Genomic DNA, 188,824 nt, shown 5'->3' with positions numbered 1-188,824 from the left:
ACACGCGGCATGGCTGCATCAGGCTTGCGCCCATTGTGCAATATTCCCCACTGCTGCCTCCCGTAGGAGTCTGGACCGTGTCTCAGTTCCAGTGTGGCTGATCATCCTCTCAGACCAGCTAGGGATCGTCGCCTTGGTGAGCCCTTACCTCACCAACTAGCTAATCCCACCTAGGCATATCCTGACGCGAGAGGCCCGAAGGTCCCCCTCTTTGGCCCGTAGGCATCATGCGGTATTAGCCATCGTTTCCAATGGTTATCCCCCACATCAGGGCAATTTCCTAGGCATTACTCACCCGTCCGCCGCTCGACGCCGTTAACGTTCCCCGAAGGTTCAGTTAACTCGTTTCCGCTCGACTTGCATGTGTTAGGCCTGCCGCCAGCGTTCAATCTGAGCCATGATCAAACTCTTCAATTTAAGATTTTGTCGGCTCAATGAATACTGAACATTACATAAAGTAATGTTTGAATTGACTGTGCTCTTATTGGTTTTCACTTTTGAAAAAGTGAAACAAAACAGCTCAAGGCTGCTTCCCAATTCGAATGGTCACTTCGTTTCATTGAAACCTAATTTGAAGCCGAAGCTTCTAATTGGATTATCATCAACGAGTGCCCACACAGATTGATAGGTCTATATTGTTAAAGAGCTTGCTTCGTAAGCTTTGCTATCGAAGCGGAGGCGTATTCTAAGGAATTAACTTTCAGTGTCAAACACTTTTTTAAATTAATTTTTAGAAGCTTTCTTTCGCCTTATTGCCAATTGCTTTTGCGTTTCCGCTTTGCCCTGACAACGGAGGCGCATTATAGGGAGATGATTTTTCTTGGCAACCCCTTTTTAGAAAAAAACTTAAAAAAAAGCGTCGAGTGATTAAATCTCACTCAAACGCTTATTTTTAGCACTCAGTTGTTAACTTCAAGTAGCAAATAGGCAATCAGTATGTGTCTACCCAGCTCTCTTTAAAGCTGGTGATATCAAGATCCAGTGATTGCGCCGCTTCGATTTGCTCAATTGCCTCTAATTCTTTATTTACACTACTCATCGTCAATGTGTTGTTGTCTAACTCAAACACTTGTTGTTGCGTTGTGTAATAGAACTTAAGCGTAGTGAGCGCTTTTACATCGTCATTGCTCGCGGCTGCTTTAATGCTTTTTAGTTTACGAAATATTTTGTTGTGCAGTTGCTTGAGCTTCCAAACGTACAGCACCTCTTCCAGGTATGGTCGAGTTTTAATTTGATTCAATAAAGAGAGGGAAGTTGCGACTGCGAGAACGACACCAATCAAATTCCAATGAAAGTTTCCCGTTGATTGTTCAGGTACGACTTCAGTGTTGCCAAACAAAACAATAAGCAAGGTACTAAAGGCAAGAGATGAGATAGCGAGCAACGCAACAAAACCGCCAATCACCAGGTTTACTTTCTTTTTATAAATTTCTTTATTTATCTTTTTGATTTCCATATACCGCTCCTAACAGGGTTGCCTCCTATTCTAACCAGCACACTCCGCACGACAATCGAAGCTTTGTAAGTAAGTTCACATTTACTATTAAACTCGCATCCGTTCCCTGCTTGGGTATATACTTCCGCGCATTCACTCTTCCTATATAGAGGCTAAATTCATGCGCTCTTTTGTTTTACGAGCTCGCGCGGCGCCAACCACCAGCAAAGCACTATTAGAAGGTGTTGGTAACGAGGCGCATACCGAGATCCTTGCTCATACCATGATGAACACCATGTTCGTGGCACAATCTCACCGTGAAGATGTGGTTGTCCACTTGGTATTAGAGAGCACGAAGGATTACTCGCGCACGATTACCATTCGTTCAAACGACATTACCAATATTGGTGGTTTTCACGAGTCAACGTTGATCGCTGCCGTTGCCCGTGCGTTAGACGCATCTGTTGGTATGGGTAAAGAGCAGCTTCGCGAAGTTGAACCGGGTATTACGGTTCGTACAGTAAGCTTCGAACGCTTGGTTCAAGAACTAGCCGAAGATCACCAGCTTTATATGTTGGACAAGAAAGGCAAATTTGTTCGTGACACAGAAATTGGTGAAAACCCATGTTTCTTGCTAACCGATCACATCCCGATGCCGAAGAAGTCGTTCAACAGCTTGAAGCGCCTAGGTACTGAGAAGATCAGCTTAGGTCCTAAGATGCTTTTCGCTTCTCAGTGTGTGGTATTGATCCACAACGAACTGGATATCCGCGAATTATAGTTATTCGCGTACACGTTGCTAGATGATGAAAGAGGACTCGATCGAGTCCTCTTTTTTGTTTCTGACTTTCTATGCCGCGCTTACTTACCGCCAATGCTCAATCGAGCAAAACGCACATCTGGCGCGAAGAAAGTGCGGCTATCATTAATAAGCTGCGTATCACCCACAGCTTCTACTTCTTGCAGCATCTTATAGAAGTTACCGGCTACCGTGATCCCACGAACTGGTTGAACGCGCTCTCCATCACGGCACAAGAAGCCACTCGCACCAAATGAGAAATCACCACTGACAGCATCTGCACCAGAGTGAACCCCTTGCAGTTCGACTAATTCTAGGTATTCACCTGCTTTGACTTCTGGCGCACTGCTGTTGCCTGTCGCAATCACTTTATGATTTGCCGATACGTCTAGGCTCGATTTTGCACTGCGAGATGCACTTGCCGTCGACACTGCACCCAAATAACTCGCTGTTTGGCTATTGTGCAATAGCGTATTCAGTTGGCCATTGGCGATCAACACATTGTCTTGAGTAGCAAAGCCTTCACTATCAAAACTTGCGATTGCCATACCATTTGGCATGTAAGCCGCATCGGTAAAGGTGATCAGTTCACTTGCAACGCTTTGACCAAGCTTGTCACCCAGTGGCGAGATGCCTTTCATCGCACTCACACCAGAAAACGCACTGCCGAATGCACCAAACAGGCTGCTTAAAGCATTGATGTGGAAAATGGCCGGATAGTTACCTGTCGCAACCGGAGCGCCTTCAAGAAGATCGCGAGCAAGGTTGTAACCGCCTTCTATACAATAAGCTGGATCCAACTCATCAAAACGGCGACCTAGCGACATTCTTCCCGCCATCGACTGTTTGCCGTCTTTTTCAAACAAGGTATACGCGTAACAAGTGAACGATCGCTCGAAATGTTGACATAACGTACCTTGAGTATTCGCGATGATGAGCTGAGTTTCACCGTCACTGTAACCATTGTATGGTGAGCTTGAAGCGTGAGGCAGAGCCACAACACCTTGCTCAAGCGCAAGGGACAGTTCAATTTTCTCATCGACCGATGTGGTATCGTCTTGCGCAATTTCTGCAATATCAGTGGTGATTTTACTGTTTACGCAGCTGATGGTTTGATGTTCATCTTGCTTGGAAAAGCGAGCACTTTGCAGCGCGTTTGTGAGCATCAAATCTAAACTTGGTTGCTCTAGTGATTCAGAATAACTTGTCGCGACACGAGCATCTTTCACAACACGAACACCCAGAACTTGGCTTGAGCTTACTTTGTACTCATCCAGCTTTCCTTGGTTCGCTTTCAGAGAAAAGCTGCTGTTGCGGTTTACAATGACGTCCGCTTCTGCGCCTTGACGCTTTGCTTCTGATAGGACGTAATCAACCGCATTAAGAAGTTGTTTTTCTTGGCTCATTAGTTACCGCCTCCTACCAGAATATTATCTACTTTCAGTGTTGGCTGACCGACTGTTGTTGGTACTGAACCACTTACTGAACCACACATGCCCGGCGCAAGCGCCATGTCTTTACCGACCATGCTGATTTCTTTCAACACTTTAGGGCCCGTGCTGATCAGCGTTGCTGTTTTCAGAGGTTTGGTAATTTTGCCATTTTCAATGAGATAAGCTTCACGAACAGCAAAGTTAAACTCACCTGTTCCCGGTTGAACCGAGCCACCACCCATCTTCTTCGCATAGATACCACGTTCGATACCTGCCAGCATGTCATCAAGTGAATGCTCGCCTTCTTCAATAAAGGTGTTACGCATTCGCGAGGTTGGTGCGAACTTGTAGTTCTGACGACGACCAGAACCCGTAGGCTCATAACCTGTCTTCATACCACCCATTTTATCGACCATAAAGCTGGTTAGCTTACCGTCTTTGATCAATTGAGTGCGCTGAGTCTTCATGCCTTCGTCATCAACATGAATCGAGCCCCATTCGTTGGTCATGGTGCCATCATCAACTGCATTCACTGCGGTGTGAGCAACCATTTCGCCCATCTTGTCGTGGAATACGGACGCTTTCTTCGCAACCGAAGTGGTTTCGAGTAAGTGGCCACACGCTTCATGGAAGATAACGCCGCCAAAGCCGTTACCAATCACCACTGGCATTTCACCTGATGGACAAGCATCAGCGCCAAGTTTCACTAACGCTTGCTGCGCGATAGTTTGACCCAGCTCTTTCGCATCAAGCTGTTCGCTGAACTCCCAACCAGCAAGAGCGCCAGGACCTTCCATACCAGAAGACTGCTCATTACCTTTTTGAGCAACGGTATTACCAGCAACTCGGATGTAGTGACGAGTATCGTCAACGTGTAGACCTTCTGAGTTGAAGATAGACACTTGCTGCTCGCGCTGAAGCACACTACCAATGAACTGGCTGATGTACTCACTTTCTGCACGCGCAGCTTGGTCAACTTTCAATAGAAACGCGATTTTTGAATCTAAGTTGGCATCCTGACTTAGCGGCATGCGGCAACCGTGTTGGATTGGGTAGCGGTTCAAATTCAAAGAACCTGCTGACGCGATTTGTTCACGCTTGTCTTTTGCCGCAAGCAATGACGTTACGCGTTTTAGCTCGGCTTCGTCCGTGCTATTGGTGTATCCATAAAGCACTTTGTGACCGAAGAAGAGGCGAATGCCGATACCAAAATCAATCCCCGAATTGATCTTGTCCACCTCACCAGATGCGATCTGGACGGTGTTAGTTTGATGATGTTCAACGAATAGTTCAGCGAAATCAGCCCCCAAAAAGAGTGCATGATCGATCACTGACTTCGCTGTTGCAGAATTAAGCATGAAGTCTCCTTGCTCGATGATCGTCTTAGCCTTCCTAATTAACTTCCGATAAATTCCGTAAAGTTAAATTGGCAACGCGTTAAATTTTAACAGTTTTTTAACCTTGTTTTGTGCTAATCCTTGCTTAACGAGACCACGATTATTTATTAAATATTCCAGGTTCAGCTCTTTCACCAGAGCGTTGCACTAGTAAATTCCACACGACGAACCATTTAGATGCTTACTCTATCACTCACCTCGCATAATTGAATACTCAATAATAATTACTCTCAAAAAACGTATCCCTTCTACAAGGGTCCTGCTATCATCCGAGCGAAATAGTCGGGGGGCCACGCGATAAGCGTTGGCTGAGATCGAGATTCGAGACCCGTTGAACCTGATTCAGTTAGCACTGACGTAGGGAACTATGCGCACTTTGCCTTTCGCCGCTCCTCTTCGGCGAGCGAAACGATCGAACAATCGATCTATCCACAACGGTCAAAGTCAGTTCCTATACGTCTTGTAGTAGGAGCGACCATGACGCAGCAATCACAGCCATCTTTACACCAGGCACAATCACCTATAACCACCCCAGTTGTCTTAACCATCGCAGGCTCCGACAGCGGCGGCGGCGCAGGCATCCAAGCCGATATCAAAGCGATGTCCGCCACTGGCAGCTTTGCCTGCTCAGTGATTACCGCCATCACCTCACAAAACACGCAAGGCGTTTCTGCGATTTTCTCTATTCCTCTTGATCACGTTGAAAGCCAACTCGATGCAGTGTTTACCGATCTCAATATTGTGGCGGTAAAAGTCGGCATGCTGGCGGATTCGAACATCATTAAAGTCGTTGCTAACAAGATTAAGCAATACCAACCTAAACATCTTGTGATTGATCCCGTCATGGTCGCCACCAGCGGCGATTTGCTACTTGAGCAATCAGCAATCAGCACATTAAAAGAAGAACTAATTCCACTGGCAGACATCATCACTCCTAACCTGCCAGAAGGTGCAGCATTGACGGGTAAGCCAGTGCCTCAATCAGAATCTGAAATGAACGATATGATTACCGACCTTCGTGCACTTGGTGCCAAAGCTATTCTGCTCAAAGGCGGTCATCTTGAAGAAAATGAAAACAGCAACGATCTGCTGATCATGCAAAACAGTGCGGAGTTAATCAGCGCCAAGCGTTTTCCGACCAAAAACACCCACGGTACGGGCTGTACACTGTCTTCCGCCATTGCGTCTTACCTTAGTCAAGGCAACAACCTGCACAAAGCGGTGCACCTTGGTAAGCAGTACATCAGCCAAGCTATCGCACACGCTGATGAATTGGAAGTGGGGAAAGGTCACGGCCCTGTGAATCACTTTTTTTCGGGTCATACTTATGTTCGCTAACGCGATTGGCATTCAGCTTTCCGACGCCAGTTTGCAATACAAAGACAGCCAAACACCGACTTTAGCGGGAGTGAACATGACCATTCCTGTCGGTCAATGGACGGTATTACTCGGACGAAGTGGCTGCGGGAAAACCACAATATTGCGTTACTTAGCTGGCCTACTGGATGACCAAGTTGACTGGTATGGCGAACTCATCACAACAGATGGCGCCGCACTGCATGACCGTGTCGCTTACATGGCTCAGCAGGATTTATTGCTACCGTGGCTTAACGTGCTGGATAACGTCTGCCTCAGCTCGCGCTTTTCTCACGCCAATCCAAATTCAGTGGATGAGAAGCAACGAACTCTCAACTTGTTAGAGCACGTTGGGTTGGCAGATTACGCTTACGCCAAACCCGCTCAACTCTCCGGAGGTATGCGACAGCGCGTAGCCCTTGCTCGCACTCTGATGCAAGACAAACCTTTGGTTTTGATGGATGAACCTTTCTCGGCATTGGACGCCGTGACTCGCCACAAATTGCAAACTCTCTCTGCCGAGCTACTAAAGGACAAAACCGTTGTCTTGATTACGCACGACCCACAAGAAGCGGTGCGATTGTCACACCAACTCTATGTGTTGCAAGGCACGCCTGCTCAAGCGCAGCACTTGGTTGTTCCGGACTCCAAGCCACCAAGATCTCTCGATGGAGAGTGCGCAGCGCTACAGCAGGCGATTTTGGATCAGTTGGAGAAAGACTATGAGTGATATGACTCAGTACAACTCCGTTTCGGCGCGTATTAGTAAAAAGGAACGCGTAACTCATCCGGCGTTGCGTCTGCTGATCAGCGCAGCCGTGATCTTAGGTTTGTGGCAACTCATTGTAGTGGTGTTTGACATGCCAAGCTTCATCTTGCCTTCGCCAATTGAAGTATTGGATAGATTAGTCACTCGATACGACGTGCTACTCAAACACACTTGGGTAACGGCACAAGAGATCCTACTTGGCCTCGCACTCGGCTTATCGATGGGTTTGCTATTCGCTTTGCAAATGCTGATGTTCGAGCCGCTCAAACGCTGGCTATTGCCGATTCTTATCGCTAGCCAAGCCATTCCAGTATTTGCTATCGCGCCAGTGCTCATGCTTTGGCTGGGTTACGGCATTGCATCGAAAGTAGTCATGGCGGCGATCATCATCTTTTTCCCCGTCACGACATGTTGCTACGACGGTTTGCGCAATACGCCAACAGGTTACCTCGACCTTGCCAAGACCATGGGCGCGTCTAAATGGCAGCTACTTCGTCATATTCAATTGCCAGCCGCACTACCAACTTTAGCCTCAGGTATTCGTGTTGCCGTCGTTATTGCGCCAATTGGAGCAGTGGTCGGTGAGTGGGTAGGTTCAAGCGAAGGCTTGGGTTATCTGATGCTCCAAGCCAACGCTCGCATGATCATTGATGAGATGTTTGCAGCACTGTTTATCCTCGCTGTGCTGTCTATCTCACTCTACTTCATCACCGATAAATTATTGAAAAAAGCCATCCCTTGGGAAAGCAAATAATTACAGAAAATAACCAAAGAAAATTGGGAAAGAAAAGGAAGAACCCCGTGAATAAAAACAAACTTATGAGCGCTGCTGCTCTACTCGCTTCAGTGGTATCAACCAACGTGCTTGCCGCTGAAAAAGAGATGACACTGATGTTGGATTGGTTCGTCAATCCAAACCATGGTCCTATCGTGATTGCCAAAGAGCGTGGTTACTTCAAAGAGCAAGGTTTGAAGGTCAACATTCAGGAGCCCGCAGATCCAAGTACACCACCTAAGTTGGTCGCAGCTGGCAAGGTCGACATGGCGATTTCTTACCAACCAAGCCTGACCATCGATGTCGCGGCTGGTTTGCCACTAATCCGCTCTGCGACTTTGATTGCTACGCCACTCAACACGTTGATGGTGTTGGACAACGGTAAGAATGAAAACCTTGGCGACTTGAAAGGCAAGAAGATCGGTATTGCGATCGCAGGCAACGAAGAAGCGACAATCGGCACCATGCTAGCTCAAGAGAACGTGAAGTTTTCTGACGTACAAATCATCAACGTAGGTTGGGCGCTGTCTTCGTCTCTTGCGTCTGGCAAGGTGGATGCGATTTGGGGCGGTCTACGTAACTTCGAAACCAACCAACTGGCACTAGAAGGTTATAAAGCTAAGGCCTTCTTCCCTGAAGAACACGGCGTGCCAGCGTATGACGAGCTAGTCTTCGTAGCCAATGCAAAAACCTACGACAAAGAAGCCATCAAGGCATTCAACAAAGCACTAGAGCAAGCAACCACTTACATCGTTAACCATCCAAAAGAATCTTGGAAAGAGTTTGTTGCTTATTCACCAGATACGCTCAACAACGAGCTTAACCAACGCGCTTGGAACGACACGCTAACTCGTTTCGCTCTTCGTCCATCCGCAGTAGATCTGAAACGCTACGATGATTACGCCGAGTTTATGTATTCACAAAAAATCATCAAAACACAGCCAAAAGCGAAAGATTACGTACCGAGCTTTGACTAATTCTACTGACCTTAGGATCTAAGCCTAGGGTCTTTTGATAACGAGATACCCATAATGAAATACCAAGATTTGATCGACGCTTGCCACCAAGATTGGCAAGAATACACTGAGCATGCTTTCGTGCAGCAATTGGCGCAAGGCACTCTGGCTCAACCTTGTTTTCTGCATTACTTAAAGCAAGATTTCTTATTCCTAAAACAGTACGCACGAGCTTATGCGCTGGCAATCTACAAAGCGCGTACGTTAGACGATATGCGCCGCGCACTACCAAGCGTACATGCGCTTTTAGATTCAGAGATTGCCCACCATGTTACCTACTGCGGTCAGTGGGGATTAACGGAATCTGATCTCGAAAACGAGCCGGAAGACTTTGGCACGGTGGCTTACACGCGCTACGTATTGGATGCGGGAATGACGGGCGACTTAGTTGACTTATATGCCGCGCTCGCCCCTTGCTCCATCGGCTACGCCGTCATTGGTAAAATGCTGATTGAAGATGAAAACACGGTATTCGAAGGCAATCCTTACGCAAGTTGGATTAACTTGTACGGCGGTGAGGAATTCCAATCTGGTGTCGCAAAAGGAGCAGAACACTTTAATCAGTTGCTAGCAGAAATTGATATCAACAGCCAGCGCGGTCAAAACCTGATTCAGGTATTCAAAACCGCAACGCGTATGGAAGTGGCGTTTTGGCAACAAGGTCTAAACGCACAATAAGGTTAATTGGAGAATCTCATGTTAATAGAACAAATCACTCAAACATTAACCGCAGTGCGTCAGCAAAAGCCTTTAGTCGTGAACATTACCAACTACGTGGTGATGAACAACACGGCGAACGCTTTGTTGGCTATCGGTGCTTCGCCAATCATGGCGCATTCAAAGCAAGAAATGGCAGAAATGATGTCGTTTGCTGGCGCTTTGGTGATCAACATCGGCACCCTAGACAGCGTTTGGACACCGCGCATGAGCTATGCCGTCGAGCAAGCCAACTCGAACGGTAAAATCGTTGTGCTCGACCCTGTCGGTTGCGGCGCAAGTTCACTGCGCACCGAAACCTCGCGCGAAATCGCCCGCCTTGCAAACAAGTTAATCATTCGTGGTAATGCTTCCGAAATCATTGCTCTCGCTGGTGAGCAAGCGCAAAGCAAAGGTATAGATGCACTCGACAGTAGTAATGCAGCCCTTGGGGCGGCTCACTCCTTAGTGGCAGAATACGGAGCGAGCGTGGTGATCTCCGGCGAAACTGACTACATCGTGACAAAAGAGCAAACCGTCCAGCTGAATAATGGTCACGAGATGATGCCATACGTAACGGGCATGGGTTGCACGTTAACCGCACTGACAGGCGCGTTCGCAGCAATCGGCGACGAAACAGGCCTTGCTGCGGCAGCGGTGCTTGGCGTTGTGGGTGAAATTGCGGCAGAGCAAGCGCGAGGGCCAGGTAGCTTGCAAATGCATCTTTTGGATGAGCTTTACCAACTGGATGAAGAAACACTGGCAACACGTCTTAAATTACAAGTGAGATAAATCACTTCTCAATGCTTTAAACGCCTCTCACTCCAAAGACAGTGGGAGGCAAAAGGAAACATAATGAACGCCTATCGTTTGTATTTGGTCACCGACGACCAACAAGATTTATCCACTCTCAAACACGTTGTAAGAAAGGCGGTAGAAGGTGGGGTCACCATGGTGCAGGTGCGTGAAAAACATGGTGACGTTCGTGCATTTATTGAACGAGCTCAAGCCGTAAAGACGATCCTTGAAGGCACTGGAGTCCCGTTAATCATCAATGATCGTGTTGATGTTGCCCTTGCTGTTGATGCTGATGGTGTCCACTTGGGGCAATCAGATATGTCCGCAACTATCGCTCGCGAGTTGATTGGACCAAACAAAATTCTCGGCTTATCGATTGAGACTGAAGAGCAGTTGGCAGAGGCGGGGTCTCTGCCCATTGATTACATCGGCTTGAGTGCCATCTTCGCTACACCAACCAAAACCAACACCAAAAAACACTGGGGTATTGAAGGTTTGAAGATGGCGTTAGAGACGACTTCACTACCGATTGTTGCCATTGGCGGCATTAACGAAAGTAACATTCCGCAACTTAGCGCCACTGGTGTTCATGGTTTGGCTTTGGTTTCTGCCATTTGTCATGCAGAAAACCCAACCAAAGCAGCAGAGTACTTACTTTCTCTGATGGATTAAGACCCCAACGCTTAAGGATGAGCGCCTTTACCCTCCGGATAAATGCCATCAATTCATCACTCAACCTTCATTCTCTCGTCAAATTGACAAAGCGTTGATAAGTTTTTCACGCCAGATAACGTAAGATAAGCCCCTTATTTTCACGTGGTTGAATAACCCTCAATAAAAAACAAAACGCTCTCAATGAAAACCAAAAAATATGGATTGATGATGCTCGCCTTGTTTGTTCTTGGCATCATCCCAATGTCGCTGTTTGGCTCTTATCACAATCTCACTTCACAGGTGCCTGAAAGTCTGGGTATTACTTTTACTTTGCTCACAGATTCTGCTGGCAGCAAAGGCTTTTTAATTACCTTAACGCTGCTACTACTTTCTTTATTTCGCTTTAAACCAAGTCGCACTGAGTGGATGCAAAAACTCTCAATGTTAGGGCTGTTACTTGTGATTGGCTTTGCCAGCAAAACGGGGCTAAAACTTATGACAGAAAGCCCGCGCCCATACACGGAATTGCTCGCAGCAGAACAATTGATTGAAACACCAGAAACTTTTTATCAGTTAGATACAAAACAACAAGCCAACGTAATTAACCAGGTTACTGAACAAGTCAGTGATTGGCGAACACGCCATTGGCAAGGCGAGAAAGACTATTCTTTCCCATCCGGCCATACGATTTTCGTTTCGATTTGTTTGGCTTTCTTCGGTGGGTTGTTCTTACAGAACAAGTGCTATATCTCTGCACTGTCATTGTGGATGTGGGGAATGAGCGTCGCATATAGCCGCTTATGGCTAGGCATGCATCGCCCTGAAGATTTAATAGGTTCGGTCTTGTTTGTCGCGATTGTATTTACTTTACTCCCGACATTTCAAATTAAGAAACAGATGCCATTTGTTTCTCTCGCTTCGCGCTAATGTGAACGATGACTAGATAAAAAAGAAGCCAGCGATTCGCTGGCTTCTTGCTTTCAAGCGCTACTTTTTTCTAGCCATTTTTTGGTGGTTCAAACGCCGTTAGTTCTAATTCTGGGCCAGTGTATTTTTCAATACGAACCAGTGCCGAGTTCGCCGCACAGCCGTTTGCAAGTCGAGAGGTCGGAATATCCAACGTTAACACGTTACAACCGCCGTTCTTACAAATGCCGGTTTTCGGATCCAAATCCGGCCAACCGCCTTCATGAATACATACTGAACCTTGCTTGATTCGGTCAGTCACTTCCGCGCCAACCAATACTTGGCCACGATTGTTAAACGCACGAACTAGATCGCCCGTTTTAATACCACGCGCTTTCGCATCTTCAGGGTGAATCCAAATAGGTTCACGGTTTGCAATTGCGTACTCTTCACGAATCTTCGCGTAGTTAAACTGGCTGTGTAGACGATGCGCTGCGTGCGCGGTCATTAGCTGCAACTCGCCATCTTTTGCATTGCCGGTGTACTCGGTTGGTGCCATCCACGTTGGGTGTGGAGGACAGTCTTCCAACTGGTAACCTTCAATGGTTTTCGAGAAGATTTCAATCTTACCACTTGGCGTACCTAGCGGGTTCATGATCGGGTCTTCACGGAAATCCGCGTAACGAACAAACTGTGCGTTCTTCTCGTTCCACTTCATCTCGATCAGTTGGTTATCTTCCCAGAACTTGCTGAAGTTCGGCATTGCAATGCGAGAGCCACGGCCACCTTGTTGCGCCACCTTGTAGAAGCCGTACAACCATTCCATTTCGGTTTTGCCTTCGGTGTACACATCACGGCCACCCGGTGCTAGCATCTCTGCCATGTCCGCGAATACATCGAAGTCATTACGCGCTTCACCTTGCGGCTCAACCACTTGCTTCATTGGCACCAAGTGTTGGTTACTGTAGTCACCCGTCATCGTTAAGTCGTTACGCTCGAACGAAGTGGTGATTGGCAGAACGATGTCCGCATGCTTCGCAGCCGCCGTCCAGTAAGGCTCTGAAATCACGATCAGCTCAGGCTTTTGCCACGCTTTAATCAAGCGGTTGGTGTCTTGGTGGTGAGTAAAATTCGCACCGCCAGCCCACCAAATCATCTTAATGTTCGGGAACGTCAGTTCATGACCGTTGTGATGGTAGGATTGACCTGGGTTTTCCAACGCCTCGACAATACGCGCCACAGGGAAGCTTTGCACCGCGCCAGACACTGCCCAGTCGTTACCCGCAGAAGAGCCGCCACCCAGTGATGCTGAAATCGCAGGAAGCACGCCAGCGTCACGAGCAGGGTTACCACCGTTTGAGTAGTGGTAAGAGAAACCAAAACCACCGCCCGGTAAACCGATTTGACCCAACATCGTTGCCAGTGTAACCAGCATCCAGTGACGCTGCTCACCGTATTGTTGGCGCTGCATACCCCAACCAGCCATCAACATGGTGCGGTTTTTACTGAAGATGTCCGCCAGTAGCTCAAGTTGCTTCGCAGGTACGCCACAGATTTGTGATGCCCATTCTGCTGATTTTTCTACGCCGTCTTCTTCGCCCATCAGGTACGCTTCAAACTTATCGTAGCCTGCGGTGTATTTATCGAGGAAGGCTTTATCGTGCTTACCTTGTTTCACCAAGGTGTGTGCGATACCCATCATCATTGCTACGTCGGTCATTGGGTGAGGAGCAATCCACTCCGCATTCTCACCAAAGAACTCGATGGTTTCAGAACGAATAGGGTCAATCGCAATAACCGTCTTGCCTGATTTTTTCAATTGATGGAAGAATTCAAGACCAGCACAGTCTGTTGAGCTCCACGCGATTTTTAGAGTGTTGATTGGGTTTAAGCCCCAAAGCACAACCACATCGCTGTGCTCTAGTACCACTGGGTATGTAGTTTGTTGCTCGTACACTTCGATAGAGCCCACAACGTGCGGCATGATGATCTGCGCAGCACCCGTTGAGTAGTCACCCAAGTGGCCTGAATAGCCGCCCGCCATGCTCATGTAACGTTGCAGCAAGGTTTGTGCTTTGTGCAGCACGCCACTTGAACGCCAGCCGTAAGAGCCAGCAAACACAGAAGCAGGGCCATATTCTTTACGAATGCGCATGTGCTGTTCGTGGATCAGCTTGTAAGCCTCATCCCAAGACACACGCACAAACTCATCACTACCGCGCACACCTTCTGGCGACGATGGGTTTGCCAAGTAGCCTTTACGTACCATTGGGTACTTCACACGCGCCTTGGTATGCACTTGGTCAGGCCCAGTAGTTTGTAGACTATTTGGTACAGTTTGTGGAAGAGCATTAGTAGTCGATACTAGCTTGCCATCTTTCACTTCACATAACATTGGGCCCATGCGGCCCGCTGTCAAAATGCCCTTGCCACGCTGGTTTGAAGACGCAACAGACATAGGCGAAAAAGAAGTAAATGCCATGGCGCCAGCCGCCATACCTGTGCCTTTTAGAAATCCACGACGGGTTAAATTAGTCATAATCTTATCCTTCTATTTATCGTTAGTGACCAACCACATCTTTCGCGTGGTGCTGGAAGAACTTAGTAAGAATTTCTAGGTTTTCGGCAGTGATGTCTGTTCGATCACCCATACTCTTCGCCACTGGTCCCCAAGCGTTCACTGTGAAGTGATTTGAAGGAATTTTCGCGTGACAAGTTGCACAATAAACGTTGTCTAGCTCTTCTGCGTATGACCAAACTGGGTCAAGCGTATCCACAACAGGAGAATCGATCGTGCCTGTTAGTGACACTGCGCGCCATTCGTTGCCGTAAACGTCGGCCTTAAACTCACCGCCCTCAAGAGCTTGCTGACCTTGCTCGGTTAGCGTTGCTACGATGGCACGTTGACCTTCACCCATGTACAGCACTTGCTCTGCGCCTTTCATTTGGAATGCGTCCAACTTAACAGTACGCTCATCACCTTCAGAGCTGATTACTTCTAACTTCGTCGTTGGGTTAATTTTACCCATTTCACCCATTGCGATTTCAGTCACAGGGTAAACGACTTTGGCACCAGGTGATGTTTTTGTGGTGAAGCTCATCAACGTTTCAAATGCCTTGCTGTCTAGCTCAGCTTCTGGTGCAAAGTGAGCAACGCCTTTGTGACAATCGATACACGTTTGATCGTTCGCTTTTGCGTACTCGTGCATTTTCGCTGCATCGCGAGATTGCTCAAATTCTTCCATCGCGTCAAAGTCGTGGCAAGAACGGCACGTAGCAGAGTCGTTTTCACGGAACTGCTCCCACACCATCTCCGCAAGCTCTTTGCGGTGCGCTTCGTATTTTTCTGGCGTGTCGATCTTGCCAGTCACGAACTCATGGTAGATGTCTTTCGATGCACGAATCTTCGTGATCAGGTAGTCCATCGGTTCTTGTGGGATGTGGCAATCAGAACACTCGGCACGAATGCCTTTCGCATTACTGAAGTGCACTGAGCCTTGGTACTCTTTGTAAGGGATTTCCATAGAGTGGCACGAGAGACAGAACTCAGTATCAGAGGTGTAATGCATTACCGCTGCAGTACCACCTAATGTTAACCAGCCCACACCAATGCCGGCAGCAACCAGCAGTGCAACATATCGTTTTTTTATTGACATAATTAGCAACACTTCCAAATAAAATGTAATTATAGATCGCAAAATACTACTTTATGGGTAGTTCTCTCTTGATCCACATCATTTCCGTGTTGCTCTAAGTGTCTCAAGTATGAAATTTCGTTATTTTCATCCCATAAATGAATATTCAGTAAGAATTCATTCCCCAACTAGGCATTCACCACACAAATCACTTTTGTAAATGCAACCGTTTGATTAAAGAGATAAGAGGATGAGAAACTGGCTCTCTACATAAATGCTGTAAGGACACGCATGTCAGTTTATATTGAGACTCACCGAAGCCGATTAAGACCTATCGAAGCCAGCGATTGGGAACTATTTCAGCGATTACATTCCGAACCAGAGATCATTGAGCTCTGTTTTGATCGCCCGAGCGAAAAACAAATAAAAGAAAAATTTGCTTCGCGATTATTACCATGGACACCAGACAGTCAGCACTGGCTTTGCCTCGTCATGTTCGAAAAGCAATCTGAACAACCGATTGGCGTCACTGGCCTTGCCATTGAAGAAGGTAACGCAGAGGTGGGTTACTTACTTTTGCCTGAATTTCATGGCCGACAGTTTGGAACAGAAACCCTTCAAGCGCTTCTAAATTGGGCGAGAGCAACACATGACATCGACCGCTTTTCCGCTACGGTCACTGAAGGGAATATTGCTTCAGAGCGTGTTCTCATGAAGTGCGGATTCGAGCTATCTGAAGTCATTCCTGACGCATACCAAATTGGCGACAAGCGTTACGCCGACAAAATCTACTCGCTACAAAAATAAGGATGTATTTTGAATAAAGTAGTCATCGTTACTGGCGCAAGCCGAGGCATTGGAGCCGCAACGGCGAAAAAACTGGCCGAGCAAGGCTATGCCGTGTGTGTTAATTACCGTGCGCAAAGTGAAGCAGCTCACCAAGTGGTCAGAGACATACAAGCAAATGGCGGAAAAGCGATCGCCGTTCAAGCAGATGTATCGGACGAGCAACAAGTGCTCAATCTTTTCGATGCAACAGAAAACGCACTAGGCTCAGTCACCCATTTGGTCAACAACGTTGGCATTCTATTTACTCAGTCACCGTTGGCGGAAATCAGCTTGGAACGCTTTCAGAAAGTAATGAACACTAATGTGAATAGCTGCTTTCTCTGTTGTAGAGAAGCGGCGAAGCGATTCAGTACTGGTGGCGCAATTGTGAATGTTTCTTCTGGGGCATCACGCTCAGGCGCGCCATTCGAATATGTCGATTACGCCACATCAAAAGGCGCAATGGATACCTTAACCAAAGGGTTATCGCTTGAATTGGCAGACCGAAATATTCGCGTCAATGGCGTTCGACCTGGTTTCATTTATACCGATATGCACGCCGATGGTGGAGAACCAAACCGAGTGGATAGGCTCAGCCCTCAAATTCCACTGAAACGGGGCGGTACGGTAGAAGAAGTGGCGAATGCGATCGCTTGGCTACTCAGTGATGAAGCTTCTTATGTTACAGGCTCTTTTATCGATCTTTCAGGCGGTAAGTAAAATGGAAGTCAACATTCGACAAGCAACTCCTGACGATTTGGATGCAATTTTTGAATTAAACCTACAAATCAACGCACTGCATTTTGCCAACGCGCCTGAAGCTTTTGTAGCACCTTCGGAAGACGACCGAGCGTTCCTCACTCAGGCTCTCGAGAATGATGAACGCTTGTTTTTAGTCGCAGAACATGAAAAGGAGGTAGTCGGCTTTTTAACCGCGATGATCACTCAGAATGAAACCGTCAGCTTTCTGATCAAAGATCCAATTTGTCGAGTAGGAACGATTGTCGTCAATGAAGAACAAAAGCAGCAGGGTATCGGTCGCCAACTGCTTGAGGCTTGTGAGCAATGGGCGCGCGATGCCAATGCTACACAAGTTCGATTAGAAGTGATGGAATTCAATCAACAAGCACAGCGGTTTTACGACAAGCAAGGTTTTAAAACTAACTCACGTATTATGCTGAAACATTTGTAACGATAACTACAATTAAGCGCTTTTCACGACTAAAGCCACCTAAATCGCATTTATCGATGCAATTTATCCCCTGATTTTAGAAAAGACGATATGATGTGCGGATAAAGGAGATTCGAACATGATTTATCTTTTCGATTGGGGGAACACCTTAATGGTGGATTTCCCTCACGCACAAGGAAAAATGTGCGATTGGGAACACGTAGAAACGATTCCTCTGGCCAAAGAAACACTGGCAACACTTTCCCAAAATCATGCTATTTACATTGCGACCAGTGCGTCTGATTCCAACATGGAAGAGATTCAGCGTGCATTCGTCCGCGTCGACTTAGACCAGTACTTAAATGGCTACTTTTGTTTTGCCAATCTCGGCATCGCTAAAAACCAACCTGAGTTTTATCTTACTATCGCAAAACAACTAGGGGTTAACGTGAGTGAGTTAACTATGGTTGGCGACTTGCCTCATAAAGACATTTACCCTGCAATGCAAGCTGGCGTAAATACGATTTGGTTTAATCCAACAGGAGCCAATGCGCCAACCGATCCCATTCCGAATCAAATTCGCTGTTTATCTGAACTCGTACCTTAACCATCACTAACCTGCACTAATCAAGGAAGATGAATGCAAATCAGACCCATCCAGGTAAGCGATATCGAGCGCTTTACCGAACTGTGGAACCGAGTCTATGCCGAAGGTAAATACCTGCGCAGTCCGGCTCCAGATAAAGACACCCTGACCAGTATTTTACGTCGCGTAGAACTTGAATCGATTCCTCAATTTGTTGCTTTGGAGCATCACGTTCTGATTGGTAGTGTAGAGATTTTTCCTGCCGAACTGTGCGGTTATGAAGGCGGTCAACTCACTAGCACAGGCATTTTAGGTATTCATATCGATAGAACATTCAGAGGAAAAGGGCTAGGTAAGCAGCTATTATCTGTCGCACTTAAAAGTGCCTGGGAATATGGTTACGACACCATTGTACTTAATGTTTATAAGGACAACCTTGCCGCGATAGCGTTGTACGAACGATTTGGATTTGAGCACCATGGTGAACTAGGAGAAGTCACTCTCCCCAATGGCGAAGTGTTGATGAGTCAGAAGATGATGTTAAGCGCGCCTAACAACCCTCAGTAACGTGCCCTCGGACGATAGACTCTGTGGATGCTTGATTTACATAATAGAAATAGCATGCCTCTTCTGCCAAGGTATACCCTTGCGGCCAAATGTACACCACCCGATCAAGACCTGACTGGTCGACAAATTGATAATCGGGAATAGACACAAAGTGGGTACTATTTGGGTGTTGCTGACCAATAATACAAAAGTCACTGCCTTTGCAGGGAACATCAATTTGGGACACGCCACTCTGCGGCAAATCGATTTCTAATAACGCGCCAATGCTATTGGCGCTCGCTTCTGGCATACCGCTTAAGGTTTTTACGTTCCTATCAATATAGTGGACTTGGTTTTGCTCGGCGGCATTGTCTATCGCCACTCGGGCGTTGAAAAATTTAAGCGCGGTACCCAATGACGAATTGGAACTGTGTAACATCGACGCATAGGCTTGGCGATGAATGTGGAGTAGTGTTGGCAACGCAGCCAAAGCGATGAAAGCCAAAGTGGCGAGCACTATGGTGATTTCCATCAGCGTAAATCCCTTTAATCTCACTTTTTTATCTCAGCAGAATGAATGGTCGTTTGCCTCACATCCATGTGAGACCTTGCCAATATATCGCTGATTTAAAAGGTTTAAAGCCCTAGTAGATGACAAACAAGAGTCATGGGCCAAAGTTGAGACCGCTCGCCAAGTTACTATGCAAACGCACACATTTATGTGTCAACTTTAGGACTTTATTTATCAATCACTTATTTACTGAAGTAGATTACCCGAGTAGTGGAACGTTATTACGAACAAGTCCGCGACGTACGTTAGTGCACATCTTCCCGAAACGACGGATCTCATCAAACTGCGGAATCACACCCCGCTCCATTGCCGACTCCCAATAAGTAACCTCTGAATCGACCATTTCTAATAATTTCTTTGGACAACCGATGCACTGCCCTTCCGGCCCACACACAAAAGTTTCCGGTTCGTAAATCGGTAGTTCAGCTTTTACTTGGTCGATGATATTACGCATCGCGGTCATTCGGTCTGGCTTTGCCGTCATCACTCTGCTCCACGGATTAAGATGAGGCAGAATTGTACTCACTGGCACGTGAATGTCCCTACCCAATTTAGGTATATTCTGTTTGAACCGATTTTTTTATCGTCAGCTCTGGCTTTTTAACCACTAGATAGACCGCCGTGGCCGCCAATGCAAAGCCAGAAATGCCCATCCAATCAAACGACTCTCCAAACGCGAGCCAAGCTTGAATCGCGGTTGTTGGCGGCACTAGGTAAAACACAGACGCCACACTCGAAGACGCCCCATTTCGCACCATGTACAGCAACAATAGAATCGCCACACAAGAGAGCACGACGACCAACCACAACACGGTCAAAATAAACTCCAGTTCCCACTGAACTTGCATGGTTTCAAACTGCATCGCAACAGGCAGAAACATGATGAGTGCGGCCAAATATTGCACCGTCGCACCACCAACCATATCCACCTGTTGGCAATGTTTTTTCTGATACAGCGTCCCTAACGTGATACCAACCAAAGACAGTAAACAGACTCCAATGGCTAAGAATTTATGTTGCTCAGACTGCCACTCCATGTTTCCCATCAGCACCATAGCGATGCCGACAAAGCCTAGAGCCAAACCCAGCCATTGCGAGGGTTTAAATTCCTCACGAACAAACACCACCAGCAAAGCCGCGGTTAAAATCGGCTGAATGCCCACCAACAACGAACTCAGCCCTGCAGGCATACCCAAATCAATAGCGAAATAAGTGCCGCCTAAATAGAAGCCATGGATCAACACACCCACCACACAGCTGTGCCAGAAATCGCTTCCTGTCGGCAACCTTCTACGCAATACCGCCACAAGAACCAAAAACAGTAAGACATTGAATGCCATACGGATAGAAAGTAGTGTCGCTGGCTCGGCATACTGCAAACCAAAACGCGCACCAACAAATCCAGAAGCCCAAAGGATGACAAATACAAAAGGGATGGCTCGGATTAACATGATCGCCTCACTCACGCTTGTTTTATGTTTTGAGATACTGTTAATGTAATTAGGTACAGTGTTTTCAAAAAGTGACAGATGGAAGTGTTTTTATGGGTACAGATTTATTGAAAAGCGGTGAAGGGAATAAGTACCTCGTGGTGGAAAAGCACCTTAAACAAGCCATCAATGGTGGCGTTTACCAAGTGGATGATCGACTACCCTCCATTCGCTCATTGAGCCAAGAATTAAGCGTCAGCAAAAACACCGTGATTCGTGCGTATCAAGAGTTGGAAGCGCAAAACTTGGTGTACTCGCTTCCCAAGTCGGGTTATCGAGTAAAAATCGCCTTGCCGACTTCTCGCTCAATTCCGGATCCGACTCGCGTGGATTTGCTCTCGATCTGCAAAGAAATCCTCACGTACCCTGAATACCAAGAGCGTTTACCCGCTGGCTCTGCCCACCCAAATATTGATTCCCCCGCGATCAAAAGCTTGTACGCCGAGATTGGCCGCCACAGCCGCCAGCAAACGCATGTACCGAGCCATTACCAATTACCACCCGGTGATCACCTCTTAATCAAACAACTGGCGAAAATCACGCAAGATTTGGGCACGCCAGCCAAGTTGGATGAGATCATGGTGACGCACGGCGCGCAACAAGCAATTAGCCTAGCGCTGCGCGCAACGACACAAAAAGGCGATATTGTCGCGGTGGAGTCCCCTTGCTATTTTGGCAACTTATTGATGCTCGAATCACTCGGCCTCAAAGCGGTGGAAATTCCGAGTTGCCCGCGCGACGGTATGTGTCCCGAAGCCTTAGCAAAAGCAATGGCGACATGGGACGTAAAGGCGATCATCGTAACGCCAAACTTCACCAACCCAACTGGTGCCATGATGCCGCTAGAAAAGCGCCAGCAATTGCTATTGGCGTCTGGCAATATTCCTATTATCGAAGACGATGTGTTTGGCGGGTTAGGTTATGACAAACCATTATCAAGCTTGAGCTTGCTCGATGACAAGCAACGCGTAATTTACGTGAATTCGTTATCCAAAACGCTCGATTCGCGTTTGAGAATTGGTTGGATGTTAGCGGGGCGATATCGAGATCAAATTGAGCAATATCTACTGTGTGAAAACATGGGCAGTTTGAACCTAATGCAATCAGCCGTGGCAACGTTTCTAACGTCCGGTAAGTATCGAACGCATACTGCGCGAATGGGTCGGGTTTATCAAAACAACATGCGCCGATTTATCCAGATGCTTCATCAATACTTGGATGAATACGAATCTCTAAAAAATCGATACCAGATCAACGCCGTGCAAGGTTCGTTCTTGCTTTGGTTGCGCCTGCCCAAAGAAACGGACAGCTATGCGTTGTATCAAGCGTGTAATCAACACAGAATCAGCCTACTTCCCGGTACCGTATTTGGCACTCAAGGACAATATCGACATTGCGTGCGCCTCAGCGTGGCAAACTTTGGTAGTGAAACCGATTGGAGTCACGCGATGCAAACACTGGCAAAGTTGATAGCAAAGCATGTTCGTTAACTCGCTCTTGCTAAATGAACTTATGCCCGCATACGTAGACTGGTAACAACAAAAAACTCCACGCAAAGGTGGAGTTTTCTCGTATCGTTATCGCCCTCAGTGCGACTTAATTTGCCACATTCTCGCGACGTTTTCGGCTAAATTGGCAACGTTGACGTCGGCCTCGTTCATGGCCTCAGATAAGCTCATCGCCCTTGGTACACAAGCAAACACCGCATCAATACCGCATTCATAGACCGCCTGATAGTTGTCGCCCACACAACCAGCCAATGCAACGACTGGTAAATCAAACTGCTTGGCCACCTGAGCAACTCCCATCGGCGTTTTGCCATGTGCGGTTTGATGATCGATTCGACCCTCGCCTGTGAATACAATATCCGCATCCGCAACATGCTGAGCAAGCTTGACCGTTTCAAGCACAATCTCAATTCCCGGTTGCAAACGTGCTGCCGTGTACCCGAGCAAGGCCGCTCCCATACCACCAGCAGCACCCGCCCCTTCACGAGTCAGTACGTGCTTACCCGTCGCTTGTTCCGTCAACTCGCCAAACTTGCGCAATGCGTTATCGAGCAGAGTGACGTCTGACGCCGTCGCTCCCTTTTGTGGGCCAAAGATAGCCGACGCGCCTTTGTCACCACAGAGTGGGTTATCAACATCGCACGCTACCAACACTTCGCAAGTTGCTAAACGAGGGTCAAGACCAGAAATATCGATGGACGCAAGCGCCGCTAACCCGCCTCCATTTGGGGTAATTGCATGACCAGATTCATCAAGAAACGTTACCCCCAACTCGGTCAACATGCCCACGCCACCATCATTGGTAGAGCTGCCGCCCAAACCAATGATTAAGCGTTGAATACCTCTGTCTAGCGCATGTTTGATCAGCTGTCCGGTACCAATGCTGCTGGTCAGTTTTGGGTCGCGAGCATCACTCGGCACAAGGTGCAGCCCACTGGCCTCCGCCATTTCAATAACCGCGGTTTCGCCGTCACCGAGGATGCCATAAAACGCTTCAACATCATTCCCTAATGGCGCGGTCACCGTTGTAAAGACTTGTTCGCCTTGAGTTGCATCTATCAAAGATTGAACCGTGCCTTCGCCACCGTCTGCGACCGGAACCGTAACAAACTCGGCATCATGCCATACGCGAGCAAGACCCGTTTTGATCGCCTCACTCACTTGTTTGGCGGTTAAGCTTTCTTTAAATGAATCAGGTGCAATTACCACTTTCATACGTATTTCCAGAGACTTATAAGAGAACGAGACTCAAAATGTACACCAATGCCATTGCCGTGACACCTTGAACGAGCGTAGCCATGGTTTGCGCGCGGTAGGCTAAGCCCACCGACATGCGGCTAAACTGCGAAACTACCCAGAAGAAACTGTCGTTTGCATGAGAAACCGTCATCGCACCTGCACCGATCGCCATCACCGTTAATACGCGGCCCATTTCTGAATCGAGCCCCAATTGCGTAAGCATAGGCGCAACCAAAGCCGATGTGGTCACCAATGCAACCGTTGATGACCCTTGCGCCGACTTTAGCGCAGCCGCAACGATAAATGGCATGAAAATACCCACGCCCAGCGCCGATAGCGTCGTACCTAAGTATTCACCTAGCGGCGTGGCTTTTAATACCGCGCCAAATGCGCCACCCGCACCAGTAATCAAAAGAATAGGCGCGGCAGCCGTAATACCTTGGCTGATTCGCTCGCCAAATTCTTCAATCTTGTTGTCTGATTTTAGTAGGCGAACAGAAAGGAACAGGCCAATCACCAATGCCGTTAGTGGCTGTCCTAAGAAAGTCAGAACATCAAACACAAAACCTTCGCCCAACGGTAAGCTTGGGAATTTCGCGATAGAGCCAAAACAGATCAATAAGATAGGAACAAAAATAGGAGCGAATGCTTGGCTCGCCGTTGGCAATTTGCCGTAAGACGCTTTGAGTGCTTGCCAGTCTTGCTGAATTTCTTCTACGGCTTCAATGCCATCTGGTTCAACATGTTGGAATCGGTTCGCCCACAGCATACCCGCTAACGCCGCAACCGCTGCAACAAACACACCCACACCAATCACTAAACCAAGGTTAGATTCCAGGCCTAAGTTACCCGCAGCGGCAATCGGGCCAGGAGTTGGCGGCACAAACGTGTGCGTCGCGTATAGGCCAGTAGCCAACGCTACACTCATCGCAACGCTTGAGGTTTTTAAACGCTTCGCGAGTGATTCTTTGAGCGAGTTCAGAATGACAAAGCCTGAATCACAAAATACCGGAACAGAAACGATGTAACCGATGATGCTCATGGTCAATGTTGGGAAACGCTCACCCAACACTTTAATAACCGTATCGGCCATGGTGATCGCTGCACCACTTTTCTCCAAAATAACACCGATGATGGTACCTAAAACGATAACCAAGCCAATGTAACCAAGGATGCCGCCAAAGCCAGAAGCAATGGTTTTGGCAATGCTATCTGCCGGTAAGCCGTAAGCAAATGCCGCAAGGAACGCAGCGATGATCAGCGCTAAAAAGGGATGTAATTTGAATTTGGTGGTCGTGAGCACAATAAATGCGATCACCCCGAGCAGGATTAATATAAGGTTCATGATAACTCCATTTATTCTTATTTTGCTGAGCGAGTCCGTGTTGGCTCACTCAACATGTAGGGACGCATGAATTATTAATCGTTTGCTTTCGAATTCCTTTAGGCGGAGTGACAAATGATGTGGTCAAAAAATGACGCGTATTGTGCAAATGCACAATATCACGCCATTTTTGAGAGACGAGTCGCAATATAAAGCTCCGCTAACCCCACAAAATTGGTGGTTGGCAGCCCTGTTATCTCGGTGATTTTTTCTAACCGATAACGCAGAGTGTTCCGGTGAATAAACAGCATTTTAGAGCATTCCGTCACATTGCCATTGCATTCAAACAACGCATCTAGGGTTTTCAGTAATTGCCCAGATTTGTCTTTCTCTTTCAACCGTTTCACGCCATCAATAATTTGTTCACCTTGCCAAATATCCGCCAACGGCGCTAACAGCACAGGCAAACGAAGTTCATCGAACAGGTACTTACGTTTCTCTGGGTAGAACTGCTTGCCAATGGCTAATACCTGCTTTGCGCTTTGGTATGACAAAGCAACATCTTTAGGCTCATTAAACAGCTGCCCTAGCGCAATGTGAAACGTATGCGAATCGTGATCGCTTAAACGCGACATCAACTTATCAATGCGCTCACTTTCAATTTGGCTATCCCACTGCTTGGCGGAATGACACGGTTTCAGCACCACAATTTCATTCACTGAGACAATCGCAACTAGGTTGTTACGCTCTGGGTATTCAAGCAGCTCAACAATATTGCGCACACTCTTCATGCTTTTTGAGGCGGACGGCGTCGAGACTTCAATCACCGTTGCCACCCGTGGTTGAGTAATATCGATAGAAAGACGCATCGCCCAATCTTTCAGCTCTTCATCGGTCAATTTGCCATTGATCCAAGCCAGAATAAACTCTTCGCGATGACGTCTGTCCCACTGAAATTTTTCCACCAGCGCGGCTTGCTCGATTGTCAATTCAGCGGTCATTTTGACCAGTTTGGCGAAATCTCGAATTTTCTCGGGCTCGCCTGTCACACCAACAATACCGACCACGTCTCCATGCAATTTCAACAGCATATTGATTCCGGGTTTGACACCCTGCAACGTCAAACATTGCTGCTCATTCAGCTCTAGCGAATCGCCGTGATTCAACGCCAATACCGCGCCATCATGCACTTGCCCAACGCGTTTGGGATCGCCACTGCCAATGATGATGCCTGCTGAGTTCATCACATTTACGTTGTGACCAATGATGGACATGGTTCGATCGACAATTTGCTGTGCTAGGGAGTGGTCGAGAATAACCATTTCGATTTTCCAGATTGACAATTTAATCATTCAATAAATCACAAATAGCCAACTGTCGCGATGATGCAGTTAAAAATAACTGAAGCAGCTCAAAGCATTACTCAATTAACCACACGATAAAAATGGATTAAACCCTCATTTTGAGCTGAGAGTTATATACTTAGAACAAAGGTCACCGATGCATTCGTCACTGTGCATCGATACCGCTCGTCTACCTACAGAGGAGGAAACAACATGGAATTACGTAATAAATCGGGTGAAGTCGCAAAAATTGCAGATAATCTCACTTTAAAGGAAATCACAGAAATGGGCTACACCGTAGATTTATGCGATGAAGCATTTGACCCCGGTGAGCATTGGAAAGCGGAAGGTAAAACGCAAGGTATGGGCGAGTACCCAGAGGAGTAAACGTCCTGACGGGCCAGCGCACAAAGCGTTCCATAAACAGAAAAACCGAGCGACTTAACGCTCGGTTTTTTACTTTTGAACTTCTTGAATAAACAAGCCCATCTCTTCAAGATAATTGCCGTTTGAGCATCCCCAATCGGTGACTTCAATCAGCTCGGTAACTAACTGTCCAGATTCATCATTTTGTACTCGCTGCACAAACGCTTCAAAGCGTTCTAACTGCGCCTGAGTTTTAATGCCATGCACAGCATATTCTACAAGCAAGCCGTTGTATGTCTGCCAGCGCTGTTCACCTGAAACATCACTGCTTAAAATTACGGAGCACTTTTGTTGAATGTTCTCAACCGCATCATTTCTTGGCGGCGTGACTGAAGAGCATCCAACCAAAATCGTACCTAGCGCCAATAGCGTAACTTTTGTCTTATTTATCATATCGTTTCCATATGTACTGCCGCGATATAGAAATATTATTACACATGACAAAGATCATCGAGCGCGCCTCGCAGATTAATTACCTGATGAACTGTAAACCCCGTGCCAATCTTAACACTGCGCACTCCGAACTCGTAACAACTCTTGCTAACTCATTAAAATGTAAACAAATAGTAAAATCACGTTTACGCAGTACACTACCAGCAAATTAATTTGTCCCTCCTTTATTATCAACAAGCGTGCAATAATTAGGGGTCTACTCCCAACCATTTGAAGGATCAAAATGACCGCAACGGATTATCTCAACGACCTCAATCAACGTTACCTCGCGATTCACCGCACCAAAGAAGATTTCTTTTGGGAAACTTACATGGGGATCAGCGATGACCATGATGGCTCGACGCAAGCACAAACCGCATGGACAAGCTTTTTAAGCAACGCCGAGCAAATTACTGCCATCAAACAACAGCTTGAAGCCGCGGACTCAATTACCGACCCAAAAGAGAAACAGCAAACCATTACGGGTCTTTCTGGTTGGCTGGCGATGTTTGAATCTCACGCAATCGAGGGCGAAAAGGCACAAGCGTTGAAAAATCAGCTCATTGCCTTTGAAGCTGAGCTGTTCGAGAAAAAACAGAACCACGTACAAACGTTTACCGATGAAAACGGCGAGCAAGTGGAAGGTTCACTGCCAGTATTGAGCTCAACCATTCGCACCAACAATCATGAAGAAGTTCGCCAATCGGCTCATCAAGCGTTGCTGAACCTTGAACAATGGCTACTGCAAAACGGCTTTATAGAACTGATCAAACTGCGCAACCAGTTCGCTCGCTCACTTGGTTATGCGACCTTCTTTGATTACTCCGTGCAAAAAACGGAAAAGATGAGCTCTGAGCAGCTGTTTGAGATTTTGGAAGATTTCGAACAACGCACGCGAGATGCGCACCTAAACAGCTTAGAAAACTTGGCGAAAGAGAAAGGCGCAAGCGCACTAACGGGCTTCAACTTTGTTTACTCGTTCGCGGGTGACGTCATGCGTGACCTTGACCCATACGTGCCGTTCTCAAAATCTCTGAGACGCTGGGTAGAGTCGTTTGGTCGTCTGAATATTGATTACTCTGGCGCGACGCTAACGCTTGATTTGTTAGACCGCAAAGGTAAGTACCCGAACGGGTTCTGCCACGGCCCTATCCCTTCTTTCTACAATCAAGGCGAATGGGTCGCAGCACAGGTGAACTTCACCAGCAATGCCAAACCAGACCAAGTGGGCAGCGGCTACGATGGCATTAACACGCTGTTCCACGAAGGTGGCCACGCAGCACACTTTGCGAACGTAAAAATGAACGCGCCTTGTTTCTCGCAGGAGTTTGCGCCGACTTCAATGGCTTATGCAGAAACTCAGTCGATGTTCTGTGACAGCCTGTTAACCGATGCCGATTGGCTAAAACAATACGCACTGGATGATGAAGGGAATCCGGTTCCTAATGAGATCATTCAAGCGATGATCAACAGTCGTCAGCCATTCAAAGCTTATGAAGAACGTAGCATATTGGTTGTGCCGTATTTTGAACGCGCGTTATATCAACTTAGCGATGACGAGTTAACGCCAGAGCGCATCACTAAGCTGGCTCGCGATTGTGAAAAACAGATCCTTGGTTTGGAATGCAGCCCTCGCCCACTGATGGCGATTCCACATTTGCTATCCGACGAAGCGGCTTGTGCGTATCAAGGTTACCTACTCGCGCACATGGCGGTGTACCAGACCCGTGCATACTTCCTTGAGAAGTTTGGCTATCTGACGGATAACCCAGAAATTGGCCCACTGCTGGCAAAACACTACTGGCACGCAGGCAATCATTTGTCACACAACGAAACTATTTTCAGCCTAACTGGCGAAGGCTTCAATGCCAAGTACCTAGCGGACGTGTGTAATCTATCCCCAGAGCAAGCGTGGGAAGTACAGCAGAAAAAAATCGACTCACTTGCAACACGAGAACGAGCACCAGTTGCTTCACTGAACGCGATGATTAAAGTCGTCGACGGCAGTAAAGAACTGGCAAGCAACGTCATCTCTGACAAACAAATGTGTGACGATTTTGAACGTTACATCGTAGAGACTTACGGTCGATAACACACCAAGAGCCAGAAGCCACGCTTCTGGCTTTTTACTATTAAGGCACAACAAAAGGAAGCGCCATGCATCAACAAATCATCAAGTTCTGGTTCGAAGAGCTAACGCCTCAAAACTGGTTTGAAAACAACCCAGAACTGGACAAACATATTGCGTCACGATTTGCCTCGATACTAGAACAAGCCGCTCGTTGTGAACTGTTTAATTGGCGCGACAGCGCACAAGGACGATTGGCCGAAATCATCGTCCTCGACCAGTTTTCGCGTAATGTGTATCGCAACACCCCAAAAGCGTTTGCGCAAGACCCGCTCGCATTAGCATTGGCTCAAGAAGCAATTCGGTTAGGACACGATCAAGAATTAGCGCCTGAGCAGCTAAGCTTTTTGTACATGCCTTTTATGCACAGCGAATCTCGCCTCATTCATGTCGAAGCAGAGAAATTGTTTCGCGCATCAGGGCTTGAAAATAACTACGATTTTGAGCTAAAACACAAAGCCATCATCGACCAATTTGGACGTTACCCACATCGCAACGCCATCTTGGGAAGAGAAAGCACACCTGAAGAGTTAGCATTTTTGCAGCAACCCGGTTCCAGCTTTTAACCATCAATAACAACGAGAACGTTGAATGAAATTAGACGCCATATTGTGGGATTACGATGGGACACTCGTAAACTCTGTACCGAAAAACATCGACATCACCAAAGCGATCTTAGCCATCGTTGCCCCGCATTTAACTGGCGATAATTTACCGAAATATCTCCATTCAGAAGCCAACTATCACTACGCAAACCACGCGGCGAAAAACTGGCAAGAGCTCTACGTGGATTACTACGGCATGTCCCATGATGAAATGCTAAAAGCTGGTGGTTTATGGGCAGAGCATCAAGAGAAAAACCAAACACCAGTAACCATGTTTGAAGGCATTGATGGCGTTATTAAAGAGTTTGCGCAGCTGCCTCACGGCATTTGCTCTCAAAACTCACAAAACAATATTCGTCGAGTGCTGTCCGACAACGGCATCAGCGCGCCGTTTAAATCCATCGTCGGGTATGATGACGTCTCGAACGGGCACCAAAAGCCCGATGCGTACAGTGGCATCAAATGCGTTGAGTCGATTTTTGGTTGCGCAGAAAACAGACAGTTGATGTACATCGGTGACCATGAAGCCGACACGCAATTCGCACGCAACATCGAACAGCAGTTGGGTGGCCAAAGTAAAGTGATTGCCGTTGCAGCAGCGTACAGCGGCGCGATGCCAGAGCATTGGAGCGTGCAACCAGATTACGTGGCAAGAACGGTTGACGAGCTGTTTTCGATTATTGCTCAACACACATAACTTTTGACTGCGGTTTAAGGCCAACACTTTGAAAGCCAGCGCTCACCTTGCCCTTTCAAACATTGAAACAATTTTAGCCACTACACTGGAGGCCCCATGGTTACATGGCCATGTTTATTGAAACTCGATGGCGACGATGAACTTATCTATTTGCGTTCTCATGCCGATCTTGATTCCGAATGCGAAGCGCTCATTTGGGGGCCAGATGATTACGTAATTGACTCAAATGGCAACACGTTCGGGTTGCAATATAACGATTCGAACACCACCGTTTTACAACCGGAAGAACGCACTCTGTCCGTCGAGGAAGTTACGTCACTCATCCAATCGCATGAGTTTAGTCTCGCACAAAGGTGCATCATCAAAATTCACTTCACCTCGGTACAGCAAGCTGTTGAGGCATTAGCCAATTAGCTCGAACCCCGCTCATGTTGATTACACAAAATTATTATTTTTATAATTTATAATAATTTAATGTAATTAAAACCGCACCATATACTCTCCCACATCGAAACAAAACAACGTTTAAGCACACATGTTGGGAGCAAACAAATGAAAATGAATCATGTCGGTATTATGGTCGGAGATATGGATAAAGCGGTTGAGTTTTACACGCAAGCGCTTGGTCTAAAAGTCGTTATGGGCAACACGAAAGTGATTGAAGAACGCGAAACCGCAATTGGCAGAATGTGTATTGCGGTCTTTGGTGAGGGCTTTAAAGGCTTCAACATTGCGCATCTAGTGACAAACGATGGCATCGGACTTGAGTTATTTGAAATGAAAGAGCGTCAAGCGCGCCATGAAGTGGATTTTTCTCGCATCGGTATCTTCCATTTCTGTTTGCAGACGGACGACTTTGAAGGTGCAATCAAGCGCACTGAAGCGTTGGGTGGCAAAGTTCGTATGAACATCATGCGTTACCACCCAGAAGACGATAACAAGCCTGCTAAAATGGTCTATCTAGAAGACCCATTCGGCAACCTGTTCGAGCTTTACTCGCACACTTATGAAGAAACTTACGCTTCTGAATACGAGTAATTACTTCATGCAACACAACCGGGATCAGTGCGTTACCGAACCCGGTTGTTCAAACCGTTTCACCAACCATTGTTACGACTCAATGCCTAACGACTTCATCAACGATTCAACGGTATTGTTAACCCACAATATCAACGGATCATTACGGCGCTTTACGCTGTAAACGTAACCGAAGTTACCCTCTAATTTCGGCAGCGCGTCATCAAATTCGATAAAAGAAAAACGCTTATCTAACTGATTGATCAAGTGACGCGAACAAGGAAACAGCACATCGCTATCCGCAACCAAATTCAAAATGGTGTTGATGTGCGTGGTACGCAGTTGAATTCTTGGGACAACTGAAAAAGGCTGTAATAAGCGCGAGATGTGATCTTCTTTTTCATTCCAATGTTGGATGATGTGAACCGCGTACGCGTACTCTGAAATGTCATCCAAGTACATGCGTTTACCACCATGCGGATGCGTCGCACGGCAGGCCAGCGCAAAGTCGTCCCGCCCGCCTTTTTTCTGAACCAGATGTTTCGGCAATTCCATAGGAAAATAGTTGATGCCAAAAGCGATTTCACCCGCATCGATTTTGTCTGGCGTGGTTTCCGTCCAGTCTTCGATCACCAAGTTCATAAACGGCGCTTCTTTAGCTAGCAGCTGAGTAAACGCGGCAGAAAACCATTGCGCAATGGACGAGTTGATCGCAACACGCAGAACACTGCTTTCGGTCGCGGGATCAAAACTATGAGAAACATTCACCAGCTTGTCGATGTCGTTGATGATCCCAGAAAGCTGCGCTTTGATCTCTTCGGCTTTCGGCGTGAGCTCCATATTGGTGCCCTTGCGCACTAAAATGTCGTCGTTAAACAAATCCCGAATTTTACGCAAGCTTCGGCTCACAGCAGGCTGGCTGGTGCACAAACGCTCCGCAGCCGTTGTGGTGTTGCGTGTTTCAAGAATCACTGCAAGCACCTTGAGCAAATTGTAATCAAAGTTCATCAACGTTATCTCTTTAGCTTTTCTCAAACCATATCACTTTTGATATAGACTAAATACCCACAGTTCATTTCTGTAATAAACGGGTTAACGACTAAGCTTAGCTGGAAATATATCCTCACAACCAAATGGATGAAACCAGCCATGAAACAAAAATTACTCGTTACTCTATTGGGATTATCAGCGCTAGGAGCCAGCCCTGTATTTGCGGCTAACACCAATGTTGATCTTGCAGAAGATGCTTATATCTACGGCTACTCTATTGATGAAGCGTACAAGTTTTTCTATCACACGGCGGTAGAAAACAACTATCCGCTCAACCGCTTTCAGAATATTCGTGCTCTAGCTGATGACTCTTACACCGCTCACCCAACCATTAATAACGATACGCTTCACCTTATGGGCTGGTTAGATGTTGCTGCAGAACCTGTCATTGTGAGCGTACCTGATATGGATGAAGGCCGTTACTGGATCTTGCACACGATGGACATGGGCCACTACACCAACGCAGCGTTCAGTTCTCGTACTCGCGGCACAAAAGGCGGCCAGTTCATGTTTGCAGCACAAGATTGGCAAGGTGAAGTGCCAGCTTCTGTCGACGAAGTGGTTCGCGTAGACAGCAACCTTGTGAAGCTGATGGGTCGCATCATGGCAGTGAATGACGAAGATGCAAAAGTAGCGCTTAACTACATGGACCAATGGAACATTCGTACCCTATCGGAATATTTAGGTAAGAACGGGCCAAAACCAGTACAAAGAACGTATCCAGATCCAAAAAATTCAACATGGCTTGAACGCGTGAACTTCGTGCTATGTGATGGCTCGATGGGCAATGCAGACAAACAGTGGTTGGACAAATACCAATCTATCGGTGTTGAACCATGCAAAACTGACTTCACACCTGAGCAGCTAAAACTGGCAAAAGTTGGTGAGAAGAAAGGCATGGAACACCTCGTCGAACTTGCACCTAAAGTGACAGATGCTCGTACGTTGCTTGGTACACGCGATACCTTGGGTGATGCGCCACGCGATATTTTTGCAGAAGGTACTTACCTTGGTCAGTGGGGTTTACCACCTATCGAAGCGTCTTACCGTAAATCAGATTTCGACAGCACTGGTCAAAAACTGGATGGTTCGAAGCATGATTACGTGATGCGCTTTAAAGCGCCGAACGTCAGCGAATTCTGGTCTGTTACTATTTACGGCAACGACAACCGTTTGATGGCGAAAAACGACCTAAACCGTCACAGCCGTGGCGACCGAACCATGAAAGCAGACAAAGACGGTTACTACACCATTTACATGAGTGCGAACGAGAAAGGCCGAGCAGTCGATCCAAACTTCTTGCCAGTACCTGAAAAACCGTTCTACGCCATCATGCGTTTCTACGGCGCAGACGATGCAATCCAAAGTGGTGAGTATCAAATGCCTGAGATCAAAGTAGTTAAATAATTCGTTTTAACGAACCACTGCTCTGTCGCCTCCTTAGCTCGTAAGTACGTTAAGGAGGCTTATTTCAAGGTGGGTGTCTAGGGCGAACATCAAGCCCAAAAATCAAAGAGACGCCCACTGAATCTAGTGATTATTTTTATTTAGGTATCGTATGGATTTTAATCTAATCCAAACCTTTTTAATTGTTGCTGAATATCAATCTTACTCTCGCGCCGCAGAGCACCTAGGGCTAACTCAGCCAGCGATTAGCGCATCCATGAAGCGTTTGGAAAAAGAAACCAACAAATCGTTATTTGTGAAGGATGGGCGACAAATCAAACTCACTTCTGTAGCGCATCAGTTGCTACCTAAATTTCATCAGGCGTTTGCGATGATCAATGATGCCATTTCCGATCAAAGCACTTTCCGCCTGAGCTGTAATGAAGCGCTGATCCACCGCATCACACCAACCAACACGATCAGCATTTGCGCCGATACGGATTTACCTTCGTTATTGAACGATCTACGACTTAAACAGATCGATTTGATTATTAGCCCAACGACCATTCATAACCCATCGTTTATCAGTGAATCAGTTTTTGAAGAGCCAATGGTGGTGATTTGTCGTCAAGATCACCCACGTATCGCAGGAAAAATCGAACAAGAACAGTTTTATTCTGAAAAGCACTGTCGGTTTGTCGGAGACGAAGACTTCCCAGTTAGCGACACCGAAGTTCACCAGCCAGGGCTGCAAGAGCGTGATGTGGAAATGATGACAACATCGCTCTCTGGCATGATGCTTTATGTGGCGAAACACGATTGCTTAGGCGTGCTTCCCCTGTCTTTGGCGCAGAAATGGCAATCGGCTTTGAATCTGCAAGTCATTCAAACTCCAATGTTTTCCGAGCCAGTCAGCTATAAACTGATTTTCCATAAACGAGATGAATCCAGCACTTCCCATCAATGTTTGCGAGCTTGGGCGCGTGACCAGGCCTAAACGCCTGACTCGGTCGCACATCAAGGCGTTTCGCCAAAAACTCTTTCTCTCTTCTTAAACGCACTCTTTATGACTAAATGCGCATATGTTAAAAATGGCTTAACGATCAATATGGACGTGCAGGTCGTATACTTTTCCATAACCGCACAAAAGGAGTGAAGCATGCCCACCAACAACCCAATCGCAATCCAAGCCCTTGATCATGTCGTGTTAAGAACGTGCAACCTCGACGCCATGTTGCATTTCTATCGAGATATTTTGGGCTGCCCTGTCGAGCGCGAAGTAATGGAGCTTGGTTTAACCCAGCTCAGGGCTGGTAACGCATTGATTGATGTGGTGACGGTGGACAGCGAGTTAGGGCAACTTGGCGGAAAGCCACCAGTTCAAAATGGTCGTAATATTGACCATTTTTGCCTGCAACTAGCGCCTTTTTCCGAAAATGAAATACTTGAATATCTGCGTTCGAACGGCATTGAAACCGAAGAGTTTGCGAAGCGGTATGGCGCACAAGGGTTCGGTAGATCACTCTATATACATGATCCGGAAGGAAATGTCGTCGAGTTAAAACCTCAAGTGATTGATGAGTAAGCTACACTTAACTGTGTTCCTGACCATTTGTTTCTCATCATTGTAGAAGGCTCAAAAAATGAACGCGATCTCGTTAGTCCAAGGCGACATCACCACCGCACATGTCGATGCCATCGTGAATGCAGCAAACCCGAGAATGCTCGGCGGAGGTGGCGTCGATGGTGCCATTCATCGCGCAGCAGGGCCTGCGCTTATCAATGCGTGTTATGCCGTTGATGATGTCGACGGTATTCGATGCCCGTTTGGTGACGCACGCATTACTGAGGCTGGCAATTTAAACGCGCGTTACGTCATTCATGCCGTTGGCCCGATTTACGATAAATTCGCCGATCCAAAAGCGGTGTTGGAATCTGCATATCAACGTTCGCTGGATCTCGCGCTCGACAAGCATTGCCAAAGTGTGGCACTGCCTGCGATTTCTTGCGGAGTGTATGGTTACCCGCCCCAAGAAGCAGCAGAAGTCGCGATGGCCGTTTGCCAAAGACCGGAATACGCGGCACTCGACATGCGCTTTTACTTGTTTAGTGAAGAGATGCTTTCGATTTGGCAACGCGCCCTGACCCAGCACTAAAATCTGTGTGACAAGAGACATAAAAAAACCGGACTGCCAATACAGTCCGGTTTGTCTTATTTATCACTGAATTATCGTTCGTTAAGCGCTACGAATGCTAGGGGGGTCATCCAAAGCGCCTAATGTGTGCGATCTAGTTTTTGAAGAATCCGTTGTACATCATGTACAAATGCGCCGCAGACCAAGAGAAGTTCGACGCACCTTGTACCGCGCCGGTCTCAGGGTTGTAGTTTTCACGGATTGGCATGTCACCCGTCATACCTTCTGCGTTGTTAAACAGCTCATTCGCCATTGCAATCGCTTCTTCTTTGTAGCCGTAGTTTTCCATCGCACGGAAGCCAAAGTACACTTGGTCTAGCCACACACGACCACGCCAGTACACATCTTTACCGTAAGCAGGGTTGGTTTGCGATGCGGTCGGCAAAGGCACACCCGTTCCTTGGAATTTATCTGGCGTGTTGAACTCGTCTTGATCACGCATCACCGCGATCACTTTATCGGCATGCTCTTGCGTTGCTGCACCATTAAACAGCGGCGACCAACCTTCAGGGCCTTTTCCACGCTCTACAATCGGCAAACCCGCACAACCATTTGCAAGAGGCGCAGGAGTAGTGCCATCTTCAGCCACATTTAAGTGAATGTCGTAGAAGAATCCTGTGCTTTCATCAAACATACATTGGTTAATGTAAGTCTTGATTTTTTCTGCGCCGTTAAGGAATTCTTGCGCACGATCTTTACCTTCTACGCCATCGGACACCAACTTCGCCATTTCCGCTAAGTATTTGTTGTCTGAGTACATGTAAGAGGCTTGATCCACCGATTCTTGCAGCATAGAGAAGCCAAGCAGCTCGCCGTCCGCAGCGTTATTGTTGGTGCGATTTTCTGCAAAACGAACTTCCCAATCTTTCTTCGCAAGATCGAGTTTCGCTAAGTTTTCCGCTGACGTATTACTGTACACCCACTCTTCGCCTTCCAGCTTGATGCTGTTATCAAAGCCGTACGCACTTGCCGCGTAGCGACCAAGTTGATCCACATTTCTGTCTGGATTGCTGATGTCTTCAGCTTGCGAATTCATATTGTGGATGTTGTAGATAAAGCCAAAACGAGCCGCGTTATCCATGCCCGATTCCCAGCCCGCCGCTTCTTGTGCGCCAACGTGAATCGTCATGTAATCCACTTTATCGAGAATCTTATTGTAAGACGCCATGCCTTTTACTTTATAAGAATTGCCGTTTTGCTCGATGATGTCTTCTGCAGGAATAATGGTCGTGAAGTTAGGATCGCGCGTTTCTACCCAAACGTACATCACGCCTTCTTCCGTGTTGTGTGCTGGGTCCACTGCCGCGCCGTATTCAGGCACACCATTTTGGTTGTGGTCGCGGTTTGATAGCCACCAATCGTGGTATGCCACCAACTTCGGATACATTTCATCAATGAATTTTTGCGCGTCTTCTGGGCGATCAAACTGGTTCACGAGAGCGTGATACACCTCCATCACAGACCATGCCGCCAACGATGGTTTCGTATTGCGTTCGTTCCAGTTTTCAGAGCCAGCACCACCACGACTAACAGGTTTGGTGTACGTCAATACATCCAGCAAGTAGCCTTTGTCTTGCGGACGAATCTTGTCATCAGCTTGAACTTGCTCTTGGAATACCGTGCGAATGTTGTCCATCGCAACATCTGGGTTGAAATGCGCCATCGCGTACGCTTGTTTCCACGAATCCCACGGCCATGTTAAGTTACCAGAGAACCAACGCGCAGTGACCGATGGCGTGACTGTCGCTTGTTCAATGTCGCCCGCCGCAGAGCGCCAGTTACCGTTTAGGGTCTCCATCGCTTTTACCGCTACGCGAGCTTGGTCTGCTGTCGCTTCTTTGTTGATAAGACCATTCGCTAAATAGCCGTCCCAACGCGCTTTCGACGCTTCCATGTATTGAGTTGGATTCGCCAATACATCTTGCAATTTCAACGATTCTGACTGCACTTCTTTCGCATTATGCAGGTTAGAATACGCCGTATAAACCGCCGATGTTTGCTCAGCTGGTAGGCTCATCTCCGCGGTAGAACTGAATGAGGTTTCGTTGGTGAACGTCTTCGTCGGTAGAGAACGAGTAATGCGGAACTCGGCATCGCGATCATTACGGATCGCCCAGTTGTCTTTCATCTCGCTAAAGTTAATTTTAATGCCGTTCTCGATGGTCGAAATCTGGCGCTTGTAATCTGGGTAGTACTGCGCAACGGTTTGGTCTTTGCGCGTCGACAGCGCGTATTTCACCAACTCGCCGTCCCACTCCAACGCCAAGTTCATATCACGATCAGTTTTGTTAGTGATGAGCGTTTCCACCAGCGAAGAGCGATCAGTTACGAAGCGCAGCACCATTTGCACGTGAATATCCTCCAAGTCCAACACCTGCACTAACGCACCTGGAATGGAATAGACTTTCGCTTCTGCGTTCGATAAGTCGTAAGTTTGGCCACTAACTTTGTCGGTCAACGTGAGCTTGTCGAACGTTTGGCCAGACATAAAATGCGCGTACTCTTGCGTCACTTGCATAATACCGCCGAAAGCGCCATAACCCGCCGCATCTTCAGGTAGCAAATGGCCATGCCACGCGCCGTTATCCGTCAACGCGTTGTACTTCAGGTTCGAATAACTGTCGTAATCACGCAGGTAAGTTGGATTACCAGTACGATCAATCACGTTAGTAAATTCCGAAGTTGGCGCCTGTGGTAAACGGATTTCAGTTTTATCATTGGAACCACATCCAACAAGCGAAATAGTAGCCCCGATCAGAATGGCAAGTGTGCTCTTTTTAAACATACTTTTTCCCTATTATTTACGTTATTTTTATATTCTCATTTATATAAATGAGTGTTTTTAGTGTGCAGAAGCCCGGCTCGCACTAAATAAGCACAAGCTTCTGATAATTATTCTTTTATTTTTCTTTAGCGACAGTGATGGCTTTTAATAAATCGCCATTAATATTCGGAATTGTGTCAGCCAAAAATATCTGATTACCAGGCGTAAAAGTGAGTAAAACGTTTTTTAGGCGTTGACTGTTTTCACTGGTTTTATTTTGAACATCAAACTCAATTAATTTGTTGTACACTTCATTTGCCAGTTTTTCTTCTTGTTCTTCGGTAATCGCAATGCGTCCAACACAAATTGGAGGTCGAATATCGTGGCTAAACACTTCTTCACGAAAGCGCTGTGCAAATAGCGTGTCTAAATTTGAACCTTCTTCAAAAATAAAGCGGCCTGTATCTTTAAATTGATAGTTTTTATCCCCTTTCAGTTCAATGTAATCCATCATTTCTAGTGCACGTAAATAGAGCGCAACGGAAGTATCACTCAGCTGGTATCTCCGAGCGATCTCTTCTAAAGACCACTCAGGTCGACGCAAAAGATAAAGAAAATCAAATAAGTGAGGATATTGATGAAAAATCTCACTGTTGGTGTCGGTGATAAACTGTTCACTCTCTTGCTGCAGCTGCTTACCTCGCATGGATAACTCAACCAAATCCGTATCAAGGTGCGTGGCGTACAACAAGATTTTATCTAAACCAAGAGACGTATTGTGAAGCTGCCTTTTTATAGTAGAAAGCGGGATTCCAAGTCCAATAGAAAGCTCGGAATATCCAATGCCTTTTTCTTTTATTTTTTCTCGTAAAGCAGCAAGTAAATACGTTGCAGAATTATTCATCTAACAATGCCTGTATTTTATTTATTCAGCATCCATGATGATAAATTCAAGAGAGTCCTACTCTTGTGATTTTGGTCTCAATATTCTATCTTGTTGGCGTAAAACATATCTTATCCATTAAAATTTTTTACTTTTCTTTAACTGGACGCATTTTACCCACCCTGAACAAGTTATGGCCATTGCCCTATGGGCTTATCAAGATAATAGTCAGTATAATTGTTTTGAAGAGTAAAATTAAGATGGCAAAGATTTTTACTAAAACTTTTCTGATAAGAGCGCAAATTTTCAGATGAAAAGTATCAAAAAATGACACCAATCGATTTATAAAAGCGTGAGATCACAATTGGAAAGTGAACCTATGGAAATTTTGAATTTCAATGACCAGTAAAAACCTTGTTATATTCTGAAAATAACAAGGTTAATTTATAAAATAATTATTGAAGTAAGATCATGTTATTAAGTCAAAATTATATCTGGCTCACATATTTCTTTTTCTCGCCACCATTGTTTATTTATATGTTCTTGATGAACGTAAAAACTCTCCCCCGGCATTGGCGTCAGCAGCGTTATATGTTCTTTTTGACAATGGGCAAGCAAATCTAAAATCGGTTCGTCCCAGCGGTGAGTAAACAGCTCGTATGTAGCCCAATGTACTGGCAACAGTTTTTTCGCATTTAAATCGCGAAACGCTTGCACGGTATGATGAGCCTGCATGTGCCCCCAGTTTTCGACCGGATAACCTTGGCCTTTCACATCGGCAGCCACTTCCAAACAGGCAATGTCGATCGGTCCACATCGCTGTGCTATCTCGGAAAAGTGCGAATCGTAAGCTGAATCGCCACTAAAATAGAGCGTCTCTTCTTTGCCTTTGATGACCCAAGAAGCCCACAAGGTCGAGTTTTTATCGAAATAAGTACGACCCGAATTATGGTTAGCGGGCGTACAAATCAGTTCGATTCCGGCATAGTGCACGCTATCCCACCAATCGAATTCCACGATGTTGTCTGCGCAAACGCCCCACTTTATCAGATGCTTGCCAACCCCTAAGGGTACATAAAACGTCACGGGTTTATCGGCGTAGAAACGTATGGTCGATGCTTCTAAATGGTCGTAATGATCGTGCGAAATCACGATAATTTCAGGAATCGGCAAACAATCTCTGGCATGGGTATTGGGAATATTGCGTTCAAACCACGCTTTTGCGATGAACGGAGAAGCGTAATCAAATACCGGATCGGTCAGAATTCGAATACCATCGACCTCCACCAGCATACTAGAGTGGCCCAGCCAAGTAAGGCGCATCGATTCACTTCGCTGCGCAAACTGCGTGGGTTGAATTGGGGAATGTGGCAGATGTTCGTTAGGACTCAACGGCGTTCTACCACCAAGATAACTCCAACACACCTGCCAGAATGATTGCGGACTAGGGACGTTTGGCATCTCGTTTTTAACGCGGCCGTTTTCAAATTGAGGCGAGTGGTGAACACGGTGCGCCAACTGCGCATGGTAGGTTTGAGGCGGAATCAGTGAACTTGGCTTTTGTGTCTTTTGTTCACTCGTTAGGTATGTGCGCTTAAGTATCGTCTCAGACATATCGTAGTTTTGTCTCGCTTGCGAACGCTCAACAGTAGGTTTATTAAAACGTGCGTGTATGTCTATTTCGTGACCAAAATGAGGTGTAAGATGAAGATTCAGTTTCAATCAAACGTCTTCTATTTAAGGAAACGGTTCTCAAACCTTCTGAATACTGCGTCGGTTTGAAAGGAGAAAACTATGGTGACTTGCAGCCAATACGATTTTATTGAAATCGCCTGTATGTTTAAGCTCCCTATCGAGATCACACTAAAAAATGGTGAAACTCATCAGGGCAACGCGTTCGACACAGGCTACGACATGCAGCGACAAGAGTGCTTGTTTTTAGATATGGATGGTGAGCACACCGCCTTCCCGACTGAACAATTAGTCGCAATGCGCGCGCTCAAAGCCAATCCGCATTTTGATGAAGTGACGTTTGAGTAAACGTCCTTCTTTCACTGATACCGTCCAATAAAAAACGCCTCTCAAGCTGACACAACTTGAGAGGCGTTCTCTTACACGGTTCACCTGAACTTGTTGTTATTCACGCGACCGGATGAAAACCAGCATCGGCATCATGATCACGAACATCACTCCCACAAGCTGGAAGGTGTGCACAAACGCGACCATTTGCGATTGCTGCTGCAACATCTGTTGGTATTGGTCTAACGCAACCGGGTCAGTAATGGAAAGCCCCTGATTGGCCGCCCAGTCATGCAAGTTGGGGTTATAAGGATTAATACCCTCTCCCAGCGCATGCCATTGCTGCTCACTATCTCGATATTGGAACGTGGTGGCGATAGAAATACCAAACGAACTACCAATGGTACGGAACAGATTGTAAATGCTCGCCGCCGCGACAGATTGCTCTTTCGGAATCGTTAAATACGCCAAGGTGGACAGCGTCGAGAAGGTTAAACCAAGCCCCATGCCCTGAATCATACTCGGCATCACAATCCAAAATGTATCGATCTGCAGTGAGTATTGCGTCATCAAATAACTACCAATCCCGATGCAGCTCAAGCCAAAGACTATTTTGATTCTGGGATCGAATTGCGGATTGAGTTTAATCACCAAAATCAACATCGCCGCTGACGCCAATCCACGCGGTGCCATTAACAAGCCAGTGGTTGAGACCGGATAATTCAGCAAGCTTTCCAACAACATCGGTTGTTGAGTCGTCAGACCAAACATCGCCATCGACACCACAGCAATCATCAGCGACGAGACCATAAGATTTCGGTCTTTAAGCAGCCATAATGGCGCTATTGGGCTTTTGGTTTTCCAACTGCGATGGATCCACATAACCAATCCCATGACCGCGAGCAATATCGCCGTCTGAATCATGCGTGAGTTGAGCCAGTCTTCTTCGTTCCCTTTATCCAACACAAACTGCAACGCGCCCACACCTAACGCCATGTAACCGATGATCCACCAGTCAAAGTTAGGTTTGGATTTGTTGTCGATGTGGATATAGCGATAAATCAAAGAGGTACAGATCAAACCGAATGGCAAGTTGATGTAAAAAATCCAGCGCCAGTTGATGTTGTCGGTGATCACGCCACCCACGACTGGGCCCAAAATAGGACCAAGCAAAATGCCGATGGAGAAAATCGCCATCGCTTTGCCTTTTTGCTCGTACGGATAAATCTGCACTAACGTCGACTGCGCCAATGGAATCACCGACGCGCCGAAAGCGCCTTGGATAATGCGAAATAGCACCATCTCTTCAAGCGACTGTGCTTGCCCACAAAGCGCACTGGCAATCACAAAACCGATCACGGCAACCAGCATGACTTTGCGTTCACCAAAGCGAGACACCCAGAAACTGGTCATCGGAATGAAGATCGCTTCCGCCATGCTGTAACCCGTCAGCACCCAAGTAATTTGGTCTGCTGTTGCGCCCAACGCGCCCATCATGTGCGATAGCGACACGTTCGCAACGGTCATATCGATTAACACCATGATGGCAGAAAGCATCACGGCGACGGTGGCAATACCCCGTTTGTCTGCCGTAATTTGATGGCTCATTGCACGCTACTTTGCAAATCAATGGTGACTTCTGAGCTCGCACCCACGCGAAGTTGCGGCGCATCGACTGGTACTTCTAATGCCAAACGTACAGGGAAACGCTGTTTGATTTTGACCCAGTTACCCGTTGCGTTTTCTGGTGGCATCAAGGAGAACGATGTACCACTCGCAGGCGACAGTTGTGCTACCGTTGCTTTCCACACCACGTCTGGGTACATATCAATCACCACATCCGCATGCATGCCAGGTTTGATATGCGTAAGATCGGTTTCTTTAAAGTTCGCGCGTACCCAATAGCTGTCTTTTAAAATCACAGGGAACAGCGTTTGACCCACGCTAACGACCGAGCCCACGTGCGTATTGATTTCTCCGGCAATGCCATCCACTGGTGACGTAATGTCGGTGTAACTCAAGTTCAGCTCCGCTTGCGCTAACTGCGCTGCCGCTTGTTGAACAACCGCAGCCTCTACGCCTTCTTCACCACGGTTCGCAATGGCTTTTTCTACCGTCGCACGCGCTTGCTCTAGGCTCGCTTGGGCATTAGCAAGTTTGTTTTTCGCCGTATCTAAATCTTGGTCCGACGCCAGTTTGCGTTTCACTAGAGAATCCGTACGTTTGTACTCCACTTGCGCTTCTGTCAGGTTAGAGCGCGCCGCATCTAAGCCCGCCACAGCTTCAGTTACCTGCTTATCGGCAACGTCATGTTGCTGGACCGCCAATTGGTATGCTGCTTTTGCTTGCTTCACTGCCAACAGATATGGGCGTGAATCTATCTTCAGCAGTAGGTCACCTTTGTTAACAGATTGGAAGTCTTTGACATCTACAGAAACCACTTGGCCTTTTACTTGAGGCGCTACCGACAAAATTTTTGCCCTAACGTAGGCATCTTCCGTGCTTGGATGACTGTCTGAATACTGCCAAGACCAATACATCGCACCAAATGCGATAACACAGAGAGTAAAGAAAAGAGTTTTTACCAGCTTAGATCTGGAGGAAGAATGCTTCGCGATGTCGCCGCTCATTTATATTGTCCACTTGTTCAATTATGTGATCAGTGTAGGACTTTTCGATCTTCCGACAATAAAATGATCTGCAAGGTAAAGATCCAATTTTGCATGTTGCTAAGTGGAGTAAATGATGTGCAATCAAAACGAGGATAAAAAAGAGGGGCAGTCCCCGTAACCGCCCCCAAAGTCATGCCAATAATAGTAATGTGCGTGTAACTACTGGTTTTTCTTAGAACTTGTAACCGCCGCTGATCATAAATACCCAAGGGTTAATTTTGACGTCGGTTTTTTGCTTCGCTCCACCTGCTTTGTAAGTTGCTTCTGTTTCAATGTTTGCGTACCACGCAGCAGCGTTGAGGAACCATTGATCGTTGATCATGTAGTCCACACCAATATTCGCTGCTAGACCGAATGAGTCATCCAACTTAAGATCTGAAAGACCAGCGCCTTTACCCGTGCTATTGAAACCCTCATCAAAGAACATGGTGTAGTTGAGACCTGCACCAACATATGGACGGAACTTACTTTGTGGCTCGCCAAAGTAGTACTGAACCATAAGCGTTGGTGGAAGATGTTTGGTGTCCGCGATATCACCAAGACCTAACAAATCTGTTGAGATATCGTGGCTGAATGGTGTTGCTGCTAGAAGCTCTAGGCTGATGTTATCTGTGAACATGTAGCCAAACGTCAAACCAAGCTGCGTATTTGAATCCACTTTCAATTCTTCTTGAGAACCAAGAATCTTATCGCTGCTGTCATTTGGAACGACAGACGCCGCACCAACACGAAGGACGAAGTCACCTTGTTTATGAGCGAAAACACTTGGTGACACGAGTGCAGCAACCACTGCTAGACTGCAGATTGTTTTTTTCATTTTTTATTTCCTTTTATAGGGCTTCGTTATGTCGTACCCAAAGGTGTGCCTGCTGACTGGCCTTAGATTTCAAGTAAACTCAGCGCCTTGAAGCACACGGGCATCTATATTTTTTTGAGCTGCGCGCAATCTAGCACATAGAAACCCTACTATTTTGATGGAAATCAATTTGTGAAAAATATAGGTTTTTTGTATAGAGAAACGCCATACCGATCAACAAATTATGCAAATCGGATACAATTCTGTAATGCAAACTGTGCGTGTGAGAAGCTATGCATGCTCAAAAACACGAATCCTCTCGCTAAGGTCCGTAGCCAGCAAAAACTTTTTTCTTCCTCTACGTCTTCTATTTTCAAAAAATAACCCACTTAAAACGCTCGTTTGCCCCCTTAAAATCGCGATTTGAGGGGTTTGTAAAACACTGAAATACAAGAAGTTATTTTTCTGGAAAATCAGTCACTTGGAGTGCTAGTCTGCTCGCAGCTAAGGAGAAGACATGTTAAAAACCGATCTCATTTTTGAGCGAGAAAACTTTTCTCACCACGATTTTCAGAATGCCACCTTTAAAAACTGCCACTTTTATATGTGCAGTTTCGACCATGCCGATCTGCGCGATGCTAAGTTCATCGACTGTCGCTTTATCGAATCCAAAGCGCTAGAAGGGTGTAGTTTTCGCTTCGCGAACTTAAAAGATGCCAGCTTCACGAACTGTATGTTGGCGATGAGCCTGTTTAACGGCGCAAATTGTATGGGCTTGGAGCTGCGTAAGTGCGATCTCAAAGGGGCAAACTTCCAAGGTGCGAACTTTGCTAATCGCGTCAGTAACACCATGTTTTTCTGTTCTGCTTTTATTACTGGCTGCAACCTCACCTACTGTAACTTCGAGCGAGTGTTACTAGAAAAATGTGACCTCTTTGAAAACCGTTGGAACGGAGCGAACCTCGCGGGGGCAACTCTTAAAGGCTCGGATTTATCTCGCTGCGAATTCTCGTCAGAACAATGGGGAACCTTTAACGTTGAGCAATGTGATCTGACTCATGTCGAACTAGACGGGCTGGATGTTCGCCGCGTTTCTCTGTTTGGTGTTAAAATTTGTGATTGGCAACAAGAGCAATTGCTTGCGCCTTTTGGACTGATCATTATCTAAGGAAAGGCCATGAACCTGTTTAAAGACTTACCGAATAACCTCGACGAGGAAGTGTTCGAAGACCTGCTGACCCACAAAAACCTGCGTATAGAACGCATTGTCTCAACAGGGCAAACCTCGCCCAAAAGTGGCTGGTACGATCAAGAAGAACATGAATGGGTATTGGTTCTTAAAGGAGCTGGAGAGCTGACTTTTGAATCAGGTGTAGTGCAACGACTTGAGGCAGGCGATCACGTGACAATTCCGGCTCATACCAAACACAAAGTGAGCTGGACTGACCCAACGCAAGAAACCATCTGGTTGGCAGTATTTTATCAATAAACACAAAACGATCTTAAATCGAAAAATAGGCGCTGAATTTGCTCGATACTACCAAGCCGTCACTGGCACTGTTTGATTTTGATGGCACCATCACCCGAGAGGATATGTTTAGCCTTTTCCTCCACTATTCTGCTTATGGCCTGCGCAAACGAGTAGGAAAGGTCGCTATCATGCCATTTTATGCGCTGTACAAACTCGGAGTGTTACCCGCTCGTGTTATGCGTCCACTCAGCAGTTTTATTGCATTTTCAGGGAAAGAAACGCAGCAAATTGAAGCGATTGGCGCTCAGTTTGCCCATGAAGTGATCCCGCTGTACATACGGCCAGAAGCGATGGAAAGGTTGGCGTGGCATCAACACAGAGGCGATACCATTGTGGTGGTGTCGGCATCACTCAATGCGTATCTCAAGCCTTGGTGTGAAGCGAACGGTTACCGCTTGCTGTGCAGTGAACTGATCTCAGAACAGCCAAAACTGAGTGGCTTTTACCAGCAAGGTGATTGCAGTTTAGAAAGAAAAGTCTCGCGCGTTAAGGCGGCGTTTTCGCTCGACGAGTTTGAGTCTATTTATGCCTACGGTGATACACACGAAGACATTCCGATGCTCAAACTGGCAGACTACGCGATGCTCAACTGGATCGAGTGGAGAGCAAGCGAATAACGATATGTGCTCTGATTTTCAAGACAACCACTCCGCCAAAGTGGTCGTTTTAGACTGAAAAAACAAACCCTTCTCACATGAGAAGGGTTTTATTGATCAGGACCCGAATAACTGGCTTAACGCCATACCCCCCATTGACCCGTTGTGCCTGGTTCCTCACCAGACGTCCACCACTGGGCAGTCCATTCTTTACCGTTGTGCGTCACCACATCACCTTGGTCGTAAACGGCCGTCTTGTCCCACAAGTTGGTTGGTTCAACTGGTGGCGGTACATCCGCTTTGATCAGTGACAACGCATAACTGAAGTCTGCGCTTGGCGCTAATACTTGGTTCGCATTCACGTTCTTACTATCGAACATGTAGTGGTTCATCTCTTGATGCCAAATGCCTACATACCAATCGCCCGTTTGCTGCGCGTTAAATTGATCCGCAATTTCTGCCGCCCAAGTCGTCGTATTGTTTGCGCTGATTGGCAGTGAAATATCAACAATTTCATTGCCTGTCGCATTAAACGTACGGAAACGGATGGTGTCACCCGCTTCTACTGGTCCAAAACCTTGCTGAACAAAGTAGCCCAGAGATGTCAGATTGTTGCCCGGTTCGGTTGGATCAACAGGGTCAGTCGGTGGCGTCGTGCCCGTTCCGTTTAACGTAATGTCACTACAGTTGTAGAAACCTTCACCAGCGACATCAATGCGCTGCCAACGAGTATAAAGCACCGCATCGCCCGAGCGCTCAGCAGGGAAAGTCACCTGAATACGGTAGCGTTTTTCCGCATCAACATACACATCACCTGCGGTGTCGATCAGCTCTAAATCATTCCAAGTAAGCGGTTTTGAATCATCATAGGTCGGCTTGGTGAGATAGAATTCCCAGTATGATGGGTTGTGCGGCGCCTTGCCGTAAAACACCAATTCAATCTGGTTATTTGCATCTGGCGTAACATTGGTGCGCTGCCAGTTTGGAGAAGGAATGTTCAAGCCTTTCTTAGCGGCATCGCCGGCAGAACACAGTTCGCCGTCACGGACTACGGCTTTAACATGCTCCATATCTCGGTAATTTGGTACGTTTGCTGCAATTTCACTGCGTTGCACAAACGGGTAAGCACCAGATTCTTCAAAAGCCGCTTTACACGCTTGGTTGGGGATCTCATTGGTCCAAAAACCACCGTCTAAATAACACGTATTCTGACGAGCACTTGGAAATTCTACCCAGCCGTGGGCGTTGACGTTAAATGAGCTCAATGCGGCAACAGCGCTTAAGCTCAAAAGAGGAAGTGTTACATGTGATTTCATCGTTCATCCTTAAATTTGCTGACTCGCCGCTCATGAACACAAGCGGTTTAAGCAAAACTAGCAGGATGAGATTATTTCGAAGGTGAGAATAAAGGTGGAAATTGTAAGAGTGCCATCTGCTTTCCAGCATTTGTTGTGTACTTATCTCATACTCGACTGACTCTTTCGAGTCACTTCAAATTCATGTGCCACAAAACCATGCCACTCTTGACCGACTAACGTTCGTCTTTCGGTGTGTCCATTACCACCATGGTTGTGATCGACTTGACGTGCTCACACTCACCCAGTACATCGGCATGGAACGCTTTATATGCGGCCAAATTTTGCGTTTCTACGCGTATTAAATATTCATTGGCTCCCGTAATATTGTGACATTCCACCACTTCATCTACAAAGCGCAAGTGTTCTTCAAAACCAAGCTGTGCTTGTTTAGAGTGCGAGGCCAAACCAATAGACACGTAAGCGACAAAACCCACACCAAGTTGCTGATTATCCAGCACCGCTCGGTAGCCTTTGATCACGCCTTTACGCTCTAAATCTTGCACTCGGCGTAAGGTTGCAGACGGAGATAAACCAACGCGTTCCGACAGCTCTACATTGGAGATTCTTCCGTCTCGTTTGAGCAATTGCAATATTCTTTCGTCAAATCTATCCATGATGATGTTTCATTGCTTATTTAGTTTCTAATCATCAAATAAAAGCACAATATTGACCTCAGTTCTACTTATAGTTGTTCTCAACTTATCGAGAACTGATTCAAGGAACAATCTATGGAATATCATCAACTGGGCGCTTTGGCGTTGTTCGCTTTTGTCTCCACTTTTACGCCGGGTCCCAATAACATTATGTTGATGACCTCAGGGGCAAATGTCGGCTTTAAACGCACTATCCCACACATGTTGGGCATTACCTTCGGCTTTGGTGCCATGTTAATTTTGGTGGGCATTGGTTTGATGAGCCTCTTCAACGCTTACCCGATTACTCACTCCATTTTGAAAGTATTGAGCTTGAGTTATTTGCTGTACTTGACGTACAAAATCGCCACGAGCGGAAAAACCGAAGCAAAACACGATTTTCGCCCAATGTCTTTTTTAGGGGCGGTGGCATTCCAATGGGTGAACCCGAAGGGTTGGTCGATGGCGTTAACGGCTATTACCGTGTACAGCAGCGGTGGCTCATGGCTAGAGCTGACTTTTATCGCGGGTATCTTCTGCTTAGCTAACTTGCCATCGGTAACATTTTGGACCGCGGCAGGCATGCAACTTCAACGCTGGTTGACCACATCTAGGCGTGTAAAAGGGTTTAACTATGGGATGGCAGCGCTTTTACTGCTGTCGACTATCCCAATGATATAGAAGACAAAATAGCCGTAAAACCGTGATCTAATACAAAGTTCAGGTAGATACTGAATCAATAATCACAATCTAACGCCACTTTTGGACAATGCCAGGGTCATAGTAGCGAAGCAATGCGCTATTTATTAAAAGCACACTAATCATAAGCCACAGCTATTTTTAATGTTCGTTGCTTGCTCGCAGTAACTGCGATGAATCTATCACCCTGGCCAAAAGCTCATGAGCTTAAGGTCTTTTACACAAGGAGCGTTACACAATGCACACTCGCAAGCTTATTCTTGCTGCCACTTTTGGATTATTATTGGCGGGTTGCAGTCAAACATCCACCACAACCAATGCTGAAATGATTCCACCCGAGTATCCAGTGGATTATTTCTTTAAAAACAGCGAAGTTTCTAGCTATCAAATCTCTCCTGCTGGTGACTACATCTCAATGATGAAGCCATGGCAAGACCGTAAGAACGTCTTTGTTTATCCCACAGATAACCCCGATCAGATAAAACGCGTCACATCCGTAACAGGGCGCGACATTGCATACTACTACTGGGTTGGCGAAGACACCGTAATTTACTCTCGTGATACGGGAGGAGATGAAAACTTTTATCTCGTGACGGTTAATGTCAAAACAGGCGAAGAGAAAACCATCACACCGACATCCGGCGTTGTGGCATACGTCATCGACACACTAGACAATCAACCCGATGACATTTTGATTTCGAGTAACGAGCGTAACCCGCAAGTCTTTGATGTCTATCGACATAATCTAAAAACAGGCGAAAATACTCTCGTCGCGCAAAACCCGGGCAATGTGCGCTCATGGGGTACCGATCACGATGGCAACATTCGTGTCATCACCACATCAGATGGTGTTAATACCTCCGTTTTATATCGCGATACGGTTGAAGATGAATTTAAGCCGCTAAAGAATCTCACTTTCAAAGAGAGCTTTAGCCCCATTTCATTCACGCCGGACAACAAAAACTTATATGTGGCATCACGAATTACGCGTGATAAATCAGCCATCGTTGAATACGATGTAAAAGCCAATAAAGAAATACGAGAAATCTTCTCTCACCCGGAAGTTGACGTGAATAGCGCTCACTACTCTGAAGCGCTTAATAAGCTGGTTTCAGTCTCTTACGTGACAGATAAAAACCACTATCACTTCTTAGATGATTCCTACCAACAAACCTTCGAACGCCTCTCAGAGAAACTGCCAAATGTAGAAATTTCTGTAACCAGTGCGACGCGAGATGAAAGTAAAATGATTGTCGTCACCTACAGCGATGTCGATCGACCAAATTACTACTTCTACGATCGTAAAGCAGATAAATTGGAGAAATTGGCAGAAAACGCTCCATGGCATAAGCCAGAACATATGGCGAAGATGACGCCTATCCAATACACCGCTCGCGATGGAGAAACCATTCATGGGTACCTAACGCTGCCGAAGGGTCGAGAAGCCAAAGATCTGCCTTTGCTTGTGCTCCCACACGGTGGTCCATGGGCTCGTGATCACTGGGGATTTCAGCCTGAGGTACAATTATTCGCTAATCGTGGTATCGCCGTGCTGCAAATGAACTTCAGGGGCTCAACTGGTTATGGTCGCGAGTTTTGGGAGAAGTCGTTCAAGCAATGGGGACAATCCATGCAGGATGACATTACCGACGGTGTCAAATGGGCTACCGAACAAGGTTACGCACAAGATGGCAACGTATGTATTTATGGTGCCTCTTATGGCGGCTACGCAACTCTGGCGGGGGTGACATTCACTCCGGATTTATATAAGTGCGGAATCGACTACGTTGGCGTATCTAACTTATTTACCTTTATGGACTCCATTCCACCTTATTGGGCACCATTCCTTGCAATGTTACACGAGCAAGTAGGCAATCCGAATGATCCTGAAGACGCGAAAATGATGAAAGCCTACTCACCAGTGTTCCATGTCGACCAAATTAAGGCACCCTTATTGGTTCTACAGGGAGCACAAGATCCACGCGTGGTGAAGAGCGAGTCAGACCAAATCGTTAATGCACTGCGTGAACGAGGCGTCGAGGTCGAATACATCGTGAAGGAAAATGAGGGGCACGGATTCCGCTCTTTAGAGAACCGTCTTGATGGTTACCAAGCGATGGATAGATTCCTAAAAACACATTTACTTGAGCAGACTCAGTAAGCCTTTACATCGTTAAGTTCGAGAGGGCATGTTGGCGTGCCCTTTCTTATTTTTTCTACGTATTTTGCTCGCCCCAGTCCCCAGTACTACTGCAATACTCCAATAATCCAGCTCAATTCACAGTGTAAATTTATATAAAGACACTACCCTCTTATGAGAGATCTTGATAACCTTAAATGAGAAAGAGAATAATTATCGAGTAGAGTCAAAGATGAAGAAGAAGCCTCAACCTAAAACGATTGTTGTCACAGATACAGAGACAATTACCCCAAATATGCAGCGTATTACTTTGCAAGGTGAAGCGCTAAGCCAGTTTCCACGCGACTGCGAAGGTAGCTACATCAAGCTATTGTTCAATGAGATGGGCGGTACCGATTTGAGCACGCTAAGCGACGATGACCGACCATTAATGCGAACCTATACTATTCGTCGTTTCCATCCGGAAACACACACCATCGAAGTCGATTTTGTCCGCCACACCACACAAGATTTACAGTGTGGCTTTGCCGCGCGTTGGGCGATGGCCGCACAAAAAGGCGATACGATTAATATCGTAGGTCCAGGCAGTATCTCTAATTTGAATACCGAGGCTGACTGGTTCTTTATGGCCGCCGATATGACAGCACTTCCTGCTCTTTCAGCGAAAATTCGTACGCTACCAGAAGAGGCAAAAGGCTATGCCGTGATCAGTGTGATGTCTGCGGCAGACATCCAGCCTCTGCACGCACCAGGTGGTATGGAGCTAATTTGGCTTACAGAAGGTCAAACCCTAGCAGAAGCGGTACGCGAACAAAAATGGCTAGATGGGGACGCCGCAGTATGGTGTGCCTGTGAGTTCGATTCAATGCGCGCGCTACGCCAATACTTCCGCAACGAGAAAGAAGTTGATCGTGAAAATATCTACATCAGCAGCTATTGGAAACAAGGCGTGTCGGAAGACGGGCACAAAGTGATTAAACGTGAAGACGCGGAATCCAATCAATAGTGGTTCATGTCTTTTCGATTCCAGCTCTCATCCCAATAAAAACGCCCGGCATTACCGGGCGTTTTAGCAACATACCTTGTAATGAGACACTTTAAACCGCTAATCAACAAGCTCTTGTGCCAAAAAGTCGATCAATAACCGCACTTTTGGCGACAAATTGCGACTTTGCGGATACAGCGCCCAAATGCCTTCGCGATCGTCGCGGTAATCGGTCAGCACTTCGACTAACTCACCACTGTCTAACGCTTCTTGCACGTAGTAGTCCGGCAGCTGCACTAAACCCAGACCACGTTTCGCTGCGTCCACCAAAGCAAAACCGCTGTTGCATTTAATCCGTCCCGACACGCGTAAAGATTTATCGCGTTTATTTTCTTTAAAGTGCCAATAGTCGACAGAGCCAACCAAGCACTGATGCCGTCCCAATTCCGACAACGTATGTGGCTCACCAAAACGCTCCAAATACATCGGACTGGCACACACATAGTTTTGGCGCGACGAAAGACGTTTAGCAATCATGCTGGAATCTTGCAAGCGGCCAAGACGAATCGCCACGTCCACACCTTGCTCAATCAAATCCAGCTTTTGGTTGGTCAGCACTAAATCGAGATCCACACGCGGGTACTTTTCCAAAAACTGATGCAAAAGCGGCGCGAGGTTCATTTCCCCATACGTCACAGGAGCCGTCACGCGCAGTAAACCGCGCGGTTCGGTCTGCATTTGCGTTACGGCAAGCTCGGCCAGTTCTAACCCTTCCACCAAATGTTTACACTGCTGGTAATAGAGTTGTCCGGCTTCAGACAGGGAGACTTTTCGCGTCGTGCGATGCAGCAATTTCACCGCAAGTCGTTCTTCAAGTGCTGATACCCGACGACTGATTTGTGCCACCGATGTTTTCAGCTTAGCTGCTGCTCCGGTAAAACTGTTGGTTTCTGCCACAGCAACAAATTCGCTGACCCCTTCCCAATTCGCCATGCTGTATTCCTGTCGACCTCTTTTAGACAAATAGTGATGAAAATGTTCTCGTCGCGCTACGCTTTGAAAACGGGAGAATTTTACGCATCAGGCAACGGACGAAGATCGCCGTACTGCGCATCAAGCTCAATGCCGAAGTATTCTTTCAATGCATCCAAATAGGCTTGGCCCGGCTCTAACTCCAATTCTGTCTGCTCACCTTGGCTGGTGTATTTGAGTGTGTAGTTAAGCAATGTCACCAACCCACTTTCTGTTGCTTTCGCCGCGACTCTTGCACTGGTAAAACGCGAGTGAGGAGAAGTGGAGGTAAAAAAGTTGCCACACGCGATGTCACCCGCAAACACAAACTCTAAATCGAAGCTATAAAGGTTGTTCCATGTGTCCGTTCCGTCCGTTGACAACACTTGAAGGAAGTAACCAAACTGGGCATCTTCAACAAAGCGGAAGGTTTGTAAATCCGTCTGAATCACTTGGTTGAGGATAAACGGCAATGGCGCGCGCGGCGTATTGGAGCCAAAGCCTACATCGACAATCCATGCTTGTTCATCCAGCGTCACCAACGTGATTTGATGGCTGCGGCCCGTTGGTGTGCCCGACACATGCACACGTCCTAGTAAACTGCGTGCTTCAAATCCGAGAGTATTGAGTACCTCAAGCATTAAGCCATTCAATTCAAAGCAGTAACCACCGCGAGAGTGATACACCGTTTTTTGAATGATGTCTTCAATCTCAACAGAGATGCCGCGCTGCAACGCAATATCAAAGTTTTCAAACGGCAGGCTGCGGTGCTGCGCCACGTGTACTTTATGTAATGTTTCTAAATCGGCAGGTAGCTCTCTTGGCAAACCGAGCTTGGTTAAATAGGCATTCAGATCCGTCTTGTTCATAATCACTCTTACTTCGCTGATGGGTTGATTGCGTTCTACTCTAGCCCCTCTACCTAACTTCAGGTCAACTGCCTTTTCCGCTTTCCCTTCCGCTTTGAGGAGACGTCACACTCTTATAATCTGCTTACCTTACCATTATTACGTATATGTAAAAATCATTTTCAAAATGGACGGATTATCATTTTTATTGAAACACCTAGAATAGATATCAACAAAACGACTCAGCGCAGTAAGCAAACCTTAACTACGCTTATTACGTCACTCCATATACTGAGAATATAAAGGAAAATCCAATGACTGTTGAAATCAAACCTGGTCAAACTCACATCAAATCCAAGGCAATGGTTGCATGGGCCGCTGGCGAACCACTGAAAATGGAAGAAGTGGATGTACAGCTTCCTAAAGCGGGTGAAGTGCTAGTGCGCATCGTCGCGACAGGTGTTTGTCATACTGATGCGTTCACTCTGTCAGGCGACGATCCAGAAGGCATCTTCCCTTCGATTCTTGGTCACGAAGGTGGCGGTATTGTTGAAATGGTTGGCGAAGGCGTTACCAGCGTTGAGGTTGGCGACCACGTAATTCCACTGTACACCGCAGAATGTGGCGAGTGTAAGTTCTGTAAATCGGGCAAAACCAACCTTTGTCAGGCAGTGCGTGAAACACAAGGTAAAGGTCTGATGCCAGATGGCACAAGCCGTTTTTCTATCAACGGTGAAACCATTTTCCACTACATGGGTTGTTCTACTTTCTCTGAGTACACGGTACTCCCTGAAATCTCGCTAGCGAAAGTAAACAAAGATGCACCACTTGAAGAAGTGTGTCTGTTAGGTTGTGGCGTAACAACTGGTATGGGCGCAGTTATGAATACGGCAAAAGTTGAAAAAGGCGATACGGTTGCGATATTCGGTCTGGGTGGTATCGGTCTTTCAGCGATCATCGGTGCACGCATGGTGGGTGCAAGCCGCATCATCGGTATCGATATCAACGAAAGCAAATTCGATCTTGCAAAACAGCTAGGCGCAACCGATGTGATTAACCCACAGAAATTCGACAAGCCTATCCAAGAAGTGATTGTTGAGATGACTGACGGTGGTGTTGACTACTCATTCGAATGTATCGGTAACGTAAACGTGATGCGTCAAGCACTTGAATGTTGTCACAAAGGTTGGGGGGAATCGGTGATCATCGGTGTTGCGGGTGCAGGTCAAGAGATCTCAACTCGTCCATTCCAGCTCGTAACTGGTCGTGTATGGCGTGGCTCGGCTTTCGGTGGTGTTAAAGGCCGCTCTGAGCTTCCAGAAATCGTAAACCGTTACATGGCTGGTGAGTTTGGCTTGCAAGAGTTCATTACTCATACAATGGGATTGGCTGACGTAAACAAAGCGTTTGATCTGATGCACGAAGGTAAGAGCATCCGTACTGTTATTCATATGGATCAATAATGCTGCCTCAGGCTCTCCTTTTGGGGAGCCTGAATTCATTCTGTTGTTAGAGAGTTTATTCATGACCATTGAAAATGTAAGCCAGGCCAAAGTGTTTGGCGGTTGGCACAAACAATATACACACGAATCCAAAGCCCTAAACTGCACGATGCGCTTTGCGATTTTCTTACCACCGAATGCCACTAAATCGAACCCCGTACCCGCTTTGTACTGGTTGTCGGGCTTAACCTGCACCGATGAAAACTTTATGCAAAAAGCGGGCGCATTTCGTATGGCGGCCGAGCTTGGCATTGCGATCATTGCTCCGGACACGAGTCCAAGAGGCGAAGGTATCGCTGACGATGAAAACTATGACCTGGGTAAAGGAGCTGGCTTTTACCTTAATGCGACTCAAGCACCTTGGTCACTGCATTACTTCATGTACGATTACGTGACTAAAGAGTTACCAGAGATCATTGAAAGCAATTTCCCTGTCTCAGAAGTAAAATCGATTTCTGGGCACAGCATGGGAGGTCACGGAGCATTAACCATTGGTCTGAAAAACGCAGAACAATATAGCTCAATATCGGCGTTTAGCCCTATCTGTAACCCAGTCCAATGCCCTTGGGGACAAAAAGCCTTTACTGCTTACTTAGGCAAAGATATTGAAAGCTGGAAGCAATACGATGCAAGTGAGCTTCTCAAGCAAAAACAATCACCACTTCCTATTTTGGTTGATCAAGGTGATGCGGATGGCTTCCTTAACGAGCAACTTAGGCCAGAAGCGCTGGTTGCTGCAGCAAAATTGCATGATTCAAACCTGAACTTAAGAATGCAATCTGGTTATGACCATAGCTATTATTTCATCTCAAGCTTTATTGACGATCATCTCAACTTCCATGCGAAGTATTTGTTTGCCTAATTCATAGAAGTAACTTGATGAATTAAAAAATAAAGTCACCTACCTAGGTGGCTTTATTTTTGGTGCGTATTAACATACCAATCTTAAATAACATTGGAATAAAGATAGAGAACAATGTAAGGATGAAATCGGATTTGCTTGTACCTCAATCATTAACCCTTCTAATTCTCATTCACAATACAATTCATCGGTTGAAAATAGGATTAATTTCCATTAAAAATCTGCGAACTGACGCGAATTCGTTATAGAGCGAAATAATAACGCATATTTCTGACCTTTTAATTAAGAAGTCACTTAATAACCTTGACGTACAGTAAACCGACAGTTACTTTTCAAACATAACATATTATAAAATCTCATCCGGTTGGCTCTATTATTACAATTACAAATAAACTACCGCTAGCACCTTTGTCCTAGCTCAGCAAAAAGAATAAAACTCAAAGGGCATATGATGAAAAAGATAGTCGCGCTAGGTCTGTTTTTTGTTGCGCCATTCTTATCTGCAAGTACGATCGTATTTAGCAGTAGCCAACAACCTAGTGTCACATTAAAACTGGAAGAGATTCAATCTTTACCAACCACCAGCTACACAACCACGCTGCCTTGGATCCCTGCTTCTTCTGAATTTCTTGGGGTCAAACTTAGTACGCTCCTCACCCACGTCTATGGCAAAGTGCCAGAACAAGTTGATGTCAGTAGCTTGAATGACTATCACTCGACACTGTCTCGACAAGACATTCTTAGATACCAACCAATACTGGCTTACCAACAAGATCAACACTATATAAAAGTCAGGAATAAGGGGCCATTTTGGGTAATATACTCTCTTAGTCTCTATCCTGAGCTCAACTACAATAAATATCACGCGCAAATGGTCTGGCAAGTAAATGAGATGAAAGCAAAATAATAAGAATGAAGTTATCAGAACCCACCCCTCAAAAGCAGAGAGCACCACAATACTCGACAACCAGTAAAATGTTGCTTGTGGTGTTTGCCACTTCTTTGCTTCTCGCAAATGTATTGCTTCTGCAGCAGACACGCGCACTGTCACAAAACTTTAATAATGAGCAAAAACAAGCAACCTGGTTTTTATTCCAACTCTCTAAAGAGCTTTCGGAACTTGTCGGAGAAGCGAGACGAGTCGATGAAAATGTATTAAATATCGAAGGTGCAGAGCTGCAATATGAATTGGCCTGGAGTAGATTCGATTTATTAATTAGTAGTAATGAAGCCTACACTTTTTTCTCTCGAAATAATATGCATCAGTATTTCATTGATCTTTTTGAGGAATTTCAGGGTCTGGAAGCGCAATTAGTTGAAGCAAGAACTGGCGATAGCCAAGCTGCGGCTCAATTTTATCGATCCACTCAAACACTGTACTTAAGCTTGGTCGATTTCGTTAATCAGAACTTTCGCCTAAGCAGCAAAGTCTATGAGGCACAGAAAGGAGAAACGCAACGGTTAATGCAAGCGCAGTATATGCTGTTTGCTACATTCGTTTTGTCGATCCTGTCTCTGACTTATTTCTTTTATCGTGAATCCCATTTCCATAGAAAACTGGCGCTCAGCGACCCACTGACTCATCTTGGAAATCGCAATGCACTATTTATCAACCTGCATGAGCTCACTCAAGAGAAAAGGCCTTTTTCTCTGTGGATTTTAGATTTAAATGGTTTTAAAAGTGTCAACGATACACACGGTCACCAAGTGGGAGACACCGTACTGCGTGAAGTTGCTAGACGGCTTAAATCTATGGCGTTGAATGATTTTACCGTCTATCGCATGGGAGGCGATGAGTTCGCCGTCATCCTCGAAGGGGAGCATGTTGATGAAGAAGGCGTTCGTGAGCATATCAATGCGGTATTTGATGCGCCAATACTAAACTCCGACAACGTCGCAACACTATCAACCAGCATGGGCTTAGCCCAATACCCAAAAGACAGTAACAATGTTGACTTTCTTATCAGCATAGCGGATAAGTGCATGTACAAAATGAAATTTCAACGTTAAACGGTATTTATGATGAGAAAGTTCATGCAAATGCTGCTTCTACTGGCAGTCATTGCGGCAGGTGTGTTGGCTTGGGTATTTATTCCATCGCACGAAACCATCGGGCAAAAAACGCTTGAGCAGGCACTCAACGACGACTACAGCCTCGTTGGGCATCGAATCTACTCAACCGATCCGGATGCTGGCAACCGATTCGGCTACTTCGTATTGGCAACGGGACAGAGCATTGAAGAACAAGAGCCGTTTTTGGTCACTTCGGATCAGTTTATTCGCATGGAACAAACGGGTGATAACACCTTGTCTGTGACCGTCAATGGCCGTATCTACCAATACCACAACGACTTGTGGGTACCAAAATCGGATGGAAAGTTGCAGCACTTTTTAGTCAGCGCAACCGCTAAGTACGTGCGCTAAAAAACGGGAACATTACTAACCAAAAACAAAGCCCCGCATACACTGCGGGGCTTTTTACGTTAACAAGAAAAGAACATCGAAAGGATGAGCGTTACTTCGCTAACACTTTCTCTTTAATCACTTTGAGTACCCCAGCCTCTTGGTTGCTTGGCGCAGAACAACGAGCGATTTTCTTAATCTCTTCATGCGCGTTAGCAACCGCGTACGAATGCTCACTGACTTGCAGCATTTCGAGGTCATTGAGGTAATCACCAAACGTCATGGTTTCTGCCGGAGTAAAATTCATCGACTCTTGAAGATGCTGAATAGCCGCGCCTTTAGACGCTTCGGCATTCATCACATCCAGCCAAATTTTTGCGCTCACCACGACTTTATGCGTTGCGCCAAACTTCGCGTTCATGGTCGGGAACAGGAGCTCTTCCGAACCGTCAAAGTGACAAATTGCCACCTTAATAAACTCGTCTTCGACCTCAAGCAAATCCGGCACGTATTCACAGCGGTGGTAGTACTTTTGAAACTCTTCCAGTGATTGCTGATCATGCGTTTCGATGTACGCCGAGCGCTTGCCACACAATACGATGTTCGCCCCGTCAATTTCACGAGCCGCTTTCACAATCTCCGCCACTTCCGCTTTAGGAATGGTGCAACTGTAGAGCTCTTTGTCTTGGTACATCACCAAGGTGCCGTTTTCGGCCACATACAACACTCGCTCTTTGATTGGCGCGAACGTGTCTCGCAGGCTGTAATACTGACGACCAGACGCAGCGGAGAACAAAATGCCTTGCTCTTCCAGTTGCAAAAACAGATCGAAAAACTCTGGATCCAAACGACCGTATTGGTCAAGCAAAGTGCCGTCCATATCGGAAGCAATAAATTTGATGCGAACTTGTGACATTAACTAAAACTCTAAATGACGCTGCGAAAAATATATCCATGTAAGGTACAGGATCTTGTATGAATCTCAAGTCGGGATGACGACGCCTTTCGCGATTACCAAGGGTGCAGTTTAAAGTAATCTTCACTGTGATCGATGAAGGCTCTCACCGCAGGAGACAAGTGTTTACGCGATGAATACAGCGCGTAAATGTTGAGATCATTTGGCTTCCAATTCGGCAACACCGACTCAAGCTGACCCGATTGCAGATAGATATTGCTCAAATAGGTTGGCAGCATCGAAATACCCATGCCTTGTAACGCGCCATGCAATAACGCCGTGGCCTCATTGCTGGTTAAACGACACTCAATTCCCACCGATTCGAACTGGTCGCCCTGAGACAAATGCCACACGTGACGCTCAAAGTTTTTGTAACCCAAACAGTCGTGTGAAGATAAATCTCGCGGATGCGCGATCGCGCGATGAGTTTGCAAGTATTGCGGCGATGCCACCAACACCGATTCACACACCGCAATCGGCTTACCAATCAAAGAAGGATCGGGATCTGACGCAATTCGGATTGCCAGATCGATGCGTTGCTCAGTTAGATCACTCACTGAATCTTGCAGATCTATGTCGATATGCACTTTGGGGTGCTTTTGCATAAAACTGTTTACTGCTGGGATCAACTGTGAGAATCCAAATGAAGTGCTAGACGCGAGACGGATTTTTCCGGACAGCTCACCATCAACGGCAATGTTCGACGTCAACGTATCGGCCTGTTTTAACCAGCGCTCAATCTGAGGCAAGCTGCGTTCCCCTGCGGTGGTGAGTGACACCTTGCGCGTGGTGCGGTGCAACAAACGAGTTTGTAGCCAGTTCTCCATCGCCTCTACATAACGAGTCACCATTGGCCGAGACATGTCTAACCGCTCAGCGGTCGCGGTAAAACTGCCAGAATACACCACATCCACAAATACTTTTGCTGCCGTTACTCTGTCCATATATTTGCTCGAAATAAGAAATAGTGATGCACATTATTGTGTATTTTTCCGAGCGTATCAATTTTCTAATATAGCTCCCGTTCCCAAGCCATCGTCGCTTGGCCCCAAATTCTTTAGGAGCTTATTATGAAAAAATTCACTTTGATTGCTACATCCATTTTAATGGCAAGCCCTGTCCTAGCGGCAAACCACTCTCCCCTTACTCTTGAGGTTTACAACGCCGACGGTAACAGCTTCCACGTAAACTCAACCTTGGTATACGGTGAGACTGACGCCATGGTTATCGACACTGGCTTCACCAAAGCTGACGCGATGCGCATTGCCGCTAAAGTGCTGGACTCAGGCAAAACACTTAAAACCATTTTTATCAGCCAAGCGGACCCAGATTACTACTTTGGCGCAGAGGCCTTACACCAACAGTTCCCTGATGCGCAGATCATCGCAACGCCTGCGGTTCAAAAAATTATTAAAGAGAAATTGGCTGGAAAGCTGGCGTACTGGGGACCAAAGCTGGGCGCAAACGCACCGGTAAAACCAGTGATCCCTGTCGCGTACGATAAAGCATCATTAGAGCTAGAAGGTCATAAGATTGAAATTCGTGGTAACCATGGCACATCAGCACACCGCCCTTACCTATGGATTCCAGATAACAAAGCGATTCTAGGTAACGTAGCCGTGTACTCAAACGTACATTTGTGGATGGCCGATGCCGCTGACCAAACCGCTATCAATGCTTGGGAGCAACAGCTTAGCGAGATGCTTGCGCTTAAACCTCAAGTGGTCATCCCTGGTCACATGAAAGCAGGCACAAAGCTGAACGCAGACACCATTCGCTACTCGCAACAATACTTGCAGGATTTTCAGCAAGCGAAAAAACACAGCAATAACAGCGTTCAACTCATTGACACCATGTCAGCGAAATACCCAGAAGCTCAATTGCCAATCGCGCTAGAAATCGGTGCGAAAGTGCATACTGGTGAAATGTCATGGTAACCTTGCATTACTTCTTCGATCCCATGTGTGGTTGGTGCTACGGGGCATCACCACTCATCGAAGCCTTGATGGACACCTCTCAATTTAAGGTAGAGCTTCATCCCGGCGGTATGATTGAGAAACGCGCGATTGAATCTGAATTTCGTCAGCACATCATCAACAGTGACGCTCGTATCGCAACCGAAACCGGAGCAACGTTTGGTGAAGCATATCTGCAACGCGTGAAAAGCGAAGATGCGTTTGTTCTTGATTCTTATCTACCAACACAAGCGATCTTGAGTGCGGAGAAAATGGGGCTGAATCCATGGCACATGCTAAAGGCCATCCAATCCGCGCATTATCAGCTCGGGTTAAAAGTGAATGAAGCATCGACGCTCAAAGCAATTGCAGAATCGCTAGGCTTAGCAAACGATGTGTGGGAGCAAAACATGACGTTAAGCGAAGCCGATCTAGATGAGAAAATTCGCTCTAGCCGACAGTTGATGCGCCAGTTACACGTTGGTGGTTATCCAACCCTGATTGCAGAAGTAAATGGCGAGTACCTGACCTTGCCGCACTCGACCTACTACGACAAACCGGCACAGTGGAAGCTTGCATTACAAAAACTGCAATAAGCTCTTCCCCACTCGCTCTTGTTCTTAATCCAAGAGCGAGTGCCAACACCGACATGGCAATCCTGACTCAAACAGGTACAATCCTCGCTCGATTTTTTACTCGCGCGGATACCCACCATGCACTCGCCTGAACATTGTTTTACTCGTTTTACTGCTGATACTTCTGGTTATGAATTACCAACGCAGTTTACGTTTCCGTTCTACTACACGCCGCATCCTCTTTGCGTTATAGCCGCAAAGCAATTGCAACAGCACTTATTAGCGCAAACCGACTTCGAACACAATTTTGGTTTGGTTAATGAAGAAACGGGGCGAGGCAAAATGTTTGGCGTATTGCTGGTAAAAAGCCCTCAAGGCGAGCTCGGCTTTTTAAGTGCATTTTCTGGCAAAATTGCTGACCAAAACTTGATTCCAGGATTTGTCCCTCCTGTGTACGACATGCTGACCGATGAAGGCTTCTTCCGCGCAGAAACGGATGCCATCAACGCCGCCAATGCGGAGTACAAAACCTGTGCTGCGAATCCGGAATTGGCAGATCTTAAAGCGCAAATCCAAGCCGACCGAGCCGCTTATCAGCAAGAAGAGCAAACACAGCGCCAAGTGATGATAGACGGCCGCGCCGCACGCAAACGACAGCGCCAACAGGGAGAGCAAACGCTCAATGCCGATGACCTCAAAATCTTGTTGGATGAATTGGGTAAGCAAAGTGTCGCCGAGAAAAATGTTCTCAAATACTTAAAGCAATCGTGGGATGAAAAGCTTGCAACCAAAGAAGCACGATTGGCCGAGTTAGAGCAGCAACTTGCTCACCTGAAAGAGCAGCGCAAGACGCTCTCCAACGCTTTACAGCACAAACTGCATAAACAATACCGCTTCCTAAACAGCCATGGCGAAGCACGCGACTTGGTGGACATTTTTGCGGACACCACAAACCCAATCCCACCAGCAGGTGCGGGGGAATGTGCTGCGCCAAAACTGCTCCAATACGCATTTAAACACAGATTCAAACCGCTGGCGCTGGCAGAATTTTGGTGGGGTGTTTCGCCAAAGTCTGAGGTTCGCCAACACAAAAAATTCTACCCATCGTGCAACAGCAAATGTCAGCCGATTTTAGGCCATATGATGCAAGGGCTGGATGTCGAACCCAACCCATTGGCGGAGAATTGGGCAGAAGACAAAGAGCTAGAGATAATCTACCAAGACGACGCTATGGTCGTCGTCAACAAGCCCTCGGGCTTACTTTCAGTGCCGGGTAAAACCATCAAAGACTCTGCTTATACGCGCCTACAAGCGATGTTCCCTGATGTGGAAGGGCCGTTTGTGATTCATCGCCTCGACATGGCGACCTCTGGCATTTTGGTGTTTGCCTTAACTAAACGCGCGAACAAAAGTCTGCAAAAACAGTTTATGGCTCGCGGCGTACAAAAACGTTATATGGCACTACTCGAAGGCGTATTAAACGAGCCTGAAGGGGAAATTTCACTGCCAATGCGTGGCGACCCAGACGACCGCCCACGTCAACTGGTGTGTTTTGAACACGGGAAACATGCAGAAACCTACTGGCAACTGATTGACGTCAAAGATGGACGCAGCAAGGTATACATGTATCCGAAAACCGGGCGAACTCACCAACTACGTGTACACAGTGCTCATCACATGGGGTTAAACATGCCGATGGTTGGTGATGGTTTATACGGCGAAAAAGCGAATCGCTTACACCTGCATGCTGAGATGCTAGAGCTGGATCATCCATACAGCAAAGAGCGCATGGTGTTCAGAGCTGAGTGCGAATTCTAACGTCTTCCAGATTTAAAATAACAAAAGGCACTGACTAACAGTGCTTTTTTTGATTTCTAACAACAGAATAAGCGTGATGCGTGATGCGTGATGCGTGATACAGCAAACCGTTAGCTCACCTTAAACTTGGTCCACACCTGAGAGCGCCAACGCCTTGCCATGATGATACCACGTACCCATTCATCGAGTGCGATTGCCATCCAAGCCCCTAAAACGCCATAACCCAAGTGGATGCCAAAGATGTAAGAGAAAAGCACGCCTAGTCCCCACATACTCAAAATCCCCATTTGCACTGGGAACTTGATGTCACCCGCGCCTTTGAGCCCCGCGATAAAAATCAGGTTAAACACACGTCCGGCCTCGAGCAAAATTGAGCCCATGACTAACGAGCCTGCCAATGCGAGTATTTCTGGTTGATCGGTAAATACGCGCAGAATCTCTTCTCTAAACAGGTAAATCAGTGTGGTTGCCGCCGTTGATGCCACAAATCCCACTAAGAAGTAGATTTGTACACGTTTTAAAATGCTGCTCACCCAACCTTTACCGATGTAGTAACCAGTCTGAATTTGCGCTGCCTGACCTATTGCCAACGCGAAAGCAAACGAGAAACGGGCAATGTTTTGCGCATAAGTGAAAGCTGCCAACGATGCCGTCCCCATTTGCACCACAAAGTACACAATGCAGATTTGCGCCACGTTGTAAGACAGCACTTCACCCGCGTTCATACCGCCGATTTTTAAGATCTTTTTGTAAATCTCTGCGGGCACTTGTTTCATGGTCGACATCGGTAGTTCAATGCTGCTGCGAGCGAGAATAAACCATAACATTAACGTACCGATGACTTGGCTGACGACGGTTGCTATTGCTACACCTTGCACACCATACACAGGTAAACCGAATGGCTGGTAAAGCGCAATATAGTTACCAATGATGTTGAACACACCCGAGATCAAGTTCACCACCATTGGAGAGCGCGAATAGCCATGGCTACGCAGAATAGTTGTAAAAACAACGCCAATCGTAACGTTAAACGTCATCGCACCGCTTATCAGCAGATATTCATGAGCGTACTGCTCGACTTGCGCTTCCAAGCCGTAATACGGGAGTAGATATATCGCGCCAAGCACGGCAATCACACTCAAGAACGCACCGACAATCACAGACAGCGCAATACTTGCAACGCCGACGTTCACAGACTCTTGCTCGCGCCCTGCGCCATTGTATTGGGCAATCAAAATCCCCGTTCCGCTGCTGACAAACGTCGAAACGATGATTAAGAAAAAGGTAATCTGCGTGATCACACCAACAGCGGATACGGCTTTGTCCGAGTAGCCACTCAGCATGAACACGTCACTGGTTCCTAAAGCCGTCCGTAGCAAAATTTCGACAAGAATCGGCCAAGCTAACGCCACAATGGACATTCGCTGGTTGATGTTCTGGCTTTTAGGCATGTTTGTAACCTTTCCTACAACTAAAAACTGCCTCACAAAATGTGTGAGGCAGTTTGGAAAAAGAGTAACTAGAACGAAGCTCGAGATGAGGTCGTGATTTAGCGCGGATTCTAGTCGCATATTGGTCACAACGACAACAATATTTCGCTCTGTTTCGGAAAAATATTTCTAATGCTTTTTCACAACGAAAAACTCATTGACGGAACTTAGAGATCATCGATTGACGAACAATGAGCTCAATAGGTAGAAGGCGCAGTTCATGCTAGTCCCAACAGAGTTGAGTCAGGATAGATCCTGCAAATACGGCGGTGGAAATGCATTACTTTGAATTATTAATCGAACCATCTGAAGCCATAAAGATCCGCCACGGAAAACTTTCTAAGCCTTTGTTGCGCTTTGAGCACTCTCACCAAACCACACTTCTAGGCCCATACTAAAAATGACTGACATCACATTTGGAAACTTTGTTGTTCTATTCATCGCTAAAATACCGCCTAGAATAAGCGTACACGTTAATTAAGCAAGGATACGTAATGTCGACATTGGCTGGAGCACGCTTAGAGGAAATGGCGGATATCCGCTCAACAAGAAAAAAGAAAATTGTCTTTTTATGCTCCAGTATCGCCGCGGCATGTTTGACTTATGGCTCCATTGCTCAATTGTTTGAGGATAATTGGGGATTAAGCTTTTTCCATGCTCTGTGTGCCTTAGCCTGTTTAGGTATCAGTTATGTAATAAAGGTCCAACGACATCATCAATATGCCGACCTATGGCTGAGTGCAGTCTTGATGTTCGAAGGGTTATTGCTACTTCTGTATAACGATGCCCCCTCAGGCAAACTGCTATGGCTATACCCCATTGTCGCCACTCTGGTGCTGATCAATGAGTTTAAAGTCGGTCTGCTGTTTAGTGGCACCTATATCTTACTGATCTTTTTTGGCGTCGTTTTTTTAGATCGGCTACCAACAGCCAGTGACATCATAGAACGACGATTTATGCTGACCTTGATAGCGACTGCATTTGTATGTCACACATTCTCGTACTACTACACAAAAGTCCTCAACTACATTCAAACACTTTATCGTGAAGGGATTGAAGAGTTGGCGTATTTTGACCAACTCACAGGGCTTGCCAACCGCTGGAGCTTTGAAACTTGGGCTCGTGCAAAGCTCGATGAGATCAACCATTCATCTGATGACAGTATCACTGCTCTGGTCTTCCTAGATATTGATAACTTCAAACACATTAACGATACCTACGGGCACGATATTGGTGACCAAGTGCTTCAAGCTTTTGCAACTCGATTAAAAAACAATGTTCGCCATAAAGACAGAAAAACAGACAAACACGACTACTCCATCGCTCGATTTGCGGGCGACGAGTTTGTGCTCATGCTGTACGACATAAACAGTAAAGATGACCTAGACAGCATTTTGAAGCGTATTGTGAATCTATTCCCAAAAGGCTACCGAAGCTACGATATGATTAACGAGTTAACGATGAGTGTGGGCGCTGCTATCTACAAACAAGATGCGAAGGATTTATCTGAATTGACTCGGTGCGCAGATAAAGCAATGTATGCGGCTAAACACACAGGGAAAAACCAATACGCGTATTACGAACACTGCAATACCGAAGAGAAGTCAGCCTCTGAAACGCCGGCTGTGTCAGAAGCTTGCTAACGGTTAAGCGAATACATGCATCACCCATAGCCCCAGCACCAGAAATACGATTAGCCACACAGCTTGCAGCACTCTGCTCGGCTTATCTTGCTGGCGACCGAATTTGCCTTTAAACGCACGGTCCTTCACTTTGCCCATTAAGCCTTTTCCTAGAGCACGTCGATAGAATTCACGTCTCTTATGGGCTGCATTGGCGACCTCGGTAAAACGATGTCTTTGCTCATTGGTGAGATCTTTGTCCTCATAACGAGGAGGGAGATCAGAATGCTTGCGTTGTACTGCCATCACTTCCTCCCTGGTCGATGGGTACATTTTTATTAAGTATATACCCAAATAACCAAAAGATGCGTTATAAGTGAAGGACATAGACGAAAAAACCACCCGAAGGTGGCTTTGTTACAGGCAAAAAGGACGCTTTAGAAGTACTCACATAAATACGCAGTCGCGTCTTTCACTTGAAGCTCAAATGAGGAGTTCCCTTCCACTTCAAAAAACTCACCACTTTGGTAAGTCGTCCAATCACTCTCGCCGACACGCTTGACCACAAGTGCACCTTTTACAACCGTCATACGCTCAGGCGCTTGAGTGCCGAACGTGTATTCACCAGGAAGCATTACACCAACGCTAACGTCCTGATCATTCTGGTTAAAGCCTAGTGATTTTACACTACCTGCAAAATAGCTGTTTTCCTTAATACTCATTATTGGTTTCCTTATCAAAAGTCCGCTCTTTTTTACCTTGTTTCTTCCTGTTACTCAAGCTCTGAAAGTCATTAAGCTCAACGTTATAAAGCACATCCTTTGCTACTGAGCGAGGCCACCTTTTTCTAGGCTTAACCAGACGACGTAATTAGTGAGATAAAGTCGGTGAATTAGTCAACGCTAGCAAACAATAAAACCATCAATAAGAGTGTATCCGAATGTAAAAGTGGACATTAGATCATAATTTCTTAGTCTTAATGGCGGGATTGTTTGTTTTTGAGAAGGAAGGTTTCCACCATATTAAAAAAGGGAAGAAAAGTAGACCAATGACGGACTCAGCTCGCCGAAGGCGGAAAACAAGACAGGAACCAAAACTTTCATTTTGGGCTCGCCACCAATCCAAAGTCCTCAAAAGCACATTTGCCGTTTTTGGGGTGGGTCTTTTGACGTTTTTCAGCTATCAAATCCACCTATCCTATCAAGACCATATTGACCCGGAAAAAGTCTACGGCGAGTGGATTGAGATCGGCGCGCCACCCTACCAAACAGAACGTCTGACTTTCACGGAGGATGGGGTATATCGAAACCATCGACTCATCACGACAGAATTTGAATTCGATGGAAAGGTCATCACGTTGAACACTGGATTAGGAAAAACCGCGTACCAGATCTCGGGCTCTCACCTTTCACCTCAGATTCGCCGTATTGAGCCTCTTATTCCAGACCAACGATTCATCCGTAAGGGATTTGAGCATACCGTTCAAGGCTCAGAAACCGGAGCGGCTTCAAAACGTCGCGCTGCATTAAGTGAACATTTCAGCCGTGACTAGCACGTCTTCACGGCTATTTCTCCTTTCAATTATCTTTCCACTTCGATGAAACAAAACCTTAATAAACAATGAAATAAGGTATTCATCGCATTTATCCCACCTGATACTGAGTAAACAATAATTTTAGTTTCTGCTGAGATTTTATAAATTATTGACTCAGTCTGACACTTTCTGTGTAACAGAGTGCGAGTTTTAGTTAAGTTCTCTCAAGTGCCTCGAAAACCGTCTTAATTTTTTTTGACGAAAAAAAACTCTCTGAAATGCTGAGTGTGATGCTTTTGCACATGGAGTAAATCCAATCATCTTATCTGGTGCAAGAGCAGCCTATGTTCTAGGTAGAACATGAATCCAAGGATTGAGAGAGAAGTTATGATTCGATTTAACCTATGTGCAGCTGGCGTTGCTTTAGCACTATCAGGTGCTGCAGTTGCGGCTCCAACCGCACCAAGTATCGATATGTACGGTTCCAACAACCTTCAGTTTTCTAAAATTGAACTCGCGATGGAAACCACGTCAGGCTACTACGACATGGTGAAATACCATGAGCAAGCGAAGATCACTGTTAAGTTTAACCAGTGGAGTGGCACGCCAGGTGATACTTACAACGTCTATTTTGATGGTGCAAAAGTAGCAACCGGCCCAATCACTGGTAGCCAAACAACAGCGACATTTGAATATGGTCAGGGCGGCCTATACCAAATGGAAATCGAGGCGTGTGATGCGACAGGTTGTGCGAAAAGCGCACCAGCTGAAATCACAATTGCAGATACCGATGGTTCTCACTTGAAGCCACTGACGATGAATGTTGATCCAAACAACAAAACGTACAATACCGATCCAAGCGTCGTGATGGGTACGTATTTTGTTGAGTGGGGCATCTATGGTCGTGACTACACGGTCGATAACATGCCAGTCGACAACTTGACTCACATCCTTTACGGTTTTATCCCAATTTGTGGCCCAAATGAGTCTGTGAAGTCTGTTGGCGGCAACAGTTTCAATGCACTACAAACCGCTTGTACAGGCGTGCCTGACTACGAAGTCGTGATCCACGACCCTTGGGCCGCTTATCAGAAGAGCTTCCCACAAGCTGGTCATGAATACAGCACACCTATCAAGGGTAACTACGCAATGCTAATGGCATTGAAACAACGTAACCCTGATCTAAAAATCATCCCATCTATCGGTGGCTGGACGCTGTCTGACCCATTCTTCGATTTCGTGGACAAGAAAAACCGAGACACATTCGTCGCATCGGTTAAGAAGTTCCTGAAAACTTGGAAATTCTACGACGGTGTTGATATCGACTGGGAATTCCCTGGTGGTGGCGGTGCAGCCGCGGATAAGGGCGACCCTGTAAACGATGGCCCAGCTTACATCGCACTGATGCGCGAATTGCGCGTAATGCTTGATGAATTAGAAGCTGAGACAGGCCGTACTTACGAGCTAACGTCAGCTATCGGTGTCGGTTACGACAAGATTGAAGACGTAGACTATGCAGATGCGGTTCAATACATGGACTACATCTTCGCGATGACTTACGACTTCTATGGCGGTTGGAACAACGTTCCTGGTCACCAAACTGCGCTTTACTGTGGTTCATTCATGCGCCCTGGTCAGTGTGACGGTAGTGGCGTAGATGAGAACGGCGAACCGTACAAAGGTCCTGCTTACACAGCAGATAACGGCATCCAGCTTCTTCTTGCTCAAGGCGTTCCTGCGAACAAGCTAGTACTTGGTACAGCAATGTACGGTCGTGGCTGGGAAGGCGTAACTCCAGATACGCTAACCGATCCAAATGACCCAATGACAGGTACTGCTACAGGTAAACTGAAGGGCAGTACAGCGCAAGGTGTTTGGGAAGATGGCGTAATTGACTACAAAGGCATTAAGTCATTCATGCTAGGTGCAAACAACACTGGCATTAACGGCTTCGAGTACGGCTACGATGCCCAAGCAGAAGCACCATGGGTATGGAACCGCACTACGGGCGAGTTGATCACATTTGATGACCACCGCTCAGTGCTAGCAAAAGGTAGCTACGCTAAGTCTCTAGGTCTTGCGGGTCTATTCTCTTGGGAAATCGACGCGGATAATGGTGACATTCTCAACGCAATGCACGAAGGTATGGCTGGCGGTGTAGTTCCTCAACCAAACCGTAAACCAACCGCAGCTGCTGGCGCAGATCAATCTGTAACTGGCCCTGCAAGTGTGGTTCTAGATGGCAGCCTATCGAAAGACTCTGACGGCACTATCGCAAGCTACGCTTGGGAGCAAGTCTCTGGCACTGCAGTGGTACTAGCAGGCGCCAACACTGCGAAAGCAAGCTTTGATGCAGCAGAAGTTACCGTTGAGGAGCAATTAACTTTCAAGCTAACGGTGACTGACAACGAAGGTGCAACGGCATCTGACCTTGTTGTAGTAACTGTGAAGCCAGCAGGTGTGGTTGACCCAGCGAACAATGCGCCAGTAGCGCAAGTTGTTGCTCCAGCAACAGCAAACGCTGGTGACGTTGTGGTTGTAGATGCGTCAGCCTCTAGCGATGCAGACAACGATACTCTTACTTTCAACTGGACGCTTCCTCAAGGTTTGAACGCAACGGTTGAAGGTTCTAAAGTAACTTTCACTGCTGCTGAATACCCGCAAGACACTAGCCTAAGCTTTACCGTAAGTGTGAGCGACGGCAAAGCGTCTTCAACGGCAAGCGCAACTGTTGTTGTTGCACAGCATACCACCGATCCAAACCCAGGCACCTGTGACAACGCATGGGATGCAAGCGCAGTGTACACAGGCGGCAACCAAGTCACTCATGCAGGTAAAACTTGGGAAGCGAAATGGTGGACTCAGGGTGACGATCCTAGCCAATCTGGCGAATGGGGCGTTTGGAAAGAAGTTGGCGTAGCTAACTGTAACTAAGCCCAACCTTGCAGACTTTCTGTAAAGTTAACGATCAAAGGACAGCTTCGGCTGTCCTTTTTTGTTTTTATCTCATAATGAGAAAAGCGATACCATAGACGAAAAACAATCCGAGGTATTACTTTTAAATCGAATTAGCCCAAAACGGCTCGAGCCGATTAGTAAGAATGAATATTACCAAGCACGATCGAGTAAACGGTCAAAACTACTGAAGACTTGTGCACACTTCATCACTCGGCCATGGCCTTGACCTTGCGTTGTCACTAATTCAACATTTTCAATCTCTTCAGCGGCTTGTGCAGAAATACTGTACTTAGTGAACTTATCCTGCTCATCATGAACAATGATGGCTGGAGACGAGCGCTCTGCCAAACGCTTCAGCGGATCAATTGACTGTAATGGGTAACCAAATTGATCTTCAACTTCAGAAACTACGGCATTAAAAAGCTTCATCGAATAACCTGAACGCGCAATGCTACCGAATAGGTTCTCTACGTAATTCAATACCGGTGCAATAAGCAGTAAAGGCTTGTTTTCTAATTTGCTATGTCTGCACTCAAGAGCAGAAGCGGTGCCCATGCTGTGCCCAACTAGACCAACAATATCGTCTACCGTATCTAACACATCTTCTAACCCTTTGACAAAACCCGGAATGTGCCCATACTGCCCTTCACTCTCACCATGTGCTGGATGATCGTATGCCAAAGCGGTGAACCCTTTCGACGCAATATGTTCCATCAACGGATAAAACTGACTTGCGGTGCCAGACCAACCATGAGTTAACACCCAAATAGGTCCAGAGCCCAAAGTGTAGGTTTTGATAATGCCTGCATGCCCTTTAATTTCACCCTTGGCAAGTCCTTGAGGTTCGGTGTTTTTAGGTGCTGTGCGAGCAGGTGTCAGGAGCAACTTACGCGCGGTATTCTTTGCATGGGAAGGGGCCAGCGTATGGTGTAAACGCGTACTGATGTTCACCAAACTGCGCTTAATACTGAAACGTTGCGATGTATTAAAGTAAATTTTTTCACTCATGATTATGTCCTTAACTATCAGCTTCGCACAAAAAATAGAACGGTCGTGCTTTTTATACTGATAAGAAAGAGCGAACTCAGCCGCTCTTTATGATTTTATGTCTACAAATCTGGAAAGCGAATAACTGGTATCAGCCTTTCCAGCGAGAAAATAAGTTGTCGATCCCTTGCCAAAACAGGCGCAAGCTTTCTTCCTCACCTTTAATTGAGTAAAAAACATGCGCACTCAAATAAAGACCGTATAAATCAAACGTTGCTTGGCGTGTATCTAAGTCTGCTGCAAATTCTTGCTTCTCTTTGCCTTTCGTTATTTGGATCTCCAAATAGCTCAGCCAAGTGTCTATGGATTTACGCAGTCCGGCCTGAAGTGGGCAATCTTTATCTGCCGTGTCATTCCAAGCGTCTAGAAACATACAACTTCCTTGAAATGCGTGGTTCCAAGTCATCCAAGAGTCGAGCAACCCTCGAATTTTACGTTCGATATTGCCATCCCCTGCTTCACGAACAGGCTCAATAACTCGGGCGGCGAACACTTTATTGGCGTGCTCCAATACCGATAGTTGTAAATTCAACTTCGAATTGAAGTGGGCAAACAGACCACTTTTCGACATACCGCATTGCTTGGCTAACTCACCAATCGTAAGACTTTCTAATCCGTCTTCGCTGGCGATCTCAAAAGCCCGTTGCAGAATAAACTCTTTTGTCACTTTTCCTTTTTGCATAATCTTATTTTTAGCACGATCGTTCTTTTTTGCAATCTAGAGTTAACTGGTCTAACCATACATTAGTGTCATTTTCGACTCGCTAATCACGTATTGAGTTGGTTAATGGGTTAATAATTAAGAAGTTTGAAGTAAGTCTTAAATTTAAACACAGCTTCAGTGTAAGCGCGAGTCTGTTGACTTTTTCACGCATTAATTCAGCCACAACCTGCTACTTTCACCTAAGTTTTTTTATTTAGGTAAGTAATGTAATGGCAAAGAAACAAAAAATAGCCAGCTTAGAGTTTGCGCGTATTATTGCGATGTTTGCAATTATAGGATTGCACTGCCAGATGGCCCTGACATACTGGCAATGGGATGGAATACCGTGGGTTGGCTATATGCTCAACCAATTGGCTCGTTTTGCTGTGCCACTGTTTTTTCTCATTTCTGGTTATCTTATCCAGCCCAAGTTAAGCCGCGCACCTATCGAAACACTAAAAAACTACGCCAAACCACTGATGAAGGTTTGGCTCATTTGGAGCGTGATCAGTTTATTGATGCCATTCCAGTGGCAAACTGTCGCTGAGGCGGGGTATCTCGCCGAAAGGCAGGGCTACTGGGGCTACTTAATGTCGACCCCGTTCAATTCACTCGTCGAAGGCGGGCTCGTTCACCTGTGGTTTATTCCAGCTCTGGTCATTGCCGTTGCCTTAATTGCCTTCCTCGTGCATATCAATATGGCTCAATTGGTACTGCCAACCGCCGTATTGCTATACATATACGGCGTGTTTGCTGGCAGTTATTTGACCATTACCGATCTGCCAGCGCCTTTCTTTACTCGTAATGGGCCGTTTTTCAGTACGTTGCTGGTAACACTGGGTTATCTAGCACGAGAAGAGCAGTGGCGATGGTCGCGAAACAATACGATTCGATGCATTCTTCTTGGTACGGCGCTGCATTTTGGTGAGGCTTATTGGCTAATGCAACACGAGGTCGCTTTTAATTCTCACGACTTCCTGTTTGGTACTGTTATCTGGGCCGTGGGTGTCTTCATGTGGCTCTTAGTCCACCCACATTTTGGCGATATGCCTTGGGTATTCAAACTATCTCCTAGCGTGTTAGGCATTTATGTTAGCCATCTGCTTGTGATAATTATTATGATGAATGTTGCTGGATTTATCGGGTTGCAACACCTCGCGAAAGACGCATTTATTTATCCTGCAACGATTGTCGCAACCACAATACTTGTGAAAGCAATTGAGGCTTCGCCGTTGAGAAAATGGCTGCTGCGCTAAATCCATTCAGCGCTCGATATAGCTAGCTCTAGCTCAAAAGGGTTAGAGCTAGCCAGTTAAAAATGAGATTTCTCTCTCACTGACCAATTTTTGACTTTCTAATCCTTCAGAATTTGCCGTCACTCACAAAAAACATTGTTCATTTCCTTTAAATTGGCTCGACTATTACAACATTGCTCATTAAACGGAGGCTGTATGTGGGCAGGTCAAGGACTCGTTCCTTTTTTAGAGATTAGCCATTGGTTAACTTACGGTTTGTATGCCGCTGTGGTTTTATTTGGCGCAGCAAGCATTGCGTCACTCAGAAAATAGTGGCGCACACTATCATTTCCTAACTCCTACTGTTAATTCGAGCTCTCTCACAACTAACTCATTAATTTGTGGCTAATATTTCTCCAACCAGACAAAGGAGAAATGTCTATGCCAATCTATCCAATTGTGGCTTTCTGCTGTTTGTTATTCTCTAGCGCCACCTTTGCTGCCCCCACCAATGAACTGAACCTTGTTAATTCTGGTGTCGGCTACGCGGCTCTCATTATCTTTTCGATTGCTTACATACTGGTTATGTTGGAAGAGTATCTGAAAATGAGAAAATCCAAGCCTGTGCTGCTCGCTGCAGGGTTAATTTGGATTCTGATTGGCTACACCTTTGCTCAACACAACCAGCCAGAAATCGCCAAATCCGCACTAGAGCACAACTTGTTGGAATACGCGGAACTGCTGCTGTTTTTGTTAGTAGCGATGACTTACATCAATGCAATGGAAGAGCGCAAACTCTTCGATGCCTTACAGGCGTGGATGGTCGGCAAAGGCTTTGGCTTCAAAAAGCTGTTTTGGCTGACGGGGTTTCTCGCCTTTATTATTTCACCGATTGCCGATAACTTAACCACAGCCCTCTTGATGTGCGCTGTGGTGATGAAAGTCTCTGGTGATAATCCTAGATTCGTGAATCTTGCCTGTATCAACATTGTTATCGCTGCCAACGCTGGCGGTGCATTCAGCCCATTTGGTGACATTACGACCCTGATGGTGTGGCAAGCCGGGCATGTCAGCTTTGCTGAATTCATCCCGTTATTCGTCCCGTCACTGGTGAACTACTTGGTTCCTGCATTTTTGATGTCACTCTTTGTTCCAAACACCAAACCGAATACGATTCACCAACACGTAGAACTGAAACGCGGCGCGAGACGTATTGTCGCACTATTCATTCTGACGATTGCCACCGCAGTCTCTTTCCACGCTTTGCTGCACTTCCCACCCGTTATGGGCATGATGATGGGCTTGGCCTACTTACAATTTTTCGGCTACTTCTTACGCCAAACACTCAAACATTCCTTGGCAAAAAAAGCGGCCATGGCAATTGCCAATGGCGACGATCACGCATTAAAACGCTTAGGTTCAGTCGTTCCGTTTGACGTGTTCCACCGTGTATCTCGCGCAGAATGGGATACCTTGCTGTTCTTCTACGGCGTAGTGATGTGTGTCGGCGGTTTGAGCTTACTTGGCTATCTCGAACTGGTTTCAAACGTCATGTACAACCAATGGAACCCTGTCTGGGCCAACGTGATGGTTGGTGTTCTGTCTGCCATCGTCGATAATATTCCGGTTATGTTTGCTGTACTGACCATGGAACCAAGCATGTCGATGGGAAACTGGTTACTTGTCACATTGACTGCGGGTGTGGGGGGCAGCTTGCTTTCAATTGGCTCTGCTGCTGGTGTCGCATTAATGGGAGCCGCGCGTGGTCAATATACCTTCTTTGGCCACCTAAAATGGGCTCCCGTCATCGCCTTGGGTTATGCCGCCAGTATTGCGGTACACTTGTGGATGAATAGCGGTTTATTTACTTAAAAGCACCTAGAATTAGTCACTTAACTTGCAATGCAACCTAACGGTCGGATGGATGGTTAACGCCATCCATCACTTCGATAGTTCCCAATTCATATGGGTTGACGCCCTCTAAACAGCCGACATTATAGCCGTACTCACTCGGGTCAGAGCGACGCTGATGGTGCGTATAAATACCACATTCGCCACAGAAAAAGTGTTTCGCTGTGCGAGTGTTAAATTGATACTGCTTCAAAACGTCTTCGCCTTGCACGATACGAATACCATTCAGAGGCACAGATGCCACAATCGCGCCGCGACGTCGACACATGGAGCAATCACATCGTCTCGGCTTCTCAATACCATTAGGTAATGCAAGTTCCAGCTCAACTTTTCCGCAGTGACAACTCAGTCGATGTAATGCGTTGATTTGGGTAGTGCCGACTTTCTTAATCATAACTTTTCCTTGTTGTTTTTCTACCTGTGTACATTATGTTAAACAGGCTAGCATCAGCACAATCTTGTCCAAAAACTCGACATTCATCACTTTTCGCGACATTTTATTGGCCGATTTGTTAGTTGCTATTTTGGCAACTGTTTATCTCGCTGGATGGACGTGTTGTCTCCGGCGCGGTTTTTAAACCAAGGAAAAAATTTTATGGATAAAGATCATAGCCTAAGAGAGAACCTCTTGGCTCTGACGCTCGGCAGTGCGTTAGTGTCGCTTGGGGTAATATTTTTCAGCAAAGTAGGATTGCTCACTGGCGGTACGGCTGGTTTGGCGATCTTCCTTACCAAAGTGAGTGACTTCAGCTTTGGTCAGATATTTTTCGCTCTCAACCTCCCTTTTTATATTTTGTCTGTAATGCGCATGGGATGGCGCTTCACCATTAATACCTTCATTGCGGTCTCGATTGTTTCTTTTGCGGTCGATCATCTGCACCATGTGATTGAAATTTCACGAATCGAACCTTTCTATGCAGCACTTCTAGGTGGTGGGTTAATTGGAATAGGTATGTTGGTGATTTTCCGCCACAAGATGAGTTTAGGCGGTTTTAACATTTTAGCGTTGTACCTTCAGGAACGTTTTGGGATTCGAGCTGGTAAAGTTCAGATGGCACTCGATTGTGCCATCGTAGTGATGTCGCTGTTCATTGTGGATGTGCACCTTATCGCTCTATCCGTCCTAGGTGCCGTGGCGACAAACTTGATTTTGGCGATGAACCATAAACCAGGACGATACCAGGCAAAAGCGCAAATAGCATAAGCAACATCGTGTAATGAGTGAACTTACAAAATATGAGCCCTGAGCCATTCGCTCGGGGCTTTTTATTCAACGTTGAGATCATGTCAACGAACTCGTTGTGCAGTATTGCTGCATCCCCACATCCACTTTAGCTTTATATTTCTGGCTAAGATGGAAGTGCACTTGCATCAGCAAATCATGCGCATGGAACAGCTCAAACGCGTCACCACCATTTTGCTGACAAATGGCTTCGCAGCGCTCGGCATGCTGCTTGGCTTGTCCGGCTTCACCCGCTTTGAGTAAACTCATCGCTAAGCGATACTCTGCACGTTCTTCTTTCATCCAACCACCCGCCACTTTCCAGTAATCCAACGCGAGCTTGGCCGCTTCTAGCATCCTCGATTTTTCCATATCCGTGCGCTCAGCCAGCGCTTCATACTGACACGCGAAGTTGTTTGCCGTGATTGCGATAGAGCGCGCTAGCGGCCCTTCAGCATCTTGTGGTGTCATACCTAGCGCGGCTTTCTCCAGCCATTGGCTCGCCAGTTCAAGCTGAGCAAGCGCAGAAAGTTCATTCGAAATCAAAGCGTAAACTCGGCGTTGGTCTTGCTCTTCCAATAATTCCATATTGTCAGTGCCATCTACGAAGTAGCGCGCAACGGCAATACTGCGTTGCAATGCCGAACTCTCGGCAACCTTGCGTTCATCAAAGCGCTCTAAACAAGCAAGAAACGGTTCTGGACGCTGGAGGTGCCCAATCGCGGTGTGCAGCATCAATGCGAATATTCGCTCGATGTGGCTAACGTTTTCCACCTCACTCAGAGCCGTTTCCAATTGAGCATAAGTTTGTTCGGGCAGTGCTTCGTGATGCTGCCAACACTCACTCATGAATGCATCAAAATCCGTTTTGAAAGGCATGTCCTTATTATCCTTTTTCTATTCGTATAACGAATATGAAACTCTACACTATCGTTTCCCCTGTGTAGCACGCTTAATCACAATATGAGAATCGCCTCACTTAAAGTGGTGTACCTTGCTCCAACGCAAGTAAACGTTGCTTGCGCTCTACTCCACCAGCATACCCTGTCAATTTACCGCTTTTGCCAATAACGCGATGACAAGGCACCACGATAGAAATAGGATTTTTGCCGTTTGCCAACCCAACAGCGCGCACAGCTTTAGGGTTGCCAATCGCGTTGGCGAGATCTTGATAGCTCCACGTTTCGCCGTATGGAATGGTCGTTAGTGCCTGCCAAACTCGATTTTGAAAATCCGTGCCTGTAGCCGCCAAAGGCAGCTCAAATTCATTACGTAGGCCAGAAAAATATTCATTCAACTGGGTAACAGCTTGGCGCAAAATCGGGTGTTGATCGTCTCGCGCTCCCAGTTCACTCGGCTTAGTGGTGCATGTTTCAAACCAAATGCCAAGCAAGCCCTCAGTGTTAGATTGGATGGTCACCGTTCCTAATGGGCTCGGCATTTCGGTATAAAATGTTTTCATGATTGATTCCATAAGTGAAACGTCGCGTAGCTTCCCCAAGGGGCCGCAGTGTGCGTATTCAGTGATGGGTAACGCTGCATCGCCTTTTTCACCACTAAGTCTTTATCTAAAAAGCAATCGGGTTGAGATTGCCCTCGCAGTTGAGCATAACTGACTGTCCAAGGTCCAATGCCTTTCAAAGCTAGCCACTGCTGGGGGTCGGCTTCTGAGTTGTCCTGCATGAACTGGGCGAAGCGCACTAGCGTCTCTTTACGGCTTTGCGGCATGCGCAAAAAGCTCACGTCGGTATTAGCTATCGCATCTGGTGTCGGGAAAAAGCGTTTTTCTGACTCTCCACTAAGAGTGGTCACCAATAAGTTAAGTTGACCAATCGCCGCTTTAACCGACACTTGTTGGCCTAAAATCGCTCGAACTCCAGCCTCCCATGCATTCCATACACCAGGAATCCGAATACCTTTACTCGACACAAGCCCCGGTGCAACATAATCCAAATGCTGCTCAACAGTACAAATATCGGCGTCAAGATCGAACATACGACGAATGTCAGACACCAAGTTTTGCAGCTTCGTTACGTCTTCAATTTCAAACGCTAGCTCTAGGTACCCTTCACCTTTGGTTGCTTTAAACCACGCTTTACTGGTATCCAGACAAACGTTGCGCTGATAACTCTCATCACTCACCAGCTCAACCCCCTCAATCGCTCGTAAACGGTAGAAGTCCAACATGTGCTGCCAATTCAATTCACCTCGATAAGGCAAGGCAATTCGATTGCTACCCATACCGTCAAACTCTTTGCGACGGACTTGAGAAGGCGTCAGTTTGAGAAACTTTTGGAAAGCATCGTTAAAGCGGCGTGTACTATTAAAACCGGCGGCGAAGCCTACTTCCGTGACCGACATAGAACTGGAATGAAGTAACTGTTTGGCGAACATTAATTGTTGATATTGCGCATACTGCTTGGGTGACATGCCTAGATACTGCTCAAACAACATACGTAAGTAGCGATCCGAAATCCCAACACGCTCTGCTAGCTCAGACACCGAGTGATGATGCAGTTCCCCTCGATCAATTAACGAAATTGCTCGTTGAAAGGTCGTTTCTACGCCTTTCCATGCCCAAGAACCCGGCGCGCTATCAGGTCGACAACGCAAACAAGGACGGTACCCCGCTTGGAGAGCTTGCGCTTTATCGGTGAAGTACTCTACATTTTCTTCTTTAGGTAAATTAGCCGGACAAATTGGGCGACAAAAGATCCCCGTTGTTTTCACTGCCACATAAAATCGCCCATCAAAACGGCTGTCTCGCGCGACTCGCGCCTTATGACACTGCTCGAAAGTCAGTGAGGTATGGGGGTGAATAAACATAGTGCTTTCCTTGCTCATGCCTTTTGTCATTTATTGTTCATAGGCATCGTTCAATATAATGTTATTGTAGCTTGCTTAAGCGCCTACAATTAGTCATTTTCGGAACTCAATATTGAGATTTATTGGCATTAGCGCTTTTGTACACTAGAGTTAGATTCAGAACATCACAACAACGTCGGCTAAAGGGAATTGGCATGGACTTACACACTTGCGTAATTGTACTAAGAAACCAAAAGGTTATTACCAGTAAATCCGTAGATCATTCAATTGGAATTATCGAACGAGACTCAGATAACGAGATCTCGGAAATTCAAATTAATGCCACGGATGGACGTAATATTCGAACCTATCACTACAACAATGTAGAGGAGTCACTAGAGAGCTTAATGAACCTCTGACAGTTTTCTTTAACACACCTTTCTCCCTTGTTAATAGCGAAAGCAATAGAGCACAGCAACCTGTGCTCTTTTTTTGTTTAACAGCAAAAATGTTTATCGAAAATAATGATGGAACCTGATTTAAAACACGACAAAACTGGCATAAAAAAACTCATAAAAAACACTCAAGAAACTGATTAAAAATAACAAAAACTGTTATTCAATTTTTTAGAACGAGTTTATCAAAATACTCCCGTTATTTTTATTCTCACCGCCACCTAAACTGTTCTCAACAGCACGGGAGCACACGCTTCCCACTCATTGAAAAGAGTCAGAGGACAGAATCATGAAAGCACTATTACAGAAAATTACCACATCAAACGCAGGTTACAGCGCACTATCACTTCGCGTTCCAATCGGCATTATCTTTATGGCGCACGGCGCACAAAAGCTGTTTGGCTGGTTTGGTGGCTACGGGCTAGAAGGCACAGGTCAGTGGATGGCATCTATCGGTTTAGGTCCTGGCGTGCTAATGGCATTCCTTGCTGGCAGCGCAGAGTTCTTTGGCGGCTTGTTCATTTTACTTGGTCTGCTAACTCGCCCAGCAGCCGTTGCTTTAGCGTTCACGATGGTGGTAGCGATATTCTCTGTCCACTTTGAAAATGGCCTGTTCATGGCAAACAACGGTTACGAGTTTGGCTTAGCTTTACTGGCAGCAAGTGTTTCACTGGCGTTTTCTGGCGCAGGTAAGGTCGCGCTAGATAACTTCTTGCACAAAAAACTCTCTTAGGGAGGCCTTATGATTACGGTAAGACTTGCAGCAGACCGAGGTCGAGCAAACTTTGGCTGGCTTGATAGCAAACATACGTTTTCTTTCGGTAGCTATTACGATCCACAATATATGGGCTTTTCTGAGCTGAGAGTCATTAATGACGATGTAGTCCAACCTGGCGCAGGTTTTGATACACATGGCCATCGTGATATGGAGATCATCAGCTATGTGCTGGAAGGTGTTATCGCGCACAAAGACAGCGAAGGTAACGTGAAAACATTACCTGCCGGGGAATTCCAACTCATGTCGGCAGGGAAAGGGATTTACCACAGTGAGTACAATGCGTCGAACCGTGACACGCTGCGCTTCCTACAAATTTGGATTCAGCCAAATACATTTGGAACCAAACCAGATTATCAGCAAAAAGACTTTGGTCGCACTCCTGGATTAACAACTATCGCGACTCCAACAGGAGAAAACGGTACGCTACTTATTAAGCAAGATGCCACATTACATCAGTTAATTCTTGAACCAAATAGCGAACTTAACTTTGAGATAGAATCGGGTAGAAACTTATTCGTTCACCAAGTAACGGGAAGCCTTAGCATCGACAATACCAACTTGACGGCGGGCGACGGCGCGAAGGTCGAACAGCAAAGTAAGGTTGTTTTACGCAATACATCGAACGAGAGCACAACCGCCCTGCTATTTGACTTGCCATAACTATCGATTCATCGAGATAAAAAGAAAGCCGCCTGGATTTTCCAAGGCGGCTTTTTAATTTCTCTGACTTTTCACTCAAAGCTATTCGTCGGAAGTGCCGGAACCAATTTGCTGAAAACTGTAAGCCGTCAGTGGATCAATCTCTTTGACAATTTCTTCCACTTGCTTAATCGCGTCTACCGACGAGCTAGCTTTACGATAGCTCAAATAGATAGGGCGATACCAATCTTCTACGCCAGACACCTTGTGAAGCTGCCCATTGGCGATAAAGGGCTCTACCAGAGAGATGGGTAAGTAAGCGGCACCGCCCTTCTCCAAAATAAAGTCCAATGCAATGCGCGCCGTTGACGTGCGCAGATACGGAGCCGGGATCTTAGGGTGACGTTCAGAATGTTCTGATGAGAAGCGCGTTCCCCAATCCACATACACGTATTTGTTTTCAAAAACGGTGTCTAAAGAGTCTTTCTCAGTCGATACCAGAACGAGAACAACATCAGCCACTTTTTTGCAGTTAAGCTCATCAGCTTTGATTTGGTCGAACGCAAATGCCATATCTAACGTGCGCTCTAGCAAGCTGCGACTGAGCATTTCCCGCCCCATCACTTCTGCCATAAAACCATAACCACCAAATGAATCTGTGACGACACTTAAACAGTTCTGCAAGTAAGCGTCCCAAATATTTGGCGTACCGCCTAACGTTAATTGCAGCGCTTTGCCATCTTCAAGCGATAACTCTAGCTTCGCTTGTTGCAATGTGGTGACCATCACCTCTGCATAACTGATTAAGCGCTCACCTGCAGAGGTCAACTTTATGTTATTTCGATCACGAATAAACAATTGCGTATCGAAGTAACTTTCCAATTGTTTGATACGTGCGCTCACTGCAGCTTGGGTAATATAAAGATTCTCAGCGGCGCGTCCGAAGTGACGAACCCTTGCCAGCTCTAAAAATGTTCGAAAGACTTTTACATCCATAAACCATCTCCTGGTTAATATAAAACCAGATTAACAACTAATTAAAATCATGACGACAAAAAAGTTTTGTTTTTCTTTTGTTAGCTTTACGCCTAATTTTCGCCGTAGTTCACTACATTCATCAATAACGGTTACAGAGGCTGTTGACATGTCTGACACTGAATTCCGTCATGGCAAAAAACGTTTTTACGACAACGTAAAATTCCCACGCGGCTTTGCAAAGTCTGGCGATTTTACTCTCTCGGAAGAGGAAATCCTAACAATTTATGGGGATACTATGCTTGGCTTAGAGTCAGGCGAATTAACACCTGAAAATAGCGAAGAGAAACACTTCATCAAGGTGCTAGAAAACCCAGGCAAAGCAAAAACAAAACTTGAGCGTACGTGGCTAAAGTACACCCAACTTGCTCGTGGTCGCAAGCGCTTCCACACGCTAAATGGTCGTAATAAGCCTGACGCGACAGAAGATTACATTGAAGAGAGTTTGGTCGAAGACGATTAATAACCAAATAAACTAATTCTCGCCTTTTTCTAGCAGTAGGCAGTAGGCGAAAGCTCGTTTGGTTTGACTGAGCGAGCAAAACAAGCTCATTTCTTCTCCTAAAGCCCAAGGGCGCGTTCTCCCAAGGGCTTTTTTAGTATTTAGTGCTGCTAGTCCTACTTTGCAAGCATCGCGATCTTTTTCAAAAAGCTCTCTTTCAAGTGCTCTTGGTCGTACTCCAATTGATAGGTATTGTGGAAGCCAACCTTTAGCTCAACACCATTCCCTCGTAAGAAAACGTTGTACCCGTCGTAATCGGAAAACGCTTCTACACCTTCATACATTTTGCCAAATTCGGTTGGTGTACCGTTGTTCATCACACATTCGTAAGCCTGTAGTACTTTGCTCGGATCTAACTCATTTTTCATACCGAATTCCTCACTGGTTTACACATTTCAATTATGGTTAAGGAATGAGCGTCGTGCCATGTCCATCCCATAATATTTGAAGTTCGTGTGCGGTTTCACACTCTGTAGGTTGTTAAAAAACAAGGTTAAGTGCGAAGACAGAACTTAATTTAGATCATAAATTTTATCTATCAATTCGTCAGTTTCATAATGCAATTTCTTTGTAAAAAATCGGCTTATAAAAGCATTTAGATATAAAAACAGTCGATAAAATCAACACTGGTTAAAGAAAAAGCAAAATTTTGACCTAAAACAATAGCAGTTCGTCATTACTTATTTTATAATGCGAATTAATGTTTCGGTACATCGTAAATTCCAATAACTAGGGGCACAAAATGAGACTTATCCCGTTAACTCGAGCAGCACAAGTAGGTAAGTGGGCAGCTGCGCATATCGCTAAGCGTATCAACGACTTTAAACCTACTGCTGAGCGTCCATTCGTTCTGGGTCTACCAACTGGTGGCACTCCTCTAGCAACCTACAAAGCCCTAATCGAGCTTTACCAAGCCGGCGAAGTGAGCTTCAAAAACGTCGTGACTTTCAACATGGATGAGTACATTGGCATCCCTGCAGATCACCCAGAGTCTTACCGCTCGTTCATGTACAACAACTTCTTTAATCACATTGATATCCAAGAAGAAAACATCAACCTACTGAACGGTAACACTGACGATCACGACGCAGAATGTAAGCGTTACGAAGATAAAATTAAGTCTTACGGCAAGATCAACCTGTTCATGGGCGGCGTGGGTAACGACGGTCACATCGCGTTCAACGAGCCAGCGTCATCTCTGTCTTCTCGTACTCGCATCAAGACACTGACTGAAGACACTCGCATTGCGAACTCTCGCTTCTTTGACGGCGATATCAACCAAGTGCCTAAATACGCACTGACTATCGGAGTGGGTACGCTGCTAGACGCAGAAGAAGTGATGATTCTGGTAACAGGTCATAACAAAGCTCAAGCACTTGAAGCAGCAGTAGAAGGTTGTGTAAACCACCTATGGACGGTTTCTGCACTTCAACTTCATCCTAAAGCAGTGATCGTATGTGACGAGCCAGCTCAACAAGAACTGAAAGTGAAGACAGTGAAGTACTTCTCGGAGCTAGAAGCGGAAAACATCAAAGGTTTTTAATCCATAGGATGACAGCCTAGATGCACGCTAAAAATACGAAACCCGTGATTGATCACGGGTTTTTTCTTATCTGAACAGCGGGCTTAAGTCGTTAATAAGCTTTAATACCAAACTGACGAAGACGCTTAGGCAGCACTTCATCTAACTTGTCTAGTTCACTCGGTTTGACTTCGATAAGGTTGAAATGATGCTGCTCATAAACAGTACGAATGGTCTCACGGTCAGCCTCAGCCATCTCCCCAGTATCACTTCCCCAAAACTGTAAATAGACTTTACCGCCTGGCAAATAAAAATCACTGGTGACATCTTGGTCAATCGGCAGTTGACGCTCATAAGCGTGCACCACACCAGCCAAGTACAGCCAGTTGTCGATGAGCAACTCCCCCTTAGAGCGCACGTAATGCCCATCTAATGTTCGGTGTTTGGCTTCAAACTTTTGGCGAAAGCTTGAGTACGATTTATCCGTGGAGTGTGACTCCGCATCTTGCCCTAAAAATTCAATGACAGACTGCTTAAGATGCTTATTACGCAGCACCACATCGTGCCATACGACAAAGGTATTTTGTGTCTCTTTATCGGTTCTTTGCTGGCCACCAGCGCGTATACCAGCTTCAGTGACACTCCAACCTTCTTCAGATTTGGCGATCCACCCCAACTCACTCAACAGTTGGTTCATGCGCTTCGCATTCAGTTTCAGCTTTTCACCCAGCTGCGTGGCGCTTAATGTTTTCCCTGAGCTGGAAGTCAGCTCAATATGTAAATTGGTCGGCCAGACGATGAACTGGCCAAATTTAGGGTGATCCACATACTCGCCGCCAAACTTGGCGCCTTCTTCCGTCAGAATCCATTTTTCGTCTTGGCGAACAATGTAGCCAGCACGTTTGAGATCGGCAAACAACAGCTTGGCTTCAACCTTGCGCATTTTCGCTAATGCCGACGTCGATATTTTTTCAGACATGTGGGTACCTCATGCTGCTGTAAAACTGAACACTATGTCATCATAGTAACGTATTGATTTCACGGCTTGAAGTCAGAGAAACAAGATTTCGTGTTACAAATAACAAAGCCAATCTCAAGGGACTGGCTTTGTTATGTTAAGCTGAAAGAAGCGGGGGCTATTTAATAAAAGCAATGCAGCCTTGCAAAATCACTAAGTTCACAATGTCGATGAAGAATGCACCGACAATTGGTACTACCATAAATGCTTGTGGTGATGGACCATAACGACTCACGATAGAGCCCATATTCATGACCGCAGTCGGTGTGGCACCTAAACCAAAACCACAATGTCCACTGGCGATCACCGCGGCATCGTAATTACTGCCCATCATGCGGAATGTTACGTAATAAGTGAACACCGCGAGTACGGCAGACTGAATAGCAAGAATAATAAGGAATGGGATCGCAAGATCAAAGATATTCCACAATTTCAAGCTCATCAGAGCCATGGCAAGGAACAGCGATAGCGAAACCGTACCAAGAATATCAACGGTTTCTAAATCAACCTTGCGCACCTTGGTCACTTCCATGATGTTGGTGATGACAACACCAATAAACAGCGCATAAACAAAATCTGGGATCATCAACCACTTGATGCCAAAACTGCTCACCCAACTCTCCAGATAGCTCGCGCCTGTCACGCAAAGCAAAATAATGGATAAGCTTTCTACAACTCTTTTCGCCGTGACACGATCTTCTTCATGTTCGTTATAGGTCACCAATTCAGGGAAACTCTGATGGCTTTGGTTGGTGCGTCCGTATTCCGATTCTAAGTTGTGCTTGTTGAGTAACTTTTGCGCGACAGGGCTGCCAATAATCCCGCCCATGACCAAGCCAAACGTAGCAGAAGCCATCGCCACTTCTAGGACATTGTGCAAACCATACATTTCTTGAAAAGTTTGCGACCACGCCGCACCAGTTCCATGTCCGCCAGAAAGCGTAATAGAGCCGGCGATCAACCCCATGAGTGGATCTAACCCCAATGCGGTTGCTAAGGATACGCCGACCGCATTTTGGATAAGAATGTAGACCGATGCCACAACAAGGAAGATGAAAACCTTCGCACCGCCTTTAATCAGTTGGGTGTAATTCGCAGCTAAGCCAACCGTCGCAAAAAACATCAGCATAAAGGTGTTTTGCAGTGGTAAATCAAATGATACATCCACACCATTTAAGTGCATCGTCGTGATCACGCAAGCCACAACTAGACCACCAACAATTGGCTCTGGGATATTGAATTTCTTTAAGGTTGGTAATTTGGTGTTAATGAACTGCCCTAAAAATAACACGCAAATTGCGACGAGAAACGACTCTTGTGGGCCGATAGATATTACCTGATTCATGAGACCTCTTTACTCTCCTCTTTCTCATTCATTGAGCAAGCGCTCAACGTGAGATAGGTGCCTAAGTCAATCAGATTGCCTCTCGAACCTTTTGTTTTCTAGGGTGTATTTGCCACAAATTCTCATCAAGTAAGAAATGGATGCACCCAAAATCCCACTGATTATCATTATATGAGAATACCAATACCAAGCTGGTGGTAAATACCTTGATTGGATTAGAAAAATAACACTTCTCAACTTATGAGAAGTGTCTAATTTATGTTCACAATAAAGTCTTCAAAATAGCTATCACATAGGTAGATATTTAGGGAAAGCGAAGGCTGGAACATACGCTTAATTTTAAATTATTACTTTCTCTCCGGCACACTAAGTGTTATACCTATATATAACACCATTTCAGCCAAGAGATTCACTCATGACCAATTGGCATGATCGCCAACCGATTTTTCGACAGTTGGCTGACCAGATCACTCAACAAATACTGCAAGGTATCTGGCAAGAAGGCGATGCTCTGCCCTCCGTTCGTAGCATCTCTGCGGATATGAAAATTAACCACCTCACCGTCATGAAAGGCTATCAATTGCTTGTTGATGAGGGGTTAGTGGAGAAAAAACGCGGTCAAGGTATGTTTGTCGCTTCAGGGGCAAAACTCAAATTGCTTGCAGACGAGAAGGCACGTTTTCTTCAACAACAAATTCCGCAGATAGCCGACACAATACAGCGTCTGGATATGTCACTCGACGAATTCATTCAACAACTAAAACCACACTTGAAAGGTGACCAATGAGCGCATTAGTCAGTGTAAACAACGTCTCCAAGCAATATCAGCAACAAGGAGAAGCACTGCATGAAGTGAGTTTCGACCTACATGCAGGACAAGTACTTGGCTTACTCGGCCATAATGGCGCAGGTAAATCAACGCTTATTAATACCCTACTCGGCGCACATGAATATCAAGGCACTGTTCGTATCAACGGATTTGAACCCATTATGCAACGCGACAAAATAATGCGGAGCTTATCCTACATCTCGGATGTGAACGTTCTGCCAGATTGGATGACTGTCGCTCAACTGCTTAACTATACCGAAGGCGTGCATCCAGGGTTCAATCGCGCTCAAGCAGATACGCTGCTTCGTCAAACGGACATCAAACCTCGTGCGCGCATCAAATCTTTATCCAAAGGGATGAAGGTGCAATTGCACCTCGCGATTGTAATCGCGACTAACACCCAAATCCTCATATTGGATGAGCCGACACTCGGGTTAGATCTCGTGTATCGTGATACGTTTTATCGTCACTTATTGGAATGGTTTCACGACGGCGAGCGCGTGTTGATCATCGCCAGTCATGAAGTATCAGAGATTGAGCACTTACTGACTGATGTGCTGATTCTCAAGCATGGCCGCCCTGTACTACAAACCTCGATGGACAGTATCAGTGAAGACTACTTCATCCTTGAGGCCAGCGACGAATACCGCACACAAATTGAAGCGATGAACCCACTGTCGTCACAAAAAGGGCTCGGTTCAACGAAATGGTTACTCACTGCCCAGTATGCCCAACAAGCAGAAACAATGGGGGCCATCCATGGGGTGAAGTTAGCGGATCTATTTTTAGCATTGCAGAAGGAGGCAGCGTAATGCGTTCAGTTGTCGCGATGTTGCAAAAAGAGTGGTTAGAAAACCCTCTTGTTTTACGTATTCCACTGTTTGTGTTGGCGTGTGGAGTTATTCTCTTTGTCAGTTTAATGAGTAACGACACTCTACAACACAATATGTTTTTCCAAATGAGCTTTGGTGGCGATGTCAGTGACATTCATAAAGAGCTTGGTGATGACGTCAATATGTTGATTACCGGAGGAGCAGGACTGCTGTCTATCTTGTTAGCCGTTCAATACTTCCCAAGAACGCTACGCAAAGAGCGTGCGGAGGGCAGTATTATGTTTTGGCGTAGTATGCCGGTCAGCGATATAAAAACTCACTTAGTGAAGCTAGGGTTTGGCTTATTGGTGATTCCGCTCGTTTGCTCGGCGCTTGTGCTCGCAGCAGATTTGATGCTGTGGTTGCTGAACATCTCTACCGATCACCAATTGGCTTTATTGTACCGCCAAGCCTCGTTAGGTTACGTGCTGCTGCATTGGGGAGAGTTTTTAATCAGAATGTTGTTCGCCGGTATTCTACTGTTACCGTTGGCATTAACCGCAATGGCTATTTCTCAGAAAGTGAATTCACCACTGGTCATTTTGTTTATCGCCATTTATGCGCTGCGCTGGATGCCAATCGCACTATTTGGCTATTACGGCCTAGATCAGTTCTTCTCCGAAGTGCTTTACCTTCCACTGCACGCCATTGTTGCACCAAGCCCATTTAATGCAATTCCTCAAGCGGGTTGGTTAAACGTTGGCATTTACGCTTTCATCGGCGTTCTTGGTTGGACAGCTAGTATCAAGTTCAGCCGAACCATTCAATAATCCGTCGTTCGATAAACGGCCAAAATCGAGCCATAAAAAAACGGTCACAACCTGTGTTGTGACCGTTTTTATTTCGACCTTAGGAGATCATGAACTTAAATTTAACCAAGGAATGAAATGTAACCTTGTAAAATGATTAAGTTAACGATGTCGATAAAGAAAGCCCCCACAATTGGCACCACCATAAATGCCTGCGGCGACGGGCCAAATCGGTTAACGATAGAGCCCATGTTCATCACAGCTGTTGGGGTTGCCCCCAAGCCAAAACCACAGTGACCACCCGCAATAACCGCAGCGTCATAGTTGCGTCCCATCACTTTGAACGTGACGTAGTAAGTGAAGATAGCTAAGACCACAGACTGCACAGCCAAAATGACCAAGAATGGAATCGCTAAGTCAAAGATATTCCATAACTTCAAGCTCATTAATGCCATCGCCAAGAACAATGACAAAGAAACGGTACCGAGCATATCGACGGTTTCTGCGTCTAACTTACGAAGCTTGGTCACCTCTAAGAAGTTCGTGATGATCACACCAATGAACAGCGCATATACAAAGTCTGGAATCATCAACCATGAGATTTCATACGTGCTAACCCATTGCTCAACATACTTCGCCCCCGTAACACAGATCAGTAGGAAGAAGAGTTTCTCCACCACTTTTTTCGCCGTTACTTTATCTTCTTCGTATTCGTTGTAGGTCACCAACTCAGGGAATTTTTCGTGAGTTTTGGCATCCCGACCACCACGACCATACTCCGATTCAATGCTGTTTTTTTCTACGAGGCGCTGTGCCACTGGGCTACCAATGATACCGCCGATGATCAAACCAAAAGTGGCTGATGCCATCGCAATTTCCAAAACGTTATCCAATCCATACACGTCTTGGAAGGTTTGTGACCACGCAGCACCTGTACCATGGCCACCAGACAGAGTAATCGAGCCAGCAATTAACCCCATCAAAGGATCTAAACCGAGCGCCGCCGCGAGTGAAACGCCAACGCCGTTTTGTATGATGATGTAAAACGATGCGACAGCTAAGAAGATAAAAACCTTCGCACCTCCTTTCATCAACTGAGTGTAATTTGCGGCCAAACCAACCGTCGCAAAAAACATTAACATAAACGTATTTTGTAACGGCAAATCGAACTCCAAGTCGATGCCGTTGAAATGAAGAGCAGTAATCATGCAGGCCACAATAAGGCCACCTACAATCGGCTCAGGTATGTTGAACTTCTTTAAAATCGGTAGCTTAGCATTAATAAAATGCCCCAGGAAAAGCACACTGATTGCGACCAAGAAGGACTCCAGTGCACCTACAGATATTAAATGATTCATATCGCCTCTTATTATTGTTCTCTTCATCCTCCGTAATGATCGAGTGTTAATTTAACCTTCATTCAATAGCAAATGTTCTCGCTTTACTGTTTCGAAAATACTCAAAAGTTGGTGTAGATGCGCCTTAGGCTAGTTTAAGGGACGCTCCTTTAGCGATGTGTCAGTTTTCCGCTGTTAGCAAGCCCTTAAATGTGAAAGGAGCCGATATAGCTCCTTCAAATGCCCCCTCGCAATACCTGTGCGTGACTGCTTGGGGTATAGTGTTGTGAGTAAATTCTGGGTGACACTTTCTGAACCACATTGGGCTCCCTTACTTAAACAGAATGTGTCAATTACTATCAAACAAAGTTCCTTCCCGTTGTAACCTCTAAACGCCGAGATCGCGTTCAAAACAATTGGGTTTGCTTGTTCCTGTCGTAGTTTTTTAACTCTGGCTCATGGTGTGTAAACGAGCCGAATCCAAGGAAACTCTCAAGCTGCAACAAACGTTTTCTTCACAACGGAGCCGGATTATAACATATTGCTGATAATTTTCTTCAATTCAGTGACATTCACCAATCCCATGGTTTCATTCCATAATGATTAACTGCTGAATAGCATTTTTACAGACAAAAGAGCAAAGCCAATTCAACTTGGCCTCACCAAAAAATAAACCTTAAAAGCCAATCACTTATCTATCATCTCCTGAATAAAACGTGTTTTGATAGGCTTTCTGGAGGGCCCAGCAACCAAAATGTACGGTGTTGTCATGGTAGTCTTTCGAGGCTAACTACCCGATTCTGGGTGATAAAAACAATCCCAATTATGCATCACACAAAAACATGTATAATTTTTATGTAAGTTATTCAAATAACAAGAGCCCTACATGAAAATTCATTCGCTTTTCCCTGTGCTATTACTCTGTGCCATCTCATCTGCCACTGCAGCGGAAAATATCCGTATTGAATATTCTTCCGTGGAAACAACCCATGAAAAAATCGCCCTGCAATCTATCCAAAACAGCAATGTAAACCCAATTTTTCTTGAGCTATCTCAGATCCACTTTCCATTTCGCAAACCACTCACACTGGTTTACGGCGGAGAAGATGGCCCAATGTACGATCCCGATACGCACACGATACACATTCCCTACACTTTTTATTTGGAATCATTCAATTACTTCTCCAATAACCAGTATGAAGAACGCCTTGGAAAATCCCCAAAAACAGGGGCGTTAGATACGTTATTACACACCTTGCTGCATGAAGCCGGGCATGCTTACATCGAAGATCAAAACATCCCTGTTCTCGGAAAAGAAGATGCCGTCGATAATTTTGCCACGATCTTAATGATTGACTTCCTAGAAGATGGCGCAGAGATGGCCATTAGCGCCGCCGACATGTTCGCATTTGAGTCCGATGACAGACCGGACTACTACGACTTCGGTGAGTACATTGATGAGCACAGTTTTGATTTGCAACGCTACTTCTCTACCTTATGTTTGGTGTACGGCAGTGATCCGGAACAGTACAAGTCGCTTCTCGATGAAGTTGAAAAAGACTACCTACGAGATCGCAAAGACTTTTGCCAATACAACTACGAGAACATACGCGCGAATTGGAACCACTACCTGCAACATAATGAACCAAAAGAAAAATCGCCACGTAGAACTCAGTAAGACAAATCAAATAACAAGACGATCGCAATGACAAAACTCACCATATTTTATGACGGAACTTGCCCACTGTGCGCCAAAGAAATGCACGCACTTAAGCAACGAGATGTAAAACAAGCGATAAAAATCGTCGATATATACAGCGATGACTTTTCTGATTACCCACAGATAGACGCGCAAAAAGCCAACACGATTTTGCATGCGCTGAATGACAACAATGAACTGATACTTGGTCTTGATGTGACTCACCGAGCATGGCAGTTGGTCGGTCGAGGTTGGCTATATGCACCACTACGTTGGCCATTACTCAAACCAATTGCCGACTGGCTTTACCTACGCTTTGCCAACAATAGGTATCGTGTCTCATACTGGCTTACTGGTAGCTCCCGCTGCAACTCGGGCCAATGCTCTCGCTAATTGTGATCCTGCTTAAAAATGTGAGTCTCTCTCGTCCACGATCACCAACTTCCTGTACTTCTCACCCGCCAACTCGGTTAATCTGCAATCAGTACAAAAATAATTATTAACACTTTTATTTGGTAAAGCTATTGAAGTTTACCAATTTGTAACGCTGCGCCGAGACGTAAGGAAGTACCTATGAATCTAACGATAAGAAAGCGACTTTATATTCTTTCCATCATTCCCGTGTTAACGATTGCTTTGGGTATGATGTGGTTTACCTACCTCCAAACCAGTACCTACAACCAACAACAAATCAATCATACGCACACGACGATGATGGCGATGAAGAAAGCGGAACTGAAAAACTATGTGCAGATGGCTCATTCCGCACTCAAACCGTTATTGGATCGTAATGCCTCATTGCAAGAAGCCATTCCAGTGCTCAAAGAGCTAGAGTTCGGCCAATCAGGTTATATTTTTGCGTACGACTCAAAAGGCGTGCGTGTTGTTGTCGGAAAAAACAATAAAGGGGTTGGAGAAAACTTCTATAACCTGCAAGACAAAAAAGGCAACTACCTGATCCAAGACCTGTTGAAAAACGCCAAAACGGGTGACTTCACAACCTACTACTTCCCTAAGTTAGGGCAAACCGAAGCATTACCTAAACTCAGCTACTCCATGTTCATTCCCAAGTGGGATATTATGATTGGCACAGGTTTTTATACTGATGATATCGATGCGATCATTACAGAGATGGAAAACACAGCAAACGATGAGCTAAACAATACCTTAGCCGCTATTGCTATGTTTTGTGTCTCTATTGCCGTTGTCGTGGCCATTTTTGCCGTACTCGTCAACCGTAGCATTATGCGCCCTATCGAACAGTTTGACAGCTCAATCCAATCTTTCGCGCAAGGTGACGCCGACTTAACCGCGCGTATGGAAGAATCTAGCGTGCCAGAATTTAAGCAGCTCGCGCATAACTTCAATATCTTCGTTGAAAGCTTGCAAGGAATTATTAAGAGCGTCAGCCATGTCGGACAAGAGGTAGTATCAGAAACTAACAACATGTCTCAACGCGCCTCACAAGTGGATGAATTGGCTTCTGGTCAACGTGAGGAAACGGAACAAGTCGCGACTGCAATGACAGAAATGACGGCCACCGCTCACGAGATCTCTGGCAACGCAAACCAAGCCGCCGATTCCGCTAAAAACGCCGATGACAACGCACAACAAGCGAAGCACATCGTAGACTCCGCCGCTAACTCCGTTGAAGCGCTAGCGAATGAGGTCTCTGAAGCAAGCACTGTAATTTCACGTCTAGAGAGTGACGTGCAGAACATCTCATCCTCACTTGAAGTCATCCAAGATATTGCTGAACAAACCAACTTGCTTGCGCTAAATGCTGCCATTGAAGCAGCACGAGCGGGCGACCAAGGACGCGGATTCGCAGTTGTCGCGGATGAAGTGCGTAAGCTTGCAAGCCGCACTCAGGACAGCACAGGTGACATTCACAAGATGATCGATCAACTTAAAGCAGGATCGGATGCCGCGGTAAAAGCGATGGAATCTAGCCAAGCACGTGGCGAAGCGACAGTAGAAGAAGCACGTGCTGCATCGGTTGCGCTGCAAGATATTCAAGCAGCGATTGCGAATATCATGGACATGAACACGCTGATCGCTACCGCGACCGAAGAGCAAAGCCAAGTTGGACAAGAGATTTCACAACGCATCGAAGTCATTTCTCAGCAAAGTAGTCAATCGGCGCACCTTGCCAATCAAAATCGCTCGGGCAGCCAAAACCTCAATCACAAAGCCAACGAGCTTTACGACTTGGTGGGACGCTTCACGGTTTAACTTCCTTAACCATACTTAATAGTAGAAACAGCGACGCCTTAACGTCGCTGTTTTTATTTCTGCTATCCTCAAGCAACTTAGCTATAATGCCGCCAACTAAGCACCCACAAGGGCAAAACCAGATGATTACCATGACCACCAATTTCGGTGACATCGAAATTGAACTGAATCTAGAACGAGCGCCAGTTAGCTCAAAGAACTTCAAAAAATACTGTGAAGATGGCTTTTACGACGGCACCATTTTCCACCGCGTTATCGACGGCTTTATGATCCAAGGTGGCGGTCACACCGAAGACATGGCAGAAAAGCCAACGCGCGCCCAAATCGCAAACGAAGCAAACCGTGGTCTAAAGAACCTTGTTGGCACTATCGCAATGGCGCGTACCGATGCACCGCACTCTGCAACGGCACAGTTCTTCATTAACTTGGAAGACAACGATTTCCTAGACCATACCGCAACCACCAACCTAGGCTGGGGCTACGCGGTGTTTGGCAAAGTGACTGCGGGTATGGATGTCGTAAATCGCATCGCGAAAGTGAAAACGACCTCTAAGCTTGGTCACGATGATGTACCATGCGATCCAATCATTATTGAGAAAGTGACAATCAGCGAATAAGCCCATTTGCCTCTTGGTAGAAATCGTCGCTACAAAACGAAAAAAGCGCCTAATGTCTTATGACTTAAGCGCTTTTTGTTTTTATGACTCAGCCTATTAGTTTAGCTTGTGCCGGAGTTATTGATAGAAAAGCTCGGCTTTTGCTCCGGCTAAATCAAGCTCAGAGCCTTGAAAATCAGCCAGATATTCAGCAACAAGGTTGTACCCAACCCAATACCCCATGTATTTCGGCCAGCGGCTTTCATCGCTACCAAGAAAGTAAGCGTCGAAGTTGTAATCTAAGCTGGTCAACTTGTCTTTCATCTCAGCATAGAAAGGGCGCCAATCTTGATCTTTGATTTTCTCAAACAAGCTCGGAGTGACGCCACCATTTACCTTGCGTTCGAAATGACAAGCTAACCCTTCCATAATCAGTACATCACCAAGCGCAGCGCCATTCTCTCCCGCTCGCATACGGAACAGGTGATGCAACTCATGCGCTAACACCGCAGCCAGTTCTTTCTCAATAACGTTTTTAATATCAGCACGTTGAGTATCAAGCAGAATCTCTACACGATAGGCGCTTAAGCAATAGCCACCAATCCCCGTCTGCGGTACGTCATTGCGATCAAACGGGCTAACGGTCAGGTCGATGTTACTGAGATCAAAGTAACTAGAAAGTTGTGAGCTCAGATCATCAAGTTTCTGATGCAAATACTCAGAGATTGGAGACAACTCTCCCGTCGCATTTAACAGGGTTACGCGATAACTCATTTATCTTCCTTGATAATGTGGGTTAAGAGTATCGAGTTTACAGTGTAAAGAGTGAGCAGTTCTAGCGATTACATCCCTTTGAACAAACTTTGAGATGCACGGCTCACCGGGAGCTTGTTCTCTCCAACGTGCACAAACATTCTTCCGGCAAAGTCTTTGTTTACTTTGCTAATTTTGCACACTTGCACCACGCTTGAACGGTGCACTTGCCAGAACTGTTCTGGGTTAAGCTGCCCTATCAACTCTTTCAACGAGGTGCGAATCAAATACTCCTGCACTTTGCCTTGTCCTTGTTGGGCATACACAGAAACGTATTTTTCTTCCGCTTTGAAATACAACACATCAGACGTGGCGATCAGATGAATATCTTCCCCTTGCGTCGCTTTAATCCACTGTAAATACTGCGGCGTTTGTGGCGCGGATAATTGCTGCAACTGCTCTAACAGGCTGCTCATCTGCACATTACTGCTGCTTTCTTGCTCTCGCTTAGCAAGGCGTGCTTTCACTCTTTCACACGTCGTCAGGAGGCGCTCATCCGAGATAGGCTTAAGCAAATAATCGGCAGCATTTTGCTCAAAAGCTTTGATGGCGTAATCATCGTACGCGGTGACAAACACAATCAAAGGTGGATTGGCGAGTTGATTGAGCTTTTGTGCTAATGTCATGCCATCCAAAACTGGCATACGAATATCAAGAAACGCAATGTCAGGTTGGTTTTGCTCAATGGCTTGCAACGCTTGTTCACCATCTGCGACTTTGGCTATCACCTCTAGCTCTGGCCACACTTCAGCTAGGCTTTTATCAAGATGACGCCTCAATAGCGGTTCATCATCAGCAATAATGGCAGTAAACCCTGTATTCATTCCACTATTCCTTGCTTGTCATTGGCCAACTCAAACGGACACTCACGCCACCTTCAACTGGTTCACTGATCGACACTTGTCCTTCGCCTGCAAACAACGCATCGACGCGTTGTTTCAGGTTACTCAGCCCTACCCCTGAACCACAATGCTTGCTGACATGATTCAAGCCAACACCTGAGTCTCTGACTTCAATCTGCAAGTTCTGTTGTTCGCGCTTAATGAGTAAGCTGACTTCGCCGCCCTCTCGCTTCGGCTCAATACCATGGATGATGGCGTTTTCGATTAAGGGTTGAAGCATCATCGGCGGTAACTCGGTTCTACCTAGCCCCTCTTCTACCTCAATCTTGTAACTGAGTCGGTCACCTAAACGGGTTTGCTGGATGCCTAAGTAAGCCTCAAGTAACGCCGTTTCATTGTCTATGGTGGTGTGCTCTTCACGTGAGCTTTTGAGCGTTGCACGCAGCAGCGCGGTTAACTGTTCTAGCATCAGCTTGGCTTTATCAACATCTTGCGACATGAGCGCACTGATATTTGCCAAGGTATTGAATAAGAAATGCGGCTCAATCTGGCTTTGCATCTGCTTAAGCTGACTCAGCAACAGCGCACGATCTTGCTCTGCTTTCTCGCGTTTGATGGCTTCCAACTCTCGTTGAGCGATTGCATGTTGCTCGCGTGAGTAGAAATAGAAAAAGCACATGGCACTGAATAACAACCCCATGAGTCCAACCGATAGCATACCTGAGATGCCGAAATATTCTCCGAGCCAAAACTGGGCGTTTACCACACCGAACAATAAGCAAGCCGTCAGCGAGATAGCCACTTCCGCCAAACGAGGAATGGTAGGAAACAGGCGGTCGACAAGCCATGAGAAGAAGATAGCCGAATAGCCAAATCCAAAGCTCACCATAACATGAACGTAGAATGAGCCCCCCCAAACAGAAAGCGTCATTGCTGCGATAAAGAGACAAAATGCCGTGGTCACTAATAAGCTACGCGACCATCCACTTTTCACCACTGATTTTGCTGAACACATTTAGAATTTCCCTTTGATGTTAAAAACAATCATATGCTTATCATTGATTTGTGCGTAAGCAGATTGGTCGTCTCCGGTTAAAAAGCGTGCGGCAACTTCCACTTCTACACTTTGATCGCCAGTATCAATCCATTGGTAGTTAAGCCACTGCGTGACAATCACACCGCCATCTTGCGGCGCCAACATCACATCCAACGTAGGGGTTACATCACTTAGCCAGCCCATATCCGCTTTACCGTTCCATGCAGCCCACGCTTCCACATCCCAACTCCAGTGCAGCATTACGTTATGCTGAACGATATTGGCATGCTGAAACCCTTGGGCGTAGCTTGTCGCAAGTAGAGCGCTGCTAGCCAACAGAGAGTTGTTAGGTTCAGGGATCTGAGAGAGTAATTCGCCACGCTCTATTGCTTGCTGCCATTCGCTTTTCGACCATGCTCGGCTGTCGTACCAATATTCAGCAATCACGTTGTGTCCGGCTTGGTTTGCCCAGTTCACCCCAACTAAAGCTTGGAATGCGCTTCCCTGCTCCTCAGCTGAAACGGGTTGGTAAAGATCATCCTGCTGAAACTGATAGCCGACACTTTGCTTTTGCCACAGCATGGAACCGTGCATGGCGATGGATTCATCCCACACGGCAATGGCACTGGCGCCAAGCAAACCTCGGCGCACATCATCGTAATAACCAATAAGTTGATACTCGGTGTCACCCACCAGCGCATAACGACGAATACCAATACCTTGTTGCTCTGCGGCTTGATCAAGTGCACTTTGGTCTTGTTGCCCCCAGCTTGAATCCGTCGCAATGACGGTCCACTCGCCTGCCATATCATAGTGTGAAAGTGAAAACACACCCGCGCCCTCTTCTGCGACTAAGCCAACCGGATTTTGTCGATAAGGCTTAAACAGATCCAAAGGTCGGTAGCCATAACCCACGCCCCAATCCACGCGCAACTTACCCAAACTCACATCAAGAGTGGTGTCACCGACTTGCCACTCTCCTAGCCAAGCCAGCTCTCGAATCAGCAGTTGGTTATCAGCTTCACTCCACCAGTCACTCTCTCCTTGTTGATTGAGGTACAAACCTTGGCTGTACAGAGCGAACAAGCCACTGAAGTTTTGATAGTTCACTTGCACATCCAACAGTGCATTAAGTGAATCACGAGAACTGCCCTGCGCCTGCATAAATGCGCTGTCACGCTGCTTGGCAGTTTCGTAACTGACAGCCCAATCCCACTCAAAACTCAGTTCGTCATTGGCAAAAGCAGGGGCTGACGCGCCCACACACAATGAGGCAGCAATCAACAAACTGGTGCTTTTGTTAAGGTTAGACTGGTGCGATTTCATGTAACTTCCTTGCTCGTTTTCATGGTTCTATTTACGGAGTTCAGGCTAAAGCTGAGTCGTATTGGCTTTCGGCAAATAGCTTGGGTTGTAGAACTTGTTGTCCAGCTGCCAAGGCACGATTTCTTGATACTCGATAACGGTCTTTTTGTTCGGCTGAATGCTATCAAGCAAAGTCATCTCACTGACGTAGTCTTCACCGTTGTCGCTTGCACGTCCGTATTGCGCTTGCTTGGCGAGTTTGCCAGAGCGCAAGTAGAGATCAGCTTTAATTGGAAACGCATCTTGCTCAGACAACCACAAATCGATCTTCTGATAGCTCGCCCCTTTGGTCTTCGCGGTTAGAGCAAGATGATAAGCCGCGACACTTTCTCCGTTCACCGAAACGGTTTCTGTCGCTTTCCATTCACCTTGATAATCTTGGCTCCACGTCAGGGTTGAGATGTCGCCGATAGACGCTTCCCCAAGCAGCTTTTGCATCGGCGTAATGCGAATCGGACGGCGGCTCTTAGGCATTTGCAGCCAGTAGTTGTCGCCCATCATCAGCATCTTTTGCCCAGCTTCGACTGCTGATTTGAACACCACCAGCGATTCACGATTTGGACGCGTGTACACGTGGTAAAGGCGGGTTTTATCTAACTCTTGGTCTTGATATAAGCGCACCAGTGACACCACTTTGGAGGAATCATCTTGCAAGCGGTAGCTGTCCGCTTTTTCAATCAATTGCGCAACTTGCTGTGCATCTAGTGCTGTTTCATTCGCACTGACATTCATGCTTGCAATGTCAGTTACCGTCAGCAATGCAATTGGTAATAGTGATTTGAAATTAAACATAAATCAGTGCCTCCGTAATTGGCTTGTTCACCCCTTTGCGTGCCGAGAAAAACGCCGCAACCAAACAAATCATCAATACCGCGAATCCTGCGACAGCCACCAGCTCCCAAGAGAAGTAAATCGTCAATGGGTAACCTTCTGTGCGTCCTGGCGGTGGCGGCATTTGCACATCCACGACCATCAGTAAGACGGTGACTAACGCAGTAAACAAAGCGCCGATTAAGCTGCCAATCACCGCAAGTAACCCTGCTTCGCGTAAGAACCCAGCAATGATTTCGCGAGGGTAGCTACCAAGCGCTGACAAGGTGCCAATTTCACGGGTACGCTCGGTGACCGACATGGTCATGGTGTTGAACAGGGCGACAAAGACTACCAACGCCATTACTGCGCCCATGATGCCGAAGATGCGGTCGTACAAATCTTTCACTTTGAGATAGAAGAACGCACGTTCTTGCCAAGGCGTAATCTCAATATCTTGATCGCCAAAGTTCTGCTTTTGCTTACTCAGAACCGAAGCCACTTGTTGCTCGACTTGGCTCGTTAAACTGGTGTCGAACAAGAAGACAGATAACGCACTGACTTTGTCTGAACCGAGCAGCGATTGCGCGCTGTTGATGTGCACGTACAACTGGCGTTTATCAAGCTCTGGTACGCCTGTTGAATAGATGCCACGAACTTTGAAGTCATACGCGTTCAATGCGCCGTCAGTTGTGGTCGCCAGCAAAGTAATCCAATCGCCAACGTGCACGCTTAGGTTGTTCGCCAAATCAACACCGAGCATCACTTCTGGCTCTGCTGGGTCATAACGCGATGCATGAATGTTCGAAAGTGTTTGCCCTTCACGCACATCCAAAAACGGTCCTTTCATATCGAATTCGCGTTCGTTAACACCAATGCCGATAAAGATCGATGACTTGTTGCCGTTGGAAATCAAACCGCTGAACTCAACTCGTGGCTGCACACCTCGCACTTCATTCAACCCAATCAATTGCTTGGTAATGTCGTCTGCATGAGTTAACCCGTTACTCAGCGGCATCTCTTCTTCTTTAGCGAAGTAACCTGGCGTGGTTAACGTCAGATGCCCCGTGTCACGCGCTGTCGATTCTTTCAAACTGTCATAGGTGTACAGACCAAAACCGCCCGCACTGGTTAAGGCAAACACGGCAATGGCGATGATCAGCATCGACAACAAACTGCGGCGGCGATTGCGTTGCAGGTTCAACCAAGCAAGGCGAACCGAAACAGGAATTAGCTTGCCCATGAAACCTCCTCCACACTTGCGTGCGTTTGGGTGATTTTGCCGTCCACCAATTCAATGGTGCGATCGCAGCGGGATGCCATGCGAGGGTCGTGAGTGGCGACGATAAAAGTGGTGCCAAGCTCGTGTCCGAGCCCTTTCATAATGTCGATGACCTTGTTGGCAGTTTGGCTATCAAGGCTTGCGGTTGGCTCATCAGCAATCACCAATGCTGGTTTGTGTACTAACGCACGAGCAATTGCCACTCGTTGTTGCTGACCGCCTGATAGGTTATCGGGCATATGATTAATAAACTCGCCCAAGCCAACATGCTCTAGCATTTGTGTGGCGAGCTCGGTTTGTTCTGCTTTTGAAAAGCCGTTGAGATGCAGCGGATACGCCACGTTCTCTAGCGCCGTCATCACGGGGACAAGGTTGAATTTTTGGAACACAAAACCAAGCTTTTCACGGCGCATTTTCGCAGCCTGCATTTGTCCGGTTGGGTATGGGCTGCCTGCAAATGCCACCTGACCTTGGTATTGAGTATCCAGCATGCCAAGCACGTTAAGTAAGGTGCTTTTGCCTGAGCCAGACGGTCCGCATAATGCCACCATTTCGCCCGCAAACACTTCACCAGACACGTCTCGCAATGCACGTACGGTTTGGCTGCCAAGGGCGTAATCGCGACTGAGTTGATTAAAAACGATCATGACGCCTCCCTAATACTTGGCTAGCAGCGCTTTCGCGGTTTGCGTTTCTAGATTGCTGTCACCCAACTGCTCCATTTGCGCTAACCATGTTTTGGCTTGTTGAACATCTTCAGCTCGTAGTGCTGCTTCAATGGCGTAGCGATAAATCCAAGACGTTGCGGCGAAAGGTTGTTGGCTAAAACTCGGTTCATCGAGCAGAGAAAGGTACAGCTCGTAGCCACGCTCAAAGTGATTGAACATGTCTGGCAGAGAGGTAAACGTAGTCGCTGCCATGGCGGTAGCTAGCTGGTATTCCGGCAAGCCTTGTAAGCGTTGTTGCTCTTGCAGTGGTACTGGCTGATTCGCCATTAAATCCAAGCCTTTTTGGATTGTGGCAAGACCGCGCTCGGTGAACTTCATCTTGTTCCAAGGCATAAACGCCTCACGGCCTTGCAATGTCTCAGCACTGCCCAAGTAAACCAACGTCACCGGCGTTGCGCCCTGCTCTTCGAGTTGTTTGGATAATTCGCCGTAAACGGTATCAACTAAACCAGAGTCACCCTGCGCCGCTTGGTTGAATTGACTGAGTGTGAGCTCGCTTGGGTTAGCCAGAGCCAGATTGCTGCTGAGTGCAAATGCGGCGATAAACGTACTTGCCAGTTTAAGAGCTTTGATTGAGCGAGATTGAGAAACCATCATGTACTGTCCTTGTTGAACGTGATTTGATGGTTTCAGATTAAGGGAGAAGATCGCACGCTGCTTTTGCATGCGACCAATGGCAGTTATGCGGAGTGAATGGTTGTTTGCTGCGATGAATGACATTCCATCCTTAAAGAGAACATTTATCCCAGCTTGTTTGTAAGCGTCTGTCTTTCACCACAATAGGAATAAAAATACTGGCTTAAAACCTGCGTCTAGTGTATTTATCCATTCCACAGCTTTCCAAGCGGCTTACCCATAACAGACGACATCGACGCTCCTCTCATACACACCTTTGCATGGTGTCTGTTATTTCCAAATAGGATTCTTAGCATCGGAATAGTTCGAACTCTCGAGTTCTGGTTGTTTTCGCGCTCGAACTGGGTGCGTTATTAGGTCGTAGAAAATGAATAAGCGTTTTTTCCCCAGGGTCGATTTGCCACTGCTGATGGCGATCATTCCGATCATGCTATTGAGTACACTAACACTTTGGAGTGCCAGTGGCTTTAATGAGGCCATGCTCTTCAAGCATTTAGCACGCTGCGGACTGACCTTGGTTTGTATATTGGTCATGTCATCGATTCCCGCCGCTAGCTATCAACGCTCAGCTCCATATCTCTACATTATTGCGGTTGCGCTGCTACTTGCTGTCGCTTTGTTTGGCGATAGCACTAATGGCTCTCAACGTTGGCTCGATATTGGCTTTTTTCGCTTTCAACCCTCGGAGCTAATCAAACTCTCGATTCCAATCATGATCGCGTGGATGCTACATATTGAAGGTGGCAGACCAGATAGTAGAAAAATCGCATTCTGCTTACTCATCACAATGATTCCTGCTGGGTTAATCGCGCTACAACCGGATTTAGACGGTGCAGTTTTTACCGTCATTTACGCCTTATTCGTTTTATTTTTAGCTGGCATGAGCTGGAAAATAATCGGTGGCTTTGTCGCGAGTATATTAACGTTGGCGCCTATTTTGTGGTTCTTCGTCATGGAAACGTATCAAAAAAGCCGCGTTACTCAGTTCTTGCACCCAGAGTCGGATCCGTTAGGTTCGGGCTACCAAATTATCCAATCTTTGATTGCGATAGGCTCCGGCGGAATGAAAGGCAAAGGTTGGATGAATGCTACGCAAGGAACACTTGGCTTTATTCCAGAAAGTCATACGGACTTTATTTTTTCGACTTATGCCGAGGAGTGGGGTTTTGTTGGTAGTTTAGTCTTGCTCGCACTGTACTTGTTTATTACCGCGCGCGTCATGTTGCTTGCATGTCAGTCTGACCACTTTTTTAGTCGGCTTGTGAGTGGCGCATTAGCGATGAGCTTTTTCCTGTATGCTTTTATCAATACAGGCATGGTGAGCGGCTTGTTGCCTGTAATGGGAAGCCCTTTGCCGTTCTTTAGTTACGGCGGCACGGCCATGCTGACGCAAGGCATCTGTTTTGGTGTGATCATGTCACTGTGTTATTCCAAATATCGCAACGCATAATGCTGCTAGCAAAAAGTACGATCAAAAAAGGCTTCCCTCGGGAAGCCTTTTTACAACGGTGGAAGCTAAGAAATTATAGCTCTGCGTTGTGGTAAACCTGCTGAACGTCGTCACAGTCATCTAGAAGATCTAGGAATTTCTGGAACTTCTCAGCATCTTCACCCGCTACTGGAGTGTGAGTTTGAGGAACGAAAGTGATTTCTTCCACATCGATCGTTAGATCTGGGAACGCACCATTTAGTGCTGTTTTCGTCTTGAAGAACTCTGTATGAGGAGCGAATACAGTGATCACACCGTCTTCTAGCTCAACGTCAGTTACGTCTACATCTTCCATCATTAGCGTTTCTAGGATGATCTCATCATTGTCGCCTTTGAACTGGAATACCGCTTGGTGATCGAACATGTGAGAAACTGAGCCCTCAACACCAATTTTCGCACCCACTTTAACAAAGCATTGGCGTACATCTTGGAATGTACGGTTACCGTTGTCTGTTAGACAGTCTACGATCACGCTTGTGCCGCCAGGGCCGAAGCCTTCGTAGCGCGCTGGTTGGTAATCTTCACCACCGCCGCCACTCGCTTTGTCTAGTGCTTTGTCGATAACGTGCGCTGGTACCTGATCTTTTTTCGCTTTCGCGATCAGGTGGCGAAGAGACAAGTTCATGTCTGGGTCACTACCGCCGTTTTTCGCGCACATGTAAATTTCTTTACCGTATTTGGAATAAACTTTAATTTTCGCGCCTGCAGTTTTCGCCATAGAGGCTTTGCGCACTTCAAAACTTCTTCCCATCGGGATGTCTCTCTAAATTCAAATTTAATGCGAAGGATTTTAGCAAAAAGCGAAACCTTTTCAATTTCGCTTAGCAAAGGAATGGGGAGGTTACCTCATTCGCCACATAGTTTTATACCGTTGTCACGATTCGCGTTAAGCGACACCCATTACTCGTTTGTACTTTTCGACCGATTGCTGAAAAAACGCTTTTTCATCAGCATCGTTAATCTTGGACAACTGTTCTTCTATTGCTTCAGGACCAGATTTGGCCTCTCTGAGCTTCCAAACCAAAAACGACGCTTGTTTATCCAGTTCGATTTTGTTTTTTTCATCAGGCGGCAATAGGGATAGATTGAACGACATTTACAGCCTCAAGGTACTTTAAATACTAGCCGCGCACTATAGCATACAGAGTTACAATTGCAGAATAGAAACGCACTTAACTTGATCAATTTCAAGTTAACTATTTGGGACCCGTACTGATTTTCAGCGCTTTTGGTAAAAACTGCTCGAATATTTGATGCAACCGATCTTTGGTCACAGGTTTGGCGACAAACTCATTCATACCGACGTCAAAGCAATGTTGTTGATCTTCTTTAATAACATTGGCACTCAACGCAATAATGGGAACGTGTTTCCCCCACTCTCCCATTTGTCGAATACGCTCAGTAGTAATGAAGCCATCCATCACTGGCATTTGGCAATCCATAAACACCAAGTCAAAAGCTTGCTTCTCACATAGCTGAAGCGCTTCTTCACCATGATTTGCGACGCTCACTCGAACGCCGAGCTTTTCCAACATAATACGGACGACTTTCTGGTTTACGATGGTATCTTCAACAATCAATACCCAAGGTTGATTGCCATGCTGGAGGCTGGTTTCATTATCTTCAACTTTTGGAAACGTCAAAACATTAGGTCGTTCCGTGTAGGTAGACCGTGCTTTTACTACAACTGGAATCGAAAACTCAAAACAACTACCGAGCCCTAACTCACTTGTCAGTTGGATTTCTCCTCCCATTAAGTTCACCAACTGAGCACCAATCGCCAAACCAAGGCCGGTACCACCGTACTTTCTGGTTGTACTGCCATCGGCTTGTTGGAAACGTTCGAAGATCGCTTGTTGGTTCTCTTTCGCAATACCAATGCCAGAATCAACGACGCGAAATCGAATCATGGCGACATCATGCTCTTGACGTGTTAACTCAACAAGAAGTTTCACATGACCACGATCAGTAAATTTGATCGCGTTGCTCAACAAATTGTTCAATACCTGTTTTAAGCGTGCAGCATCACCTTGTACTTCCGCTGGCAAGTGAGGATCAATATCGCTAAGCAATTGCAGATTCTTCTGCTTGGCTTTGACGGTATGTAAGCTGATCACATCATCCAAAATACGGCGCAGATCATAACTCGCATTTTCTAATTCGACTTTACCTGCTTCGACTTTAGAAAAGTCGAGAATATCGTCGATGATCGTCATTAAAGAGTGAGAAGAGCTATCGATGATCTCTACAAACTCTTTTTGCTGAGGATCGAGTTTGGTGTCACCCAGTAATGAAGCGACACCAATAATGCCATTCATCGGTGTTCGAATTTCATGGCTCATGGTGGCAAGAAATTCACTTTTTTTGCGGTTGGCGACTTCCGCTCTATCTCTTTCTTCTTCAAGCTCAGTCTGATGCTCACGGACTTTCTCAACGCTTCGGTTGTATTTCTCCGCCAACACGCTCACTTCATCAAAACACCAACGCTTTGGGAGCGTAACTTTGCTTGGGACCTTCCCGCCACTAAAATCGCTCACGGCGCCGGAAAGCAGTTGGAGAGGATTGACCAAGAGGCGGAAGGCGACCCAAAGCACGCCAATTATGAGCAATAGGATCTTGATCGCTTCTGTCGTGAGCAAGAAAAAAAATTGTTGCCAAAGATCTTCATAAATCGAGCTCAGATCCGCCTGAACAGTCAATGTCGCCAGATCATAGGTTTTATCACCAACACGATATTGCATCGGCCAACTTCTTTCTACGACATCCTCAGAAAGTGCGGTGCCCTGTTCGACGATAACTTCATCTTCATTAGCGATACGTAAATAATCCACAGAGGGCATGCGCATTGCGCCCTCTGCTTGAGTGAGTAACAGCTCCCTATCCTCCACCCATAAGCTGGCAGAAAAGCTCGATAAGTAACTGGATTCGACCTGCTTTAGCTCGACGTGCAAATGGGCTAAATCTTCGTTAAAAACTCGATATAAACTCACAGCGGAAATGATGACAGTAAAGATTAAACTCAACGTTAGCACCGCCAGCATAAGTTGGTTGCCGATACTAAATCGACGTTGAGATCGCTCTTTTTCATCCATATGAAATCGCTCCGATAAACTTGCGCTACTCTAAATATAGCCACGCGCAAATAATAATCGAGGATACGATGAAAAGACTTCTACTTAGATTGGCTTTTAGTTTTATTGCGATAGGAACTTATGCTACTGCCGCTGAAGTGAACTATTACGTTATCGCCGACCAAGCAAGGCCATTTCAAATAGAACAACAGGGGCAAATGCATTCCGGGATTGTGACTGACATCGTCAGTGCCATTTTCGCTGAATCGGATTATCAGGTGAATTATCATACTTATCCGTTTAAACGAATGATCTCCATATTAGAAGAAGGTGGCGAACCAAACTGGCTAACTTACGGCAGCCCAAATTGGGGCAAGGTGCAATCAGAAAACTTGTCTGAAGAGCCCATTTACACTGTAAAACATGTATTGGTCTCTAGTAGTGAGAAACCGTTAGAGTTCAAGAATATGGACACCATGCATGGCCGATCTATCGTATTACTACTCGGTTTTGATTATCCGAATTTAATCCCATTCTTTGAGGATGGTAGTGTGAATGAAATACGCGTTAAAGATTATGATGCCGCATATCGAGTGATAACCCGAACACCAGGAGATACAGCCTTCGTTGAAATGGAATCGCGCGTTATGTACAACTTAAAACGCCTCAATTTGCCACTTGAGGATTTTCAGATCCAACCTTTCAGTTCAGTTATCCCTGACTACTCGATCTATTTGGCCTTTTCTCCCCAAATGCAGCCAGAAACTCAGGACTACATCAATACACGTTTGGCTGAGTTAAAAACATCGGGCGAAATTGATGAGATCATTCAAAGGTATAAATAAATGACCTAACGAATGAAAACGCCAACGATAGTATCGTTGGCGTTTTCATCTATTGAGACATAGATGATGCTTTACTTGGTGTGATTGACAAACTTAGGATCAAACATGTGCCCTAATTTACTCGCCTTTGTTTGCAAGTAGTGTTGATTGCTCGGATTATTACCTTCTTGCAAGGGCACACGCTCAATGACGTTGATATCAACCGCTTTTAACGCAGCCAGCTTACGTGGGTTGTTCGTCATTAGTCGCACCGCATCAATGCCCAAATGCTCTAACATCCCTTTACAGAACGCGTAATCACGCATATCGGCAGCAAAGCCCAAACGTTCATTGGCTTCTACAGTATCGGCGCCATCGTCCTGGAGGTGATAAGCTCGAATTTTATTAATCAAGCCAATACCACGTCCTTCTTGACGTAAATAAAGCAGTACACCACATCCCTCTTCGACAATATTTTGTAGCGCCCTATTGAGCTGAAAACCACAGTCGCAACGCGTACTAAACAAGGCATCGCCAGTAAGGCACTCCGAATGCAACCGAATAAGCGGTGCTGCGCTGTTTGCAGGCTCTCCATACACGAGGGCAAGATGCTCTTTGTTCGTGGCAGTTTCAACGAAGCCATACATCATAAATGTGCCCCATTGGGTTGGCAATTTGGCTTTATCGATGAACTTCACGAGATTGTAGGGCTCGACATGTCTCAGCTCAGCCCGAACGTTCATCAGAATTTCTCCTAAATGATTTTCTCCTTTACCGTCTCCCCCATCCCCCCAAAAGGCATCTTTGTGAGAATGCTCTGTAAGACAAGCGTTACCCGTTCTCATTAACTGCTGCGCTAAAGGTGGATTTTGCAGAAACTTTTCTCTAACGATGAAAGCCATAACGGCCAGCTTCATATCCTCCCAGTCACTTCTGACGAAATGTTCGTATTTTCGGCTTAAGGCAAATGCTTCATCGGGAGTGCTCGCGTGTTGAATTTTGCTTTGTAACTGCGCATCGAGGAACTTTTGGGCTTGATAATAATGTTCGCTGGTGAGCCAAGTTTGGGAGGATATATTGACTGGGGCATGGCAAAAATTGGAAAGAAAACCGTGGGGCTCATCGGGCTCATAAAAAAGGATTTGGTCAACCATACTCGCGCTCCTTGCTTTGTGGTCGCGATAATCAACAAAAAGCATATCGCTATTGATATATCTTTTAGTAACGCTAGGTAAGATTGTCAAACTTCTACACAGATGAAAATGAGTTTGGATCTAGAACTTTTTAGGTGAAAGAGAGGTGAATTAGAACGTTTGGATAAGAAAAATAAAGAGATGTGAGATGTTGTGGTGAGACGCAATGGCTAAAATGGAGCGAAAAATAAAAAGGGCAGCCCGACGACTACCCTATGGATTGCTATACCAAACTAGAGCAATCAGTGTATCAAGCCAAGCTCCCTTGCTTCTTCAATGGTCAATCCACTTTCACGGATTTCACGTAGCGCTTCAATGCGTCTTCTGGCTTCTGCTGATTTCACTGTTTTCTCAGGCTTCACAACGGCTTCTTCATCAGGTAATTCCCATTTGTGAGCGATGTTGGTCATCTCGTCATGGTCGATAGAATTAATGGACATATTTCCTCCGAACACACCATGTTTTCGATGCGTAATCTATAGCAAAACAGGAACGAGGTGGTAAGAAAAACTGTAGGGAAATGTGACCCCTCCCGCCCTTTCGTTAACTCCTTAATAGATCCATCATTTAAGTTTTGCCAAGGGGCAAATTTACGATTAGATTTGAGTAATTCCCCCCAAGAAAAGTGTGCTGATCCAGCTCTCAATTCTCGTCTTTCTTGACTTCATTAACAACGCCAGATACCACTTTTTATTTCGCCTAACTTTCGAGTCACTTCACTGATTCACCGCTTGCCACTTTCTAAAAACCAACATACCTGATAATGATAATAATTATCTTTTACATTAGTAAGGTGTTTATATGGATGGTATTAACTTAAATCATGCATACCACAATAATCCGGTCATCCAGATCCGAGATTTATGCGTCGATTACATCACCGATAATGGTGATTTCAATGCGGTAAAATCCGTCAGCTTCGATATCGGCAAAGGGGAAGTATTTGGGCTTGCTGGTGAATCGGGATGTGGCAAAAGCACGATCGCATTCTCGATCAATCGTCTCCATAAGCCGCCAGCGTTCATTTCTGGCGGTAAAATATTATTTGATGGCAAAGACATTCTTAGCCTCTCAGATTCTGATCTAACCGCTCTGAGGTGGAGTGAAATCGCCATGGTGTTTCAAAGCGCGATGAACTCACTCAACCCTGTCTTAACGATCCAAGAGCAATTCGCAGATGTATTGCGTCATCACCAAGGACTCACCAACGCTCAAGCGAAAGATCGAGCAGAAAAACTATTGGACTTGGTCAATATTCCACGAGAACGGTTAACGGAATACCCTCACCAATTTTCAGGTGGAATGCGTCAGCGCTTAGTGATTGCTATTGCTTTGTCTTTGAACCCTAAGCTGATCATTATGGATGAGCCCACAACCGCTTTAGATGTGGTGGTACAAAGGGAGATTTTACAGCAAATCTATCAGCTTAGAGATGAATTTGGCTTCTCAGTACTCTTTATTACGCACGACTTGGCGCTGATGAGCCAATTGTGTGATCGCATTGCCATCATGCGGCATGGAGAAATCGTCGAAGTCAATCAGGCATACGAAATTCGCAATAATCCTCAACATCCCTACACACAAAAGCTATGGGCTTCTTTTCCAAACATCCACGACGTCCACAAACAACCAGAACGACCAGGAGCGCAATCATGAATCAGCCTATCATCCAAATGAAAAACGTGATTAAAGAATTCAGAGTAGGCGGTGGTTTAGCGAAAGAGGAAACCTTCCGTGCGCTCCAAGGCGTGAGCTTTGATCTGTATGCAGGAAAAACGCTGGCTTTGGTTGGAGAATCAGGCTGTGGTAAAAGTACGTGTGCTCGCTTGATCACTAAAGTCTATCCGGCAACAGAAGGCGAGATCCTTTTCAATGGCACTAATATCAATGAGATTACGTCACGCTCAGCGCTCCAAGAGTATCGCAGTAAAGTACAAATGGTGTTTCAAGATCCGTTTGGTTCACTCAATCCAACTCATACCATTCGCCATCACCTCACACGCCCTTTAAAGATTCATAAGCAAATCAAAAGCGAGCGTGACATTCCTGCCCGTTTGGAAGCGCTTTTAAATTTGGTGGAACTACCTGAAGAGACATTAAATAAGTTTCCTCACGAGCTTAGTGGTGGACAACGTCAGCGAGTAAACTTAGCACGTGCTCTCGCCGTCGGTTCGCAAATCATTCTTGCGGATGAGCCAACATCGATGCTGGATGTCTCCATTCGCCTCGGGGTACTGAATCTAATGCAGCGCATGAAGCAAGAGCTAGGAATCGGCTTTTTGTACATTACTCATGATTTGGCGACCGCACACTACATCGCGGAAGAAACAGCTGTGATGTACAAAGGGCAAATCGTTGAATGGGGTGATACACACTCAATACTGAAGAATCCGCAGCACCCGTACACCAAACTATTGATTTCAGCCGTTCCCGATCCAGATCTTCCTTTTGGTAACTTAGTGAAAAGTGAGCCAAACTATTCGATAGATGCCGATGAAATTCGTAGTCGTAGCAGCATCATTGTCGACGAATTTGATCAAATAGGACCCAATCACTATGTAAAACAATGGACTGAGGCTGCGTAATGGAATTGAGGACTTGGCAAGATCAGATCGCCATGTGGTATGAACATCGGAAGCATGATCAAGTTGAAAACCTGGAAGCGATCTTATATCAAGCGCCCGACGGCGTGTTTGGCCCAGAACTGAACGAAGTTCAAAGCAAAGCGATTGCTTGCTGGCTAGACGGTTGTTTACGTGTGTTTCAACATGCTAGGTACCGAGATCCTCAAAAAGCGTATCAAACCTTGCTTTACACGAGCGCAAAGCTCGAGCAAGCGGCATGTCAGGTATCGACCGATATTCTGATCAAAGATTGGTGTTTAAAGCGACTTCAGCACCTTACCGTTTTAGCGTTAGAGTTTTGTAATCAGCAATGCGATCAAAATGAGTGGCAACAACAAGCACATAACTTGATCGAGTCGCATGTTGCTTTGATGCGTTCTTTACACTGGAATGAAGCCAAGAAGCATGATCAAGGTTTATCTCATTAATCTGGAAAAATGATCAAGGCTTACTTTGAGGAATTTGAGGTAAAAAAAAGCGAGTTTCCTGAGGAGAAACTCGCGAAGTCTATTCAGAATGAATGTAACAATATGAGCCAATCTATTAATCATCAGAAAGGACAAAAGGTTGTCTATTCGTGATAAATAGTAGTCTCAGGCTTGGCTCCTAATGTCAGTGATTTGTTAGAGTTAAGTCTGTTTTTTATCATCGAAAGACACTGTTACATTTCAAATCAATACGCCACGCCTATTGCTTGATACACATCAAGCAACGCTTTTAAATCGCCATTTCATCCAGAGCGCGGAATACCATTTCATCCATGTGGCCATCGAAGATTTGACGGCACACCTTCCGACGTACCGCTAATCCAGCAATCAAGCGCTCAATGGTAAGATGCTTAATATCATTTTGAGTGTTAAACAGCTCGACGGTTTTGCTTAATGTCTCATAAGGAATTGGCTCATCCCCTACCCTTAGCCAATCAAGCTTCTCTATGTAATCAGAGCACTCTTCTTTGATTGAGGCATACGAGTGCCCTGTCATCGCAGATAAAGCCGTTATACTGCGTTCTAGAGCCTCTGGTGAGGTATATTTAGATAAAGTAATGGTGATCTCGTCTGCATTGATCTCTACCAGGTGTTTTCTTTGCTTCACGCGGCGGCCTAAATTCCCTCTTGGAGATGGCGCTTTGCGTTGGATAGGCTCAAATTCGCCGTCTATGATGCCTGAGAGCTCTTCAAGCTGTTGTCGGGTAACCATCTCATTACGAAGTGGGTTTGGCAGCGTAGGCGCCATGTTACGCTTTCCTGCGTTGGTTGTTCGCGCACGTGAATAACGTAAGACTTCTTCCACATCGCATTTAATATCGATCTGGTAGTCCATCACTTTGTCATTCTCGATCATAGTTTCGATCGTCAGGTGATAACCCCACAAATTCACGACAAACAGCTCATCCGTTCCCTTACCATCCGATAAACGCTTCAGCTCTCGGATCAAATCCATCGAGAATCGTCGCCATTCGATGTTACGTGCCAGCTTCTGGTTTAATTCACTCAGCAGCATGCAGTCAGTATGTCGACGAACCATGCGGCTACGGAAGAAAGAATACAGTTGGAATACCAAAGTATGCTGCTTCAAGATCTCTGGTGGGAACAAGAAGAAATAATCACGCGTTAATAGTTCTTCATAAAACGAAGGCTCCCAAACCAAAATGTACAAGTTTGGTTTGATACGAATTTCACCATCGCTTCCCTCTACAGGCGCTTCTTCAGATGCAGTGATGGTTCGAGCAAGAAAACGAAAACGGTCACTTTTGAATCCTTCTGGCATGTTTTCACTTAGCCAACGACCAGTAAGTTCATGCAGCTGGAAATCGGTAAACTCAATACGATCAATGCTGTCACGAATAGAATCACGTGCTGGACCACTGTCTTTTTTGCCTCGAAGCGACAAAATATCAGTAATGTATAACGGCGTCTTGTTCGGCACGTGTGCTGCGTCGAGTTGATACTGATCTTTGTGATGATCATGGTATTGCACGGTCAATGTGAACAGAGCAAACAAGGTCATCAGATCATCCACAGTCATGATATTTTTGGATGATCGCGTTTCAATAACCGCTTTGGTACCAGAGATCGACACCATGGATTTCTGATAACTTTTTCGAGTTCTTGGTGGTGCAAGTGCTTGGTCGATGATCCCAGCCCAATTCGTTGGAGACACGACAAATTGATCGGCTTCATCTTTCATCGTTGGAGGGGTATTCAACCCATGTTCATTCAACAAACGCTTGTTTACTTGGGTTTGAGCCAATGCTTTTGAACGTTTTTGCTTTTCGTTTTGGCGTACTTTGTCTGTAACAAGACTTGTTGCACCCAACACTGAAATAAGCTGATTAGGATTAACAAACTTATGTAACATCGTCTTACCAGCAAGTCCTTCTTCAAACCGCACTGGAGTTTGAGTAAACAAACCAATGTTTACTGCTGCACGTAAGCGTTGTTGCAGAGCTGCACGAGTGAGTTGTCCGTCCGTTGCTTCCACAATCTCTGTGGTTGAAACCAATCCATCTTTGCTGCTGAAACCTCGCAATGAGATCAGATTAAGCAATTCTAAGATGCTTTTGGTCACCCCTTTGAAATGTTGGTACTGCTCTACCCAATCTGCAGAGGATTCATGTACCTCAAAAAGATGGCCATCCTTATGGCTTCTAGGTGCTTTAATCAGAATTTTTTCATCAGCCGTCATTTTAGATCCAGATCACACTAGCCGTAGTTGTGCTATGGTTCCGAAGAATAAAGAAAAACAGATCATAAATAAAGAAAAAAGATTGTTTTTTAAATAACTGATCTTTTTGATTAATCTGATCTTAATTGATTATATGATCTAATGATCTGGCTATCGTTTTGCTGCTAAGTGCCTGTTCTGTAAAGTGATTATTTTTATGCGTATCGGAACTATGATCATGCTAATTCTGAAACTATGATCAATAATAACCTGAAAGCATGATCATATTTACTCGTAAGCATGATCATTAAGTTTATGAAAAGATGATCAAAAGAGTCTTGAAACGATGATCATGATGTTTTTACAGGTTATCCACAGATGCTATGTTTAATAATGTCTTAATGAGGATTTTATTGAGCATTGTCGATGTTATTGATACTCGGATCGATGATCAAGAGCTGAGATAGCTATCGTTCTGGAGACAATATTGATGATAAATTACTCATGTGATGAAAATGCATCCAAGTAGCTCTTATTCCGCAGTAAAACCTAATTTCGGGCTATTCTTAGGAAGCATGATCATGAGAGTAAGATTTATCATAGTAACTTGAACAATTTCATTGTTCCGGCTTCTCTATCCACTAATTTCTTCTCCATCCCCCATTCTGACTGCATTCAACCGTAAATTAGAGACAAAAACTCATGCTTCCGAGAGATTCTATAGCTTGATCATATTTCCGATTGATGGATCTTATTTAATCCGCGTGTTTACACCCTCGTCTACTCTATTTTTCCATGATCATGCTTTCGTATTTGTGTTTTATCATGGAAGCATGATCATAAGCATACCTTGATCATACTTCCATAGGAGCATCACTTGAACAGCCCTTTTTGGCTCGGATACATGATCAAGGTTGTTATTAGCGTTCATGTTGAAAGATTGCTTTCTATTTTTTGTTTAAATTAGGTTGGCCTAACATAATCCGTAATTTAGCTTAAGAATATAATCGTTCCGGTAGAAAATTGATTTACATTGTAAATGAGTGACGCTGTAACACTTTTATTTTTAAGTTTAAGGTGTCCATTTATTCGAAGATTATTTAATTAAAAATAGTTATGTTTTTTACCATAAATCATAAAAGCGTCGATTTGAGTGTTTTTTTATGTGATGGTTATTCAAAATGTTTGTGCACCTTTTTGTTGTATTTGGTCTTTACTGCTGTACAATTGCAATTATAAATCCTTCCAACGGAATTTGGCATGAAAAGAGAAAAAACGATTGAAAACCTTCTTGAGTTAGCGGAGCTGACTCAGCAGGTTCAAGCTGACCGTATTGAAATTGTTTTAGAAGAGCGAAGCGATAACTACTTCCCACCAATGTCGAAAGCGATGATGGAAACCCGTTCTGGTCTAACTCGCCGTAAGCTCGACGACGCGATTGGTAAAATGGAAGCCGCTGGGCATCAATTTACCAAAAACAACGCGAATCATTATTCAATTACGTTAGAAGAAGCACACATGCTCATGGATGCGGCTGAAGTGCCTAAATTTCATGAGCGTAAAAAGAATTCAGGTAACAAACCTTGGATTATTAATGTGCAGAACCAAAAGGGCGGTACAGGTAAATCAATGACCGCGGTTCATTTAGCGGCATGTTTAGCGCTAAATTTGGATAAACGATACCGTATTTGTTTAATCGACTTAGACCCACAAGGCTCGTTACGTTTATTCCTCAACCCGCAAATCAGCATGGCAGAGCATGACAATATCTATTCTGCTGTAGACATTATGTTGGGTAACGTGCCTGATGGTGTAGAAATTGACAGTGAATTTTTGCGTAAAAACGTATTACTGCCAACGCAATACCCGAACTTAAAGTCGATTTCAGCGTTTCCAGAAGACGCGATGTTTAATGCTGAAGCATGGCAAACGCTATCTGAAGATCCATCACTCGATATCGTTCGTCTGCTAAAAGAGCAACTGATTGATAAAATTGCTGATGACTTCGATATCATCATGATTGATACCGGCCCACACGTTGACCCACTAGTATGGAATGCGATGTATGCATCAAATGCGTTGTTAATCCCTTGTGCGGCTAAGCGTCTGGACTGGGCTTCAACAGTAAACTTCTTCCAGCATTTGCCTACGGTATATGAAATGTTTCCGGAAGACTGGAATGGTCTTGAGTTTGTTCGCTTGATGCCAACCATGTTTGAGGACGACAATAAGAAGCAAGTTTCTGTTTTAACTGAAATGAACTATCTTCTAGGTGACCAAGTTATGATGGCTACTATCCCTCGTAGCCGTGCGTTTGAAACCTGTGCCGATACCTACAGCACAGTATTTGATCTGACAGTAAGCGATTTTGAAGGCGGTAAGAAGACGCTAGCCACCGCACAAGATGCTGTTCATAAAAGCGCACTGGAATTAGAGCGTGTGCTGCATTCTAATTGGCCGTCATTGAATCAGGGGTAATAAGTAAATGGCTTTGAAAACGTCTGAATTAAACGCGAAATTATTTGGCAAAACGAATAAACGTCGTGTTGTGACTCCACAAGAGGCGCAAACCGCGGCAAAAGAAAAAGCTCAAACGATTGAACTAGCTGTCGCAGGTGAAAACATTGTTCAGTTTGAACTTGTTCGTATTCCTGCAGAGAAAGTCGCGACAGAAACAACGGTGTTTGTTGATAACGCTCGTGAGCAATCGTTCTTAAACGAACATGCTTTATCTGATGTTTTAGTCACACTCAAAGAGCGTGGCCAACAATATCCAGCGGTGGGTCGTAGAACTAAAGATGGCAAGATTGAAGTTTTAGATGGTAGCCGTCGTCGCATGTCTTGTATCCTCGCGGAGCAAGATTTTTTGGTTTATGTTGCTGACAACATCAATACTGACCATGCAAAGTTTTTGTCTGATGTGGCAAATGCTCACAAGCCGCTCTCTTTGTACGAAAAAGGTAAAGAGATGCAGGCTAAACTAGATAGTGGTGAAGCTGAAGATCAGAAAGCATTGGCGAAAATGTTCCAGTGCAGTGAAGCGTTGGTAAGTGGCGCTTTAAAAGCGGCGGCATTACCGTTAGAACTGCTTCAAGCGTATCCCAATGTCGGCGATCTTGGTCGTCCAACTATCGTGAAACTGCACAAACAGTTTTCAACGTTGACGCCAGAGCAGCAGCAAGAGCTGTTAGATAAGTGTCGCTCTAGCGAAGGCTTTTTATGGCAGCGAAGCACAGCTCAAGGCGTTGCTCGTCTGACAAAAGAAGTCACGGAAAGCATCGAAAACTGGATTGCTGAGCTTGCACCAGCAAAACCTGGCAAGAAGACCGAAAAAGTCGACTTAGTAAAAGGTCGAGCAAGCTACAGCCGAAAAGGTAGCAGTCTGGCGTTGAACTTGAAGAAAGTTGACGACAGCTTGATGGAAGAGATTCTTGCCTTTGTGCAAAACAAGCTGCAATAACAAAAGATGATTGAATCAACCGCCTCCGGGCGGTTTTTTTATATCTGAGAAGCGTCAAATTAAAGATGTGATACCATTGCGTCAGTTCAACGTTGGATAGACAAAATGCAGACACAATCTGATTTCCTTTCATCACTTCAACAACAAGCTCACCAATCTTTCCAAAGATTCGGCATCGTTATTCAAGGCGAGTCTTCTTGGCAAGATGCATTGGTGTCAGAGTTCCATAAAACACAGATGTATCAACGTTGGTTTTGTGTCGGCGATTTTGGTTTGGAAAACGCATACAGTGTTTCGCCTAAACAAGGGCACATGTTGTTAGGCAGAGAGTGTGACGTTCTATTGTTTGATGCTCGAAATGGTTTTGACGCAAATAGCTTTACCGCCGCGCTTGGCTCATTGGTTGGCGGTGGCCTTCTTATTATCATTACTGAGCCGCGACAGCCTACGAACTTTGCTCAGCAATGGATGCACAAACAATGGGAGAAGCTCGTTGTTATTGAGCAAGACAAACCATTGCCAACGGCTCCAGACATCAAGCAAGCAGAAAAAGAAAGCCACTACACGGAACAAGAACATGCCATTTCTCTAATTGAAAAGGTGGTGACAGGACATCGAAAGCGACCATTAATTTTGACCGCTGATCGTGGGCGGGGGAAAACAAGTGCCCTCGGCATTGCGTGTGCGAACTTATTACAGCAGAAGCCACTTAGAATCTTAATTACGGCACCATCTATAAAAGCCGTTGAGCCTGTTTACCAACATGCTTTACGTTTACTCCCTAACGCACAGCGTATTAAGAAGGACAGATTAGAATTAGGGCAGGGAGCCATTCAATTTATTGCTCCTGACGAACTTCTATCGAGCCGACCTGAATGTGATTTGTTACTTGTCGATGAAGCGGCTGCAATTCCAGTTCCTATGCTCAAAAGCATTACCGAACATTATCATCGACTCGTTTTTTCTACGACTATTCACGGTTATGAAGGTTGTGGCCGGGGCTTTACGATTAAATTTGTTGATTGGCTTCAGAAACAGCGTTCGGGAATGAAAACGTGGCACATGACACAGCCCATCCGCTGGAGCATGAATGATGCGCTCGAATCATGGCTCTATGACGCGTTTTTGTTGGATGCGGAGTTAACGCACCATCAACTTAACCAGGTCGACTCAATTTCCCTTTCTAAAGCCGATAAGGACGATTTGATATCGCAGCCTAGTTTGCTGCGCGAGTGCTTCGCTCTTTTGGTTAATGCTCATTATCAGACCTCGCCGAATGATTTGATTCACCTTTTGCAAGACGACAACAGTCAGCTCTATTTTGCTAAGCAAGATAATGCGGTTGTGGGGGTAATATTAGCGGTCGAAGAGGGGGGGCTTGACGCTGAATTGGTTGAAGAAATTCAGCTTGGTAAGCGTCGTCCTAAAGGACACTTAGCCCCAGTTACGATTGCAAACCACCTTGGATTCCCCAATGTTGCGAAGCTATCGACGCTGCGAGTCATGAGAATTGCTGTTCATCCAGCATTGCAAGGAAAAGGCATTGGTCAAAAAATGCTGCAGAAACTTGAGCAAATGGCTGCTAAACACATTGCTTACTTATCCACGAGTTTCGGTGCGACTGAAGAATTGGTCCATTTTTGGCGACAATCGAACTTCCGTGCAATTCGCTTAGGATCAATGCGCGATGCTGCTAGCGGTTGTTATTCAGTCTTGATGGTCAAAGCTTGTGATTCCAAACAGACGGCTTGGGTCGATGAATCTCAGGCGCTATTTGAAGAAATGTTGTCTAACAATGTGGCTGACGTCTATCCAAAATTAGAAGCCTCAATTTTTCGAGCTCTATTACCGCAACCTTTGGGAATGAGTCCACTTCATCCCGCTAAGTTATTACTAATTGAATGCTATGCTGATGGTGGTAACAGTTATGAGTCCGTGTCTGCTTGGCTTCAGCAGTGGTTACTTAACTTAGGTTTGAACTCCGCTTCCGACTTGATGATCAGTAAGCTTTTTCTTAACCGTAGTTGGACTGAATGTGCTCAGCAATTTGGGCTACCTGGAAGAAAGCAAGTTGAGCAGCAGCTAAGGGACGAAGTAAAGCACATTTGGAACGATTTACACTGTAAACAATAAGGTGAGATTTACACTGTAAATGAAATTATTAGGAGCTGATTTTACACTGTAAATCCAGCTCCTTTTTATTTCAGTGTGTATTTTGATTGAGCTTTAGGTTAAATCGAAATGCTCTCTTAATATCTGTTTAACCGTTATTGATGGATTACTTTCTTTAGTGACGTGAGCCCTATAATAAGAAATGCGAGGTTTGTTCAGAAAACGGATTTGGTTAGACTGAAAGTGTTGATGGGAAGCAAAGTGGTAAGGGTATGTGGAAGTTGTGTCTTGAGTTGTCTGAAGATAAGACCAAGGTGATAGCCCGTCTTCCGGGGGAAGCGGATCTCGGTGGTGAGCTAAATCAAAATGAATTAAACGAGCAGCTCGTCGCAATGAACGCAGAAAAGCTGTTTGTTGTAGAGGGGGAAGTCGTTAGATTCATTAACTGCGCCAAAGAACGTAAAGCCGAAGCTTACGAAGGCATCGTCATTGCAGAAAAACGCAACGCACAAGTTGAGGTCGAATTGTCGAATAATGACATGCTCGCCAGTATGAACGTTGTCGGTGCGTACGGAGGCCGAGGTTTACGTGGCCCCGAGATTGTTCAAGCTCTTGCTCAAGCGCGAGTTTCGAAAGGCATCAACAAACTGGCTTTGAAGAAAGTGTTGGTTGTCAGCACTCAGCTCAAACCTGGCGAAACTTTTTCTCAACCTGTAGCGGTTGGTAAGCAACCTATCAAAGGCAAAGACGCTCTTTTTACTCCTCTCGTTAAAGACATCACCAAACGCATCCTCAAACCCAAAGACGGCCAATCTGCTAGCGACAAAATTGATTTACGTAACCTCGGTGAAACTATCGCGGTTGACGTAGGCGATGAGGTGATGCGTCGCACGCCTGCGACCAAAGGTACGCCAGGTTTTACTGTTCAAGGGCGAGTGATTCCTCCACAAGCTGGAAAAGACAGCCCAATGAAGCCAGGCAAGGGCACCGAGATAAGCAAGCACGACCCAAACCTATTGATTGCATCGGTATCCGGTACGCCTCTAATTAAAGACAAAACCATCGAAGTTGATAACGCACTCTGCCTCAATAGCGTTGGCGTGAATACAGGCCACGTGAAATTCAAAGGGAATGTGATTATCGGTGGCAACATTGAATCTGGCATGATTGTTAAAGCGACGGGCTCTATTACTGTAGGCGGCTTCATTGAATCGGCTGACGTACAAGCGCAAGACGACATCCAAGTTGGTAAAGGGATCATTGGCCACACCGTGAGTGATGGCCAGCCAAAGAGTTGTCACGTCAAAGCCAAAGGTTCGATTCGTGCCAGCTACGCCCAATATTGTGATTTGCAAGCCGGCGAAGATATTGAGTTGGCGGTGCACAGCATGAATAACGATATTGTTTGTGGGCGCAATCTGACGGTGCTAGATGCGAACGGTAGGAACGGCACGCTCAGCGGCGGAGATGTAAAAGTCGGTGGCAAAGTGGTGTGCTTACAATTGGGCGTAGAAGGCGACACCGCCACTAAGGTAGAAGCGTTCGCACGCTATTCTGCATTTAAGGAGCGATTAGCAGAGCTCAAAGATCAATACAAACACGCTCAAGAAGGAACGATGGATGTGATTCGTAAAGAGCTCGAATTTAAGAAACGTCCTAAAGCCGAACGTACCGACGAAGAACAAGCTCAGATTGATGTGATGAAAACACAAAACAACGAGCAGCTTGAAGCGATAAAGCAAAAGCTAGAACAAACGGAACACGACTTTGAAGTCGCGTTAGAAGAAAATATTGTCGAAGCCAAAGAGCGTGTCTTCACTCGCGTGACGGTGCAGTTTGGCGACGAACAAGTAACGACAAAGCGCACTCATGGCGGTTGTTCGTTCCGTTTCAATCAATACGAAATTAAAGTCTCGGCGAACTTGGAAGAAGAGGACGTCGCTGCGGTTTAAGCTTTCTTACTCACTGAGCCCACACGTCGCAACAAGATGTGTGGGCTTTTTTTATCTACAAATCGACAATGTGCTCTTGATAGTAGTCCGCAAGCGCACCGACTTGGCTGCTACACATTACTTTCATTGCTTGTTTAATATGTTCTATTGGCCAGTTCCACCATTGGATATTGAGTAGAGTTTCAATCTCTTTATCGCTAAATCGTTGACGTACGACTTGGTTGTTTCCAACCACCACAGAATAAGGTTGCACGTCTTTCGTCACTATGGCGCGTGCTCCGATGACGGCTCCATCGCCGATGTTTACTCCGGGCATGATCATCGCCTCACTGCCAATCCAAACATCATTCCCCACCACTGTATCTCCGGCACGCTCGAAACCGTCTTGTACGCCTTCTCCAAATTCTTCAGGAGAGAAGGGGAAGGTCGAAATCCAGTCAATGCGATGACCTTGGTTTCCTGCCATCATGAAGGTGGCTCCAGAAGTGATGGAACAAAACTTGCCAATGATTAATTTGTCGATGCTATCGGGTTCTCTACTTTGCCATTCTTGAAGTGTGACGGGGTCACCCAACAAGTAGCGTACCGCTTGCTCTTCGAAGCTTTTTTGATGATAGAAGCCCGAGTAATAGCTGTAATCGCCAACGATGATATTGGGATTAGTGATGTGATCTTTAATGACTTGACCTTTTAACCACGTGTCGAAAACACTCATAACTCATCCTTTCAAATTTAGGTTGTACAGAGTTTAGAGGCTTTCTATTATTTCCAGTAGTTTGATTTTAGAGATTCAGAATTACTGTATGGAAATAAAATGGCTCAGCTACGTACCACTTTACGTCGCTTTGTGTGAGGAACGAAGTATTGCTGGCGCAGCAAAGCGCCTGAATTGTTCGAATGCGCATGTAAGTCGGCAACTTAAACAGCTTGAAGACATATTGTCGGTGCAGCTTATTCAGCGAACTACGCGCCAGTTTAATTTGACCTACGATGGTTTGCGGTTTTATCAGCAGGTAAAGCAACTGCTCGAAGGCGCTGAGCAGATCAATGAGCAAGTCATGGCAAACGAGATCGTATCGGGAAAATTGAGAATAGCGGCGTCTGCTTCTTTCGGAGCCGCGTTACTCAGCCAAACATTGATCGAGTTTCGATTGCAACATCCACAAGTGAGCGTCGAAGTGATCTTCACAGAGACACCTCTCGACTTGATTGAAGCTGGGTTTGATATCGCATTCTACTTTACCGATACTCCTCCTGAGGGATACGTCGGCCATCAGTTACGCGCTTTACACTGTAAACCGATCGCTCACCGCTCGTATTTAGCTGATAAACCAAATGTAAGTACGCCAGAGGAGCTTGGTGACTTAGAGCACATCCTTTATAAAAGTCGCGACTTGGTGTTAGATAAGTGGACGTTTACGCATAAGCAAACTCAACAGCAGTGCAGCATTGAGTTAGAAAGTATGCTGAGTTTTAATCTTGTCCAGTCCATGTTGGATGCTACTTTGGCGGGTTGTGGTGTAGCCATGCTAGATGAATTTGCACTGGCTAAACTCGACCCTGCACAAAAAGAACAACTCGTGAGTTTGCTGCCAGAATGGCAAACGGATGCGATTTTGCCGCTTTATCTGCTTTACCCAAAACGTGAGCACTTACCAAGACGAACGCGAGCGTTCATTGATCACTTTAGGAACATATATTCTGTCGGCGAATAGCGACAACAAACTTAGCAACAATTGAGGAAGCAAAGGAATGCGAAAACACTGTCACCAGTTTTCCTGATGCAGGCGTGTTGGTCAAAACAGGTAACGAAGAAAACATATTACGAGGGTGAGCTTCTTCAAATCAGCATTAAAGGCAATAACTACTGACCGGACACAGAAGAAGCTCATGGATTCAGCTAACTTACATTAAGTATCGTGCTTACAGCTCGTAACGCAGACCTAAGTGGTAGTAGCTTTCGTCTGCGTGCGCACCGCCAAACGAGACTTCTTGTCCATTGCTGTAGCCACGCGAGCCGTTACGATCAACGTAGTTTGTGTAGATAGAAGAACGAGGCGTCAGTTTGTATTGCACTTCTAGCGTTGTATCTTTCAGCTCTAGCTCGTCACCATCACTGTTTTCTAAAGAACGATAACCAGCACGCAGTGTCCATTTGTCATTTACACTGTAAACCGCCGTCAGTTCCATCACTTTGTCGGTACTAGTTTGTGAGTAATAACCCTCTAGTTCATCTTCCGAGTACAACGCACCCAACATCAAATCTCCTAGGTAGTAACGTGTACCTGCGCCCCAGAATGTGTAAGCGGTGTCGTTGCTTTCACGTGCATCACCTTTATTTTTCTGCATCGCCACCACTGGTGCCAAGGTACCCAAATTCCCCATGTCTAGCGTATAACGCAGTGCAGCGTTGTAACCGTACTCAAGCTCAGAAGTGTTGTTTCCTAAAATGTACGCGACAGAAAAGTCGAAATTACCTAGGCTGTTTTGGTATTGCAGCGTGCCATCTTGACGGAAAACTTGCGTCGCGGTTTTGTCGACTTTATTCGCTTGGCGCGCCATAGAAACATCGGAAGAGGCGAACACATCACCAATGTCGGTAAACATAATCAATCCAGATGCCACGCGACCACCAGTAATGCGACCATAATCTTTCGCATCAATCCCCGCCCATACATAACGTGCGGTCAGAGACGGTTTGTCGTTTACTTGGTTTGCGTATTCAGCGGCACCCACTTGGTATTGCGCTTGGCCGATGATCGACGCGTACTCGTTGATGGTTTGTGAACCGTTTAAACCAATACGGCCATCAAACTCGCCATTTGTATCGCCGTGCTCATCATTTTTACTGGTGACATTGAAACCAAGACGAGAGTAAATATTTAAAACTGACCCATCTTCCGCTTGATACAGCTGTGCTGCCATTGCGTTTGATGCCATCAATGTTGGGAGAAGTAGAGTCAAAATGTGCTTTTTCATGATTAACGACCTTTCATTTCTATTGTTTTAGGTACGACAAAGCCCCTTCCGAGTAACGGAATAAGAAAAATTGTCGTGAAGTAGAGAGAGGGTGCGCCCTTGTTTGCCAAGGGCGCGAGCTAGTCCATTCCTATAGGGGAAGAATGATTTAGCTTAAATCGACGTCTTTGCAGCCAAAGAAGTAAGTCGCGAGGAAGCCGACGATGTAAGAGATAAGCAGGCCAGCAACAAACACCATCATGCCCGGGAAGATGCCATTTTCAGATGTCATGAGAGGAATCGCCACGATACCGGACGGGCCAAACACCGTATTAAGACCAACTGGCAAGCCAAGGTAAGAAACTAAACCGATAAAGAAGCCGCCTGCAGCACCACCAATACAAGCGGTAACGAATGGTTTTACGCGTGGTAATGTCACGCCGTAAATCAATGGTTCGCCAATGCCTAGAAGACCCGGAATAATAGCGCCTTTAACTTGAGTGCGTAGTAGAGCGTCTTTTTTGGCTTTGAAATACAGCGCCATTGACGCGCCAACCTGACCGCCACCAGCCATCGCCAAGATAGGAAACAGCGAGTTAAAACCCTGTGCTTCCATCAATGCAAAATACACTGGAACAAAACCCTGGTGGATGCCAAATACCACAGAAATTAAGAACAAACCTGCCAAGATTGCAGCGCCTAATGGGTTATCGTTCAAGTTGAGGAACAACCAAGACATCCCTTTAAACAGCTCGCCGCCGATCGGCATGATGATCAAGAAGGTTACCGCACCCATGATCAATAGAGTAATAACGGACGTTAAGATCATGTCCAGATCATCAGGCATGTATTGACGAACCTTACGCTCGACTTGCGCACCGATGATCGCCGCCAAAAGTACGCCGATAATGTTGCCGCGCGGATCAATCGCAAAGCCGAAAAACTCGTTCATGCCAGAATAAATGCCGGATGTCGCCTCTGGGTTGTAACCCAGCACGAACAAAGAGGCGAGAATGACACCATTAACACCAGAGCCGCCAAACGCTTGCTGCGCGTTGTAACCAATCAGAATACTTAGGAAAGCAAACAGACCCTTACCAAAGACTTTCATGTAGGCGATCAAATCCAACATAAACTGGCTTGGTGTCTGGTCGAGAACAAACATCTGTTCCAATAACGTCGCAAAACCTAGCAACAAACCAGCGGCAATAAAGCCTGGGATCAACGGCGTAAAGATGGTGGCAAACTTGCTTAAAAAACGCTGAACCGCACTGGTTTGCTTACTCTTCATCTGTTTTTTCTGCTCGGCTGCGACGGCAGAAAGATCTTGTTGCGGCATATCTGGTTCTTCACTGTCACCAGAGGTTAAGCTGTCGATCAGTTGATTCATCATCTCAGCCGCTTGTTGAGCTTTTCCAGGACCGAGAATGATCTGAAACTGCTCATCGCTTTCCACCACACCCATTACGCCGGGAATTTGCTTGATAACTGACTGATCAGCCAAGCCATTGTTGGCGAGCGATAAACGCAAACGCGTCATACAGTTACCGCACTTACTTACGTTGTTACTGCCACCCACTGCGGCGAGCAATTGCGATACTGTGTTAGAGGTAATTTTGGCCATAGGGACTATCCTTCAGGACTCGGGCTATTTAGTTATTATTTAGTGCTGCACGAATAAAACCGTTGTGCTCGGTGAGGCGAGACTTGGCTTGCTCAGCATCCAAATCGGCCAAAATCATTAAGATGGCAGTTTTGCAGTGGCGATCGCAGGCATTTAATGCTCGCTCTGCTTCTTCTTTTGATGCGCCAGTTGCTTCTATAACAATGTTGGTTTGGCGTTGGATGAGCTTGGCGTTGGTGGCCTCTACATCCACCATTAAGTTACCAAATACCTTACCGCTACGAATCATTGCGCCTGTCGTGAGCATGTTTAACACCAGTTTTTGTGCGGTGCCGGCTTTCATGCGAGAAGATCCAGTAACGACCTCTGCGCCAACAATCGGCAGAATCGCGATGTCGGCCGCTTTTGCCATGGCACATTCTGGATTACAGGCGATAGATGCGGTCGTAGCTCCGATGGATTTAGCGTACTCCAAACCACCTAGTACATAAGGTGTACGGCCACTCGCTGCAATGCCTACAACCACGTCATGGCTGGTGAGGTGAAGCGCTTTTAAGTCGTCTTGACCCATTTGCGCGTCGTCTTCGGCGTTTTCTACCGCTTTCAAAATCGCTTGGTGTCCACCAGCAATTAAGCCAATCACCATGTCTGGATGCGTGCCGTAGGTAGGAGGACACTCGCTCGCATCAAGGATTCCTAAGCGGCCTGATGTGCCAGCTCCCATGTAAACCAAACGGCCACCATTGGCGAACGCTTGAGTAATTGCATCAACCGTCTTTGCAATTTGTGGTAGCACTGCTTTGACCGCGAGCGCGACTTTTTGATCCTCTTCATTAATGACTTGTAGCATCTCGATGGTCGAAAGCGTATCAATCTCTGCACTGGCTGGATTACGGCTTTCTGTCATCAATCGGCTTAAATCAATTTTCATGTTTTACACTCTTCGTAATGTTCAATCTGAGGGCAATTCTATGGAATAAAATATTCTGTTTTGGTGATAAAAATCACACTTGAGGTTATTCTTTGTGCAGGAGAAATTTGGAATAATGAGAGAAAATATACGTCCATTACATCCGATATAAACTGGCTTGGTTAGAATGATCATGGAGTTAAATCAAACTCCAATTATTTTTGTTTTGGAATAATTTATTTAAATTTTTTGAGGTTTTTGTTGTGTTAGTTATCAATAAGATAGTCGCGAGGCGTACTCAGCTTTCGCAAAGTGGTCGTTTGGTCGGCGATTGGATTGTTGAAAACGCAGAAAAGGCGGCGCTGCTCACTAGCCAAGAACTTGCGGCGCAAGTAAAAGTGAGTCAATCGAGCATTGTGAAATTTACTCAGCGTATTGGCTTTAAAGGCTACAGCGAGTTTAAGTTAGCTCTAAATGAAGAGATTGGCCGTAAGCATGCGATGCAGTCGACACCGTTGCACAGTGATATTTTGGCAGATGATCCTATCGCGGTTATTTCACAGAAACTGGTGAAAGCAAAAACAGATGCTATGTTTCAAACCACCAATGCGCTGTCTTATGAAGCTTGTCACCAAGCGGTGAAATGGTTGAGTGAGGCGCGTCGAGTGCAAGTGGTCGGGATTGGGGGCTCAGCCCTGACCGCGAAGGATTTAAGCTTTAAACTGCTTAAACTCGGTATTACGGCGCTTTCCGAACAAGACAGCCACGTGCAGATTGCTGTTGCTCGTACCCTCTCTTCAGAAGATGTGCAGATTGCGATTTCGTATTCGGGCGAACGCAAAGAAATTCTCGTCGCGGCAGAAGCGGCAAAAGAGCAGGGCGCGAAGGTGATTGCGTTATCTGCTCCTGGGAGAAGTCGCTTGCGCGGTATTGCCGATATTACGTTTGATACGATTGCAAATGAAACGGAACATCGCAGCTCATCCATTGCTTCACGCACCGCGCAAAACGTGATCACCGATTTGCTGTTTATCATCTTGGTTCAGCAAAGAGACGAAAGTGCACGTCAGTTGATCAGCGATATCAGTACCGACATCAAACAGATCCTCACATGATCACTTAACCAACAGCGGACTAAAGATCCGGATCGTGCATCAGCAAAGCAATAAAGGCGGGGAGATGCTTTTCAATGGTGAGATCGGCAGAAATTGCCGGTAACTCCAACGTGATGCAAGGTAAATCACGTTCACTACACCAAGTGCCGAATGAGCCGGGTGTTTCGTAGTCGACATCGTCCACGATTGGCAGCTGAAACTGCTCGCCGAGCCATTTGGCAAGGTTGGAATGTTTGGGATCATCTACAAACGCAAGCGGTTCGTGAAACGACACTACAAACTTTGGCCTGCGCAGTTCAATCAAGTTAATTAATGCGCCAACTTCTGGCTCTAGCTGGTTTTTAGAGCCTGTTTTCACCTTTACGTCTCGAACGGGTGTTTGAGAGCTCCATCGATATACGGTGCCATGCTCAGTCCAATTTTGGGTTGGAAACGCGCGATTGAGATCCACTTGGTTTGCATTTGCGCGTGTGCCTAGCTGGTTGCCGTCTGGATTCAGTGACAGAATCACATCATGTCGTAAGCTTTCAGCTGGCAAGCTTCTTAGCGCGCAGGACAAACCTGCAATCGAGGCCGTCTCATCCCCGTGAGTGCCTGCCAAAATCAAACCTCGCGAAGCACTTTCGACTTGTGCCGGAAAATACAGTAATGGCGCACCAAGTACGGATTGACCGTATGTTGTTGGCCGAATTAAAAATGCCGCTCTTTCCGTTCTTGGAATTAGACTCACCGTAATCTCCTGATTGATGAAGTAATATCAATATCTAAGCTAATTAAACCTAGCTAAACCGAACCGTTTAAACTCGTCAACGGTTGAAATGTTAATTGTGGCGCTTGCTTCACAAGACGTGTTAGGAGAACGAAAAACGATATGGATTTTAAAAAACATTCAACGGCGTTGCTGATTTCCTCTTTATTCACCCCTTTTCTTTCTACATCTGTCGTTGCAGATACCTTACCTAACGGCGTTCAACTCGCCGCAGAGCAACATTTGGTACGTGCGAATGACGCAGAGGCGGCAACGCTTGATCCGGCAAAAGCCGAAGGTCTGCCAGAAATGCACGTGATTCGTGACTTATTTGAAGGGCTGGTGATTCAAGATCGTGACGGAAACATCATTCCCGGTGTGGCGGAGTCGTGGGAAACCAAGGACAACCTAACCTTTGTTTTTCACCTACGCAAAGATGCGAAATGGTCGAATGGCGAGCCTGTGACGGCGGATGATTTTGTCTATTCACTGCGCCGAGCGGTGGATCCGAAGACCGCTTCTCCAAATGTTTGGTATCTCAAACTCACCAAGATCAAAAACATCGCCGATGTGGCAGAGGGTAAAAAGCCTTTGGACGAGCTCGGTATCAAGGCGGTGGATAAATACACCCTACGTTTTGAGTTGGACAGTCAAGTGCCGTACTTTGTTGCCATGACTGGGCACACGTCCATGATGCCAGTGCATCAAGCGACAGTGGAAAACCGCGACAAGCCGTGGAGCGATCCAGACCAATTTGTTGGCAATGGTGCATTCACATTGGATAAGTGGGTCGTGAATGAGCGCATTGAACTGGTTAAGAGTCCAAATTACTGGGACAGCGCAGATACGCATTTAAACAAAGTGACTTACATTCCGTTTGAAAACCAAAACGCGTCAATCAATCGTTATGCGGCAGGAGAGCTGGATATCACGTCAGATGTGCCGACTCATATGGCGCAGAAGCTTAAACAAGATTACAAGCAGGCTTACACGGTGGTGCCATTACTGTGCACGTATTACTACGCGTTCAATACCACTCGTCCGCCATTTGATGATGCGCGAGTGCGTCAAGCGGTGTCGTACTCCATCATGCGTGATGTGATTACAAATGGTGTCACGCAAGTGGGCAACCTTCCTGCGTATACCTTTGCGCATCAGTACACTGCCGGTTTTGATGCGACGCCCCCTGAGTATAGTAAGTGGAGTCAGCAACAACGTGACGAGAAAGCGCGTCAGTTGTTAAAAGAAGCGGGTTACAGCAAAGACAAGCCGCTCGATTTTAAATTGCTGTACAACACCAGTGAGGCAAACAAATCGATCGCGGTTGCGATAGCGTCGATGCTACAAAAAAATCTCGGTGCAAACGTGGAGTTAGAAAACCAAGAGTGGAAGTCGTACTTAGTGGCGCGTAAACAAGGCAATTTCGATGTGATGCGTGCTTCCTGGTGCGGTGATTACAATGAAGCGTCTACTTTCCTGAGCTTACTTCGCTCAGGTTCTTCGGGTAACTTTGCACGTTACAGCAATGCAGCGTACGACAACGCGATGAACAGTGCATTGGCTGCAACCGATGAGAAAGCGCGCCAAGGATTTTACGACCAAGCTGAATGGTTGCTGGCGGCAGATATGCCCATTGCGCCAATCTATTATTACATGCAAGCGCGTCTGGTTCGTCCAACCGTGGGTGGCTTTGCAAAGAACAACGTAGAAGGGCGCATCTACTCGAAAGATCTCTACATCAAGAAGTAACGCTCAAAACAAGCGATAAATACGAAGCCCCGAAGATGTGTCTTACGGGGCTTCTTTTTATTGTTAGCGAGCGGAGAGCTTGTCCACTAGCATTGCGATTCGTTTGCCAAGATACTCCGCCGTTGCGACATCAGAGGCATGCAACTGACCACCTTCACCACCTTGTGCAACAATACCACCTTGTACACCATAACGATTCAGGTTTTGCTCCCCAGAATTGCTGATCTTATCCAACCCGACCCACATCATGCCGTGTTGGTTAGCGAGCGTTTGTAGATATTGTAATGTGCAAGATTGGTCGCCATTCATTGCTCCACCACTGGTAAAGCCAGCCGCGATTTTGCCCGCCCATTTTTGGTAATACCAAGATTCACTGCTTGCATCTGCAAATGCTTTAAACTGCGCTGCTACACCGCCCATATAGGTCGGTGAGCCAAAGATAATCGCATCGCACTCAGCAAGTTCATCCATTAGGTTAGGGTTCACAAAACGTCCCTCAATAATCTCACTGCCTTCAATTCGGTGAGAGAGGATTTCACATTCACCTTGCTGCTTAATGCCTTGTTGTTCAACGCCTGCGGCAATCGCGCGAGCAAGCTGACCAGTAACGTCGGTTTTAGAGAAATAAATAATCGCAATTTTGGACACAATGGTTCCTTTTTTCATTGTTGATTTTTAATCGTGCGACTAAGGCTAAAACCTCAAGCTAAGTTGAGGTCAAGAAGAGATTTGAGATAGATAAAGTACGAATTGGTATCTAAAGAGCTTTCTTATAGGGTAAGTCGACGGCATAACTACAGTGAATGCAACGACGATGAATGTCGTGTATAAAAGCGTTAAAGGAAGATCTTAAAGATGTAGAAAACTCTCTTGGAAACAATGATAAAGGTACCGATGCTAGTGATGATTAATAGGCGGAAAAATAGATTAAAATATGTAAACTCAGACCTGATCCAAGGCGGGAAAAGTACATTTCATCGTTTCTTAAGGCGAGGGATTATTATCATTATGGTAGGAGGCCTTTCTACAGCCTTTTCCACGGTATTTGCACACTTTATAGGGGGGGTGTTTGATGTGGATATGAATGCTCATCCAGAGAGCTTAGAAGAAAAAGTGCATGCACTACTTTTTGTTTCGGTCAGTCTTGTTTTTTACCTCTTTTCTGCCCTTATCTCGCTAAATATTAGTGGGTGGCTCATAATGAAGCTAAAAATATAAGCTTAACTAAAACCATGTCCTTGTATTTTAAGGAAGATGGAACTAGTGACGATTTTTTCTTTGCTTGCACCATCTCTATTTTTTGTATTTATTTAAGGTTCGTAAAGAAGAAGCTTACTTTGGTTAAAGTGGCGCTTTTGGTTTCGGCGATGTGTCATGTGTTTATCATGAAAGAATACAGCGGTGACCTTCAGCTTATACGTTTTGTCTCTTCACTGTTGTTCTCCATTAACTTTGGGTTATTTGTGACTACCAAGTGATATTAAAAAGCCGATGTATCTACATCGGCTTTTTAGTGGGTTATTTCTTTCTGCGAGTATAAATCCGAGATTTTGCTTTACTTGGCTCTGGCTTGTTTTTCGCCAGCTTTAGCACTGCTTTTTGCAAAATCTGGTTGTTTGGGTAAGTGATCAAGTTACCGTTATCGTGCTTAATTAACACGTGAAACATACTGATTTCTTGAATCTCGCCGCTGATGTCTTCGTCTTTGTCTACGACTTTAATGCGATCGCCCACTCGGTATGGGAAGACAAAAAAGATCAAAAAGCTGGCAGTGATGTTGCTCAGAATTGACCATTGCGCAATAAACGCCACACCCAATACGGCGAAAATGGACGATAGGAACAATGACACATCGCCATAGCCAATCCCGGTGATAATGGCAAAAACAGAAGCGGTTAAAAATAAAAGCACGACGTTAAAACAACGCTGAATAAAACTCAGGCGGGCCTTTTTTACACCTTTTGAGGTCGCTAAGTTTAAAATGGCTCGATTGACGATTCTCTTCAGAATGCGATAAGCAATCAGGACAATAATGCCCATTAAGACTTTGTACCCGAGAGAGCCAGCGGTGAAATACTGGCTCACTTGATCTAGATGGATCCAATCATTCATTTCTTCAACTCGACGATATTAAGAAAACCGCTGTTATAGCTGATTTTCTGATGTAAGTAATCACAAATTTTTTCTCTCCATTTTCGTCTCTCTACCTAGGAACTTCGCCCTAGAGCCTACGGAGAGTTGTAGAGTTTTATCAATAGTGTGCAGAGCTTTGCTTCTGTTTGCGCTCACCGCATATATTCAACCAAAGTTGATGCGGTTTTAAAGTGTTTAATGTTTGAGCTGTATCTCATATCCGGTATTGTATGAGGCTAGGAGCGTATAAACGTGCTGAATATGATTTTTGTCCTGATAACCTAAGACGTGTTGAGTGAAATGGCTTGCTAGGATATCTATCAAATGGAAGAAGATGAAAAGGCGATTATGATGTTGGTCGTGATTGTGGGGCTAGTGCTCGTTTGGATAGCGCTTGAAGAGCTTAACTATCTTGGATTCTCAATAAAATAAGCCCCGTTAAACATGAGTCAAACGGGGCCTTTCTCTTTTGTAAATGCTAATTTCGGTTAGCTAACCGCACGTACTTTGCCTTGCTTCAGGTCATTCAGCACTTGCGCTTTAGGACCATCAGCAATGATGCTGCCTTTCTCCATCACAATTACTCGATCAACGATGTCGAGCATCGACGTTTTATGCGTAATCAGTATCAATGTTTCGCTCGGTTTGAGCTGAGATAGCTGGTGTTTAATATGCATTTCAGAGCGGTTATCCATCGCGCTGGTCGGTTCATCCATAAGTAGGACGGGAGGACGGCCCAAAAATGCACGAGCTATCGTGACCGCTTGACGTTGACCACCAGAAAGCATCGCACCACCTTCACCTACTTGACGTTCTAAACCAGCTGGATCCGATTGTGTAAATGCGGTCACGCCTGCACGGTTTGCTGCATCAAGCACGTCTCGGTCATCCGTTAGTGGACGACCCAAGGTAATATTGTCGCGAATCGAACCGAAGAATAGATTCGAATCTTGAGGCACACAGCCGATGTTACGTCGAACATCAACGTGGTGAAGCTGTGCAATATCAGTATCATCTATACGTACGTGTCCCTCTGTTGGCTTATACAAGCCCATGATCAAGCGCTCTAACGTTGTCTTACCCGAACCAATTCGACCGATTATCGCGACTTTTTCTCCAGGATTTATCGTGAGAGAAATGTTACGTATAGACGCGACAGGAGAGTCTGGGTAATGAAACGTTACGCGATCAATTTCAATTTTACCTTGGATGATTGGGCGATGGATGTAGCGTTTCCCTTCTTCTTGCTCATCCGGCATTTCCATGACTTGATTGATAATCGTCATAGAAGACTTCGCCTGGTTGTAGCGCGTTGAGAGCAAAGACAACTGAACCAAAGGCCCTATGGCGCGACCACTCAACATGGTTGCGGCAATTAAGCCACCCATGGTGAGTTCGCCTTCTGCAATCAGATAAACACCGAGAATGATCATCCCAACGTTACTACTTTGCTGTACGAAGCCAGCCGCGTTCTGGATGCTGTCGGTAATGCGGCGGCTTTTGATGTTCCAGTTCGCCATGTGCGCCACCGCTTCTTCCCAACGGTATTGGAATTGGCTTTGCGCGCTGAGCATTTTTACGGTTTCTAGCCCCGCTAGACTCTCAATTAAGTTGGCGTATTTTTGCGATGCTAAGCGTGACCCCTCCTCTATAGAGCGACGTAGCGGTCCTTGAATCAGTAGTGAATGAACAATCAAAATGACCACGCCGACCATTGGAACATACACAAGATCGCCAGCCATTAGCCATATAATCACCAAGAACAGAATGGCAAAAGGCAGGTCAATTAGGGCACTGACGGTTGCAGACGTGAAGAATTCTCGAATAGATTCAAACTCTTGAAGATGGCGAGCGAATGCGCCGACTGAAGGCGGCTTGGACTCCATTCGGATGCCCATCACTTTGCTGAACAGCTTGGAGGAAATCAGAATGTCAGACTTCTTTCCTGCGACATCAATAAAGTAGTTTCTCAACGATTTGAGTATGAAATCGAATAGAAATACAACAAAGATGCCGCTTGCCAATACCCATAAGGTTTCAAACGCGAGATTCGGTACCACTTTGTCGTACACCAAACGAGTGAACAGCGGGGCGGCAACGGCAAAGAGGTTGATGAGAAGTGAGGCGATTAAAACATCGCGGTAGATACGTTTTGACTGCCACAAGGTTGACCAAAACCAGTGACCTTCGTTGGTTTTGAGCACTTCGGGAGAGCGCTCATCGAAACGGAATTGCTTTTTAACTAAAAAGTAGCGACCAGTGTACTGCTCAAGTAGGTCTTCTAATGGAATGGAGATTGGCACCATTCCACTTTCTAAGGTGGTGACTTCGGCTTCGCGTGTCTCCGCGTTAATGCTGTTGAGAACGCATGAGTCACCGCCTTTAAGAACTAAGATTGCCGGCAGAATCAGGCTGGAGATGTTCTCCAGCTCTGCGCGGTTTTCCTTGGCAACCAATCCGGCCCTTTCCGCTGCTCTTGGTAGCAAAAATGGAGTTAGCTTGCCGTCTGAAAGCGGAAGGCCATTGACCAGCGCTTCTGGCGAGTTAGCTAACCCATAGTAACGGCTAACGTAGATGAGCGAATTCAGTAAAGGGTCTTTCATCTGTGGTAAACCTTTTTATTCCTTGTCGACGATGAATCCTTGGAATACCTCAACAAAATGCTCGGTGAGAAAGTCCAACTGGATTTGAGTTTCAATACGCGACGCGATAGTCGTAATGCCTAGGTTATGAGCAGTACGAGAAATCGACGTTAGCGTGAATTTCTGTTTTTCGTCGTGTAAGTTGTGTGTGAATAGGTAATCGAGCTTCACATAGTTAGGGCGGAACTCTTGGATGTACTCCAATGATTGGAAGTTACGTCCATAGTTATCTACGCCAAACTCAGCCCCGGATTGGCGAATGGCATTACATAACAGCGCCGTGTGGTGAGGCTGATCAATAAAACACTCCTCTGGAATTTCAAAGTGTAGCTTAGAGGCCACTTTTGCGTGTTTTTCTAACATGCTGGTGGTCCAGCGAATGAACGATGGCTGAGACAAGCTGCTTTGCGCAATATTGATCGCGACAGGATCGGTTAGCTCGCCACTTTCCAGCATCTTAATCATCGACTCAATAACGTATTGGTCGAAAATATTGGTGGCGTCTAGCTGCTCTAGTGCGAATAAATATTGGTTGGCACGGAACGTTTCGCCCTCTTTTTCGATGCTTGAGAACACTTCGTTATGGAACACTTTACCCCAAGTGTTCTTCGCTGCTTGGAAGCGGAATTTTACCCAATCGCTATGAATCGCTTCTTCAACCAGCGCTTTCCACTGCTGTTTACCCATTAAGTTAGAAGGTGTGTCACTGCCGATAAAGCCGTAAGCTTTGTCTGGTTGAGCTTTGGCTTTCGAGAGCGCATTATCCACCATAGATAAGACTTCAGAGCGCGTTTTTTGGTCTTTACTATGCGCAACACCTAAGGCTGCTTTTGGTTTGGCTAGACCGGTTGGATCAGTGTTCAACCCGTTAACGCAGTTCACGATGCTGTCCGCCAAAATGCGTAGTTCGCTTTCATCCATGTGTGGGAAAAGCAGGCCAAACTCATCACTAGATAGGCGTGCAATGGTAGCTCCCGGCACATCAATGGTGTTTTTCAGACGTTGAGACAGCTCTTTTACGTGGGCATCGGCGCGTTGGTAGTCTTTGGTCTCGTAAATGTCACCAATGTATTCTGCATGGAGTAGCGCGATACCCCCTTGCGTTTGCTCTGCAAGCCATTGGTCTATTTGGTTGATGTAGAACGAGCGATTACCCAGTTTGGAGATAGGGTCGAGGTAAGCTTGAGCACGCAGTCGTTGTGCCTCTTTCGCTTGCTCTTTGAATGACAGCTCAATTTGAGCAGACATCATGTTAATGCCATCTACGACCGCGATCAGATCTTTAGTTCTTGGACGAGCAAGTGGTTCACCAAATTGGTTATTAGCGATTTCATGCATTTTTTTCACGATGGCCGCTAATGGTTTTAGTGAGCGACGGAGGATGTACGAAATCGCAATTAAACCAGCCAGGAAAATGACACTGAATGCAGATAACAAACCAATAAAGCCTTGCCAGAGCTGCTCGTAAGCTGCTCCTGGGTGGCTAATGATTTCCACTTCAGCAAGTTGCATCCAACCACTGGTTACTACGCGCTTATCGTGAATGGCTTTGAATAGATTCATGTCGATAAACCATTGTGGCACCGTACTTGGTTTAACCGGGTAAGTGCGCACGATTTGGTAGTCAGAATCTAAAGCGGTAAGGCGAACAACCGAATAGGTGCTGCCGTCAAACAGAGCATTAATCACGGATTCTACCGCGACTTTATCTTTGTCTTTAAGGTAAGGAGCCAATGCCAAACCTACGGTGTTAATGGTGTTGTTGACCTCTGAACGTTGCTGTTGTTCCAAGCTGTCTCGAGTCGTGTTGAATTGGATTACGAATACTGATGCCAACAAGAGTATAAAGACCGTAACCATTCCCACTACAAGCTTCTTATATAGGGTCATGTTTCTCACTCGTCATAGTTAATTTTAGGTTTATTTAACTGCAACTTACGTTCGCGCGAGCGTAAGTCATTCCAAAGGCTCAACCGTGATGCTTTCCCTGCCAGCTCTCCAGTGCTAGCAGAAGACTTCATCAACCACAGGTTTGTACCATTAAAACTGTATATCGGTAGCAAGTCGCTACGTTTAGAGGCTCGGACAATATCAGGGTTGATATTGTCGAGAATGAGCGGCTCAGAGCTTGGGGTTGGGTAGTAAGCTAATACCATGTGAAACTGATTCAGTTCGATGGCTTTTACGTAGATCAAACGCATCTTAGAATCTGGTATTCCTAGCTCGAGTAACGAGAAGTACTTGGCGATGGTGAAATCCTCACAATCCCCTGCATTACTCCCTAAAAATTCGAGTGGCGTAGCCCAATAATCTGTCTTTCCCCACAGTTTTATGTCGTCAACAAAATACAGCTGGTTAAAAAAGTCGTTGACGCCAGCGAGCTGTTCATGTGTCTCTAATTGTTTAAATAAGTCGAGGTTTTTTCGCCATGTATTTACGCGCAATCCCGCACGTTCGCCGTACACCGCTGTGACCGTATTGACCCATTGTTGTTCTTTACTGCTTAACGCACCAATTTGGAACGAAAAACAACTTAAACTGATTAATAATGTAACTTTACGCTTCAAATTGGATCGCATATTCGACTCATATCACAAGTATACTCTTCTAAAGGGTTCGTCAGTGAGAAACAAGTGCTTTTTATTTAATCACTTATCGCTCAATACTCGCCGTTGTGAGTACCTTGGTGTGATTTACTCCTTCAAGGCGTTCGTTTTGGCACTTAAAATCGGTTTAAGTAGATATTCCAAAACGGTTCGCTTCCCTGTGATGATATCGACCGATGCCGTCATTCCTGGAATGATTGGTAAATCTGCATCTTGACCAAAATTCGTTTTATCGGTGCGGACACGAACGATGTAAAAGCTATTTCCTTCTTCATCTTGGGTTGTATCTGCGCTGATGTGCTCCAATTCACCCTCTAAGCCGCCGTACTTAGTGAAGTCGTAAGCCGTAAACTTCACGATGGCGTGTAGGTCCGGGCGCAAAAATGCAATGTCTTTGGGCGCAATTTTCGCTTCTACTAATAACGTATCTTCAGTTGGTACAATTTCGACGATATCCATGCCTGGCTGGATAACACCCCCAACGGTGTTGATGTTCAGCGTTTTGATTTTGCCTGTTACTGGCGAGTTCACAACGGTTCGATTAACTCTATCTTCTAAACCCACTGCTGATTCAACCAAGGCAGATAACTGGTCTTGGGCGCTATTGAGTTTCTCTTGCTGTTCAGAGCGGAATTTGAGCGCAACATCAATGCGATTAAGCATGGATTCTCGAATTGCTGACTTTAGTACCGGGATTTTGAGCTCACTGGAAGTCATTTCGCGGCGGGTGTCGTTGACTTGGCGTTGTAATTTGAGTAATTCAATACGAGGTACAACACCTTCATCAGCCAACGGTTTGGTGATGTCTAATTCTTTCTTTGCATATTGATAGCTTTGACGTAAGTTCCTTACTCGCGCTTCAATCTCTACTAAGTCCTGCTGCTTTTGCTGAACTTGTTGGTCAATCACCGAAAGTTGGTTGCGTAAATTGTCTAAATCTTCGCGGTACTCTGCTTTCTGGCGCTGAGTGAGTTTCGGCTGAGTTTCTTCTAAAGTTGGCGGAAAGGTCAGTTTGCCATAATCGAGTACTACGCTTTGGCGCCAGTTTTCCGTTTCAAAATCACGCTTCACAGCAACACTGTTGATTGAAGCTGAGAGTTGCAGAACAGACGCAGTTAGGTTGGCAACTTGTTGTTCACGCTCACGAAAATCAGAGCGAAAGCGAGTGTCATCGATCAGAAGTAACTGCTGACCTTTTTCAACCAACTGACCTTCTTTGACTAAAATTTCTTTGACTAAGCCACCTTCTAAGTTTTGGACAACTTGAATCTGTGAAGAAGGAATGACTTTTCCCTGACCAACAGTGACTTGGTCGATTTCAGCCCAAGATGCCCAGCCTATTGCAGCAATAAAAAACAACACCATCACCCAGAGCATCAAACGTGCGCTGTTGGGGGTGTTGAGGAGCAATGCTGCAGTTTTGTCGTCAACAAAATCCAACTCTTCATTGTTGAGTTTGTTGTAGTTATCTCGGCTCATCACAGTCCCTGCTTATATAAATGCTGATTATCTTTTTGATCTTATTATTATTAACCGATCATGTCAGTATGCTCGGCGAATAAAAATATGAGACGAAGACCATTCTCTCTCCGAATGAGCGTTTTCAATGCTTCTCTAGCAAAAGAAAAGTGGAGATACCGTCAGAGTATGGCTATTGCGCCTTGAACTTGGTTTTATCCAACTGATGTTTTTTTAGTTTGTCGTACAAGGTTTTGCGTGATACCTGTAATTCTAGTTGAACCTCTTTGAGTCTGCCTCGGTGTCTTTGTAGTGCATCGAATAATAAGCAATATTCAAAGTATTCTGTGCGCTGAGTCATACTCTGAATTTCGATACTTTTTTCACTGTTCCAATCTTCCATTCGGAAGGTATCTGGCTTGAGTGCGCGAAGTTCTGCAAATTGGCGCAGCTGCTTAATATTTTCTGGCCATTCTAAATCGGTCAGATGTTTGACTTCTTCTAAGCTAATGTGTGGCGGTTGAAGCTGATAACGGCTCGCTGCGTGGCGTACAAAGTGCTTATATAAAGGCCCTATATCTTCCTTTCTTTCATCGAGTGTCGGTAAGTGAATTAGAGTAGCCAGGGCTTTGATAGACGGATCAACTTGGGTTGTCGCACCAAAAACACGCTCAAGTTTCGGGTGGTTAAACAAGCATTGCCATTGTTCATATGAGACATGCTCAGCACTATGTAAGTACAAGCTGCAATGGCTTTTTCCTTCAATCAAGCGATGTATGGCTTTATCGAGGGCTTCTAATGAAAGCTCATAGAGATCCTCACCAGAAGCGGCGATTAACTCGCTGTCTGGCGTTGCATGTATGTCGTGGGCAAATTGTGCGGCGAGCCGGCGACCTGTGCCATCTTGACCAACAAAAATGAGCGGCTGGTTCGTTGGTGCGCTGATCAAAGCGCGACGAATGCTTACCATGGCTTTACTGTGACCAATCATTTTCGGACCAACATGAGTTTGCATGTCGAGCTCTTTCTTAAGCCAGATGTTTTCCTGCAATAGATTCAACTTATCGCCAGCATTATTGAGCGACTTCATAAGTTGTTCCGTTGAAAAAGGCTTTTCGAGAAAGTCGTACGCGCCGCTTTTCATCGCATCTACCGCGGTTTTCACATCTCCATGTCCGGTAAGTACGATAAATTGAAAGTGATCGTTTTTACTTCGCAACGTTCGCATGAACTCCAATCCATCCATCACGGGCATATGGATATCGGTGATGATGATCGCTGGCGTATTTGGGTCGATAACGCGTAAGGCTTCCACGGCGTTTGGTAAGCAGGTGACGTCTATCCCTTCAATAAGCAGTGCTTGAGCGACGGCATCACGAATATGTGGTTCATCATCAACAAAGAAAACGGGATTATTCATGGTTGTTTTCCACTTCTGGGTTGCGTTGGTTTTGGATAGCGATTGGCAGTGTCACGATAAAGGTCATGCCTCCTGCTTGTTGTTCCGTGTTCTGATGTTTATAAGCACTGAGTGAACCGTGATAGCTTTCTAAAATGCGTTTGGAGATGGTCAAACCTAATCCTAAGCCCTCTGGCTTAGTCGTAAAAAATGGGTCAAAGACTTTTGCTAGGGCTTCGTCCGACATGCCGGGCCCGTTGTCGGAAACAAGAATGTCACAGCTGTCATCATGACACTGAACGGCAATAGATATTTGCGGATCAATGCAGTAGTTTTCCATCGCTTGTGCAGCGTTGTGGAAGAGATTGATCAGAACTTGCTCTAACTCAACGCTGTGAATTGCTAGCTTCACATTATAATCGATGGCTGGGACTTTTAATGTCACCCCTTGTTTAATGAGTTTGTTGCTCAAAATGCTGGTGGCAGTATGTACTGCGTCGTGCAGTACCGCGATTTCATTGTGTGAATCGTGCGTGGCTTTCCGAGTAAAGACTTTTAAGCGAGCGATCACTTCCGAAATGGTGTCATTGAGTGTCAGCATTTTGCCCAAGTTGTCGGCGACCATTGGGTATTTTTCCATTGCCAACAAACGCTGCGAGTTTTCGGTATAGGTTCTTAGTGCGGAAAGTGGCTGATTTATCTCATGATTAATACTGGCAGAAAGTTCTCCCAACAATGCCAATTTCGCGGCTTGAGTCAGTTCTTGTTGTGTTTGTTTAAGCTCTTGTTGGCTTTGCTCATATTGGCGGATGGTCTGTTGTAGCTTTTGGTTGGCCTCACTCAACACTAAGGTTCGTTGCACCACTTTTTCTTCTAGGCTCACATTAAGGTCGGCTAGGCGTGCCTTGTTCACGAGTGTTTGGAACCACGCCAACGCAATCAGCGCAATGAGCGCATATAGAATCAGGAAGACGATATCAGCCTGTAAAACGGCGGCAAGGACAGTGTTGTGGTTTATCAAGGCAACGACGCGAAATCCTTTATCCAATAAATGTGTCGCGTATGCGAGGTAATTAGGTGAGAGGAGCAATTGATTATCAGCAAACTCGGTGACGCCACTTTGCGCGGTAAGCTCACCAAAATACTCTGGTAAGGTATCGCCATACTGACGCGTTTCGGTAAGCTCGTTTATTGCACTCGGTGACAGCGGGAAGAGTGCACGATAGCGCCAGTTAGGCAAATTGCTCATAAACACGACATTGTGTTTATCCGTGATGAGTACGTCCGTCGTGGTTTGCGAAAGACGCTGTTCCAACTGCTCCAAATTCACTTTTACCGTGATCACGCCAACGACCTCATCATTTACCCAAAGCGGAGATGAGAAGAAGTACCCACGTTTATTTGAACGAACGCCTAACCCGACATATTGAGCAGGTTCACCGCGTCGCGCATTTTTAAAATAGGGACGATAGCTAAAGCTGGAACCAACAAACGTATCTTCTTGCTGAAAGTTACTTGAGGCAATGACCAACCCTGTGCGGTCATGAACGTAAATCGTATCGGCCAAACTTTGTTTCAACCAATCTGCTAACAATAGGTTGAGCTCGTGAGAGGGCGCTCCGCGTTCTACTGCTTTGAGTAATCTCGGATCGTGACTTAATAGGTTTGGTATCTGTTCAAACTTTGCCAGCTCGTAGTCGACTTCTTGCGACACTTGCGCTGCTTGTCTCTCTAGCTTTTGTTGCCACTGATCATGTTGGTATTGAGTTGCGTAATGATGAGTAAGCGCAAGCCCTGAAATGCCAACGGCACACAGTAGCAATAGAAAATGGCGTAGGGCTTTAGGGTTGAGTAAGTTCACGATCAGCTCACTGGTTTTTTGTGTCATGGTATCAAATGACACACTGTGATGCTGTGAGCGGCAACGATAACAAGCACAATGATGTCCTTGTATTTCCTCAGTATCGGGAGCACAATCGACAAAAACGAGTGAAGGAGTAGAGATGGAACTTGCTGATATTCGTCGTGAGTACACCAAAGGTGGGCTACGTCGTAAAGATTTGAAAGCTGATCCTATTGATCAATTTAATCTGTGGCTAGAGCAAGCAGTTGAAGCGGGCTTAACGGATCCGACTGCGATGACAGTTGCAACGGTTGATGAAAATGGCATGCCGTTTCAACGCATTGTTCTATTAAAAAACGTCGACAAAAATGGCTTTGTATTTTACACCAACCTAGGCAGTCGCAAGGCCCAGCAGCTTGAGCATAACAGCAATATTAGTTTGCACTTCCCTTGGCATCCGTTAGAGCGCCAGGTTCATATTACTGGTGTGGCGGAAAAGCTCACCGCCGTAGAAAATATGAAATACTTTACTTCTCGTCCAAAAGAGAGCCAATTAGCCGCAATCGCGAGCAAGCAAAGTAGCCGTATTTCTGCTCGAGGCGTATTAGAAGGTAAGTTTTTAGAGCTAAAACAGAAATTTGCTAAGGGTGAAATACCGGTTCCAACCTTCTGGGGTGGCTTTCGCGTAAAACCACAGAGCATCGAGTTTTGGCAGGGTGGTGAACACCGTCTTCATGACCGCTTTCTTTTCTCCCAACATGACGGAAGTTGGGACATTGACCGTCTAGCGCCATAAACTCTCGTGCCTCATGAATAAACAAACACCGCCCACTTGGGCGGTGTTTTTGTAGGTAGAAAGTGGCGCGAATTATCGCTCTCCATTCAACACTACCGATAATTGATGCTTAAGCAGCGTTTTGGGTACAACAGAGCCGTAGCCAGCTTCCATTGCTTTATCTATTAGTTCGTTCTTGCTGTTCGCTGCAAACTTATTACGTAAGCGTGCGACGTGTCCTTCAACGGTTTTTGTTGATATGCCCATGACCTGAGAGATGAATTGTGGCTTCTTGCCGTAGAGCAGGAGGAAAAGCGTTTCTTGCTCGCGACATGTGAGTTTCTCTGGTTTTGGTTGTAAATCAGAGAAACGAAAGATGGATTGCTGATTAGGGTTGGTGCTGATTGCACGACAAACCCAATACCCCACTTCAATCACGGCGGTGTCGGTGAGTTCTCTTCCGTAGAAAATGGTCCCTACGATGTTACCATTGTCATCTCGCCACGGTGTTTTAGTAAAGATATGCGCTCGCCAGCGGCCATCTGGATAAGGATGTATATCAAGAATTTTGAGTGACTCACCAGTTTCGATGACGTGTTTATCTTGGCGTTGAAATTCTTGTGCACATTCAGTGGTTGGGCTTGCCATCTCAAAATCAGTTTTACCGACGCACTCCTCGGGCGACGTGTGTCCCAACAGTTCTGCGTATTCCTGATTTACGTAGCGGAATACCGAATCTTTATCTTTGCATCCCCAACAACCAGGTAGCTGTTTAAGGAGGGATTGTTCTATGGTATCGACTGAAATATTCACAAAAGGACTCACTACATACTGCTTTTACCAATACAGAGACGTCCGTGTTGCGTTGTTAATATTGACATTGCCAAGTAGGCAGTCACGTTGCTAGAACACGTTCGTTGATTGGCGCTCAATCCAATTAAGTTCATGGTGTTCGATATTTTCGTCACACAGCGACAAACAACAACGAAATTGAACGAAGAATTTAATTGGGAAAATGGTCTGTTTCATTACAGATATGTGCGCTCACGGATGTCCGCCTGATGTTCGGCTTACAACTCGTATCGTCCTTGATCATGCTTCCTACAACTCAGTTGTAATTTAGTTAGCGTTCATATCACTCATCGAGAGGGAGAACGGTGCCTAAGTCATATGAGAGGGACAGTGAGACGAAAGCTATAATATCAGCTTATGCTATTGTTTTCATTGTTGAGAAGCGAAAAAAAAGCCAGCCTGAAGACGGGCTGGCAACACAAGATATAATCTTGTCGACGTGTAGAAGAGGTTCTAAATTACCTAGCGAGGGTCTGCTAAGTAAGTTAGAGGTATCAATGAGATACCGAGAGCTTTAGATCGTATGCATCTTAAAGCTCGAGGACTAATGTATTGAATCAGAAGCATATTAGTAAGGGGGGAAATCCCTCTATGTTGATTTCAAGAGGTGGCTTTGATCTGTTTATGAGGCGATTTATCTATTTTGAACCGCAGTGTTCTACCAAATAACGGATTGTTCGGTAACAAGGATCTTTATATCTATTGGTTATGTATACGTAAGGTGCTTCTATCTATCCGTTTTTGTTAATAAAATTGGTTGCTCATTGACCGTAAGTTAACCTCGCATGATCATCGTTCCGGAACTATGATCATGTAAACGAACTTGATCATGCTGTTTTGATCTTGTGCGATTGAGTTGGGGAAAAGTTGCAACCCAACAAGGAAGGTATATGATGCCAAGACGTAAGCTGACCGTGTAAAGACGACTGTTTAAAATGAGTGATTCAGATAACCCCAAAGCCCCGCCATATCAAGAGATTATGCTGCCTAAGCCAGCAGAACTGATCACACTTCCGTCTTATATGGACTGCCATGATCATTCTTACACACAGATCGTGATTGGTTTAAAAGGACAAGCCGAATTTGAAGTGCGTGGACGAGGTAATCTTGTCGGTCCTGGCCAAGGTTGTGTGGTAACCGCATGCTCTGATCATGCTTTCGGTGGCGTCATTAATCAATCGGATATTTTGGTGCTGAATATGCCAAAACCGACAAATGATGATCCTGAAATGCTGCAGAAAATCAATAATCTAGAAAGAGACCATGTCTACTTTCAGTTAGACGGTCAAATTCAGAAGCTGATACAGATGTTGGTTCAGGAAATGCGAAACCATCCGGATGATCTGCTGTTAAGTCGTGCGTGCAACGACACTGTGATTGCACTGATGCAGCGCCATATCTCGGCATTTGAGACTAGCCGAAAAGAGTCACGCTTTGATTTGGAGGCGATTGATCGCTACATCGAGCAGCACCTTAGCCATAAGATCAGTGTGGCTCAGTTAGCGGGACGAGTGTTTCTTGGGGAAAGTCAGTTCCATTGCTTGTTTAAGGAGCAGATGGGGATTACACCTCATCAATATGTTCTCGGAAAGCGTATCGACATGGCTCGTGAATTAATCGAGCAAGGCCACCTTTCTTTAGGGCAAATTGCCGAATTCACTGGTTTCTCAAGCCAGAGTACGTTTACTCATACTTTTACTCGCTTACAGGGAATATCGCCATCCCGCTATAAAAAACAAGTTGGATAACAACGCGTATTTTTAGGTCAAATTAGCAGCAATTAGAATAAAGCCATGCAATATGCATGGTTTTTTTGTGTTTTATTCACGTGACCTATCTCTCGTTTTGTTAAATTCTCTGTCCTTTGGTATGACTGATATGCCACTTGATCCTACATTTTCTCTTAGAACGGACGCTTCACAAAAATCTTATTGATATTCCTGACATTTTGTTGTGAATGCAATGAAAAAATTAAAATTTACAACACAAAATATTACCTATTTGAATGTGACTATGTGGATGTTTTGTTATAAAAGCGAGTTTTTGGCAAAAATGTCGTAGTTTTTGACAAGTATTCTTATCGGCCTCAAAATACACTGCCAGCCATTGATAATCCTCGAAGCGGTTTTCGAGGAGTGAGATTGAGGAACACACATGTTTACAGCTACGAACGTGTTGACACCGGAATTTATCGGGCAGCCGCTTGATAAGTTGTGGTCACTGATCTCGCCATTGTATATGGTGGACGAGTCTCAATGGCTAGAGCAACTATTGCCACTAGCGACGCCGACAGAGGATGAAAAATCGGCGGTCACTACCCAAACGACCCAACTTATCGAAGCCATTCGTGCCGATAAGAAGTCAATCCAGATGATTGATGCTCTATTGTTGGAATACAGCTTAGATACTCAAGAAGGTATCTTGCTGATGTGTCTTGCAGAAGCATTAATGCGCATCCCAGATGCCGCGACAGCAGATTCTTTGATTAAAGATAAGTTGAGCGTCGCAGACTGGAAATCTCACCTGAAAAACTCTGACTCTGTGTTTGTTAACGCATCAACATGGGGCCTCATGCTAACAGGTAAAGTGGTTGGTCTTGGTGAGCAAGGCACCCAGAGCCCAGGTCAGGCTGTAAACCGTTTGGTAAATAAATTCTCTGAGCCTGTGATTCGTAAAGCCATGTATCAGGCAATGAAGATTATGGGTCACCAGTTTGTTCGTGGCCGTACGATCGAAGAAGCGCAAAAGAACGGTCGCCCAATGCGCGACAAAGGTTTCACCTACTCATTCGATATGTTAGGTGAGGCTGCGTTAACCACAGCGGACGCGAACAAGTACTTCAAAGATTACCTAATGGCGATCGAAGCGGTAGGTCGAGAGACTTACGGCAATGACACCAGTCCTGCGCCTTCGATTTCCATCAAGCTTTCTGCATTACACCCGCGCTACGAAGTCACAAATGAAGAACGTGTAATGACAGAGTTGTATGACTCACTAATGCAGCTATTGAAACGTGCAATTGAAGTCGACGTTGCAATCACAATCGATGCAGAAGAAGCGGATCGCCTTGAGCTTTCTCTGAAGCTATTTGAGAAAGTGTACCGTAGCGATCTTGTGAAAGGTTGGGGCAAGTTTGGTTTGGTTATTCAAGCCTACTCAAAACGTGCTCTACCAGTCTTGGTGTGGCTAAATGCACTGGCAAAAGAGCAGGGTGACCTTATTCCGCTGCGTTTGGTTAAAGGCGCGTACTGGGACAGCGAAATCAAGTGGTCTCAACAAGCGGGTTACGCTAATTACCCGGTATACACTCGCAAAGAAGCGACGGACGTTGCGTACCTAGCTTGTGCTCGTTTCCTACTTAGCGAAGGTGTTCGCGGTAATATCTACCCGCAATTTGCAAGCCACAATGCCCACACGGTGACGGCAATCGCCGTTATGGCTGAGCACAAAGAGTACGAGTTCCAGCGTCTACATGGTATGGGTGATTCACTGTATAACCATGTTATGGAAATGTATGGTCAGCCAGTACGTATTTACGCTCCTGTCGGTAGCCATGCTGATCTTCTTCCGTACTTGGTTCGTCGCCTGCTTGAAAATGGCGCGAACAGCTCGTTTGTACATCGATTGGTTGATGCGCGTTGTCCGATTTACGAGTTGACTCATCACCCTGTTGATGTGTTGACGGGTTTTGACACGCTACACAACGACAAGATCCCATTACCTGCCGATATCTTCCCTGAGCGTAAGAACTCATACGGCGTCAACATTGATATCGACAGTGAGGCGAAGCCATTTGAAGCGCAAGTAGAAAGCTTCATGGACAATCAGTGGGTTGCAGGCCCGATGATCAATGGTGAGCGTTTTGCCGAAAGCATGATCAAGGAAAATGCGGCTGAGATCATCACCGCACCGTACGATCGCCGAATTGAAGTCGGCAAGGTGGCATTTGCAACACTTGATCATGTTTCCGCTGCAATTGATGCGGCGCAAACCGCTTTCTCTGATTGGAAAGGCGTTCCTGTTGAGCAAAAAGCGGCTTGTTTAGAAAAGCTTGCTGACTTAATGGAAGAAAACCTGGCTGAGCTGGTGGCGATTTGTCACAAAGAAGCGGGCAAGACGATTCACGATAGTATTGATGAAGTTCGTGAAGCAGTGGATTTCTGTCGTTATTACGCGAAACAAGCGCAAAACCTACAGCCATTTGAGCTAGAAGGTTTTGACGGTGTGAAACGCATTTCTAGCCGTGAAGGTCTTGGTGTGTTTGTATGTATTAGCCCTTGGAACTTCCCTCTGGCTATTTTCCTTGGTCAGGTAACGGCAGCACTGATTGCGGGTAACACAGTGGTTGCCAAACCTGCTGAGCAAACAAGCTTAATTGCCGCTCGCGCTATTGAATTAATGCTTGATGCGGGTTTCCCTGCTGGTGTGATTCAGTTACTTACTGGTCGCGGCGCTGAGATTGGTCATGCACTGACTTCTCATGATGCTATTGCTGGTGTGGCATTCACTGGTTCAACGGCAACTGCGCAACGCATTAACGTCACGCTCGCGGAGCGCAGCGCGAAACCGGTTCCGTTTATTGCGGAAACAGGTGGTCAAAACGCGATGATCGTGGACAGTACTGCATTGCCAGAGCAGGTGGTGCGTGATGTGATTCGTTCGGCGTTTGCATCTGCCGGTCAGCGTTGTTCTGCCCTTCGTGTTCTATTTGTACAAGAAGATGTAGCAGACCGTATGATCAACCTGATTCAAGGTGCGATGAATGAGCTGCATGTTGGTTTACCTTACCTACACAAAACGGATGTTGGTCCGGTTATCGACAGCAATGCAAAACAAAAACTCCTTGCTCACCTTGAGCAAATGAGCAAAACACAGACTAAAGTCGCTCAGCTACAGCTGGATGAATCGTGCCAGCATGGTGACTTTGTCTCACCAAGTGCGTTTGAAATCTCGGGCATCGATGTGCTGAAAGAAGAACAATTTGGTCCAATCTTGCACATTGTTCGCTTTAAAGCGTCTGAATTACCGAACGTGGTTGCGCAGATCAACAAGACGGGTTTTGGCTTGACGATGGGTATCCATAGCCGTAACGAAACCACGTACCGTTGGATTGAGAAACACGCTCGAGTGGGTAACTGCTACATCAACCGAGACCAAGTTGGTGCTGTGGTTGGCGTACAGCCGTTTGGTGGTCAAGGCTTGTCGGGTACTGGCCCGAAAGCTGGTGGTCCACACTACCTATTCCGCTTTACTCAACATCTTCTTGCTCAAGCAGAAAACGCATAAGGAGTCGCATTATGGTTCATCAGATCACCTATTTTAAAGATGCATTCTCTGCGTGGGAGCAGTGGAATCTGACTGATTTTGATTACAAATGCGAGCATGTTCTGGCATTTAAATCTGCATTAGAAGGGCAGCAGTCTACCGTTGCCAAAGTGGTTTCTTACCAATTGCAACAAGCATCAACTCTTCTTGCAGAAACTCACCAGTTAGTTGGCCCTACAGGGGAAACTAACGAACTGTATGCCGCAGGACGCGGTGTGGCTTTGGTGATTTGTGAAAACAACATCGAGCCTGCTGATAATGCGTTATACAGTGCTTTTGCGATGATCACCTGTGCCTTAATTGCAGGCAACAGTGTGGTCGTTTGCAGTGACAATGCAGAGCTAAACCAACTGGTTAAGCAAGCTGTAGCGTTGGCAAACTTCCCATCTAACTTAGTCCAGGTTGTTGCGTACGATGCGTCTGCCCCGTTGCTTGAGAGCGATGTACGTAGTGTGGGTTATGTTGGGCGTTCACAGGTTGAGCATGCGCTCAATCTTCAACTAGCTAAGCGTGACGGTGCAATCGTCGGCTTAGTTTCTGAAACGGATTTAGAGTCACCGAAATTGGCTCATGATCCTCATCTCTCGTTGCGCTTCATTACCGAGCGCACTCGAACGATAAATATTACCGCGGTGGGTGGTAACGCGACTCTACTCGAGTTGGGGAACGAAACTCACTAACCTGACTTGTGATACCAATCTGGAGTAACTGGACTGAGAGCCGGTCCAGATTGGTTTCTTATACTCTGATGTATTGCTGAGACGGTAAAATATCAGGGCAGGCAAGGAAGGAAATAATTATAACGAGGACTATCTAATGATAGAAAATAGCTTTGCTATCACGTCCACTTTTGTGGCGTATTTACTGATTATGGTTGCTATTGGCGTTTACGCGTATAAGAGGACTTCCAATTCATCTGATTACTTCCTAGGTGGCCGTAGCCTAGGTCCGTGGCCTGCTGCATTATCTGCAGGTGCTTCAGATATGAGTGGCTGGTTGCTGCTAGGCTTGCCTGGCTATGCGTACGCTGCGGGTATCGAGGCCTTCTGGTTAGCCGGCGGTCTACTTCTTGGTACATGGGCAAACTGGCTCATCAGTGCAAAACGCCTACGTACCTACAGTATCCAAACTGACGCGTTAACGTTGCCAGAGTTCCTGTCACGTCGCTTCAACGATAAGTCGAAACTGATCCAGACAATCTCTGCGTTTTTCATTCTTCTATTTTTCCTTTTCTACACCAGCTCAGGTTTGGTCGCAGGGGGCAAACTGTTTGAGACGGTATTCGGTCTAGATTACACTTACGCTGTTATCATCGGTACGGTGTGTGTGGTTTCTTACACACTATTCGGTGGTTTCCTTGCGGTATCTTGGACTGACTTAGTGCAAGGTCTGCTAATGGCCGCTGCGCTAATGATTGTTCCTGTTGCTGTTATGGACGGTGGTCTAGGTCAGCTAACTTCTGATCTGCATGACATCAACCCAGAACTTGCAACGCTATGGAATGACGCCAAAGGCGAACCACTGTCTGCGATTGCTATCATCTCTTTAGCGGCATGGGGTCTTGGTTACTTTGGTCAGCCACACATCCTAGCGCGTTTTAAAGCGTCTCGTTCAAACAAAGATCTAACGACTGCACGTCGTATCGCTGTGATTTGGACTGCACTATCTATGGTTGGTGCAATGCTTGTTGGTCTTGTCGGTCTGGTTTGGGTTACGGGTCATCCGGGCACTCAACTAGAAGATGGCGAGAAGATCTTCATGCTATTGGTTAACGCAGTATTCCACCCTGTCGTTGCAGGTATGTTGTTAGCAGCAATCCTAGCGGCGGTAATGAGTACAGCAGACTCACAGCTCCTTGTTTCATCTTCAGCGCTTGCAGAAGATTTCTACAAGCAAGTATTCAAGCCAGAAGCCTCTTCTGAAGAAATCGTAATGATTGGCCGTATCGGCGTTATCGTGATTTCGCTTGTTGCGCTATTCCTAGCAATGACACCAGATAGTTCAGTACTTGGTCTTGTTTCTTACGCTTGGGCTGGCTTCGGTGCTGCATTTGGTCCTGCGGTTGTACTTAGCCTTTACTGGAGCGGTATGAACCGTAACGGCGCACTAGCAGGTATCCTTGTTGGTGGTATCACTATCGTAGTTTGGAAGCAGCTAACTGGCGGTTGGTTTGATGTCTACGAAATCGTACCGGGCATCATCTTCTCTACGCTTGCTATCGTTGTTATCAGCAAAGCGACAGGCGGTGCAGCGCAAGACGTATTAGACCAACATCAATCGTACGAGAAGAAACTAGTTGAACTAGACTAATTACTTCCTTTTACGAACACAAAGCCCGCTGTATAAGCGGGCTTTGTTTTATCTGAACTTAATAAACGTTAATGGTGATTGCTTGAGGCCAGATTTTCACGTCGCTTTATTCTTTGTGAGTGTGTTAGTCACGACGAACTTTGGCGTAAATGACGGTGTTACTCAGCTCGCCAGAAGACGCACGCCGAGCATTGCGTAGCTCACCTTCAAACTCATACCCACAGCGCTCAGCAACCGCACGACTTTTGTGGTTATTCGCATCGGCTAAAATCGCGATTCTTTTCGCGTCCAACGCTTCGAATGCATAGTTTTCAATCGCCGCTACCGCCTCAGAGATATAACCGTAGCCTACCGCGCGATCATCAAGCCAATAGCCAATCTCAAATGCCGGTATCTCTTGATCATGGATCATTAACCCAATGGCACCGAGTAAACGATCGCTTTCCTTGTCGATTAGGTAGTAGCGCAACTCTTCTTCGAAGTTTTCAAAGTTTGCGATGGCTTTCTCTGTCCCTGCAATCATCGCTTCTAAAGTGAGGACGTGAGGTACCCATGGCAGGTAAACTTCAAGCGTTTTTTGGCTACGAACAACGGCCTGATGTGCTTCTTCTGCACGTTCCAAGCAAGCTGGGATGAGCTTTAAACGTTTGGTTTCCATGTCGAATCTCCTAGGCTTTTATACTCCAATCGTCTCGTAATGCAGGATTCAGAGCGTTATCACTAAAAATCATTTAAACAGAAACACTTAGAGACATCTAGCCTTCGCAAGAACATTATTCACTTGGTTTGTAAGGGAGAAGCTGAGAGAATTGAGGCGTTATAAACATAAAATGGTTTAATATGAAACTTCTAGTAAGAAACTTAGCTCGTGAGACGACAGAGCAAGACATCCGTACTCTGTTCTCAAACTACGGCAAAGTTGAGCTTTGCACCGTCGTGCTTGATCAAGAAACGGGTTTATCAAAAGGGTTTGGTTTTGTGATCATGCCGGATGAAGCCGAAGCCGTTGCGGCGTTGGAGGCACTAAACCTGTCTTCAGTACACAAGAGCAAGATTCGTGTGAAAGTCGCACAAGACTAGTATTTATGCCTTTCAAGGTGAAAGATAAAACCAGCTGAGAGGCTGGTTTTTTAGTGCCTTAATTTTGAGAGGTCGCTACGGTTACTTGAGGCGAAAATATTTGCTGGTATACACAGACTTCTCGTTCTTTTCCCTGCATTTTGATGATGTGATTGTCGATATACGTCATGCCCAACTTTTGAATGACTGATTGGGATTGTCTGTTTTCGACCAAGTGCATCGCTTTTAGGCCCGATAACTCAAAATGTGTTCTGGCAAATTGAATTAAAGCCATTGACGCTTCTTGAGCCAACCCATTCCCCCAATAATCGACGCCAAGCCAATACCCTAATGTGCCGACTCCCTCGGAGATGTTTAGCAGACTAACAGCACCAATTAACGCATCGTCTTGACGTTGAGTAATGGCATATATGACCCCACTACGTTGGTGATATAGGCCAACATGGCTCTTAATCCAAACTTGTGCCATCGGCTCTTCATAGGGATGAGGAATATTTGCCGTCATATCTGCAATGCTCTTGTCTCCTGCGAGTCGTGCGACTGTTGCGCTGTCTGTCGGATGAAATGGGCGAAGAATAAGCCTTTGTGTCGTGAGCGTTGGTTGAAGCGTCATCGTGCGTCCTTGAGATGTGTCAGTATCGTGGAAATTGCAGATTCACACTGTAAATCAGGCATGTTTAAACAACCAAGTAATGCCTGAATCGAAAATGTGAGTGAAAGCCATATTTAAAACGCCATAAAATTGATCATTGCAGATTGAAATAGCGAGTAGCAACAATTGCTTATGTGTGATGTATCGTATTATTACACACATAAGCGCGTTCGTTCATAATAATGGTACAAAAGTTGAGGTCTGACCAATGTCTCAATTTTTTGATACTTTCGTCCAATTTTTTGAAGATAGGACACAAAAAATTAAAGGGGCTTTTTTATTGTGGAATTATTTTGAACAAAATATGTCAATTGTCAGTAGTACTGAAAAACAGGGAGAAGAGAAATGCCGGATATATATTGCGCAGCTTGTAGAAAATCAACGCAACATAAAGTGATCATGAAGCGTTGCGAGCCACAGCCCGTTGATTCGTTGACAGGTAAAGTGGTGAGTTTTACACAGCTGATGGCGAAATTTGTATCAGGTGAACACTACTACGAGATGGAACCACAATACTACTGCCGATGCTGTAATCATCGTGCAATTGGAGAAGTGATTCCTCATCCTACCAGGCATACGTCGGCAGCTCTCTAATTCAGAGCGATAGCTATGATTAATAGCTAAACAGGGCGGCTTGCTTGCCCCGCACGCCAGATCTATAAAGGCGTATCACACGCTTTCAAATTTGCGACTCTACGGGAGCCGCTAGATTACTTTTGTTCTTCATACTCGGTTATGGAGAGAGCGGCAGTAATCGCAGCCCTTTCCTCCCTTAGTTATTTTCTAATTATTCTCTGCTGAATTTCACATGCTGTGCATTTGATGGTTTGCAATTGTTTAAGCAACGATTAATGTGATGCTTCCTGAGTGGTTACAAGGATGTGGTTAATGAGTTACCAATTGGACCGGATTGATTTACACATTTTGAGAGTGCTTCATTCAAGAGGCAGAATTCCAGTTGTTGAACTCGCAAAGCAGATCAACTTAACGACCTCGCCATGTTCTGACCGTGTGAAGCGGCTAGAAAAAGAGGGGTATATCAATGGCTACCATGCGGAGCTGAATGCGGAAAAATTAGGGTTGGATGTGCAAGTATTCATCCATATTCGCTTAGACCAAACCAGTTTTTCCATTTTTGAAAAGTTTGCGAAAGCCGTCGAATTGATGCCGGAAATTGAAGAGTGTTATTCGCTCTCTGGGGACTTCGATACCATGATAAAGGTTCGTGTTAAGAGTATGAAAGCGTATCAGGAGTTTATGTCGAGTAAGTTAGGCACGCTTCCGGGCGTAATCCAGACTCGCAGTGAAGTGGTAATTGAAGAACATAAAACAGGATTTGGCGTAAACCCGGAGCTTCTTGGTTAGAGGCTGATATTCTATGACTGCAGCGCTTATGCGTTGAGCATATTATTTAGCGTGGCTTGGCATATTACTTTTTCAAGATCAAAAAAGGAGCCGAAGCTCCTTTTTGATAAATCGGTGAGCGACTATGCGCCGATAAAGGTGCTGATAACACCAATCAAACCACCAAATACGCCACCCCAAACGACTAGCCAGCCAAGGTGTTCTTTAATCATTTTTTGCACCATTTCTTTGACCAGTGCGGGTGTTAATTCGCTCAAGCGCTGATCAATGATGCCTTCAATGTTCTGCTTTATCTCATCCATCATAGCAGGAGACTCGAACTGCTCTTTCAGTGCTTCTTTGATGTTATCGCTCTTGCTCAACTCAATAATGGATTCTTGCATCTTTTCGACGAAAGGCTGCCGCATAGGTTGTAATGCCTCCGCGCCGCCAAACATCGCTAGCATGCCGCCAAATTGAGAGCCTTCGATCACTTCTACCAAAGAGTCAAACGCTGGGTTTAAATCCACTTTCTCAATCACAGGTTGAAGATCGATGTTTACACCGCCCGCCATTTCTTTGTTCAAGAATCGATCGATGTTCGCTTCGGTAAAGAACTGCTCCATCATCAAGTTTTTGATAGCCAGTTTAAACTCTTCAAATCGCGCGGGGATCACGCCAGAACCGTATAATCCAGGCACTTTTTCAAACAGCATGTGGATGGCAAGCCAGTTAGTGATGGCGCCTGAGAACGCAAACAGCCCCGCATACCAAAGGTAGTCGTTTTGTAATTGATGACCTCCAGCCATCAAAGCGATAGCGAGGACATTCGTTAGCAAACTTTTGTTCATAGTGACCAGTTATATGTGAATATCGGAATAAATAAGTGGGCCTGATTCTATACCTAAGTCACATTGAGATGCTAGGTTTTGCCGTGATGAGTGACCGTGTTGCGAAGGGATAAAAATGGATGTGCAGAAAAACAAAACCCGACAATTACTGTCGGGCCACTGCTTTTTCTTATAAAAAACTAAGATTCTATTTTTAATTTTAGATGCGGTAGATCTTACAACAAAGTTGGCATTTCCATCTTTCTGAGTAGCCGAATAGCTTGTCAGCCCAACTTGGTTTGAGTTGTACGATCTGCATTGAACCACATTTACACATAAGCTAATTACCTTATTGTTAATCTAATAACTAAGCCATCTATTGAGTATAGCTGTTTCTCAAAAAGTGAAATGACAAATGAAGACGGCTCAAAACTCTGTATTGTGTTCATTGCAATGGATACGCAACGAGGCGGTATATTAGCAGAAAAAATGTGAGCTTTATCATGGAGAATGTTTCATATATGAGAAACTATAATGGCTATATGAGTATAGGTTTATTAATAAAAATGAAAAACGGCGCTTCATGCGCCGTTTTTATTGGGTTTCTCGCTAATTAAGAAACGTGTTGATTTTCTAACTCTTCAGCGATAAATCCGCCAGTTTGATGGGCCCAAAGCTGGGCATAAATACCGTTGTTCGCGATGAGCTCTTGGTGAGAACCTTGTTCAACAATACTGCCTTGATCAAGTACGATGAGGCGATCCATTTGTGCGATGGTCGACAATCGGTGCGCAATCGCAATAACGGTTTTTCCTTGCATTAACTCATTCAAGCTTTCCTGGATGGCTGCTTCGACTTCTGAATCCAGAGCCGATGTTGCTTCATCCAGTACCAACAATGGTGCATCTTTGAGTAGCACACGAGATATTGCGATACGCTGACGTTGGCCGCCAGACAGTTTCACACCACGTTCACCAACTTGCGCATCGTATCCGACATTACCAAATGGGTCGGTCAGTGTTTCGATAAACTCATGGGCATGCGCTTGCTTGGTGGCTTTCAACAAATCTTCTTCTGTCGCATCTGGGTTGCCATACAAAATATTGTCTCGAATCGAACGGTGTAGCAGAGAAGTATCTTGGGTCACCATACCGATCTTTGAACGCAAAGAGTCTTGTGTGACTTCTGAGATGTTCTGTCCATCGATCTTAATGCTGCCGTCTTCGACATCGTGGAAACGAAGTAACAAGTTCACCAAAGTTGATTTTCCGGCGCCGGAGCGCCCAACCAAGCCGACTTTCTCTCCTGGTTTGATGTTGAGATCGAGGTGGCTAATCACGCCTTTGTTCTCACCGTAATGGAAGCTGACGTTATCAAAGTGAATGCCACCTTCAGTGACTACTAAGTCTTTTGCGCCTGGTTTATCTTTAATATCAATAGGCTTAGAGAGCGTTTTCATTCCATCGACTACGGTTCCCATATTTTCAAAGAGGGCGCCAACTTCCCACATGATCCACATCGACATACCATTTACGCGTAATGCAAGGCTAACAGCAATCGCAATCGCGCCAACGCTGATGGCACTATCCAACCACAGGTAAATCGATAAAGCAGCAACGGAAAACACCAAAATATAGTTTGAGATCTCTACAGCAACGTCGAAGCCGGTCACTAGGCGCATTTGACGATAGACCGTATTCAAAAATCCCTTCATGCCTTGCTCAGCATATTGGGTTTCGCGCTGGCTATGAGAAAACAGTTTGACCGTTTGAATATTGGTATAGCTGTCGACGATGCGTCCGGTCATTGTCGAACGTGCATCGGCTTGCGCTGAAGCGACATCTTTGAGCTTAGGGACAAAATAGATTTGGATAGCGATGTAAGCGAGCAGCCAGACGATCATTGGGATCATCAAACGCCAGTCTGCCGTCGCTAACATAATGATCATGCTGGTGAAGTAAACCGTAACATAAACAAACACATCCATAGCTTTCATGACGGTTTCGCGCACAGCTAGTGACGTTTGCATGACTTTAGTAGCAACTCGGCCTGCAAAATCATCTTGATAGAAGTTTAAGCTTTGATTGAGCAAATACCGGTGTGCAAGCCAGCGGATAGACATTGGATAGTTGCCCAATAATGTTTGGTGAACGAGCAACGAATACACGATCACCAAAATGGGCATGACAACCAACAATAAGGTTCCGTAGAAAATTAAATCTGCTTTATTGTCTTGCAAGAACGTTTCTGGATTGCTGGTGGACAACCAATCAACCAATTGTCCCATCGCGCCAAACAACATAACTTCAACGACAGCAACAATCGTGGCCATCAAAGACATGATGATCAAAGGCTTTTCGTAGCCGCGGGTGTAATAACGTAAAAAAGCGAGCATCCCTGAAGGAGGCTGATCTGGTGTGGATTTGGGGAACGGCTCTGTAAAGCCTTCAAATCGTTTAAACATAACTCATCCTAAAGTTAAAACAGTGCCATTTGGGGTGGCTAAATCCATCGATTCACGCAGCTTTGGACGAAGCCGCGTGTATAAGGGTTTTTGGCTGCTCCTCGAGAAAGCAGACGGATTGACGAGAGGGGCGAAAAAATAGTCTAACCGATTGTGTTTTAAATGTAACTAGTTTGTTATGGGTGTGGTTGTCTATGGTTCTGATTCTTATGATGAATTCTTAGCATGTTCATCGTGATGCCATAAAACCTTAAACCTGCATAGTGACAATAAAATTTCGGGAGAAATAAGCTAAGTGCAGTGAAAATTACTTCTAGATAATTAAATTAATTGTGAAAACAGCAAAACTGAAGTTAACAATAAATTTACAATCTCCTCATTCTAGTGATAAGGAATGTATTGGATGCTATTACACGAATCAGTGACCCAATTTGCTAATGGGAAAGAAGAAAGCACGCAAAGTGCTCAGCGCCAAACCGCAAACTGCGTAGTGATGGTGCCACCGAAAGAGTTTCGTTTTAATGAAGAAACCGCACAAGATAATGAGTTCCAACATAAAGTGTCACTCAGCCAAGAAGAAGTCTCGCGTAGAGTGATGGCCGAGTTCGCGAGTATGGTAGCTACGCTGCGTCAAGAGGGCGTTCAAGTTGTTGAGTTTGATTATCCAGCTTCAGATGTTGCGACGCCAGACGCGGTATTTCCAAACAACTGGTTTAGCACTACGCCAGATGGCACGTTGTACACCTTTCCAATGGCCTGTGAAAACCGTCAAAAAGAAGTGCGTCCCGATGCGCTTGTGGCGGCACTAGCGCAAGCTGGGCGAGAAGTTCATCGACGTAGCAGCCTAACTGAATATCTTGATGAGCAAGCGTATTTAGAAAGCACGGGTGTGATGGTCTTTGACCACTTAAATAAAACGGTCTATGCCGCACTCTCACAACGTTGTGATCGTCTGGTTTTAGAAGATTACGCCGATCGTATTGGCTATGAACGAGTGATCTCTTTCCAAACTCGTTTGCCATCTGGTGCGCCTATTTACCATACCAACGTGATGATGGCTGTGGGTGAGCAGTTCTGCGTGATTTGTGACGAAGTGATCCCAGAATTTGAGCGTCGTTTTGTTCTGAAATCACTCGCTAAAGATAAACAAGTGATCTCTATTTCGATTGAGCAAATGAACCACTTCTGTGGCAACATTCTTCAGTTGGAAACCATCAATGGAGATAAAGTCATTGCGATGTCGCAATCGGCATACGATGCTTTCTCTCCTGCACAAAGAAATCAACTTGCGACGCACGGTAAATTGCTGCCATTCGATGTTTCTACCATAGAATCTATTGGTGGTGGCTCGGTTCGCTGTATGTTGGGTGAGGTATTTTTGCCTAGTCGACAAGCGGTGTTATAAACAATATTGCGCAGTTTTGTTTGCAAATGCAGGTTACGTTCATTCTCTCCCAAATAATAAAACCGTTAGCCTCGAGGCAGTACGAGGCTGACGGTTTCACTTTCTAGCTTCTTCCTAGGATATTCCGAGCTTAACCCATACTCTCGCGCAAAGACTTGATGTCTTTGGATGGTGGCGCACCAAATAAACGGCTGTATTCACGGCTAAATTGAGAAGGGCTTTCGTAACCCACTTTAAACGTAGTCGCCATGGCATCGAGGTTTTCTGTCAGCATTAAACGCCGAGCTTCGCTGAGTCTTAATTTCTTTTGAAATTGCAGTGGCGTCATAGATGTCATAGAGCGAAAGTGGGTATAAAACGCCGATTTACTCATGCCGCTGTAGGCGGCTAACTCACTGACACTTAAAGGCTTTACGAAATTATTCTTCAACCAATCAATGGCCTTCGCGATTTGATGGCTGTGACTTCCTGCAGTTACGATTTGATTAAGACGAGCGCCCTGTTCGGTGATTAACAGTCGATAAAAAATCTCTCGTTTAATGATCGGCGCTAAAATTTTGATGCTTTGTCCTTCATCCAGCAGCTCTATTAAACGCAGAAAGGCGTCAAGTAATGGCTCCGACAACTCTCCAACCGCTATGCCTTTTTGTGCTTCTTTGCTTTGATTAAACGTCAGCTCACTATCGACAATAAGTTGAGATATTTCAGTCAGATCCAGCTCCATAATCACCCCTAAATAAGGTTTATCTTCACTGGCTTCAATGATATTGGCGATAATCGGCAAGTCGACAGAGGAGATCAAAAAGTGGTTCGCATCGTAAACAAAGCTATCTTCACCCAACAACACGCGCTTTCTCCCTTGAGCAATTAAGCAAATACTTGGGTTGTGGGTGTAGCTTGTCGGTGGTGTTGGGGTTGCCCAGCGACTGAACCTTAATCCTGGAATTTCTGTGTCATATTGGTTCGCGCCATTTGCCCATTTCTCAATGTGCTTGGCAAGTTTTTCTATTGCACTGGCCAGGGTTGACGAAGTGTTTGACGGTACCTCTTGCATAAGTCAGTGCTCTCCTCTGGTTGGCCTCAGGTTCTGGGTTAACGGCATGCGATTTCTGCCTTTGTAGTTAACGCCTCTTCGGAGTCAATTAAGCGACTTCATTAAGCATAGTTATAACAGTTCATTTCTTTAAGTAAAGAATATTGGGCAAGTGTCTATTTCGAGGTTAAGCGATCAGAGAGTGATCTTTCTGGTTGGTTTTTGAGCGGGTTAATTGTCTGTCATGAATTTTATTATTTAATAGTCAACTACTTATGTATAGATGAGTTTTTATTCCGTTTTTTCTAACCGGTCTCAAGTATGGTTGTCTTTTGTATTGGTTTGGAATATTGGGCAAGTATTAGCAATGAATAGGCTAACGGTCATCTATCAAAGCGCAATACAGTGAACCTATGGTTTGGTGAGTGAATGACCATGCCTTACGTTTGTAGGGTGATGAAAGCACTCAAGAACACTATTTGGAGTCATGATGAATAACAAAAGCAATACTCAAATCCCTGACGTACTGCAAGCCGGTGTATTTCAAGGTCGAGGCATTTTCGAGTTTGGTGAAAAGAATGAAGCGTATGCGGATTACTTTACCGGTACGAGTTATCTGGCGTTGCTCAATCAGCCTGGTCTTATCGTGGCGAACGTAACGTTTGAACCAGGGTGTCGCAATTTTTGGCATATTCATCATGAAGGTGGGCAGATTCTGTTAGCGACAGGAGGGCGAGGTTGGTATCAAGAATTTGGCCAACCAGCACAAGAGTTGAATGTTGGTGATGTCGTGCATATCGCGCCAGGTACTAAGCATTGGCATGGCGCAGCTAAAGACAGTTGGTTCTCACATGTAGCAATAGAAATACCGGCTGAAGGCGCAAGTAATGAATGGTGCGAACCAGTCTCTGATCAAGAGTACATGCAACTAAAGTAGCCCGAGCTAAGTTTTCAGTGAGAAAAGGGAATCTCGATGAGACAGGCATACCGTTTCAATCAGTGGGTGAGATGCGTTTTGGTGAGTAGTGCCTGGATGTTCCCCTGCATTGTAAACGCAGAAGTTAATAGCGCTGGATTGGAGGAACATATGGTGAAAATTCGTTTTATTTTCGATGATTGCAGTGTTTTAGGCACATTGAAGAGCAGTGCGAGTACAGACGATTTTGTTCGTCAATTGCCTCTTACATTAGATCTACAAGACTACGCAAATACAGAGAGAATTGCTTACTTACCGAATAAGTTAACTCGCGAAGGCGCACCTTCTGGAACTCAAGCAAAAGCGGGTGACATCTCTTATCACGCCCCTTGGGGAAATTTAGTTATCTTTTATAAAGACTTTGGTTACGCGTCTGGGTTAATTAAATTAGGTCAAATCGATGATGGGATTCATTGCTTTATTTCGAAAGAAACAAACCGTGTCACGATCGAAAAAGTAAATTAATGACCCAGTTAACAATGTGAATTATTAATGTAGAAATCAGAACGCTAATAAATATATTTCTAGAACTTCTATGGATTAGAACACCGTTACATAATGGAATTTTTCTATGAAATCATTAAACAAATCTGTTAAATCAATATTAATATTGGTGCTCACTATGACAACGCTATGCACAACGAATATCGCTTCAGCATCAGAAATATTCAGTGATAAAGAGCGAGCTATTATTCCTATTTCTGCTTTTACTGCGAGTGGTGAAATAGAAAAACTAACACAAAGCCTTAATGATGGGTTAGACGCAGGCCTAACGGTCAACGAGATAAAAGAACTGCTGGCTCAGTTGTACGCGTATGCTGGATTTCCGCGCAGTTTGAATGGACTAGCAACATTTATGACGGTGTTGGAGGAACGTAAAAGCCAAGGTATTACTGATACCTTAGGGCGAGAATCAAGCGCGTTACCTAACGATAAAACCAGCTTAGAATTTGGCGCTGAAAACCAAACACAACTTGTTGGTGCAGAAGTAAAAGGCGCGCTATTCGATTTTTCTCCGCAAATTGATGAATACCTAAAAGCACATTTGTTTGGTGATATTTTTGAACGCGATGTGCTCACTTGGAAAGAGCGTGAAATTGCTACGATTGCAGCATTAGCAAATATGAACGGTGTTAATAGCCAATTAGCAGCTCACTATAATATCAGTATGAATAACAATGTTTCTATTCAAGAGTTAGAGGAATTTATTGTTGTATTAAGTGAGTACTGTGGTGACAGTGTGTCTAATAATGCCCACTCGGTCCTAAAAACAGTTTTGGGAAAATAAATATTATTTGGCCAATCATATCAATTAGAAAGGAATTCGTTTTATGAAAAATAAATCATCATTGTTTATTTGGTCTGTGCTGTTGTCGACGGGATTTATGCTTCCAATTGCTCAAGCAGCCGATGGTAACTCATCTTCGCAGCAAGTTTATCGCTCTGCTGATCAGAAATCGTTTCAAGGACCTGAAAACCTATTTACCGGGAAAGTTAACGTCGAGATGTTGTTTCCTGAAAACGAAGTTGCAAACTACAGCGCCGCCTATGTCACTTTTGATGCAGGAGCTCGAACCGCTTGGCATACTCACCCTGCAGGACAACACATGATCGTCACTTCTGGTACCGCACTTACAGGAACGCGTGATGGGCATGTAATTCGATTTGCTGCTGGTGATAGTGTTTGGTGTCCGCCTGGTATCGACCATTGGCACGGTGCAACACCAAATGCGCCAATGACTCACCTAGTGGTTACGGCGTCAAAAGACGGTGAAAACGTTATCTGGAAAGAGCAAGTCACCGATGATCAGTATGCAGCAGGACAGCAATAACAAAGGCCACGTTTTTATAGCGAGCGCAGAGCTTTTACTCTGCGTTTTTTATTGTCTTGTTGGGCCAACCAAGCGCATTTCCCAATCCTCGACTTCGCCAGTTTCTAGGCGGCGCTCGACCAACTTGCCCCAAGATTCAACCAATGGAAGTTCTGCCAGTTGGCTTAGCTCTATTTTATCCAGGCAGCCAGTGAAAACCGCGCCCATGATGCGAGCCAGTGGCCATTCTGGATAAGGTCTTTCACACAGAATAATCTCGTCACCTGCACCGATATCGCCTTCCTCCAACACTCGGAAATACCAGCCTGTTCGAAGCGTATCTTGCAGTCTTCTCGCCATGTCGTGTTGGTCAAATCGTACGTTAAGTTTCCAACAAGGCATGCGACCTTGCGATACTTCCAGTAGTGTTGAGCCGATGCGAATTTTATCTTTCAAGCAAATCGTGGATTCGGTGACGCCCTCGGAGCTGATGTTTTCGCCAAAGCCGCCAGCGGATTGGAAAATTGTTCTTTCGCCTAATTCTTGTTGCCAGATTGGGTAGTGCTCGCTTGGGTAAATATGAAGCGCTTTTTGAATTCCACCATGAAAGCGCGGATCGCCTTGCTCATCATTGGTAAAACCAAGTTCTGTTGCGCGCTGGCGCTCAGGCAGCACTTGTTTGTTGATTGCGCTTTGCGCACCATGAGCATAAGGGACGGTTTTCCCTGCTAGCACAGCTTTTACGACGCCGATTTTCTTCATGTAACCTCCTTATTATTTGAATGAGAGATAAAGTGTTAACCTTCATTCGCGATGCGGAGCATGATAGCCTAGTGAACTTGTGTCGGAATAGGGATGAAAAGACAACTAACAATGCTAACTCGCCAAATTGATTCGAAGTCAGGCGTCGTCACCTCCAATGAGATGATGGCTGCGAATCCCTATTCCCCTGTTTTGGTGAAAACCATCGACATGCCAAAAGGTTACATTGATGCGCTGCATCAACACACTTGGCATCAAATCATCTTTCCTATCAAAGGGTTATTGCAAACGCAAACGGAGCATTATCAGCATTTGGTTCCGCACACTTCTGCGTTATTTGTTCCTGCGGGTGTTCAACACGAGTCGATTGCTCTGAGCAATACGATATTTGTTGGCATTTACCTCAACCCTGCGTTTGGCGCAACGTACGAGCCACAAGTGAGAACCATTGCTTTAACGCCGTTTTTAAATGAGCTTTTACAAGAGATCCGCAGACAGTGTGAAGGTGAGACAAGCCACGAAGAAGTGCTGCATTTGCTGGCGGTGTTGCATGATCAAATTTTGAAAAGCAACGTGCAGACATTTCAGTTATTACTGCCACAAGATCGCCGACTCAAACTGATTTTCGAGCAACTGACTGACGAGCCCGCGTTGAGCTGTTCGCTAAAAGAGTGGGGGGAGAAAATTGGGGCGTCTGAGCGCACTTTATCACGGTTGTTCGCCAAGGAATTCAACACTTCATTTCTGCTTTGGCGGCAACAAATTCGGCTGATTTACTCGCTTTCTTTGTTAGATGAAACGTTACCAATCCAAGCCATTGCAGACCGAGTGGGTTATCAAAACGATTCATCCTACATCAAAGCATTTAAAGCCTATTTTGATATGACGCCACAACAGTTTAGAGTGAACGGCGCATCGCGCAGGTAGAAACACAGAGCTTCGACTTCACTTAATGCTTTTGAGTAGAAGTCGCGAAACTTCCTTTTTGAATTTCAATTACATGGTATGAATAACAATGGCACCAACGATAAATACTCGAGTGAACCAATTCTGCTTTGGTCAGCCAAAAACATCGCTGTCGTTGGAAAAAGTGCCCCTCAAACCGCTTGCTCAGGGCAAGGTTCGGGTGCGACTGGAAGCCACCAATATTAACCCAAGTGACTTGCTTTCTATTCATGGTGTTGGGCAATACCGCCGCGTTCACGTACCACCTCGCGTGCCAGGATTTGAAGCGGTTGGGCGTGTGGTGGAAGTCAGTGCTGTCGGTCACACTGGCTTTCAAGTTGGGCAAAAAGTGTTGGTGGCGATGAGTGGTACTTGGCAATACTACATAGATGCTTCGCCCGAGAATCTTTTTCCGCTACCTGAACGTTTGGATAACGGCTATGCCTGCCAGTTGTATATCAACGCGCTAACCGCGTGGGTTATCACCACTAAAGTGGCTAAGTTGAACAAAGAGGATGTGGTGATCATCAATGCGGCAGGGTCAGCGATCGGTAAGATATTTGCCCAGTTCGCCCATTCACTGGGTTTTACACTGATTGCTGTCACTTCAAAGCCAGACGAGTATCCGTACGATACGATTCCAGTGTTGGACGCGAAGCAAGACTTACACGCGCAACTGCAAACGCGCAAACTGCCACAACCAACGGCCGCTTTGGATGCGATAGGCGGTGAGGGTGGCACGCATCTCATTCGTACCTTGAAAGAAAACGGTCAATACATCAACTACGGAACGTTGTCGTTGGCGCCTTATACGCCGGCGTTTTTTGAATCGATGAAGACCAACAACATCGACTTTAGCACCTTCTTTTTGCGATATTGGGAAGAGTCGGTAGGTAAAGGCGGGAGAAAAGCGGTATTCGCTGAAATGTTAGACCACTTTATTGCCAACGCTATAAAGTTAAATGTAGCGTCTGAGCTGCCGCTAGAGGATTTTCAAACTGCGATTGAACAAATTGAAGAAAAATCACTAGCGCGGAGTGGCAAGATTATTCTAACCATGTGAACACAAAAAGGGATGGCACTCGCCCTCCCTTTTGCATTTTAGTTAGGATTAACGAAACTGCGGCATGTAATCGAGGTTCGCTTGAATAGTCTCTTTCAATGCCTGCTCTAGAATCGTTCCCGTTGTGACCAACGGGTTGAGAATCAACGCTCGGTGCGCGGTATTGCGGTTGCCAGTGACCGCGGCTTCTACAGTGAGCGATTCAAAATCCTTCATCAATTGAATCAGGCGCAGTGTATCTGTTGGGAACGGCGCAACATTCAAAGCTACTGGCCCTGATTTGGTGATCATACAGCTGACTTCCACAGTGCAGTCGTCCGGCAAGCCCGCAATCGCGCCGTTGTTGCGAGTGTTCACGTGCATGATGGTGCGTTTGTCATTGTAGATAGAGCTCATCAGCTCACAGGCCGCTTCTGAGTAATATTGGCCACCGCGCTTTTCGAGTTCTTTTGGTTTCTCGTTAAGCTCTGGGTTGCGGTAGATATCGAACAGACGTTTCTCCATCGCTTTGACCACTTCGCCGCGAGTGCCTTCGCCGTTCGCTTCTTCAATTTCCTGCTTCATGATGTCTTCGCTGGTGTAATAGTAGCGAAGGTATGCGCATGGAATCATCCCCATATTGCGCAGCAGTTCTGTTGGCCATTCGAATGGAGGAATGTTTTGTGGAACGAGAGGATCGTTGCCCGATAAGATCGCTTCAACCACCTCTTGTAGCTTATCGCGACCTTCATGCAGGATCTGGCGCGCCCAAATAAAGTGGTTCAACCCCGCAACTTGCAATACAAAGTCTTGCTCGTCAGCGCCCAGCATTTGCGCGATGCCTTTTTGCATGATCACTGGCACGTTGCACAAACCGACCGCTTTTACTTTGGTGTGCTTGAGAATCGCTTCGGTCACCATGCCCGATGGATTAGTGAAGTTCAGCAGCCAAGCGTCTGGACACAATTCTTCCATCTCTTTACAGATTTCTAGCGCGATAGGAATGGTGCGACAGGCATTAGCAAAACCGCCTAAACCATTGGTCTCCTGACCGATCATGCCGTATTTAAGCGAGATGCGTTCATCGCGGATGCGACCTTCCAAACAACCCGCGCGAAATTGAGAACAGACAAAATCGGCGTCTTTTAATGCGGGTTTGCGATCCAGCGTGACGTGAACATCAATATGAGACATGTTGTTTTTCGCCAACATACGGCGCGTTAAATCGCCAATGATGCTGACTTTCTCTTTGCCATCTTCAATATCGACCAACCACAACTCGCCGATAGGCAGTTCATGATTGCGCTTGATGAGACCTTCGATAAGCTCAGGCGTGTAACTGGAGCCTGCGCCAATAATGGTAATTTTTAGATTCTTTTTCATCGTGCTGTTTCTCGTTATGGATAAGACAATTTGATTTAAAAGCATCGTGATTCGCTATACAAACCAATTTAAACTTGCTATGCATTAGCCTTTCTAATTTATGTCGAGTGCCAAGATGGACAGAAAACAGCAGATGCTCTCTAACATGTACACTTTCGCCGTTGCTGGTAAGTGTCTCAGTTTTACCAAAGCCGCTGAAGAGTTGTTTATTACCCAAGGGGCAGTGAGCCAACGTATTAAGTCACTGGAAGAACAACTGGGTTTCAGCTTATTTGTGCGTATGACTCGGCGGTTAGAGCTGACTAAGGAAGGAGAGCGATTACTGCACGCGCTTAACCAATCGTTTGAGGTGATTTTCTCTGAACTTGAAGACATCAAATTCAACGAGCTGCGTGGCGAGCTTTACATCGGCGTGGCCCCCACGTTTGCACAGAGTTGGCTACTGCCGCGTATGGTGGAATTTCAGCGTTTGTATCCTTCTCTCAATATCAAGCTTCGAGTAAAGGCAAGCCGATTAGATTTCTTACATGAGCCCGTTGATATTGCGATTTACTACAGTGACAGCGAGCATCCGGGGTTCCATCATCAAAGGCTATTTGATGAAGAGTTGATGCCGGTTTGTAGCCCTGAATACAGCCAAATACATTTCTCCGATGGTGTGAGTCGTGCCAGCCAATTTGAGGCCGTGACCTTTATCCATTGCACAGAATCGTTAGAAGCAAACGAGCCAAATCATGAATGGCAGAGCTGGTTAGCAAGCCAAAGCAACCCTGAGCTGAAATCGCTCAATGTGATGGAGAAAACCTACCTTTTTAACCATGCCGATATGGCGATGATTGCCGCCAAAAACAGCATGGGCATCGCAATGGCGCGGGCGTCTTTAGTGCAAACCAGTTTGGAAAAGGGAGAACTGGTCGCGCCTTTTGAACGCGTCAACGCAGGGAGAGGGTACGATTTGATTTGTTTAAACGGCCAGCAGCACAGACCGAAAAATGCGGCGTTTATCGAATGGCTAGAAACGCAGCTACCTCCCCTTGCATCGCAATAAAAACAAAGGGAGGCATAAGTCTTAGTTTGCGATGATTTCATCCATCAAGCGGTCAATGTGAATCACCACTTGCTCACTCGCGTCTTCCATCGAGTTGATGGAGGTCACCATGCCGGCCATATTTCCTGACTTCGCGTGGTTCATTGCATCACGGCCGCTATCGTGCACACCTTTGTGTGGCGCTTCGAGCTGCGCATAGCTTCTTAGTTGGCTATATGCTTTGCCGTCACCTCGGTAGTACCACTGGCCCAATCGACATTCTGAATGGCTATTGACGGTTTCACCAAAAGAGCCACTTTGCAGTAAGCGATAGATGTTGTTTTTCCAAATGGCATGATCAAGCTTGACCGTATCGAGGAAAGAGCGGGTAGACGCAAAGTGGATCACCCGTTTCATGTGCTCTGATTTGACAACCACCTCGTTGACGATTGAGCCAATTTGCGCCGAAGAGGCGGATACTTCTTCTGCGCAGATTTGGTTTTCATCAATCGCGCTTTTGATTGAGCTGACTTGGGTTAGCACCTGATTAACCAGCGAATCAATTTGTTCGCTCGCTTCACTGGCTTTGCCTGCCAAATTTCTTACCTCGTCCGCCACCACTGCAAATCCGCGGCCTGCTTCACCAGCGCGTGCAGCCTCAATCGCTGCGTTGAGAGCCAATAAGTTCGTTTGGTCAGAAATCTCTTGGATAGTAGATACAAGGTGGGAAATAGAAGTCGCGGTGTTATCTAATATCTGCACAGATTCAATGCTTTGAGTGGCTTGTGAGCTGATTTTTACGGCTCGGTCATCCAGACGTGCGAGTGCTTGATGTGTTTGCTTGAACATATCATCAAGCAGCTTTAGCTCCTCGTTTTCATGCGCCATAGATTGAGCGCTTTCGACCATCGCTGTGCGAATGGTTTGGAGCATATCTCCGCCTTTCAAGCTGCTCGACATCAACTCGTCGCTACTTTCGTAACGCTGTTGCGCTGTGTTCAGTAGTTGTTTGGCTTCTTTTAACTGACGTTCCAACGTCTCAACGTCGGTTTGGTACTTGTCTTTAAGGCTCGCTAATTCCTGCTTAAGCGCCTCATTTTCCATTTTTAATTTTTTTGATCCGAACATATTTTTTATAAATGCAGCAAGGTTTTAAAAAATTCATGTTAAATCAGTTGGATAAGCAATGCACCATGACTTTCATATACTTGTTCATTTTTGTCACATTTTTTATGTGGGTTTTCATAAAAAGAGCGAAAGTCGCCCCTATCAATGTGAACGTGGTCAACACTGAGTGACGGATGAGTGAATCTAAATGGAAAGCTATGGAATAGAAAAGGGCGGGTGGAAGATAGGGGAAGAGGGCTCTTCCCCTTAGTATTTCGAGTGCTGAGGTTTTACTTTATGTGGAAAATTTGTTCAGTTTCAAGAGACGTCATCGCGCGAATTTGACGCCAAATGTAGTAAAAAATACCAAACATCATCAACATGCTAGGAATGGCGATCATCGGGTAGCTGTAAAGTGTCAACTTACCGAGCTCTTCATTGAAGGCCGCGGTGCCTGATGGACTGGTGACGATCCACGTAGCAAGGAAGTAGTTCATTGCAGATGAGAATGCAAAGGTGCTTGCGAACAAGTAGTTCGAAGACATTAGGCAACGTTCGAACGCATCGGTTTTACCATTTTCTCTCAAACGCTCGTTAATCAACGCGAGGTTCAAAACCGTGTCGTTCAATACCATTTTTTGCATCAATGGGTAGCGGGTAAAAGTGGAGCCCAATACCGCGATGCCGATCAGGCCAGGGATCAGGGCTTCTTTCAAGGCTAACCAACGTGTATCGAGCTCTAACAAGCCAATGCCGCCAGTTAATAAAACACTGATAAAGCCAAGTGCAGAAATAAAGTTAAATTTCTTGTTCCGGACAAGGTCCATACCGCCGTAAATGATAGGAAATAACAAAGCGACAACCAGCGCCATTGCTGTTCCTAGGTGTTCATCGCCGCTAAACTTCATCAAGATAAAGGAAGGGATGAATACGTTAAAAAGAATCTCGAATAGGGGATTCGGCTTTTTCGCCGTTGTGTTACTCATAATGTTTTACTGACTCTACTCTATGTCGGCTGTTATTGTACTTTGACGAGAAGTGTTCATCTAGTCGCGCTTGATGTAAAGCGTTAAAGCGCCGAGTTGTGTAACGACTTATGAAATAGACCGGAGCATAGCCAGTTAGTTGACATGATTGACTACTTTTTTGTGTCTTAATCGCGCTCCCTCTGCGAAATGATCTGATTGCGTGCTCTGAATAATCGAGTCGCCACGGTGTTGTGATTAAGCTCTAAGACTTGAGCAATTTCATTATGATTAAACCCGACTACGAGTTTTAAGACCAATGGCTCTCGGTATTTGGGTTCGAGAATCATCATTTGTTTTTGAAGCCAATCTTGTGCCATGTCGTGGTCACTGCCAGGGTAGTTTTTTGCCTGTATTACACACTCATCAATATCGACTAAATCGTACTGCTTTTTATCAAAGCGCCGAGCATTCTCACGACGAAAAATGGTTATGAGCCAAGGCTTCGCGGCATTGGGATCATTTAAGTTATCAAAGAATCGCCACGCTTTCAGGAAGGTGTCTTGCGCCAAATCTTCAGCAAGGTGATGATCTTTGCATAGCCAATATGCGAGACGATAGATATCTTGGTATCGCTCCTTCGTCAGTGCTTCGTATCGTTTGTGTTTTTCCATAGCATTAAGATCAGAAGTGTAGAGCTGAGTAGCAAGGTAACCTCTGAAGCTTCAAAGGTTACCTGCGGTTTCGTCCTTGCCCGCTTAAAATGGCTGGGTAGAAAAACGTGAGTATTGAAGGGCGTCTGCGACTTCTTGAGCTTTAGATTCTGAAGTCATGAGATGCAGCAATTTAAGGGCGGCCTGATAGCTGACTAGGCTGCCGTTTGAGGTGATGACGCCCTCATCAACAACAAAATTCTGGTCGACCTTTACATCAACTGCTGGATAGTCTTTTTGTAATCTGTTTTCACCTCCTGCCCACGTCGTCGCTTTCTTACCGTTTAACAGGCCAGCCTCGGCCAATAGATACGCACCAGAACAATTACTTGCCATCCAATCTGCCGCCTTTGATGTGGTTTGAATAAAGTGAATGAGATCCTTGTTTTCGATTAGCGCATCCATGTCGTAGCTGGATGTTAAAACCAGCACGTCGAGTTCCGGCTGATCGCCAATCCAAGCATCCACACCAATTTTTAATCCCTCTTCAGTGGTGATGGTTTTCTGCTCAGAGACGGAAATAGTGAGCACTTCATAATCACTAAACCAAGTCAGCCGACTTGCGACGCCAAAGACCTCTAAAGGCGCAGTAACATCAGAGGTCAATACGCCGTCATAAACCAGAATGCCAATGCGTTTATCCGCCGCATGTGCCGTTTGAAGCATCCCAAAGAATAGGACTAAGGTCGCTATCAATAGTTGTAGTGCATTCTTTAATCCATTTTTACCCATTGTTTTTCCTCGCTAACAGAGCATCAAGTTATTGAGATTCATTATATTTGGGCTGATTGGTGATTGAAGAGCCACTTTGTCTTTACTAAAGTGAATAAAGTTCACGAATGGAATGCACGAGTTTTATGGATAAGATACGGTCCCTACGATTTTTTATTGCCACTTTAGAAGGTGGCAGTTTTGCTGCGGCCGCCAAAGCGTATGGCACAGACCCTTCTACGGTGAGTAAGGCCATCCATCGTCTTGAAAGCGACTTGGGAATACAGCTTTTCCAACGTTCTACGCGACAGATCCGTCTGACAGAAGCCGGTCGTCGATACGCAAATACCGCTAGGTTTGTACTGGACGAACTGACAGCGTGTGAGGATTCATTGAAAAGCCACAATGATGCGCTTTCAGGACTGCTTAAGATTAATGTGCCGGTCTCTTACGGTCGCCTTTACATTCGCCCTTTATTAAAAGAGTTTTGTCGCCGCTACCCCAGCATCACGATCGATATTCATTACGATGACGCCTACGTTGATATTATTGAGCAAGGGATTGATGTGTCGATTAGATCTGGTGTCGTTCAGGACAGCCAGTTGATTGTGCGCCAGCTTAGTCCTATCGATTTTATTATTTGTGGCAGTCAGGATTACTTAGCGCGCCATGGTGTTCCGAGTGGCCCGGATGTATTCAATGACCATTCTTGGGTTCGTTTTCGTTTTAAACAAACGGGGAAACTGTTGCCGATTCGGATGCCAGAATCAGACGGTGCAAGTGAGTATAACCCCGAGAGAAATTTTATTGTAAATGACGGCGAATCCATGGCAGAGCTTTGCGCAGAAGGTTTAGGGTTAACTCAGATTCCTCATTTTATCGCGAGAGACTGGCTCAAAGCGAGGCGTTTAGTGCCGATATTTCCGAGTATGCGCCAAGCAGGAAATGGCGTGTATCTTCTCTATGCCAACCGGGAATATGTGCCCGCCCGAGTGAGGGTGTTCATCGATTTTATCACTCAAGCAATACAGGAGATGGATGAAACGCCATTCCATACGTGGGCTGAAACGTTGCCGATTTACCAACCGAACCAAGGCGATTGAAAACTTCATGTGAGTCTTTGGTTAAAACACTCCAAGCCATATGGTGCTTTTATGGGTTTTTGTTAGGTTATTGGGCGTTATTATCGACAAGCGCAGTTTGCTCTTCGTCACTCATAAAGGAAAGACAATGCCAACTAAGATCTTAGTGCCTGCTTTGGCCCTACTTCTCAGCGCATGTGGCGGCGATGGGGAGTCGTCAGCACCTGTAGAAAACGGCTCTCAAAACACAGGTTCCACATCGTCACAAGGCACATTTGCCGAGCAGATGCTCGAAGCGGTCAACAGCGCTCGCTCTACTACACAACAGTGTGGCGCAACCACCATGCCACCTGTTGGGGCCCTGACTTGGAGCTACGATTTGGAAAGCGCCGCTTATCGCCACTCAAGCGACATGGCGAACAGCGATTTCATGAGTCATACAGGCTCTGACGGCAGCAATATGTCAGATCGAGTCAACGCAACGGGCTATGCTTGGAGCGCCATTGGTGAGAATGTCGCCGTAGGGCAAAGTTCCATCAACGCCGTCGTTAATGCTTGGTTATCGAGCGAAGGTCACTGCCTCAATATCATGAGTGCGGATTTTGATCAGATGGGCGCGTCGCTTGTCGAAAATCACTCGGCAAGCTACGGGTATTACTGGACTCAGGTTTTTGCCAAACAGCGCTAATGCGATAAAGAAACCTGATAGATAAACTAAAACGCCAGTAGTCACCATCTGCTGGCGTTTTATTATTTACGTCTCTTTTAGCTTGTCAGGTTACGAAGTTTTGGATCATCCGTCAGGTATTCAACGAATTCGATCTCAAAACCTGCCGGGTCAACAAAATACACATTCTTGCGATATGGCTCATCAGCCCCAGGTTGGGCAATCGGATAACCGGCATCGGTCAGTCTTTTTATGATGGCATCGACGTTGTTGGTCACATAAGCAAAATGCGCTAGCCCTACTTGGTGGCCGCCCAACTCGCGGTTCTCACCTTCACCGTGGTCACTCATCGCAATATATTGATACTCGTCGCCAAAATGTAGCCAGTTTCTTGGCTTACCACTCCATTCGCCTTTCCCCTCATCACGCACGTACCAATGTGGAAATGCAGTTTGATAAAACTTCAGCATTTCAGGGATGTTTTTCACGACTAAATTAATATGTTCTAGTTGGATCATGATGTGCTCCTTTTTGTCATTTCCTAGCCAACGATGAACATGCTAAAACCTCAAGTTAAGTCGAGGTAAAGGGCTTTTTTAAAATTTTTTAGGGTTGATATCTTTGGATCTTGATACATGGAGAGATTCGGTGGGGTGGTACTTTGAATCTGTGAGTTGGGTTAGGTGCTTGCAGCTCTCTTTCATCTTTTGTTTGTTCGTGCTACTCATTTTCGAGCGAGTTTGTTGTGAGTAGATTCCCTGTCTCACCTAGGTTTGCAGGAATGACGTGAAGAGAGCGCTAAACGAACAGTGTCATTCTGAAGGAGCCTAAGCGAGTATTCAGAGTCTATTTGCAGCGCGTTTCGATGCTGGTGGTGTGAATTGAATTATCCGCGATTGTAGAACTTGCCACCTTGAGCTCGGAGTGCTGAGATCTTTAGAGTTTGATACAAGCGAAGGTTAGGTGGGGTTGGTGGTTTGAGGTTGAGAGGAGGATTATGTTCAGAACCCTCTAACCTTTGATGCGTCACGTGTATGTGTGTGAATTTCTTTCGTTCAAGCTTACGATGGATAGATTCCCAGTCTCACCTAGGTTCGCGGTAATGACGTGAAGAGAGCGCTAAACGAACAGCGTCATTCTGAAGGAGCCTAAGCGATTATTCAGAATCTATTCGCAGCGCGTTGTGATGCTAGTGGAGTGAACTGAATTATCCGCGATTGTAGAGCCAGTCTCTCCAGTTTGAACTCGGAGTGCTGGAGGATGTACTTACACCCCTCCCCAAAACCAAAAAAGCCAGCAGTTAGTACCTGCTGGCAAAGTCTTTGGGCTTCTAGGTTTTTTTGTTTTTATTTCTTGTTACTCATCGCTGTCACGGTGCCCCGATTGGTTTTCTGGGGAAGAAAACACAGCACCGTGCGCTTTGTGCTCAAGAAAGTGGAGATTAACCTTGCTTACGGATTAGGTAGTCAAACGCGCCTAAGCTTGCTTTTGCACCTTCACCCATCGCAATGATGATCTGTTTGTAAGGAACCGTCGTTGCGTCACCCGCTGCGAAGACACCTTCTAGGCTGGTTTCACCACGGCTACCAACTTCAATTTCGCCGCGCTCAGAAAGCGCTACTTCTGAATCTTTTAGCCATTCTGTGTTTGGTACTAGACCGATTTGAACAAAGATACCTGACAGTTCAATCTCTTTGATTTCATCTGTGTTGCGGTCTTTGTACTTCAAGCTTGTTACGCGAGTACCGTCACCCACAACTTCAGTAGTTTGCGCCATCGTGATGATGTCTACGTTTGGTAGTGAGTTCGCTTTGTCGATAAGCACTTGATCTGCGCGAAGTACGTCTGCAAATTCAAGAACGGTTACGTGCTCAACAATACCTGCTAGGTCGATAGCCGCTTCGATGCCTGAGTTACCGCCACCGATAACGGCGGTTTTCTTGCCTTTGAACAACGGGCCGTCACAGTGTGGGCAGTACGCGACGCCTTTGTTGCGGTACTCTTGCTCGCCCGGAACGTTCATTTCACGCCAGCGTGCACCAGGGCTTAGGATGACACTCTTACTTTTCAGCGTTGCGCCGCTTTCAAGTTGGATATGAATCAAGCCATCATCTGTGTGCACTGCGCCCATCAGTTTTTGCGCTTGTTGCTCAGTCACGACGTCTACGTCATATTCTTTTAGGTGCTCGGCTAGGTCAGTCGCCAGTTTTGGACCTTCAGTACGTTTTACCGAGATAAAGTTCTCGATTGCCATGGTGTCCATCACCTGACCACCGAAGCGTTTAGCAACAACGCCAGTGCGAATGCCTTTACGCGCTGCGTATAGTGCAGCTGCACTACCACCAGGGCCACCGCCGACAACTAGCACGTCGTATGGGTCTTTTTCGCTCAGTGCTTTGGCTGCTTTCTCGCTCGCGCCGTCATCCACTTTGTTTAGGATTTCAGTCAGAGACATACGACCTTGGCCGAATAGCTCACCGTTCACGAATACGCTCGGTACTGCCATGATGTCGCGTTGTTTCACTTCATCTTGGAAGAGTGCACCGTCGATCATGGTTGCTTTCACTTTCGGGTTGATTGCCGCCATCATGTTGAACGCTTGAACGACGTCTGGACAGTTTTGGCACGACAGTGAAATGAACACTTCAACTTCCAACTCTTTATCTAGCGCTGCGATTTGTTCAATCACTTCCGGCTCTAGTTTGATTGGGTGACCACCAGAGTGCAGCAATGCCAATACCAGAGAGGTAAATTCGTGACCCATTGGTAGGCCAGCAAAGCGAAGTGCTGTGCCTTTTACTGGGTTGGTCACCGTCATCACTGGTTTACGTGCGCTTGCGTTGTCGTCACGTTCAACGGTGATAAAGTCGCTCATCTCTGCGATTTGGTTCGCCAGAGACAGAATGTCATTCGATGCTTTGCTTTCATCTAGACTAACCACTAGACGAACGTCTTCTTTTACATTAGCCAGATATTGTTTGAGTTGTTGTTGGATCGCTTGGTCTAACATAGTTGTTGTTACCTTAAATAAACAAAAGAGTGGTTACTCTGGATAAAATCAGTAGGGAGAGAGCAAACCAGGCAGAAGGTCGTCAAGGTATCTAACCTGGAATGCTCTCTAAGTTAAGCGTCAATTAGCATGTCAAATTGATCTTAAATTCAGTGGCTTAGATTTTGCCTACTAGGTCTAGAGAAGGAGCTAGCGTCTCTTCGCCTTCTTTCCATTTCGCTGGGCAAACTTCACCTGGGTGTGCTGCTACGTACTGAGCTGCTTTTACTTTGCGTAGTAGGTCTTCTGCGTCACGACCGATACCTTCAGCAGTGATTTCCATTGCTTGGATAGTACCTTCTGGGTCGATTAGGAACGTTGCACGGTCTGCAAGACCTTGACCTTCACGCATCACACCGAAGTTGTTTGTGATGTTGCCTGTTTGGTCGCCAAGCATGTAGTACTGGATCTTGCCGATTGTTTCTGAGCTATCGTGCCAAGCTTTGTGAGTGAAGTGTGTGTCTGTTGATACTGAGTACACTTCAACGCCGCGTTTTTGTAGCTCTTCGTAGTGGTCTGCTAGGTCACCTAGTTCTGTCGGACATACGAATGTGAAGTCTGCTGGGTAGAAGAAGAATACAGCCCATTTGCCTAGAACATCTTGTTCTGTTACTTCAACGAATTCGCCGTTTTTGTATGCTGTAGCTGCAAATGGTTTGATCTTTGTATTAATCATTTTTACTTTCCTCAGAATGTTTTAGGGTGAGCAGTTCTTGCTTTCGGAAAGTATATTCGCATTGGAACGTGTTTAAGGAAAATCGCTTGTAACTATCCTATTGATAGTCATTTCCTATCTTTCTTAATAGGGAAACCCGATATAAGTGAGTTTGCTTTGATAGGTTTTATTGAAGAGGAAGGCCAAGTGGTAATAGAGAATACTGATGATGACCTTTAAGAGATCGTCTGGCTAAGATCGAAAGAACCTGCATCTCGGCAGGCTCTTTCTAATAGGAAGTGGGGAAGCTGATGCTTTTATTTTTTAGTTCAGATTGTCGAGCACCTTGCCGCACAACTTCTTCAGCATGATCATTTCATCCAGCTCTAACGTGATTTTACACACCATGGCGTTTGGCACCGACTTGGCTTGTTCTTTAAGGTCACGACCTTGCTCGGTTAGGTTGAGTACGCGAACGCGCTCATCGGTTTCACTACGACCACGCTCTACATAGCCTTTCGCTTCTAGGCGTTTAAGCAGCGGCGTGAGCGTGCCTGAATCCAAATGCAGTTGTGAGCCCAATTCTTTAACGCTGGCGCCGTCTTTCTCCCACAACACCATCATCACTAAGTACTGCGAATAAGTCAGATCAAGTTCGTCCAGCAAAGGGCGGTAAGCTCGGATCACCGCATTTGCTGCACTATAGAGCGGAAAGCAAACTTGGTTTTCGAGTAAGAGTTTATCGTCGTTGGTCATGGTGTTGTCGGTGTAACACTGGCTCATTGGCGTTGCCTACCTGCTCACAGAGAAAGAGAGTCATAAAATAAATTGTGCACAATATAGTTGCAAATGATCTTTACTTCGATATAAGATTGCAGACAATTAAATTGTGTGCAACTTAAAATAAGAAGGACAATCGCATGACTACTCTATACAAAACTCAAGCTACTGCTTTGGCTGGTCGTAATGGTCAAGTAAAAACAGATGACGGTCTTCTCGATCTAGAGCTGTCATACCCGAAGGAAATGGGCGGCACAGGCGCAGCAACTAACCCTGAGCAGCTTTTCGCAGCGGGCTATTCAGCATGTTTTTCTAACGCGATTCTGCACGTAGCACGTGAAGGTAAAGTAAACCTGAAAAGTGCACCCGTAACAGCGGAAGTGGGCATTGGTCCGAACGATAACGGCGGCTTTGCACTAACAGTGAGCTTAGCGGTAGAGCTAGATATGCCACAAGAACAAGCATTAGAGCTAACCCGCATTGCACACCAAGTTTGCCCATACTCAAACGCCGTTCGTGGCAATATTGATGTTGCTGTTACAGTAAATGGCGAAGCGATCTAACGATTTAGACATTATTTCTAATAGAAGGAAAGCCTGCGAACGTGCAGGCTTTTTTCGATTATTTGATAGCAGTGCAGAAGCTGACGTCTGCATGGTGCGTTTGTGGATCGTAGCTATGATAAAGTTCGAAGCAAGGTCGACAGTCGTTTTCAATACCAGATTCAACCACTTTGCTCATCAAATCATCCCATGCTTTAGGGTATTGGCTGAATTCGGTAATTTGCTGGCGCATCACCGCATATTGACCGCCGGGGAAGTCTTGCAGCTCAATGCCTTTTGGTACTTCGGTATCTTCTGGCACCATTAGACAGATGTCAGTACGACACTTCTCGTCTGGCGTGATTTCTGGGTTATCGTGATAAATGAAGATACAGGTATTGCCCGCCAAACCTTTCATTCCTGCCCATTGATACAAGCGACCTGATGGTTCTTCATAACCTTGGCCATAAGGGCCGTTAACGCGAATGTAAGCCAATTTTGCTTTATCAAAGTTTTGCGTTTCCATATTGTTGCTCCATGTTGTGAGTTCAGAGTCAGTATATGAATCGCTTAGGGTTCGTTCGTTTCCATTCTTGCGCAGTGCGTGTCCAATCTTGCTGTTTCGCGCTAGCTCAGAAAATTGCTGGTAGTTTTTACAGTCGCGAAAGGCGCTTGGTGTTACGCCATAATGCTGCTTAAACGCCTTAGCTAGGCTTTGCGAACTAGAAAAACCGTACTCTAACGCGATGTTCAGCACTGGTTGCTTTGATTTGAAAAGGTCATCTGCTGCCGCCTCTAGCCGTAAACGTCGGATGAAGTCGGCTAATGTTTCGCCTTGTACCGCCTTGAAGGTACGGTGAAAGTGATAGGGAGAGAGGTTGGCTAGCGCTGCCACTTCGAGCAAATTGAGAGGAGCGTTAAAGTGCTGTTCCAGATAGCGAATAACAGGAACGAGTCGTTGGTGATAATCGACACGCATGAGAGGGGCCACCCTTGTTTGATTTGCTCAAAGCGTACCGCAACGAAGCAAGGATTCAAGGCTAGTATCGAATAAATGCGTCGTAGTCATTTATTTCTGATTGTGATGCATTCTGTTGCGGGTAGGAGATGGTTCTTAAGATGGCTTCTCAACGGTAATTGAAATCCGTTCAGAGCGCTTAATATCCCGTCAGCTCCATATAACCAGTCCCAGAATGAGAGCCATCAATACGCACTGGGCCTTCCCAATAAGGCACCGAAAGCGGCATTTTCGCGTTCGGGTTGAGTGCCGAAACCGTAAGATCGATTTGCTGGTTAGGAATCGACACTTGCCACTGGGTTGGATACTTTCGCCCTTGGATTTCTGTTTGCTTGGTTGCCTTTAACTGAATGTCTTTTTGTGGGATAGCGATGCCAGAACCATCTTGCTGCATCAGTCTTGCGTTGGAGTAACTGGCTGCTCCGGTTTTGGAATCCCGCAATTGGAACACCACCAAACTGGTGTCGTCACTCAACCTTAGAGCAAACCAGTCCCAGCCTTGTTGTGAGTCGAGTAAGAATTGCGAGCTCCACTCTCGATCTATCCAGCCTTTGCCGGATACTTGATGGGTTTTGCCATCGATCGTGACTTCACCGGAGACATCAATAAACGGTTGGCTGTAGTAATAGGAAGCCACACGGCCATCGGCACTTTTGGTGCTGTAACCTTGTTCGCCTTGCTTTTGATAAGGTGCGCTGCTGGTAAGCGTCAGCGAATAGCCAAATTGTTCGGAGTTTGCATTCAATGTGGCAGGGAAGAGATCGTTGGTTGAAGAAGTCCACTGCCAATCATCGAGATAAACCCGAAATGGTGAAGTGTCGACGCCAGCTAGAGAGGCTTGGTCACGTGACCATTTTTCATCAGCATAATGTTTGTCTTGCGTTGTAACCGCGCTGTGCGCCATGTAGATTTGCTGAGTTTGCCATTCGGTTTTCTTCACGTCATCTTCGTCCGTTGGTGGCGCAGCAGAAAAGCGAAATTGTGTCCATTGAACGCCAAGTGGGTTGCCGTCTTCATCGATTAAGTTAGCGGTTAAGTACCACCATTCATGACGAAAATTCGGGTGTGCTTGATGGTCTGCTGGGAAGGTCAGTTCGACACCTTTTTCCACGGGTGTGAATGGGTTGCTCTCGCTTTGCGTATCTCCACTGCCCAGCAATGCGCCCATATTTTGCGTGCCCATATTTTTTTGTTGGGGATCTTCACATCCAAATAGGAACAGACTGCTTATGAGTAGAGTAAGTTTGCTTGCTAATCGAACCATCACAACACCTCGCTTTGCAAACTGGAGACGACAGGCTTACTGACCAATCGCCACAGCGGAATCAAGGTTGCAATCACCGCCACCAAGATGGTGATCGCCGCAATGTTCAGCGCATCACTCCAATTCCACAGATAATTTAAGCTCCAACCAAAAGCGCGCAAGGTGACGATGTCTGTCAGCACATAACCCACCATGGCTCCGAGGGGCAGGGCGATAACCAGAGTAAAACTGACCAAAGCGACGATCTGTCCGACTACCATGGTCATTAATTTACGACGGCTTACGCCAAGTGCATACAGCCTTGCAATGGCGGCTTTGCGCGCGTCGAGTAACATAAAACAAGCACTGAACAAACCAATCACCGCGACCAACAAAGTTACGCCGTTGAGTGCGCGCGTAATGGCGAAGGTCTGCGAGAAAATATCTAACGCGATGGATTTGATTTGCGCCTGATCGTAGAGCTGACTTGGATGCAGATTCAGTTGCTCGCGCAGTTGGTCGTATACGATTTGTGGGTCATCTGAGACTTTAATACCAAGGCTTGTCGGCAAGTCGGTAAAGCCACTCTCTTGCCATAACTTGGGTGCTAATAAGACTTCACCGTCGGGTGAGCCGTAATCGTGGAATATCGCACCCACAAGCAGGTTGTTATTTGGAACGGCATCAAGCGTGAGTTCGCTACCCAGTGATAAACCCAGTTTGACCGCGGTTGGTTCACTGATAGCGACTAACTCACCTTGGTAAAAGCGTGACCAGAAGTTCTCCAAATGCGATTTGAACACCATGGTTTGTTCTAAGGTGTCTTTGTCTTTGGTACCAAGCAAAATCGGTAAGCCTTGCAGATTATCGTCGACGTAGTATTGCTTGTAGACGGTCTCAACATTGTCGAACTGTCCTAATGCGCGCTCTACATCAGCGATTTTCCCTTGGGCAGGGCTGACGTAAATATCGGCGTGTAGCCTTTGTTCTAACCACTGCTTTAGGGTGGATTCAAAGCTGCCCACCAAGGTGTTCATCCCCATATTGGCCGTAACGGCGAGTAGCAGCGCCATCATGGCGAGAGAAAGCGGAGAAATCAGCTCGCGCAGCTCAGCAAACAGATACTGCATCAGACCAGAACTGGTGCGCTTCTCACACCAATTGGCTAACACGCTGAGTGTTTTGGGTAGATACAAAGGAATCGACACTACAAGCACGCCGAGCCACGCCATGGTAAAGCGGTGATGCTCACTCAGCCATAACCCTGCAAGTGCGAAAGCCGTCAACGCAGCACCTATCACGAACAATTGGTTTTCGTTTGAGGCTTCAGGTGCTTGATAAAATCCGCCATGAGAGGAGAGCGGCTGGCGCACTCGCTGTTTAAAGTGCTGCCAACATGCTAATAGGGTGGCGGCTAACGTGAGCAGCAATGCTTGCGCCCACCATTGCCACTGCCAAGTGCCGGGCAGCAGTGTCGCGCCGTAAAGTTGTTCTAAAGTCAGCGCCACAGTCGGATGTAACCAATGACTAAGTTGCATGCCCAATACAAAACCGAGGGAAGCGCCGATGGTAACCAGAATAGTGAGTTCAACTAACAGCGCAGAGAACACAATGCTCGGCGCGACACCCGCCTGTTGAATCTGCACTAATAGCCGATTGCGTTTAAGCAAGCTGTACTTTACGCCGTTGTAGGCAATGAACAGCCCGACTAAAAAGGCAAGTAAGCTCATTGCCGTGAGATTGAGGTGAAAGCTGTCGGTCAGCGAGCCAAGGTCTGTACTTTGGTTATTGGAAATCCATTGTCCTTGCTCACCAATGATGCTTTGCCAATTTGCTTGTGTGCCTTTATTCCCTTTATCACCCGAATGGAAAACCGCAATGTAACTGAGCTGCCCTTGTTTATTGAGCAGTTGCTGGGCAAAGCCAATGTCCATCAACATTCGGCTACCTAACTGCCATTCGTCTGGTAGCACCACTACTTGGGTTGGGATGTCGTCCAGAGTTAGGGTTTCTACCTCTCCTAAGTTTTGATGTTGAGATTGGCTCATCATCACGATTGGCTTGCCAGCTAAAAGCTCAGGTAAAGGCAAAGCACTGTCGAACAAAGACACGTTCTGTTGGTTTTCTGAAGAATAGCGCGAACGTGAAGAGATGGCGGCAATCAACTCGCTACCTTGTACTGACCAGCGTCGACCTTGTTCGTCTCTCACTCGCCCTTCGATTACAGGTAGCGCTGCACTGAGCCCGTTTTGTCTAAGGGTGAAGTAGAGCGATTCGGGCAGATAGTTTTGCCCTGCTGGTGGAATAATTAAGTTCTGAGCTTGTGCGCTAAGCTGCTCGGTAGACTCAGCATAACTGCGCTTGGCATTGAGGTTGATGGCTTGCACCGCAACAAACAAGGTCACAGCCAGCACAATACCGATCAGAATCGCGGCGGCTTGCAGTGGTGCCTGCCGATAGTGCGCTACAAACAGATTCAGGGAGAGTCGAGTATGAGTAAATCTGGTGTTTGATAGCTTAGCTTGCTTCATGGCGAAGCTCATGTTTGTTTACTTGATGACTGTTCTGTAGCTGACCATTATCCAATCTCAGCCGTGTTTTCATAAACTCAGCACATTCAGGGCTGTGTGTCACCAATAGCACGGCGGTATTGCCTTGGGTGGTGATTTCACTGAGTAGTTTCATTATTTCTAACCCTGCTTTTTGGTCGAGGTTTCCTGTGGGTTCATCAGCAAGTAGCAGTTTAGGTTTGTGGGCAAGTGCTCGTGCAATAGCGACTCGTTGTTGTTGGCCGCCGGAAAGGGCAGAAACATGCCTGTCGAGAAGTTGGCTGATGCCTAGAGTCTCGACCAAATAATCGCACCAGTCGCTCCATTTTTGTTGATTCAAATGCAGAGGGAAGGCGATGTTCTGCTGCACGTTGAGCGGCGTTAATAGGTTGAATTGCTGGAAGATAACACCGAGTTTTTGGTGTCGAAATCGGCTCCATTGTGGGTCTTTCCAAGTCGCTGTGTTATCACCATCTAACCACAATTCACCATCGGAAAGTGGCTCAAAGCCAGCGATGACATTGAGTAAGGTACTTTTGCCGCTACCACTGGCGCCCGTCAGCGCAACACTCGCTCCTGTGTTCAACGTAAAGTCGACGCCTTCCAACACGCGATGTGTCTCTTTGCCATCGACAAAGCTTTTGCTGGCGTGTTTGAGTGTGACAAGTGGGCTTTCCATTTCCTCTCCCTGTATTCAAAAGGTGTTGTTTCTTTTGGCAATGGCTGTTTAAGTAAGTTCTATAAAAACTTTAGCCAACAATCAGATAAAAACAGCGATTTACATCGATTTCTTAATAACTTGTACTGAATAGATTAATCGAGAAAGGGATATAACAGGCATTAAAAAAGCCCGAGTCAGACTCGAGCTTTCAAATACATTCAGCGTGGTCAGCTTACACGTAGTACGCTTCAACTTCGCCTTTAAGTTTGATTAGCATTGGGTTACCGAAACGGTCTTTTGCTTTAGGAGAAGCAATTTTTACCCAACCTTCGCTGATGCAGTATTCTTCTACGTCAGTACGCTCTTGGCCGTTGATACGAATACCGATTTGGTGCTCGAAGCATTCTTTGATGAAGAATGGGCTACGTGGGTTACCCGCTAGGCGATCTGGTAGAGCTGGTTTAGCTGTATCTGTCATGTTTGTGACCTAAATTCCGTAAAAAGTGCGCCATTGTAGTCAGTGCACAGTGAGTGTTCAAGATATGTTGAGAGACTTAATACTAAAGCCTTTTGAAATAATGCAAAGTTTCCCGCTTTCAAAGTGTGGAATAAAAACACGGTCTCGTTGCTCAACGGTGTTTTGCTCTCGAAACTTCTCCTGCCACCCCTTATTTGGTTTTGAATCATGACTATACTCATTACTGGCAGTTCTAACCTTATTCATACAACTTAATGTCTCAGAGCATGCCACTAGTCGAGAAACGATTAACAAGGAAGGGTGAATGGAGACTGTTGAACAGGTTAATAAACGTCATTTATCGGATAGAGATACTACCTCTAGCACGTCTATTTTTCTTTGTATTCTAATCGTAGTGGCTGTAATCGCTCGGTTTTTTGTTGCGTTTAATTACGAAGTAAATTGGGACGAGTTTTATTACCTATCTTTTGTGCATCGGTTTATTAACGGCGAGGTGATTAATAGTTTCCAAACCTTTCACATTCACTTCTTTACTTGGCTGAGTGGTGTATCCGATAACGATGTTGACCAGATCATTGTGGCGAGAGTCGTTATGGTGTTCTTTCAATTACTCACGGGATTTTATCTATACAAGTTATGTCGATTGTACTGCAGCAAATCGGCGGCACTTTTTGCGGTGCTTGCCTATTTTTCTTTTGTTTATAATGTTCGTATGGGGGCCAGTTTTCGTACTGATCCTATCGCGACATGTATGATCATGGCGGCGCTGTATTATGTGTTTAGTGCAACATTTTCTTGGCGTGTATCCATTCTTGCTGGTGTCCTTACGGCTGTCGCCTTGCTCGTCACTTTAAAGACCGCTCTGTATATCCCGACTTTTACAGGCATAGTTTTAACCTCGCTTTATTGGTCGCGAAATCGTAAGCGTTATTTTAGGCAAGTTCTCATGTATGGAGTCGCAATACTGGTTGCCTTTGCGATGCTATACAGTTGGCATTACTTCTCTATACATGGAGCGAGTTCGGTTGGTGATGCAGGAACGATGTTCGGTGCTGCGGATAAGACACTAAACCAGCGCGAGCTTTTTCCCCGATTGTTTTACTTTGTTCATTCAGTTTCGACGAACTCATGGTATTGGTTAGCTCT

General features: G+C 45.8%; 178 protein-coding genes, 1 rRNA gene and 1 riboswitch (1 of these 180 running past the window's edge). Of the genes, 91 read left to right on the top strand and 88 right to left on the bottom strand.

Translation table 11 applies throughout. The features are described 5' to 3' along the window. Together D8S93_RS14105 and D8S93_RS14100 are read right to left on the bottom strand one after the other, a co-directional pair. Positions 1 to 417: ribosomal RNA gene (locus tag D8S93_RS14105) — 16S ribosomal RNA — on the bottom strand; the annotation flags it as partial. A 514-nt stretch (positions 418 to 931) separates the two neighbouring features. Then, positions 932 to 1,456, bottom strand: coding sequence for a DUF3087 domain-containing protein (locus D8S93_RS14100; RefSeq protein WP_152813822.1), 525 nt, complete (start codon positions 1,454 to 1,456; stop codon positions 932 to 934). 160 nt (positions 1,457 to 1,616) lie between these two features. Here D8S93_RS14100 and trmY point away from each other — a divergent pair, with 160 nt between their 5' ends. Beyond that, positions 1,617 to 2,216: a tRNA (pseudouridine(54)-N(1))-methyltransferase TrmY gene (gene trmY / locus D8S93_RS14095; protein ID WP_152813820.1), complete on the top strand. Its 600-nt coding sequence runs from the start codon at positions 1,617 to 1,619 to the stop codon at positions 2,214 to 2,216. 80 nt (positions 2,217 to 2,296) lie between these two features. Here trmY and D8S93_RS14090 read toward each other — a convergent pair whose 3' ends face one another. Together D8S93_RS14090 and D8S93_RS14085 are read right to left on the bottom strand one after the other, a co-directional pair. Next, positions 2,297 to 3,640: a TldD/PmbA family protein gene (locus D8S93_RS14090; protein WP_152813818.1), complete on the bottom strand. Its 1,344-nt coding sequence runs from the start codon at positions 3,638 to 3,640 to the stop codon at positions 2,297 to 2,299. Then, positions 3,640 to 5,025 (bottom strand): TldD/PmbA family protein, encoded by a 1,386-nt coding sequence (locus D8S93_RS14085; RefSeq protein WP_048625558.1) that lies wholly within the window; start codon positions 5,023 to 5,025, stop codon positions 3,640 to 3,642. The genes D8S93_RS14090 and D8S93_RS14085 overlap by 1 nt, the downstream gene beginning before the upstream one ends. 312 nt (positions 5,026 to 5,337) lie before the next feature. Continuing rightward, positions 5,338 to 5,445: riboswitch (TPP riboswitch) on the top strand. A gap of 96 nt (positions 5,446 to 5,541) precedes the next feature. Here D8S93_RS14085 and thiD point away from each other — a divergent pair. The 8 genes from thiD to D8S93_RS14045 all read left to right on the top strand — a co-directional run bounded on the left by thiD (position 5,542) and on the right by D8S93_RS14045 (position 12,055). After that, positions 5,542 to 6,402 (top strand): bifunctional hydroxymethylpyrimidine kinase/phosphomethylpyrimidine kinase, encoded by an 861-nt coding sequence (thiD, locus tag D8S93_RS14080; protein WP_152813816.1) that lies wholly within the window; start codon positions 5,542 to 5,544, stop codon positions 6,400 to 6,402. Beyond that, positions 6,392 to 7,150: an ABC transporter ATP-binding protein gene (locus tag D8S93_RS14075; protein WP_152813814.1), complete on the top strand. Its 759-nt coding sequence runs from the start codon at positions 6,392 to 6,394 to the stop codon at positions 7,148 to 7,150. Before thiD ends, D8S93_RS14075 begins: the two co-directional genes overlap by 11 nt. Then, positions 7,143 to 7,943 (top strand): ABC transporter permease, encoded by an 801-nt coding sequence (locus tag D8S93_RS14070; protein ID WP_152813812.1) that lies wholly within the window; start codon positions 7,143 to 7,145, stop codon positions 7,941 to 7,943. The genes D8S93_RS14075 and D8S93_RS14070 overlap by 8 nt, the downstream gene beginning before the upstream one ends. Before the next feature lie 47 nt (positions 7,944 to 7,990). Further along, a complete protein-coding gene (locus D8S93_RS14065) occupies positions 7,991 to 8,941 on the top strand; it encodes an ABC transporter substrate-binding protein (protein WP_104972200.1) in 951 nt (316 codons plus the stop codon). Between the two features lie 54 nt (positions 8,942 to 8,995). Further along, positions 8,996 to 9,658, top strand: a complete 663-nt coding sequence (gene tenA / locus D8S93_RS14060; protein WP_152813810.1) for a thiaminase II — start codon at positions 8,996 to 8,998, stop codon at positions 9,656 to 9,658. Positions 9,659 to 9,676: 18 nt separating this feature from the next. Beyond that, positions 9,677 to 10,468, top strand: coding sequence for a hydroxyethylthiazole kinase (gene thiM, locus D8S93_RS14055; RefSeq protein ID WP_152813808.1), 792 nt, complete (start codon positions 9,677 to 9,679; stop codon positions 10,466 to 10,468). A gap of 63 nt (positions 10,469 to 10,531) precedes the next feature. Continuing rightward, on the top strand, positions 10,532 to 11,146 hold the full coding sequence (thiE, locus tag D8S93_RS14050) for a thiamine phosphate synthase (protein WP_104972197.1): 615 nt from the start codon (positions 10,532 to 10,534) through the stop codon (positions 11,144 to 11,146). 183 nt (positions 11,147 to 11,329) lie between these two features. Further along, positions 11,330 to 12,055: a phosphatase PAP2 family protein gene (locus tag D8S93_RS14045; RefSeq protein WP_065645281.1), complete on the top strand. Its 726-nt coding sequence runs from the start codon at positions 11,330 to 11,332 to the stop codon at positions 12,053 to 12,055. A 70-nt stretch (positions 12,056 to 12,125) separates the two neighbouring features. Here D8S93_RS14045 and D8S93_RS14040 read toward each other — a convergent pair whose 3' ends face one another. Beyond that, complete coding sequence (locus D8S93_RS14040) at positions 12,126 to 14,573, bottom strand: trimethylamine-N-oxide reductase 2 (protein ID WP_152813806.1); 2,448 nt, start codon at positions 14,571 to 14,573, stop codon at positions 12,126 to 12,128. Between the two features lie 22 nt (positions 14,574 to 14,595). Next, a complete protein-coding gene (locus D8S93_RS14035) occupies positions 14,596 to 15,690 on the bottom strand; it encodes a NapC/NirT family cytochrome c (protein WP_005391870.1) in 1,095 nt (364 codons plus the stop codon). Positions 15,691 to 15,960: 270 nt separating this feature from the next. Here D8S93_RS14035 and D8S93_RS14030 point away from each other — a divergent pair, with 270 nt between their 5' ends. The 5 genes from D8S93_RS14030 (at position 15,961) to D8S93_RS14010 (ending at position 18,821) form a co-directional block, all read left to right on the top strand. Further along, positions 15,961 to 16,476, top strand: a complete 516-nt coding sequence (locus D8S93_RS14030) for a GNAT family N-acetyltransferase (protein WP_152813804.1) — start codon at positions 15,961 to 15,963, stop codon at positions 16,474 to 16,476. Positions 16,477 to 16,485: 9 nt separating this feature from the next. After that, a complete protein-coding gene (locus tag D8S93_RS14025; RefSeq protein WP_006740993.1) occupies positions 16,486 to 17,217 on the top strand; it encodes a glucose 1-dehydrogenase in 732 nt (243 codons plus the stop codon). A gap of 1 nt (position 17,218) precedes the next feature. Beyond that, positions 17,219 to 17,689 carry a GNAT family N-acetyltransferase gene (locus tag D8S93_RS14020; RefSeq protein ID WP_152813802.1) on the top strand — a complete coding sequence of 157 codons (471 nt, stop codon included), beginning with the start codon at positions 17,219 to 17,221 and terminating at the stop codon, positions 17,687 to 17,689. A gap of 118 nt (positions 17,690 to 17,807) precedes the next feature. Beyond that, entirely contained in the window at positions 17,808 to 18,275 is a 468-nt protein-coding gene (locus tag D8S93_RS14015) for an HAD family hydrolase (RefSeq protein WP_152813800.1), read from the top strand. Between the two features lie 33 nt (positions 18,276 to 18,308). After that, positions 18,309 to 18,821 carry a GNAT family N-acetyltransferase gene (locus D8S93_RS14010; protein WP_152813798.1) on the top strand — a complete coding sequence of 171 codons (513 nt, stop codon included), beginning with the start codon at positions 18,309 to 18,311 and terminating at the stop codon, positions 18,819 to 18,821. Here the strand turns inward: D8S93_RS14010 and D8S93_RS14005 are convergent. From D8S93_RS14005 to D8S93_RS13995, 3 genes are all read right to left on the bottom strand, one after another. Then, a complete protein-coding gene (locus tag D8S93_RS14005) occupies positions 18,805 to 19,332 on the bottom strand; it encodes a hypothetical protein (protein ID WP_152813796.1) in 528 nt (175 codons plus the stop codon). The genes D8S93_RS14010 and D8S93_RS14005 overlap by 17 nt on opposite strands. A gap of 238 nt (positions 19,333 to 19,570) precedes the next feature. Further along, positions 19,571 to 19,855, bottom strand: a complete 285-nt coding sequence (locus D8S93_RS14000) for a hypothetical protein (RefSeq protein ID WP_006740989.1) — start codon at positions 19,853 to 19,855, stop codon at positions 19,571 to 19,573. 67 nt (positions 19,856 to 19,922) lie between these two features. Next, positions 19,923 to 20,822, bottom strand: coding sequence for a DMT family transporter (locus tag D8S93_RS13995; RefSeq protein WP_152813794.1), 900 nt, complete (start codon positions 20,820 to 20,822; stop codon positions 19,923 to 19,925). A 92-nt stretch (positions 20,823 to 20,914) separates the two neighbouring features. Between D8S93_RS13995 and D8S93_RS13990 the strand changes: the two genes are divergently transcribed. Further along, a complete protein-coding gene (locus tag D8S93_RS13990) occupies positions 20,915 to 22,351 on the top strand; it encodes a PLP-dependent aminotransferase family protein (RefSeq protein WP_152813792.1) in 1,437 nt (478 codons plus the stop codon). 96 nt (positions 22,352 to 22,447) lie between these two features. Here the strand turns inward: D8S93_RS13990 and D8S93_RS13985 are convergent, their stop codons facing one another. The 3 genes from D8S93_RS13985 to D8S93_RS13975 all read right to left on the bottom strand — a co-directional run bounded on the left by D8S93_RS13985 (position 22,448) and on the right by D8S93_RS13975 (position 26,254). Then, complete coding sequence (locus tag D8S93_RS13985) at positions 22,448 to 23,584, bottom strand: glycerate kinase (protein WP_152813790.1); 1,137 nt, start codon at positions 23,582 to 23,584, stop codon at positions 22,448 to 22,450. 16 nt (positions 23,585 to 23,600) lie between these two features. Continuing rightward, a complete protein-coding gene (locus tag D8S93_RS13980; protein WP_005391886.1) occupies positions 23,601 to 24,953 on the bottom strand; it encodes a GntP family permease in 1,353 nt (450 codons plus the stop codon). A gap of 158 nt (positions 24,954 to 25,111) precedes the next feature. Beyond that, a complete protein-coding gene (locus tag D8S93_RS13975; protein WP_104972184.1) occupies positions 25,112 to 26,254 on the bottom strand; it encodes a sugar diacid recognition domain-containing protein in 1,143 nt (380 codons plus the stop codon). A 234-nt stretch (positions 26,255 to 26,488) separates the two neighbouring features. Between D8S93_RS13975 and D8S93_RS13970 the strand changes: the two genes are divergently transcribed. Then, a complete protein-coding gene (locus D8S93_RS13970) occupies positions 26,489 to 26,662 on the top strand; it encodes a hypothetical protein (RefSeq protein ID WP_005391896.1) in 174 nt (57 codons plus the stop codon). Between the two features lie 69 nt (positions 26,663 to 26,731). On the opposite strand, the gene D8S93_RS13965 is transcribed toward D8S93_RS13970, so the two are convergent. Next, a complete protein-coding gene (locus D8S93_RS13965) occupies positions 26,732 to 27,094 on the bottom strand; it encodes a hypothetical protein (protein ID WP_047009761.1) in 363 nt (120 codons plus the stop codon). Between the two features lie 283 nt (positions 27,095 to 27,377). Here D8S93_RS13965 and D8S93_RS13960 point away from each other — a divergent pair, with 283 nt between their 5' ends. The 5 genes from D8S93_RS13960 to D8S93_RS13940 all read left to right on the top strand — a co-directional run bounded on the left by D8S93_RS13960 (position 27,378) and on the right by D8S93_RS13940 (position 31,601). Continuing rightward, a complete protein-coding gene (locus D8S93_RS13960; protein ID WP_152813788.1) occupies positions 27,378 to 29,225 on the top strand; it encodes a M3 family metallopeptidase in 1,848 nt (615 codons plus the stop codon). A 65-nt stretch (positions 29,226 to 29,290) separates the two neighbouring features. Continuing rightward, the gene (locus D8S93_RS13955; RefSeq protein ID WP_152813785.1) at positions 29,291 to 29,827 is read left to right on the top strand and encodes a DUF924 family protein; all 537 of its coding nucleotides are present in this window, start codon (positions 29,291 to 29,293) and stop codon (positions 29,825 to 29,827) included. Positions 29,828 to 29,852: 25 nt separating this feature from the next. Continuing rightward, positions 29,853 to 30,563 (top strand): HAD family hydrolase, encoded by a 711-nt coding sequence (locus D8S93_RS13950; protein ID WP_152813783.1) that lies wholly within the window; start codon positions 29,853 to 29,855, stop codon positions 30,561 to 30,563. A gap of 96 nt (positions 30,564 to 30,659) precedes the next feature. Continuing rightward, positions 30,660 to 30,977, top strand: coding sequence for a DUF4144 domain-containing protein (locus D8S93_RS13945; protein ID WP_005460842.1), 318 nt, complete (start codon positions 30,660 to 30,662; stop codon positions 30,975 to 30,977). 138 nt (positions 30,978 to 31,115) lie between these two features. Then, positions 31,116 to 31,601 (top strand): VOC family protein, encoded by a 486-nt coding sequence (locus tag D8S93_RS13940; RefSeq protein ID WP_047706337.1) that lies wholly within the window; start codon positions 31,116 to 31,118, stop codon positions 31,599 to 31,601. A 72-nt stretch (positions 31,602 to 31,673) separates the two neighbouring features. On the opposite strand, the gene D8S93_RS13935 is transcribed toward D8S93_RS13940, so the two are convergent. Next, positions 31,674 to 32,588, bottom strand: a complete 915-nt coding sequence (locus tag D8S93_RS13935; protein ID WP_006740978.1) for a LysR family transcriptional regulator — start codon at positions 32,586 to 32,588, stop codon at positions 31,674 to 31,676. Positions 32,589 to 32,729: 141 nt separating this feature from the next. On the opposite strand from D8S93_RS13935, the gene D8S93_RS13930 reads away from it, so the two are divergent. From D8S93_RS13930 to D8S93_RS13915, 4 genes are all read left to right on the top strand, one after another. Next, positions 32,730 to 34,037 (top strand): DUF1254 domain-containing protein, encoded by a 1,308-nt coding sequence (locus D8S93_RS13930; RefSeq protein ID WP_152813781.1) that lies wholly within the window; start codon positions 32,730 to 32,732, stop codon positions 34,035 to 34,037. 151 nt (positions 34,038 to 34,188) lie between these two features. Continuing rightward, complete coding sequence (locus D8S93_RS13925; RefSeq protein WP_152813779.1) at positions 34,189 to 35,013, top strand: LysR family transcriptional regulator; 825 nt, start codon at positions 34,189 to 34,191, stop codon at positions 35,011 to 35,013. Positions 35,014 to 35,175: 162 nt separating this feature from the next. Then, positions 35,176 to 35,601, top strand: a complete 426-nt coding sequence (locus D8S93_RS13920) for a VOC family protein (protein ID WP_005391937.1) — start codon at positions 35,176 to 35,178, stop codon at positions 35,599 to 35,601. A gap of 58 nt (positions 35,602 to 35,659) precedes the next feature. Continuing rightward, positions 35,660 to 36,172, top strand: coding sequence for an O-acetyl-ADP-ribose deacetylase (locus tag D8S93_RS13915; protein WP_046875590.1), 513 nt, complete (start codon positions 35,660 to 35,662; stop codon positions 36,170 to 36,172). Positions 36,173 to 36,305: 133 nt separating this feature from the next. Here D8S93_RS13915 and ygjK read toward each other — a convergent pair whose 3' ends face one another. From ygjK to D8S93_RS13900, 3 genes are all read right to left on the bottom strand, one after another. Beyond that, on the bottom strand, positions 36,306 to 38,996 hold the full coding sequence (ygjK, locus tag D8S93_RS13910; protein ID WP_152813777.1) for an alpha-glucosidase: 2,691 nt from the start codon (positions 38,994 to 38,996) through the stop codon (positions 36,306 to 36,308). 115 nt (positions 38,997 to 39,111) lie between these two features. After that, entirely contained in the window at positions 39,112 to 39,879 is a 768-nt protein-coding gene (locus D8S93_RS13905) for a transcriptional regulator (RefSeq protein WP_085344594.1), read from the bottom strand. A gap of 456 nt (positions 39,880 to 40,335) precedes the next feature. After that, positions 40,336 to 41,472 (bottom strand): MBL fold metallo-hydrolase, encoded by a 1,137-nt coding sequence (locus tag D8S93_RS13900; RefSeq protein ID WP_053809685.1) that lies wholly within the window; start codon positions 41,470 to 41,472, stop codon positions 40,336 to 40,338. Positions 41,473 to 41,652: 180 nt separating this feature from the next. Between D8S93_RS13900 and D8S93_RS13895 the strand changes: the two genes are divergently transcribed. After that, the gene (locus D8S93_RS13895) at positions 41,653 to 41,898 is read left to right on the top strand and encodes a Rho-binding antiterminator (RefSeq protein WP_005460845.1); all 246 of its coding nucleotides are present in this window, start codon (positions 41,653 to 41,655) and stop codon (positions 41,896 to 41,898) included. A 96-nt stretch (positions 41,899 to 41,994) separates the two neighbouring features. On the opposite strand, the gene D8S93_RS13890 is transcribed toward D8S93_RS13895, so the two are convergent. The 3 genes from D8S93_RS13890 to ompW form a co-directional block, all read right to left on the bottom strand. Then, positions 41,995 to 43,485 (bottom strand): MDR family MFS transporter, encoded by a 1,491-nt coding sequence (locus D8S93_RS13890; RefSeq protein WP_152813775.1) that lies wholly within the window; start codon positions 43,483 to 43,485, stop codon positions 41,995 to 41,997. Continuing rightward, positions 43,482 to 44,507, bottom strand: coding sequence for an HlyD family secretion protein (locus D8S93_RS13885; RefSeq protein ID WP_152813773.1), 1,026 nt, complete (start codon positions 44,505 to 44,507; stop codon positions 43,482 to 43,484). The genes D8S93_RS13890 and D8S93_RS13885 overlap by 4 nt, the downstream gene beginning before the upstream one ends. 214 nt (positions 44,508 to 44,721) lie before the next feature. Beyond that, positions 44,722 to 45,366 carry an outer membrane protein OmpW gene (ompW, locus tag D8S93_RS13880; protein WP_005391962.1) on the bottom strand — a complete coding sequence of 215 codons (645 nt, stop codon included), beginning with the start codon at positions 45,364 to 45,366 and terminating at the stop codon, positions 44,722 to 44,724. 496 nt (positions 45,367 to 45,862) lie between these two features. On the opposite strand from ompW, the gene D8S93_RS13875 reads away from it, so the two are divergent. The 3 genes from D8S93_RS13875 to D8S93_RS13865 are packed head-to-tail and all read left to right on the top strand — an operon-like array spanning position 45,863 to position 47,493. Next, positions 45,863 to 46,513 (top strand): Qnr family pentapeptide repeat protein, encoded by a 651-nt coding sequence (locus tag D8S93_RS13875; protein ID WP_152813771.1) that lies wholly within the window; start codon positions 45,863 to 45,865, stop codon positions 46,511 to 46,513. A gap of 9 nt (positions 46,514 to 46,522) precedes the next feature. Next, positions 46,523 to 46,834 (top strand): cupin domain-containing protein, encoded by a 312-nt coding sequence (locus D8S93_RS13870; RefSeq protein ID WP_025522087.1) that lies wholly within the window; start codon positions 46,523 to 46,525, stop codon positions 46,832 to 46,834. 38 nt (positions 46,835 to 46,872) lie between these two features. Further along, complete coding sequence (locus D8S93_RS13865) at positions 46,873 to 47,493, top strand: HAD-IB family hydrolase (RefSeq protein WP_152813769.1); 621 nt, start codon at positions 46,873 to 46,875, stop codon at positions 47,491 to 47,493. Positions 47,494 to 47,609: 116 nt separating this feature from the next. Here D8S93_RS13865 and D8S93_RS13860 read toward each other — a convergent pair whose 3' ends face one another. Beyond that, positions 47,610 to 48,788: a lytic polysaccharide monooxygenase gene (locus D8S93_RS13860; RefSeq protein ID WP_152813767.1), complete on the bottom strand. Its 1,179-nt coding sequence runs from the start codon at positions 48,786 to 48,788 to the stop codon at positions 47,610 to 47,612. A 215-nt stretch (positions 48,789 to 49,003) separates the two neighbouring features. Beyond that, positions 49,004 to 49,444: an Lrp/AsnC family transcriptional regulator gene (locus tag D8S93_RS13855; protein WP_152813765.1), complete on the bottom strand. Its 441-nt coding sequence runs from the start codon at positions 49,442 to 49,444 to the stop codon at positions 49,004 to 49,006. Between the two features lie 114 nt (positions 49,445 to 49,558). Between D8S93_RS13855 and D8S93_RS13850 the strand changes: the two genes are divergently transcribed. The 3 genes from D8S93_RS13850 to D8S93_RS13840 all read left to right on the top strand — a co-directional run bounded on the left by D8S93_RS13850 (position 49,559) and on the right by D8S93_RS13840 (position 53,307). After that, entirely contained in the window at positions 49,559 to 50,143 is a 585-nt protein-coding gene (locus D8S93_RS13850) for a LysE family translocator (protein WP_152813763.1), read from the top strand. Positions 50,144 to 50,399: 256 nt separating this feature from the next. Then, positions 50,400 to 52,322, top strand: coding sequence for a S9 family peptidase (locus D8S93_RS13845; protein WP_065645260.1), 1,923 nt, complete (start codon positions 50,400 to 50,402; stop codon positions 52,320 to 52,322). 211 nt (positions 52,323 to 52,533) lie between these two features. Next, positions 52,534 to 53,307 (top strand): siderophore-interacting protein, encoded by a 774-nt coding sequence (locus tag D8S93_RS13840; protein ID WP_053809682.1) that lies wholly within the window; start codon positions 52,534 to 52,536, stop codon positions 53,305 to 53,307. Positions 53,308 to 53,406: 99 nt separating this feature from the next. Here the strand turns inward: D8S93_RS13840 and D8S93_RS13835 are convergent, their stop codons facing one another. Both D8S93_RS13835 and D8S93_RS13830 read right to left on the bottom strand, forming a co-directional pair. Then, complete coding sequence (locus tag D8S93_RS13835) at positions 53,407 to 54,279, bottom strand: LysR family transcriptional regulator (protein ID WP_005391982.1); 873 nt, start codon at positions 54,277 to 54,279, stop codon at positions 53,407 to 53,409. Between the two features lie 80 nt (positions 54,280 to 54,359). Then, positions 54,360 to 55,166: an arylamine N-acetyltransferase family protein gene (locus tag D8S93_RS13830; RefSeq protein WP_046875599.1), complete on the bottom strand. Its 807-nt coding sequence runs from the start codon at positions 55,164 to 55,166 to the stop codon at positions 54,360 to 54,362. A 293-nt stretch (positions 55,167 to 55,459) separates the two neighbouring features. Here D8S93_RS13830 and D8S93_RS13825 point away from each other — a divergent pair, with 293 nt between their 5' ends. From D8S93_RS13825 to D8S93_RS13805, 5 genes are all read left to right on the top strand, one after another. Then, positions 55,460 to 56,608 (top strand): S-(hydroxymethyl)glutathione dehydrogenase/class III alcohol dehydrogenase, encoded by a 1,149-nt coding sequence (locus D8S93_RS13825; protein WP_005391984.1) that lies wholly within the window; start codon positions 55,460 to 55,462, stop codon positions 56,606 to 56,608. A gap of 61 nt (positions 56,609 to 56,669) precedes the next feature. Beyond that, the gene (fghA, locus tag D8S93_RS13820; protein WP_152813761.1) at positions 56,670 to 57,509 is read left to right on the top strand and encodes an S-formylglutathione hydrolase; all 840 of its coding nucleotides are present in this window, start codon (positions 56,670 to 56,672) and stop codon (positions 57,507 to 57,509) included. Between the two features lie 451 nt (positions 57,510 to 57,960). Continuing rightward, entirely contained in the window at positions 57,961 to 58,416 is a 456-nt protein-coding gene (locus D8S93_RS13815) for a hypothetical protein (protein WP_005391987.1), read from the top strand. Positions 58,417 to 58,421: 5 nt separating this feature from the next. Continuing rightward, a complete protein-coding gene (locus D8S93_RS13810; RefSeq protein ID WP_152813759.1) occupies positions 58,422 to 59,519 on the top strand; it encodes a GGDEF domain-containing protein in 1,098 nt (365 codons plus the stop codon). 9 nt (positions 59,520 to 59,528) lie between these two features. Continuing rightward, positions 59,529 to 59,933 carry a hypothetical protein gene (locus D8S93_RS13805; RefSeq protein ID WP_005391991.1) on the top strand — a complete coding sequence of 135 codons (405 nt, stop codon included), beginning with the start codon at positions 59,529 to 59,531 and terminating at the stop codon, positions 59,931 to 59,933. Between the two features lie 91 nt (positions 59,934 to 60,024). On the opposite strand, the gene D8S93_RS13800 is transcribed toward D8S93_RS13805, so the two are convergent. Next, positions 60,025 to 60,828, bottom strand: coding sequence for an HAD family hydrolase (locus D8S93_RS13800; protein ID WP_152813757.1), 804 nt, complete (start codon positions 60,826 to 60,828; stop codon positions 60,025 to 60,027). Between the two features lie 95 nt (positions 60,829 to 60,923). Next, positions 60,924 to 61,811 carry a LysR family transcriptional regulator gene (locus tag D8S93_RS13795; protein WP_005497694.1) on the bottom strand — a complete coding sequence of 296 codons (888 nt, stop codon included), beginning with the start codon at positions 61,809 to 61,811 and terminating at the stop codon, positions 60,924 to 60,926. 126 nt (positions 61,812 to 61,937) lie between these two features. Between D8S93_RS13795 and D8S93_RS13790 the strand changes: the two genes are divergently transcribed. The 3 genes from D8S93_RS13790 to D8S93_RS13780 all read left to right on the top strand — a co-directional run bounded on the left by D8S93_RS13790 (position 61,938) and on the right by D8S93_RS13780 (position 65,215). Further along, on the top strand, positions 61,938 to 62,804 hold the full coding sequence (locus D8S93_RS13790; RefSeq protein ID WP_152813755.1) for an MBL fold metallo-hydrolase: 867 nt from the start codon (positions 61,938 to 61,940) through the stop codon (positions 62,802 to 62,804). Continuing rightward, entirely contained in the window at positions 62,798 to 63,418 is a 621-nt protein-coding gene (locus D8S93_RS13785) for a DsbA family protein (RefSeq protein ID WP_152813753.1), read from the top strand. Before D8S93_RS13790 ends, D8S93_RS13785 begins: the two co-directional genes overlap by 7 nt. A 117-nt stretch (positions 63,419 to 63,535) precedes the next feature. Further along, positions 63,536 to 65,215, top strand: a complete 1,680-nt coding sequence (locus D8S93_RS13780; protein WP_152813751.1) for an RluA family pseudouridine synthase — start codon at positions 63,536 to 63,538, stop codon at positions 65,213 to 65,215. 110 nt (positions 65,216 to 65,325) lie between these two features. Here the strand turns inward: D8S93_RS13780 and D8S93_RS13775 are convergent, their stop codons facing one another. Next, positions 65,326 to 66,666: an MATE family efflux transporter gene (locus D8S93_RS13775; protein ID WP_152813749.1), complete on the bottom strand. Its 1,341-nt coding sequence runs from the start codon at positions 66,664 to 66,666 to the stop codon at positions 65,326 to 65,328. 533 nt (positions 66,667 to 67,199) lie between these two features. On the opposite strand from D8S93_RS13775, the gene D8S93_RS13770 reads away from it, so the two are divergent. After that, the gene (locus D8S93_RS13770; protein WP_048625526.1) at positions 67,200 to 68,348 is read left to right on the top strand and encodes a GGDEF domain-containing protein; all 1,149 of its coding nucleotides are present in this window, start codon (positions 67,200 to 67,202) and stop codon (positions 68,346 to 68,348) included. A 3-nt stretch (positions 68,349 to 68,351) separates the two neighbouring features. On the opposite strand, the gene D8S93_RS13765 is transcribed toward D8S93_RS13770, so the two are convergent. Both D8S93_RS13765 and D8S93_RS13760 read right to left on the bottom strand, forming a co-directional pair. Next, the gene (locus tag D8S93_RS13765) at positions 68,352 to 68,633 is read right to left on the bottom strand and encodes a hypothetical protein (RefSeq protein WP_152813747.1); all 282 of its coding nucleotides are present in this window, start codon (positions 68,631 to 68,633) and stop codon (positions 68,352 to 68,354) included. Positions 68,634 to 68,764: 131 nt separating this feature from the next. Next, the gene (locus D8S93_RS13760; RefSeq protein ID WP_005392006.1) at positions 68,765 to 69,049 is read right to left on the bottom strand and encodes a pyrimidine/purine nucleoside phosphorylase; all 285 of its coding nucleotides are present in this window, start codon (positions 69,047 to 69,049) and stop codon (positions 68,765 to 68,767) included. A gap of 326 nt (positions 69,050 to 69,375) precedes the next feature. Between D8S93_RS13760 and D8S93_RS13755 the strand changes: the two genes are divergently transcribed. Beyond that, entirely contained in the window at positions 69,376 to 69,879 is a 504-nt protein-coding gene (locus D8S93_RS13755; RefSeq protein ID WP_104972159.1) for a DUF2850 domain-containing protein, read from the top strand. A gap of 369 nt (positions 69,880 to 70,248) precedes the next feature. After that, entirely contained in the window at positions 70,249 to 72,795 is a 2,547-nt protein-coding gene (locus D8S93_RS13750) for a glycosyl hydrolase family 18 protein (RefSeq protein ID WP_074190253.1), read from the top strand. Positions 72,796 to 72,969: 174 nt separating this feature from the next. On the opposite strand, the gene D8S93_RS13745 is transcribed toward D8S93_RS13750, so the two are convergent. Both D8S93_RS13745 and D8S93_RS13740 read right to left on the bottom strand, forming a co-directional pair. Further along, the gene (locus tag D8S93_RS13745) at positions 72,970 to 73,827 is read right to left on the bottom strand and encodes an alpha/beta fold hydrolase (RefSeq protein WP_074190254.1); all 858 of its coding nucleotides are present in this window, start codon (positions 73,825 to 73,827) and stop codon (positions 72,970 to 72,972) included. Between the two features lie 130 nt (positions 73,828 to 73,957). Beyond that, positions 73,958 to 74,548, bottom strand: a complete 591-nt coding sequence (locus D8S93_RS13740; protein WP_005392013.1) for a TetR/AcrR family transcriptional regulator — start codon at positions 74,546 to 74,548, stop codon at positions 73,958 to 73,960. Between the two features lie 251 nt (positions 74,549 to 74,799). On the opposite strand from D8S93_RS13740, the gene D8S93_RS13735 reads away from it, so the two are divergent. Next, positions 74,800 to 75,825, top strand: coding sequence for an acyltransferase (locus tag D8S93_RS13735; protein WP_152813745.1), 1,026 nt, complete (start codon positions 74,800 to 74,802; stop codon positions 75,823 to 75,825). Positions 75,826 to 76,245: 420 nt separating this feature from the next. After that, positions 76,246 to 77,676 (top strand): sodium:proton antiporter NhaD, encoded by a 1,431-nt coding sequence (nhaD, locus tag D8S93_RS13730; RefSeq protein WP_005392020.1) that lies wholly within the window; start codon positions 76,246 to 76,248, stop codon positions 77,674 to 77,676. Positions 77,677 to 77,713: 37 nt separating this feature from the next. Here the strand turns inward: nhaD and D8S93_RS13725 are convergent, their stop codons facing one another. After that, the gene (locus D8S93_RS13725; protein ID WP_005392030.1) at positions 77,714 to 78,109 is read right to left on the bottom strand and encodes a GFA family protein; all 396 of its coding nucleotides are present in this window, start codon (positions 78,107 to 78,109) and stop codon (positions 77,714 to 77,716) included. Positions 78,110 to 78,310: 201 nt separating this feature from the next. Here D8S93_RS13725 and D8S93_RS13720 point away from each other — a divergent pair, with 201 nt between their 5' ends. Then, positions 78,311 to 78,919, top strand: coding sequence for a YitT family protein (locus D8S93_RS13720; protein ID WP_006740933.1), 609 nt, complete (start codon positions 78,311 to 78,313; stop codon positions 78,917 to 78,919). 78 nt (positions 78,920 to 78,997) lie between these two features. On the opposite strand, the gene D8S93_RS13715 is transcribed toward D8S93_RS13720, so the two are convergent. The 3 genes from D8S93_RS13715 to D8S93_RS13705 all read right to left on the bottom strand — a co-directional run bounded on the left by D8S93_RS13715 (position 78,998) and on the right by D8S93_RS13705 (position 81,763). Continuing rightward, complete coding sequence (locus D8S93_RS13715; protein WP_152813743.1) at positions 78,998 to 79,816, bottom strand: hypothetical protein; 819 nt, start codon at positions 79,814 to 79,816, stop codon at positions 78,998 to 79,000. A gap of 100 nt (positions 79,817 to 79,916) precedes the next feature. After that, positions 79,917 to 80,399 (bottom strand): methylated-DNA--[protein]-cysteine S-methyltransferase, encoded by a 483-nt coding sequence (locus D8S93_RS13710; protein WP_152813741.1) that lies wholly within the window; start codon positions 80,397 to 80,399, stop codon positions 79,917 to 79,919. Beyond that, on the bottom strand, positions 80,396 to 81,763 hold the full coding sequence (locus tag D8S93_RS13705; RefSeq protein ID WP_152813739.1) for an AlkA N-terminal domain-containing protein: 1,368 nt from the start codon (positions 81,761 to 81,763) through the stop codon (positions 80,396 to 80,398). Before D8S93_RS13705 ends, D8S93_RS13710 begins: the two co-directional genes overlap by 4 nt. 194 nt (positions 81,764 to 81,957) lie before the next feature. Between D8S93_RS13705 and D8S93_RS13700 the strand changes: the two genes are divergently transcribed. The 3 genes from D8S93_RS13700 (at position 81,958) to D8S93_RS13690 (ending at position 83,635) form a co-directional block, all read left to right on the top strand. After that, positions 81,958 to 82,161 carry a hypothetical protein gene (locus tag D8S93_RS13700; protein WP_017633816.1) on the top strand — a complete coding sequence of 68 codons (204 nt, stop codon included), beginning with the start codon at positions 81,958 to 81,960 and terminating at the stop codon, positions 82,159 to 82,161. A 325-nt stretch (positions 82,162 to 82,486) separates the two neighbouring features. Beyond that, entirely contained in the window at positions 82,487 to 82,930 is a 444-nt protein-coding gene (locus D8S93_RS13695) for a DoxX family protein (protein WP_152813737.1), read from the top strand. Between the two features lie 9 nt (positions 82,931 to 82,939). Then, positions 82,940 to 83,635: a pirin family protein gene (locus D8S93_RS13690; protein WP_152813735.1), complete on the top strand. Its 696-nt coding sequence runs from the start codon at positions 82,940 to 82,942 to the stop codon at positions 83,633 to 83,635. 81 nt (positions 83,636 to 83,716) lie between these two features. Here D8S93_RS13690 and D8S93_RS13685 read toward each other — a convergent pair whose 3' ends face one another. Further along, a complete protein-coding gene (locus tag D8S93_RS13685) occupies positions 83,717 to 84,610 on the bottom strand; it encodes a LysR family transcriptional regulator (RefSeq protein ID WP_006740927.1) in 894 nt (297 codons plus the stop codon). A gap of 148 nt (positions 84,611 to 84,758) precedes the next feature. Here D8S93_RS13685 and D8S93_RS13680 point away from each other — a divergent pair, with 148 nt between their 5' ends. Continuing rightward, positions 84,759 to 85,112: a DUF413 domain-containing protein gene (locus D8S93_RS13680; protein ID WP_005392041.1), complete on the top strand. Its 354-nt coding sequence runs from the start codon at positions 84,759 to 84,761 to the stop codon at positions 85,110 to 85,112. Between the two features lie 155 nt (positions 85,113 to 85,267). Here D8S93_RS13680 and D8S93_RS13675 read toward each other — a convergent pair whose 3' ends face one another. Continuing rightward, positions 85,268 to 85,519 carry a DUF3081 domain-containing protein gene (locus D8S93_RS13675; protein WP_005392042.1) on the bottom strand — a complete coding sequence of 84 codons (252 nt, stop codon included), beginning with the start codon at positions 85,517 to 85,519 and terminating at the stop codon, positions 85,268 to 85,270. A 374-nt stretch (positions 85,520 to 85,893) separates the two neighbouring features. Between D8S93_RS13675 and nagB the strand changes: the two genes are divergently transcribed. Next, the gene (nagB, locus tag D8S93_RS13670) at positions 85,894 to 86,694 is read left to right on the top strand and encodes a glucosamine-6-phosphate deaminase (RefSeq protein WP_006740926.1); all 801 of its coding nucleotides are present in this window, start codon (positions 85,894 to 85,896) and stop codon (positions 86,692 to 86,694) included. Between the two features lie 91 nt (positions 86,695 to 86,785). Here the strand turns inward: nagB and D8S93_RS13665 are convergent, their stop codons facing one another. Both D8S93_RS13665 and gltS (D8S93_RS13660) read right to left on the bottom strand, forming a co-directional pair. Next, a complete protein-coding gene (locus D8S93_RS13665; protein WP_152813733.1) occupies positions 86,786 to 87,652 on the bottom strand; it encodes a glycerol kinase in 867 nt (288 codons plus the stop codon). A 157-nt stretch (positions 87,653 to 87,809) separates the two neighbouring features. Beyond that, positions 87,810 to 89,036: a sodium/glutamate symporter gene (gltS, locus tag D8S93_RS13660; protein WP_006740924.1), complete on the bottom strand. Its 1,227-nt coding sequence runs from the start codon at positions 89,034 to 89,036 to the stop codon at positions 87,810 to 87,812. 415 nt (positions 89,037 to 89,451) lie between these two features. On the opposite strand from gltS (D8S93_RS13660), the gene D8S93_RS13655 reads away from it, so the two are divergent. From D8S93_RS13655 to D8S93_RS13645, 3 genes are read left to right on the top strand one after another with little or no spacing between them, the layout of a single operon-like run. After that, on the top strand, positions 89,452 to 89,823 hold the full coding sequence (locus D8S93_RS13655; protein ID WP_005392046.1) for a GntR family transcriptional regulator: 372 nt from the start codon (positions 89,452 to 89,454) through the stop codon (positions 89,821 to 89,823). After that, positions 89,820 to 90,677 (top strand): ABC transporter ATP-binding protein, encoded by an 858-nt coding sequence (locus D8S93_RS13650; RefSeq protein WP_152813731.1) that lies wholly within the window; start codon positions 89,820 to 89,822, stop codon positions 90,675 to 90,677. The genes D8S93_RS13655 and D8S93_RS13650 overlap by 4 nt, the downstream gene beginning before the upstream one ends. Continuing rightward, complete coding sequence (locus D8S93_RS13645) at positions 90,677 to 91,507, top strand: hypothetical protein (protein ID WP_152813729.1); 831 nt, start codon at positions 90,677 to 90,679, stop codon at positions 91,505 to 91,507. The genes D8S93_RS13650 and D8S93_RS13645 overlap by 1 nt, the downstream gene beginning before the upstream one ends. A 101-nt stretch (positions 91,508 to 91,608) precedes the next feature. Here the strand turns inward: D8S93_RS13645 and gltS (D8S93_RS13640) are convergent, their stop codons facing one another. Further along, on the bottom strand, positions 91,609 to 92,844 hold the full coding sequence (gene gltS / locus D8S93_RS13640) for a sodium/glutamate symporter (protein ID WP_006740921.1): 1,236 nt from the start codon (positions 92,842 to 92,844) through the stop codon (positions 91,609 to 91,611). Between the two features lie 865 nt (positions 92,845 to 93,709). Between gltS (D8S93_RS13640) and D8S93_RS13635 the strand changes: the two genes are divergently transcribed. The 4 genes from D8S93_RS13635 (at position 93,710) to D8S93_RS13620 (ending at position 97,374) form a co-directional block, all read left to right on the top strand. Next, a complete protein-coding gene (locus tag D8S93_RS13635) occupies positions 93,710 to 94,501 on the top strand; it encodes a DUF4344 domain-containing metallopeptidase (protein ID WP_152813727.1) in 792 nt (263 codons plus the stop codon). Between the two features lie 27 nt (positions 94,502 to 94,528). Beyond that, on the top strand, positions 94,529 to 94,915 hold the full coding sequence (locus D8S93_RS13630; RefSeq protein WP_152813725.1) for a thiol-disulfide oxidoreductase DCC family protein: 387 nt from the start codon (positions 94,529 to 94,531) through the stop codon (positions 94,913 to 94,915). A gap of 180 nt (positions 94,916 to 95,095) precedes the next feature. Then, positions 95,096 to 96,757, top strand: coding sequence for a methyl-accepting chemotaxis protein (locus tag D8S93_RS13625; RefSeq protein WP_005392065.1), 1,662 nt, complete (start codon positions 95,096 to 95,098; stop codon positions 96,755 to 96,757). Positions 96,758 to 96,879: 122 nt separating this feature from the next. Next, complete coding sequence (locus tag D8S93_RS13620) at positions 96,880 to 97,374, top strand: peptidylprolyl isomerase (protein ID WP_152813833.1); 495 nt, start codon at positions 96,880 to 96,882, stop codon at positions 97,372 to 97,374. 117 nt (positions 97,375 to 97,491) lie between these two features. Here the strand turns inward: D8S93_RS13620 and D8S93_RS13615 are convergent, their stop codons facing one another. The 8 genes from D8S93_RS13615 to D8S93_RS13580 all read right to left on the bottom strand — a co-directional run bounded on the left by D8S93_RS13615 (position 97,492) and on the right by D8S93_RS13580 (position 104,826). Beyond that, complete coding sequence (locus tag D8S93_RS13615) at positions 97,492 to 98,127, bottom strand: DUF2268 domain-containing putative Zn-dependent protease (protein WP_152813723.1); 636 nt, start codon at positions 98,125 to 98,127, stop codon at positions 97,492 to 97,494. Positions 98,128 to 98,195: 68 nt separating this feature from the next. After that, entirely contained in the window at positions 98,196 to 98,990 is a 795-nt protein-coding gene (locus D8S93_RS13610; protein ID WP_152813721.1) for a LytR/AlgR family response regulator transcription factor, read from the bottom strand. A gap of 4 nt (positions 98,991 to 98,994) precedes the next feature. Next, the gene (locus tag D8S93_RS13605; RefSeq protein ID WP_152813719.1) at positions 98,995 to 100,023 is read right to left on the bottom strand and encodes a sensor histidine kinase; all 1,029 of its coding nucleotides are present in this window, start codon (positions 100,021 to 100,023) and stop codon (positions 98,995 to 98,997) included. Next, entirely contained in the window at positions 100,024 to 101,370 is a 1,347-nt protein-coding gene (locus tag D8S93_RS13600) for a hypothetical protein (RefSeq protein ID WP_152813717.1), read from the bottom strand. Positions 101,371 to 101,415: 45 nt separating this feature from the next. Then, positions 101,416 to 102,201, bottom strand: coding sequence for an outer membrane lipoprotein-sorting protein (locus D8S93_RS13595; protein WP_152813715.1), 786 nt, complete (start codon positions 102,199 to 102,201; stop codon positions 101,416 to 101,418). Further along, positions 102,194 to 103,462 carry an ABC transporter permease gene (locus tag D8S93_RS13590; RefSeq protein ID WP_029790514.1) on the bottom strand — a complete coding sequence of 423 codons (1,269 nt, stop codon included), beginning with the start codon at positions 103,460 to 103,462 and terminating at the stop codon, positions 102,194 to 102,196. Before D8S93_RS13590 ends, D8S93_RS13595 begins: the two co-directional genes overlap by 8 nt. Then, entirely contained in the window at positions 103,450 to 104,148 is a 699-nt protein-coding gene (locus tag D8S93_RS13585; protein ID WP_152813713.1) for an ABC transporter ATP-binding protein, read from the bottom strand. Before D8S93_RS13585 ends, D8S93_RS13590 begins: the two co-directional genes overlap by 13 nt. Positions 104,149 to 104,157: 9 nt before the next feature. Then, positions 104,158 to 104,826 (bottom strand): hypothetical protein, encoded by a 669-nt coding sequence (locus D8S93_RS13580; RefSeq protein WP_152813831.1) that lies wholly within the window; start codon positions 104,824 to 104,826, stop codon positions 104,158 to 104,160. A 406-nt stretch (positions 104,827 to 105,232) separates the two neighbouring features. Here D8S93_RS13580 and rodA point away from each other — a divergent pair, with 406 nt between their 5' ends. Continuing rightward, positions 105,233 to 106,315 carry a rod shape-determining protein RodA gene (gene rodA / locus D8S93_RS13575; protein ID WP_046875633.1) on the top strand — a complete coding sequence of 361 codons (1,083 nt, stop codon included), beginning with the start codon at positions 105,233 to 105,235 and terminating at the stop codon, positions 106,313 to 106,315. A 73-nt stretch (positions 106,316 to 106,388) separates the two neighbouring features. On the opposite strand, the gene D8S93_RS13570 is transcribed toward rodA, so the two are convergent. From D8S93_RS13570 to D8S93_RS13560, 3 genes are all read right to left on the bottom strand, one after another. Next, on the bottom strand, positions 106,389 to 107,105 hold the full coding sequence (locus tag D8S93_RS13570; RefSeq protein ID WP_152813711.1) for a YebC/PmpR family DNA-binding transcriptional regulator: 717 nt from the start codon (positions 107,103 to 107,105) through the stop codon (positions 106,389 to 106,391). Positions 107,106 to 107,240: 135 nt separating this feature from the next. Next, on the bottom strand, positions 107,241 to 107,450 hold the full coding sequence (locus tag D8S93_RS13565) for a DUF3283 family protein (protein WP_005374484.1): 210 nt from the start codon (positions 107,448 to 107,450) through the stop codon (positions 107,241 to 107,243). A gap of 100 nt (positions 107,451 to 107,550) precedes the next feature. Further along, positions 107,551 to 109,446, bottom strand: coding sequence for an ATP-binding protein (locus D8S93_RS13560; protein WP_152813709.1), 1,896 nt, complete (start codon positions 109,444 to 109,446; stop codon positions 107,551 to 107,553). Between the two features lie 68 nt (positions 109,447 to 109,514). Here D8S93_RS13560 and D8S93_RS13555 point away from each other — a divergent pair, with 68 nt between their 5' ends. Continuing rightward, a complete protein-coding gene (locus D8S93_RS13555) occupies positions 109,515 to 110,270 on the top strand; it encodes a substrate-binding periplasmic protein (RefSeq protein WP_152813707.1) in 756 nt (251 codons plus the stop codon). 71 nt (positions 110,271 to 110,341) lie between these two features. Here D8S93_RS13555 and ribA read toward each other — a convergent pair whose 3' ends face one another. Then, positions 110,342 to 111,403 (bottom strand): GTP cyclohydrolase II, encoded by a 1,062-nt coding sequence (gene ribA / locus D8S93_RS13550; protein ID WP_152813705.1) that lies wholly within the window; start codon positions 111,401 to 111,403, stop codon positions 110,342 to 110,344. 281 nt (positions 111,404 to 111,684) lie between these two features. Continuing rightward, the gene (locus D8S93_RS13545) at positions 111,685 to 111,882 is read right to left on the bottom strand and encodes a PA3496 family putative envelope integrity protein (protein WP_005392088.1); all 198 of its coding nucleotides are present in this window, start codon (positions 111,880 to 111,882) and stop codon (positions 111,685 to 111,687) included. Positions 111,883 to 112,243: 361 nt separating this feature from the next. Between D8S93_RS13545 and D8S93_RS13540 the strand changes: the two genes are divergently transcribed. Genes D8S93_RS13540 through D8S93_RS13530 form a run of 3 tightly spaced genes read left to right on the top strand, consistent with a single transcriptional unit; the run spans position 112,244 to position 114,494 of the window. Continuing rightward, positions 112,244 to 113,098, top strand: a complete 855-nt coding sequence (locus D8S93_RS13540) for an ABC transporter ATP-binding protein (RefSeq protein WP_104973214.1) — start codon at positions 112,244 to 112,246, stop codon at positions 113,096 to 113,098. After that, positions 113,095 to 114,027, top strand: a complete 933-nt coding sequence (locus D8S93_RS13535; protein ID WP_006740905.1) for an ATP-binding cassette domain-containing protein — start codon at positions 113,095 to 113,097, stop codon at positions 114,025 to 114,027. Before D8S93_RS13540 ends, D8S93_RS13535 begins: the two co-directional genes overlap by 4 nt. Then, positions 114,027 to 114,494, top strand: a complete 468-nt coding sequence (locus D8S93_RS13530; RefSeq protein WP_152813703.1) for a transcriptional regulator — start codon at positions 114,027 to 114,029, stop codon at positions 114,492 to 114,494. Before D8S93_RS13535 ends, D8S93_RS13530 begins: the two co-directional genes overlap by 1 nt. 289 nt (positions 114,495 to 114,783) lie before the next feature. On the opposite strand, the gene D8S93_RS13525 is transcribed toward D8S93_RS13530, so the two are convergent. After that, complete coding sequence (locus tag D8S93_RS13525) at positions 114,784 to 116,754, bottom strand: replication initiator protein RctB domain-containing protein (RefSeq protein WP_005392102.1); 1,971 nt, start codon at positions 116,752 to 116,754, stop codon at positions 114,784 to 114,786. Between the two features lie 1,239 nt (positions 116,755 to 117,993). Between D8S93_RS13525 and D8S93_RS13520 the strand changes: the two genes are divergently transcribed. The 4 genes from D8S93_RS13520 to D8S93_RS13505 all read left to right on the top strand — a co-directional run bounded on the left by D8S93_RS13520 (position 117,994) and on the right by D8S93_RS13505 (position 124,257). Next, complete coding sequence (locus D8S93_RS13520) at positions 117,994 to 119,211, top strand: AAA family ATPase (protein WP_005374503.1); 1,218 nt, start codon at positions 117,994 to 117,996, stop codon at positions 119,209 to 119,211. A gap of 7 nt (positions 119,212 to 119,218) precedes the next feature. Continuing rightward, positions 119,219 to 120,193 carry a ParB/RepB/Spo0J family partition protein gene (locus tag D8S93_RS13515; RefSeq protein WP_006740903.1) on the top strand — a complete coding sequence of 325 codons (975 nt, stop codon included), beginning with the start codon at positions 119,219 to 119,221 and terminating at the stop codon, positions 120,191 to 120,193. A gap of 105 nt (positions 120,194 to 120,298) precedes the next feature. Then, on the top strand, positions 120,299 to 122,326 hold the full coding sequence (locus D8S93_RS13510) for a tRNA(Met) cytidine acetyltransferase TmcA (protein ID WP_152813701.1): 2,028 nt from the start codon (positions 120,299 to 120,301) through the stop codon (positions 122,324 to 122,326). 251 nt (positions 122,327 to 122,577) lie between these two features. Further along, positions 122,578 to 124,257 (top strand): DUF342 domain-containing protein, encoded by a 1,680-nt coding sequence (locus D8S93_RS13505; protein ID WP_152813699.1) that lies wholly within the window; start codon positions 122,578 to 122,580, stop codon positions 124,255 to 124,257. Positions 124,258 to 124,312: 55 nt separating this feature from the next. Here D8S93_RS13505 and catC read toward each other — a convergent pair whose 3' ends face one another. After that, positions 124,313 to 124,972 (bottom strand): type C chloramphenicol O-acetyltransferase, encoded by a 660-nt coding sequence (gene catC, locus D8S93_RS13500; protein ID WP_152813697.1) that lies wholly within the window; start codon positions 124,970 to 124,972, stop codon positions 124,313 to 124,315. Between the two features lie 88 nt (positions 124,973 to 125,060). Here catC and D8S93_RS13495 point away from each other — a divergent pair, with 88 nt between their 5' ends. Next, positions 125,061 to 125,972: a LysR family transcriptional regulator gene (locus D8S93_RS13495; protein WP_152813695.1), complete on the top strand. Its 912-nt coding sequence runs from the start codon at positions 125,061 to 125,063 to the stop codon at positions 125,970 to 125,972. 208 nt (positions 125,973 to 126,180) lie between these two features. On the opposite strand, the gene D8S93_RS13485 is transcribed toward D8S93_RS13495, so the two are convergent. The 3 genes from D8S93_RS13485 to murQ all read right to left on the bottom strand — a co-directional run bounded on the left by D8S93_RS13485 (position 126,181) and on the right by murQ (position 129,770). After that, positions 126,181 to 127,236: a porin gene (locus tag D8S93_RS13485; RefSeq protein ID WP_152813693.1), complete on the bottom strand. Its 1,056-nt coding sequence runs from the start codon at positions 127,234 to 127,236 to the stop codon at positions 126,181 to 126,183. Between the two features lie 148 nt (positions 127,237 to 127,384). Further along, a complete protein-coding gene (gene murP / locus D8S93_RS13480; protein WP_152813691.1) occupies positions 127,385 to 128,839 on the bottom strand; it encodes a PTS N-acetylmuramic acid transporter subunit IIBC in 1,455 nt (484 codons plus the stop codon). Between the two features lie 28 nt (positions 128,840 to 128,867). Then, positions 128,868 to 129,770 carry an N-acetylmuramic acid 6-phosphate etherase gene (murQ, locus tag D8S93_RS13475; protein WP_152813689.1) on the bottom strand — a complete coding sequence of 301 codons (903 nt, stop codon included), beginning with the start codon at positions 129,768 to 129,770 and terminating at the stop codon, positions 128,868 to 128,870. 242 nt (positions 129,771 to 130,012) lie between these two features. Here murQ and D8S93_RS13465 point away from each other — a divergent pair, with 242 nt between their 5' ends. Continuing rightward, the gene (locus D8S93_RS13465; RefSeq protein WP_140073523.1) at positions 130,013 to 130,864 is read left to right on the top strand and encodes an SIS domain-containing protein; all 852 of its coding nucleotides are present in this window, start codon (positions 130,013 to 130,015) and stop codon (positions 130,862 to 130,864) included. Between the two features lie 19 nt (positions 130,865 to 130,883). Here the strand turns inward: D8S93_RS13465 and mpaA are convergent, their stop codons facing one another. Next, the gene (mpaA, locus tag D8S93_RS13460) at positions 130,884 to 131,594 is read right to left on the bottom strand and encodes a murein tripeptide amidase MpaA (protein ID WP_319803000.1); all 711 of its coding nucleotides are present in this window, start codon (positions 131,592 to 131,594) and stop codon (positions 130,884 to 130,886) included. Positions 131,595 to 131,735: 141 nt separating this feature from the next. Between mpaA and D8S93_RS13455 the strand changes: the two genes are divergently transcribed. After that, positions 131,736 to 133,361, top strand: a complete 1,626-nt coding sequence (locus D8S93_RS13455) for an ABC transporter substrate-binding protein (protein WP_152813683.1) — start codon at positions 131,736 to 131,738, stop codon at positions 133,359 to 133,361. A 63-nt stretch (positions 133,362 to 133,424) separates the two neighbouring features. Here D8S93_RS13455 and D8S93_RS13450 read toward each other — a convergent pair whose 3' ends face one another. Next, positions 133,425 to 134,009 (bottom strand): flavodoxin family protein, encoded by a 585-nt coding sequence (locus tag D8S93_RS13450; protein WP_104973200.1) that lies wholly within the window; start codon positions 134,007 to 134,009, stop codon positions 133,425 to 133,427. 231 nt (positions 134,010 to 134,240) lie between these two features. Between D8S93_RS13450 and D8S93_RS13445 the strand changes: the two genes are divergently transcribed. Beyond that, a complete protein-coding gene (locus D8S93_RS13445) occupies positions 134,241 to 134,579 on the top strand; it encodes a hypothetical protein (protein WP_152813829.1) in 339 nt (112 codons plus the stop codon). A gap of 300 nt (positions 134,580 to 134,879) precedes the next feature. Here D8S93_RS13445 and D8S93_RS13435 read toward each other — a convergent pair whose 3' ends face one another. The 7 genes from D8S93_RS13435 to D8S93_RS13405 all read right to left on the bottom strand — a co-directional run bounded on the left by D8S93_RS13435 (position 134,880) and on the right by D8S93_RS13405 (position 145,487). Next, the gene (locus D8S93_RS13435) at positions 134,880 to 135,473 is read right to left on the bottom strand and encodes a mechanosensitive ion channel family protein (RefSeq protein WP_012842403.1); all 594 of its coding nucleotides are present in this window, start codon (positions 135,471 to 135,473) and stop codon (positions 134,880 to 134,882) included. A 509-nt stretch (positions 135,474 to 135,982) separates the two neighbouring features. After that, complete coding sequence (locus D8S93_RS13430) at positions 135,983 to 138,097, bottom strand: type I secretion system permease/ATPase (protein WP_006740888.1); 2,115 nt, start codon at positions 138,095 to 138,097, stop codon at positions 135,983 to 135,985. A gap of 15 nt (positions 138,098 to 138,112) precedes the next feature. Next, complete coding sequence (locus D8S93_RS13425) at positions 138,113 to 140,026, bottom strand: LapD/MoxY N-terminal periplasmic domain-containing protein (protein ID WP_152813676.1); 1,914 nt, start codon at positions 140,024 to 140,026, stop codon at positions 138,113 to 138,115. A 5-nt stretch (positions 140,027 to 140,031) separates the two neighbouring features. Further along, the gene (locus tag D8S93_RS13420; protein WP_005392134.1) at positions 140,032 to 140,715 is read right to left on the bottom strand and encodes a transglutaminase-like cysteine peptidase; all 684 of its coding nucleotides are present in this window, start codon (positions 140,713 to 140,715) and stop codon (positions 140,032 to 140,034) included. Positions 140,716 to 140,829: 114 nt separating this feature from the next. Then, a complete protein-coding gene (locus D8S93_RS13415; protein WP_124008170.1) occupies positions 140,830 to 142,221 on the bottom strand; it encodes an HlyD family type I secretion periplasmic adaptor subunit in 1,392 nt (463 codons plus the stop codon). 172 nt (positions 142,222 to 142,393) lie between these two features. Beyond that, positions 142,394 to 143,620: a sigma-54-dependent transcriptional regulator gene (locus tag D8S93_RS13410; protein WP_054866765.1), complete on the bottom strand. Its 1,227-nt coding sequence runs from the start codon at positions 143,618 to 143,620 to the stop codon at positions 142,394 to 142,396. Further along, on the bottom strand, positions 143,613 to 145,487 hold the full coding sequence (locus D8S93_RS13405) for a sensor histidine kinase (protein WP_152813828.1): 1,875 nt from the start codon (positions 145,485 to 145,487) through the stop codon (positions 143,613 to 143,615). Before D8S93_RS13405 ends, D8S93_RS13410 begins: the two co-directional genes overlap by 8 nt. 115 nt (positions 145,488 to 145,602) lie before the next feature. On the opposite strand from D8S93_RS13405, the gene pdxH reads away from it, so the two are divergent. Further along, a complete protein-coding gene (pdxH, locus tag D8S93_RS13400) occupies positions 145,603 to 146,238 on the top strand; it encodes a pyridoxamine 5'-phosphate oxidase (RefSeq protein WP_005392142.1) in 636 nt (211 codons plus the stop codon). 72 nt (positions 146,239 to 146,310) lie between these two features. On the opposite strand, the gene D8S93_RS13395 is transcribed toward pdxH, so the two are convergent. Further along, positions 146,311 to 147,030 (bottom strand): PAS domain-containing protein, encoded by a 720-nt coding sequence (locus D8S93_RS13395; protein ID WP_005392144.1) that lies wholly within the window; start codon positions 147,028 to 147,030, stop codon positions 146,311 to 146,313. Between the two features lie 974 nt (positions 147,031 to 148,004). Between D8S93_RS13395 and D8S93_RS13390 the strand changes: the two genes are divergently transcribed. From D8S93_RS13390 to putP, 4 genes are all read left to right on the top strand, one after another. After that, positions 148,005 to 148,817 (top strand): AraC family transcriptional regulator, encoded by an 813-nt coding sequence (locus D8S93_RS13390; RefSeq protein WP_006740882.1) that lies wholly within the window; start codon positions 148,005 to 148,007, stop codon positions 148,815 to 148,817. Positions 148,818 to 149,223: 406 nt separating this feature from the next. Next, on the top strand, positions 149,224 to 152,355 hold the full coding sequence (gene putA / locus D8S93_RS13385; RefSeq protein ID WP_152813674.1) for a bifunctional proline dehydrogenase/L-glutamate gamma-semialdehyde dehydrogenase PutA: 3,132 nt from the start codon (positions 149,224 to 149,226) through the stop codon (positions 152,353 to 152,355). An 11-nt stretch (positions 152,356 to 152,366) separates the two neighbouring features. Continuing rightward, entirely contained in the window at positions 152,367 to 153,074 is a 708-nt protein-coding gene (locus tag D8S93_RS13380) for a 1-pyrroline-5-carboxylate dehydrogenase (RefSeq protein WP_152813672.1), read from the top strand. Between the two features lie 136 nt (positions 153,075 to 153,210). Further along, complete coding sequence (gene putP, locus D8S93_RS13375; protein ID WP_005392162.1) at positions 153,211 to 154,704, top strand: sodium/proline symporter PutP; 1,494 nt, start codon at positions 153,211 to 153,213, stop codon at positions 154,702 to 154,704. A 124-nt stretch (positions 154,705 to 154,828) separates the two neighbouring features. Here putP and D8S93_RS13370 read toward each other — a convergent pair whose 3' ends face one another. Further along, positions 154,829 to 155,362 (bottom strand): GNAT family N-acetyltransferase, encoded by a 534-nt coding sequence (locus D8S93_RS13370; RefSeq protein WP_152813670.1) that lies wholly within the window; start codon positions 155,360 to 155,362, stop codon positions 154,829 to 154,831. A gap of 182 nt (positions 155,363 to 155,544) precedes the next feature. On the opposite strand from D8S93_RS13370, the gene D8S93_RS13365 reads away from it, so the two are divergent. Further along, positions 155,545 to 155,784 (top strand): RNA recognition motif domain-containing protein, encoded by a 240-nt coding sequence (locus D8S93_RS13365; protein ID WP_005392166.1) that lies wholly within the window; start codon positions 155,545 to 155,547, stop codon positions 155,782 to 155,784. Positions 155,785 to 155,842: 58 nt separating this feature from the next. On the opposite strand, the gene D8S93_RS13360 is transcribed toward D8S93_RS13365, so the two are convergent. Next, positions 155,843 to 156,397: a GNAT family N-acetyltransferase gene (locus tag D8S93_RS13360; RefSeq protein WP_152813667.1), complete on the bottom strand. Its 555-nt coding sequence runs from the start codon at positions 156,395 to 156,397 to the stop codon at positions 155,843 to 155,845. A 384-nt stretch (positions 156,398 to 156,781) separates the two neighbouring features. On the opposite strand from D8S93_RS13360, the gene D8S93_RS13355 reads away from it, so the two are divergent. Together D8S93_RS13355 and D8S93_RS13350 are read left to right on the top strand one after the other, a co-directional pair. Continuing rightward, on the top strand, positions 156,782 to 157,030 hold the full coding sequence (locus D8S93_RS13355; RefSeq protein ID WP_012842405.1) for a hypothetical protein: 249 nt from the start codon (positions 156,782 to 156,784) through the stop codon (positions 157,028 to 157,030). Between the two features lie 294 nt (positions 157,031 to 157,324). Then, positions 157,325 to 157,801, top strand: a complete 477-nt coding sequence (locus D8S93_RS13350) for an Lrp/AsnC family transcriptional regulator (RefSeq protein ID WP_006740877.1) — start codon at positions 157,325 to 157,327, stop codon at positions 157,799 to 157,801. Positions 157,802 to 157,923: 122 nt separating this feature from the next. Here the strand turns inward: D8S93_RS13350 and D8S93_RS13345 are convergent, their stop codons facing one another. Both D8S93_RS13345 and D8S93_RS13340 read right to left on the bottom strand, forming a co-directional pair. Beyond that, the gene (locus D8S93_RS13345) at positions 157,924 to 158,631 is read right to left on the bottom strand and encodes a DUF445 domain-containing protein (RefSeq protein ID WP_005392172.1); all 708 of its coding nucleotides are present in this window, start codon (positions 158,629 to 158,631) and stop codon (positions 157,924 to 157,926) included. A 592-nt stretch (positions 158,632 to 159,223) separates the two neighbouring features. Further along, positions 159,224 to 161,074 (bottom strand): ABC transporter ATP-binding protein, encoded by a 1,851-nt coding sequence (locus tag D8S93_RS13340; protein WP_139059689.1) that lies wholly within the window; start codon positions 161,072 to 161,074, stop codon positions 159,224 to 159,226. A 403-nt stretch (positions 161,075 to 161,477) separates the two neighbouring features. Here D8S93_RS13340 and D8S93_RS13335 point away from each other — a divergent pair, with 403 nt between their 5' ends. Beyond that, a complete protein-coding gene (locus tag D8S93_RS13335; RefSeq protein WP_047009693.1) occupies positions 161,478 to 162,479 on the top strand; it encodes an arginine deiminase-related protein in 1,002 nt (333 codons plus the stop codon). Between the two features lie 130 nt (positions 162,480 to 162,609). Here the strand turns inward: D8S93_RS13335 and D8S93_RS13330 are convergent, their stop codons facing one another. Beyond that, positions 162,610 to 163,533: an AraC family transcriptional regulator gene (locus tag D8S93_RS13330; RefSeq protein WP_005392187.1), complete on the bottom strand. Its 924-nt coding sequence runs from the start codon at positions 163,531 to 163,533 to the stop codon at positions 162,610 to 162,612. Positions 163,534 to 163,999: 466 nt separating this feature from the next. Here D8S93_RS13330 and D8S93_RS13325 point away from each other — a divergent pair, with 466 nt between their 5' ends. The 4 genes from D8S93_RS13325 (at position 164,000) to D8S93_RS13310 (ending at position 166,320) form a co-directional block, all read left to right on the top strand. Further along, entirely contained in the window at positions 164,000 to 164,449 is a 450-nt protein-coding gene (locus D8S93_RS13325; RefSeq protein WP_086015559.1) for a cupin domain-containing protein, read from the top strand. Positions 164,450 to 164,599: 150 nt separating this feature from the next. Next, positions 164,600 to 164,953, top strand: coding sequence for a cyclophilin-like fold protein (locus D8S93_RS13320; protein WP_152813665.1), 354 nt, complete (start codon positions 164,600 to 164,602; stop codon positions 164,951 to 164,953). A gap of 157 nt (positions 164,954 to 165,110) precedes the next feature. Next, the gene (locus tag D8S93_RS13315; protein ID WP_227483985.1) at positions 165,111 to 165,776 is read left to right on the top strand and encodes a carboxymuconolactone decarboxylase family protein; all 666 of its coding nucleotides are present in this window, start codon (positions 165,111 to 165,113) and stop codon (positions 165,774 to 165,776) included. A gap of 43 nt (positions 165,777 to 165,819) precedes the next feature. Continuing rightward, a complete protein-coding gene (locus D8S93_RS13310; protein ID WP_152813661.1) occupies positions 165,820 to 166,320 on the top strand; it encodes a cupin domain-containing protein in 501 nt (166 codons plus the stop codon). 48 nt (positions 166,321 to 166,368) lie between these two features. On the opposite strand, the gene D8S93_RS13305 is transcribed toward D8S93_RS13310, so the two are convergent. Continuing rightward, positions 166,369 to 167,061 carry an MOSC domain-containing protein gene (locus tag D8S93_RS13305; RefSeq protein WP_152813659.1) on the bottom strand — a complete coding sequence of 231 codons (693 nt, stop codon included), beginning with the start codon at positions 167,059 to 167,061 and terminating at the stop codon, positions 166,369 to 166,371. Positions 167,062 to 167,172: 111 nt separating this feature from the next. On the opposite strand from D8S93_RS13305, the gene D8S93_RS13300 reads away from it, so the two are divergent. Next, the gene (locus D8S93_RS13300; RefSeq protein ID WP_193621612.1) at positions 167,173 to 167,988 is read left to right on the top strand and encodes an AraC family transcriptional regulator; all 816 of its coding nucleotides are present in this window, start codon (positions 167,173 to 167,175) and stop codon (positions 167,986 to 167,988) included. A gap of 88 nt (positions 167,989 to 168,076) precedes the next feature. Further along, on the top strand, positions 168,077 to 169,069 hold the full coding sequence (locus D8S93_RS13295; RefSeq protein WP_152813654.1) for a zinc-dependent alcohol dehydrogenase family protein: 993 nt from the start codon (positions 168,077 to 168,079) through the stop codon (positions 169,067 to 169,069). Positions 169,070 to 169,117: 48 nt separating this feature from the next. Here D8S93_RS13295 and D8S93_RS13290 read toward each other — a convergent pair whose 3' ends face one another. After that, positions 169,118 to 170,431, bottom strand: a complete 1,314-nt coding sequence (locus D8S93_RS13290; RefSeq protein ID WP_152813652.1) for a 6-phospho-beta-glucosidase — start codon at positions 170,429 to 170,431, stop codon at positions 169,118 to 169,120. 115 nt (positions 170,432 to 170,546) lie between these two features. Here D8S93_RS13290 and D8S93_RS13285 point away from each other — a divergent pair, with 115 nt between their 5' ends. After that, positions 170,547 to 171,479: a LysR substrate-binding domain-containing protein gene (locus D8S93_RS13285; protein WP_152813649.1), complete on the top strand. Its 933-nt coding sequence runs from the start codon at positions 170,547 to 170,549 to the stop codon at positions 171,477 to 171,479. Between the two features lie 21 nt (positions 171,480 to 171,500). Here the strand turns inward: D8S93_RS13285 and D8S93_RS13280 are convergent, their stop codons facing one another. The 4 genes from D8S93_RS13280 to D8S93_RS13260 form a co-directional block, all read right to left on the bottom strand. Then, positions 171,501 to 172,586, bottom strand: a complete 1,086-nt coding sequence (locus D8S93_RS13280) for a methyl-accepting chemotaxis protein (protein ID WP_017447138.1) — start codon at positions 172,584 to 172,586, stop codon at positions 171,501 to 171,503. Between the two features lie 269 nt (positions 172,587 to 172,855). After that, complete coding sequence (locus tag D8S93_RS13270) at positions 172,856 to 173,551, bottom strand: VC0807 family protein (protein WP_065770930.1); 696 nt, start codon at positions 173,549 to 173,551, stop codon at positions 172,856 to 172,858. A gap of 167 nt (positions 173,552 to 173,718) precedes the next feature. Continuing rightward, positions 173,719 to 174,204 carry a sigma-70 family RNA polymerase sigma factor gene (locus D8S93_RS13265; protein WP_152813647.1) on the bottom strand — a complete coding sequence of 162 codons (486 nt, stop codon included), beginning with the start codon at positions 174,202 to 174,204 and terminating at the stop codon, positions 173,719 to 173,721. Between the two features lie 84 nt (positions 174,205 to 174,288). After that, positions 174,289 to 174,975 (bottom strand): DJ-1/PfpI family protein, encoded by a 687-nt coding sequence (locus D8S93_RS13260; protein WP_152813645.1) that lies wholly within the window; start codon positions 174,973 to 174,975, stop codon positions 174,289 to 174,291. Between the two features lie 125 nt (positions 174,976 to 175,100). Between D8S93_RS13260 and D8S93_RS13250 the strand changes: the two genes are divergently transcribed. Next, on the top strand, positions 175,101 to 176,057 hold the full coding sequence (locus tag D8S93_RS13250; protein WP_152813643.1) for a LysR family transcriptional regulator: 957 nt from the start codon (positions 175,101 to 175,103) through the stop codon (positions 176,055 to 176,057). Between the two features lie 127 nt (positions 176,058 to 176,184). Beyond that, a complete protein-coding gene (locus D8S93_RS13245) occupies positions 176,185 to 176,724 on the top strand; it encodes a CAP domain-containing protein (RefSeq protein WP_025793616.1) in 540 nt (179 codons plus the stop codon). Positions 176,725 to 176,801: 77 nt separating this feature from the next. Here the strand turns inward: D8S93_RS13245 and D8S93_RS13240 are convergent, their stop codons facing one another. From D8S93_RS13240 to D8S93_RS13225, 4 genes are all read right to left on the bottom strand, one after another. Then, positions 176,802 to 177,221 (bottom strand): VOC family protein, encoded by a 420-nt coding sequence (locus D8S93_RS13240; RefSeq protein WP_025793617.1) that lies wholly within the window; start codon positions 177,219 to 177,221, stop codon positions 176,802 to 176,804. Positions 177,222 to 178,144: 923 nt separating this feature from the next. Continuing rightward, a complete protein-coding gene (gene ahpF / locus D8S93_RS13235) occupies positions 178,145 to 179,713 on the bottom strand; it encodes an alkyl hydroperoxide reductase subunit F (protein ID WP_152813641.1) in 1,569 nt (522 codons plus the stop codon). Between the two features lie 157 nt (positions 179,714 to 179,870). Then, positions 179,871 to 180,428, bottom strand: coding sequence for an alkyl hydroperoxide reductase subunit C (gene ahpC, locus D8S93_RS13230; RefSeq protein ID WP_005395542.1), 558 nt, complete (start codon positions 180,426 to 180,428; stop codon positions 179,871 to 179,873). A 303-nt stretch (positions 180,429 to 180,731) separates the two neighbouring features. Continuing rightward, positions 180,732 to 181,190 (bottom strand): MarR family winged helix-turn-helix transcriptional regulator, encoded by a 459-nt coding sequence (locus D8S93_RS13225; protein WP_152813639.1) that lies wholly within the window; start codon positions 181,188 to 181,190, stop codon positions 180,732 to 180,734. A 137-nt stretch (positions 181,191 to 181,327) separates the two neighbouring features. Between D8S93_RS13225 and D8S93_RS13220 the strand changes: the two genes are divergently transcribed. After that, positions 181,328 to 181,750 carry an organic hydroperoxide resistance protein gene (locus D8S93_RS13220; protein ID WP_005374640.1) on the top strand — a complete coding sequence of 141 codons (423 nt, stop codon included), beginning with the start codon at positions 181,328 to 181,330 and terminating at the stop codon, positions 181,748 to 181,750. Between the two features lie 58 nt (positions 181,751 to 181,808). Here D8S93_RS13220 and D8S93_RS13215 read toward each other — a convergent pair whose 3' ends face one another. The 5 genes from D8S93_RS13215 to D8S93_RS13195 form a co-directional block, all read right to left on the bottom strand. Next, a complete protein-coding gene (locus tag D8S93_RS13215) occupies positions 181,809 to 182,708 on the bottom strand; it encodes an AraC family transcriptional regulator (RefSeq protein WP_152813637.1) in 900 nt (299 codons plus the stop codon). A gap of 178 nt (positions 182,709 to 182,886) precedes the next feature. Beyond that, positions 182,887 to 184,011 (bottom strand): lipocalin-like domain-containing protein, encoded by a 1,125-nt coding sequence (locus D8S93_RS13210; protein WP_152813634.1) that lies wholly within the window; start codon positions 184,009 to 184,011, stop codon positions 182,887 to 182,889. Next, positions 184,011 to 186,521, bottom strand: a complete 2,511-nt coding sequence (locus D8S93_RS13205) for an ABC transporter permease (RefSeq protein WP_152813826.1) — start codon at positions 186,519 to 186,521, stop codon at positions 184,011 to 184,013. Before D8S93_RS13205 ends, D8S93_RS13210 begins: the two co-directional genes overlap by 1 nt. Further along, complete coding sequence (locus D8S93_RS13200; RefSeq protein WP_152813632.1) at positions 186,508 to 187,218, bottom strand: ABC transporter ATP-binding protein; 711 nt, start codon at positions 187,216 to 187,218, stop codon at positions 186,508 to 186,510. The genes D8S93_RS13205 and D8S93_RS13200 overlap by 14 nt, the downstream gene beginning before the upstream one ends. 214 nt (positions 187,219 to 187,432) lie before the next feature. Continuing rightward, entirely contained in the window at positions 187,433 to 187,678 is a 246-nt protein-coding gene (locus tag D8S93_RS13195; RefSeq protein WP_005374689.1) for a DUF3297 family protein, read from the bottom strand. Positions 187,679 to 187,982: 304 nt separating this feature from the next. On the opposite strand from D8S93_RS13195, the gene D8S93_RS13190 reads away from it, so the two are divergent. Then, on the top strand, positions 187,983 to 188,824 hold the beginning of the coding sequence (locus tag D8S93_RS13190; protein WP_152813630.1) for an ArnT family glycosyltransferase. The gene runs 880 nt beyond the window's last position; only the first 842 of its 1,722 coding nucleotides appear in the window; the start codon lies at positions 187,983 to 187,985; its stop codon lies beyond the right edge, outside the window.

This window comes from Vibrio sp. VGrn 2 (genome assembly GCF_009361695.1).
GTDB lineage: Bacteria > Pseudomonadota > Gammaproteobacteria > Enterobacterales > Vibrionaceae > Vibrio > Vibrio diabolicus.
This window is presented reverse-complemented; position numbering and strand designations above follow the sequence as displayed.

Coding starts and splice junctions, on each gene's coding strand:
- murQ (WP_152813689.1), bottom strand. CDS start 129,770: ATGAAAATTGATTTAAGCCGATTGATGACAGAAAGCCGTAATCCAGCC.
- D8S93_RS13955 (WP_152813785.1), top strand. CDS start 29,291: ATGCATCAACAAATCATCAAGTTCTGGTTCGAAGAGCTAACGCCTCAA.
- D8S93_RS13680 (WP_005392041.1), top strand. CDS start 84,759: ATGTCTGACACTGAATTCCGTCATGGCAAAAAACGTTTTTACGACAAC.
- D8S93_RS13850 (WP_152813763.1), top strand. CDS start 49,559: ATGGAATATCATCAACTGGGCGCTTTGGCGTTGTTCGCTTTTGTCTCC.
- D8S93_RS13625 (WP_005392065.1), top strand. CDS start 95,096: ATGAATCTAACGATAAGAAAGCGACTTTATATTCTTTCCATCATTCCC.
- D8S93_RS13315 (WP_227483985.1), top strand. CDS start 165,111: ATGACAACGCTATGCACAACGAATATCGCTTCAGCATCAGAAATATTC.
- ribA (WP_152813705.1), bottom strand. CDS start 111,403: ATGGTTGACCAAATCCTTTTTTATGAGCCCGATGAGCCCCACGGTTTT.
- thiM (WP_152813808.1), top strand. CDS start 9,677: ATGTTAATAGAACAAATCACTCAAACATTAACCGCAGTGCGTCAGCAA.
- D8S93_RS13225 (WP_152813639.1), bottom strand. CDS start 181,190: ATGAGCCAGTGTTACACCGACAACACCATGACCAACGACGATAAACTC.
- D8S93_RS13545 (WP_005392088.1), bottom strand. CDS start 111,882: ATGTCCATTAATTCTATCGACCATGACGAGATGACCAACATCGCTCAC.
- D8S93_RS14035 (WP_005391870.1), bottom strand. CDS start 15,690: ATGTCAATAAAAAAACGATATGTTGCACTGCTGGTTGCTGCCGGCATT.
- D8S93_RS14015 (WP_152813800.1), top strand. CDS start 17,808: ATGATTTATCTTTTCGATTGGGGGAACACCTTAATGGTGGATTTCCCT.
- D8S93_RS13300 (WP_193621612.1), top strand. CDS start 167,173: ATGCTAACTCGCCAAATTGATTCGAAGTCAGGCGTCGTCACCTCCAAT.
- ahpF (WP_152813641.1), bottom strand. CDS start 179,713: ATGTTAGACCAAGCGATCCAACAACAACTCAAACAATATCTGGCTAAT.
- D8S93_RS13830 (WP_046875599.1), bottom strand. CDS start 55,166: ATGAACAAGACGGATCTGAATGCCTATTTAACCAAGCTCGGTTTGCCA.
- D8S93_RS13610 (WP_152813721.1), bottom strand. CDS start 98,990: ATGAATACAGGGTTTACTGCCATTATTGCTGATGATGAACCGCTATTG.
- D8S93_RS13350 (WP_006740877.1), top strand. CDS start 157,325: ATGAGTTACCAATTGGACCGGATTGATTTACACATTTTGAGAGTGCTT.
- murP (WP_152813691.1), bottom strand. CDS start 128,839: ATGGCCAAAATTACCTCTAACACAGTATCGCAATTGCTCGCCGCAGTG.
- D8S93_RS13700 (WP_017633816.1), top strand. CDS start 81,958: ATGGACTTACACACTTGCGTAATTGTACTAAGAAACCAAAAGGTTATT.
- D8S93_RS13310 (WP_152813661.1), top strand. CDS start 165,820: ATGAAAAATAAATCATCATTGTTTATTTGGTCTGTGCTGTTGTCGACG.
- D8S93_RS14070 (WP_152813812.1), top strand. CDS start 7,143: ATGAGTGATATGACTCAGTACAACTCCGTTTCGGCGCGTATTAGTAAA.
- D8S93_RS13570 (WP_152813711.1), bottom strand. CDS start 107,105: ATGGGAAGAAGTTTTGAAGTGCGCAAAGCCTCTATGGCGAAAACTGCA.
- D8S93_RS14000 (WP_006740989.1), bottom strand. CDS start 19,855: ATGACGGCAAAGCCAGACCGAATGACCGCGATGCGTAATATCATCGAC.
- D8S93_RS13555 (WP_152813707.1), top strand. CDS start 109,515: ATGAAAAGACTTCTACTTAGATTGGCTTTTAGTTTTATTGCGATAGGA.
- D8S93_RS13650 (WP_152813731.1), top strand. CDS start 89,820: ATGAGCGCATTAGTCAGTGTAAACAACGTCTCCAAGCAATATCAGCAA.
- D8S93_RS13675 (WP_005392042.1), bottom strand. CDS start 85,519: ATGAAAAATGAGTTAGATCCGAGCAAAGTACTACAGGCTTACGAATGT.
- D8S93_RS14040 (WP_152813806.1), bottom strand. CDS start 14,573: ATGACTAATTTAACCCGTCGTGGATTTCTAAAAGGCACAGGTATGGCG.
- D8S93_RS13895 (WP_005460845.1), top strand. CDS start 41,653: ATGGTGACTTGCAGCCAATACGATTTTATTGAAATCGCCTGTATGTTT.
- D8S93_RS13240 (WP_025793617.1), bottom strand. CDS start 177,221: ATGATCCAACTAGAACATATTAATTTAGTCGTGAAAAACATCCCTGAA.
- D8S93_RS13690 (WP_152813735.1), top strand. CDS start 82,940: ATGATTACGGTAAGACTTGCAGCAGACCGAGGTCGAGCAAACTTTGGC.
- D8S93_RS13415 (WP_124008170.1), bottom strand. CDS start 142,221: ATGAGCCGAGATAACTACAACAAACTCAACAATGAAGAGTTGGATTTT.
- D8S93_RS13975 (WP_104972184.1), bottom strand. CDS start 26,254: ATGGTTATTCTCGACCACTCCCTAGCACAGCAAATTGTCGATCGAACC.
- D8S93_RS13740 (WP_005392013.1), bottom strand. CDS start 74,548: ATGCAAAAAGGAAAAGTGACAAAAGAGTTTATTCTGCAACGGGCTTTT.
- D8S93_RS13920 (WP_005391937.1), top strand. CDS start 35,176: ATGCCCACCAACAACCCAATCGCAATCCAAGCCCTTGATCATGTCGTG.
- D8S93_RS13985 (WP_152813790.1), bottom strand. CDS start 23,584: ATGAAAGTGGTAATTGCACCTGATTCATTTAAAGAAAGCTTAACCGCC.
- D8S93_RS13585 (WP_152813713.1), bottom strand. CDS start 104,148: ATGATCGTTTTTAATCAACTCAGTCGCGATTACGCCCTTGGCAGCCAA.
- D8S93_RS13715 (WP_152813743.1), bottom strand. CDS start 79,816: ATGCCTTTCAAAACGGATTTTGATGCATTCATGAGTGAGTGTTGGCAG.
- D8S93_RS13390 (WP_006740882.1), top strand. CDS start 148,005: ATGAGTGATTCAGATAACCCCAAAGCCCCGCCATATCAAGAGATTATG.
- D8S93_RS13425 (WP_152813676.1), bottom strand. CDS start 140,026: ATGACCCTATATAAGAAGCTTGTAGTGGGAATGGTTACGGTCTTTATA.
- rodA (WP_046875633.1), top strand. CDS start 105,233: ATGAATAAGCGTTTTTTCCCCAGGGTCGATTTGCCACTGCTGATGGCG.
- D8S93_RS13835 (WP_005391982.1), bottom strand. CDS start 54,279: ATGGCGAATTGGGAAGGGGTCAGCGAATTTGTTGCTGTGGCAGAAACC.
- D8S93_RS13645 (WP_152813729.1), top strand. CDS start 90,677: ATGCGTTCAGTTGTCGCGATGTTGCAAAAAGAGTGGTTAGAAAACCCT.
- D8S93_RS13540 (WP_104973214.1), top strand. CDS start 112,244: ATGGATGGTATTAACTTAAATCATGCATACCACAATAATCCGGTCATC.
- putA (WP_152813674.1), top strand. CDS start 149,224: ATGTTTACAGCTACGAACGTGTTGACACCGGAATTTATCGGGCAGCCG.
- D8S93_RS13280 (WP_017447138.1), bottom strand. CDS start 172,586: ATGTTCGGATCAAAAAAATTAAAAATGGAAAATGAGGCGCTTAAGCAG.
- D8S93_RS14045 (WP_065645281.1), top strand. CDS start 11,330: ATGAAAACCAAAAAATATGGATTGATGATGCTCGCCTTGTTTGTTCTT.
- D8S93_RS13200 (WP_152813632.1), bottom strand. CDS start 187,218: ATGGAAAGCCCACTTGTCACACTCAAACACGCCAGCAAAAGCTTTGTC.
- D8S93_RS13925 (WP_152813779.1), top strand. CDS start 34,189: ATGGATTTTAATCTAATCCAAACCTTTTTAATTGTTGCTGAATATCAA.
- D8S93_RS13905 (WP_085344594.1), bottom strand. CDS start 39,879: ATGAATAATTCTGCAACGTATTTACTTGCTGCTTTACGAGAAAAAATA.
- D8S93_RS13215 (WP_152813637.1), bottom strand. CDS start 182,708: ATGCGTGTCGATTATCACCAACGACTCGTTCCTGTTATTCGCTATCTG.
- D8S93_RS13765 (WP_152813747.1), bottom strand. CDS start 68,633: ATGGCAGTACAACGCAAGCATTCTGATCTCCCTCCTCGTTATGAGGAC.
- D8S93_RS13840 (WP_053809682.1), top strand. CDS start 52,534: ATGAAGAAGAAGCCTCAACCTAAAACGATTGTTGTCACAGATACAGAG.
- D8S93_RS13410 (WP_054866765.1), bottom strand. CDS start 143,620: ATGAATAATCCCGTTTTCTTTGTTGATGATGAACCACATATTCGTGAT.
- D8S93_RS13290 (WP_152813652.1), bottom strand. CDS start 170,431: ATGAAAAAGAATCTAAAAATTACCATTATTGGCGCAGGCTCCAGTTAC.
- gltS (WP_006740921.1), bottom strand. CDS start 92,844: ATGAATCATTTAATATCTGTAGGTGCACTGGAGTCCTTCTTGGTCGCA.
- D8S93_RS13970 (WP_005391896.1), top strand. CDS start 26,489: ATGGAATTACGTAATAAATCGGGTGAAGTCGCAAAAATTGCAGATAAT.
- D8S93_RS14100 (WP_152813822.1), bottom strand. CDS start 1,456: ATGGAAATCAAAAAGATAAATAAAGAAATTTATAAAAAGAAAGTAAAC.
- D8S93_RS13870 (WP_025522087.1), top strand. CDS start 46,523: ATGAACCTGTTTAAAGACTTACCGAATAACCTCGACGAGGAAGTGTTC.
- D8S93_RS14010 (WP_152813798.1), top strand. CDS start 18,309: ATGCAAATCAGACCCATCCAGGTAAGCGATATCGAGCGCTTTACCGAA.
- D8S93_RS14085 (WP_048625558.1), bottom strand. CDS start 5,025: ATGCTTAATTCTGCAACAGCGAAGTCAGTGATCGATCATGCACTCTTT.
- D8S93_RS13270 (WP_065770930.1), bottom strand. CDS start 173,551: ATGAGTAACACAACGGCGAAAAAGCCGAATCCCCTATTCGAGATTCTT.
- ahpC (WP_005395542.1), bottom strand. CDS start 180,428: ATGATTAATACAAAGATCAAACCATTTGCAGCTACAGCATACAAAAAC.
- D8S93_RS13990 (WP_152813792.1), top strand. CDS start 20,915: ATGGGTACAGATTTATTGAAAAGCGGTGAAGGGAATAAGTACCTCGTG.
- D8S93_RS13580 (WP_152813831.1), bottom strand. CDS start 104,826: ATGATGGTTTCTCAATCTCGCTCAATCAAAGCTCTTAAACTGGCAAGT.
- D8S93_RS13510 (WP_152813701.1), top strand. CDS start 120,299: ATGCAGACACAATCTGATTTCCTTTCATCACTTCAACAACAAGCTCAC.
- D8S93_RS13340 (WP_139059689.1), bottom strand. CDS start 161,074: ATGTTTAAACGATTTGAAGGCTTTACAGAGCCGTTCCCCAAATCCACA.
- D8S93_RS13775 (WP_152813749.1), bottom strand. CDS start 66,666: ATGCCTAAAAGCCAGAACATCAACCAGCGAATGTCCATTGTGGCGTTA.
- D8S93_RS13605 (WP_152813719.1), bottom strand. CDS start 100,023: ATGTGTTCAGCAAAATCAGTGGTGAAAAGTGGATGGTCGCGTAGCTTA.
- D8S93_RS13590 (WP_029790514.1), bottom strand. CDS start 103,462: ATGGGCAAGCTAATTCCTGTTTCGGTTCGCCTTGCTTGGTTGAACCTG.
- D8S93_RS13900 (WP_053809685.1), bottom strand. CDS start 41,472: ATGTCTGAGACGATACTTAAGCGCACATACCTAACGAGTGAACAAAAG.
- D8S93_RS13560 (WP_152813709.1), bottom strand. CDS start 109,446: ATGGATGAAAAAGAGCGATCTCAACGTCGATTTAGTATCGGCAACCAA.
- D8S93_RS13535 (WP_006740905.1), top strand. CDS start 113,095: ATGAATCAGCCTATCATCCAAATGAAAAACGTGATTAAAGAATTCAGA.
- D8S93_RS13710 (WP_152813741.1), bottom strand. CDS start 80,399: ATGAAAACATTTTATACCGAAATGCCGAGCCCATTAGGAACGGTGACC.
- D8S93_RS13505 (WP_152813699.1), top strand. CDS start 122,578: ATGTGGAAGTTGTGTCTTGAGTTGTCTGAAGATAAGACCAAGGTGATA.
- D8S93_RS13695 (WP_152813737.1), top strand. CDS start 82,487: ATGAAAGCACTATTACAGAAAATTACCACATCAAACGCAGGTTACAGC.
- D8S93_RS13515 (WP_006740903.1), top strand. CDS start 119,219: ATGGCTTTGAAAACGTCTGAATTAAACGCGAAATTATTTGGCAAAACG.
- trmY (WP_152813820.1), top strand. CDS start 1,617: ATGCGCTCTTTTGTTTTACGAGCTCGCGCGGCGCCAACCACCAGCAAA.
- D8S93_RS13380 (WP_152813672.1), top strand. CDS start 152,367: ATGGTTCATCAGATCACCTATTTTAAAGATGCATTCTCTGCGTGGGAG.
- D8S93_RS13245 (WP_025793616.1), top strand. CDS start 176,185: ATGCCAACTAAGATCTTAGTGCCTGCTTTGGCCCTACTTCTCAGCGCA.
- D8S93_RS13195 (WP_005374689.1), bottom strand. CDS start 187,678: ATGACAGATACAGCTAAACCAGCTCTACCAGATCGCCTAGCGGGTAAC.
- D8S93_RS13620 (WP_152813833.1), top strand. CDS start 96,880: ATGATTACCATGACCACCAATTTCGGTGACATCGAAATTGAACTGAAT.
- catC (WP_152813697.1), bottom strand. CDS start 124,972: ATGAGTGTTTTCGACACGTGGTTAAAAGGTCAAGTCATTAAAGATCAC.
- gltS (WP_006740924.1), bottom strand. CDS start 89,036: ATGAATCAGGTAATATCTATCGGCCCACAAGAGTCGTTTCTCGTCGCA.
- pdxH (WP_005392142.1), top strand. CDS start 145,603: ATGGAACTTGCTGATATTCGTCGTGAGTACACCAAAGGTGGGCTACGT.
- D8S93_RS13325 (WP_086015559.1), top strand. CDS start 164,000: ATGATGAATAACAAAAGCAATACTCAAATCCCTGACGTACTGCAAGCC.
- thiD (WP_152813816.1), top strand. CDS start 5,542: ATGACGCAGCAATCACAGCCATCTTTACACCAGGCACAATCACCTATA.
- D8S93_RS13600 (WP_152813717.1), bottom strand. CDS start 101,370: ATGAAATCGCACCAGTCTAACCTTAACAAAAGCACCAGTTTGTTGATT.
- D8S93_RS14090 (WP_152813818.1), bottom strand. CDS start 3,640: ATGAGCCAAGAAAAACAACTTCTTAATGCGGTTGATTACGTCCTATCA.
- D8S93_RS13370 (WP_152813670.1), bottom strand. CDS start 155,362: ATGGAAACCAAACGTTTAAAGCTCATCCCAGCTTGCTTGGAACGTGCA.
- D8S93_RS13250 (WP_152813643.1), top strand. CDS start 175,101: ATGGATAAGATACGGTCCCTACGATTTTTTATTGCCACTTTAGAAGGT.
- D8S93_RS13930 (WP_152813781.1), top strand. CDS start 32,730: ATGAAACAAAAATTACTCGTTACTCTATTGGGATTATCAGCGCTAGGA.
- fghA (WP_152813761.1), top strand. CDS start 56,670: ATGACCATTGAAAATGTAAGCCAGGCCAAAGTGTTTGGCGGTTGGCAC.
- D8S93_RS13915 (WP_046875590.1), top strand. CDS start 35,660: ATGAACGCGATCTCGTTAGTCCAAGGCGACATCACCACCGCACATGTC.
- D8S93_RS13960 (WP_152813788.1), top strand. CDS start 27,378: ATGACCGCAACGGATTATCTCAACGACCTCAATCAACGTTACCTCGCG.
- D8S93_RS13495 (WP_152813695.1), top strand. CDS start 125,061: ATGGAAATAAAATGGCTCAGCTACGTACCACTTTACGTCGCTTTGTGT.
- D8S93_RS13335 (WP_047009693.1), top strand. CDS start 161,478: ATGCTATTACACGAATCAGTGACCCAATTTGCTAATGGGAAAGAAGAA.
- D8S93_RS13520 (WP_005374503.1), top strand. CDS start 117,994: ATGAAAAGAGAAAAAACGATTGAAAACCTTCTTGAGTTAGCGGAGCTG.
- D8S93_RS14005 (WP_152813796.1), bottom strand. CDS start 19,332: ATGGAAATCACCATAGTGCTCGCCACTTTGGCTTTCATCGCTTTGGCT.
- D8S93_RS13705 (WP_152813739.1), bottom strand. CDS start 81,763: ATGTTTATTCACCCCCATACCTCACTGACTTTCGAGCAGTGTCATAAG.
- D8S93_RS13630 (WP_152813725.1), top strand. CDS start 94,529: ATGACAAAACTCACCATATTTTATGACGGAACTTGCCCACTGTGCGCC.
- D8S93_RS14020 (WP_152813802.1), top strand. CDS start 17,219: ATGGAAGTCAACATTCGACAAGCAACTCCTGACGATTTGGATGCAATT.
- D8S93_RS13780 (WP_152813751.1), top strand. CDS start 63,536: ATGCACTCGCCTGAACATTGTTTTACTCGTTTTACTGCTGATACTTCT.
- D8S93_RS13320 (WP_152813665.1), top strand. CDS start 164,600: ATGGTGAAAATTCGTTTTATTTTCGATGATTGCAGTGTTTTAGGCACA.
- nhaD (WP_005392020.1), top strand. CDS start 76,246: ATGCCAATCTATCCAATTGTGGCTTTCTGCTGTTTGTTATTCTCTAGC.
- D8S93_RS13665 (WP_152813733.1), bottom strand. CDS start 87,652: ATGTCTGAAAAAATATCGACGTCGGCATTAGCGAAAATGCGCAAGGTT.
- D8S93_RS13455 (WP_152813683.1), top strand. CDS start 131,736: ATGGATTTTAAAAAACATTCAACGGCGTTGCTGATTTCCTCTTTATTC.
- D8S93_RS13345 (WP_005392172.1), bottom strand. CDS start 158,631: ATGAACAAAAGTTTGCTAACGAATGTCCTCGCTATCGCTTTGATGGCT.
- D8S93_RS13685 (WP_006740927.1), bottom strand. CDS start 84,610: ATGGATGTAAAAGTCTTTCGAACATTTTTAGAGCTGGCAAGGGTTCGT.
- D8S93_RS13405 (WP_152813828.1), bottom strand. CDS start 145,487: ATGACACAAAAAACCAGTGAGCTGATCGTGAACTTACTCAACCCTAAA.
- ygjK (WP_152813777.1), bottom strand. CDS start 38,996: ATGTTTAAAAAGAGCACACTTGCCATTCTGATCGGGGCTACTATTTCG.
- D8S93_RS13855 (WP_152813765.1), bottom strand. CDS start 49,444: ATGGATAGATTTGACGAAAGAATATTGCAATTGCTCAAACGAGACGGA.
- D8S93_RS13755 (WP_104972159.1), top strand. CDS start 69,376: ATGACGGACTCAGCTCGCCGAAGGCGGAAAACAAGACAGGAACCAAAA.
- D8S93_RS13770 (WP_048625526.1), top strand. CDS start 67,200: ATGTCGACATTGGCTGGAGCACGCTTAGAGGAAATGGCGGATATCCGC.
- D8S93_RS13800 (WP_152813757.1), bottom strand. CDS start 60,828: ATGTCACAAGTTCGCATCAAATTTATTGCTTCCGATATGGACGGCACT.
- D8S93_RS13365 (WP_005392166.1), top strand. CDS start 155,545: ATGAAACTTCTAGTAAGAAACTTAGCTCGTGAGACGACAGAGCAAGAC.
- D8S93_RS13205 (WP_152813826.1), bottom strand. CDS start 186,521: ATGAAGCAAGCTAAGCTATCAAACACCAGATTTACTCATACTCGACTC.
- D8S93_RS13430 (WP_006740888.1), bottom strand. CDS start 138,097: ATGAAAGACCCTTTACTGAATTCGCTCATCTACGTTAGCCGTTACTAT.
- D8S93_RS13815 (WP_005391987.1), top strand. CDS start 57,961: ATGAAAAAGATAGTCGCGCTAGGTCTGTTTTTTGTTGCGCCATTCTTA.
- D8S93_RS13220 (WP_005374640.1), top strand. CDS start 181,328: ATGACTACTCTATACAAAACTCAAGCTACTGCTTTGGCTGGTCGTAAT.
- D8S93_RS13940 (WP_047706337.1), top strand. CDS start 31,116: ATGAAAATGAATCATGTCGGTATTATGGTCGGAGATATGGATAAAGCG.
- D8S93_RS13305 (WP_152813659.1), bottom strand. CDS start 167,061: ATGAAGAAAATCGGCGTCGTAAAAGCTGTGCTAGCAGGGAAAACCGTC.
- D8S93_RS13420 (WP_005392134.1), bottom strand. CDS start 140,715: ATGCGATCCAATTTGAAGCGTAAAGTTACATTATTAATCAGTTTAAGT.
- putP (WP_005392162.1), top strand. CDS start 153,211: ATGATAGAAAATAGCTTTGCTATCACGTCCACTTTTGTGGCGTATTTA.
- D8S93_RS13260 (WP_152813645.1), bottom strand. CDS start 174,975: ATGGGTAAAAATGGATTAAAGAATGCACTACAACTATTGATAGCGACC.
- D8S93_RS13525 (WP_005392102.1), bottom strand. CDS start 116,754: ATGACGGCTGATGAAAAAATTCTGATTAAAGCACCTAGAAGCCATAAG.
- D8S93_RS14075 (WP_152813814.1), top strand. CDS start 6,392: ATGTTCGCTAACGCGATTGGCATTCAGCTTTCCGACGCCAGTTTGCAA.
- D8S93_RS13355 (WP_012842405.1), top strand. CDS start 156,782: ATGCCGGATATATATTGCGCAGCTTGTAGAAAATCAACGCAACATAAA.
- D8S93_RS13825 (WP_005391984.1), top strand. CDS start 55,460: ATGACTGTTGAAATCAAACCTGGTCAAACTCACATCAAATCCAAGGCA.
- D8S93_RS13265 (WP_152813647.1), bottom strand. CDS start 174,204: ATGGAAAAACACAAACGATACGAAGCACTGACGAAGGAGCGATACCAA.
- D8S93_RS13790 (WP_152813755.1), top strand. CDS start 61,938: ATGAAAAAATTCACTTTGATTGCTACATCCATTTTAATGGCAAGCCCT.
- D8S93_RS13595 (WP_152813715.1), bottom strand. CDS start 102,201: ATGTTTAATTTCAAATCACTATTACCAATTGCATTGCTGACGGTAACT.
- D8S93_RS13295 (WP_152813654.1), top strand. CDS start 168,077: ATGGCACCAACGATAAATACTCGAGTGAACCAATTCTGCTTTGGTCAG.
- ompW (WP_005391962.1), bottom strand. CDS start 45,366: ATGAAAAAAACAATCTGCAGTCTAGCAGTGGTTGCTGCACTCGTGTCA.
- D8S93_RS13210 (WP_152813634.1), bottom strand. CDS start 184,011: ATGGTTCGATTAGCAAGCAAACTTACTCTACTCATAAGCAGTCTGTTC.
- D8S93_RS13530 (WP_152813703.1), top strand. CDS start 114,027: ATGGAATTGAGGACTTGGCAAGATCAGATCGCCATGTGGTATGAACAT.
- D8S93_RS13725 (WP_005392030.1), bottom strand. CDS start 78,109: ATGATTAAGAAAGTCGGCACTACCCAAATCAACGCATTACATCGACTG.
- D8S93_RS13445 (WP_152813829.1), top strand. CDS start 134,241: ATGATAAAGGTACCGATGCTAGTGATGATTAATAGGCGGAAAAATAGA.
- D8S93_RS13735 (WP_152813745.1), top strand. CDS start 74,800: ATGGCAAAGAAACAAAAAATAGCCAGCTTAGAGTTTGCGCGTATTATT.
- D8S93_RS13720 (WP_006740933.1), top strand. CDS start 78,311: ATGGATAAAGATCATAGCCTAAGAGAGAACCTCTTGGCTCTGACGCTC.
- D8S93_RS13980 (WP_005391886.1), bottom strand. CDS start 24,953: ATGAACCTTATATTAATCCTGCTCGGGGTGATCGCATTTATTGTGCTC.
- D8S93_RS13485 (WP_152813693.1), bottom strand. CDS start 127,236: ATGAAAAAGCACATTTTGACTCTACTTCTCCCAACATTGATGGCATCA.
- D8S93_RS13745 (WP_074190254.1), bottom strand. CDS start 73,827: ATGAGTGAAAAAATTTACTTTAATACATCGCAACGTTTCAGTATTAAG.
- D8S93_RS13615 (WP_152813723.1), bottom strand. CDS start 98,127: ATGAGTTATCGCGTAACCCTGTTAAATGCGACGGGAGAGTTGTCTCCA.
- D8S93_RS13360 (WP_152813667.1), bottom strand. CDS start 156,397: ATGACGCTTCAACCAACGCTCACGACACAAAGGCTTATTCTTCGCCCA.
- D8S93_RS13860 (WP_152813767.1), bottom strand. CDS start 48,788: ATGAAATCACATGTAACACTTCCTCTTTTGAGCTTAAGCGCTGTTGCC.
- D8S93_RS13795 (WP_005497694.1), bottom strand. CDS start 61,811: ATGGACAGAGTAACGGCAGCAAAAGTATTTGTGGATGTGGTGTATTCT.
- D8S93_RS13565 (WP_005374484.1), bottom strand. CDS start 107,450: ATGTCGTTCAATCTATCCCTATTGCCGCCTGATGAAAAAAACAAAATC.
- D8S93_RS13845 (WP_065645260.1), top strand. CDS start 50,400: ATGCACACTCGCAAGCTTATTCTTGCTGCCACTTTTGGATTATTATTG.
- D8S93_RS13785 (WP_152813753.1), top strand. CDS start 62,798: ATGGTAACCTTGCATTACTTCTTCGATCCCATGTGTGGTTGGTGCTAC.
- D8S93_RS13655 (WP_005392046.1), top strand. CDS start 89,452: ATGACCAATTGGCATGATCGCCAACCGATTTTTCGACAGTTGGCTGAC.
- D8S93_RS13945 (WP_005460842.1), top strand. CDS start 30,660: ATGGTTACATGGCCATGTTTATTGAAACTCGATGGCGACGATGAACTT.
- D8S93_RS13805 (WP_005391991.1), top strand. CDS start 59,529: ATGATGAGAAAGTTCATGCAAATGCTGCTTCTACTGGCAGTCATTGCG.
- D8S93_RS13885 (WP_152813773.1), bottom strand. CDS start 44,507: ATGAGCGGCGACATCGCGAAGCATTCTTCCTCCAGATCTAAGCTGGTA.
- D8S93_RS13950 (WP_152813783.1), top strand. CDS start 29,853: ATGAAATTAGACGCCATATTGTGGGATTACGATGGGACACTCGTAAAC.
- D8S93_RS13890 (WP_152813775.1), bottom strand. CDS start 43,485: ATGAGCCATCAAATTACGGCAGACAAACGGGGTATTGCCACCGTCGCC.
- tenA (WP_152813810.1), top strand. CDS start 8,996: ATGAAATACCAAGATTTGATCGACGCTTGCCACCAAGATTGGCAAGAA.
- D8S93_RS13760 (WP_005392006.1), bottom strand. CDS start 69,049: ATGAGTATTAAGGAAAACAGCTATTTTGCAGGTAGTGTAAAATCACTA.
- D8S93_RS13935 (WP_006740978.1), bottom strand. CDS start 32,588: ATGAACTTTGATTACAATTTGCTCAAGGTGCTTGCAGTGATTCTTGAA.
- nagB (WP_006740926.1), top strand. CDS start 85,894: ATGAGACTTATCCCGTTAACTCGAGCAGCACAAGTAGGTAAGTGGGCA.
- D8S93_RS13875 (WP_152813771.1), top strand. CDS start 45,863: ATGTTAAAAACCGATCTCATTTTTGAGCGAGAAAACTTTTCTCACCAC.
- D8S93_RS13435 (WP_012842403.1), bottom strand. CDS start 135,473: ATGAATGATTGGATCCATCTAGATCAAGTGAGCCAGTATTTCACCGCT.
- thiE (WP_104972197.1), top strand. CDS start 10,532: ATGAACGCCTATCGTTTGTATTTGGTCACCGACGACCAACAAGATTTA.
- D8S93_RS13965 (WP_047009761.1), bottom strand. CDS start 27,094: ATGATAAATAAGACAAAAGTTACGCTATTGGCGCTAGGTACGATTTTG.
- D8S93_RS14030 (WP_152813804.1), top strand. CDS start 15,961: ATGTCAGTTTATATTGAGACTCACCGAAGCCGATTAAGACCTATCGAA.
- D8S93_RS13330 (WP_005392187.1), bottom strand. CDS start 163,533: ATGCAAGAGGTACCGTCAAACACTTCGTCAACCCTGGCCAGTGCAATA.
- D8S93_RS13810 (WP_152813759.1), top strand. CDS start 58,422: ATGAAGTTATCAGAACCCACCCCTCAAAAGCAGAGAGCACCACAATAC.
- D8S93_RS13750 (WP_074190253.1), top strand. CDS start 70,249: ATGATTCGATTTAACCTATGTGCAGCTGGCGTTGCTTTAGCACTATCA.
- D8S93_RS13995 (WP_152813794.1), bottom strand. CDS start 20,822: ATGTTAATCCGAGCCATCCCTTTTGTATTTGTCATCCTTTGGGCTTCT.
- D8S93_RS13285 (WP_152813649.1), top strand. CDS start 170,547: ATGGACAGAAAACAGCAGATGCTCTCTAACATGTACACTTTCGCCGTT.
- D8S93_RS13635 (WP_152813727.1), top strand. CDS start 93,710: ATGAAAATTCATTCGCTTTTCCCTGTGCTATTACTCTGTGCCATCTCA.